The organism is Pedobacter sp. AJM, assembly GCF_002197755.1.
Taxonomy (GTDB): Bacteria; Bacteroidota; Bacteroidia; order Sphingobacteriales; family Sphingobacteriaceae; genus Pedobacter.
Genome location: NZ_NHOT01000001.1, coordinates 461,371 through 692,056, shown reverse-complemented (window position 1 = coordinate 692,056; position 230,686 = coordinate 461,371). Strand labels below are relative to the sequence as shown.

General features: G+C 39.1%; 218 protein-coding genes, 2 tRNA genes and 2 riboswitches (2 of these 222 running past the window's edge). Of the genes, 114 read left to right on the top strand and 106 right to left on the bottom strand.

Features of this window, described 5'->3' with window-relative positions; all coding sequences use genetic code 11:
- From aspS to CBW18_RS02955, 4 genes are all read right to left on the bottom strand, one after another.
- Window positions 1-271 carry the 5' portion of an aspartate--tRNA ligase gene (aspS, locus tag CBW18_RS02970; RefSeq protein ID WP_088299742.1) on the bottom strand. It extends 1,475 nt beyond the left edge of the window, so only the first 271 of its 1,746 coding nucleotides appear in the window; the start codon lies at window positions 269-271; its stop codon lies beyond the left edge, outside the window.
- A 175-nt stretch (window positions 272-446) separates the two neighbouring features.
- Entirely contained in the window at window positions 447-1,016 is a 570-nt protein-coding gene (locus tag CBW18_RS02965; protein ID WP_088299741.1) for a Crp/Fnr family transcriptional regulator, read from the bottom strand.
- A gap of 15 nt (window positions 1,017-1,031) precedes the next feature.
- Entirely contained in the window at window positions 1,032-1,256 is a 225-nt protein-coding gene (locus tag CBW18_RS02960) for a DUF2798 domain-containing protein (RefSeq protein WP_088299740.1), read from the bottom strand.
- A 77-nt stretch (window positions 1,257-1,333) separates the two neighbouring features.
- Window positions 1,334-1,735 (bottom strand): hypothetical protein, encoded by a 402-nt coding sequence (locus tag CBW18_RS02955; RefSeq protein ID WP_088299739.1) that lies wholly within the window; start codon window positions 1,733-1,735, stop codon window positions 1,334-1,336.
- 198 nt (window positions 1,736-1,933) lie between these two features.
- Between CBW18_RS02955 and CBW18_RS02950 the strand changes: the two genes are divergently transcribed.
- From CBW18_RS02950 to CBW18_RS02930, 5 genes are all read left to right on the top strand, one after another.
- Window positions 1,934-2,491: an RNA polymerase sigma factor gene (locus tag CBW18_RS02950; RefSeq protein ID WP_172406425.1), complete on the top strand. Its 558-nt coding sequence runs from the start codon at window positions 1,934-1,936 to the stop codon at window positions 2,489-2,491.
- Complete coding sequence (locus tag CBW18_RS02945; RefSeq protein WP_253248949.1) at window positions 2,484-3,011, top strand: hypothetical protein; 528 nt, start codon at window positions 2,484-2,486, stop codon at window positions 3,009-3,011. Before CBW18_RS02950 ends, CBW18_RS02945 begins: the two co-directional genes overlap by 8 nt.
- 125 nt (window positions 3,012-3,136) lie before the next feature.
- Window positions 3,137-4,426: a hypothetical protein gene (locus CBW18_RS02940; RefSeq protein WP_253248948.1), complete on the top strand. Its 1,290-nt coding sequence runs from the start codon at window positions 3,137-3,139 to the stop codon at window positions 4,424-4,426.
- A 134-nt stretch (window positions 4,427-4,560) separates the two neighbouring features.
- Entirely contained in the window at window positions 4,561-5,928 is a 1,368-nt protein-coding gene (locus CBW18_RS02935) for a S41 family peptidase (protein ID WP_088299737.1), read from the top strand.
- Window positions 5,929-6,063: 135 nt separating this feature from the next.
- Entirely contained in the window at window positions 6,064-6,840 is a 777-nt protein-coding gene (locus CBW18_RS02930; protein ID WP_088299736.1) for a TerC family protein, read from the top strand.
- Window positions 6,841-6,901: 61 nt separating this feature from the next.
- Here CBW18_RS02930 and CBW18_RS02925 read toward each other — a convergent pair whose 3' ends face one another.
- A complete protein-coding gene (locus CBW18_RS02925) occupies window positions 6,902-7,792 on the bottom strand; it encodes a bestrophin family protein (RefSeq protein WP_088299735.1) in 891 nt (296 codons plus the stop codon).
- Between the two features lie 122 nt (window positions 7,793-7,914).
- On the opposite strand from CBW18_RS02925, the gene CBW18_RS02920 reads away from it, so the two are divergent.
- Window positions 7,915-9,435 (top strand): MFS transporter, encoded by a 1,521-nt coding sequence (locus CBW18_RS02920; protein ID WP_088299734.1) that lies wholly within the window; start codon window positions 7,915-7,917, stop codon window positions 9,433-9,435.
- A 1-nt stretch (window position 9,436) separates the two neighbouring features.
- A complete protein-coding gene (locus tag CBW18_RS02915) occupies window positions 9,437-9,679 on the top strand; it encodes a DUF6814 family protein (RefSeq protein WP_088299733.1) in 243 nt (80 codons plus the stop codon).
- A 77-nt stretch (window positions 9,680-9,756) separates the two neighbouring features.
- Here the strand turns inward: CBW18_RS02915 and CBW18_RS02910 are convergent, their stop codons facing one another.
- The 4 genes from CBW18_RS02910 to CBW18_RS02895 form a co-directional block, all read right to left on the bottom strand.
- Window positions 9,757-10,434, bottom strand: coding sequence for an OmpA family protein (locus tag CBW18_RS02910; protein WP_172406424.1), 678 nt, complete (start codon window positions 10,432-10,434; stop codon window positions 9,757-9,759).
- Window positions 10,435-10,607: 173 nt separating this feature from the next.
- Window positions 10,608-11,300: an ABC transporter ATP-binding protein gene (locus tag CBW18_RS02905; protein ID WP_088299731.1), complete on the bottom strand. Its 693-nt coding sequence runs from the start codon at window positions 11,298-11,300 to the stop codon at window positions 10,608-10,610.
- 1 nt (window position 11,301) lies between these two features.
- The gene (locus CBW18_RS02900; protein ID WP_088299730.1) at window positions 11,302-12,774 is read right to left on the bottom strand and encodes a DUF5687 family protein; all 1,473 of its coding nucleotides are present in this window, start codon (window positions 12,772-12,774) and stop codon (window positions 11,302-11,304) included.
- A gap of 57 nt (window positions 12,775-12,831) precedes the next feature.
- Entirely contained in the window at window positions 12,832-14,112 is a 1,281-nt protein-coding gene (locus tag CBW18_RS02895; protein ID WP_088299729.1) for a replication-associated recombination protein A, read from the bottom strand.
- Between the two features lie 380 nt (window positions 14,113-14,492).
- Here CBW18_RS02895 and CBW18_RS02890 point away from each other — a divergent pair, with 380 nt between their 5' ends.
- Window positions 14,493-15,224, top strand: a complete 732-nt coding sequence (locus CBW18_RS02890; RefSeq protein WP_088299728.1) for a class I SAM-dependent methyltransferase — start codon at window positions 14,493-14,495, stop codon at window positions 15,222-15,224.
- Between the two features lie 199 nt (window positions 15,225-15,423).
- Here the strand turns inward: CBW18_RS02890 and hisS are convergent, their stop codons facing one another.
- Together hisS and CBW18_RS02880 are read right to left on the bottom strand one after the other, a co-directional pair.
- A complete protein-coding gene (gene hisS / locus CBW18_RS02885; protein WP_088299727.1) occupies window positions 15,424-16,815 on the bottom strand; it encodes a histidine--tRNA ligase in 1,392 nt (463 codons plus the stop codon).
- A gap of 191 nt (window positions 16,816-17,006) precedes the next feature.
- Window positions 17,007-17,297: a LytTR family DNA-binding domain-containing protein gene (locus CBW18_RS02880; RefSeq protein WP_322974973.1), complete on the bottom strand. Its 291-nt coding sequence runs from the start codon at window positions 17,295-17,297 to the stop codon at window positions 17,007-17,009.
- Window positions 17,298-17,783: 486 nt separating this feature from the next.
- On the opposite strand from CBW18_RS02880, the gene fumC reads away from it, so the two are divergent.
- From fumC to CBW18_RS02840, 8 genes are all read left to right on the top strand, one after another.
- On the top strand, window positions 17,784-19,181 hold the full coding sequence (fumC, locus tag CBW18_RS02875; protein ID WP_088299726.1) for a class II fumarate hydratase: 1,398 nt from the start codon (window positions 17,784-17,786) through the stop codon (window positions 19,179-19,181).
- Between the two features lie 69 nt (window positions 19,182-19,250).
- Window positions 19,251-19,586 carry a hypothetical protein gene (locus CBW18_RS02870; RefSeq protein WP_088299725.1) on the top strand — a complete coding sequence of 112 codons (336 nt, stop codon included), beginning with the start codon at window positions 19,251-19,253 and terminating at the stop codon, window positions 19,584-19,586.
- Window positions 19,587-19,634: 48 nt separating this feature from the next.
- A complete protein-coding gene (locus CBW18_RS02865; RefSeq protein WP_088299724.1) occupies window positions 19,635-20,150 on the top strand; it encodes a fumarate hydratase in 516 nt (171 codons plus the stop codon).
- 1 nt (window position 20,151) lies between these two features.
- On the top strand, window positions 20,152-20,958 hold the full coding sequence (locus tag CBW18_RS02860; protein WP_088299723.1) for a S1/P1 nuclease: 807 nt from the start codon (window positions 20,152-20,154) through the stop codon (window positions 20,956-20,958).
- A gap of 105 nt (window positions 20,959-21,063) precedes the next feature.
- Window positions 21,064-21,483, top strand: coding sequence for a hypothetical protein (locus tag CBW18_RS02855; protein ID WP_088299722.1), 420 nt, complete (start codon window positions 21,064-21,066; stop codon window positions 21,481-21,483).
- A gap of 2 nt (window positions 21,484-21,485) precedes the next feature.
- Entirely contained in the window at window positions 21,486-21,920 is a 435-nt protein-coding gene (locus CBW18_RS02850; RefSeq protein WP_088299721.1) for a low molecular weight protein-tyrosine-phosphatase, read from the top strand.
- Window positions 21,921-21,966: 46 nt separating this feature from the next.
- Window positions 21,967-22,731, top strand: a complete 765-nt coding sequence (locus tag CBW18_RS02845) for a ThuA domain-containing protein (RefSeq protein ID WP_088299720.1) — start codon at window positions 21,967-21,969, stop codon at window positions 22,729-22,731.
- Window positions 22,732-23,088: 357 nt separating this feature from the next.
- Complete coding sequence (locus CBW18_RS02840; protein ID WP_088299719.1) at window positions 23,089-23,544, top strand: PA2169 family four-helix-bundle protein; 456 nt, start codon at window positions 23,089-23,091, stop codon at window positions 23,542-23,544.
- A gap of 62 nt (window positions 23,545-23,606) precedes the next feature.
- Here CBW18_RS02840 and cphA read toward each other — a convergent pair whose 3' ends face one another.
- The gene (gene cphA, locus CBW18_RS02835) at window positions 23,607-26,222 is read right to left on the bottom strand and encodes a cyanophycin synthetase (RefSeq protein ID WP_088299718.1); all 2,616 of its coding nucleotides are present in this window, start codon (window positions 26,220-26,222) and stop codon (window positions 23,607-23,609) included.
- A 293-nt stretch (window positions 26,223-26,515) separates the two neighbouring features.
- Between cphA and CBW18_RS02830 the strand changes: the two genes are divergently transcribed.
- The 4 genes from CBW18_RS02830 (at window position 26,516) to CBW18_RS02815 (ending at window position 31,521) form a co-directional block, all read left to right on the top strand.
- Entirely contained in the window at window positions 26,516-27,391 is an 876-nt protein-coding gene (locus tag CBW18_RS02830) for a cyanophycinase (protein WP_088299717.1), read from the top strand.
- Between the two features lie 115 nt (window positions 27,392-27,506).
- Window positions 27,507-28,349, top strand: coding sequence for an isoaspartyl peptidase/L-asparaginase (locus CBW18_RS02825; RefSeq protein WP_088299716.1), 843 nt, complete (start codon window positions 27,507-27,509; stop codon window positions 28,347-28,349).
- 29 nt (window positions 28,350-28,378) lie between these two features.
- Entirely contained in the window at window positions 28,379-29,059 is a 681-nt protein-coding gene (locus CBW18_RS02820) for a hypothetical protein (protein WP_088299715.1), read from the top strand.
- 293 nt (window positions 29,060-29,352) lie between these two features.
- Window positions 29,353-31,521, top strand: coding sequence for a carboxy terminal-processing peptidase (locus CBW18_RS02815; protein WP_253248947.1), 2,169 nt, complete (start codon window positions 29,353-29,355; stop codon window positions 31,519-31,521).
- Window positions 31,522-31,599: 78 nt separating this feature from the next.
- On the opposite strand, the gene CBW18_RS02810 is transcribed toward CBW18_RS02815, so the two are convergent.
- The 3 genes from CBW18_RS02810 to CBW18_RS02800 all read right to left on the bottom strand — a co-directional run bounded on the left by CBW18_RS02810 (window position 31,600) and on the right by CBW18_RS02800 (window position 34,562).
- Window positions 31,600-32,520 (bottom strand): AraC family transcriptional regulator, encoded by a 921-nt coding sequence (locus CBW18_RS02810; protein WP_088299713.1) that lies wholly within the window; start codon window positions 32,518-32,520, stop codon window positions 31,600-31,602.
- 9 nt (window positions 32,521-32,529) lie between these two features.
- Complete coding sequence (locus CBW18_RS02805) at window positions 32,530-33,423, bottom strand: SDR family oxidoreductase (protein WP_088299712.1); 894 nt, start codon at window positions 33,421-33,423, stop codon at window positions 32,530-32,532.
- 206 nt (window positions 33,424-33,629) lie between these two features.
- Window positions 33,630-34,562: an SPFH domain-containing protein gene (locus tag CBW18_RS02800; RefSeq protein ID WP_088299711.1), complete on the bottom strand. Its 933-nt coding sequence runs from the start codon at window positions 34,560-34,562 to the stop codon at window positions 33,630-33,632.
- Window positions 34,563-34,651: 89 nt separating this feature from the next.
- Between CBW18_RS02800 and CBW18_RS02795 the strand changes: the two genes are divergently transcribed.
- The gene (locus CBW18_RS02795) at window positions 34,652-36,694 is read left to right on the top strand and encodes a M13 family metallopeptidase (protein WP_088299710.1); all 2,043 of its coding nucleotides are present in this window, start codon (window positions 34,652-34,654) and stop codon (window positions 36,692-36,694) included.
- 108 nt (window positions 36,695-36,802) lie between these two features.
- Entirely contained in the window at window positions 36,803-36,988 is a 186-nt protein-coding gene (locus CBW18_RS02790) for a hypothetical protein (protein ID WP_088299709.1), read from the top strand.
- 44 nt (window positions 36,989-37,032) lie between these two features.
- Here the strand turns inward: CBW18_RS02790 and CBW18_RS02785 are convergent, their stop codons facing one another.
- The 3 genes from CBW18_RS02785 to CBW18_RS02775 form a co-directional block, all read right to left on the bottom strand.
- Window positions 37,033-37,221 carry a hypothetical protein gene (locus tag CBW18_RS02785; RefSeq protein WP_088299708.1) on the bottom strand — a complete coding sequence of 63 codons (189 nt, stop codon included), beginning with the start codon at window positions 37,219-37,221 and terminating at the stop codon, window positions 37,033-37,035.
- A gap of 64 nt (window positions 37,222-37,285) precedes the next feature.
- Window positions 37,286-38,383, bottom strand: coding sequence for a CapA family protein (locus CBW18_RS02780; protein ID WP_088299707.1), 1,098 nt, complete (start codon window positions 38,381-38,383; stop codon window positions 37,286-37,288).
- An 89-nt stretch (window positions 38,384-38,472) separates the two neighbouring features.
- Window positions 38,473-39,030 carry a C40 family peptidase gene (locus CBW18_RS02775; protein WP_088299706.1) on the bottom strand — a complete coding sequence of 186 codons (558 nt, stop codon included), beginning with the start codon at window positions 39,028-39,030 and terminating at the stop codon, window positions 38,473-38,475.
- Between the two features lie 655 nt (window positions 39,031-39,685).
- Here CBW18_RS02775 and pdhA point away from each other — a divergent pair.
- Window positions 39,686-40,681, top strand: a complete 996-nt coding sequence (gene pdhA / locus CBW18_RS02770) for a pyruvate dehydrogenase (acetyl-transferring) E1 component subunit alpha (protein ID WP_088299705.1) — start codon at window positions 39,686-39,688, stop codon at window positions 40,679-40,681.
- Between the two features lie 30 nt (window positions 40,682-40,711).
- On the top strand, window positions 40,712-42,403 hold the full coding sequence (locus CBW18_RS02765; RefSeq protein ID WP_088299704.1) for a pyruvate dehydrogenase complex dihydrolipoamide acetyltransferase: 1,692 nt from the start codon (window positions 40,712-40,714) through the stop codon (window positions 42,401-42,403).
- A gap of 165 nt (window positions 42,404-42,568) precedes the next feature.
- On the opposite strand, the gene CBW18_RS02760 is transcribed toward CBW18_RS02765, so the two are convergent.
- Window positions 42,569-42,946 (bottom strand): GxxExxY protein, encoded by a 378-nt coding sequence (locus CBW18_RS02760; RefSeq protein WP_088299703.1) that lies wholly within the window; start codon window positions 42,944-42,946, stop codon window positions 42,569-42,571.
- 393 nt (window positions 42,947-43,339) lie between these two features.
- On the opposite strand from CBW18_RS02760, the gene CBW18_RS02755 reads away from it, so the two are divergent.
- The 5 genes from CBW18_RS02755 to CBW18_RS02735 all read left to right on the top strand — a co-directional run bounded on the left by CBW18_RS02755 (window position 43,340) and on the right by CBW18_RS02735 (window position 47,335).
- Window positions 43,340-43,891, top strand: coding sequence for a cupin domain-containing protein (locus tag CBW18_RS02755; protein ID WP_088299702.1), 552 nt, complete (start codon window positions 43,340-43,342; stop codon window positions 43,889-43,891).
- Between the two features lie 68 nt (window positions 43,892-43,959).
- Window positions 43,960-45,189 carry a serine hydrolase gene (locus CBW18_RS02750; protein WP_088299701.1) on the top strand — a complete coding sequence of 410 codons (1,230 nt, stop codon included), beginning with the start codon at window positions 43,960-43,962 and terminating at the stop codon, window positions 45,187-45,189.
- Window positions 45,190-45,194: 5 nt separating this feature from the next.
- Window positions 45,195-46,178, top strand: a complete 984-nt coding sequence (locus tag CBW18_RS02745; protein WP_088299700.1) for a hypothetical protein — start codon at window positions 45,195-45,197, stop codon at window positions 46,176-46,178.
- Between the two features lie 98 nt (window positions 46,179-46,276).
- Window positions 46,277-46,582, top strand: coding sequence for a YbaB/EbfC family nucleoid-associated protein (locus CBW18_RS02740; RefSeq protein WP_088299699.1), 306 nt, complete (start codon window positions 46,277-46,279; stop codon window positions 46,580-46,582).
- 75 nt (window positions 46,583-46,657) lie between these two features.
- The gene (locus CBW18_RS02735; protein ID WP_088299698.1) at window positions 46,658-47,335 is read left to right on the top strand and encodes a metal-dependent hydrolase; all 678 of its coding nucleotides are present in this window, start codon (window positions 46,658-46,660) and stop codon (window positions 47,333-47,335) included.
- A 103-nt stretch (window positions 47,336-47,438) separates the two neighbouring features.
- On the opposite strand, the gene CBW18_RS02730 is transcribed toward CBW18_RS02735, so the two are convergent.
- Both CBW18_RS02730 and polA read right to left on the bottom strand, forming a co-directional pair.
- On the bottom strand, window positions 47,439-47,777 hold the full coding sequence (locus tag CBW18_RS02730) for a hypothetical protein (protein ID WP_088299697.1): 339 nt from the start codon (window positions 47,775-47,777) through the stop codon (window positions 47,439-47,441).
- Between the two features lie 88 nt (window positions 47,778-47,865).
- Window positions 47,866-50,670: a DNA polymerase I gene (gene polA / locus CBW18_RS02725; RefSeq protein ID WP_088299696.1), complete on the bottom strand. Its 2,805-nt coding sequence runs from the start codon at window positions 50,668-50,670 to the stop codon at window positions 47,866-47,868.
- A 203-nt stretch (window positions 50,671-50,873) separates the two neighbouring features.
- Between polA and CBW18_RS02720 the strand changes: the two genes are divergently transcribed.
- Window positions 50,874-51,557, top strand: a complete 684-nt coding sequence (locus CBW18_RS02720) for a hypothetical protein (RefSeq protein ID WP_140418622.1) — start codon at window positions 50,874-50,876, stop codon at window positions 51,555-51,557.
- Between the two features lie 139 nt (window positions 51,558-51,696).
- Here the strand turns inward: CBW18_RS02720 and CBW18_RS02715 are convergent, their stop codons facing one another.
- From CBW18_RS02715 to CBW18_RS02705, 3 genes are all read right to left on the bottom strand, one after another.
- On the bottom strand, window positions 51,697-52,287 hold the full coding sequence (locus tag CBW18_RS02715) for a DNA-3-methyladenine glycosylase I (protein WP_088299694.1): 591 nt from the start codon (window positions 52,285-52,287) through the stop codon (window positions 51,697-51,699).
- A 180-nt stretch (window positions 52,288-52,467) separates the two neighbouring features.
- Window positions 52,468-52,845 carry a four helix bundle protein gene (locus tag CBW18_RS02710; RefSeq protein ID WP_088299693.1) on the bottom strand — a complete coding sequence of 126 codons (378 nt, stop codon included), beginning with the start codon at window positions 52,843-52,845 and terminating at the stop codon, window positions 52,468-52,470.
- Window positions 52,846-52,898: 53 nt separating this feature from the next.
- Window positions 52,899-53,252, bottom strand: coding sequence for a carboxymuconolactone decarboxylase family protein (locus CBW18_RS02705; RefSeq protein ID WP_088299692.1), 354 nt, complete (start codon window positions 53,250-53,252; stop codon window positions 52,899-52,901).
- Window positions 53,253-53,309: 57 nt separating this feature from the next.
- Between CBW18_RS02705 and CBW18_RS02700 the strand changes: the two genes are divergently transcribed.
- Window positions 53,310-53,669: a hypothetical protein gene (locus CBW18_RS02700; protein ID WP_088299691.1), complete on the top strand. Its 360-nt coding sequence runs from the start codon at window positions 53,310-53,312 to the stop codon at window positions 53,667-53,669.
- On the opposite strand, the gene CBW18_RS02695 is transcribed toward CBW18_RS02700, so the two are convergent.
- Complete coding sequence (locus tag CBW18_RS02695; protein ID WP_088299690.1) at window positions 53,659-53,991, bottom strand: MGMT family protein; 333 nt, start codon at window positions 53,989-53,991, stop codon at window positions 53,659-53,661. The genes CBW18_RS02700 and CBW18_RS02695 overlap by 11 nt on opposite strands.
- Window positions 53,991-54,641: a tRNA (guanosine(46)-N7)-methyltransferase TrmB gene (gene trmB, locus CBW18_RS02690; protein WP_088299689.1), complete on the bottom strand. Its 651-nt coding sequence runs from the start codon at window positions 54,639-54,641 to the stop codon at window positions 53,991-53,993. Before trmB ends, CBW18_RS02695 begins: the two co-directional genes overlap by 1 nt.
- Before the next feature lie 113 nt (window positions 54,642-54,754).
- On the opposite strand from trmB, the gene CBW18_RS02685 reads away from it, so the two are divergent.
- On the top strand, window positions 54,755-55,681 hold the full coding sequence (locus CBW18_RS02685) for a GDP-L-fucose synthase (protein ID WP_088299688.1): 927 nt from the start codon (window positions 54,755-54,757) through the stop codon (window positions 55,679-55,681).
- Window positions 55,682-55,868: 187 nt separating this feature from the next.
- Window positions 55,869-56,801: a hydrogen peroxide-inducible genes activator gene (locus CBW18_RS02680; protein WP_088299687.1), complete on the top strand. Its 933-nt coding sequence runs from the start codon at window positions 55,869-55,871 to the stop codon at window positions 56,799-56,801.
- Between the two features lie 186 nt (window positions 56,802-56,987).
- Here CBW18_RS02680 and CBW18_RS02675 read toward each other — a convergent pair whose 3' ends face one another.
- The 4 genes from CBW18_RS02675 to CBW18_RS02660 all read right to left on the bottom strand — a co-directional run bounded on the left by CBW18_RS02675 (window position 56,988) and on the right by CBW18_RS02660 (window position 59,412).
- Window positions 56,988-57,449, bottom strand: a complete 462-nt coding sequence (locus CBW18_RS02675; RefSeq protein WP_088299686.1) for a hypothetical protein — start codon at window positions 57,447-57,449, stop codon at window positions 56,988-56,990.
- Between the two features lie 100 nt (window positions 57,450-57,549).
- Window positions 57,550-58,158 (bottom strand): superoxide dismutase, encoded by a 609-nt coding sequence (locus tag CBW18_RS02670; RefSeq protein WP_088299685.1) that lies wholly within the window; start codon window positions 58,156-58,158, stop codon window positions 57,550-57,552.
- Between the two features lie 144 nt (window positions 58,159-58,302).
- Complete coding sequence (locus CBW18_RS02665; protein WP_088299684.1) at window positions 58,303-58,770, bottom strand: nucleoside deaminase; 468 nt, start codon at window positions 58,768-58,770, stop codon at window positions 58,303-58,305.
- A gap of 306 nt (window positions 58,771-59,076) precedes the next feature.
- Window positions 59,077-59,412: a tRNA-binding protein gene (locus CBW18_RS02660; RefSeq protein ID WP_088299947.1), complete on the bottom strand. Its 336-nt coding sequence runs from the start codon at window positions 59,410-59,412 to the stop codon at window positions 59,077-59,079.
- A gap of 229 nt (window positions 59,413-59,641) precedes the next feature.
- Here CBW18_RS02660 and CBW18_RS02655 point away from each other — a divergent pair, with 229 nt between their 5' ends.
- The 3 genes from CBW18_RS02655 (at window position 59,642) to CBW18_RS02645 (ending at window position 64,283) form a co-directional block, all read left to right on the top strand.
- Complete coding sequence (locus CBW18_RS02655) at window positions 59,642-61,117, top strand: xylulokinase (protein WP_088299683.1); 1,476 nt, start codon at window positions 59,642-59,644, stop codon at window positions 61,115-61,117.
- 24 nt (window positions 61,118-61,141) lie between these two features.
- A complete protein-coding gene (gene xylA / locus CBW18_RS02650; RefSeq protein ID WP_088299682.1) occupies window positions 61,142-62,473 on the top strand; it encodes a xylose isomerase in 1,332 nt (443 codons plus the stop codon).
- 130 nt (window positions 62,474-62,603) lie between these two features.
- A complete protein-coding gene (locus CBW18_RS02645; RefSeq protein ID WP_088299681.1) occupies window positions 62,604-64,283 on the top strand; it encodes a sodium/sugar symporter in 1,680 nt (559 codons plus the stop codon).
- A gap of 126 nt (window positions 64,284-64,409) precedes the next feature.
- Here CBW18_RS02645 and CBW18_RS02640 read toward each other — a convergent pair whose 3' ends face one another.
- From CBW18_RS02640 to CBW18_RS02605, 8 genes are all read right to left on the bottom strand, one after another.
- Window positions 64,410-64,793 carry a hypothetical protein gene (locus tag CBW18_RS02640; protein ID WP_088299680.1) on the bottom strand — a complete coding sequence of 128 codons (384 nt, stop codon included), beginning with the start codon at window positions 64,791-64,793 and terminating at the stop codon, window positions 64,410-64,412.
- A 2-nt stretch (window positions 64,794-64,795) separates the two neighbouring features.
- Window positions 64,796-66,025, bottom strand: a complete 1,230-nt coding sequence (locus tag CBW18_RS02635; protein WP_172406423.1) for an ABC transporter permease — start codon at window positions 66,023-66,025, stop codon at window positions 64,796-64,798.
- Between the two features lie 97 nt (window positions 66,026-66,122).
- Window positions 66,123-66,761, bottom strand: coding sequence for an MBL fold metallo-hydrolase (locus CBW18_RS02630; RefSeq protein ID WP_088299679.1), 639 nt, complete (start codon window positions 66,759-66,761; stop codon window positions 66,123-66,125).
- A 3-nt stretch (window positions 66,762-66,764) separates the two neighbouring features.
- Window positions 66,765-67,355, bottom strand: coding sequence for a gliding motility lipoprotein GldD (locus CBW18_RS02625; protein WP_088299678.1), 591 nt, complete (start codon window positions 67,353-67,355; stop codon window positions 66,765-66,767).
- Window positions 67,356-67,394: 39 nt separating this feature from the next.
- Window positions 67,395-68,138: a shikimate dehydrogenase gene (locus CBW18_RS02620; protein ID WP_088299677.1), complete on the bottom strand. Its 744-nt coding sequence runs from the start codon at window positions 68,136-68,138 to the stop codon at window positions 67,395-67,397.
- An 81-nt stretch (window positions 68,139-68,219) separates the two neighbouring features.
- On the bottom strand, window positions 68,220-68,987 hold the full coding sequence (locus tag CBW18_RS02615; protein ID WP_088299676.1) for a phosphosulfolactate synthase: 768 nt from the start codon (window positions 68,985-68,987) through the stop codon (window positions 68,220-68,222).
- Window positions 68,988-69,047: 60 nt separating this feature from the next.
- Window positions 69,048-70,451, bottom strand: a complete 1,404-nt coding sequence (locus CBW18_RS02610; RefSeq protein WP_088299675.1) for a tetratricopeptide repeat protein — start codon at window positions 70,449-70,451, stop codon at window positions 69,048-69,050.
- A 369-nt stretch (window positions 70,452-70,820) separates the two neighbouring features.
- Window positions 70,821-73,334 (bottom strand): M1 family aminopeptidase, encoded by a 2,514-nt coding sequence (locus CBW18_RS02605; protein WP_088299674.1) that lies wholly within the window; start codon window positions 73,332-73,334, stop codon window positions 70,821-70,823.
- Between the two features lie 123 nt (window positions 73,335-73,457).
- Between CBW18_RS02605 and CBW18_RS02600 the strand changes: the two genes are divergently transcribed.
- Window positions 73,458-74,999 carry an aldehyde dehydrogenase family protein gene (locus CBW18_RS02600; protein WP_088299673.1) on the top strand — a complete coding sequence of 514 codons (1,542 nt, stop codon included), beginning with the start codon at window positions 73,458-73,460 and terminating at the stop codon, window positions 74,997-74,999.
- 64 nt (window positions 75,000-75,063) lie between these two features.
- The gene (locus CBW18_RS02595; protein WP_088299672.1) at window positions 75,064-75,780 is read left to right on the top strand and encodes a 3-ketoacyl-ACP reductase; all 717 of its coding nucleotides are present in this window, start codon (window positions 75,064-75,066) and stop codon (window positions 75,778-75,780) included.
- A 60-nt stretch (window positions 75,781-75,840) separates the two neighbouring features.
- Here the strand turns inward: CBW18_RS02595 and CBW18_RS02590 are convergent, their stop codons facing one another.
- Window positions 75,841-77,652: a DUF4153 domain-containing protein gene (locus tag CBW18_RS02590; RefSeq protein WP_088299671.1), complete on the bottom strand. Its 1,812-nt coding sequence runs from the start codon at window positions 77,650-77,652 to the stop codon at window positions 75,841-75,843.
- 131 nt (window positions 77,653-77,783) lie between these two features.
- On the opposite strand from CBW18_RS02590, the gene CBW18_RS02585 reads away from it, so the two are divergent.
- The 4 genes from CBW18_RS02585 to CBW18_RS02570 all read left to right on the top strand — a co-directional run bounded on the left by CBW18_RS02585 (window position 77,784) and on the right by CBW18_RS02570 (window position 82,771).
- On the top strand, window positions 77,784-80,594 hold the full coding sequence (locus CBW18_RS02585) for a TonB-dependent receptor (RefSeq protein ID WP_088299670.1): 2,811 nt from the start codon (window positions 77,784-77,786) through the stop codon (window positions 80,592-80,594).
- A 43-nt stretch (window positions 80,595-80,637) separates the two neighbouring features.
- Window positions 80,638-81,411, top strand: coding sequence for a GLPGLI family protein (locus CBW18_RS02580; protein WP_088299669.1), 774 nt, complete (start codon window positions 80,638-80,640; stop codon window positions 81,409-81,411).
- A gap of 21 nt (window positions 81,412-81,432) precedes the next feature.
- Window positions 81,433-82,002: a Crp/Fnr family transcriptional regulator gene (locus CBW18_RS02575; protein ID WP_088299668.1), complete on the top strand. Its 570-nt coding sequence runs from the start codon at window positions 81,433-81,435 to the stop codon at window positions 82,000-82,002.
- 334 nt (window positions 82,003-82,336) lie between these two features.
- The gene (locus CBW18_RS02570; RefSeq protein WP_088299667.1) at window positions 82,337-82,771 is read left to right on the top strand and encodes a carboxymuconolactone decarboxylase family protein; all 435 of its coding nucleotides are present in this window, start codon (window positions 82,337-82,339) and stop codon (window positions 82,769-82,771) included.
- 50 nt (window positions 82,772-82,821) lie between these two features.
- On the opposite strand, the gene CBW18_RS02565 is transcribed toward CBW18_RS02570, so the two are convergent.
- On the bottom strand, window positions 82,822-83,586 hold the full coding sequence (locus CBW18_RS02565; RefSeq protein ID WP_253248946.1) for a rhamnogalacturonan acetylesterase: 765 nt from the start codon (window positions 83,584-83,586) through the stop codon (window positions 82,822-82,824).
- Between the two features lie 39 nt (window positions 83,587-83,625).
- Window positions 83,626-85,266 carry a glycoside hydrolase 43 family protein gene (locus tag CBW18_RS02560; protein WP_371566105.1) on the bottom strand — a complete coding sequence of 547 codons (1,641 nt, stop codon included), beginning with the start codon at window positions 85,264-85,266 and terminating at the stop codon, window positions 83,626-83,628.
- 290 nt (window positions 85,267-85,556) lie between these two features.
- Here CBW18_RS02560 and CBW18_RS02555 point away from each other — a divergent pair, with 290 nt between their 5' ends.
- The 11 genes from CBW18_RS02555 (at window position 85,557) to CBW18_RS02505 (ending at window position 101,128) form a co-directional block, all read left to right on the top strand.
- Window positions 85,557-86,513: a pectinesterase family protein gene (locus tag CBW18_RS02555; RefSeq protein ID WP_088299664.1), complete on the top strand. Its 957-nt coding sequence runs from the start codon at window positions 85,557-85,559 to the stop codon at window positions 86,511-86,513.
- Between the two features lie 158 nt (window positions 86,514-86,671).
- The gene (locus tag CBW18_RS02550) at window positions 86,672-88,345 is read left to right on the top strand and encodes a glycoside hydrolase family 28 protein (protein WP_088299945.1); all 1,674 of its coding nucleotides are present in this window, start codon (window positions 86,672-86,674) and stop codon (window positions 88,343-88,345) included.
- Complete coding sequence (locus tag CBW18_RS02545; RefSeq protein ID WP_088299663.1) at window positions 88,345-90,279, top strand: glycoside hydrolase family 88 protein; 1,935 nt, start codon at window positions 88,345-88,347, stop codon at window positions 90,277-90,279. Before CBW18_RS02550 ends, CBW18_RS02545 begins: the two co-directional genes overlap by 1 nt.
- A gap of 75 nt (window positions 90,280-90,354) precedes the next feature.
- On the top strand, window positions 90,355-91,368 hold the full coding sequence (gene pelA, locus CBW18_RS02540) for a pectate lyase (RefSeq protein ID WP_088299662.1): 1,014 nt from the start codon (window positions 90,355-90,357) through the stop codon (window positions 91,366-91,368).
- Between the two features lie 23 nt (window positions 91,369-91,391).
- Window positions 91,392-92,987 (top strand): tagaturonate reductase, encoded by a 1,596-nt coding sequence (locus CBW18_RS02535; protein WP_253248945.1) that lies wholly within the window; start codon window positions 91,392-91,394, stop codon window positions 92,985-92,987.
- Between the two features lie 2 nt (window positions 92,988-92,989).
- Complete coding sequence (locus CBW18_RS02530; protein ID WP_088299661.1) at window positions 92,990-94,636, top strand: UxaA family hydrolase; 1,647 nt, start codon at window positions 92,990-92,992, stop codon at window positions 94,634-94,636.
- A 245-nt stretch (window positions 94,637-94,881) separates the two neighbouring features.
- A complete protein-coding gene (gene uxaC, locus CBW18_RS02525; RefSeq protein ID WP_088299660.1) occupies window positions 94,882-96,282 on the top strand; it encodes a glucuronate isomerase in 1,401 nt (466 codons plus the stop codon).
- Between the two features lie 89 nt (window positions 96,283-96,371).
- Entirely contained in the window at window positions 96,372-97,427 is a 1,056-nt protein-coding gene (locus tag CBW18_RS02520) for a sugar kinase (protein ID WP_088299942.1), read from the top strand.
- On the top strand, window positions 97,420-98,082 hold the full coding sequence (locus CBW18_RS02515; protein WP_172406422.1) for a bifunctional 4-hydroxy-2-oxoglutarate aldolase/2-dehydro-3-deoxy-phosphogluconate aldolase: 663 nt from the start codon (window positions 97,420-97,422) through the stop codon (window positions 98,080-98,082). Before CBW18_RS02520 ends, CBW18_RS02515 begins: the two co-directional genes overlap by 8 nt.
- A gap of 16 nt (window positions 98,083-98,098) precedes the next feature.
- The gene (locus tag CBW18_RS02510) at window positions 98,099-99,472 is read left to right on the top strand and encodes an MFS transporter (protein ID WP_088299659.1); all 1,374 of its coding nucleotides are present in this window, start codon (window positions 98,099-98,101) and stop codon (window positions 99,470-99,472) included.
- Between the two features lie 39 nt (window positions 99,473-99,511).
- Window positions 99,512-101,128: an NADP-dependent glyceraldehyde-3-phosphate dehydrogenase gene (locus CBW18_RS02505; RefSeq protein ID WP_088299658.1), complete on the top strand. Its 1,617-nt coding sequence runs from the start codon at window positions 99,512-99,514 to the stop codon at window positions 101,126-101,128.
- Between the two features lie 135 nt (window positions 101,129-101,263).
- Here CBW18_RS02505 and CBW18_RS02500 read toward each other — a convergent pair whose 3' ends face one another.
- From CBW18_RS02500 to CBW18_RS02490, 3 genes are all read right to left on the bottom strand, one after another.
- The gene (locus CBW18_RS02500) at window positions 101,264-102,343 is read right to left on the bottom strand and encodes an NADH:flavin oxidoreductase/NADH oxidase (protein WP_088299657.1); all 1,080 of its coding nucleotides are present in this window, start codon (window positions 102,341-102,343) and stop codon (window positions 101,264-101,266) included.
- Between the two features lie 99 nt (window positions 102,344-102,442).
- Entirely contained in the window at window positions 102,443-103,432 is a 990-nt protein-coding gene (locus CBW18_RS02495; RefSeq protein ID WP_088299656.1) for an aldo/keto reductase, read from the bottom strand.
- Window positions 103,432-103,830: a DoxX family protein gene (locus CBW18_RS02490; protein ID WP_088299655.1), complete on the bottom strand. Its 399-nt coding sequence runs from the start codon at window positions 103,828-103,830 to the stop codon at window positions 103,432-103,434. Before CBW18_RS02490 ends, CBW18_RS02495 begins: the two co-directional genes overlap by 1 nt.
- A gap of 178 nt (window positions 103,831-104,008) precedes the next feature.
- Here CBW18_RS02490 and CBW18_RS02485 point away from each other — a divergent pair, with 178 nt between their 5' ends.
- From CBW18_RS02485 to CBW18_RS02470, 4 genes are read left to right on the top strand one after another with little or no spacing between them, the layout of a single operon-like run.
- Window positions 104,009-104,836 (top strand): ATP-binding cassette domain-containing protein, encoded by an 828-nt coding sequence (locus CBW18_RS02485; RefSeq protein WP_088299654.1) that lies wholly within the window; start codon window positions 104,009-104,011, stop codon window positions 104,834-104,836.
- A gap of 6 nt (window positions 104,837-104,842) precedes the next feature.
- Entirely contained in the window at window positions 104,843-105,652 is an 810-nt protein-coding gene (locus tag CBW18_RS02480) for a hypothetical protein (RefSeq protein WP_088299653.1), read from the top strand.
- A 17-nt stretch (window positions 105,653-105,669) separates the two neighbouring features.
- Entirely contained in the window at window positions 105,670-106,044 is a 375-nt protein-coding gene (locus CBW18_RS02475; RefSeq protein ID WP_088299652.1) for a GntR family transcriptional regulator, read from the top strand.
- 4 nt (window positions 106,045-106,048) lie between these two features.
- Complete coding sequence (locus CBW18_RS02470) at window positions 106,049-106,897, top strand: hypothetical protein (protein WP_140418621.1); 849 nt, start codon at window positions 106,049-106,051, stop codon at window positions 106,895-106,897.
- Window positions 106,898-107,077: 180 nt separating this feature from the next.
- On the opposite strand, the gene CBW18_RS02465 is transcribed toward CBW18_RS02470, so the two are convergent.
- From CBW18_RS02465 to CBW18_RS02455, 3 genes are all read right to left on the bottom strand, one after another.
- Window positions 107,078-107,992, bottom strand: a complete 915-nt coding sequence (locus CBW18_RS02465) for a DUF6263 family protein (RefSeq protein ID WP_088299650.1) — start codon at window positions 107,990-107,992, stop codon at window positions 107,078-107,080.
- An 8-nt stretch (window positions 107,993-108,000) separates the two neighbouring features.
- The gene (locus tag CBW18_RS02460; protein WP_088299649.1) at window positions 108,001-108,771 is read right to left on the bottom strand and encodes a zinc-dependent peptidase; all 771 of its coding nucleotides are present in this window, start codon (window positions 108,769-108,771) and stop codon (window positions 108,001-108,003) included.
- Window positions 108,772-108,833: 62 nt separating this feature from the next.
- On the bottom strand, window positions 108,834-109,847 hold the full coding sequence (locus CBW18_RS02455) for a Gfo/Idh/MocA family oxidoreductase (protein ID WP_253248944.1): 1,014 nt from the start codon (window positions 109,845-109,847) through the stop codon (window positions 108,834-108,836).
- Between the two features lie 116 nt (window positions 109,848-109,963).
- Here CBW18_RS02455 and CBW18_RS02450 point away from each other — a divergent pair, with 116 nt between their 5' ends.
- Window positions 109,964-110,308 (top strand): hypothetical protein, encoded by a 345-nt coding sequence (locus CBW18_RS02450; protein WP_088299647.1) that lies wholly within the window; start codon window positions 109,964-109,966, stop codon window positions 110,306-110,308.
- 283 nt (window positions 110,309-110,591) lie between these two features.
- Here the strand turns inward: CBW18_RS02450 and CBW18_RS21320 are convergent, their stop codons facing one another.
- The 3 genes from CBW18_RS21320 to CBW18_RS02440 all read right to left on the bottom strand — a co-directional run bounded on the left by CBW18_RS21320 (window position 110,592) and on the right by CBW18_RS02440 (window position 113,217).
- Complete coding sequence (locus tag CBW18_RS21320) at window positions 110,592-110,735, bottom strand: hypothetical protein (RefSeq protein WP_172406421.1); 144 nt, start codon at window positions 110,733-110,735, stop codon at window positions 110,592-110,594.
- A gap of 139 nt (window positions 110,736-110,874) precedes the next feature.
- Window positions 110,875-112,059, bottom strand: a complete 1,185-nt coding sequence (locus CBW18_RS02445) for a class I SAM-dependent rRNA methyltransferase (protein WP_088299646.1) — start codon at window positions 112,057-112,059, stop codon at window positions 110,875-110,877.
- A 123-nt stretch (window positions 112,060-112,182) separates the two neighbouring features.
- Window positions 112,183-113,217 carry a LacI family DNA-binding transcriptional regulator gene (locus CBW18_RS02440; protein WP_088299645.1) on the bottom strand — a complete coding sequence of 345 codons (1,035 nt, stop codon included), beginning with the start codon at window positions 113,215-113,217 and terminating at the stop codon, window positions 112,183-112,185.
- Window positions 113,218-113,476: 259 nt separating this feature from the next.
- Here CBW18_RS02440 and CBW18_RS02435 point away from each other — a divergent pair, with 259 nt between their 5' ends.
- From CBW18_RS02435 to CBW18_RS02415, 5 genes are all read left to right on the top strand, one after another.
- Window positions 113,477-116,707 carry a TonB-dependent receptor gene (locus CBW18_RS02435; protein ID WP_088299644.1) on the top strand — a complete coding sequence of 1,077 codons (3,231 nt, stop codon included), beginning with the start codon at window positions 113,477-113,479 and terminating at the stop codon, window positions 116,705-116,707.
- Between the two features lie 18 nt (window positions 116,708-116,725).
- Entirely contained in the window at window positions 116,726-118,561 is a 1,836-nt protein-coding gene (locus CBW18_RS02430; protein WP_172406420.1) for a RagB/SusD family nutrient uptake outer membrane protein, read from the top strand.
- An 18-nt stretch (window positions 118,562-118,579) separates the two neighbouring features.
- Window positions 118,580-120,226, top strand: a complete 1,647-nt coding sequence (locus CBW18_RS02425; RefSeq protein WP_088299643.1) for a DUF4957 domain-containing protein — start codon at window positions 118,580-118,582, stop codon at window positions 120,224-120,226.
- An 82-nt stretch (window positions 120,227-120,308) separates the two neighbouring features.
- Window positions 120,309-121,331: a pectinesterase family protein gene (locus CBW18_RS02420; protein WP_088299642.1), complete on the top strand. Its 1,023-nt coding sequence runs from the start codon at window positions 120,309-120,311 to the stop codon at window positions 121,329-121,331.
- 3 nt (window positions 121,332-121,334) lie between these two features.
- Window positions 121,335-122,075: a rhamnogalacturonan acetylesterase gene (locus tag CBW18_RS02415; RefSeq protein ID WP_088299641.1), complete on the top strand. Its 741-nt coding sequence runs from the start codon at window positions 121,335-121,337 to the stop codon at window positions 122,073-122,075.
- Window positions 122,076-122,278: 203 nt separating this feature from the next.
- Here the strand turns inward: CBW18_RS02415 and CBW18_RS02410 are convergent, their stop codons facing one another.
- Window positions 122,279-124,597 (bottom strand): TonB-dependent receptor, encoded by a 2,319-nt coding sequence (locus CBW18_RS02410; protein ID WP_088299940.1) that lies wholly within the window; start codon window positions 124,595-124,597, stop codon window positions 122,279-122,281.
- Window positions 124,598-124,757: 160 nt separating this feature from the next.
- Window positions 124,758-125,045 carry a hypothetical protein gene (locus CBW18_RS02405; protein WP_172406419.1) on the bottom strand — a complete coding sequence of 96 codons (288 nt, stop codon included), beginning with the start codon at window positions 125,043-125,045 and terminating at the stop codon, window positions 124,758-124,760.
- Window positions 125,046-125,193: 148 nt separating this feature from the next.
- Between CBW18_RS02405 and CBW18_RS02400 the strand changes: the two genes are divergently transcribed.
- The 4 genes from CBW18_RS02400 to CBW18_RS02385 all read left to right on the top strand — a co-directional run bounded on the left by CBW18_RS02400 (window position 125,194) and on the right by CBW18_RS02385 (window position 127,984).
- Window positions 125,194-125,766 (top strand): TlpA disulfide reductase family protein, encoded by a 573-nt coding sequence (locus CBW18_RS02400; RefSeq protein ID WP_088299639.1) that lies wholly within the window; start codon window positions 125,194-125,196, stop codon window positions 125,764-125,766.
- 103 nt (window positions 125,767-125,869) lie between these two features.
- On the top strand, window positions 125,870-126,373 hold the full coding sequence (locus tag CBW18_RS02395; RefSeq protein WP_088299638.1) for a GNAT family N-acetyltransferase: 504 nt from the start codon (window positions 125,870-125,872) through the stop codon (window positions 126,371-126,373).
- Window positions 126,373-126,855 carry a MarR family winged helix-turn-helix transcriptional regulator gene (locus CBW18_RS02390; RefSeq protein ID WP_088299637.1) on the top strand — a complete coding sequence of 161 codons (483 nt, stop codon included), beginning with the start codon at window positions 126,373-126,375 and terminating at the stop codon, window positions 126,853-126,855. The genes CBW18_RS02395 and CBW18_RS02390 overlap by 1 nt, the downstream gene beginning before the upstream one ends.
- A 70-nt stretch (window positions 126,856-126,925) precedes the next feature.
- Entirely contained in the window at window positions 126,926-127,984 is a 1,059-nt protein-coding gene (locus tag CBW18_RS02385) for a nucleoid-associated protein (protein WP_088299636.1), read from the top strand.
- 297 nt (window positions 127,985-128,281) lie between these two features.
- On the opposite strand, the gene CBW18_RS02380 is transcribed toward CBW18_RS02385, so the two are convergent.
- The 6 genes from CBW18_RS02380 to CBW18_RS02355 are packed head-to-tail and all read right to left on the bottom strand — an operon-like array spanning window position 128,282 to window position 134,380.
- The gene (locus tag CBW18_RS02380) at window positions 128,282-129,628 is read right to left on the bottom strand and encodes a DUF58 domain-containing protein (protein ID WP_088299635.1); all 1,347 of its coding nucleotides are present in this window, start codon (window positions 129,626-129,628) and stop codon (window positions 128,282-128,284) included.
- A gap of 40 nt (window positions 129,629-129,668) precedes the next feature.
- Window positions 129,669-130,646: a MoxR family ATPase gene (locus CBW18_RS02375; protein ID WP_088299634.1), complete on the bottom strand. Its 978-nt coding sequence runs from the start codon at window positions 130,644-130,646 to the stop codon at window positions 129,669-129,671.
- On the bottom strand, window positions 130,627-131,817 hold the full coding sequence (locus CBW18_RS02370; RefSeq protein WP_088299633.1) for a DUF4350 domain-containing protein: 1,191 nt from the start codon (window positions 131,815-131,817) through the stop codon (window positions 130,627-130,629). Before CBW18_RS02370 ends, CBW18_RS02375 begins: the two co-directional genes overlap by 20 nt.
- Complete coding sequence (locus tag CBW18_RS02365) at window positions 131,814-132,548, bottom strand: DUF4129 domain-containing protein (RefSeq protein WP_088299632.1); 735 nt, start codon at window positions 132,546-132,548, stop codon at window positions 131,814-131,816. The genes CBW18_RS02370 and CBW18_RS02365 overlap by 4 nt, the downstream gene beginning before the upstream one ends.
- A 1-nt stretch (window position 132,549) precedes the next feature.
- On the bottom strand, window positions 132,550-133,425 hold the full coding sequence (locus CBW18_RS02360; RefSeq protein WP_088299631.1) for a hypothetical protein: 876 nt from the start codon (window positions 133,423-133,425) through the stop codon (window positions 132,550-132,552).
- Entirely contained in the window at window positions 133,418-134,380 is a 963-nt protein-coding gene (locus tag CBW18_RS02355) for a stage II sporulation protein M (protein WP_088299630.1), read from the bottom strand. The genes CBW18_RS02360 and CBW18_RS02355 overlap by 8 nt, the downstream gene beginning before the upstream one ends.
- A gap of 142 nt (window positions 134,381-134,522) precedes the next feature.
- Between CBW18_RS02355 and CBW18_RS02350 the strand changes: the two genes are divergently transcribed.
- Complete coding sequence (locus CBW18_RS02350; protein WP_088299629.1) at window positions 134,523-135,266, top strand: RDD family protein; 744 nt, start codon at window positions 134,523-134,525, stop codon at window positions 135,264-135,266.
- 5 nt (window positions 135,267-135,271) lie between these two features.
- Here CBW18_RS02350 and CBW18_RS02345 read toward each other — a convergent pair whose 3' ends face one another.
- The 5 genes from CBW18_RS02345 to CBW18_RS02325 all read right to left on the bottom strand — a co-directional run bounded on the left by CBW18_RS02345 (window position 135,272) and on the right by CBW18_RS02325 (window position 138,388).
- Window positions 135,272-135,592 (bottom strand): DUF2752 domain-containing protein, encoded by a 321-nt coding sequence (locus CBW18_RS02345; RefSeq protein WP_088299628.1) that lies wholly within the window; start codon window positions 135,590-135,592, stop codon window positions 135,272-135,274.
- Window positions 135,593-135,607: 15 nt separating this feature from the next.
- A complete protein-coding gene (locus CBW18_RS02340; RefSeq protein ID WP_088299627.1) occupies window positions 135,608-136,123 on the bottom strand; it encodes a DUF5684 domain-containing protein in 516 nt (171 codons plus the stop codon).
- An 85-nt stretch (window positions 136,124-136,208) separates the two neighbouring features.
- The gene (locus CBW18_RS02335; protein WP_253248943.1) at window positions 136,209-136,868 is read right to left on the bottom strand and encodes an SGNH/GDSL hydrolase family protein; all 660 of its coding nucleotides are present in this window, start codon (window positions 136,866-136,868) and stop codon (window positions 136,209-136,211) included.
- Window positions 136,869-136,999: 131 nt separating this feature from the next.
- A complete protein-coding gene (lipB, locus tag CBW18_RS02330; protein WP_088299625.1) occupies window positions 137,000-137,728 on the bottom strand; it encodes a lipoyl(octanoyl) transferase LipB in 729 nt (242 codons plus the stop codon).
- 12 nt (window positions 137,729-137,740) lie between these two features.
- Window positions 137,741-138,388: a 4'-phosphopantetheinyl transferase superfamily protein gene (locus tag CBW18_RS02325; RefSeq protein ID WP_088299624.1), complete on the bottom strand. Its 648-nt coding sequence runs from the start codon at window positions 138,386-138,388 to the stop codon at window positions 137,741-137,743.
- A gap of 72 nt (window positions 138,389-138,460) precedes the next feature.
- Here CBW18_RS02325 and dcd point away from each other — a divergent pair, with 72 nt between their 5' ends.
- The 5 genes from dcd (at window position 138,461) to purD (ending at window position 145,066) form a co-directional block, all read left to right on the top strand.
- Entirely contained in the window at window positions 138,461-138,997 is a 537-nt protein-coding gene (gene dcd, locus CBW18_RS02320; protein WP_088299623.1) for a dCTP deaminase, read from the top strand.
- A gap of 80 nt (window positions 138,998-139,077) precedes the next feature.
- On the top strand, window positions 139,078-141,771 hold the full coding sequence (locus CBW18_RS02315; protein WP_253248942.1) for a TonB-dependent receptor plug domain-containing protein: 2,694 nt from the start codon (window positions 139,078-139,080) through the stop codon (window positions 141,769-141,771).
- Between the two features lie 81 nt (window positions 141,772-141,852).
- The gene (locus CBW18_RS02310) at window positions 141,853-142,614 is read left to right on the top strand and encodes an enoyl-CoA hydratase/isomerase family protein (RefSeq protein WP_088299622.1); all 762 of its coding nucleotides are present in this window, start codon (window positions 141,853-141,855) and stop codon (window positions 142,612-142,614) included.
- A 150-nt stretch (window positions 142,615-142,764) separates the two neighbouring features.
- Entirely contained in the window at window positions 142,765-143,625 is an 861-nt protein-coding gene (locus tag CBW18_RS02305) for an SDR family oxidoreductase (RefSeq protein WP_253248941.1), read from the top strand.
- A 169-nt stretch (window positions 143,626-143,794) separates the two neighbouring features.
- On the top strand, window positions 143,795-145,066 hold the full coding sequence (purD, locus tag CBW18_RS02300; protein ID WP_088299620.1) for a phosphoribosylamine--glycine ligase: 1,272 nt from the start codon (window positions 143,795-143,797) through the stop codon (window positions 145,064-145,066).
- 83 nt (window positions 145,067-145,149) lie between these two features.
- Here the strand turns inward: purD and CBW18_RS02295 are convergent, their stop codons facing one another.
- Both CBW18_RS02295 and CBW18_RS02290 read right to left on the bottom strand, forming a co-directional pair.
- On the bottom strand, window positions 145,150-146,295 hold the full coding sequence (locus CBW18_RS02295) for a TlpA disulfide reductase family protein (protein ID WP_088299619.1): 1,146 nt from the start codon (window positions 146,293-146,295) through the stop codon (window positions 145,150-145,152).
- Between the two features lie 71 nt (window positions 146,296-146,366).
- Window positions 146,367-147,548: a formimidoylglutamase gene (locus CBW18_RS02290; RefSeq protein WP_088299618.1), complete on the bottom strand. Its 1,182-nt coding sequence runs from the start codon at window positions 147,546-147,548 to the stop codon at window positions 146,367-146,369.
- Window positions 147,549-147,619: 71 nt separating this feature from the next.
- Here CBW18_RS02290 and CBW18_RS02285 point away from each other — a divergent pair, with 71 nt between their 5' ends.
- Entirely contained in the window at window positions 147,620-148,582 is a 963-nt protein-coding gene (locus CBW18_RS02285) for an NAD-dependent epimerase/dehydratase family protein (RefSeq protein ID WP_088299617.1), read from the top strand.
- Complete coding sequence (locus CBW18_RS02280; RefSeq protein WP_088299616.1) at window positions 148,582-149,883, top strand: HAD-IB family phosphatase; 1,302 nt, start codon at window positions 148,582-148,584, stop codon at window positions 149,881-149,883. The genes CBW18_RS02285 and CBW18_RS02280 overlap by 1 nt, the downstream gene beginning before the upstream one ends.
- A gap of 172 nt (window positions 149,884-150,055) precedes the next feature.
- Here the strand turns inward: CBW18_RS02280 and CBW18_RS02275 are convergent, their stop codons facing one another.
- Window positions 150,056-151,345 carry a voltage-gated chloride channel family protein gene (locus CBW18_RS02275; protein WP_088299615.1) on the bottom strand — a complete coding sequence of 430 codons (1,290 nt, stop codon included), beginning with the start codon at window positions 151,343-151,345 and terminating at the stop codon, window positions 150,056-150,058.
- Between the two features lie 16 nt (window positions 151,346-151,361).
- Window positions 151,362-151,424: riboswitch (Fluoride riboswitch) on the bottom strand.
- 64 nt (window positions 151,425-151,488) lie between these two features.
- Here CBW18_RS02275 and CBW18_RS02270 point away from each other — a divergent pair.
- Together CBW18_RS02270 and CBW18_RS02265 are read left to right on the top strand one after the other, a co-directional pair.
- Entirely contained in the window at window positions 151,489-152,454 is a 966-nt protein-coding gene (locus CBW18_RS02270) for a tryptophan 2,3-dioxygenase family protein (protein WP_088299614.1), read from the top strand.
- 231 nt (window positions 152,455-152,685) lie between these two features.
- Complete coding sequence (locus CBW18_RS02265; protein ID WP_088299613.1) at window positions 152,686-153,750, top strand: branched-chain amino acid aminotransferase; 1,065 nt, start codon at window positions 152,686-152,688, stop codon at window positions 153,748-153,750.
- 85 nt (window positions 153,751-153,835) lie between these two features.
- Here CBW18_RS02265 and CBW18_RS02260 read toward each other — a convergent pair whose 3' ends face one another.
- The gene (locus CBW18_RS02260) at window positions 153,836-154,300 is read right to left on the bottom strand and encodes a DUF4920 domain-containing protein (protein ID WP_216359182.1); all 465 of its coding nucleotides are present in this window, start codon (window positions 154,298-154,300) and stop codon (window positions 153,836-153,838) included.
- A gap of 341 nt (window positions 154,301-154,641) precedes the next feature.
- Entirely contained in the window at window positions 154,642-156,018 is a 1,377-nt protein-coding gene (radA, locus tag CBW18_RS02255; protein ID WP_088299612.1) for a DNA repair protein RadA, read from the bottom strand.
- 218 nt (window positions 156,019-156,236) lie between these two features.
- On the opposite strand from radA, the gene hflX reads away from it, so the two are divergent.
- From hflX to CBW18_RS02230, 5 genes are all read left to right on the top strand, one after another.
- Window positions 156,237-157,424 (top strand): GTPase HflX, encoded by a 1,188-nt coding sequence (hflX, locus tag CBW18_RS02250; protein ID WP_088299611.1) that lies wholly within the window; start codon window positions 156,237-156,239, stop codon window positions 157,422-157,424.
- Window positions 157,425-157,435: 11 nt separating this feature from the next.
- Window positions 157,436-157,813 (top strand): 30S ribosome-binding factor RbfA, encoded by a 378-nt coding sequence (gene rbfA / locus CBW18_RS02245; protein WP_088299610.1) that lies wholly within the window; start codon window positions 157,436-157,438, stop codon window positions 157,811-157,813.
- A 162-nt stretch (window positions 157,814-157,975) separates the two neighbouring features.
- Window positions 157,976-158,683 (top strand): peptidoglycan DD-metalloendopeptidase family protein, encoded by a 708-nt coding sequence (locus tag CBW18_RS02240; protein ID WP_253248940.1) that lies wholly within the window; start codon window positions 157,976-157,978, stop codon window positions 158,681-158,683.
- Between the two features lie 45 nt (window positions 158,684-158,728).
- Window positions 158,729-159,382 carry an energy transducer TonB gene (locus CBW18_RS02235; protein ID WP_088299936.1) on the top strand — a complete coding sequence of 218 codons (654 nt, stop codon included), beginning with the start codon at window positions 158,729-158,731 and terminating at the stop codon, window positions 159,380-159,382.
- Window positions 159,383-159,772: a hypothetical protein gene (locus tag CBW18_RS02230; protein ID WP_088299609.1), complete on the top strand. Its 390-nt coding sequence runs from the start codon at window positions 159,383-159,385 to the stop codon at window positions 159,770-159,772.
- A gap of 150 nt (window positions 159,773-159,922) precedes the next feature.
- Here CBW18_RS02230 and CBW18_RS02225 read toward each other — a convergent pair whose 3' ends face one another.
- Entirely contained in the window at window positions 159,923-160,777 is an 855-nt protein-coding gene (locus CBW18_RS02225; protein ID WP_088299608.1) for a diacylglycerol kinase family protein, read from the bottom strand.
- 60 nt (window positions 160,778-160,837) lie between these two features.
- On the opposite strand from CBW18_RS02225, the gene CBW18_RS02220 reads away from it, so the two are divergent.
- Window positions 160,838-161,812: an App1 family protein gene (locus CBW18_RS02220; protein WP_088299607.1), complete on the top strand. Its 975-nt coding sequence runs from the start codon at window positions 160,838-160,840 to the stop codon at window positions 161,810-161,812.
- 17 nt (window positions 161,813-161,829) lie between these two features.
- On the opposite strand, the gene CBW18_RS02215 is transcribed toward CBW18_RS02220, so the two are convergent.
- Window positions 161,830-162,198 (bottom strand): YccF domain-containing protein, encoded by a 369-nt coding sequence (locus CBW18_RS02215; protein ID WP_088299606.1) that lies wholly within the window; start codon window positions 162,196-162,198, stop codon window positions 161,830-161,832.
- A 116-nt stretch (window positions 162,199-162,314) separates the two neighbouring features.
- On the opposite strand from CBW18_RS02215, the gene CBW18_RS02210 reads away from it, so the two are divergent.
- Window positions 162,315-162,659, top strand: coding sequence for a hypothetical protein (locus CBW18_RS02210; protein WP_088299605.1), 345 nt, complete (start codon window positions 162,315-162,317; stop codon window positions 162,657-162,659).
- A 145-nt stretch (window positions 162,660-162,804) separates the two neighbouring features.
- Here the strand turns inward: CBW18_RS02210 and CBW18_RS02205 are convergent, their stop codons facing one another.
- Window positions 162,805-164,004 carry a DUF1501 domain-containing protein gene (locus CBW18_RS02205; RefSeq protein WP_088299604.1) on the bottom strand — a complete coding sequence of 400 codons (1,200 nt, stop codon included), beginning with the start codon at window positions 164,002-164,004 and terminating at the stop codon, window positions 162,805-162,807.
- Between the two features lie 18 nt (window positions 164,005-164,022).
- Entirely contained in the window at window positions 164,023-165,456 is a 1,434-nt protein-coding gene (locus CBW18_RS02200) for a DUF1800 family protein (protein WP_088299603.1), read from the bottom strand.
- Window positions 165,457-165,530: 74 nt separating this feature from the next.
- Between CBW18_RS02200 and aat the strand changes: the two genes are divergently transcribed.
- Window positions 165,531-166,175, top strand: a complete 645-nt coding sequence (aat, locus tag CBW18_RS02195) for a leucyl/phenylalanyl-tRNA--protein transferase (RefSeq protein WP_088299602.1) — start codon at window positions 165,531-165,533, stop codon at window positions 166,173-166,175.
- Between the two features lie 38 nt (window positions 166,176-166,213).
- Here the strand turns inward: aat and CBW18_RS02190 are convergent, their stop codons facing one another.
- From CBW18_RS02190 to CBW18_RS02160, 7 genes are all read right to left on the bottom strand, one after another.
- Window positions 166,214-166,996: a DUF1080 domain-containing protein gene (locus tag CBW18_RS02190; RefSeq protein ID WP_088299601.1), complete on the bottom strand. Its 783-nt coding sequence runs from the start codon at window positions 166,994-166,996 to the stop codon at window positions 166,214-166,216.
- Between the two features lie 66 nt (window positions 166,997-167,062).
- The gene (locus CBW18_RS02185; RefSeq protein ID WP_088299600.1) at window positions 167,063-167,377 is read right to left on the bottom strand and encodes a YgaP-like transmembrane domain; all 315 of its coding nucleotides are present in this window, start codon (window positions 167,375-167,377) and stop codon (window positions 167,063-167,065) included.
- Window positions 167,378-167,453: 76 nt separating this feature from the next.
- Window positions 167,454-170,345 (bottom strand): DEAD/DEAH box helicase, encoded by a 2,892-nt coding sequence (locus CBW18_RS02180; RefSeq protein WP_088299599.1) that lies wholly within the window; start codon window positions 170,343-170,345, stop codon window positions 167,454-167,456.
- 162 nt (window positions 170,346-170,507) lie between these two features.
- Window positions 170,508-170,864 (bottom strand): iron chaperone, encoded by a 357-nt coding sequence (locus CBW18_RS02175; protein ID WP_088299598.1) that lies wholly within the window; start codon window positions 170,862-170,864, stop codon window positions 170,508-170,510.
- A 37-nt stretch (window positions 170,865-170,901) separates the two neighbouring features.
- The gene (locus tag CBW18_RS02170; protein ID WP_088299597.1) at window positions 170,902-171,474 is read right to left on the bottom strand and encodes a pentapeptide repeat-containing protein; all 573 of its coding nucleotides are present in this window, start codon (window positions 171,472-171,474) and stop codon (window positions 170,902-170,904) included.
- A gap of 282 nt (window positions 171,475-171,756) precedes the next feature.
- Window positions 171,757-172,743, bottom strand: coding sequence for a pyruvate dehydrogenase complex E1 component subunit beta (locus tag CBW18_RS02165; protein WP_088299596.1), 987 nt, complete (start codon window positions 172,741-172,743; stop codon window positions 171,757-171,759).
- 271 nt (window positions 172,744-173,014) lie between these two features.
- Window positions 173,015-173,572 (bottom strand): GNAT family N-acetyltransferase, encoded by a 558-nt coding sequence (locus tag CBW18_RS02160; RefSeq protein WP_088299595.1) that lies wholly within the window; start codon window positions 173,570-173,572, stop codon window positions 173,015-173,017.
- A 232-nt stretch (window positions 173,573-173,804) separates the two neighbouring features.
- On the opposite strand from CBW18_RS02160, the gene CBW18_RS02155 reads away from it, so the two are divergent.
- Entirely contained in the window at window positions 173,805-174,011 is a 207-nt protein-coding gene (locus CBW18_RS02155) for a hypothetical protein (protein WP_253248939.1), read from the top strand.
- Window positions 174,012-174,072: 61 nt separating this feature from the next.
- Here the strand turns inward: CBW18_RS02155 and CBW18_RS02150 are convergent, their stop codons facing one another.
- Window positions 174,073-174,603 (bottom strand): thioredoxin family protein, encoded by a 531-nt coding sequence (locus tag CBW18_RS02150; protein ID WP_088299593.1) that lies wholly within the window; start codon window positions 174,601-174,603, stop codon window positions 174,073-174,075.
- 108 nt (window positions 174,604-174,711) lie between these two features.
- Here CBW18_RS02150 and CBW18_RS02145 point away from each other — a divergent pair, with 108 nt between their 5' ends.
- The 5 genes from CBW18_RS02145 to CBW18_RS02125 all read left to right on the top strand — a co-directional run bounded on the left by CBW18_RS02145 (window position 174,712) and on the right by CBW18_RS02125 (window position 183,528).
- Window positions 174,712-175,368, top strand: a complete 657-nt coding sequence (locus CBW18_RS02145) for a TatD family hydrolase (protein ID WP_088299592.1) — start codon at window positions 174,712-174,714, stop codon at window positions 175,366-175,368.
- Between the two features lie 16 nt (window positions 175,369-175,384).
- Window positions 175,385-176,179, top strand: coding sequence for a ThiF family adenylyltransferase (locus CBW18_RS02140; RefSeq protein WP_088299591.1), 795 nt, complete (start codon window positions 175,385-175,387; stop codon window positions 176,177-176,179).
- Window positions 176,180-176,366: 187 nt separating this feature from the next.
- Window positions 176,367-179,585 (top strand): exodeoxyribonuclease V subunit beta, encoded by a 3,219-nt coding sequence (locus tag CBW18_RS02135; RefSeq protein WP_088299590.1) that lies wholly within the window; start codon window positions 176,367-176,369, stop codon window positions 179,583-179,585.
- Between the two features lies 1 nt (window position 179,586).
- Window positions 179,587-180,657, top strand: coding sequence for a YhcG family protein (locus CBW18_RS02130; protein WP_088299589.1), 1,071 nt, complete (start codon window positions 179,587-179,589; stop codon window positions 180,655-180,657).
- Between the two features lie 15 nt (window positions 180,658-180,672).
- The gene (locus tag CBW18_RS02125) at window positions 180,673-183,528 is read left to right on the top strand and encodes a PD-(D/E)XK nuclease family protein (RefSeq protein ID WP_088299588.1); all 2,856 of its coding nucleotides are present in this window, start codon (window positions 180,673-180,675) and stop codon (window positions 183,526-183,528) included.
- A 219-nt stretch (window positions 183,529-183,747) separates the two neighbouring features.
- Here the strand turns inward: CBW18_RS02125 and CBW18_RS02120 are convergent, their stop codons facing one another.
- Window positions 183,748-185,448 (bottom strand): glycoside hydrolase family 3 protein, encoded by a 1,701-nt coding sequence (locus CBW18_RS02120; protein ID WP_088299935.1) that lies wholly within the window; start codon window positions 185,446-185,448, stop codon window positions 183,748-183,750.
- 341 nt (window positions 185,449-185,789) lie between these two features.
- Here CBW18_RS02120 and CBW18_RS02115 point away from each other — a divergent pair, with 341 nt between their 5' ends.
- The gene (locus tag CBW18_RS02115) at window positions 185,790-185,969 is read left to right on the top strand and encodes a hypothetical protein (RefSeq protein ID WP_088299587.1); all 180 of its coding nucleotides are present in this window, start codon (window positions 185,790-185,792) and stop codon (window positions 185,967-185,969) included.
- 57 nt (window positions 185,970-186,026) lie between these two features.
- On the opposite strand, the gene CBW18_RS02110 is transcribed toward CBW18_RS02115, so the two are convergent.
- Window positions 186,027-186,704 (bottom strand): epimerase, encoded by a 678-nt coding sequence (locus CBW18_RS02110; protein WP_088299586.1) that lies wholly within the window; start codon window positions 186,702-186,704, stop codon window positions 186,027-186,029.
- Window positions 186,705-186,807: 103 nt separating this feature from the next.
- Window positions 186,808-188,949: a S9 family peptidase gene (locus tag CBW18_RS02105; RefSeq protein WP_253248938.1), complete on the bottom strand. Its 2,142-nt coding sequence runs from the start codon at window positions 188,947-188,949 to the stop codon at window positions 186,808-186,810.
- Between the two features lie 277 nt (window positions 188,950-189,226).
- Between CBW18_RS02105 and CBW18_RS02100 the strand changes: the two genes are divergently transcribed.
- Complete coding sequence (locus CBW18_RS02100) at window positions 189,227-191,065, top strand: M1 family aminopeptidase (protein WP_088299585.1); 1,839 nt, start codon at window positions 189,227-189,229, stop codon at window positions 191,063-191,065.
- A 287-nt stretch (window positions 191,066-191,352) separates the two neighbouring features.
- On the opposite strand, the gene CBW18_RS02095 is transcribed toward CBW18_RS02100, so the two are convergent.
- Window positions 191,353-191,766: a helix-turn-helix domain-containing protein gene (locus CBW18_RS02095; RefSeq protein ID WP_088299584.1), complete on the bottom strand. Its 414-nt coding sequence runs from the start codon at window positions 191,764-191,766 to the stop codon at window positions 191,353-191,355.
- Window positions 191,767-191,855: 89 nt separating this feature from the next.
- On the opposite strand from CBW18_RS02095, the gene CBW18_RS02090 reads away from it, so the two are divergent.
- The 3 genes from CBW18_RS02090 to CBW18_RS02080 all read left to right on the top strand — a co-directional run bounded on the left by CBW18_RS02090 (window position 191,856) and on the right by CBW18_RS02080 (window position 193,691).
- Window positions 191,856-192,302, top strand: coding sequence for a nuclear transport factor 2 family protein (locus tag CBW18_RS02090; RefSeq protein WP_088299583.1), 447 nt, complete (start codon window positions 191,856-191,858; stop codon window positions 192,300-192,302).
- A gap of 5 nt (window positions 192,303-192,307) precedes the next feature.
- Window positions 192,308-193,189 (top strand): NAD(P)H-binding protein, encoded by an 882-nt coding sequence (locus CBW18_RS02085; protein ID WP_088299582.1) that lies wholly within the window; start codon window positions 192,308-192,310, stop codon window positions 193,187-193,189.
- A 112-nt stretch (window positions 193,190-193,301) separates the two neighbouring features.
- Entirely contained in the window at window positions 193,302-193,691 is a 390-nt protein-coding gene (locus tag CBW18_RS02080; RefSeq protein ID WP_088299581.1) for a hypothetical protein, read from the top strand.
- Between the two features lie 50 nt (window positions 193,692-193,741).
- On the opposite strand, the gene CBW18_RS02075 is transcribed toward CBW18_RS02080, so the two are convergent.
- The 3 genes from CBW18_RS02075 to CBW18_RS02065 form a co-directional block, all read right to left on the bottom strand.
- Window positions 193,742-194,602 carry an SDR family NAD(P)-dependent oxidoreductase gene (locus CBW18_RS02075; protein WP_088299580.1) on the bottom strand — a complete coding sequence of 287 codons (861 nt, stop codon included), beginning with the start codon at window positions 194,600-194,602 and terminating at the stop codon, window positions 193,742-193,744.
- Between the two features lie 140 nt (window positions 194,603-194,742).
- On the bottom strand, window positions 194,743-195,090 hold the full coding sequence (locus CBW18_RS02070; protein WP_088299933.1) for a nuclear transport factor 2 family protein: 348 nt from the start codon (window positions 195,088-195,090) through the stop codon (window positions 194,743-194,745).
- Between the two features lie 200 nt (window positions 195,091-195,290).
- Window positions 195,291-196,304, bottom strand: coding sequence for a hypothetical protein (locus CBW18_RS02065; protein ID WP_172406418.1), 1,014 nt, complete (start codon window positions 196,302-196,304; stop codon window positions 195,291-195,293).
- A gap of 176 nt (window positions 196,305-196,480) precedes the next feature.
- On the opposite strand from CBW18_RS02065, the gene CBW18_RS02060 reads away from it, so the two are divergent.
- The 9 genes from CBW18_RS02060 (at window position 196,481) to CBW18_RS02020 (ending at window position 204,084) form a co-directional block, all read left to right on the top strand.
- Window positions 196,481-196,852 (top strand): helix-turn-helix domain-containing protein, encoded by a 372-nt coding sequence (locus CBW18_RS02060; RefSeq protein WP_088299578.1) that lies wholly within the window; start codon window positions 196,481-196,483, stop codon window positions 196,850-196,852.
- Between the two features lie 331 nt (window positions 196,853-197,183).
- Window positions 197,184-197,504 carry a helix-turn-helix transcriptional regulator gene (locus CBW18_RS02055; protein WP_088299577.1) on the top strand — a complete coding sequence of 107 codons (321 nt, stop codon included), beginning with the start codon at window positions 197,184-197,186 and terminating at the stop codon, window positions 197,502-197,504.
- A 126-nt stretch (window positions 197,505-197,630) separates the two neighbouring features.
- Window positions 197,631-198,098, top strand: coding sequence for a GNAT family N-acetyltransferase (locus CBW18_RS02050; protein WP_253248937.1), 468 nt, complete (start codon window positions 197,631-197,633; stop codon window positions 198,096-198,098).
- 578 nt (window positions 198,099-198,676) lie between these two features.
- Complete coding sequence (locus CBW18_RS02045) at window positions 198,677-199,768, top strand: sensor histidine kinase (RefSeq protein WP_088299576.1); 1,092 nt, start codon at window positions 198,677-198,679, stop codon at window positions 199,766-199,768.
- A complete protein-coding gene (locus tag CBW18_RS02040) occupies window positions 199,740-200,429 on the top strand; it encodes a LytTR family DNA-binding domain-containing protein (protein WP_088299575.1) in 690 nt (229 codons plus the stop codon). The genes CBW18_RS02045 and CBW18_RS02040 overlap by 29 nt, the downstream gene beginning before the upstream one ends.
- Before the next feature lie 21 nt (window positions 200,430-200,450).
- Complete coding sequence (locus tag CBW18_RS02035; RefSeq protein ID WP_088299574.1) at window positions 200,451-202,190, top strand: CocE/NonD family hydrolase; 1,740 nt, start codon at window positions 200,451-200,453, stop codon at window positions 202,188-202,190.
- A 196-nt stretch (window positions 202,191-202,386) separates the two neighbouring features.
- The gene (locus tag CBW18_RS02030; protein ID WP_088299573.1) at window positions 202,387-202,746 is read left to right on the top strand and encodes a VOC family protein; all 360 of its coding nucleotides are present in this window, start codon (window positions 202,387-202,389) and stop codon (window positions 202,744-202,746) included.
- Window positions 202,747-202,869: 123 nt separating this feature from the next.
- Window positions 202,870-203,334, top strand: a complete 465-nt coding sequence (locus CBW18_RS02025; RefSeq protein ID WP_088299572.1) for a MarR family winged helix-turn-helix transcriptional regulator — start codon at window positions 202,870-202,872, stop codon at window positions 203,332-203,334.
- A gap of 288 nt (window positions 203,335-203,622) precedes the next feature.
- A complete protein-coding gene (locus tag CBW18_RS02020) occupies window positions 203,623-204,084 on the top strand; it encodes an Lrp/AsnC family transcriptional regulator (RefSeq protein ID WP_088299571.1) in 462 nt (153 codons plus the stop codon).
- On the opposite strand, the gene CBW18_RS02015 is transcribed toward CBW18_RS02020, so the two are convergent.
- From CBW18_RS02015 to CBW18_RS01975, 9 genes are all read right to left on the bottom strand, one after another.
- Complete coding sequence (locus CBW18_RS02015) at window positions 204,074-204,481, bottom strand: acyl-CoA thioesterase (protein ID WP_253248936.1); 408 nt, start codon at window positions 204,479-204,481, stop codon at window positions 204,074-204,076. The two genes, CBW18_RS02020 and CBW18_RS02015, sit on opposite strands and share 11 nt — an antisense overlap.
- Window positions 204,478-205,014: a hypothetical protein gene (locus tag CBW18_RS21625; protein WP_088299570.1), complete on the bottom strand. Its 537-nt coding sequence runs from the start codon at window positions 205,012-205,014 to the stop codon at window positions 204,478-204,480. Before CBW18_RS21625 ends, CBW18_RS02015 begins: the two co-directional genes overlap by 4 nt.
- Entirely contained in the window at window positions 205,014-205,439 is a 426-nt protein-coding gene (locus CBW18_RS02005) for a hypothetical protein (RefSeq protein WP_140418619.1), read from the bottom strand. The genes CBW18_RS21625 and CBW18_RS02005 overlap by 1 nt, the downstream gene beginning before the upstream one ends.
- Entirely contained in the window at window positions 205,426-206,073 is a 648-nt protein-coding gene (locus CBW18_RS02000) for an epoxyqueuosine reductase QueH (RefSeq protein WP_088299568.1), read from the bottom strand. The genes CBW18_RS02005 and CBW18_RS02000 overlap by 14 nt, the downstream gene beginning before the upstream one ends.
- 185 nt (window positions 206,074-206,258) lie before the next feature.
- Window positions 206,259-206,448: riboswitch (cobalamin riboswitch) on the bottom strand.
- A gap of 52 nt (window positions 206,449-206,500) precedes the next feature.
- Window positions 206,501-207,583 carry an alkene reductase gene (locus tag CBW18_RS01995; protein WP_088299567.1) on the bottom strand — a complete coding sequence of 361 codons (1,083 nt, stop codon included), beginning with the start codon at window positions 207,581-207,583 and terminating at the stop codon, window positions 206,501-206,503.
- On the bottom strand, window positions 207,580-208,605 hold the full coding sequence (locus CBW18_RS01990; RefSeq protein ID WP_088299566.1) for a bile acid:sodium symporter family protein: 1,026 nt from the start codon (window positions 208,603-208,605) through the stop codon (window positions 207,580-207,582). The genes CBW18_RS01995 and CBW18_RS01990 overlap by 4 nt, the downstream gene beginning before the upstream one ends.
- 34 nt (window positions 208,606-208,639) lie before the next feature.
- Window positions 208,640-209,668 carry a methionine synthase gene (locus tag CBW18_RS01985; RefSeq protein ID WP_088299565.1) on the bottom strand — a complete coding sequence of 343 codons (1,029 nt, stop codon included), beginning with the start codon at window positions 209,666-209,668 and terminating at the stop codon, window positions 208,640-208,642.
- 24 nt (window positions 209,669-209,692) lie between these two features.
- A complete protein-coding gene (locus CBW18_RS01980) occupies window positions 209,693-210,697 on the bottom strand; it encodes a DUF1852 domain-containing protein (protein ID WP_088299930.1) in 1,005 nt (334 codons plus the stop codon).
- A 326-nt stretch (window positions 210,698-211,023) separates the two neighbouring features.
- Window positions 211,024-213,066, bottom strand: coding sequence for a S41 family peptidase (locus CBW18_RS01975; protein WP_088299564.1), 2,043 nt, complete (start codon window positions 213,064-213,066; stop codon window positions 211,024-211,026).
- 639 nt (window positions 213,067-213,705) lie between these two features.
- Here CBW18_RS01975 and CBW18_RS01970 point away from each other — a divergent pair.
- Window positions 213,706-214,932 carry an alpha/beta hydrolase-fold protein gene (locus CBW18_RS01970; RefSeq protein ID WP_088299563.1) on the top strand — a complete coding sequence of 409 codons (1,227 nt, stop codon included), beginning with the start codon at window positions 213,706-213,708 and terminating at the stop codon, window positions 214,930-214,932.
- A gap of 483 nt (window positions 214,933-215,415) precedes the next feature.
- Entirely contained in the window at window positions 215,416-215,772 is a 357-nt protein-coding gene (locus tag CBW18_RS01965) for a hypothetical protein (RefSeq protein WP_088299562.1), read from the top strand.
- A 397-nt stretch (window positions 215,773-216,169) separates the two neighbouring features.
- Here the strand turns inward: CBW18_RS01965 and CBW18_RS01960 are convergent, their stop codons facing one another.
- The 7 genes from CBW18_RS01960 to CBW18_RS01935 all read right to left on the bottom strand — a co-directional run bounded on the left by CBW18_RS01960 (window position 216,170) and on the right by CBW18_RS01935 (window position 221,458).
- Complete coding sequence (locus tag CBW18_RS01960) at window positions 216,170-216,913, bottom strand: recombinase family protein (RefSeq protein WP_253248935.1); 744 nt, start codon at window positions 216,911-216,913, stop codon at window positions 216,170-216,172.
- 457 nt (window positions 216,914-217,370) lie between these two features.
- Window positions 217,371-218,141: a site-specific integrase gene (locus CBW18_RS21810; protein WP_371566059.1), complete on the bottom strand. Its 771-nt coding sequence runs from the start codon at window positions 218,139-218,141 to the stop codon at window positions 217,371-217,373.
- Window positions 218,142-218,279: 138 nt separating this feature from the next.
- The gene (locus tag CBW18_RS21805; RefSeq protein WP_371566057.1) at window positions 218,280-218,486 is read right to left on the bottom strand and encodes an Arm DNA-binding domain-containing protein; all 207 of its coding nucleotides are present in this window, start codon (window positions 218,484-218,486) and stop codon (window positions 218,280-218,282) included.
- A 257-nt stretch (window positions 218,487-218,743) separates the two neighbouring features.
- Window positions 218,744-218,817 (bottom strand) — tRNA-Asp (locus CBW18_RS01950).
- Window positions 218,818-218,980: 163 nt separating this feature from the next.
- A tRNA-Ser gene (locus tag CBW18_RS01945) sits at window positions 218,981-219,065 on the bottom strand.
- 392 nt (window positions 219,066-219,457) lie between these two features.
- Window positions 219,458-220,888: a pyruvate kinase gene (gene pyk, locus CBW18_RS01940; protein ID WP_088299560.1), complete on the bottom strand. Its 1,431-nt coding sequence runs from the start codon at window positions 220,886-220,888 to the stop codon at window positions 219,458-219,460.
- Window positions 220,889-221,038: 150 nt separating this feature from the next.
- Window positions 221,039-221,458 carry an IPExxxVDY family protein gene (locus tag CBW18_RS01935; RefSeq protein ID WP_088299559.1) on the bottom strand — a complete coding sequence of 140 codons (420 nt, stop codon included), beginning with the start codon at window positions 221,456-221,458 and terminating at the stop codon, window positions 221,039-221,041.
- Between the two features lie 157 nt (window positions 221,459-221,615).
- Between CBW18_RS01935 and CBW18_RS01930 the strand changes: the two genes are divergently transcribed.
- From CBW18_RS01930 to rnc, 3 genes are all read left to right on the top strand, one after another.
- Window positions 221,616-221,852 (top strand): acyl carrier protein, encoded by a 237-nt coding sequence (locus tag CBW18_RS01930; RefSeq protein ID WP_008508386.1) that lies wholly within the window; start codon window positions 221,616-221,618, stop codon window positions 221,850-221,852.
- A 21-nt stretch (window positions 221,853-221,873) separates the two neighbouring features.
- Window positions 221,874-223,127, top strand: a complete 1,254-nt coding sequence (gene fabF / locus CBW18_RS01925; protein ID WP_088299558.1) for a beta-ketoacyl-ACP synthase II — start codon at window positions 221,874-221,876, stop codon at window positions 223,125-223,127.
- Between the two features lie 94 nt (window positions 223,128-223,221).
- Complete coding sequence (gene rnc / locus CBW18_RS01920; protein WP_088299557.1) at window positions 223,222-223,950, top strand: ribonuclease III; 729 nt, start codon at window positions 223,222-223,224, stop codon at window positions 223,948-223,950.
- Here the strand turns inward: rnc and CBW18_RS01915 are convergent, their stop codons facing one another.
- Window positions 223,951-224,673, bottom strand: a complete 723-nt coding sequence (locus CBW18_RS01915) for a hypothetical protein (RefSeq protein ID WP_140418618.1) — start codon at window positions 224,671-224,673, stop codon at window positions 223,951-223,953.
- A gap of 373 nt (window positions 224,674-225,046) precedes the next feature.
- Between CBW18_RS01915 and CBW18_RS01910 the strand changes: the two genes are divergently transcribed.
- From CBW18_RS01910 to nadD, 4 genes are all read left to right on the top strand, one after another.
- On the top strand, window positions 225,047-225,910 hold the full coding sequence (locus CBW18_RS01910) for a YicC/YloC family endoribonuclease (protein ID WP_088299555.1): 864 nt from the start codon (window positions 225,047-225,049) through the stop codon (window positions 225,908-225,910).
- Window positions 225,911-225,968: 58 nt separating this feature from the next.
- Complete coding sequence (gmk, locus tag CBW18_RS01905; protein ID WP_088299554.1) at window positions 225,969-226,535, top strand: guanylate kinase; 567 nt, start codon at window positions 225,969-225,971, stop codon at window positions 226,533-226,535.
- A 134-nt stretch (window positions 226,536-226,669) separates the two neighbouring features.
- On the top strand, window positions 226,670-226,798 hold the full coding sequence (locus CBW18_RS21800; protein WP_216359181.1) for a four helix bundle protein: 129 nt from the start codon (window positions 226,670-226,672) through the stop codon (window positions 226,796-226,798).
- A gap of 142 nt (window positions 226,799-226,940) precedes the next feature.
- Window positions 226,941-227,534 carry a nicotinate (nicotinamide) nucleotide adenylyltransferase gene (gene nadD, locus CBW18_RS01895; RefSeq protein WP_088299553.1) on the top strand — a complete coding sequence of 198 codons (594 nt, stop codon included), beginning with the start codon at window positions 226,941-226,943 and terminating at the stop codon, window positions 227,532-227,534.
- Window positions 227,535-227,606: 72 nt separating this feature from the next.
- Here the strand turns inward: nadD and CBW18_RS01890 are convergent, their stop codons facing one another.
- Both CBW18_RS01890 and CBW18_RS01885 read right to left on the bottom strand, forming a co-directional pair.
- A complete protein-coding gene (locus CBW18_RS01890; protein WP_088299552.1) occupies window positions 227,607-229,007 on the bottom strand; it encodes an efflux transporter outer membrane subunit in 1,401 nt (466 codons plus the stop codon).
- 14 nt (window positions 229,008-229,021) lie between these two features.
- A protein-coding gene (locus CBW18_RS01885) for an efflux RND transporter permease subunit (protein ID WP_088299551.1) crosses the window boundary here: on the bottom strand, window positions 229,022-230,686 show its 3' portion. 1,518 nt of this gene lie beyond the right edge of the window; the window shows 1,665 of its 3,183 coding nt (coding positions 1,519-3,183); its start codon lies off the right edge, out of view; it ends in the stop codon at window positions 229,022-229,024.

Here is a 230,686-nt window from a genome sequence, read left to right as displayed (position 1 = left end):
CGCCAGTAGGCATTTTAGGGTTTTTGTTGCTCCGTTCAACAACAATACCGGAAGCCTTAATCACAAACTCTCTGCCTAAGGTACGTGCAGATTCGCATAACTCGCGGTTATCATCCATGTTAAAAACCAACTGGGTAATACCATAACGATCGCGGATGTCTATAAAAGTCATCCCACCTAAATCTCTTGATTTTTGTACCCAACCACACAAGGTTACACTTTCGCCTAAGTTATTAAGGGTGAGTGCACCACAAGTTACTGTTCTTAACATATATTGTAATCTAAATTGAGCGGCAAAAATACCGAATTAGTTTTAAACTTTGGAATAGAAGGGCTGAGGTTTTTTAGCTACTTAAGCAGTTTAAGGTGAATAGTTTCTTAAACAGGAAAATATCAAATTTAATAACCATTGCCTTATTCAGAATTTAATCATTCATAAAAAGGCATTAACCCTTAGACTTTAATCTGCTCAGTGTTTCCGGCGAGATGTTCAGGTATGATGCAATCATTTTATTTGACAGTCTTTTCACAATGATTGGATGTTGATGAAGTAATTGCTGATACCTTTCCGTAGCATCTGATGTGATAAATGACATTAAACGGTTGGTGTTGGTTACATAGGCATACTCCAGATAATGACGATATAGTTTTTCCCAATGTGGAACAATTGTTAAAAGGTTATAGAAATCGGTTTTATTAATGCTCAGCAATGTGGTGCTTTCTGTAGCCTGAACAAATTCCAAAGACTTTGCTTCGGTAACGAAACTAACCAAAGCCGTTACAAATTGATCTTCGAAAGCAAAGAGCCTGGTTGCTTCACTGCCTTTTTCATTTAAAAAATAGATTCGCAGGCAACCCTTGGTTACAAAATATATTTTATTGCTAATTTGACCTGGACTTACCAAGTGTTCATTCCGCTTTACTTTTGATATAGTAAAAAACGATAAAACAGTTTTCAGATCATGTTCACTAATTTCAATACGATGGCTGATATAATTTGAAAGCTGTTGGTACATTATTTTAATAGCGAATTAGTTTTTTGACGCAATTTTCTCTGCTAATTTACGGGCAATAGGAATAATGATAAAGGCAGAAAGATATGATACAGGTAACATCACGCTCCAGGCCTTTAAAAATTTAATGAACCAATCTTCACCAAAACCATAGTTTCGCATCAGTCCTACAAATGCCATAATTAAGGTCATTGGGATGACTACCAGTAGTGTGTTGAGGTATTTAAAATATGCTTTTTTCATATGAATTTTGTTTTTAAGACAAAGATGCAGGGATAAAAAAAGCTAAACTATGATGTAAGTCAATAAATAGAAATGGGCTAATATTTCTCTTCCAGGATTACCTGTACGGCTATTACTTTCCAGTTGCCCCCCATATTCTTCCATTGGAAAATTTCCTCTGTTTGGATGGTTTGTTTTTTAGAGAAGACTATTCCTTTCACTTGAACAACTGTTTTCCTGGCAATCTTTTCGGATACTATTTCACCATCAATGGATGATCTTAGCCGATAGTGTGTGGTAGAAATCTCTTTTGTTTTTTTAAAATACTTTTCGGTTTGGTAAACCAGTTCTTTTCTGTCATACACGGTGGCATCGGCATTGCTGTATTGTATGCCATCATCAAATTGGCTCATGTATAGGCTAATATCTTTTCTTTCAAAAGCCAGATTAGCTTTTTGGTGTACAGTATCCAGTTCGTTTATGATTAAATCAATTTCCATGGCATGAAGTTAAAAGTTTGCATGAAGCTTTAAAAATAATAATGAGGGGTGATCCTCTTTCGGATTAACAGATAAAGTGCGTAAAAGATTTGATGGTTTTTATTAAAGTTTACAGGTACAAGGTTTATTTAAACTTTTTTATACATTGATGCAACGTTTTAAATTCCCTTATGTCTTATCATCAGAATCTTCGAAATTTTGGAAACGGTATATATCGATAAAAACCTGGAATTGGTAAAAGCATGCATGCAGGGCAGCCGTGCAGCACAGTTTGATTTATACAAACTGTATGCGAAAGCGATGTATAATGTAGCCTTGCGGATTTTAAATTACGAAGAAGAGGCTGAAGATGTTTTACAGGAATCCTTTTTGGATGCCTTTACCAGGATTGTTGATTTTAGACAGGAAACAACATTTGGTTTATGGCTGAAACAGATCGTGATTAACAAATCCATTAATTATCTGCGAAAACGTAAAATGGAATTTGTGAGCACTGATGAGGTGTCTGAAGTGCCTGATGAAATCAGCTTCGACGATTATGATATCCGTTTACAAGTTGAAGAGGTTAGAAAAGCAATTACTGAATTGCCAGATGGTTACAGGGTGGTTTTAAGTCTATACCTGTTAGAAGGCTATGATCATGAAGAAATATCACATATTTTAAAAATTAGTGAAAATACCAGTCGCACGCAATACATGAGGGCAAAAAAGAAATTAAAAAGCATATTAGAACTGAAAGGGATGAGAGATGAATAATAGATTAGAAACCTTTGTTAAAGAGAACCGGAGATCTTTCGATATGATGGAACCATCGCCGGCACTTTGGGCAAAAATTGAACAAAAACTGGATCAGAAAAAAGAAAAAAAGCCGGTAAAGCTATACTTATGGATGAGTGTAGCAGCAGCAATAGTGGTTGTTTTCAGTTTAGGCTGGTTCTACGCAGGAAAGATGCAAAGCGGCGAAATAGAAATCGCTGATGTAAATACTGTTTATGCAAAGAAAGAAGTTCAGTTTGCAGGCCTGATTGTAGAGAAGAAAGATAGTCTGGCTATTTTTGCTGCTGCAAATCCGGAGTTATATAAAAAATTTACGGCAGATTTAAGGAAACTGGATGAAGAATATGAACGTTTAAAAAATGAACTTCCTGCTTCTCCTAATCAAACGTTTGTAGTGAAGGCCATGGTTAAAAATCGCGAAATTCAATTGCAATTGTTAAAACAGCAACTCCTGATCATCAACCAGGTAGACGACTATAAAAAAGTAAATCAGATTTAGGTAAAAGACAATTCGAAATTCAAGTATAAAATGGGTGCATTGCTCATTTGATACCTGTTATTAAATATAACATATGATGGTTTTAGTCCGCCGGCAGGTTTAGGCCATCATTTATAATAAACATCATGAAAATAAAAATATTATTAGCCTTGATGGCGCTCTTTGCCGTTAAAAGTGATGCACAGGAAACTGTTGTGATGCAGTTACCCACTGAAAGCTATGTGGTAAATTCAAAGGTTTCCACTCCCGCCAATGTTAATGCTACTGTGTCTTTAAAACAGGATAAGCAGGGCGGCGATACTGAAAAGTTTAAATCTTTCAGTAAAAGTTTCAATGTCGATATCAATGATAAAGTAAACCTGAATAACCAATACGGTACCATTACCATTAAAACCTGGGATAAAAAAGAGGTTAAGGTAGATGTAGATATTAGGGCTTTCAGCAATTCTGATGGGGATGCGCAAAAAATGATTGATGCTGTTACCATTGATGCCAGCAAAAATGGAGATATGGTTGCAGTTAAAACCAATATGAGTGAAAGAGATGGCCGTTATGGACGGGGAACGAGAAATGGTGTCACCAGCTGGCGCAGAGAGGTTAAAATCAACTATGTGGTTTACATGCCTGCCGCAAATTCACTTCAGCTTATTCAACAGTATGGTAATGTGGAAGTAGGCAACTTTACTGGCCCAACCTCTTTAAAAGTGCAATATGGTAATTTACTTGTGGGCAGCCTGAACAACAGCAACAATTATATTAATGTACAATATGGTAAATGCGATATCCGGGAATTAAATGCGGGTGTAGTTAAGCACAGTTATAATGGCCCCGTGAATATTGGCAGCGCAGGGACTTTAGAATTGGATGCAGAGTATGTCGGCGTTAATATCAATACCATCCGCAGGTCTGCTGATTTGAGCATTCAATATGGTAAAGGCTTAAACGTGGGTACCATTGGGGGGAATTTATTGTTAAATACAGAATACGCCAAGGTGAACATTAATACCATCAGGGGAAATATGGTAGCTAAACAAGCATATGCAGACCTGACCATCGCATCTGCAGGTAAAATTGCAGTGGATGCTGAATATTCAAATGTCACTTTGGGTTCTGTTAACGGTGATGCCAATATTAAAATGGATTATAACCGTTTAAATGTGAATGAAATTACGCCTGCCTGCAAAAGCTTTACCTTTGCCGGTGAATATGTTAGTGTTGGTTTGGGGTTTGCAGAGCGATATAATGGGAACTTTAATGTGTCTACTTCTTATGCCGGCTTTAAATTCGGATCAAATGTATCCGCTTCATTAACCAGCAAAGATGATGAGGATAAGCGGTATTCCGGTAAAATCGGGAATGGTAGCACTGGAAATGTAAATATTAAAACCAGTTACGGTTCGGTTACTTTTAAATAAGAATTTACAGGTTAGATGAGCTAAACAGGCCTTTCCGCATTTGGGAAGGCTTATTGTTTTAACAATAACTAGTTTAGTAAATTAAAGGAGATAAATTAAGCATAATTTTCAATAGCTGTTTACTTTTTAATTTCATGAAAAAATTTTTCCTTTTAATGCTTATGCCCTTGCTGAGTTTTACACAATCAAATAAACTTAGTAAAGCTGATAAAATTTATGGGTTATCGAAATTGTGGCAAGAGGTAAATTATAACTTTGTTTACCTCAATAAAGTTGACCGCATTAAATGGGATAGTACTTATAAAGTATTAATCAATACCATTCCTGAAACCAAAAGCGATTACGAATATTATCGGGAGCTACAACGTTTTTTGGCCATGCTGAAAGATGGACATACTGATCTTTATATGCCTGCCGGACGTGATTTCGAACCTTTAAATACGAAGTTTGGTGATTACAGGCTGTTCATAGAAAATGTGGCTGGTAAAGCAATTATTACCCGTGTTAATCTCAGTAAGAAAGAGGAGATTCCGATAGGGAGTGAGGTCATTGAAGTAAACAGCAAGCCTACGGCTGCATATATTTCCGAAAATGTTGCCCCGTATATTTCCTCATCAACGGATTATGGACTTCGGGATATCAGTATAAGCACCTTATTGCAGGGGCTGGATGGTACGCAGTTTAAAATTAAAATTAAAACTCCGAAAGGAAAGGTATTGTCATTTACCCTAACGCATCAACAAACTACGGAAACCGAAGTTTTTCCAGCTTTTCCTTCAGAAGGGAAATTGCTTAGTTTTAAATGGGAAACCAAAGGAATTGCCTACATAGCGTTAAACTCTTTTACCGATGAGAAAATCGATTCTATGTTTGTGGCTAAACTGCCAGAACTTTACAAGGCAAAAGCCCTGGTTTTAGATTTAAGAAGCAATGGGGGCGGAACCACAGGTATTGGAAGCTATATCCTGAAATACCTGACCAATGATAGTTTGTTATATGGCTCACGATATTTTACCAGGCAATTAAATTCTGCTTTTAAAGCATGGGGTAAATACACAACGGCTAAAGATACTGTGAATAATTCATGGAATGCAAAAGCGCTACTGACCTATCAGGATAATTATTTTTATAATTTTGATTATTATCCGCTTAAAAATGACCTTTCGGCAAAACGAATAGTTGTTCCTACAGTGCTATTAATTGGGCACAATACCGCATCAGCTGCTGAAGATTTTCTGATTTATGCGGATAACCAGAAACACATGATTAAAATTGGTCAGAATTCTTGTGGTAGTACAGGGCAGCCTTTTCTTTTCGATCTTCCAGGTGGGGCAGTGGTGAGGGTGTGTACTAAAAAAGACACCTATCCTGACGGACGCGAATTTGTGGGCTATGGCGTTAAACCTGATATTGAGGTTGTACCAAAGGTGGAAGATTTAATCAATAACAATGATCCTGCGCTGAAAAAAGCAATAGATTTTTTGAGCAAGAAGCTAAAATAATTCTAAAGAATAAAATTAGCGACTAAGCAGAGATCAAAAATCTTAGTCAGGCAGATCAAAACTAAAATATCACATCATCTGTTCCATAAAAGGTGGTTGATTTATTTATCTTCGCCTTATCAGATAAAATAACATATGGATTTCTTAAGTACTCCGGAAGCCTGGATCTCACTTTTAACCTTAACTCTTCTGGAAATTGTTCTGGGCATTGATAACATCGTCTTTATTTCCATCCTTTCAGGCAAGTTACCTCAAAACCAGCAGAAAAAAGCCCGTCAGCTTGGCTTAGGTCTGGCCATGATTACGAGGGTAATGTTGCTCCTGTCGCTTAGCTGGATCATGACGCTTACTTCTCCTTTGTTTAATATCGGAAGCTGGGTTGGTATTGATGGTGGGGAATGGTATGAAAAGCTGGCCATTTCAGGCCGTGATTTGATTTTAATTATTGGCGGATTGTTCCTGATTTATAAAAGTACGCACGAAATTCATCACAAACTGGAAGGTGAAGAAGACGAGGAAGGGAAAACAAAAGTACATTCGTTCTGGGCAACCATTGTTCAGATCCTCATCTTAGATATTGTTTTTTCATTAGATTCTGTAATCACTGCAGTAGGGATGGCAGAACATATCGAAATTATGATCGCAGCCGTAGTCATCGCCGTAATTATCATGATGTTTTCTGCCGGTAAAATCAGTGAGTTTGTGAATAACCATCCAACAGTTAAAATGCTTGCCCTTTCTTTCTTACTTTTAATTGGGGTTTCGCTTCTGGCAGAAGGACTTGATCAGCATATTCCTAAGGGTTATGTGTATTTTGCAATGGCCTTTTCAGTCCTGGTAGAAATGCTTAACCTCAAGATGAAAAAGAATACGAAGAAACCGATTGAACTCAGAAATATGCCAAAGAAATAGTGAAATCACCATTGAACTTCCCAACTTTAATTTAAAGTCTATATCTTTTTAAGAATAAATCTTAGAGCACATATTCTTCATTAATTGGTTTTATAGGGTCTGGAATATCAGTTTCTTCCAGCATTTGCAGCAGATTAATTTCAATTGTTCTGGTGATTTGATTCAATGGAATTCCTGCAGAATTATTTTCAAAAGGATCTACCAGGCTCATTCCATTAATCTGAGTAGAAACGAAAACAAAACCAATTAACCAGCCTAAAAAGATAGAAGCTGGCCCGGCAGACTGGCTAATTACCAGTGTAAAGGTAACAACGAAAAGCCAGATAAACACTTTAGTCAAATAAGTGTAGGTGGTAGGGAAAATGGTGTTTTTAATCCGCTCACTCATGCCCATTGAATCTGAAAATCGAACCAGCATTTCATTGATCTCAATAAACCTGAAGCCGTCAATTTTATTTTCTTTAGACAGTTTTTGTAATTCTCTCGACTGGATATTTAGTATTGCATTGTGCACATTTGAATGTTTGCGAACTTCAATCAGTTCTTCAGGAGGTAAATATTTAATGTAAATTTCATCTACAGTACTACGTAAGCTCGCTTTAAGCGCATAAAGAAAAGCAATATGCCTGAAAATAATCCTTTTGGTACTTGCTTCATCATCATCTACATAATTAATCAAGGCCCTTGCATAAGAGCGGGAATCATTTACGATGGCACCCCATATTTTTCTGGCTTCCCACCACCTGTCATAAGCCTGGTTATTATTAAAGCCGATAAAAAAAGCAATTGCCGTACCTAAAACGGTAGGAATAATGGAAGGAATTTCAAAATGATGCGCAATTAAATATTCACGAATGAGATAAGCCGCAGTGCAGGAGGCAATCATAATGAGGTCAACCTGCCATGTATTTCTTAAAATTCTACTGAGTCTGATATTTTGTATTAAAAGCATATATATGATTTTCGGTATGAAAGTACAAAACTATGGCCAAAATGCTTTACTATTCTAATTTAAATCATCACTAATCTTTTTACCACTCAAATGTTTATATTCGGAAACCAAATATTCTGTTTATGAGCGAAGCATTACCTAAGAATAGTATTTTTAAAGTGATAGGTGCCTCTTCACTGGGCACATTGATTGAATGGTATGATTTTTATATTTTCGGCAGTTTAGCTGTCATTATTGGCGATCAGCTTTTTCCAAAAGATGCCGGTGCTTCAGCACTGATCAATACGCTTGCTATTTTTGCTGCGGGTTTTATTGTCCGTCCGTTTGGTGCTTTGGTTTTTGGGCGGCTGGGTGATTTAATAGGCAGGAAATATACTTTTCTACTGACATTGGTCCTCATGGGGGGCTCAACCTTTCTAATTGGTTTAGTACCTTCTTATAAAAGCATTGGTTATGCTGCTCCGGTTTTAGTATTGGTGTTGAGGTTAATCCAGGGGTTGGCACTTGGCGGGGAATACGGTGGTGCGGCAACGTACGTGGCTGAACATGCCCCAAAAAATAAGCGGGGATTCTTCACCAGCTGGATTCAAACCACTGCAACATTGGGCTTATTTCTTTCTTTGGGTATTATCGTAATGACCAAAAATGTTTTAGGGGCTGATACTTTTGCCGATTGGGGCTGGCGGATTCCTTTTTTATTATCGATTTTACTGGTAGTGGTATCCATCTATATCCGGATGAAAATGCATGAATCGCCCATGTTTTCTAAATTAAAAGCAGAAGGAAATGTATCTAAGAACCCACTGAAAGAAAGTTTTAATAACAAAGCCAACTTTAAAATGGTCTTACTGGCTTTATTTGGAGCAACTATGGGGCAGGGAGTGATCTGGTACACGGGGCAGTTTTATGCTCAATCTTTTCTGGAAAATACCTGCAAGCTTAATTTTAATGATTCAAGATATATTTTGCTATGGGGCATTGCCTTTGCCACACCCTTTTTTGTAATTTTTGGTGCCTGGAGCGACCGGGTGGGTCGGAAGTGGATTATGCTGGGCGGAATGCTGCTTGGGATTATTTTTTACCGGCCTATTTATCAAACCTTTTTAGATGATACGGATACTTCCAAAATGGATTTAAGTTTGGCAAACTACAGCAAGCCTTCGGTTAAACGTGAGTTAATTGACGGAACACCTGATAGTCTTTATACGGCTACCACTAAAGTTTTACTCTCTAATGGTGCATCTTTTAACCGTGTTCAGGCAGATACAATTTCAAAGACTTCAGGAATTCTTACAGGAAAAGAAATCATTAAAGATAAAATTTTACCAACATCCATCTTCTGGAAGTTTGTCGGACTTATTTTCTTTCAGATTTTACTGGTTACGATGGTGTATGGCCCTATTGCCGCATTTCTGGTTGAACTCTTTCCAACCAAAATCAGGTACACTTCCATGTCGCTCCCATACCACATTGGTAATGGCGTATTTGGAGGTTTAGTGCCATTTATTGCCACTTTAATAGCCAGTTTTTCTGGCTCCACACCGCTCTCCGGTTTGTGGTATCCTATCGGAATTGCCACGCTGAGTTTAATTATAGGAACAGTTTATTTATCTAACAAGAAGGATGAAAGCATAAACGATTAATATGAACAGGTTAAAGAAATTATTAGGAATTATATGGATAGCTTTAGGCCCGTTGGCCATGGCATTCCTGTTTTTGCAGGCCATTGATAAAGTTGGATTGGCACATAGTGATATAGAAAGAATGAATACCATTTTGCAATGGGGGATCATTCTGTTTATCTTTTTTCCGATTAGTTTAGGTTTGGTGGTTTTTGGCTTCTATGCCTGGAAAGGTGAATATGATCAGTTGGAAAACCCAGATTAAGGGAAATAAAAAACCCCGATGCTTTTTGGCATCGGGGTGGATATATGAAGACCTCATAGGTAGAGGGTAATTGCTTATTATCCTTGTTTTTGAGCCGTTTGTTTTAATGAATCATTTGCAACGATTACAATCTCCACACGACGATTTGCTGCACGGCCGGCTTCTGTTTCATTGTCAGCAATTGGCTCAGAAAAACCTTTACCAATAGTTACCAGTCTTGAAGATGGAACACCCTGAGAAACGGCATAAGCTTTAACTGCTGCAGCTCTTCTTTCTGATAATCCCTGATTGTAAGTTTCAGTACCTTTGCTATCTGTATGCCCGATGATTTTAATATCAGTATCAGGGTATTGATTTAATGATGCAGCTAAACTCTGAACGTTTGTTTTAGCAGCGTCTTTTAATGCTGTTTTATCAAAATCAAATAAAATACCACTGTCAAATTTTACAATAATACCTTCACCTTCACGGATAACCTCTGCATTAGGTATTGCTTTTTGAATTTCAGCCGCTTGTCTATCCATTCTGCGACCAATAAATGCACCTGCAGTACCACCAATAGCACCACCAATTAATGCACCTACAGCGGTATTACCTGCTTTCTTTCCAATTAACGCACCCACAACACCGCCTGCTGCTGCACCAATACCAGCACCTTTCTGTGTTTTGGTTAAACTATCACAACTTTGAAATGCGATTGATCCTACTGCTAATCCTATGCTTAATGTTGCTATTCTTACTTTTGAGATACTCATGATTATTTATATTTAAATTCTGAATATTGATATTCAAACACGATGCCAAAAAATCATTTAAATAAAATTTCGTGAGTTTTACACATTTAAAGGTTAAAAAGAATAACATGTTATGATTTAGTATGCCCAATCAAATTGTCATTCATTTATAATGTATCATTCTTAGTACAAGATTAAGCAGAGAAATAACTCTCCAGTTCTTTTAATGTATTTTCATCTGTTTTAAAGTCTTTAATCACCTGGCCCTTCTCTACTAAAATAATTCGGTTGCAAACATCGGTTACGTGATTTAAATCATGACTGGAAATAAAAGTAGTCATACTGCCGGCTTGTGTTTTTAATAAATTTTTTAGCCTGATCTGAGTGGTCGGATCAAGATTGGCGAAAGGCTCATCTAAAATCAGGATTTCGGGTTTTTGCATTAATGCAGCTGCAATTCCAACTTTAACCTGGTTGCCCTTACTAAAATCACGGATATATTTGCCGCTGTTTAAAATCTCGCCATTAAAAAATTCTCCATACTGAGTAAGGTAGGCCGAAACATCTGCAGCACTTAGGTCGTGAAGGCTTCCTATAAAAATAAAATATTCTTCAGGAGTCAGATAATCAATTAAAAACCCCTCATCAAGAAATGAAGCAGTATAATTTTTCCAGTTATCATGCTGCATGACGTTTTCGCCTTTCGATAAAACTTCGCCTCGGGTCGGGCGAATTAAATCTAAAAGCATACGGAAGAACGTGGTTTTTCCTGCTCCGTTATTACCTACTAAACCTACGGTTTCGCCAGCTCCGATATGTAAATCTTCGATGTTTACAACGATTTTATCGCCATAAACTTTTTGTAAAATTTTAACTTCTAAAATCATATTATTCTCTAAAGCCTTCGGCTATTTTATAACGTTGTAATTCAAGTCTTTTTGTAATATAGTTTACCCAGAAACCACGCATGAGCAGCATAACCAGGCCGAAAATTGAAACGGCTATTAAACCCCAGTAAGGCTTGTCAAGTATTCCGAAGGGTACATATATTAAAATTGGCGTTAATGCATAAGGAAACATTAAAAGCCATTGCGTTGCGCCTGTCCCCTGGTAATTAAAGCTTGCTGCTTTGGTAATGTCTAAGCGCTTGTAATTTAAGGTGGCAAGATAAAGTACCACCACTGTACCGAAGCCTATATTATAAAGGTAAGCTGCTAAATGAAGCAATAAGAGTTTGGGGCTTAAAAATCCATAAAAACTGGCAAGCAAAGTAATCACGGTACAGCCGATAGTAAAAAGTAAAAACTTGGCCTTGATGTAATCTTTAAAGTTGATTTTATTGGCCAGGATTCCATCAAAGTGAGCACTTTGCCATGCAAACATAAACTGTCCGTAAATAATGATGGAAATTCCGGTCATGAAAATGGCACCGAACATCATTTGTCCGAAAGCATCTGCATTTATGGCTTTTTCTTTGTAGAAAATAAATCCATAGAACAGAAAGAAAAAACCCATAATCACGGAAGAACGAGGTCTTTTATGACGAAGAATTAATTTCAGTTCTAAAGCAGCTAATTCACCTACTTTGCCAAAACGATTTAAGAAAGCATAATCTGTACTTGCTTTTTTCTCCTGCTTGCTGCCAAGTTCTTCCGTATATAGGTTTTTACGAAGGAAAGTGGAATTCAGATAGAAGATAACGATTGCTGCAAGTGTGAAAACGAAGCCGATATATGGTTTTGAAGCAATGGTTTTAAAAAGGTAATCAGAGGCTGCCATTACCGAAATCACTTTATAATATTCAAGTGCAGCAAAAGCAGCGAAAATTATCAGGCCGGCAAGTGTATAAAATACATTGCTGATTGATTTTCTTTTGATGTAAAGTGCCAGATAATTGTTAAAAACAGATAAGGAGAGAATGGTAACGATATACATTAAAGCTGCAAAAGCACCGTAGGTTGGTGCAATTTTCATAAAGCAAAATGGCCAGAATATAAAAAAAGGCCACAGGTTAAATGCCGAGAAAAGTGCTTTAACATTTAGAAAATTAATAATCTTGCTTCTGGAAATGCGAAGATGCAGATAAGGAATAATACTTAAAGTTGGTAACTCCTGCAATTGCAAACGCATAATGAAATCAAGGGCGAAATAATAGAGGATTAATCCGTTAAAACTTTTGATTACATCTTGATTTGGGAAGGCTTTCGGCAAAAAATACTGCATCCCAAAACCTGCACCAAGGGCGAGAACCAGAAAATAAAGCATGAAAAAACCCAGAACGATTTGACCGGCAATACTGCTGCCCCGATTCCGCGAACGCCAGAAGGATTTCCATTGATGGCTTAAAAAAGTATTCAACATATATAGTTTAGGTATTAGTTCTTCTGTTTAGTATTTATTTTGGTTAAAATGTTACAGCTAATAGTTGTATTTATCTTTCCAGTTTTGTTTGAGTTTTTCACGAAGCTTTTCTTCTGCAGGGTTTTTACCCGGATCATAAAGTTTGGTGCCGCTTAATTCATCAGGGAAATATTCCTGTGCTTCAAAATTTCCTTCATAGCCATGCGAATATTTATAATCTTTTCCATAACCGATATTTTTCATCAGTTTGGTTGGTGCATTTCGGATATGTAGCGGAACAGGCAGGTTTCCGGTTTGCTTCACTAAGGCCTGGGCATGGTTGATTGCTTCGTAAGCTGCATTGCTTTTGGGTGAACTGGCTAGGTAGGTTACACATTGCGACAAAATAATCCGCGCTTCGGGATAACCAATAACATTTACGGCAGTGAAGCAATTATTGGCCAGAAGCAATGCATTTGGATTGGCATTGCCGATATCTTCTGAAGATAAAATCAATAATCTCCGGGCAATAAACAGGGGGTCTTCGCCGCCTTCAATCATGCGGGCGAGCCAGTAAACAGCCGCATTAGGGTCGCTACCACGGATAGATTTGATAAATGCAGAAATGATATCATAATGTTGCTCACCGGCTTTATCATAAAGTGCTAAGTTTTGTTGCGCATGAGCCAGAACATTATCATTCGTTAAGGAGATTTCATTTCCGCCAATACCATTTATCGCAATTTCTAACACATTTAAAAGCTTGCGCGCATCGCCACCTGAAAGTCGAATGAGTGCTTCGTGTTCTTTAATGGTTATTTTCTTTTCGGCAAGAATCGGGTCTTTTTTTATCGCTGTTTGAAGTAAACCGGCCAGTTCATCTTCGGTTAGCGATTTTAAAATGTAAACCTGGCAGCGTGAAAGTAAAGCGGAAATCACTTCAAACGATGGGTTTTCTGTTGTGGCACCAATTAAGGTTACTAAGCCGCGCTCTACTGCGCCAAGCAAACTATCTTGTTGCGATTTGCTGAAACGATGAATTTCATCAATAAATAAAATGGGCAAACCCAGAAAACTATCTTTTAATGCGGCCGCTTTATCAATTACCTCGCGAATATCTTTAACGCCACTATTAATGGCACTCAAATTAAAAAACGGGCGATCCAGTGCCTGTGAAATAATATATGCCAAAGTTGTTTTGCCAACCCCGGGCGGTCCCCAGAAAATCATGGAGGGCAATTGGCTGCTTTCTATTGCCTTGCGTAAAACGGCACCTTCTCCTACCAAATGTTTCTGCCCTACATATTCATCCAGGTTTTGAGGACGCATTCTTTCGGCTAACGGTGCTAGATTTTGCATAATGGTAAATATATGAAAAAATGATTTTTAACTACAGATTTCATAAGGGGACACGGTTTATGGGTTGCGATATTTCAATCCGTGCGATTAAAAACAATCAATTATAAATCCTGTTTTATGCTTCAGTTCTTGAATGATGTTCATATCTTTATTTTCATTAGACTGATGTTCTATATGCATTTTATGCACGTTATGAAATGGGATTGAAGCGTTTCGGCCCTCGAATTTTAAACACAAAGCTTAATCTGTTGTTTATTTATGTGTGATTTATAAGTTAATTTGAAATAGATAGATCCGAACTATTCAACATTCATCCATTCATTCACCCAATCATTCACCCAATCATTCACCCATTCATTCACGCATTCAATCTTTAAGATATGAAAGATAACTTTTCTACACAAGCGGCAGAATATGCCATTTACCGCCCCATTTACCCTGTTGAATTATACGACTTCCTTTTTAAATTGGTGGAGCAGAAGGATACTGCATGGGATTGTGCCACTGGAAATGGTCAGGTAGCGAGGATATTGGCACAACACTTTCGGCAGGTTTATGCTACTGATATCAGTGAGAAACAATTGAGCCAGGCACTTAAATTGCCAAATATTTTATATAAAGTCGAATCTTCCGATCAGGTAAATGTTGCTGATCAAAGTTTTGATTTAATCACAGTAGCCCAGGCTGTTCACTGGTTCAATTTTGAAGCCTTTTATTCGGAAGTGAAGCGTACCTTGAAACCAAATGGTTTGGTTGCTGTGATGGGTTATGGTTTGATGCTGATCGATAAAAAAGTGGATCAGGTCATTTATAAATTATATGAAGATATTTTAGGTAAATACTGGGATAGTGAACGCCGGTATATCGAGGAGGGTTATAAAACGATTCCTTTCCCTTTTGAGGAAATTACAGCACCTCATTTTCAAATCAAAACCACCTGGAATTTTAACCAGCTGATCGGATATTTAAATACCTGGTCATCACTGCAGCATTATAAAAAGGCAAATGAACGCAATCCGCTGGAGTATGTGATGATTGAGTTAAAAGAAGCCTGGGGCAATGATGCAGAGAAAGAAGTGCGTTTTCCGGTATTGTTGCGGGTTGGGAGGTAAGTTTAACCGCCAAGCTAACAAATAAAAGGCGCGAAGAAACGCAAAGTTGGATGTTTAGTTTTAACACGGAGAAGAACAAGAAAGACACAGCGCACACGAAGTTTAGGCCATTGTTACGGAGAGGCACGATAACAAGGCTTTAAAAAATTCTGTTTCCCTGTGAAACCCTCGGTATAAGCTGTGGTTAAAATCGAAAACCTTATTTCAGCAAATCCAGAATACCTAAAACCGTCAATTTTTTCTGCTCGCCACTTTGCATATCTTTCAAGGTTAATTCCCCACTGGCCATTTCATCGCCACCAATTAAAATAACATATGGGATTTTCTTCGCATCAGCATAAGCCATTTGCTTTTTTAATTTCGCTGATGATGGGTAAAGCTCCGCTGCAACACCTGCACTTCTGAATTGTTGTAAAATAGGTAAAGCATATTTTTCTGCCTCGGCGTCGAAGTTGCTGACTAAAACTTTAGTACCCACTTCTGCTGATGTCGGGAAAAGATTTAATTCTTCTAAAACATCATAAATACGATCTGCACCGAAAGAAACGCCCACTCCAGTTAAATCTTTTAAGCCGAACATGCCGGTTAAATCGTCATAACGGCCACCTCCTCCAATACTACCCATGGCTACCTCATTGGTTTTGACTTCGAAAATACAACCGGTGTAATAATTTAGGCCTCGGGCCAGGGTGATATCTAATTCGAGTTTTGCAGTTAAAGGCAAACCATACGAAATTAAACTTTCTACATATTCGAAAACCTGCTCAATTTCGGCAACACCTTTTAAGCCTGTTTCTGAGGTAGCAAGAACTTCTTTCAGGCTTGCTAATTTTTCTTCGTTGCTGCCCTCTAATAAAATCACCGGACGAAGTTTCTCCAGGTCATCTTCTGTAAAGCCGCGTTCTAAAAGTTCTTTACTCACTCCATCCAGGCCAATTTTATCCAGCTTATCAATGGCTACAGTCATGTCGATAATTAAATCAGGTTTGCCTATAATCTCGGCAATGCCTGATAGAATTTTTCTATTATTTATTTTAATGCTGAAATCTTTCAGGCCTAATTTGGCTAAGGCTTCGTTGTAAATCAGGATAAATTCAGCTTCGTTTAATAAGCTGTCTGAGCCTACCACATCCACATCACATTGATAAAATTCTCGGTACCGGCCTTTTTGTGGCCTGTCTGCACGCCATACCGGCTGCACCTGAAAACGTTTGAACGGTAACGTAATTTCATGCTGGTGCATCACTACGTAACGCGCGAAAGGAACGGTTAAGTCGTAGCGGAGGGCTTTTTCAGAGATTAATGGGATTAGTTTATTGCTGTTTTCCTCTTCTGCAAAGTCGAAAGATTTCTTTTTAGGATCTTTGAGGTATTCCCCGCTATTCAAAATTTTAAAAATCAGTTTATCCCCTTCATCGCCATATTTGCCGGTTAAGGTAGAAAGGTTTTCAAAGCTTGGTGTTTGAATTTCAGCGTAACCATATTTTCTGAAAACCGTTTTAATGGTATCATAAATAAAGTTGCGTTTCACCATTTCAACCGGCGTAAAATCGCGTGTACCTTTTGCTAATGAGGGTTTAATAACTGACATAGCCGCAAAAGTACAAAAAGGTTTATTAACCACGGTTATGTTTTACCGCCCAGTAGTCGTCATTTCGACTGGAGCGAAGCGCAATGGAGAAATCTTTGAACATTGCTATCGCGTTTCTTCTAAAGATTTCTCCGCTGCGGTCGAAATGACGACAAAATTTAGAATATTAAGAAATATTCATCAGCTTAATCCTACTTCCCCAACACAGCTTTAACCATTTCCCTGTTCGGTTTTGATACCGGGATTTTATCGCCGTTGCTCATTAGCAATAGTCCACCATCTTCTTTTAACCAGCTTTTAACAAACTTCGGATTTACCAGATGACTTTGGTGTGCCCTGACAAATCCCTGAGGTTTTAATAAATCAGAATATTCCTTTAGTGGTTTGGAGATTAAAATCTTTTCTTCGTTTGATAAATAGAAAAAAGTATAAGTATTATCAGCTAAACAGCGAACAATATCATTTACTGCAACATAGCGGATTTCATGCTGCTGCGGTAGTACAATTTTAGGGGCAGAAGATTAAATTCCGGGCTGTAAAATGCCAAAATAGTAAATGAAACCATCAACTTAGTATTTGTATGGTTACGGTCAGTATTTAATCTGTAAAGCGAAACCGAATCAGGCTTACTGTAAACTTATTTCAGTAATAGGACAGTATAATAATAGCGGAACGGTTGCGAGGGACTTTCGACGGGGTTAAGTCGGAGGTTCGTCGGACTTATGACAATTGTACCCGACTAAACTGCGTCTAAAATATGACCTAACTTTATCAAAAAGGTTACTTTATTGTAAGCCGGGCAAAATGTATTAACAGTCTGATTTAACTATCTTCAAGTGACCATTTACGTTTTGGTTTTTGTAGATATAATCAAATAACTCTCAAATCATAGATTTTAAATATCGAAGATAATACCTTGCTTTATAGGCAAAAAACTTAAATTTGCGACAATAAAAATCAAAATTATCATGAGTTTCAGAATAGAACACGATACCATGGGCGAGGTGCAGGTGCCTGCAGACAAATACTGGGGTGCACAAACCGAACGCTCACGCAATAACTTTAAAATCGGACCGGAAGGGTCGATGCCTAAAGAAATTATTCATGCTTTTGGCTATTTAAAAAAGGCCGCTGCTTTAGCTAACACCGAACTTGGTGTACTTTCTGCTGAAAAAGCAACATTAATTGCAAAAGCCTGTGATGAAATTATTGCCGGCGATTTAGACGATCAATTTCCATTGGTGATCTGGCAAACAGGTTCTGGTACACAGAGTAATATGAACGGCAATGAAGTCATTGCAAACCGTGCACATGTCATCAACGGTGGCGCATTAGCCGATGATAAAAAAGTACTTCACCCAAATGATGATGTAAATAAATCACAATCATCTAATGATACTTACCCTACTGCAATGCACATTGCAGCATATAAACTTACGGTAGAAAACACCATTCCAGGCTTAGAACATTTAAGAAATGCCCTGGCTAAAAAGGTAGAAGAATTTAACACGATTGTTAAAACAGGTCGTACCCATTTTATGGATGCAACTCCGCTTACTTTAGGGCAGGAATTTTCAGGTTATGTACAGCAAATTGATAACAGCATCCGCGCCATTAAAAATGCCCTTGTGATGGTGGCTGAATTGGCTTTAGGTGGTACGGCTGTTGGTACAGGTTTAAATACACCTAAGGGTTACGATGTTTTAGTGGCGAAGAAAATTGCCGAATTAACGGGGTTGCCTTTTGTTACCGCACCAAATAAGTTTGAGGCTTTGGCAGCACATGATGCAATGGTTGAACTTTCCGGTGCTTTAAAACGTACTGCAGTTGCTTTAATGAAAGTGGCAAACGATGTGCGGATGTTAAGCTCTGGTCCACGTTGTGGAATTGGTGAAATTGTGATTCCTGATAATGAGCCCGGTTCTTCTATTATGCCCGGGAAAGTAAATCCAACACAACCAGAAGCTTTAACCATGGTTTGCGCCCAGGTAATGGGTAATGATGTAGCCGTTTCAGTAGGCGGGATGTCGGGTCATTTCGAATTAAATGTTTTCAAACCTTTAATTGCAGCTAACGTATTGCAATCTGCCCGTTTAATTGGTGATGCCTGTGTTTCTTTTACTGATAAATGTGCGGAAGGCATTACGGCGAATTTACCAGAAATTGAAAAGCATTTGCAAAACTCACTGATGCTGGTAACGGCTTTAAATCCACATGTAGGGTATGAGAATGCGGCAAAAATTGCTAAGAAGGCACACAAGGAAAACAAAACGCTAAAAGCTGCGGCTGTAGAATTGGGCTTATTAACCAACGCGCAATTCGATGAGTGGGTTCGTCCGGAAGATATGGTTGGAAGTTTAAAATAGCATATTCAGGCCTGATAGGTTTCAAAAACTATCAGGCCTGAGTTTAAATAAAAGCTTAATTAATAAAACATGGATAATTCAGTTTTGCCATTCTTATTTGCCTTGATACCATTAATTTCACCACTTTTGGTTTTTATTGCCTCTTGTCTTTACATGATTAAAATCGCAAGGGTTGATGCCATTTTACTTTGTGTGGGTTCAGGAATTACCTTATTGATAAGTGGCATGTATATTTGGATGCCACATATAGCTCAAAATAGAGCAATGCCCGTTGGAGAGGTAAGTTTTTACTATTCTATACTTGGAGGTATTGGTCTTTTAGGCGGGCTTTTTTTTGCAACCGGGCTTTTTCTATTAATCAATAATATGCTAAATGCCAATAAGCTGTTTCGCGAAAAATTTTAAAACATCGGCAATGCATCAGAAACCTTATTTTACATTTTCATCAGCACAATGCCAAAAAACAATCAAAAACTAAAATTTCTGTATGTGATGTTTTTCACCGCCATTTTGCTGTATTCTTCCTGTTCCAGGCGGCCCAATATTCAAGGTAAAGGTGAAGAATTTATGCAGGGGGTATGGAATGAAGATACCGTCGCTTTTAGCCATAAGCGGAGCAATTATACGCAGCATCATTTTAAAGTGACCTGCGATTCTATTTATATTGATCTGGTCACGCACAGTAAAATAAACTTTTATGAAGATTCTTGTTACCATAATGGAATCTGGAAAGAATATGCAAAAGGCGTGTATGCGGTTAGGGGCGATACGCTATATGTGGGTGCCACCTTTACACACGCCAATTATAAACAGAAAATTTCCGGCTGTTACCGCATTGGCCGTTACGATAAAAACTTTCTGATCAAAAAACATTCAACTGATACCTTGATATTAGAGAGCTTAAATGATCAAAGTGAAATCAGATTGGCACTCAAAGAAAAAATCACCTGTGTACAAAAAGAATTATAAAATGAAATTTAAATCGATCAAAAAGAAATTAAAAACCATTGCTGTCGTTGGCCTGCTCGCCTATTTACCTGTTCAGGCCAATGCCTGGGGGATGATAGGTCACCGTGTAGTTGGAGAAATTGCAGATAGTTACTTAAAGACCAAAACCCGTAAGGCTATCAGGGCTATTTTAGGAACAGAATCTTTGGCCATGTCTGCCAACTGGGGCGATTTTATAAAATCAGATTCCACTTATAATTACATGTACAACTGGCATTTTGTAAACCTTCCAGGTGGATTGGATAAGCAGGGTGTTTACCATATTTTAGAAACGGAAAAAGCACCAAACCTCTACAATAAGATCATCGATTTAACTGCCGTTTTGAAAAAGGCAGGCAGTACGGCATCAGAAAAGAAACTGGCGCTGAGGATGCTGGTGCATATGGCCGGCGATTTATGTCAGCCCATGCACGTGGCACATAAGGAAGATTTAGGCGGGAATAAGGTTTCAGTGATGTGGTTTAATGAAAAATCTAACCTGCACCGTGTTTGGGATGAGCAATTAATTGAATATCAACAGCTCAGTTATACCGAATTTGCCAAAGCGATTAACCATCCATCAGCCGTTGAGCTTTATAATTGGCAAAATACGAGTTTAAAAGATTGCGTTTATGATGCCTATACCATTTGTGGTAAAATTTATGAAGGTGCAAAACCAGATTCCAGGTTAAGCTACCGCTACAATTTCGACTGGTCTGAAACACTTAACCAGCAATTATTAAAAGGCGGTGTTCGGTTGGCTAAAATGCTGAATGACATTTACGGATAACCTGCTTACAGCACAGTTAAATCCTCCAGAAATGGGGGATTTTTTTTTATGCAGCAAATTCATCATTAATTTCCTTTACCTTACATACATCCAACATTTAACGATATGAAAAAACTATTATCTGTACTTTTAATTTGCACTGCGATTGCCTGTACAAAAGATGCTTATAAAACACTTGTTTCAAAAAAATGGGTAATTGAATCAGTAACGGTTCAGCCGGCGATGACCATGGGCGATAAGACGAGCGAAAACTATATAGCGCTATCAGGACCCGAAAGTTGTGTAGCCAACTTATCACTATCTTTTGCCAAAGATAGTTCTTACGTAGCGGGTGCTAATGGGGCACTTTGCGACAGGATGAACGATGCGAGTGTAAAAACCTGGAGAAGAGAAGGTAACAAGATTGTTTTATCTGCTTCCCCTTCAACGCCGTTATTCTTTGATGGCAAAAAATTGACACAGACCACCACGACTGAACAAGAAGGAAAAACTTATACCTTTGTATACGTGTATAAATCTAAATAGCATTGAAAATTTTAATGGTTTGCCTGGGTAATATTTGTCGCTCTCCTTTAGCTGAGGGCATTATGCGTCACCTTGCAAAACAAGAAAACTTGGATTGGGAAATTGCATCGGCCGGAACCGGAAACTGGCACATCGGTCAGGCACCTGATCGTAGAAGTATAGCCGCGGCTCAGGATTCTGGCTATGACATCAGCAGGCAAAGGGCGCAACAATTCTCTGTTGCTATGTTTTCAACATATGATTTGATTCTGGTGATGGACCGGAAAAATTTAAGCGATGTTAAGAATCTGGCCAAGACAAAAGAGGAGCGGTTGAAGGTTAAACTTTTTCTAAAGGATGATGAATTGGCAGATCCTTATTGGGATGATACCCTGTTTGCACCAGTTTGTAAACAAGTTGAGGATCGGTGTAAAGAAATTATCAAAGAACTTTCCTAAATTTATCTGTATTACAGAAAGCATTTAAACGTCTAACCAAATTTCGATGAAAAAAATAATAACAATGGCGATTACGCTAGTCATCCTGCAAAGTATCGCATTTGCGCAAAGCTATCCCGGTATTCTGGTCTTTTCTAAAACAAAAGGCTATCGACATGCATCTATTGAAGAAGGTAAAAAAGCAATTGTCCAGTTAGGTCAGTTACATCATTATACTGTTGATACCACCGAAAACGCGGAGCTTTTTACCGAAAGTAACTTAAAAAAGTATGCTGCCATTATCTTTTTAAGCACCACAGGTGATGTATTGAACGACATACAGCAATCAGCATTTGAACGTTATATCCAGGCGGGAGGAGGCTTTGTGGGCATTCATGCGGCAACAGATACAGAATATGACTGGGCGTGGTATGGCAAATTGGTAGGTGCTTACTTTGTTAGCCACCCCAAAGTGCAGGAAGCCAGATTTGTCATAAAAGATAGAAAGCACCCTGCAACCAGGTTTCTGACAGATTCTGTATGGATGCATACAGATGAGCTTTATAATTTCAAAAATGTCAATCCGGATATCAAAGTGCTGATCACGATTGATGAAGCTTCTTATCAGGGTGGTAATAATGGTAATTTTCATCCCTTCAGCTGGTACCATAATTTTGATGGCGGCCGGGCGTTTTACACTTCAATGGGGCACACCAAAGAATGTTGGAACGATCAAAAATTTCTGATGCACTTAAATGGAGGCATAGTATATGCAATTGGAAAACATCAAAAACTGGATTACCGCAAAGCAAAAACCAAACTACTGGAGTAGCTCAATTAAGCTGCAATAATAAATGAGAAAGATAAAAATCTAATCATTTTCATGACGTTTAATCAGGAGTCAAATATTGGAAACCGAAACCTGACAGAGAGCATTAACTATTAATACTTAGTTGAAAAGTACGAACTTAAACGTCAGGTATACGCTACCTTTCAGTAAATAAAGTCTTTTGATATTTAAAAGTTTCGAGGAATTTTTAAGCTATTTGAAAAGAAATTATATCATGGCGAAATGTCAGCTGATGATTGAAAATGAGGCGATAGTATTTTCAGGAATTAAAATTTAGAAATAAATATAAACTATTCCATGCCGATCATGTTCCATTAGTACATCAAAACTTATAAAAACATGAATACTGCAACAATAACAACAGAAGTATTAAACGATTTAGTGCAAATTAATAACGACCGTATTGCCGGTTATGAAAAAGCACGTACCGAATTAAAAGATGCCGATGCCGATTTAAAATCCTTATTCCTGGATATGATCTCAGAAAGTCAGAAATATAAAATGGCTCTGGGAACAGAGATCGCTGCTTTAGGAGAAGATATTGATACAGGTACCACAAATTCTGGAAAAATATATAGGGCTTGGATGGATGTTAAAGCATTATTTACAGGCCATGACAGAAAAACAGTTTTAAATAATTGTGAAGGTGGAGAAGATGCTGCTCAAAGCGCTTATAAAATGGCTTTAGAAGTGGAAGATCTTCCGGCCAACATCAGAACGTTGATTTCAGATCAGAAAGCTTCATTAAGAACTTCACACGATGAAATCAAAAGATTGCGCGATGCTCAGGTATAATTTGGCCTGATTGAAACGAAAAAATCCTCCTGATATGAGCTATCGGGAGGATTTTTTGCTTCTTAAGATTCCAGTTCTCTATCCAGATGTTCAGTTACCCGCTGGATGGTGTTATCAATGGTGTTACTTAAAATGGTTAAGTAAGATCCTTTCTTCGCCGTATTGATGGCAATTTGCAAACATTCTGTACTCTTATTATTAATGATGATTTCCTTGTTGGGATCTACCTCTTTAATGCCCTTAATCAATAAATTGATCAGTTCATCTTGCTTACGGCCGCGCAGGTATTTTTCCTGGCAAATGTAAATCTTATCGAACATTTGTGCCGAGATGCGCGCGGTTTCAATAATATCTTCATCACGCCTGTCGCCCGTTCCGGAAATGATGCCTACATGTTCTGTGGCTTCAACGCTTTGCAGGTATGCTTTCACGCCATTAAATCCATCAGGATTATGTGCAAAATCTACCAATACTTTAAAATCTTTAAACCGGAACACGTTCATCCTGCCAGGTGTATGTGCTGCAGATGGGATAAAGGTTTCTAAGGCTAAGCGGATATCTTCCGGCTTGTAGCCCCATAAGTAAGTTGACAATGTTGCTGCCAGAACGTTCTGAATCATAAAGTTCACCGCGCCGCCAAAAGTAAGCGGAATATGTGTTGCTTTATCAACCCTTAATTTCCAGTCTCCCGTTTTAATGGTGATATAACCATTTTCATATATGGCGGCGATACCACCCTTTCTGCAATGTTCTTTAATCACCGGATTGTTTTCATCCATGCTGAAATAAGCTACATTACAGCGTGCATCTCTGGCAATTTTTACACAATAGCCGTTATCAGCATTTAATACGGCCCATCCTTTACGGCGAACAGCGCCAACTACTACCGCTTTAACCCGGGTTAAATCATCCAGGTTATGGATATCAGATATACCTAGGTGATCTTCCTGAATATTGGTAATCACCCCAATATCACATGCATTAAAACCCAGTCCGGCTCTTAAAATTCCACCACGCGCGGTTTCAAGAACGGCAAATTCTACCGTAGGGTCTTTTAAAATAAATTCGGCACTAACCGGCCCTGTGGTATCGCCTTTCATCAGCATGGTGTTGTGCACGTAAACACCATCACTGGTGGTATAACCTACACGTTTACCGTTACTGCGGATAATATGGGCGATTAACCGTGTGGTGGTGGTTTTTCCATTGGTTCCGGTTACCGCTATAATGGGAATAGAGGATAGCCTGTTCTGCGGGTAAAGCATGTCTACAACAGAAGCGGCAACATTTCTGGGTAAGCCTTCGCTTGGTGCCAGGTGCATTCTAAAACCCGGGGCAGCATTTACTTCCAATACCACACCGCCATTTTCTGTTAGTGGCTGGGTCAGGTTTTGCGCCATGATGTCAATTCCGCAGATATCCAGTCCGATTACCCTCGAAATTCTTTCGCAGATAAATATATTTTGCGGATGAACAATATCCGTTACATCGATGGATGTTCCCCCGGTACTCAGGTTAGCTGTTGATTTTAAATAAACGACCTCACCTTTTTCAGGAATGGTTTCTAAAGTATATTCCTTTTTGGCCAGTAAATCTAAAGTATCACGGTCAACAGCGATTTCGGTTAATACATTTTCATGCCCGTAACCGCGACGTGGATCTTCATTTTCCTTATCGATTAACTCCTGGATCGTGTGAATACCATTTCCCAGTACATGTGCCGGATCACGCTGCGCAGCTGCCACTACCTTATGGTCAATCACCAGCACCCGGAAGTCAAAGCCGGTAATGAATTTTTCTATAATGACTTTTCTCGAATACGTCTTCGCATATTCGAAAGCTTCTTTGGCAGCCTCCAGGGTTTTAACATTAATGGTGGCACCTTTGCCGTGATTTCCATCCAGTGGTTTAAAAACTAAAGGAAAACCTACTTTATTTACCGATGCTTCCAGTTCATCTGGATTCGAAATGGTTACACCTGAAGCTACGGGAATGGCTGCTTCGGTTAATAAGCGCTTGGTTTCTTCTTTGTTGCTGGCAATGTCAACAGCAATGCTGCTGGTTTTTTCAGTCATGGTTGCCCTGAAACGCACCTGGTTTTTGCCATAACCCAACTGCACCAGCGAACTTTTATTTAACCTGATCCATGGAATATTTCTGCTCACTGCTTCCTGAACAATTGATCCTGTACTTGGGCCAAGGGCTTCCAGTTCACGGATTTCCTTCATCCTCCTGATATCATGCTCCAAATCATATTCTTCATTATCAATCAGTGCCTGAGCGATTTTCACTGCCGCCTCTGCGGCATAAACGCCTACTTTTTCTTCCAGATAGCTGAATACGACATTGTAGATCCCCTCAGTTTTGGTTTGGCGGGTTCTGCCAAAGCCAGTTTCCATTCCGGCAATGGTTTGAATTTCAAGGGCAATATGTTCAATCACATGCCCCATCCAGGTGCCTTCTTTAACACGTGTAAAGAAACCACCTTCCACACCTTTAGAGCAGCGGTGGATAAACATACTGGGTAATAATTTTTCTATTCGCTCACTAAACCCTTCAATCAGATTGGTTGGTCTTTGCTCCAGCTCCTCTAAATCCAGTCTCATCTGGATGAGTTTTTTGCGGTTAATCGACCATATATTTGGTCCTCTTAATACTTGTATGTTATGTATCTTCATGTAATGTTTTGTCGTTATGATTAAAAGAACGGATTTTAGGCGAACCTTTTTTCAAATGGAGAGACTAAAATTGATGATTGTAAATTATGCATTTATTTTGAAAATTGGCAATCCAAATAGCTAAATCAATTTCATAGGCGATTTGTTTTATTTTCAGACCTAACTTTAACTCAAATTATTCATAATTATTTCAACCATTGTTAATAATTGCAGAATTATTGACAAAAAAAGTCGTGTTTTTTATCTTAACCTAATATATTTGGGTTTTTTGATAGAATACTAATACACATAAAATGGTTCCTAAGGGCAAACTCATCATTATTGGAGGTGCAATAAATACAGGCAGCTTTGCAGAAACACAGTTCGGATTGCCCGAAAATATGAATTTTTTCGAACGGGGAATTTTAAAGAGAATTACGACAGAATCAGTCAGAGATGTTGAATCGAGGTTCGAAATCATTACCACGGCCTCTTTAATGCCCGAAAAAGTGGGGGAAGAATACATTAAGGCTTATGCCCAGTTAGATGTGCATAATGTTGGCGTATTGAACATAACCAATCGGGAAGAAGCAAATGCCGAAGAAAATTGCGCGCGCATTAAGGCCGCTGAAGTGATTATTTTTACCGGAGGAGATCAGTTAAGGCTATCATCTATTTTCGGTGGAACCAAAATCCATCAGATTCTGATTGATAAATATAAAACGGAACCCGTAGTTATTGCAGGAACATCAGCAGGTGCGGCGGCAAGTTCCAAGAATATGATTTATCAGGGAAGTAGTAAGGATGCCTTGCTAAAAGGCGAGGTGAAAATTACAGGCGGACTGGGTTTTATTGATGATGTAATTGTAGATACACACTTCGTGCAGCGCGGGCGGATTGGAAGATTACTTTATGCCGCTGCGAGTAATCCCGGGATTCTGGGGATCGGCCTGGGTGAAGACACGGGCTTATTTATCTCGGATGGACACATCATGGAAGCCATTGGTTCAGGCATGGTAATCCTGGTTGATGGCCGTCAGATGGCTGATACCAATTTAACCGATGTAGAAATGGGGCAGCCTGTATCTATCAAAAATATGGTGGTGCATGTGATGTGTGACGGCGATGTTTACGATCTGACTGATCATAGCCTGGTGATCCACCATCCAAAAGTTGTTCCGATAGAATAGTGAAAGGTTGAAGGTTTACCAGGTAGAAGGCCTGAGGTTATCGCTCAACGCTAAAAAGTTCAGGGCTTAGCACTTCAATCTAACTTCTCATATCTAACATCTCAATCTCTTAAAAATGAAATTAATTATACATGGTGGCTTTTTCAGCGAGTCATCAACCAATCAGGAAACAAAGAAAGCCAAACAGGATGCACTGTCTGCTATTGTTCAGCTTGGTTACGCTTACCTGGAAAATCATTCTGCACTTGAAACAGTTGTTTATACGGTTGCTTTGCTTGAGGATAATGAACTGTTTAATGCAGGGATTGGTTCTCAGATTCAAAGTGACGGGAAAGTACGCTTAAGCGCTTCCTTAATGGATGGGAAGACGGAAAAATTCAGCGGTGTGATTAATGTAGAAGAGGTAAAGAACCCCATTCAGATTGCGCAAAGTTTATTGGCATATGATGACCGGGTACTGAGTGGTGAAGGTGCGCAACACTTTGCACGTGAAAAAGGGTTTGGGTATTTTAATCCGGTTACTGATCAGCGGCAATCTGAATATGAAGCGAAGATAAACCAGCAAAACAATAAGGGAACTGTAGGTTGTGTGGCTTTAGATGCGGACGGCAATATTGCGGCGGCTACATCTACAGGAGGAAAAGGATTTGAAATTCCTTGTAGAGTAAGTGATTCAGCTACAGTAGCAGGTAACTACGCTAATCAGTTTGCCGGTGTTTCCTGTACCGGAGTTGGCGAAGATATTGTGAGTGGCGCGCTGGCCTCAAAAATAGTGACCAGGGTTACCGACGGGTTTTCTTTAAAAGATGCCTGCGACAAATCTTTCCGGGAACTTAAATCATTTGATGGTTTTGCAGGAGTTATTGGCATCTCCAATACTGGTGAAATTTATCATTGCGATTCACACCCTTACATGGTTTGGGCATCTTTTGATGTTAATTTACAGGTATTTAACTAAAGTTAAATATAAAGTATTATTTTTGTTGCATGTCCAAAACTGTATTGGCGCTCATAAGCCTTTTTGCCTCATTTCAACTACATGCTCAAAATTTTGATAGCCAGGAGCCCGCTGCTGGCAATGCGATAACAATATCGGTATCAAAATTTGATCTGGTAGATGGCAATTCCTTTTATGAAGAAGCGGAGAGTTTCGAAAAAAAGGGCGATTTTAATGAAGCATTGACCTTATTTGGTAAGGCCGCATTTGAATATAATTCAGTTAAAAACTTTAATAGATATGGTCAGGCCATTATAAAAATGAGCAATATGCATTATATGCTCGGTCGTTTTGGTGATGCAGAACAAATTCTATTAAATGTTGCGCTTAAAAACTATTCTAAAATGGGCAGCAGAAATGGCCTGATGAATACCTATGGCTTACTTGGTAAGGTCTATCTGGCCAATAATAAATCCACACAATCCATGTGGTTTTATACCCAGCAAGGCATGCTGGCCAAACAGTTAAAAAGCAATAATGCCTACCTTGAATCAGTTTTGGGGATTGTACAGGTTAAAATAAAAAAGAAAGATTTTACCTTGGCTTTAAGGGATCTTAAAGCTGCAGAGTGGTTTGCCAATTCGGTAAAAATTACACAATATAAAGGCCAGATTCGTGATGCAAGGGAAATGATTTCTGCTAAAACAAATCCTAAAAAGGGTTTAAAATAATATCCCCGCTACTTTCACTATAAAAATCAATCGGACAAAGATTTTTGTGAACAAAAATCCATTTCAATATTCTTGTGGTCAATCCGGCATAAAAGCCTGATGATCTAAGATCTTAAAACAAAATAAATCTAATTACGTTACCATTTTAGAATTGTTAAATAAGAAGCTTTTGGTTAGATTTGATCAGTTTTAACAAGAGACGGTAATAATGCTGTCTCTTTTTTGTTTTTTCGTTAAAATGGTATCATATTGGCTATATAGAATTGAAAATGGATTTTAAATCATTTAAAGAGATGTTGAAGAGAGTATTTTTTGTAATTTTTACGGCAGCAGTGATTGCATGTCATGCTGCTCCAAAGCCCCAGCCAATAGTGGATGGCATTGCGAATGTTATGCCTGACCAGCAACAACAGCTTGTGATCAAAGAAGTAGTTAACCTGATTGAAAGCTATAACTATAAAAAAGTTCAGGTAAATGATTCCATTTCTTCTTTAATCCTTGATAAATATATTAAGGCTTTAGACCAGGGGAAAAATTATTTCTTAGCTTCTGATATTGCCGCATTTGAGAAATACAGGTATACGCTGGATGATGACTTTAAAAATGGTGACCTGAGTGGTCCGTTTTATATCTATAATGTTTACGCAAAAAGGCTGAATGAATATTTTGCCTATTCGCTGGCGCAGATTAAAAATAAATACGATTTCAACCAGAATGACACCTATGTTTACGATCGTGAAAAGCTGCCATGGGCACCTTCAACAGCAGCATTAAATGATACCTGGAAAAAAAGGGTAAAGTATGAACTGATTAATTTAAACCTGGCTGGCTCTGCCCAGGATAAAAATGTTACAACGCTTACCAAACGTTATCAGAACTTAAAATCGCAGATCGCTAAAAATAATAATCAGGATGTTTTTCAGATCCTGATGGATGCTTTTACAGAATCAATTGACCCACACACCAATTATTTCGTTCCGGCAAGAGCAACAGAATTTAATGAAGAAATGTCAAGGTCTTTTGAGGGTATTGGTGCACGTTTACAACTGGAAAATGAAGTAGTAAAGATTGCCGAAATTATCCCCGGCGGACCAGCGTTTAAAGGAAAACAATTAACTGCGGGTGATCGGATTATTGCTGTTGCCCAGGGAAATGATGATTTTGTGGATATTGTAGGGTGGAGATTAGATGCCACTGTCAGTAAGATTAAAGGTCCGAAAGGAACTAAAGTACGCTTAAAAGTTATTCCGGTTGGAAAAGAAATGTCTTCTAAGCCAGTCATTATTGAGATGATGCGCGAGAAGGTTATTCTCGAAGATCAGTCTGCTAAGAAAAAGGTAAAAACGGTAACAACCAATGGCAAGAACTATAAAATTGGCGTGATTTCACTTCCTGCTTTCTATGCTGATTTTAAAGCGGCTAATGCAGGAGACAAGAACTATAAAAGTACAACCCGTGATGTACGGAAATTGGTGGATTCTTTGAAAAATATTGATAAGGTTGACGCTATTGTAATGGATTTACGCGGCAACGGCGGCGGATCTCTTGTAGAAGCGATTTCCCTTACAGGCTTATTTATTGACCGCGGACCAGTTGTTCAGGTAAAAGATCTGCGAGGCAAGATCGAAGTGGATGAAGATGAAAATGCAGGTGTGGCCTGGAATGGACCATTTGGTGTTATAGTTGACCGTTTAAGTGCTTCAGCTTCAGAAATTTTTGCCGGAGCGATACAGGATTACGGACGTGGAATTATTATGGGTAGTCAAACTTACGGTAAGGGAACTGTTCAATCATCTATTGATTTGAATAAACTGGTTAACCCGGGCATGTTGCAGAAAATTGCCGGCCTGGTAACGAAAGACAAAACACTTGGTACTTCACCAACTTCAACTAATGCTTCAGATATTAACTTAGGTCAGATTAACCTTACCATGGCCAAATTTTACCGGGTGGCCGGAAGCAGTACGCAGCATAAAGGTGTTTTACCGGATGTTATTTTCCCTTCACTTTATCCAATGGATAAAATCGGAGAGGATACTGAACCATCGGCATTGCCCTGGGATGTTATTCCGAGTTCTAATTTTACTGCAGTGGCTAACCTCTCAGCTGTAAAAGCAGGACTCATGAAAAACAGTGAACAACGTATCTCAAACTCTTTGGATTTTAAATACCTGAAAGAGGATATTGCTGAATTGAAAAAGCGTGATAAGGAAGTTTCTGTTCCCTTGAATGAGGCCAAGCTTAAAGCTGAACGAGAAGCCCAGGAAGCAAAATCTTTGGCCAGACAAAATGATTTAAGGGCTTTGAGAGGCTTGCCTGCAATTAAGAAAGGGGAGAAAATAACCAAACAGGATACTTTTGATTTCATTGAAGATGAATCTTTAAAAGTGATGGGTGATTTTATGCAGCAATCTGGTAATTATGTAATGAATTTAGGAGGTGCAGCGGCACCTAAACTTTAATCATAAAAAGTGAAAAAAAAACGGGCGATCTATTTCAGATCGCCCGTTTTTTTTTGGAATTAACCTCAAGACCAGATTTCAATTAAAAGATTGCCTGAACGCCGAGGGGGTAAGGTTTGTCTTGGATTTAAACAGCTTTGTAAAAGATTGCAAATGTTCAAAACCAAGTGCATAAGCAATTTCACTAATGGAAAGATTTGTGGTAGAAAGTTTCTCTTTAGCCAGGTCAATCAGTTTTTGATGTAAATATTGCTGTGTATTCTGTCCAATAAGTGTTTTTAATAGTCCGGAAAGATAACCTGGCGAAACATTTAGTTTTTCAGCGATGTAACCTACGGTAGGCAATCCCCTAAGGCCAAGATTATCATTTGCAAAGTAACCCTTAACGATCTCTTCCAGTTGATCAAGTAGCTGATGATTGATGGCTTTACGTATAATAAATTGCCGTCCGTAGAAACGTTGTGCATAATTGAGAAGCAATGCTATTTGCGCGATTACGACATCCTGAGTAAAGTGATCGATATTGCTATTGGTTTCATTTTTTACCAATTGGGCAATGGCATTAAGAATTGTTTCTTCATTTTCAGAAACATGCAGGGCTTCAAATAAGGCATAGTCGAAGAAATCATAATCTTTTATGGTTTTAGCCAGATGTGTATTCCAGAGTAATTCTGAATGGAACAGAATCATCCAGCCAGTTGGACGATGGTATTGATCCTGATTAACTTCAACGGTAAAAACTTGACCCGGAGCCATGAAAAATAACACACCATCATCAAAGTCGCTCATTTGCTGTCCGTATTTAATTTTAGCATCCGGAACACGCTTTAGTGCTATGGAATAAAAATCAAAAATCATCGTCTTTGATCGTCCATTCACCTGCATTTGCACTTCCTCCATGTTAACAACGCTAATTAACGGATGCCCGGGCTTGGGCAATCCAGCCAGTTTATGATATTCTGATATTGTTTTAAAGCGGTAGCGGCTCAGGTTTTCCATGGTTATAATTTACGTAAAATAAATCCCTTGCTCCAAATCCTGAATTAAACCGGAATATTGGGGCTCCCAATGCAAACGCTGACGGGTTAATTTTCCTGAAGCAGGCCCGTCAATATTTGCAAAATGTTCAAACCAGCCAAAATGGGCAGCAACTTCATCGTTTGATTTTGATACAACAGGTAAGTTCAGCTGCTTACCAATGGCTTCAGCTATCGATTTAAAGTTTATTGATTCTTCCGCCACACCATGAAAACGAGCTCCAGGCCTGGCCTGCTCCAAAGCCAATCTGAAAAGAACAGCGGCGTCAAGACGATGAACAGCTGTCCATTGGTTTGCGCCATCTTCTATATAGGCTGATGAACCCTTTTGGCGGGCAATATCAATAAGCATGGGTATAAAGCCATGCACATCGCCTTCGCCATGAACTGATGGCGATAAACGGACAACTGATATGCGGACATTCTTCGCAGCAAGATCATCAACTGCTTTTTCTGTAGCAATCCTGGGATTTTGACCATTATAATCAGGCATTTTATCTTCAGTAGCCAGTTGACCAGGGCTCACGATCAACGTTCCGGAGGTAACAATAAAGGGCTTATCCGTTCCCGTTATTTCATTTCCAATAGCCGCTATTGCTACACGATCAATTTCACATACGGCTTTAAAACGGCTAAAATCATGAATAAATCCAGTATGTATAATCCCATCAGCAGCATTTGCTCCTCTGCGTAAACTTTCCAGATCTTCCAGGTCACCCTTATGCACTTCGGCACCAGCCAGCAATAGTGCTTTTTCTGCAGCTTCATTTCGGGCTAAACCTAAAACCTGGTGGCCGGCATTAATTAATTCTTTTACTACAGCTGAACCAACAAAGCCTGTTGCTCCTGTTACAAAAACTTTCATAGCGATTTATTTTAATTTCATAAATAATGTTACATGAGTTTTGAGATCCCACATACGTGTCTCTTTAATCACTATACAAAACTCCATTATTTTTGAGTACACCATTTAGCCTAATCCATTTTTGATTTAGCCAAAAAGAAATTATACAGGGCAAAAAAAAGACTGCTGCATTTCAGCAACAGTCTCTCTATATATAGCAGAATATATTAGTCTTTCTTTGGAGGATTTTGACTTAACTGCATGGCCATCATTTCTTTCATGGTTTTATTCATGCCTTCTGTACTGCCATCCAGGAAAATGATATTACCTTCACCATATTCGGCAAATTGTTTAATCGCTTCCGTCCACATGGTAAATAAAATAACTGAAGTATCTAAATTTGCCTGTTGCATTTCATGCGCGGCATTGGTCATACCCTTTGCTACCTCTTCTCTGAACAAAGCAATACCTTGTCCACGGAGTTGTGCAGCTTCCCGCTCGGCAGTCGCTGCAATTTTAATGGCGTTACCATCTGCTTCGGCACCTTTGGTTTTGGTAATTAATAAGGCCTGACCTTCATTTTCTGCAGCTGCCTTTAAATTATTGGAAGCAACTACACGGCTCATGGAGCGCATAATTTCTTCATCGAATGTAATGTCATTTAATTGAAGATCTTGTAAATGATAACCCCATCCATCTAAAACCTGGTCTATCTGTTCTTTAACATGCAAAACGATTTCGTTACGTTGCGCCAGAACATTGGCCTGTTTCTGGGTAGCCACATAAGCACGGATGGAACCTTCTATTGTTCTAATCAGTGCCTGCATTAAATTGGTTGCATCTACAAACTTAAAGGCTACGTTTTTGATGGTTTCTTCATCCTGGTTAACAACAGAATATAAAAGCATTGCTTTAAAATAAACATTGGCCTGATCCTGGGTAACTGCCTGAAATGACAACTCAACAGAGCGATTTTGAATTGAAATTCTGGAATAAATTTGCTCTATTAGTGGGATTTTGAAGTTTAATCCTGGCCTGAGTTGTCTACGGTATTTTCCGAAAACCGTTACTACTGCTATGGTTCCTTGTTTAACAGTAACAAATGAGCTTAGCAAAATAATAATCGCCAGGAAAATGAGAATGTAAATAGTGTACTGCATAATTAGATTTTTTTTGAAGTTAAAAAAAAATCATACAAACTACATAATGCTTTTTGTAGCTTTATTTTTTCCTAACTAGATTATACTACATGAAAAAGAATTTATTTCTCTCTGCGGCGGCAATAATGTTATTCGCAGCCTGTCAGAATGATAAAAATCATCAAGCTACAGAAACAGATCAGCGGACTGTTTTTTTTGATACTGCCGGAATGGATTCGACAGTAAAACCCGGCGATAACTTTTTCCTTTATGCCAATGGAAAATGGATGAAAAATGCGCAAATCCCACAAACAGAAACCGGATGGGGTTCTTTCTATACCTTATATAATGATAACCTTAAAAATTTAAAGGTCATTCTGGAAAACGCGGCTAAAAGCAAAGTAGCAAAGGGTAGTAATGAACAAAAAGTTGGCGATTTTTATGCCAGCGGAATGGATTCTTTAACCATCGAAAAGCTTGGTGTAATGCCAGTAAAGACACTGTTAGAGAAAATAGATGGTATTAAAAACGATGAGGATCTCATTAATTTTGTATCTGAAGGTTTTAAAAATGGCAATGGAGACTTATTCGGTTTTGGTGTTGATCCGGATGATAAAATGAGTTCAAAAAACGTGCTTATCTTTACCCAGACAGGGATAAATTTACCAGAACGTAGTTATTATCTCGATCAGGATGATAAGGCAAAAAAAATCAGGACAGAATATTTGAAATACATCACCAAAATATTTAACCTTGCCGGAGATTCTGCTCATGCCTCCTCCTATGCCGACCATATTTTAAAGCTGGAAACCATGTTGGCAAAATCACATTCAACCCCGGTTGAATTGCGTGATCCTCAGAAAAATTATAACAAGCTGGCGGTTGCAGATTTCCAGAAACAAATTCCAAATATCAATTTTAATACGGTACTGAAAAATCTTGGCGCATCAACGGATAGCATTATTATCAGACAGCCAAAATATTACCAGGCATTATCTGCCCTGATAAAAAGCCAGCCCATTGAAACCTGGAAGGAAAAACTAAAGTTTGATGCACTGAATAATGCTGCAAATGCACTTACTAAAGCCTTTAGAACGGCAAAATTTGAATTCTTTAGTAAAACCTTGTATGGCCAGCTTGCACAAACTGAAAGATGGAAAACAATGGTTAACAATACGGATAGTAATCTGGGCGACTTACTGGGACAGCTTTATGCCGAACAATATTTTAAGCCTGAAGCTAAAAAACGTATGTTGGAATTGGTGAATAACCTGCAGAAAGTATATGCAGAACGAATCAAAAAAGTAGATTGGATGTCTGCCGAAACTAAAAAGAAAGCCCTCGAGAAGTTAAATGCATTTATTAAAAAAATAGGCTATCCTGATCAATGGAAAAAGTATGATGATGTGGAAATTTCGAGAAGTACATATTTCGCTAACCTTCAATCGGCAAGAAAGCACGGTTATAAAGAGATGATGGCTAAACTGGGTAAAACGGTTGATAAAACGGAATGGTTTATGACACCGCCTACAGTAAATGCCTACTATAACCCTGCCTATAATGAAATTGTATTTCCAGCCGGCATTCTGCAATTTCCATTTTTTGCTTTCAATGCTGATGATGCCATTAATTATGGCGCTATCGGTGCCGTTATCGGCCATGAAATGACACATGGATTTGACGATCAGGGCAGACAATATGATGCAGCTGGTAATTTAAAAGAATGGTGGACGAAAGAAGATGCCGCGAAATTTAAAAGTAAAGCCGATAAAGTAGTTGCACTATATAATAAGTTTACACTTTTGGATAATCAGCATGTGAATGGTTCATTAACTTTAGGTGAAAATCTGGCTGATATTGGTGGTTTGAATATTGCGTATGATGCCTTTAAATTAACCGAACAAGCTAAAAGCGATAAGAAAATCGATGGATTTACACCAGATCAACGATTCTTTTTAAGTTTTGCTCAGGTTTGGAGAATGAAAACCAGAGATGAATCAATGCGTGTTCGTATTAAGACTGATCCACATAGTCCGGAAATTTTTAGGGTAAATGGCACCGTCTATAACATGGAGGCATTTTATAAGGCATTCAATATACCCACTACAGCTAAAATGTATCTGGCTCCAGAAAACAGGCTAGGTGTTTGGTAATGCTGAATAAATAAATTTAAGCCACGTTTTAAAAAAGGACGTGGCTTTTTTTGTGCACTTTAAAACAAAAGTTGGTATTTGTTGTATTTACACTATTAATCTAAAATCATGAATATAAAACGCACTTTCGGAACCATATTAACTGTTCTGGGCATTATCGGACTCATCTATGCCGGATATGGCTTTGTCAACCACAGTCAGAATACACGTGGCTTATTTGTGTACGGTATTATCGGATTGATATTCTTCGTATCTGGAATTGGGCTTGTTAAAAATACCAAAGACGAGAGTTAATACTCTTCCTATAAGATCGCTGGATAAACAACCTTTAATCGGTATTAGTGCTTGTTTTTTCTTTTATGCTTTATAATCTGATACTGGCTAAATGCAACCAGACAGCCAGCCAAAATAATAATTCCAGCAGATAGCAGGTTTTTAGGATTCTGGTTGATGTAGTAAGCTGCGGCCAATACTAAAACTGCTGCAGCGATGCCGATGATGTAATGAAGAACTAGTCCTTTTTTCATATGCTGTTTAACTTCAGTAATTAACAAAGATTCGGAAATAAATCAGAATTGGTGTAACAGGAAATTAATTTTTTAAAGTAATCCTGTTGTTTTCAAAATTGAGCTGATGGCCTGCAAAATCTATATCTGTTAACTCCTTCATGCGTTTAAAAGCACGGTGGCTTTCATCCCGTGTTAACCGTTTAATTTTATCTTGTTGTATAGATGTCACATCGGCGTAAAGAAAATTACCTTTGGCATTTACCTTCAACTGAAGCAATGGTGCAATGCCGTTATTGCCTTTCAGGCTGAACATGCCGTAAGTGCAGAAGTTTCCGAGGCTATAAGCAATGAACTTGTTTTTATAAACTTCTACGGCTCGGGTAACGTGTGGGCCGTGACCTAAAACCACATCTGCACCAGCATCTATTACAGCATGGGCAAAAGCATAAACATTGCCCCTGTTTTCTTTATAAAATATTTCATTTTTACGTGGCACATGTTCAAACCTGGCGCCTTCGCCACCACCATGAAATGATACAATTAAAATATCTGCCATGGTTTTGAGACGGGTAACCAAAGCTTTGGCATCAGCTACTTTATTGATAGAAACGGTATTTTCATTTGGCGCAAATGCACAGAAAGCATATTTCACGCTATCCTTTTCAAAAATTTCGAAAGGTTTGTTCAGCTGACCAGCATAATGAATTTGTAACGAATCTAAAATTCTGGCAGTGTTTTTTCTTCCTCTCGAATCAAAATCGCCCACGTGGTTATTGGCAATGCTTAATACATTAAAGCCTGCTTTTTTATAGATACCGGCATAGCGCTCCGGCATTCTGAATGCATAGCAATTATTGGGATTAATGCCATTACATTTTGTAGAATGACCTGAGTTTAAAAAACAACCTTCCAGATTACCAAAAACAATATCACCCTTTAATAGGCTATCAACCGCCTGAAAACTATTCACTGCATCATCAGCGGGAAGGTTTGAAGTGGATGGAAAGGCTGAGCCCAGCATGATATCGCCAACGGCGGTGATGGAAATGGTATCTTTTATTTTTTTAACTACAGTATCTGTTTTAGCTGTTGATACCACTACCTGTGCACTATTGTTGGTGCAACTGAAGATGGTAATGATTGCGGAAAGGGTTAAAAAAGATGTCTTTATGAATTTCATCGGCTATGGATGGGATAAAAAAAATCCTCCAAAATTACTTCTGGAGGACTATATCTGTTTAATCTAAGATCGTAAATCTACAATCGTATTTATTCTACTGTAAATTCTTTTTTAAATGATTCTAAAACGCGGCCGCCCTTGTAAAAATAACGACTGTAATAGGGCTCATTTAAATTGCTGATCACTACACCACGTGAACTCGATGCATGTGCAAATCTGTTATCACCAAGATAGATACCAACATGAGAAATACTTCTGCTTCTTATCTTGAAGAAAACGAGGTCACCCTCTTTTAAATCTTCTTTAGATAATGGGTCTACCATACTGAAGATATCACGAGAATTTCTTCTGATTGTAGTGTTGAAAACTTTGTCGTATATCGCTTTGGTAAAAGCAGAGCAATCAATCCCTTTTTTGCTTGAACCACCATAACTGTAAGGTGTTCCGATCCATTCGTAAATAAACTTATATAATTTTAAGTTCGACGTTGCATCCACCGCTACACCCATTACCTGAGAAAAGTATTGTGAAGCTAAGTTGTCAGGATCATTTAAGTCTTTACCAGATTCTTTTGTTTTTGTTTGTGCAAATGCAGTTGAGAGCGTACAGATAGCAATTATGGATGAAAACAAAAATTTTTTAATCATGTTATACAGTTATGTTTGGGTATTCACTTACACAGTAACGTAAACCATTTTGGCTTATTGTTGATTTGTCAAAGGTATCAATTATACAAATGTCATCCAAATGTTTGTGTTAAAAAGTAAAAGTTATTAACATCTCCACGTTGTGACATGTTAGTTAACGGTGTTTTATATTTAAAATTATCCCAAGATAGAAAACAATTTTTGAAGAAAATTAGACCACTTCGAATTGATTTTAATTGTTTTGGCTCAAAGTTATTTAAGATGATTAATAAGTGAGCAATTGAAACGTTAAATCAGTCTGTATTTACCATCGTGAGCTTTAATTCCTTAAAAAGTGGAAATTAATTTCCGGATTTTTTTGCATAAGTATTTCCTGTACGATCTGATGGAAAGGGAATTGGTTAATTGTGGTGTGGTAAAGTTTCGCAGAATAAAATTTCACAATCATTAGAATAAGTAATTTGTTAAATCGTGAAATTAATCATCCGTGAAATTGCCTTTTTTGAAGAATAGGGAGATATGAACGCCAAATGGTTAAGTAACAAAAGTTAAATGTAATTTCATAGCTGATATTATGATGTTTTTACATTAGAAAGTGCCAAAAATTATAATAAAAAAATTAGATTTGCTGTCGCAAAAAAACAAATACCCTAAAATGAGTGCAGTAGAAATAAATAAAGATACCTGGTTAAAGTGGTTTGAGTCGATGTTGCTGATGCGCAAATTCGAAGAGAAAACTGGCCAGTTATACGGACAACAAAAAATACGTGGCTTTTGTCATTTATACATTGGACAAGAAGCTGTTGTAGCAGGTGCAATATCTGCAATGCAAAAAGGTGATTCGATGATTACTACTTATCGCGATCACGCTCATGCTTTAGCTTTAGGTGTAAGTGCCGACAGCATCATGGCAGAAATGTATGGTAAGGCTACAGGTTGCTCTAAAGGTAAAGGTGGTTCAATGCACATGTTTAGCAAAGAACATAATTTTTATGGTGGACACGCAATTGTTGGAGGTCAGATTCCATTAGGCGCTGGTGTTGCTTTTGCAGAAAAATATAAAGGAACAGATAATGTTAATATTTGTTATATGGGCGATGGCGCAGTACGTCAGGGTGCATTAAACGAAACATTTAACATGGCCATGTTGTGGAAATTACCGGTAATTTTTGTTTGTGAAAACAATGGTTATGCCATGGGTACTTCGGTACAGCGTACCACTAACATGACTGATATTTATAAAATTGGTTTAGGTTTTGACATGCCATGCGCACCTGTTGATGGTATGGACCCTGTTGCTGTTCATAATGCAATGGATGAAGCTATTCAGCGCGCCCGTAAAGGTGAAGGACCAACCTTCCTGGAAATGAGAACTTACCGTTACCGTGGACACTCCATGTCTGATCCGGCTAAATATCGTACTAAAGAAGAATTAGAAGATTATAAAGCTAAAGATCCGGTTGAATTGGCGAGAGAAACAATCCTGAAAGAAAAATATGCCGATGAGGCCTGGATTGAAGAAGTAGAAGCTAAAGTTAAAGCAACAGTAGACCAGGCAGTTAAATTTGCTGAAGAGTCTCCGTGGCCGGAAGTTTCTGAATTATACAAAGATGTGTATATGACAGAAAACTATCCTTATGTAATGGACTAATATTTTAAAGATTTCAATTAATTAGATATAATGGCTGAGGTAATTAAAATGCCCAAAATGAGCGACACCATGACCGAAGGGGTTTTGGCGAAGTGGCATAAAAAAGTGGGCGATAAAGTGAAAAGCGGAGATGTTTTGGCAGAAGTAGAAACTGACAAGGCAACAATGGATATGGAATCTTACTGGGATGGTACGCTTTTATACATCGGTGTAGAAGAAGGAACCGCTGTGCCTGTTGATGCTGTTATGGCCGTTATTGGTAAAGAAGGTGAAGATTATAAAGCAGCTTTAGAAGCAGAACAGTCTGGAAGTCAGGAGTCGGCAAGTCCGAAGTCTGAAAGTAAAGATGACGTGCCTAAGGCTGATGATAAAAAAGAAGAAGCTGCTCCTGCGCAAGGTGGTGGTTTAAGCGAGGAAGAACTGGCAGAAAAAGGTGTTACCGTAATTCGGATGCCTTTGCTAAGTGATACCATGACTGAAGGCGTAATTGCTGAATGGCATAAAAAAGTTGGTGATAAAGTTAAGGACGATGATGTTTTAGCTGATGTAGAAACCGATAAGGCAACTATGGAAGTGATGGGTTATGCAACCGGTACTTTATTGCACATTGGTGTGGAGAAAGGTTCAGCAGCTAAGGTAAATGGAATTATAGCTATTGTTGGTCCTGAAGGAACCGATGTAAGTGGTATCTTGGCTGGTGGAGATCAAAACGCAAAGCCTAAAGCAGAAAGCGAAGAAAAAACCGAAGCACCGAAAGAAGAGAAGCAAACAACAGCCGCTGACGCCACTTCAACTCCTGTTGCAGAAGGTTCTTCTGATAGTCGTGTAAAAGCATCGCCTCTGGCTAAGAAAATTGCCAAAGATAAAGGAATTGATTTATCGCAGGTTTCTGGTAGTGCAGAAGGTGGTCGAATCATTAAAAAAGATATTGAAAACTATAAGCCAGCAGCACCAGCTGAAAGCGGGAAGCCAAAAGCAGAAAGCAGCGAACAACCGAAAGCAGCGGCCGCCGCTCCGGTAATTCCTACTTATGTTGGCGAAGTTAAATACACTGAACAGCCGGTTTCGCAAATGCGTAAAGTAATTGCCAAACGTTTAGCTGAAAGTTTATTTACTGCTCCTCATTTTTACTTAACCGTAAGTATTGATATGGATAATGCAATGGCAGCCCGTACGGCAATTAATGCTGTTGCCCCAGTTAAAGTTTCATTCAATGATATCGTAATTAAAGCAGTTGCAGTTGCATTAAAGAAACACCCTGCTGTTAACTCATCATGGGGTGGAGATAAAATCCGTTTTAATGAACATACCAACATTGGTGTAGCGATGGCTGTTGAAGATGGTTTATTGGTTCCTGTAGTACGTTTTGCTGATGGGAAATCATTATCACATATTTCTGCAGAAGTGAAAGACTTCGGTGGTAAAGCAAAAGCTAAAAAATTACAACCAGCAGATTGGGAAGGTTCTACTTTCACTGTATCTAACTTAGGTATGTTTGGTATTGATGAATTTACTTCTATTATCAACTCTCCTGATGGTGCAATTTTATCAGTGGGTGCAATTCAGCAAGTTCCTGTAGTGAAAAATGGTGCTGTTGTTCCAGGTAACGTAATGAAGTTGACTTTAGGTTGCGATCACCGTGTCGTTGATGGTGCAACCGGAGCACAGTTCCTGCAAACCTTGAAAGGATTACTTGAAGAACCAATCAGGTTATTAGCTTAATCAGTTAACAAATTACAAGTTTCAGTTTTCGGACTGAGAAATATACATCAAGCCATTCCTGAATAGGAGTGGCTTTTTTGGGTTTTGAATTTTGCAATATGTCCAGCAATTTCAGAAATCCCTTAGATATCCATTACACATATAATTTAACTGCGCAGAAGTTTTTTACAATCCATTCACTTTGCGATGGATTGATGCAGCTATATTCGACGTATTGAAATTGACCAGCAAGCCAAGCTTAATACCTGATAATTTTAAATAGGTTAATACTTGTTTATGATGAACAGGAGCAAGCATTTCAATAGATTTTATTTCAATGATTACTAAGTTATTGACAAGTAAATCTACCCTATATCCTGTTTTAAGTTTTATTTTATTAAAGATGATTGGTAAAGGAACTTGCCTCCTGACACTTAAGCCATCTTCAGTTAGCAAATAGATTAATATCGCTTCATAGGCAGATTCTAATAAGCCTGGACCAAGTGTATGATATGTTTTAAAGATAGCACCACGTACCAGATAAGAAATATCATTTTCATCCATTGTTAAATTGTTTTGATGTTAAGAATGGGATGAATAGTCTAATATAAGAATTTAATTAAAATCTATGTAAATCTTTGATCCGCGGGAATAAAAAAATGCGTTTAAATGGTTCCCGCTGATTTGCACAGATCTCGCAGATATAAGACTTTGAGGATGTATTAAGCGCTATATTAAAAATCAGCGTTAATCATCTTTGATCTGCGGGAGAAAAAAGGTGTTTAAATGGTTCCCGCTGATTTGCGCAGATCTCACCGATGAAATAAGCCTTCGTGCGTATCATCAATCATATTCAACAACTAAACCTGCTTAGATCTCCATGACCTGCAGGCAATTTTGAAAACAAATCCTAAACCCTTTCTGCATTACTTTGTTAATTATGGAAATACCACAATCATGAATAAAGAAAAATTAATACAGGAAGCTTATCTTGTATCACATACAATAGCAGAAAACGGAAATTTCCCCAATAATCAAAAATTACCTTTAATGATTTATAAGGGTGCTTTCCTGATTCATCCTGATGAAACTGAAGAAGTGATTAAAAAAGTGTTTGCTCAAAATGGATATTCTAATGCCTGGGTGGATGGGATTTTTGATTATCAACATTATCACAGCAATACGCATGAAGTAATGGGTGTATTTTGCGGCAAAGCCGAAGTGCAGTTTGGTGGTGAACATGGCGTTTGTATAGAACTGGATAAAGGTGATGTTGTAGTAATCCCCGCTGGTGTTGCACACATGAAATTAAGTGCCAGTGAAGACTTTACGGTAGTAGGTGCTTATCCAAATGGAGCAGAGTACAATATTAAATATGGTAAGCCTGAAGAACGTCCGGAGGCAGATGAAGAGATTGCAAAAGTTAAGAATCCGGATAATGATCCGGTTTATGGAAGCAAAGGACATTTGTTCGAATGCTGGTATCACCAAAAATGCGCAAATGTTTAAAACTCTTTCTGATTAAACGTCTAAAATTCTTTAATTTTCGGGTTTTAAATCCCTCTTTTTTTACATAAATGAATTTTAGATATATCTGTTCAGTATTAGCCCTCTCTGTCACTTTATTAACCGCATGCAACAGCAAAAAATCAGAAGAGAAAAAGGCTGCTGACGCCAAAATCCGCGTAAAAGAAGATGATAAGGCGGACAGTATTTTAATTGCATACGATCCGGCGAAAGGTGATAAGTGGATCGCTGATTTTGTACAGAACCTGCATAAAAAGTATGGGTTTAATGGAAACATGCTTGTTGCGAAGGATGGCAAAATTCTATATGAAAAAGCAATTGGGTGGGCAGATTATCTGCATCGCGACAGCTTAAAGATCAATTCAGAGTTTGAACTGGCCTCTATTACCAAAACCTTTACCGGAACTGCCATTATGCAGTTGGTTGAGGCCGGTAAATTGTCGTTAAATGATAATGTAAAGAAGTTTTTTCCAAACTTTCCATATGATGGCATTACTGTAAAATTGCTTCTGAGTCACCGTAGCGGCATGATGAATTATGTTTATTTCATTGATGATATCTGGAGGAAGGAAAAGCGTCCGATGAAAAAGGGCGTGACCAACCAGGAAGTGATGAATGTAATTGCTGAGCGCAAACCAAATCCCTATACCAAACCAGATAATCGTTTCCATTACAACAATTCCAATTTTATGGTTTTGGGAGCGATCATTGAAAAGGTTACAGGACAGCGCTACTCGCAATACATGATGGAACATATTTTTAAACCTGCAGGCTTAAAACATACGCATGTATACAGCACTACCGAATATGAAAAAATTCCGGTTGACGTGGTAGGGCATGATCGTACCTGGAAGTACTCTGTTGCACAGAATTTTTTAGATGGCCCAGTTGGAGATAAAGGAATTTACAGTACGTTACATGATTTGGTTTTATTTGATAAGTATCTTAAAAACGGACGATTAATTACCAAAAAAAGTAGCGATTCTTCATATGTTGGCCGTAATAAGCCTGTAAATGGCCACTTTAACTATGGCTATGGCTGGAGAATGTTTGATGGTGAAAAGATGGACAAGGTGGTATACCATACCGGATGGTGGCATGGTTTCAGGCACATCTATGTGCGTGATTTAGATAAAAACATCATCGTTATATTTTTGGGAAATTTAACTAACGGAAGTTTAATGCATCTGGATGATTTATACAAACACTTGAATATGCCAATTATCCGTAAAGGTGCTTATCATGGAAACGGGAGCTTACCAGGCTCCGATGAAGATTAATTTTTATGGCAAAGACAAAATGGATTATTGAGCCAAATACGCTTACCATTTATCCGAAACGTAATTTGCGGATAGTTGGATTGGTTTTTTTTATTCTCTTTTTAGGGCTTGTTTACTATCTTTCTACTCAGATGAGCGGCTATTCTCAAAGCACTGTCATAATTTATTGTGGGGTACTGTTAATGGTTCCGTTACTCTTAGTTTGGATGGCAGAATCAAAATTAATCTTTAATGGAACGGACAGAACATTATATCGGAAGATTGGTTTTTTACCAGTTGGCTCTATTTCTTTTGATGATATTGCCGCTGTTGACTCATATGAAGTTTATGGTGGCGGATACAGTTATCGCCTATTTAAAAAAAGTAACAGGCATGGGAAAGGCCTGCCAGTATCTAACGGGTATAGTAAGGTTACCGATGCTAACCTGATTCAGTATCAGAATGAGGTTTTACCAAAAATTGATGAACTTGTTTTTGCCAACGCACCGGTGATTCCGAAACAGGCGATTTATGACTTTGAATTCTTTAAAGAAGAAGGCGGCATTTACCAGTTAAAGCAGCAGAAAATTGGAGGAGTGATTGTTGGTCTAATTATGATAGGGATTACGGTTGCCATCTTAATTCAACCAGATTTTATGGCTGGAGAAAATGCCTTTAAAAGGATCCTGGTGACTTATTTCCCGCTTATAATTGGTGTGGTGTTATTCTACATGGTATTTTCAAGTGTAAAATTTGATAAACACCAGCGAAAATTAATCCATGCTACTTTTGGCGGACGTAAGGTGAAAGAATATGCTTTTGATGATATTATTCGTTTTCAGATTGTTAGAAAAACCACAAACCTGATTTATTCGGGCACAGAGGTTAATGCCGAAATTTACCTGCCTGGTAAAGATAAAATGCGTGTAATGTCTTTAAAGAGTTTTATGGGTACTAAAAAAATTGATCGCTTTCTTGATGAACTCAATACTATTCTGGGAAGAATTTAAAAAATAGCAGAAAAGTATTAGCGTGTAAATTAATGCTTTTATACGCTTCATTTGAAAACCAATCCAGCCGAGTTTCGTTTACTATAAAAACAATAAATATGTTCGATAAATTATTTGCAGCGCAACAAAAAGCTGAGGAAATTAAAAAACGTTTAGATACCATTTCTGTATTTGGTGAAGTCGAAAATGGCGCCATAAAGATTACAGCAACAGCCAATAAAGCCATTACCGGTGTTGCTATTGATGATGAATTTTTAAAAAATACAGATAAGGAGGCGTTGGAAGAATTGCTGTTAACTGCCATCAATAAAGCCCTGGCGAATGCTGAAGAAGTAAGTGCTACAGAAATGCAGGCCTCGGCACAAGACATGCTGGGTGGTTTAGGTGGCATGTTTGGACAGTAATTAATTTTAAAGTCCTAACTGGGTGGTGAAGCTATAAGTTCATTGCCAGGTATACAATAATTAAATCTCCGATATATGAAATATACATATTATGGTCAGTCTTGCTTTTTAATTGAAGCAGATGGCAAAAAATTCCTCTTTGATCCGTTTATTAAATCAAACCCACTGGCAAAGGATGTTGATACCTCTAAAATTGAAGCCGATTATATTTTGGTTAGTCATGGGCACGGTGACCATGTGGCTGACTTAGTGGAATTGGCTAAGCAAACCGATGCACAGGTTATTGCAGTGGTAGAGGTAGCCAAATGGATAAAGGAACAAGGTGTTGAAAAGGTTACCGACATTAATTTTGGGACACAAACAATGCCTTTTGGTAAATTGCGTACCGTATGGGCTGTTCACAGCAGTTCAAATCCTGATGGAAGCTATGGCGGAAATCCGGCGGGTTTTGTGCTGGGACTAGAGGGTAAGCAAATTTATTTTGCCGGCGATACGGCTTTAACCTCAGAAATGAAGTTATTGGCTGAACTGCATCACCTCGATTATGCCATTTTACCTATCGGTGGTCACTATACGATGGATGTAGACGATGCTGTTATCGCAGCTAAATACATCAATTGTGATCAGATAATAGGTGTACATTATAATACTTTTCCTCCGATTAGTATCAATGAAGAAGATGCGATAGCCAAATTTAAGCGCGAGGACAAAACGTTATTGCTTCCAAAGATTGGTGAAACCATCAGTTTATAGCTGATTTGTTATATGATTTCTGACGGGTAAGTATACCAGAAAGAGGATAATAAAAAAAGGGTTCTAACTTTCGTCAGAACCCTTTTTCAATCATCATACTAACCTAATTTTTTTTAGCAGCAGTTTTATTTGCTTTATAGCGCATATCTGGTGTACCGTCTTTTTTAGTTTTTACATCAACTTTAGTTACTGATTTAGTTTTATTTTCTTTAAAACGTTTATCCGGAGTACCATCAGCTTTAACTTTAGAAGTTGCCGTAGTTGTTTTTGTCTCTACTTTTTTAGTTTCTTGTTTTGCAGCTGCTTTTGCAGGAGCTGTTGTAGTTTTTACTTCTTTTTTAACAACAGTTTTAGCTTTAGCCGGAGTTGTTGCAGGTGTTTGAGCAAATGCTGTAGATAAACCAAATGCTGCGATTGCGATTAAACTTAATAACTTTTTCATAATTCTTTATTTTTTTGTTTTACTCGTTTATTTGTTGATGTAAAATTGATTAATCGTAATGAAGTTTTAATGAAGATGACTATTTAATTTAATGAGCGGCCAACCAGTTATCTCCTTCACCAATTTCTACTACAATTGGAACGGTTAACTTAATGGCATTGGCCATCTTATCCTGGATAATAGATTTCATCACTTCTTTTTCAGATTTAACTACATCAAACACAAGCTCATCATGTACCTGCATGGTCATGGTTGACTGCAGATTTTGTGCTTTCATTTCGCGATGAATGTTGATCATCGCAATTTTGATCATGTCTGCTGCCGAACCTTGGATAGGTGCGTTAATAGCATTTCGTTCTGCAAAACCACGTACTGTTTGATTGGCTGAGTTAATGTCTCTTAAATAACGTCTTCTACCCATAATCGTCTCTACAAAACCATTTTCCCTGGCAAAGTTCATGGTATCGCTCATATATCGCTTAATACCCGGATACTGGGTGAAATACTGTTCAATGATATCAGCAGCCTCTTTACGCGGTATGCCCAGGTTTTGCGATAAACCAAAAGCAGATTGGCCGTAAATAATACCGAAGTTAACCGCCTTTGCATTTCTTCTCTGCGTACTATCTACATCTTCAATACTTACGCCATATACTTTTGCTGCTGTGGCGGTATGAATATCAATGCCGTTGTTAAAAGCATCCAGCATGTTTTCTTCTTTACTGATTTCGGCAATTATCCTTAATTCAATTTGAGAATAATCCGCAGACAGCAAGATATGGTTCTCATCCCGGGCAATAAATGCCTTACGTACCTCTCTTCCTCTTTCCGTACGAATAGGGATGTTCTGAAGGTTAGGGTTGTTAGAACTTAACCGGCCTGTTGCGGCAACAGCCTGATTGTATGAAGTATGCACCCGGCCCGTTTTTGGATTGACCATTAATGGTAGTGCATCAACATAAGTAGATTTTAGTTTTTGTAACTGCCTGAAATCTAAAATGTCTTTTACAATATCGCTCTTATTTGCCAGGGCCATGAGTACATCTTCGCCGGTTTGATACTGTCCTGTTTTTGTTTTCTTAGCTTTAGGATCAAGCTGTAGTTTATCAAATAAAACTTCGCCCAATTGTTTTGGAGAGGCTAAATTGAAGGTTAAGCCCGCTTTTTCATAAACGCTTTGCTCTGCTTTGCGGATTTCAATCTCCAATTCGGCAGAATAAGCTTTAAGCGTGTTCATATCAATGCGAACACCTTCTTTTTCGATATCAGCAAGAACATATACCAAAGGATTTTCTATTTCTTCTGCAAGTTTAGCGGCATTGAGCTCTACCAATTTCGGTTCAAAGATTTGAGCCAGTTGCAAGGTTACATCAGCATCTTCAGCAGCATAATCTACAACGTCTTCCACCGGAACATCACGCATCGTTCCTTGGTTTTTTCCTTTTGGACCAATCAGCTTGGTAATGGAGATGGGCGAATAACCCAGGTAATTTTCAGCTAAAATATCCATCCCATGTCGCGTATCCGGATCAATCAGGTAGTGGGCTAGCATGGTATCAAAAATTTTCCCCTGAACTTCTATACCATACCATTTCAGAACCAGAATGTCATATTTAGTGTTTTGTCCGATTTTCTCAATTTCCGGATTTTCTAAAACTACCCGAAACTCATCAACAATGGCCTGTGCTTCGTCTCTGACTGCAGAAAGCGGAATATAATATCCGGTTCCGGGTTTAATAGAGAATGACAAACCTACAAGATCGGCAATGTTGGCATCTGTTCCGGTGGTTTCGGTATCGAAAGAAATTTTAGGCTCTGCTAATAAAAGTTTAATTAAATCAGCACGTTTTTCAGCCGTATCCACCAGCTGATAATCATGTTCGGTGTTTTCTATCGTTTTGGCTGGCAGCTTCTCTGCAGGTTCCTCTTCTAAAGTGTTGGTATATTGGATGGATTCTCCGGATTGATTGCCAAATAAGTCTGTCTGTGTGCCTTCTCCAAACCTGGCAGTGGTTACAGAAAATTCATCACCAAAAACACGGCGACCTAAAGTTCTAAATTCAAGTTCAGTAAAAAGAGGTTCGAGCAAATCACGACTAGGATCGCAGATTTCTAAACTGGCCTCATCTAATTCTACGGGAACATCTAAAATAATAGTGGCCAGCTTTTTTGAAATTAATCCCTGTTCAGCAAAGTTTTCTACATTTTCACGTTGCTTACCTTTAAGCTCGTGCGAGTGGGCAATGATATTTTCCATAGATCCATAGGTCTTGATTAAAGACTTGGCGGTTTTTTCGCCGATTCCCGGAATCCCAGGGATATTATCCACAGCATCACCCCATAATCCTAAAATATCAATCACCTGGAGTACGTTCTCAATTTCCCATTTGGCCAGTACCTCTTTAACGCCCAGAATTTCCATGTCGTTACCCATACGGGCGGGTTTATAAATAAAGATATTTTCAGATACCAGCTGAGCAAAATCTTTATCCGGGGTCATGCAGAAAACCTGATAGCCTTTTTGCTCGGCTTTTTTTGCCAGGGTACCAATAATATCATCCGCTTCATAGCCATCAGACGTAATCACCGGAATATTAAAGCCGGTGATGAGTTTAATTACATATGGCATGGCTGCCGCCAGATCTTCCGGCATGGCCTGGCGTTGTGCTTTATAGGCTTCAAAGGATGTATGTCTTTCCGTTGGTGCATCCGTATCAAAAACCACCGCCATATGGCTTGGCTTTTCTTTCTTTAAAACATCAAGCAGTGTATTGGTAAAGCCCATAACAGCAGATGTATTAATTCCGGAAGAAGTGAATCGGGGATTTTTACTTAATGCAAAATGCGCCCGATACATCAATGCCATTCCATCTAGAAGAAAGAGTTTTTTCATAAAATATTGATTACACAGATAAAAAGGATTACTCCGGTTTATTGTTTACTTATTCGAGTAAAAGTAACCAAAGTTAGCCAAATCATTAAAATGCTTTTTCAACAAAATCCAGTGAATGCAAAGGATTAAAAAAAATGCAACTTTATGGTTTAAATAATAAGATTTAGGTTTGAGTTCACGTTATTTGTATAAAGGCTATTCATATGATGAAGTTTCTATTTGCTGTATCTCTTTTCTTATTTTCAATAACCCATCTTTTCGCCCAGGATTTCATCGTAAAAAATAATGACGATGTGATTCGTGGTACCATAAAAGGAACAGATTATTTCTCTGTTTTAATCAGTGCCAATGATGAAAGTGATGTTGTTCTGCCGGCTAAGGACGTGAAGAATTTTTTCTGGAACGGCAATGCTTTCCTAAGTAAAGGTTTTGCTAACGGTAAAAATTTTGAATACCGCTTTGTAAAAGTAATGGAGTTGGGGGCAGTGAATTTATATTCTTTTGGTGGGGGCGATCTGGTGCCTGCAGCGAAGGATAGAAAAGTTAGGTTTCGTCCGTCTGTGGGAATTGGAGCAGGAACCGGAGGTTTTGGTGGCATGGGCATGGGTGGAGGAATTAGCATAGGTGGTGGCGGTAATGCCAGGCGAGAAAAGCCTGCCGGTGCATCTGCAGTAAGATACTTTATTGAAAAACCAGGTTCAGGTCCGCTGCAGGAACTATCGGTTAAGGCCATTACTGATGATGATAAGCGTGCTGCTGTGCGAACCATTTTACTGCAAAAGCTGGGCGATGCTCCGGGTTTTAAAGAGAAAGTCGAATATAGCGCTGAATATAATATTCGCGATGTAATTGAATTGGTAAAAGCCTATAATGAGGTGAAGAAATAACGAGGACTTACAGGATTGAATGATTTTAAGATCGAGATTAACTATGGGTTAAAGATGTAGCACGAAAGCTAAAATAACCAGGGGTTTCAACGTTAGTATACAACAAATTTATCAGGTTCTAAGGTTTGAAAATCATTAATTATCGCGCACAGCAATTCATTAAATGATCATTTACCATACCAGTGGCCTGCATAAAAGCATAACAAATGGTGGTACCGAAAAACTTAAAGCCACGTTTTTTCATATCCTTGCTCATCCGATCGGAGATTTCTGTGCTGGCTGGTACATCGCTCATCTTCTGAATATTGTTTTCAATGGTTTTATGACCAGGAATATAAGCCCAGATATAATTGTAGAAACTTCCGAATTCTTTTTGAATTTCGATAAACAGTCTGGCGTTTAAAATTGCAGCATTTACCTTCAGTTTGTTTCTGATGATCCCCTGATCGTTCAGGAGGCGTTCAACATCCTGCTCATTAAATGCTGCCACTTTTTGTACGTCAAAATTGGCAAAGGCTCTGCGGTAATTTTCCCTTCTGCGAAGAATGGTAACCCAGCTTAAGCCGGCCTGCGCGCCCTCCAGGATCAGAAATTCAAATAAAGTTTGATCATCATAAACAGGCTTACCCCATTCTTCATCATGATATTTGATGTATAGCGGATCAGTGCCGGCCCAGGTGCAGCGTATTAGGGAGTTTTGAGTTTTGAGTTTGGCGTTTTGAGTATGCATGGTGGCGAGTTTGGAGTTTTGAGTTTTGAGTTTGCGGGATGGCTAGCTTGGAGTTTAGATTCTATGCGATAACTAGCTCAGAGTTAAGCTTGCTAGGAATAATGAGAAATACTTAATAGAGTATAAAAGCATATGGATAGAACAAAACTATAGTTGGTTACTTTTTTTTTAAAAGTGTGATTATGGTGTATTTTTAATTAGGAAACGCTCAGGATTGTTCATCATGTAAACTAATAATTTTGCAACCTCTTCAGCTTGACTATTTAGTTTCTCAAATTCAACATTACTGATATAGTCACAAGCTAAAGCAAACTCCAACCATGTTTGTGTTTCGCCATTTTCAGTATCAGCATCTGATAATTTGCTTACAAAGTGATTTGGATATCTTCGTTTTCGGTATGCCTCCGCCAGGTTGGCACAAACGCTTCTGGAGCATCTCCGAATTTGATCAGTCAAACTGTAGCGTTCATCTGCCGGAAACTTCTTAGTTATTATAAAAATATCCATAGCCAGTATGAAGCCTTTTTGATAGGCAAGTAAGTCTTTAATCGTTCCCATAGATAAATATAATTACATTATCTGAATTTGAACGGCCACCCTAAACTCCAAACTTAAGACTCCAAACTACTTTGTAACTCATCCCAATACTCCACTGCTCTTCTGTAATGCGGGATTACGATGCTTCCACCTACGAGGTTGGCGATCATAAAAATTTCATTCATTTCTTCACTGTTTACACCAGCATCATGACATTTTCCTAAATGATATTTAATGCAATCATCGCAACGTAAAACCATTGAAGCAACTAAACCAAGCATTTCTTTTGTTTTAACATCTAAGGCACCATCGGCATATGAAGTGGTATCTAAAGCAAAAAAACGCTTGATGTTTGTATTTGCAATTTCCATGATTCTATCGTTCATTTTTTCACGATAGCCATTAAATTCTTCTACTAACTTTCCCATATTGTAAAATTTAAATCTTTTTTAAGAGACGATTGTTTGTTTATTAAATGATTGAATATGAAAATTATATCCCCTAAGTTTCATGCCGTTTTAGATTATATGCTGGTGATGTTGCTCCTGATTTCGCCAGATCTCTTTGGTCTTTCTGAAACCGGTTCAACATTATCTTATACCCTCGGAATTGTCCAATTTCTTTTAACCATCTGTACCAATTTTAGTGGTGGTATTTTTAAAATCATCAGTCTAAAGCTTCACGGTTTACTTGAACTTGTGGTCAGCGTCACTTTAATTATTTTGGCCTTTACTGTGTTTAAAGGTAATGTGGTTGATGAAATGTTTTATGCCTGTTTAGGTCTTTTGATTTTAATTATTTTTACCATCACAGATTATAAAAGAAGCTTGCCGGTTATTCTGTAATCTCTTCCAGCGGATTCCAGAAAACCTGTTTGAAATTTAAAACCTTATCACCTTTTACCTGGACACCCTCTTTGGCCAATAATTCTTCCATCATTTCCGGTGTTCCGAAATGAAACTTTCCCGTTAGTAATCCACTGCTGTTTACCACACGATGTGCCGGTACTTTCGGGTGTGCGGTACCTGCAAAACGCATCGCATGACCAACCATTCTCGATGATTTTGCCGCACCTAAACTTTTCGCGATGGCACCATAAGAGGTAACCCTGCCTTTCGGAATCAGTCGCACAATTTCATATACCTGCTCGTAAAAGTTGGTGTTCATTACTCAAATGAAAATTGGATGTAATTGATGTTTTTATCGTGTAATAAGTATTTCTTTTCGTAATAAGTTTTGATCGATAATACATCATCAGCAAACTCCGAAGTGTACAGATGATCCGTATTTTTGTGCACGATCAAACCTAACGCTGTTGTTTTTTCAACAGTGTAGGCATAAAGCTGGTCGTTATCTGTTTTCAGGTTTACACATCCACCTGGTTTCAAGACCTGTTTATATCGGTTCAAAAATGCGGGAAAGGTGAGTCGTTTTTTTTCCCGGCTATCCTGTGGCTGAGGATCAGGAAAAGTAATCCAGATTTCATCAATTTCACCTTCTGCAAAATACTCGAGGATATTTTCGATCTGTATTCTCAGAAATGCAACGTTATCAATGCTTTCTTCAATAGCGGTTTTGGCACCACGCCAGATGCGGTTACCTTTATAATCGATACCGATGAAATTTTTATCCGGGAATAACCTGGCCAGGTTTACGGAATATTCGCCTTTACCACAAGCGAGTTCGAGCACCACCGGATTGGTATTTTTGAAATGATGAGCTGCCCAATTTCCCTTTAATACTTTGCCTTCTTCTAATTGATATACGTTTGCAAAGGTTTCGATCTCTGCAAAACGCCTAAGTTTATCTTTACCCAAAAGTTTAATTTTTCTGCAAAAATACAATTAAATCAATATCGAAGTTCTTTTGACAGAAAGATTAATGCCATTCTTATCAAGGAATTGTATTTTTGTGGCCTATAAAAATAACTGTGGAAAAGAACGCAAAAATATATGTAGCCGGGCATCGTGGAATGGTGGGATCTGCCATTTACCGGAAACTGGTTAAAGAGGGATATAGCAACATCATTACCAGAACGTCTGCTGAGCTGGATCTTCGGAACCAACAGGCGGTGGCTGATTTTTTTGCTGTTGAAAAACCTGATTACGTTTTTCTGGCTGCTGCGAAAGTTGGTGGTATTGTAGCGAATAATACTTACCGGGCAGATTTTCTTTATGACAATTTAGCTATCCAAAATAATGTTATCCACCATGCTTACCTTAATCAGGTTAAAAAGCTAATGTTTTTAGGCTCGAGTTGTATTTATCCCAAATTGGCACCACAGCCTTTAAAAGAAGATTATCTGCTCACCGGAACTTTAGAGGAAACCAACGAGCCTTATGCCATTGCAAAAATTGCCGGTATCAAAATGTGCGATGCATACCGTGATCAGTATGGCGCTAATTTTATCTCCGTTATGCCAACTAATTTATATGGTTATCATGATAATTATCATCCCCAAAATTCACACGTTTTACCTGCGCTGATCCGGAAAATTCATGAAGCGAAAGTAAATGATGCAAAAGAAGTAGTGGTTTGGGGATCAGGGTCGCCAATGCGGGAGTTTTTGTTTGCTGATGACCTGGCTGATGCCTGTTACTTTCTGATGCAAACATACAATGAACCTCATCTAATCAATATTGGTACAGGTCATGATTTAACGATCAAAGATTTGGCGTTGCTGATCAAAGATGTTTTAGGCTATGATGGCGAACTGGTTTTTGATAAGACCAAGCCTGATGGAACACCCAGAAAGCTGATGGATGTGACCAAACTGCATGATTTAGGCTGGAAACATCAGGTTGAATTGAGGGAAGGAATTGCATTGGCATACGAAGATTTTAAAAGCAGGGATTAAAAAATTAGAAAATAATTGAAATGAAGAATTTTAAATGAGAGCATGTTAAGGTATGGAGTATAGCTATTTGTCATAAACCGATCAGTTAAATATTTCTTCATGCTATCATTTACTCATTCCATCCATCAATCATTTCCCGCTATAGTTAAAATTTATATCTTTGAATAAATAAATCAATTTCTATGATATGACTTTAGTTCAGCTTGAATATATTGTTGCTGTTGATACTTACAGAAGTTTTGTCACTGCTGCCGAAAAATGTTTTGTGACGCAGCCCACGCTAAGTATGCAAGTTCAAAAGCTGGAAGAAATGTTAAGTGTTAAAATATTTGACCGCAGTAAACAACCCGTTTTCCCAACAGAAATTGGTGCGCAGATAATCGCGCAAGCCAGGATAATTCTACAGGAAAGCGGAAAGGTGAAAGAACTGATTAGTAGTCAGCAGCAAGATGTTTTAGGAGAACTTAAAATAGGTGTCATCCCTACTATTGCTCCTTATCTATTACCTGAGGTGATTTCAGCCATGCTGGAAAAATATCCTGATCTTAAATTATTGATTTGGGAATATACCACTGAAGATATTGTTCACCACCTTAAAACAGGTGTTTTGGATTGCGGCATTTTGGCTACGCCATTAACAGATCCTCATATTTCTGAAACACCACTGTACTATGAGAATTTTGTAAGTTATATCAGCAAAAATAGCAAGCTGTATAGAAAGAAAGCAGTTGATGCCGATGACCTGAACGAGGAAAACATCTGGCTGTTGAACGAAGGACATTGTATGCGCAACCAGGTTTTAAATATTTGCCGGTCTACCAAAAACAACAGGATGCAGGGCTTGGAATACAATACAGGAAGCGTAGAAACATTGATCAGAATGGTTGATTTAAACGGTGGTGCAACCTTGCTGCCTGAGTTGGCTATTGCCGAGTTAAGTGTGAAACAAACCGCGAAAATACGTCATTTCAAATCGCCTGAACCAGTGAGGGAGATCAGCTTGGTTACACATAAAAACTTTATCAAAAAGCGGATGCTGAATGCTTTAAAAGAGGAAATTTTAGCCATCATTCCTAAAACCATGAAGCAAAAGAAAAAAAAGGATATTGTTGGGATTTAATATCCAGCACTGTTAAAAACTTTGGAATGGTATTGATCATATAGGAAGAATCTTTATCGCAGTCAACGCTTTGATTAAGAATCTATTTTGCAGGATTCCCTGATAGGAAAGATACTTCGTTGCTGAAAAAGCCATCTCGCAATGACGAATAAAAGTATTATTTCTTGAGGAACCTTATGATTACGATTATTGCTTTTGTTGTTCTAATGGAGGTGCAGAAAGAAGACCTTTGATATCACCCTGAACTTCTTCTTCATCGCTTTTTTTCTTTTTCTTATTTTTTCCTTTAGCTGATTTACCGCTCAAACGTTCTTCAATTACCTTATCATATTCGGCTTGTTGCTCACCTTTTAATACGTTACGGATATTTTTGGAGGTTTCGTTTTGCAGTTTATAAAATTTGTCAACATCGTCTTCACGTGAATTACCAGCTTGTTGTCTTTTAATAAGATCTGCCTGTTCCTTGGCCTGATTAAAGGTAAAACGATAAATAACGCTTTTTTGCGTATCGTTTAGTTTTAATCTTTTATCTAAATCATCTACATTTTTTTTAGCAATCTCGTCTGGTGTAGGAACCTTATTTTGTTGTGCATTTACCAAGCCACTGATCCCAACTAATATAAAGAGTAAAAATATAACCCGCTTCATTTTGAATGTTTTAATAGCTGTAAAGTTAGGTAATTATCTTAAAACAAGAAAGTCCCGATTTTTAATGCCGGGACTTTCTCACTGATTTAAATGGATTTGCTTACAATGCTTTTTTGTAAAGTTCTGCAACAGCATCCCAGTTTACTGCGTTCCAGATGGCAGCTAAGTAATCCGGGCGTTTATTCTGATATTTTAAGTAGTACGCATGCTCCCAAACATCGATACCGAAAATAGGTGTGCCTTTTACTTCAGCAACATCCATTAAAGGATTATCCTGGTTTGGTGTAGATGAAACCTGAAGTTTTTTATCCGCACCAACAGATAACCAGGCCCAGCCTGATCCAAAACGGGTTGCACCAGCTTCCTGTAATTTAGTTTTTAATTCAGCAAATGAACCAAAAGTTTCATTAATCGCTTTAGCTAAATCGCCAGTAGGCTCGCCACCTTTGTTCGGACCTAAAACGTTCCAGAACAAAGAGTGATTATAATGACCACCGCCATTGTTTCTAACAGCAGCAGGATATTTTGAAATGTTTTTAACAATTTCTTCGATACTTAAATTTGCTTCAGGTTTGCCTTCAACAGCTTTGTTTAAGTTCGTTACGTAAGCCTGATGATGTTTATCATGGTGGATTTCCATGGTAGTTTTATCAATATACGGTTCTAATGCGTCTGTAGCGTAATGTAACGCTGGTAATTCAAAAGCCATAGTTTTATGTTTTAAATTTAAAAATGTTTGTTGAGCAAATATAACATTCGTAGGTTAAGATTTGTTCATGTTATTATCATCAAATGGTATTCACTTTCGTAAAAGCCTGATCAGAATAAAATATGCGTAAAATAGATTTGAAAATTAACGTTTTCTGGCAAAGAAATTTTTCATCAATAAGGAACATTCATCTGCCAATACGCCTCCTTTCAAAATTGTTTTTGGATGAAGGAGGTTTGACCCCTTAGAAATAAAACCTCGTTTTTCTTCCCGTGCACCATACACAATCCTGCTGATTTGTGTCCAGTAACTGGCCCCGGCACACATCACACAGGGTTCAATCGTTACATATAACGTGCAATCTTTTAGATATTTACCGCCAATGGTTTGCGCTGCAGAAGTGAAAGCCTGCATTTCAGCATGTGCAGTTACATCGTTAAAGCGTTCTGTTAAATTATAACCCCGTCCAATAATCCGGTTTTTACTCACCACAATAGCACCAATGGGAATTTCATCTTCGGCCAATGCCTTTTTAGCCTCTTCTAAAGCCAGCTTCATGTAATGGATATCTTCTTCACCTGAATCAGTGTCATCGAAATTGTAAAAACTCATGAAGCAAATATAGAGAATCTTTAAGGCTGATTTAATATGTAAAAAGGTTCCCGCTGATTAGCGGAGATCTCGCGGATTAAAGTAGGGTTTTGTTTCAGGCCATTAGCAATCTGCGTACATCACTTTGATCTGCAGGGAATATAAATTGTAAAAGGTTTCCGCTGATTAGCGGAGATCTCGCGGATAAAAGAAGATGTTGAGATATTTCAGGTAATTAAGAATCTGCGTGAATCTCATTGATCTGCGGGAAATATAGATTGTAAAATGGTTCCCGCTTAAGAAAAGTATAAAATCTGCCTCGCCAACTTATACCAATTTGCTTCCATTGGGAACTTTACGTTCCACAGCAGATAATACAATATCGCCATTTTCATCTGCAAATCCTGTAACCAGGAATTCAGACATAAATTTTCCGATTTGTTTCTTTGGGAAATTAACCACACCTATAATTTGCCTGCCCATTAATTCTGTTAAGGTATAGTGTTTGGTAATTTGGGCGCTACTGGTTTTTATACCAAACTCGCCAAAGTCTACACGTAATTTATATGCGGGACGTCTGGCTTCTGGAAATTCTAAAGCTTCTATAATCGTTCCGACTCTGAGTTCTACCTTTTCAAAATCATCCCAGGATATTTGTTGCATCATTTTTATTTTATGGTAACTAAAGTAATAAATTATCAGCAATACTGGCTTCTTTGGTGTGTTATTCATCTTTTAAATTTAAAATCAAGGTTTAATAGGTGAACTCTAACAGTCGCTTCAGGTAAAAAAAGCATTATAAAAGATAAAAAATTTGCGATTCAGAATTTTACAATTAACTTTATGCAACCGTTTGCATAACCAAATATTAAAAAAATCCAATTATAAACGAATGTATTTATTAGGTATTGATGTTGGTACATCATCTATAAAAGTTGCAGTTGTAGAGACAGCCACACAAAAATGTATGGCAACAGCTCAATATCCTGACGAGGAAACAGCGATAAAATCTGTTAGAAACGGTTGGGCAGAACAATCGCCGGCAGAATGGTGGGAAAATGTACAACAAGCCATATTAAAAGTGAATGCTAAAGCTGATTTTGATCCTAAAGAAATTAGGGCGATCGGCATTGCTTACCAGATGCATGGTTTAGTCGTGGTAGACAAAGCCCAACAGGTATTGCGTGACAGTATCATCTGGTGCGATAGCAGGGCTGTTGAAATCGGTGCCGGTGCTTTCGAGGCCATTGGTCGGGAAAAATCTTTATCACATTTATTAAATTCTCCGGGCAATTTCACGGCCTCTAAACTGGCTTGGGTGAAAGAAAACGAGCCTGAGGTTTTCGGGCAGATTGATAAGATCATGTTGCCGGGCGACTTTATTGCCATGAAATTAACAGGAAGCATCACTACCAGTATTCCGGCTTTATCAGAAGGGATTTTCTGGGATTTTCAGAACGATAAGATTTCCAGCGATTTAATGAAATATTACGGATTTGAAGAAAGTCTTATTCCGGAAGTGAAGCCATTATTTTCATCCCATGGAAAACTGCTTGATGAAACCGCGGCTTTGCTTGGGCTTGCAGCCGGCATTCCGGTATCATATAAATCAGGTGATCAGCCTAATAATGCCTTATCACTGAATGTTTTTAAGCCAGGTGAAGTTGCTGCAACGGCAGGCACCTCAGGCGTTATTTATGGGGTAAGTGATCAGTTAACTTACGATCAGGAATCAAGGGTAAATACCTTCGCCCATGTCACCTATACCAAAGAAAAGAAACATACAGGCGTGTTGCTGTGCATCAATGGAACCGGCAGCATGTACCGGTGGGCAAAACACAATTTTGCGCCAAATGCCAGCTATCCGGAATTGAATGCACTGGCCGCAACTTCGCCTATTGGCAGTAAGGGTTTAAAAGTGATTCCTTTTGGAAACGGGGCAGAACGCATGCTGAACAATAAATATACAGGCGGACAATTGCTGGGTATTGATCTTAACATTCATCAGCAGGCTGATATATTCCGCGCAGTGCAGGAAGGCATTGCCTTTTCTTTCAGGTACGGTTTAGATATCCTGCGTGAAAACGGGATGCAACCAAAAGTAATTCGGGCAGGCCGGGCCAACTTATTTTTAAGTGAGGTATTTGCCCAGACATTTGTTGATGTGACCGGTATCCCGGTTGAATTATACGAAAATGACGGAAGTGTTGGTGCGGCATTAGGCGCAGGAATAGGTGCCGGAATTTTTAATAGTGCTGAAGATGCTTTTACGCAACACCAGGTCATTAAAACCCTAACCCCCCAAAATACGGATCAATACGAAACGGTATATCAGGAATGGAAAGAAATTTTAATCAAATTATTATAAACAGAACCGCAAATTAAGAGTACAATGAAAAACGTCGTAACAGGAGAAAAAGAATTTTTTAAAGGTATAGATCAGGTTAAATTCGAAGGTCTGGAAAGTGATAATCCGCTTGCCTTCAGGTGGTATGATGCTGATAAAGTAGTGGCCGGAAAAACCATGAATGAGCATTTTAAATTTGCTTGTGCCTATTGGCATTCATTTAACGGAAACGGGGCAGATCCTTTTGGTGGTGCCACCCATGTTTTCCCTTGGGATGAAAAGAAAGATGCCGTTGAAAGGGCTAAAGACAAAATGGATGCTGCATTTGAATTTATTACTAAAATGCAGTTGCCTTACTATTGTTTTCATGATGTGGATGTGGTTGATTATGGTAATAATGTTGCTGAAAACGAAAACAGGTTACAAACACTGGTTGAATATGCCAAACAAAAGCAGGCCGAGAGTGGTGTGAAATTACTTTGGGGAACGGCAAATTTATTCAGCCATGAACGTTATATGAATGGCGCTTCTACCAATCCCGATTTCAAGGTTTTGGCACATGGTGCTGCACAGGTGAAGGCCGCATTAGATGCTACAATTGCTTTAGGTGGTGAAAATTATGTGTTCTGGGGTGGTAGAGAGGGCTACATGAGTTTGCTGAACACGAATATGAAACGTGAGCAAGAGCATTTGGCCAAATTTTTACATACAGCCAAAGATTATGCCCGTAAACAAGGATTCAAAGGTACCTTCTTTATTGAGCCTAAGCCTTGTGAACCTTCAAAGCACCAATACGATTATGATGCTGCTACGGTTAAAGGCTTTTTACAGCAGTATGATTTATTAAATGATTTTAAATTAAATCTAGAGGTTAACCACGCTACCCTGGCCGGCCATACTTTTCAGCATGAATTACAGGTTGCGGTTGATAGTGGTTTATTGGGTTCAATTGATGCAAACCGCGGCGATTACCAGAATGGCTGGGATACGGATCAGTTTCCAAATGATATTAACGAGTTAACAGAAGCCATGCTGATTATCCTGGAAGGCGGTGGCTTGCAGGGTGGTGGTGTGAATTTTGATGCTAAAATTCGCCGTAACTCTACAGATCCCAAAGATTTATTTTATGCCCATGTAGGCGGTATGGACATTTTTGCACGTGCTTTGGTTACTGCTGACGCCATTCTGCAAAAATCTGATTACAAAAAAATAAGAACTGATCGTTATGCCTCTTTTGATAGCGGAAAGGGAGCAGAATTTGAACAGGGAAAACTAACTTTAGAAGATTTAAGAAACTATGCTGCCGAAAACGGAGAGCCCGAAGTGAGAAGTGGCAGACAAGAATATCTGGAAAATTTAATTAACAGATACATCTAAAATTTAATGTTTCAGTAGGATCATAAATTAATAAGCGTCTTTTTAACGTTTTTATTTAAAAAAATGTGAATATTAATTTATGATTTTACTACATTTAGATTTCTAAACCAAATAACCTTTATATCATTCAATGAAACAAAACTTACTGGACACGAAGGATTACATTGTATTTGCAGTATACTTCGTTATTGTAGCTGCCTATGGCCTCTACATCTACAATAAGAAAAAATCTGCATCCACAGGTTCCAAAGATTACTTTTTAGCAGAAGGTTCGCTTACCTGGTGGGCAATCGGTGCATCACTTATTGCCTCCAATATCTCTGCTGAGCAGTTTATAGGAATGAGTGGTTCCGGCTTTAAGATGGGATTGGCCATTGCTACATACGAATGGATGGGTGCTTTAACATTGGTTATTGTTGCTGTTTTCTTTATTCCTGTTTACCTCAAGAATAAAATTGCAACGATGCCTCAATTCCTGCATCAGCGCTACAATGGTACTGTTGCTATGATTATGGCCGTGTTTTGGTTACTTTTATATGTTGTAGTTAATTTAACTTCTATCTTATATTTAGGTGCACTGGCAGTAAGCAGTATATCAGGCTTTGATTTAACTTTCTGTATGTATGCCATTGCTGCATTTGCCATTTTGATTACCCTTGGTGGTATGAAAGTAATTGGCTATACCGATGTAATCCAGGTGTTTTTCTTAATTCTTGGAGGGTTGGCAACAACTTACCTGGCACTAAATTTAGTGTCTACCCATTATGGTACATCAGGTGTTTTAGAAGGCTACAGCCTGATGACTTCAAAAGCATCAGAGCATTTTCACATGATTTTAAAACCGGATAATGAAAACTACATCGATTTGCCAGGTTTAAGCGTTTTAATCGGCGGGATGTGGATTGTGAATTTAAATTATTGGGGTTGTAATCAATACATCACACAACGTGCGTTGGGCGCCGATCTAAAAACGGCCCGTGGCGGTTTATTATTTGCCGCTTTCTTAAAATTATTAATGCCTATCATTGTTGTGCTTCCGGGTATCGCAGCCTACGTGCTGTACAAGGACGGTGTTTTCCAGGCAGAAATGTTGCAGGATGGTTCTGTAAACCCTGACCGTGCTTATCCGGTATTGTTAAACTTATTACCTGCCGGATTAAAAGGCTTATCATTTGCAGCTTTAACCGCGGCAGTAGTGGCTTCTTTAGCGGGTAAGGCCAACAGTATTGCAACCATCTTTACACTTGATATTTATAAAAAGGTTTTGAAAACCAATGCTTCAGAGAAAGATCTCGTGTTTACGGGTAAAATTGCTGTTGTAGTTGCTATGGTACTGGGTGTTTTAATTGCACCTCACTTAGGGATTGACAAAAAAGGTGGTTTCCAATACATTCAGGAATATACAGGTTTTGTATCTCCGGGTATCTTTGCCATGTTTATTTTGGGTTTCTTCTGGAAAAGATCTACTTCAAATGCGGCACTATTTGCAACAATTGGTGGTTTCGGCTTATCCTTACTATTGAAATTCTTACCTGGAATGATGGATCTTTCTTTCTTATCAGGAATAGGTTTTTCTGTTAAAACGGCCGCCGGAATCTATGAAATTCCCTTTCTTGATAGAATGGGCATCGTATTTGTATTCTGTATTCTCGGAATGGTATTAATCAGCTTAACTGAAAACAGAAAAGGTATCGCCAATCCAAAAGGACTTGAAATTGATTCGAACATGTTTAAAACAACAACAAGCTTTGCGGTTGGTGCTTTAATCATTGTTGGTTTGTTGGTTGCGCTTTACGGAATTTACTGGTAGTGCAGACTAAATGCTATTAAACAGAAAGAGCTCCTAAATGGAGCTCTTTCTGTTTAATTATATTGCGGTTAACTTGTTTTGCGGCGTAATTAATGCCAATATATTATTATTCAGATACGTGAATGGTTATTGTGCACAAGGCCCATCAGGAATTTCCTTGCTGATTTTCAGAACTTTTGTAACCACCAAAGTGGAATCAAAATCTGCCGAAACGGCTGTTGTATCTGATTTGGAAAAATAACCTTCCAGTTCAACATAAACGGGTTCATAGGGCTTTTCGAAATTCAGATTGCTGTAGGAAAGCTCCAGATTTTTAACACTGTCTGCCACCCAATATTCCCGGCCATCGTCACACATGGTGAATGATTTCATCTCCGGACCAAAGCTATATAATCCTTTTACCACCTTAACGTTACTTTCTTCCCGCTCGGCTTTATCCTTTCTATTACAAGCTGTAACAGCTACTCCAAGGAGCATAACACCTACAAATGCTTGTTTAAATAACTTCATCCTTATATCGTTTGATTAATTTGGTCTATCTTTTTGACACTTAAATTTGATGACAAAGCTGATGCCAAAAATGAAAAAAATCCAACCGTAACGAATACTAAGACATAGTCTTTCCACTTGAGTCCGATTGGATAAGATTCCATTAGCAAATTTGCTTCTCCCATTTTGATAATGCCATATTTATGCTGAATAAAGTAGAAAATCAGCCCGATAATCAATCCTAATATACAGCCAGACATGGTAATCATCATGCCTTCAAATAAGAAAATCCTTTTAATGAGCTTTTTACTCGCTCCCAGGCTGCTTAAAATGGCAATGTCTTTTACTTTATCGATCACCAGCATCGTTAATGAACCAATGATATTGAAAATAGCAATAATCAGAATAAATGTCAGGATAATATAAACCGCCCATTTTTCAGTGTTCAAGATGTGGTAGAGCGACCGGTTTTGTTCTGCCCGGTTACGCACCTCAAAAGCCTCTCCAAGCCTGGAAGCCACTTCTTCCTGAAAATGATCCACATCAGTTCCGGCCTGCAGGTTTATTTCTATAGTAGATACATTTTTTTCTTCCCCCAGCAATTCTCTGGCAAAGGCCAACGGTACAATAATGCCATTATCGAATTCCTGTTGTACCTCAAAAACACCACTTACCCTGATGCTCTTATTGACAAAATCATCTGTCGGGTTTAATGAGTTCACAGCAATGGTTTTCTTAGGCGAGAAAAGTTCCATTTCTGTAAATGGATCAAGGGTATTCACGGCGAGCTGGCTTTGTAATGTAGAACCTATTACAGCACTATAACCATTTTTGTTCTGTAAGATGAAATGGCCTTCTTTAATAGAACTATCCAGCTTACTGTTTTTTAAATAGGCCAGGCTTACCCCCTTAACCATGCCTACGGCTTGTTTTTGATTGTATTTTAACAAGGCGTTTTCCTGCAGTACTTCTGTATAAGAAAATACCGAAGCATTTTTTCTGAGTGATGAAAAGTATGGTGTATTTGGGTCAAATGTTTTACCCTTTGCCGGTACAATGACGAGCTCTGGTGTCATGGTATCAAATAAACCAAGAACCACTGTTTCCAGTCCATTGAATACGGAAAGGATAATAATGAGTGCCGCACTTCCAACCATTACCCCAACCATTGATATGCCGGATATCAGGTTAATGGCATTGGTAGACTTTTTTGCAAACAAATAACGTTTTGCAATATATAGTGGCGTATTCACAGCAGTAAAGATAATTAAAAGGTTGAGGGTTTAAAGATAAAAGGCCAGGCTTGTGAACCCCGCACAATGTATGGCTCGTTAATCATCCTGTATTATTTTAAAAAAAAGGATTGTTTTGTTTTTCATAACCAATAGTTGTTGCAGGACCATGGCCTGGATATACTATTGTTTCATCAGGTAAAACGAAAAGTTTCTGTGAAATGTTTTGAATTAATTGCTGATGATTTCCGCCCGGAAGATCAGTACGGCCAATACTCCCCTGAAATAATACATCACCACCCATTAAGGTATGATCTGCCGCGCTGTAGAAACATAAATGAGCCGGAGAGTGACCCGGAGCAAAAATGATGGTAAGCGAACTGTTTCCAAAAGTGATGGTATCTGTTTCTGTTAAAAACTTATCTGGAAGTGGAGAAATCTGGTATTTAGTAAAACCCATTGCTGGTGCATAACCCGGAACAGCATTTAATACTTCCAGTTCGCCCTTATGAAACTGTGGTTTTAACCCATAAGTATCGAAGATAAACTTATTGCCAAAAACATGATCAAGATGACAATGCGTATTCAGCAACAAAACGGGCTTAAGGTTATTTTCTTTAATGAAAATAGTCAGTTCATTTTGCTCATGGCCTTCATACATGCCCGGGTCTATAATTATACATTCCTTCGTTTCATCAAATAAAACATATGTATTTTCACTGTAGGCGTTAAAGGTCAGGGTTTTTACTGTAATCATATATTATTGGTTTTTCCACCTGAAGGTAGAGATCAGGGTGTCGATATCTTTTTTAATAAAATTAATTACTGGTGCTATGGAATCATATTGCGGGCGCTCATTGAAATATAAGGCACCCCTAAAATAATGTTTTGTGCTGTCTGTTAGAAAAAACTGTACCGAAGAAGCCGTATTTCCTTCAATGGCATAATAAATTCCATAAACCTTTCTATCTGGGTAGTGAATAAGTTTTTGATCGATGGCGCTGGCTTTTATGGTGTGTTTGAAAGCTAATTTCCTGGCATCTTCAACCATATTGTCATATTCCTTTTTGCCTGAAATATCATAATATGTTAAATGCAGAAAACCGTTAAACTGCTTAAAATGTAAATTGTACCAATACTTTTGCGCATCACGGCTAACATCTTTTTCCAGCGTAGCATATTCCGGATAATCAAAACGGAAAGGAACCGGTGCTAATAGTGGCTGGTAAGTTTTTTTTGGATATAAAATGCGGTAATATGCTTTAGGTTTCGGACTGTAATCATTGTTTTGGCAAGCCGAAAAACTCAACAGCAGAACAAACTGAAAAAGGATAAGGTATTTTAATTTCATTGTTCCTAATCATTAATAAAGCCTTAACAGCCATTAAAATTATTTATTCCAGATGTCCCAGGCTTGCTCAGCCTGTTGATGCAACATTTCCAGCCCATTTTTAATTACAGCGCCCCGGGCGGCTGCTTTTGCCAGAAAAGCAGTTTCTAAAGGGTTATACACTAAATCGTAGGCCAGGTGCTGCGGCCCGATCTGCGAATAATCTATTTCCGGATAGGCATCCACATGAGGCAACATTCCCAGCGGGGTGGTATTAATCAGCAAAGTATGGCTGGAGAAAATTTCCGGTGTAACTTCAGCATATAAAATTCCATTTTCAATGGGTTTACGCACCACGGTAAGATAGGCAATACCCAGTTTCTCCAATACATATTTAACCGCTTTAGCTGCTCCGCCATCACCAAATACCAATGCTTTTTTATGGTGTGATTTAAGTAAGGGAACTAAAGACTTTTCGAAGCCAAAGGCATCCGTATTGAAGCCTTTTAAATAAACTTCACCTTCAAGCCGTTTGATAGATATGCAATTTACTGCCCCGATTTTTTCTGCAGCCTCTTCTATCTCATTCAGGAATGTTAAAATGCTTACCTTATGTGGAATGGTAACATTTAAGCCGGCTAATGTCGCATCTGCACTTAATAATTCAGGCAGTGATTGAATCTGTTCAATAGGATAAAGCTCATAGCGATGATTAACAATGCCTTCATTTAAAAATTTCTCTGTGAAATACTTTTTAGAGAAGGAATGAGATAGCGGAAATCCGATTAAGCCGTAAGTTTTCATATTGATATATAAACAGCAAACCTTACAGGTTTTGAAACCTGCAAGGCTTATTTAACTATGCATCCTTATCAGGACTGTAGGTTATTTAGTTTGGTTCAGGAAGTAATCAAAAGTATCACCTCTAAGTCCTAAACGTATGGTTTCTAAAGGGATCACTTCTGCCGGTGCAATATTGCCCAGGTTAACATTTGAGCCGATCAGTTTGATAAACCAAACCTGTTGTTCTTTTTGCGGGGCTTCCCAGATGATGGTTTCTTCCGGAATCTGTGTCAGAATTTCATCTACCAGGCCTTCACGTACTTCGCCACTGCCACGGTAAATTCCTACATTTCCACCTTCGCGTGCTTCTGCAATTACCTTCCAGGAGCCAGCTTCAAGTTCTGCCTGCATTAATTTGATCCATTTGTATGGCGCAAATATTTTAGCTGCATCCTTACTGCCTACCTCAGAAATTACAGTTACCTGTTTAGCCAGTTCGGAAATGTAGCCACATTTCAGGTCATGCTCAATTTCAATGGAACCATCAGATACTTCGGCGTATTCCATTCCGTATTGATCTAGAATGCGTTGATAATCAGTAAACTGATTCCGGATGATAAAGGCCTCAAACAATGTTCCTCCAAAATAAGTAGGAATGCCGGCACTTTTATATAAAGCTAATTTTTCTTTAAGGTTTGGTGTAACGTGAGATGTAGCCCAACCTAATTTTACGATATCTGTATGTACGCCGGCAACTTCGATAAAATCTTCCACCTGGCGAAGGCTTAATCCTTTATCCATAACCATGGTGAGGCCTTTCTGGCGTGGTTTAGCAGGACGTTCAGGAACGTTTAATAATGGGTAATTCATATGCGTACAAAAGTGAAAAAAATTTTGAGATTTATTTGTTAAATTTTTCTCAAAAGGCTTTTACCTGATATATCTGTTAATAACATTAATAATGGCACTGTTATCCTGCAGCTGCGGTAAATACTCAAATAAGATGTAATGCTTATCGGGATCAGTGGTTAAAGCGGTTTCGAGATAACCCAGCGCATCTGCATAATTTCCCATTGCAAACAGGTATGCCACCATGCGGTAGTATAATTCTGCTGCTTCCGGATTATTCTTAATGGCTTCAGCCATTGTTTCTGATGCATCAAGCAATTTCCCTTGTTCATACAATACTGTGCTGAAATCCAGCCAGGCTTCAATATCAAGCGGATTGTATTCCAAAACCTTTTCGTAAGCCGTAATAGATTCTTCAATCTGCCCCAGTTTATAGTAGGCATCAGCCATAGCAAACCAGAAATCAGCATTTTCCGCTTCCAGGTCGATTGCTTTTTTATAAAAATGCAATGATTCAAAATAGCGTTCTTCATGGTTAAGGGTTACGCCAATTCCGAACCAGGCATCAGCCATTTTCGGATCCATTTTCACCGACTTTTTGTAATAGGAGCGGGCTTCGTCCATCTTTTCCAACTTCTCATAACATTCCCCGATGGCGCAATAGGTATCGGCATTGGGCTGTTCATATTCGAAAGTTTGCTTATAAACATCTATGGCCTCATCGTACTTGTCAAGCTGTACCAGGGCATTTCCCTTATTAAAATAAGCCGAGCTGAAATCTTCTTTGATTAAAATTGCATAGTCATAAGCATCTATGGCTTTTTCAAAAAGATTTAATTTATGAAAACTGTTGCCTAGATTGTACCATGCTGCATATGAATAAGGATCGGTATCAATGTACTGCTGATAGAATTTAATACTTTCTTCCTGTTTGTCTAAAACATCATAACAGAAAGCCAGCTCATATAAGCCATCCTGGTTTTCCATATTTTGTTCCAGGCTCAGCTTAATGTAGGTGATGGCACTTTCATAATCGCCCATGCTCTGGTATACATAAGCCATCTGCAATAAAATTTCATCCGTACTTTCGGCTAAGCCCAATGCCTTTTCGTAATTTTCCAGTGCCTCGCTAAAACGCTCGGTATTCTGAAAGATATTACCACGGAGCAGATAAATATCCGGCTCTGATGGTTCCAGTAATTCGGCTTTTTGCAAGGCTAAAAAAGCCTGATCATTATTATTGGTTAAAATATAAAGATGTGCCTGTTTAATTAAAAATACGGTGGCATAAGGATGTTGATTGATGGCATAATCTACCACTTGTAAAGCCTTAACCGGATCATTTTTTTCGATGTAAAAATCTACAATATACTCAAAGGCGCCTGCATCAAAAAAGTACTGATCCTGATTGCGGATCATCTCTTCATAGCGCTCTACCGAACGTTGTGCGTCTTCATTGGATTCAAAAAAGAATTCTTCTTCCATATTTAATTAAATTAAAGAACCGTGCCAATTGGCAGAAAGATACAATATAAGTTTACCAATTTAAATTATTCGGCTAAGAAATAATTATTAACATCAGTTGTTGAAAAAGATGTAAGCAACTGAAAATAAAGCTTATTGTTCCAATTATAAGGTGTGGATAATCAAAATATTTTTTCAACATCGCGGCTCCTTTTCCCTTCTCGTACAAAAATAGCACTAATTTGCCTGACTAAGGTAATGATGAAGTCATGAAAATTAAGCGGTAATATCTTTGGTTGTGGGTACTACACCCTATAAAACCACTGCTTTCAAAGGCCGGCATTAAGCAAAGAAAAAAGGTTGATGATCAGACTCATCAACCTTAATTTTTTATGATTCTTTTCCTAAATCAACAGCTGCTTTTTTGAATATCTCAGCCTGTTTCATCAGGTTCTTTTTATCTTCTCCGCTTGCTGCGCCGGCTTGCTTGGATTTACCCTGGGCCGTAGCTTCATATGCTGATGAAAGTCGTTTATTCAGGTAAGGCTGTAATTTCAGTCTTTCAATGGCATCTTTAATATTTTTAATGCCTTTTTCTGTTACAGCCGGATTGGTATTGGCCCTCAGGTATTGAAAATATTGACCAATCACCGCAAAAACTTTATTCCGGTCGCCCTTATCCATAATGTTTGTATAAAATTCCTGGTGTTCATCTTTCGGATCGCCAATGTAAAGTTCGGCAATCGAAGGCGCAATATGATCTTTTGTATCCTGATCCAATGCTGATAGCGTGCTTATACTTTCCTTAGGGGCAAGTTTTGCCAGACCGCTTATTCCTGCAGCAATCACGCGATAAGATCTGTCCTTTAGGCTTTCGGACATTAAACTTTTATAAGTCTGATCGCCGGTTTCTCCCAATTTGGAAATTGCTGCAGCTCTCACTTCAGTATCCCGGTCTGTTTTTGCCAGCTGTAATAAAACCGGAAGTGCCGCAGCTTTAATTTGGGCATCTTCAAGATTTAAACCGGCGATGCTTAAGGCACGTAAATCGCCTGACGAATCTTTTAGGGCTGCCAATAAAACCTGCTGACCGCTTTTGGCTTTGCTTTGCATAATGAATTGCAGTGCTTCAAGTCTGTTGGCATAACTTGGTGCATTTTTATATTGAAAGTAATAATCTTCAGCCACTTTATTGTCGTTCATTTCGCCAACGATAATTTTATCGGCATCAAAATCAATTAAATCTGGCTTGCTGCTTACGTCAAAAGAAAAAGTCTCTTCACGCTTGTCGATAATAATTTCTTTTCTGATCTTTTTCCCGGCTGCATAGATATCTACTTTAACTGGTAAGGTAAAAGTTTGTACACTTGAATCTTGTGTTTGCTTCACTTTAATAGTGGCCTTTCCATTTTGATAGCCATAATCTATAGCTAAAATGGGGTGGCCGCCATTGTAATACCACTGGTTAAAATAAGGACTCCAGTCTTTGCCGGTCACTTCTTCCATGGCTAATCTCAATTGGTGCGTTTCCCCATTTTTAAATGCGTTGGTGGTTAGGTATTTATTGAGCGATTGATAAAAAGCCGCATCGCCCATTTGATTTTTCAGTGCATATAAAATAACAGATCCTTTTGCGTAGCTCACATTATCAAACATGTCTTCTTTATCTGCATAGTGAAAACGTGCTAAAACAGGACTTTCGCCATTTTTGGTGGAACTGATATAAGATTGAAGTTTTTCATAGCGTAATTTATCTTCGGCATCTTTACCCGCATCGTGTCCTTGCCAGATAATCTCACCAAAAGTGGCAAAAGATTCGTTCATGGTTAAGTTTGACCATGATTCTGCCGTTACATAATCGCCAAACCACTGGTGGAAGAGTTCGTGTGCAATGATGCCTTCTTCGTTTCCATCTAACAATTCGCGATCTGTTTTCTGAATCTGCTCACCGTGTAAAGTTGCCGTGGTATTTTCCATAGCACCCGAAACATAATCTCTGGCCACCACCTGTGCATATTTATTCCAGGGATAATCCAGCCCTAAAGTTTCGCTGTAAAACTTCATCATCTCAGGGGTTTTCCCAAAAATCTGTTTGGCATAAGGTGCGTATTTTGGTTCCAGATAATAGTTAACCTCTTTGCCTTTATAAGTATCTTTAGTGATTTTGAAATCGCCAATGGCCATCATAAAGAGGTAAGGAGAATGCGGCAAGTCCATCTTCCAGGTATCGGTTCTGGTACCATCTGTATTGGGTTTCTGGCTGACCAGTTTTCCGTTGGATAAGGTGGTGTATTTCGATTTAACTGTCATCGAAATTTCCTGGGTAGTTTTTTGGTCTGGCTTATCTATCGTCGGAAACCAGGCTGACGAAGATTCAGTTTCACCTTGTGTCCAGATTTGGGTGGGTTTATCTTTATCCGTACCGTCCGGGTTGATGAAGTATAATCCTTTCGCATCCGTTATGGCTGCACTACCTTTTACTTTTAATTCATCCGGCTTCGCCGTATATGCGATGTAGATGGTATATTTTTCTTGTTTAGTGTATTTTTTATTAAGGTTAATGTATAACTTATTGTTGTTATATACATATTTCAACGGTGTATTTCCTTTGATACCTACTAATGCAACGGTTTTAATATCCATTCCCTGGGCATCAAGGGTAAGGGAGTCTGTCGGGTAAAAATGAGGTTTTAAGGTTACCCATTCTTTTCCGTACAGATAACGTTTGGCATAATCAAAGGAAACATCCAGTTTGGTATGCACCAAATCATTAATTTTAGTGGGGGTAACACGGTAGACAGATAAATTTTCGGGCTTTTCTGTAGGTTTTTCCTGAGCTGAAAGATTACCTGCCACAAAAAAAGTCAGCAACAGCGCACTGCAGGTGAGAAACTTATTATTCATTTTTTATGATTTTATGGGTCTGTTATCTTTAAAACAACATCTAAATTATTGTGATAAAGTAAAGACTCAAATGTACCTGCTTTCTCTTAATTTTTTGTTTTTTTGTGTAAATCGTTTAGTTATATGAAGACAGATATTCAATCCATTTTGGATCAGTTAGGTGTAAAAGCCAATAATGCTGCTTTTAGTACAGGAAGTAATTGGGGTGGCCTTTCCAACATTGAATTGTTGGAAAGTTTTTCTCCTGTAGATGGAAAATTAATTGCTTCTGCCAAGGTTGCCACTGCTGAAGACTATAACCAGGTGGTGGAAAAGGCTCAGCTGGCATTTTCTGAATGGAGAACCGTGCCAGCTCCAAAGCGTGGAGATTTAATCCGGCAGTTTGGTGATGCGTTGAGGATAAATAAGGAAGCTCTGGGCGCACTGGTTTCATACGAAATGGGAAAAAGCTTGCAGGAAGGTTTAGGTGAGGTGCAGGAGATGATTGACATCTGTGATTTTGCAGTAGGCTTATCGCGCCAGTTATATGGCTTAACCATGCATAGTGAACGCCCGAACCACCGCATGTATGAGCAATGGCATCCACTGGGGATTGTAGGCATTATTTCAGCATTTAATTTTCCGGTGGCCGTTTGGAGTTGGAATGCAGCTTTGGCGCTGGTTTGTGGGAATGTTTGCATCTGGAAACCCTCTGAAAAAACACCTTTAACGGCAATTGCCTGTCAGCATATTATTGCTAAAGTTTTTAAGGCCAATGATATAGAAGAAGGCGTTTGCAACCTGGTTTTGGGCGACAAGGTAGTGGGAGAAGCGATGACCCATGATGGCCGTGTGGCCTTAATTTCTGCAACAGGTTCTACCCGGATGGGAAAAGAAGTTGCTGCAGCCGTGGGCGCCCGCCTGGGTAAAACCTTGCTGGAATTGGGAGGTAATAATGCGATTATCATTTCAGAACATGCTGATTTGGATATGAGTTTAATCGGTGCTGTTTTTGGTGCCGTTGGTACAGCTGGTCAGCGTTGTACCTCTACCAGAAGATTGATTATTCAAGAAAGTGTTTATGATACCTTTAAAGAAAAATTAGTGAAGGCTTATGATCAGTTACGGATTGGCGACCCGCTGGATCAAAGTAATCATGTTGGTCCGTTGATTGATCAGGATGCTGTGGCTTCATATCTGGATTCGATTCAGAAATGTAAAGCCGAAGGTGGTCAATTTATCGTGGAAGGTGGTGTGTTAACCGGCGATCATTACAGCAGCGGTTGTTATGTAAAACCCTGTATTGCCGAAGTTAAAAATGACTTCAAAATTGTTCAGCATGAAACTTTTGCGCCGATTTTATACCTGATTAAATATAAAACCTTAGCAGAAGCCATTGCTTTACAAAATGGTGTTCCACAGGGTTTATCTTCAGCAATTATGACCTTGAATTTGAGAGAAGCTGAACTTTTTCTATCTTCAAAAGGATCAGATTGCGGGATTGCGAATGTAAATATAGGTACATCAGGTGCTGAGATTGGTGGTGCTTTTGGAGGTGAAAAGGAAACCGGCGGTGGAAGAGAAAGCGGATCTGATGCCTGGAGGGCTTATATGCGCAGACAAACGAACACAATCAATTATTCGGATACCTTGCCCTTGGCACAAGGGATTAAGTTTGATTTGTAATGAAATGATTTAGGTTAGCGTTACTAACTTTTAAAAAGTTTAACGCCATATTAATAATGTAACAATGGAAAATATATCAGGAAAAAATGCAATCGTTACCGGTGCGGGTAAAGGCATAGGAAAGGCTATTGCCACGGCTTTAGCAAAAGAAGGTGTAAACGTAGCCTTAGTTGGCAGAACGAAAAGTCATTTAGATGAACTGGCAGAAGAGTTAAAGCAATATCACGTAAAAATAGCTGTTGCAACTATGGATGTTAGTGATATCGATTCTGTAAACCATGCCATAGAAACAGTTAAAGGAGCGTTGGGTTTTATTGAAATTTTGATCAATAATGCTGGTGTTGGAAAGTTTGGTAAATTCTTAGAAATGGAAATAGCAGACTGGGAGCGGATTATTCAAACTAACTTAATGGGTACTTATTATGTAACCCGTGCAGTTGTGCCAGAAATGATAGAAAGGCAAACTGGTGAGATTATTAGCATTTCAAGTTCATCAGCATTTAGTCCTGCGGCAGTAACCAGTGCATATTCGGCATCTAAGGCGGCAGTTAATGCTTTTTCTGTTTCATTAATGCAGGAAATGAGAAAACATAACATCAGGGTAACGGCATTATCGCCGAGTACTACGGCAACGGATATGGCTATTGATTTAAAACTGACCGATGGTAATCCTGATAAGGTGATGCAACCAGAAGATATAGCAGAACTGATTATTGCTCAATTGAAGCTTAACAGAAGGGTGTTTGTAAAAGATGCAGCCGTTTGGTCTACCAATCCGTAAAAAAAGAAAAGGGGCTGTTCATTTTTTCCTGATACAGCCCCTTTCCAAAATAGTTTTATACTATAATTTTTTAATCAATAAATGCGCTTCAATATCAAACCAGTTTTTCTGTAAACTACTTCCAGTTTTGTAACCTCTGATTTGACCAATTGTATAAGTAAACTGATAATTCTTCACTATTTTAGAAAAAGTTAGCTTATTGGCAGGCAGGAGAAATTCATTATAATTTTTAGTTGATTTTAATTTTTTAGCTTTCACCAGTTCTACTGATTCCTCAAAAATTTTAGTCAGGTTAATTGCTAATTTGGCTGTATCACCTAGGTTAATGATTAAGTTTTTATCATTAGTACGATCTATTTTTATTTGGATGCCATTGAAAACCTTTTCCGTATTTTCATAGCTATTTATATCCAGCAGGTAATCAAATCCGCTAATCGCAGGGAAATCATGATCGGTACTTAAAAAAGTATATTGGGTATCGGCGGGATAAATATCCTTGTCGTTGATCTTTAAAGTGGAAAAGGCAGTATCCACTTTTATCTTATCTTTGACATATTGATAATCATCTCGACTGTCAATTACATTTTCAATATGAGTCAGGTTTTTTGAAGTAAAAGGCTGCAAAGCGCTTAAGCCATGTTTAGATACGAGATATTTCACCACAGATGGCTTTTCCTTTAGATCCTCGGCCTTTTGAGAGTATAATATCTTCTTGAGCCTTGTAATTTGTGCGTATTTAGAAACAGCAGATGCACTTTGAGGTCCGTAAACTGCAAGCATCGTTAAAATAGCCAGGCTAATGGGAATGAGTTTAATGTTTTGCCTTTTACTAAAGAGAAAGTAAACCGTTATGCAAGTTAGCCATAAGGCAATCAGTATTAGTATGTACCTGCTTTCTGTTATTCCATAAGGTTCAACCCGCTTCCAAACTGCCAATAAAAGGAGTATGATGAGCGGAATCAGCATGCTATAAAAGAAACGCGAGAAAAGTTTTATCCAGCTGTTTCCTTCCTGCTCTTTCATCGGATAAATAAGGAGCAATGATAGAATTCCAAAAACGGCGTAACCAATAATCAGGCTGGAAACCAAACCTTTAGGTAATGACCAACTTACCATGATTTTGATTTCATAAAATAATAAAATCGCCAGGTAAATGGTCATTAGTGGAATAAGTACAAATTGTGTAAATATCTTCAGTCCTTTAGGGTAAGCAGCTTCTTTTTCCAGTTGTTCGAAATTGGTGGGTATACCTGCTAAAAAGAATACCGGACTAAAACCAGCAACTATGATTGCAAAAACAATCATGTATGTTTTCCAATAAATAGCGACATTGAATAAGCCATCTATAGCTACCAGGGCTATTGCTAAACCACCATACAGCACAATAGAATAAAGTGCTGCTGTTAAAAAGCGGAGGAACAACACTTTATTAAATTGCCAGAAGCCATTAATCTGGCCTTTATCCATAAATGGAGAGAAAGCAACAAATAAATGAAAGGCAAATGCCATCAATGCAATTCTTAACTGATCAGCAAAGTTATCTGCAGGATCTAATAAGAAAAAGAGCAACAGGCAACTCAAAACCGCAAAGATCCTGATCAGCCACTTTTTTCCAGGCTTGTATGCCTTTTTTTCTGCCAGTAAATCTAAAGCGAGTGTAAGGGTAAGGCCGAGGTTACTGATTAATATAGCTTTTATCAAAATCTTTTGAAGAGCGGCGTTAAGCAATGAATCTGCACCATAACGGTCAAGATGAATATAATATGTCCAGCATACTGTTGCCACAATAATAAATACGAACTGTAGCGGGAAGCGTTTAACAACAGTTAATAAGTCCTTATAAAGGTGTTGTATAGATGGGAGTTTCATCATTTTAAAATTTGATTAAATATGATTTTTTTAATGATTTAAATATGGTGTGATCATTTTGTTAAAAAAAGTTAAAGCCTATTTTAACTAATTAATTAGTTTTATATTAGAGCACCAAGCTAATCAATTATCTTATGAAACGAACGCTCCTCTGCCTGTGTTTTCTGGTTTTTGTTACTTCCTACCTGAAGGCGCAAATTGTTCACCAGATTAAAGGCCGCACCATTGACACTGCTTCAACTACTTTACTTTCCGGATCTACCATTGCCATGTTAAATGCTAAAGATTCTACGCTGGTGAAATTTACCAGGTCTGCTGAAAACGGCTCCTTTGAAATCAACGGTATTAAAAATGGCAAGTTTATGCTATTGGTTTCTTATCCTAAGTATGCTGATTTTGTTGATCACTTTACCTTAGATTCTACTAAAAAAGACATAGATCTTGGTACGATTAATTTAACCGGAATAGCGAAACTTTTGGCAGATGTAATTATTAAAGGCGAAAAGGCCGCTATTAAAATTAAGGGCGATACTACAGAGTTTAACGCATCAAGTTATAGTATACAACCAAATGATAAAGTGGAAGATTTGTTGAAAAAACTGCCGGGAATACAGGTAGATAAGGATGGGAAAATTACGGCCCAGGGGAAAACCGTACCTAAAGTATTGGTAGATGGAGAGGAGTTTTTTGGTGATGATCCAACCTTGGTAACTAAAAACCTAAGGGCGGATATGGTGGATAAAGTTCAACTTTATGAAAAATCCAGCGATCAGGCAGCCTTCACAGGTGTTGATGATGGGCAAAAAACACAAACCATCAATATAAAACTTAAAGAAGATAAGAAAAGTGGTTACTTCGGAAAGATTGATGCGGGTTATGGTACTAAAGATTTTTATCAGGGCCAGGCATTGTTTAACCGCTTCAAAGCCAAACAAAAGTTCTCTGTTTATGGTACGGCCGCAAATAACGGTACTACGGGTTTGAGTTGGGAAGATGGCAATAAATTAGGTGCGGGTAATAGTAATATGCAAATGAGTGATGATGGAAACATGTGGTTTAGCTATGGGGATGGAGATGAATTAGAAAACGGAAATTATTATGGTGAAGGGATACCCCGGGCCTTAACCGGCGGTGCACATTATGATAATAAATGGAATAGCGATAAGGAGAGTATTAACACCAATTATAAGTTGGGTGCCTTAGGCATCAAAACGACTAAAAATACCCTTAGTCAGAATAATTTACCTGATGGTATTATCAATACAAATACCGATGAAAATTCTGATCGAAATGTGTTCAGGCAGAAAATTGATGCAGTATATACCATCAAACCGGATACCACCAGTAACCTCAAAGTATCAGTAGATGGCCTGCTTAAAAACAGTGATAATATCTCCAGCTTAAATAGTATTGGATTAAGGTGCGACAATTCCAAACTCAACGAAAATAGGCAGTCGAATAGTAACAATGGTAAAGAACAAACATTTAATATCTCTGCCTTTTATAACAAAAAGCTAAAAAAAGCAGGGCGTAATTATTCAGTAAGTCTTAGTCAGAATCTCAATGATCTCAATTCAGATGGTTTTTTAAATTCAGTTGTAGAATATTATGATGAAGCTGGTTTACCTTTAAGAAAGGAAGTTACAGATCAGTTAAAGAAAAACAATACCCAGAGTTCTATTTTTAGTAGCAATTTAACTTACAATGAGCCACTAACAAAATCAATCTCTTTAGTGTTAAATTATGGTTTTGGTATTAATGAAAGTCGTTCTGATCGTAAATCTTTCAATCAATCATCACCTGGAAATTATGATATTCTGGATAAAGAATTCAGCAATGATTTTAAAGCAAGTCAATACCTTAATCAGGGTGGAGCTGTTTTTAACTATAAAAAGCCTAAAACAACTATTAGTTTTGGTAGTAAGGTGAGTGCCGCAAAGTTTGATCAATTTGAGCAACTCTCTAATCAAAGTTATAGCAGAAGTTTCGTAAATTGGTTACCTCAAGCCAGTTACATGTATAAATTCTCCGCTCAAAGGGCTTTTAGGTTCAGTTATAACGGAAGTACAAACCAACCTACCGTTAACCAGTTGCAGCCGGTAAGGGTAAATGATAATCCTTTATATCAACCTCTTGGTAATCCAGATCTGGCACCATCCTTCAATAGTCGATTTAATGCAAGTTATAACGCTTATAAAGTTTTGAGTCAGCAATCAATATACATTAACGGTAGTTTCGGCTTTGTTAACAAAGCAATAGTCAGTAGCACAGAAACAGATGCTTCTGGAAAGACAATAGCGAAATCTGTTAATTTAACAGATAGAACGCCGGTTAATTATAGTGTATATAGCGGGTTCAATAGAAAAGTTAAATTTCTGTTTGATGCCAATATCGGGCTAAATTTAAATGCAAATGGCAATACAAATTATAGCTACGTAAAAAGTCAGTTAAGTGATGTGGTCGAATTAAATCAAATTGTGAGTACCAGCTTTTCTCCTTCATTACAGATTAACAGGTATAAGGATAAGAGTGAAATCTATTTAAACTTTGGTCCGAGTTATCATGCACAGGTAGCCTCGCTTCAAAAAGATCGGGCAAATAAAGGATGGGGGATGCAAGGTTGGGGAGGCTTCAGCTTAACCCTGCCGAAAAAAATCAAACTTCGTGCGGATGGTGAATATACTTACACACCTAAATCGCCAGCTTTTGATACCAGTTTCGAACAGATCATTATCAATGCAGCTGTAACCAAAGGTTTCTTTAAAAATGAAGATCTGAAACTTACCATTCGCGGTAATGATTTATTTAATCAGAACCGGGGTTTCAGGCGGTCTTCCTATTCCAATATGATCACGCAAACAAGCTATAATAATATCAGCCGTTATTTTATGTTCTCCCTGATTTGGGATTTTAATAAAATGGGCGGTGGTGCGCCTCAAAAATAAAATTTGAATGGTAATGATTCAAAATCCTTTTAAAATATTATAAATGAAATTAAAATATACTTTACTGATGCTGGTTTGCACAATGAATAATGCAATGGCGCAAAATGCGAGGTTTGTGAACCAGGGCATTATAGAATTTGAGAAAAAGATCAATGTTTACGCATTGATTCAAGATCAGGCAAAAAAATATCCTGATAACTTTTGGAGTGCACAGGCGCTGGAGCAGTATCAAAAAAATAACCCGCAATTTAAAACTTTGAAAAGTGAGCTTACTTTTAAGAACAACCAAACATTTTTTAATCCGCTGGCAGATGAAAGTGTATCTAACAATTGGTTAGGTAATTTCGCGACGGCAAAGCAGAATAACATTATTTTAAGTAATCTTAAATCAGAAACCAGTATTATTCAAAAATCGGTTTATGAAGAAACTTACCTGGTTAAAGATTCCATCCGCAAAATAAACTGGAAAATAACAGATGAATTCAGAAATATTGCAGGCTATGATTGCAGGCGGGCAAATGCTTTAATGATGGATTCTATTTACGTTGTTGCCTTTTATGCCGATGCCATTCCGGTATCTGGCGGTCCGGAAACCTTTAATGGATTACCAGGTATGATATTAGGCGTAGCCTTGCCGCGTGAACATATTACCTGGTTTGCAACGAAAGTAAAAGATATAGAGGTTACGGATGCACAGCTTAAAGTACCTTCAAAAGGGAAGCTTGTAAATAAAAAACAGTTGAGTGATATTTTAAAGCGTGCGTTAAAGGACTGGGGCAATTATGCCAGTGATATCTTAAAATCTGCAGATATGTAATTCATCTGTATATTCGCTATAATGTATCAATCTTTATTTAGTCATATCAACAGGTTTATAAATTTAAGTGGGGAGGAAGAAGAAATACTGTCGGCTTTGCTCAAATCATTGACAGTTCAAAAGAAATCTTATTTACTGGAACAGGGGCAGGTTTGCAGGGCCAATTATTTTGTGGTAAAAGGATGTTTAAGGTTATATTTTATTGATATCAAAGGTGCAGAACAAACCACGCAGTTTGCCATTGAAAACTGGTGGCTTTCTGACCTGACCAGCTTTCTTTTTCAACAACCTTCTGAGTTTTTTATCCAGGCTGCTGAAACGACTGAAGTTATTGCCATTGAGCACCGCCATTATGAAGAAATGTTTGCTCAATTACCAAAGCTGGAGAGGTATTTCAGGCAGGTATTGCAGAAAAGCCATCAGGCCAGCCAATTGCGGATCAGGTATCTGTACAGCATGACGGCAGAAGAAAGGTATCATCATTTTAACAGATCATTTCCCGAATTTGTACAGCGCATTCCACAATATATGCTGGCTTCATATTTAGGTTTTACACCTGAGTTTTTAAGTAAAATAAGGGTGAAGCGATAATGTTTTACCATTTAAGGCATATTCGGAAATAGTACGTGCTAAGTATATAATGGGTATCCAAAATAGTTGAGCTTATATATGTTCTTAATTATAGGCAAATTTAAAATAGATGTTTATTCTTATCATTTAATGCAAATAAGTAACAATCTCAGTTGTTTCAACCAAGGAAGGCACTGAACTATGTTCAGGCAATATGATTATTAAACTTTCCCAATTTTGAATTCATTGCAAATAGCTTGGTGCCCTTTGCAGTTAAGTAGCCTCTTTTCTTAAACTAGATTAAGTTTTTTGATCTATTGATTCCGGACCTTTATAGCGTAATTAAAATATAACAATGGAAACTAGAATTAACATTAAAAAAGCAGAGCCAGCAGCTTATGAAGCCATGTATGGTTTAGAAAAATATTTATCAAACACTAAAATTGACCCCATATTATTGGAGCTGATTAAAATGAGGGCATCGCAAATTAATGGTTGTGCTTTTTGCCTGAATATGCACAGTACAGATGCACGTAAAATTGGCGAAACTGAACAGCGTTTATACTTGCTGAATGCCTGGAGAGAAACCACTTTGTTTACTGAAAAAGAAAAAGCTGTTTTGGCTTTAACGGAAGAGGTAACTTTAATTTCAAAGCATGTTTCTGATGAGACATACCGTAACGCTTCTCGTTTTTTTAATGAGCAGCATTTAGCTCAGGTTATAATGGCGATTATTACCATTAATGCCTGGAATAGAATTGCCATCGCCACGAAATTAATGGTTGGATAAATAATCTGGGATCACTAATGTGATCGGTTAAATCCCACTCATATTAGTGATTACATTGAAGATATATTGATTTTTTTTAAGCCTTCATATACTAACCTGGCAATCTCTTTTGCGCCATCCGGCTGAAAATGGGTATTGTCTTTTTGTCCTTTAGGATAAGCAACATATTTCCCGGAATCTAAATTCATGAAATAATTTTTGGTAACGAAATCAATGCCTTTTGAAGTAAATAAATCTGCGGAAAGTGTTGTTAAGTCAATTACCGGAACACTTAATTCCTTCGCTACATCCATGACGGCCTGAGGATATTCACCATGAGCACTGCCAAGTACTCCATTCTTCCAGGGATAATTTCGGGTTACGGGAGTAATCAGGATAGGTTTGGCACCTTTCGCCCTGGTTTCATTTACATACATTCTTAAAAATTTTTTATAGCCAGGGATATCAACATAACGCTCAGGTTTATCTTTCGCTGCATCATTATGTCCGAATTGAATGAGGACTAAATCATTTTTCTTCAATGTAGTTAAAAGCGCTTTCCATCTGCCTTCTTCAAAAAATGACCGGGTGCTTCTGCCGCCTTTTGCTTGGTCGATTACCAGGGCACTATCATTTTTGATCAGATGATTTAAATTTTTCAGACTATCTTTTATCAGGAATTGTTGAAAAACCTGTCCCCAGCCTGTTAGAGGATAACGTTTCTGCATGTAATCGGTTTCCAGGCTGTAATCAGCAACAGTAGAATCACCAATCAGGTAAACTTTTACAGGTTCGCGTTTTATCATGAACGACATCAGCAAAACTGTTAATCCCATGATGAGACAGATTTGAACATGTTTTTTCATATACCGCAGTTATTTTAATTTATCAATTCTGAACCAATCATACTCTGCTATTCCGGCATCATTGGTTTGTGTATCCCTTATGGCGTACAAGCCTACTTTTGCACCAATCCATTGTCCGGCTGTAGCCTGAAATTCATCACCAACATGTTTAAACATGATGCCATCTTCACTAAAACTAAACTGACATTTAGCACCTTTAACAACTGTTACCTTCATATAAACCTGGCCTGATTTAAGTTTGGCAATTTCTTTTTCGCTTTCGGCTTTTCCCTTATCTGCACTCTGGCAAATGCCAAACATCAGATAAAGTCCGTCATTTTTACTTTTAACACTGATTTTAGCATAGCTTCTACCCATTATCACTAATCCGGTTTGTTCATTTTCGAGTTTTGGATTCGGTTTAAAATTTACTTTAGTCGTGACCGTAAATTCTTCTGCAGGAAATTTCTGCATCAGTAAATTGGGCACATCCCACAAGTTCTTCGCTTCTTCCGGAATTTTTGCAGTATACAATTTCAGAACACCTTTACCTGCATCGGTAAACATCCATGTAGGCTGCGGGTTGGCCTGCCACTGCCATTGCAAGCCTAAATCTGTTGCATTGAATTCATCACTTTCTACTGGCGTACTCATCGGATAAGTTTGGACAACATTTGGTTTTTTATAAATCATGACCGGTTCTCCAATGCCATCATTATCCTGGTCAGTACCAATTATCGGCCAGTTATTTGTCCATTTCATGGGCTGTAAATGAACCACTCTTCCATAAGCATCTTGATCCTGAAAATGGAGGAACCAGTCTTCGCCGGTTGGTGTGTTAACCCAGGCACCCTGATGTGGCCCGTTAACTGTTGATTTTCCCTGATCCATCACTACCCTTCTTTCATAGGGACCATAAATATTTTTACTTCTTAATACCAATTGCCAGCCAGTAGAGACCCCGCCAGCAGGAGCAAATAAGTAATAAAAGCCATTACGTTTATAAAATTTAGGTCCTTCAATGGTCGGGTCTGATTCATGTCCGTCATAAACAATTCTACCCGTCCCGGTAGCTTTGGTTCCATCAGCAGTAAGCGGCATTACGGCTAAAACACTTTTAATTCCGGCACGGCTTCCGGCATAAGCATAGGCGAGGTAGGCTTTTCCATCTTCATCCCAAAACGGACAAGGATCGATCAAACCTTTTCCGGCAGCCACTAATTTCGGGTCAGACCACTCTCCTGTAATGTTTTTTGCTTTAGTTAGATAAATGCCAAAATCCGGATCGGGATAATAAATATAAAATTCACCATTTCGGTACCTGATAGAGGGTGCCCAAACACCATTACCATGCTGTGTTTTTTCAAAATGATCAAATGGAGGTTGCCTCTTTAAAGCATGACCAATAATTTTCCAATTAACGAGGTCTTTTGAATGAAGAATGGGCAAGCCCGGAACGGCATCAAAGCTTGAAGCAATCAGATAGAAATCATTGCCCACACGGATGGCATCCGGATCAGAATAATCGGCATAAATAACCGGGTTTTGATAAGTACCATTGCCCTGATCAGCTATCCAAACTTTTGAGATATCACTATTATTCTGAGACTGTGCCAATGCGTGGAAGCAAAGGCCCGTTACAAGTATGAATTTCAGGAAATATTTCATCATGATGATTGATATATGGTTAGTATTATCGCATTAAATCTTTGGCTATTTATATAATCAAGCCTGCAGATTAGCCAACTAACAAGATTAAGCCTTTTTTTATTTTTGATCAAGACGATACTGTGCAATCGTTCCCGACATCGTTTGCGATCTTTATTGTTGACTTTTCTTCTTTACGATCATTATTAATGTTTAAAATTGTCTATCATATATTTGTTAAAGCCCGGCTGCGTGATTAAGTTTATACTTTATTTACGTGGCCGATTTTAATTGATGCCTAACCAGATCCCAATATGAAATTCATTATTCTAGTACTGTTTGTTGCGTTTTCCTGCACTGCAAATGCCATTGATGCCAAACCAGATTTTGTGGTCGATGCAAAGGGAGGTGGCGATTTCAAAACGGTGCAGGAAGCCATTCATGCAGTGCCGGATTTTAGAAATAAAATCACCACTATTTTTATAAAAAAAGGAATCTATAAAGAAAAATTGATCCTGGCCGCATCTAAAAAGAACGTGAGGCTGGTTGGCGAAAGTTTAAATGAAACCATTCTAACGTATGATGATTTTGCACAAAAGAAGAATATTTTTGGAGAAGATAAGGGCACATCAGGTTCATCAAGTTTTTATATTTATGGTGAAGGATTTTCTGCAGAAAATATCACGTTCGAAAATTCATCCGGTCCGGTGGGACAAGCTGTTGCCGTTTGGGCAGGTGGCGATAAATCTGCTTTCATAAACTGCCGGTTTCTGGGGTTTCAGGATACGCTTTATACTTACGGCGGGAATAACCGGCAATTTTATAAAAACTGCTACATTGAAGGAACGGTAGATTTTATCTTTGGTTCTGCTACTGCCTGGTTTGAAAGATGTACGCTTTTTTGCAAAAAGCAAGGTTACATTACCGCCGCATCAACTGCTGATACGACTAAATTTGGCTATGTTTTTAACCAATGTACAATCAAAGGCGATGCGCCTGAAAACAGCTTTTATCTGGGGCGTCCGTGGCGGCCTTATGCAAAGGTGGTATTTTTAAACTGTGAGCTTCCGGCACTGATTCGACCTGAAGGCTGGGATAACTGGGGGAAAGAAAGCAATGAACAAACCGCTTATTATGCTGAATATCAAAACAGCGGCAAAGGTGCCCGGCCTGAAAAGCGGGTGAAATGGTCTCATCAGCTCAGCAATGAGGCGTATAAAAGTTACATTATGGAAAACGTTTTCCGCGGATGGAATCCTGAACAAAAATAATGTATGTAAGGATTTGTATTTCAGATTTTTAATTGTTTGTATGGCAGGTATCTGATGCTTTTCTCCGGCAACGTTTGCATAGATTTCTCTTCGCTTTTAAAGGCAAACAACGTACACTTGTTATTACAATAACCAAGTATAATTTAACCGCGCAAATAATGAAATATATTTCTGGAAGTTTATGCCATTCTAAAATAGCCCTCGCCTTTATCCTTATTTGTAGTGCTGGTATAACAAAAGCCCAGCAAAAAACGAGTTTACCAGTTATCCGCCAAGTTAAAATTAAAAATGATACCACCAGTATTGTTAATTTTGGCGCTAAAGGTGATGGCATAGCTTTAAATACAGAAAGCATCAATAAAACCATAAGCAGTGTCAGCCAGAAAGGTGGCGGAGTGGTGGTAATCCCTTCAGGTTTATGGCTTACCGGGCCTATAGAACTGAAAAGTAACGTGAATCTTCATTTAAAAAGAGATGCTATTCTTCAGTTTACAGCTGATTTCAATCAATATAAACTGGTGGAAGGAAATTGGGAAGGCAGGCCGGCTTGGCGCAACCAAAGTCCGATTTCAGGAACAAACCTGGAAAACATTGCCATTACCGGAACCGGCATTATTGATGGGAACGGTGGCGCGTGGCGCATGGTAAAAAAAGATAAGTTAACAGAATCCCAATGGAAAAACCTGGTTGCTTCCGGTGGAATTGTTCGCGAAGATGGCAAAATGTGGTACCCGTCGGCTAAAACCGTTAAGGGCTCAAATACCAAAAATGCAGGCGTCATTGAATCAGGTAAAACAGCAAAGGATTATGAAGATATCAAAGATTTTCTCCGTCCGAATCTGCTCGTGCTCACCAATTGTAAAACCATCCTTTTAGAAGGGGTTACTTTTCAAAACTCACCCGCCTGGAACCTGCATCCCCTGCTTTGTGAAGATTTAACCTTGAGAAATCTTCAGGTGAAAAACCCCTGGTATGCACAAAATGGTGATGGGGTAGATGTAGAATCCTGTAAAAATGTATTAATTGAAGGCAGCACTTTTGATGTTGGTGATGATGGAATCTGCATTAAATCTGGCAGAGATGAAGCCGGACGCCAGCGTGGTGTACCAACAGAAAATGTAATTGTAAGAAATAATGTAGTATACCATGCGCATGGCGGTTTCGTTATAGGAAGTGAAATGAGCGGTGGTGCTAAAAATATCTGGGTATATGATTGTTCTTTTATTGGTACCGATATTGGCTTACGCTTTAAAACAACACGTGGGCGTGGTGGAATTGTAGAAAATATTTATGTAAATAACATCAACATGATTGATATTCCGGGTGAGGCCATCCTGTTTGATATGTATTATGCCGCCGTTGATCCCATTGTGCTGGCGGGTGAAAAACGTGAGGCCATAAAAAGTGTCATGATTCCGGTTACAGAAGCTACACCACAGTTCAGAAATTTTTATATCAAAGATGTGGTGGCGAATGGTGCTGAAAAAGCCATCTTTTTCAGGGGTTTGCCAGAAATGAATATCAAAGACATTCACCTGGAAAATGTAACCATTAAGGCTAAAGAAGGCATTGAAATCATTGAAGCAACAGGCATCTTTTTAAAGAATGTAAAGGTGATTACCGATAACTCTAACCCGGTTGTGAATATTCAGAACAGCTCCAATATCAATATCGATAAACTCCAGTATAAAAACGGTGCCGAATTATTATTTAATGTAGCCGGCGATAAATCAAAAGGAATTAAAGTAAGCGGCACAGATGCTTCAAAAGCAAAAAAGGTATCCAGCAGTGCTGCTGAAGTCAATAAAAATGCATTAGAGATTTCAAAATAATGAAGAAGAAATCAGTTTTATATACCGCAATCGCATTTCTGGGATGTTCAGTATTATCGCTGACAGGTTTTGCACAAAAGAAACTTTCTGAACAGTTAACCAGGACTGCAATGGAGAAATTGTTTCAGGATACTGCTGTACTAAAAGGTGCGAAAGGTCCGAAGTGGACATACGATATGGGTGTAGTGCTTGAAGGTGCCGCTGCCGTTTGGCGCAATACCGGAAACGGTGACTATTTTAAATACATCCAGTCATCTATGGACGCTTATTTAGATAAGGAAGGAAATATTGCTACTTACAAGGCGGAAGATTTTAACATCGACAATATTAAAAACGGGCGTTCGCTTCTGCTGTTGTATAAAGTTACCGGGCAGCAAAAATACCTTCTGGCAGCAAATAAACTTTATGATCAGTTGCAGCAACAGCCGCGAACGAAAGAGGGGGGCTTCTGGCATAAGAAAATTTATCCCAACCAGATGTGGCTTGATGGCTTGTATATGGGCGAGCCTTTTTACGCGGAATATGCTCGTCTGATGAAAAAAGATGCTGCTTATGATGATATTGCCAATCAGTTTATCTGGATGGAAAAAAATGCTCGCGATCTGAAAACAGGTCTCTTATACCATGGTTATGATGAAAGCAGGACCGAAAGATGGGCAGATAAGAAAACAGGCTTATCGCCGCACTTCTGGGGGCGGGCAATGGGTTGGTACATGATGGCTTTGGTTGATGTATTGGATAATTTTCCTGAAAATCATCCGAAACGAAAAGAATTATTGGCCATTTTAAACCGTACAGCCACCGCTGCAGTAAAAGTTCAGGATGCTAAATCAGGGGTTTGGTTTGATATCCTCAACCTGCCCGCTAAAAAAGGCAATTACCTGGAAAGTTCCGCATCGAGTATGTTTGTGTATGGTTTAGCTAAAGGTGTTCGCAAAGGCTGGTTACCACAAAATTTTATGGCTGCAGCAAGTAAAGGTTATGCCGGTTTAAAGAAAGAATTTATTGAAAAGGCTGGTGATGAAAGGGTAAACCTGACTAAAACCGTTTCTGTTTCTGGTTTAGGCGGAAAGCCAAAATACCGTGATGGCAGCTTTGAATATTACATCAGTGAGAAAGTGATTACCAATGATCCGAAAGGCGTTGGGGCTTTTATTTGTGCAGCCGCCGAAATGGAAATAGCCGCATTGCCTAAAACTGGAAAAGGCCTTACCGTTACGGTCGACAATTTCTTTAACAACGAGTACATGACCGGCCCAGCCGGTGATAAAATCCCCTTCCATTACCTTTGGAACGAAGATGATAACAATGGATTTTCTTTGCTTGGAAAGGTTTTTAACGATGCAGGTGTAAAAACCTCAACCTTAAAAGTTGCGCCAACCACAGCGAATTTAAAAGGCAATAATATTTATATTATTGTTGATCCGGATACCGAAAAGGAAACAGCAAATCCAAATTTCATGAATGCCGAACACGCCAAACAAGTGAGCGAATGGGTGAAAGCTGGCGGCGTTTTAGTGCTATTGCTTAATGATGTGGGCAATTGCGAGATCACTAAATTTAATGTATTGCCAGAATCCTTCGGAATTAAATTTAATGAGGATAGCCGGAACAAAGTACAAGGCTCAAATTTTGAACAGGGTGCAATCAAAATCCCGGCAGGAAATTCGATTTTCAAAACAGCGAAAAAAGTGTACATCAAAGAAATTTCAACCATCGTTGCCAAAATGCCTGCAGTTGCTGCGCTAACCGATAAAGGTGATGTAATTATCGCGACAGCAAAATATGGCAAAGGAACGGTATTCGCCGTTGGCGATCCATGGTTCTACAATGAATATATCGATGGAAGAAAATTGCCCGCAGAATTTGAAAATTTTAAGGCAACCAACGATTTGGTGAACTGGTTAATCAAGCAGGTACCGGTTAAGAAATAAGAATTTAAAGGCCTTAACTTAAGGAGAAAACAGTTTAATTCAGTTCATGATTTTGGTTAATAAAAGAACAACAAAATGAGCATAAAATTATTATTAACCGTTATCTGTTGTTTCCTGCTGGCATCTTGCTATGCACAAATGCGAACCGATTCAACCGCAGAAAAAATGTTGGTTTATCAGTTAGGAAACGGCGGCTGGCCAAAGCAACTGGAAGATAAGAGTGTTGTCAATTATGGTGCAGACTTAACACCTGCATTGCTTGCCAGAATAAAAGCCACTGAAGATAAGCATGCTACATTTGATAATAAGGCGACCAGCCGGGAAGTCGTTTACCTGGTAAAAGCCTATAAAAAAACGCAGAACAAAACTTACCTGATAGCTGCAGAAAAAGGGCTGGATTATATGCTGGCGGCTCAATATGATAATGGTGGCTGGCCTCAGTATTATCCCGATCAATCTTCCTACCGTTCGGAAATTACATACAATGATGATGCAATGGTCAATGTGCTGAATATTTTACAAGACATTGCCAGTGGGAAAAATGATTTCGAAGTCGTTAACCCAAAGTATCTTCCGAAAGTTAAAAAGGCCATTGTAAAAGGAACTCAATGCATGTTGGAAACTCAGGTAAAACAACAAGGTGTGCGCACCATTTGGGCAGCACAATATGATAAAGACTCGATGTTACCGGCAAAAGCCCGGAATTTTGAGCCAGCTTCTTTAAGTACAAGTGAATCAGTTGGTATTGTTCGTTTTCTCATGCGTATTCAAAACCCATCTAATGAGGTAAAAGCAGCAATAGCCGCCGCAATAAAATGGTTCGATACTTATAAAATAACAGGCTATCGTTTCGACAGGGAAAAAGGAAAAACAGCCGCGCTAATCGCCGATCCATCAGGAATGGTTTGGGCACGCTTTTATGATTTAGATAAGAACGTACCCCTTTTTGGCGACCGCGATAATTCCATAAAATCAAAGCTGGAAGAATTAAGTCCGGAAAGAAGGAATGGTTATGCCTGGTATGGTAACTGGGGACAAAAATTGATAGAAAAAGAATACCCGAAGTGGTTGGCTGCTAACGGAAATTAAATAAAAATAAGACTTGTCATTGCGTGGAAGGAAGCAATCTTAAACTACAGGTAGGGATTTTACCGTTAAAGATGGCTCGTTTCCCGAGAGGACGAAATGATGTGAACATGATTCTAAACAAAGAAAATTTAAAGAACATTAGCGAAGAAAAGGTGAAAAAGCCAACCGCTGAAATGTTGGAGTTGCCAGAGCGGGTAATCCAATTCGGAACCGGCGTTTTGTTACGTGGCTTGCCGGATTATTTTATTGATCAGGCCAATCATCAGGGCATTTTTAACGGAAGAGTAGTATTGGTTAAAACAACAGCTAAAGCCGGCGCAGATGAATTTGCTAATCAGGATAACTTGTATACACTTTGTGTTAAAGGGATTGAAAATGGTAACGAAGTGGAAGAAAACATGATCAATGCAGCCATAAGCCGTGTATTATCAGCAACATCTGAATGGGCAGAAGTTTTAAAAACGGCACATCAGCCCGAGATGAAGGTTGTGATTTCAAATACAACTGAAGTTGGAATTGTAAAAAGTGAAGATAAAATTACGGATGCGCCACCGCAATCCTTTCCAGGTAAACTGTTGGCTTTCTTACATGAAAGATATAAAGCCTTCAACGGATCGGAGGAAAGCGGGATGGTAATTGTGCCAACAGAACTTATTAGTGATAATGCAGATAAATTAAAAGAAATTGTACTCGATCTGGCTATTCAGAATAAACTGGGTTGGGATTTCGAAAACTGGTTGAGAACAGCTAATCATTTCTGCAAAACGCTGGTAGACCGGATTGTGCCCGGAAAGCTGCCGGCAGAAGCACAGCAAAGCATGGAAGATGCACTCGGGTATACTGATAGATTGATGATCATGGCTGAGCCGTTCAGGCTTTGGGCAATTGAATCATCAAGTGAGAAAGTGAAAGAAATTTTATCGTTTGCTTCAGCAGATAAAGGCATTTTTATTGTACCCTCCATTGATAAATTTAAAGAGCTGAAACTCCGTTTGTTAAACGGAACGCATACCATTAGCTGTGGGTTAGCCATTTTAGCAGGTTTCCATACCGTAAAAGAAGCCATGGCTGATGGAGAATTTGCTAAACACGTGTTGAAACTAATGCAGGAAGAAATTGTACCGGCAGTAGAAAATGAAGACATTACCAAAGATGAAGCCCTCGCTTTTGCTAAAAGTGTGGTCGATCGTTTCAGTAATCCGTTTTTAGACCATCAATGGCATGCCATTACGCTAAACTATACCCAGAAATTGCAGATGCGTAATATGCCTTTGATTAGAAAATATTATGCACTTCATAACCAGGTGCCTCAGCGCACTGCGCTCGGTGTTGCTGCCTACATCGTTTTCATGAATGTTACTCAGGATGGCGGCCAATATTTATCCACCGTTAATGGAAAAAGGTACACTACGCAGGATGAATTTGCTGAAGTGCTTCACGGTTACTGGAAAAACCCTGAAACCGTAGTAGATAGTACGCTTGGAGATCGACGTTTGTGGGATAAAAACTTAAATAATTATCCTGGTTTTAATGCAGCTGTAAAATCTTACGTAGAACAATTACAAAATAAAGGTGCAAAGGAAACTTTAAGTAACTTGCATCAAGAAAGAACAAATTAAAAATGGTGACTAGAATTTTAAAAATCCATCCCAATGATAATGTGCTGGTAGCCTTACAAAATTTAACAAAGGGCGAAACCATTATTTACGATGGAGATGAATATGTTTTACAGGATGATATTCAGGCGAAGCATAAGTTTTTCATGCAGGATATGAATGCAGGTGATCACATCATCATGTATGGCGTTTTGGTAGGTAAAGCGCAACATTTTATCCTTAAAGGTGGGTTAATGGATACTGAAAATACCAAACATGCTTCAGATCCATATGAATTTAAACCCTACCATTATGAGTGGCGTGCACCTGATGTTTCTAAATTTGCAGCTAGGACCTTTAACGGGTACATCCGTAATGACGGTCGCGTGGGTACAGCAAATTACTGGTTATTTATTCCAACGGTATTCTGCGAAAACCGTAACCTGGATGTGATCCGTGAAGCACTGCACAATGAGTTGGGTTATGCCGTTACTGATAAATACAAATCATACGCTCATCATCTGGTAGAGGCTTATAAAAATGGTGAAGATTTAAGCGAGGCTGATACCACCACTATCGGACAGGCCAATCATGTAGCCAATCGTATTTTCAAAAATGTAGATGGCATTAAGTTTTTAAACCACCATGGAGGATGTGGCGGTACCCGTCAGGATGCAGCGACATTAAGCAAGCTTTTAGCTGCTTATGCAGATCATCCGAATGTGGCTGGAGTTACTGTTTTAAGCTTGGGCTGCCAGAATTTACAGGTGCAGGATTTTGTGGATGACTTAAAACAACGTTCGCCGAATTTCGATAAACCAATGTTTATTTTCGAGCAGCAGCAATCGCAAAGTGAAGAACAATTGGTAAAAGAAGCGATCAGGAAAACCTTTATCGGTTTAACGGAGATCAATAAAATTGAACGTCAGCCAGCACCTTTAAGCAAACTGGTATTAGGCGTGAAATGTGGCGGAAGCGATGGCTTTAGCGGCATCAGCGCCAACCCGGCAGTGGGTTATACTTCAGATTTATTGGTGGCCCTGGGCGGAACCATACTTTTAGCTGAATTCCCGGAGCTTTGTGGTGCCGAGCAACAGTTAATTGATCGCACAAAAGATGAAACTGCGGCCCGTAAATTTATCCAGCTGATGACAGCTTATAACCAGGCTGCAGAAAACGTGGGCTCGGGCTTTTTCATGAATCCATCACCTGGAAATATTAAAGATGGCTTAATTACGGATGCCATTAAAAGTACAGGTGCGGCGAAGAAAGGCGGAACATCGCCGGTAGAAGATGTGCTTGATTACACCGAACCTGCCACCAAGCCCGGCTTAAACCTGGTTTGTACGCCCGGTAATGATGTGGAAGCCACCACTGGTAAGGCTGCTTCAGGTGCAACGCTTATTTTGTTTACAACCGGATTGGGAACGCCGACAGGAAACCCGGTTTGTCCTACCATAAAAGTGTCTACCAATAACGCTTTAACCAAACGCATGGGCGATATTATCGATATCAACTGCGGGCCGGTAATTGAAGGGGAAAAAACCATCGAACAAATGGGCGAAGATATTTTAGAATATTGTATTAAAGCAGCCAGTGGTGAGGTAATTCCGAAAGCAGTCCTCTTAAACCAGGATGATTTTATTCCATGGAAACGGGGAGTGAGTTTGTAGTACAGAGTCATTAGTCGGGAGTCTAGCGTCAGAAGTCTTTAGTCCTAAGTCTCTGGCGTAAAAACCGTCATTGCGAGATACAAAGTCATTTCTTTCGAAATTAAAATGTCGTACTGCTCAATGAGGATAAATACCATAAGAAGTTAGTGTTCTGTGTCTTCACAAAACATCAAAGATTATTAATAAATGAAATGAATAGACAGGCGTTTTGATCATCTCAAATCTAATGTCTCAAATCAAATAGAATGAAACCATTTTTAGACGAAAATTTTCTTTTGCAAAGCAAAACAGCTGAAAAGCTTTACCATGATTTTGCAAAATCGTTGCCCATTATTGATTACCACAATCACCTTATTCCTGATCAGATTGCGAACGATAAACAGTTCGAGAATATTACACAGGTCTGGCTGGCTGGTGACCATTACAAATGGAGGGCGATGCGTGCCAACGGTGTAGATGAAAAATACATCACTGGCGATGCATCAGATTTTGAAAAATTCGAAAAATGGGCAGAAACTGTTCCTTATACCTTACGTAATCCTTTATACCACTGGACACACCTGGAATTGCAACGTTATTTCGGGATCACCGATATTTTATCAGGCAAAACAGCCCGTAAAATTTACGATGAATGTTCGGCTAAACTGCAAACACCAGCATATTCAGTGCGTGGTTTGCTGGCGAAGATGAATGTCGAAGCCGTTTGCACTACTGACGATCCATTAGATAGCTTGAATTTTCATCAGCAGCTGGCTCAAGAAGGGGTGGCTTTAAAGATGTTGCCTGCTTTCCGTCCGGATAAGGCCATGAATAGTGACGATGTGACGGGTTTAAATGAATACATCGATAAGTTAGAAAGTGTGGTTGGGACATCGATCAGCAGTTTTCAGGATTATCTCAATGCCTTAAAAAGCCGTCATGATTACTTCGCTGCGAACGGCTGTTCCGTTTCAGATCACGGTTTGGAGCAGATTTATGCCGAGGATTATACCGATCAGGAAATCACTTCCATTTTTGAAAAAATCAGAAGTAAACAAGAAATTTCTTACGAGGAAAACCTGAAATTTAAATCAGCCATGCTGATCTGTTTTGCCGAGTGGGACCATGAAAAAGGCTGGGTGCAACAATATCATTTGGGGGCTTTGCGCAACAACAACGCCCGGATGCTGCGCCAGCTTGGTCCGGATACAGGATGGGATTCTATCGGCGATTTTTCTCAGGCCAGAATGCTGTCTAAGTTTTTAAACCGTTTAGATAATCAGGATCAACTGGCAAAAACCATTATTTACAATTTAAATCCGGCAGACAATGAATTAATTGCCACCATGATTGGCAATTTTAACGATGGATCAATCGCTGGTAAAGTGCAGTTTGGATCGGCATGGTGGTTTCTGGATCAGAAAGACGGCATGATTAAACAGCTAAATGCCTTATCAAATATGGGGCTTCTGAGCCGCCTTGTTGGGATGTTAACTGATTCCAGAAGTTTTCTGTCTTTTCCGCGACATGAATACTTCCGCAGGATAATCTGTAACCTTTTTGCCGAAGATATAGAGAATGGCGAATTGCCTGACGATTTGGATTGGGTGGGTAAAATAGTGCAGGATATTTCGTACTTTAACGCAAAAAATTACTTTACTTTTTAATTCAGCACCTCGCTTTCTGTCAGCACAAACCTAAATAATTAACGGTTCTTAGCATACGAACTAAAGTGAATAAACAAGCCGAAAAAAACATGAGTAATCAATTCGCATCCTTCATAAAAAAAGGAGAACAAGTTTTAAGTTTTGGAGAAATCCTTCTACGTATCTGCCCTGATAGTGATGGACAGTGGCTGAATGAGAATAAACTGCCCTTTTACATTGGCGGAGCAGAACTCAATGTGGCTACTGCACTGGCACTTTGGCAAGTGCCCTCTGCTTATCTGTCTGCCATGCCTGAAAATTCAGTTACGCAGGATATTGTTGGCTATCTTAATGAGAGAAATGTTGATACCGGGTCTATGGTTTTTCATGGCGACCGTTTGGGTTTATATTATCTTACGAAAGGAAAAGATTTAAAAAATGCCGGCGTAATCTATGATCGGGCTAATTCTGCTTATGCCAATTTAAAAGTAGGTCAGATCAATTGGGATGATGTTTTTGAGGGGGTAACCTGGTTTCATTTTAGCGCGATTTGTCCGGCGGTTAATCAATCTATAGCAGATGTTTGTCTGGAAGCTTTAAAGGTAGCCAGCGAAAAGAACATCACCATTTCTCTGGATTTAAATTACAGGGCCAAACTCTGGAAATATGGGAAAGAGCCAATCGATATCCTTCCGGAACTGGCTAAATACTGCACCCTGATTATGGGCAACGTATGGGCAGCAAATAAAATGCTGGGCACGGCACTTCACGAAGATTTGTTGCCAACAGAAGGCTATGCAAAGGAAACGTTACTGCAACAAGCTACTGATACCTCCAAAGAAATATTAAGTTTGTTTCCGGCATGTAAGGTCGTTGCCAATACCTTTCGTTTTGATCATGGGAAGGGCATCAGGTATTATACAGCCATTTACAGTAATGATGAATTAACCGTTTCGCCAGAATATGTTTCTGATGAGATTCTAGATAAGGTAGGCAGTGGCGATTGTTTTATGGCCGGATTGATTTATGGTTTTTACAACCATCTTCCGGTAGCTGAAACCCTAAATTTTGCCACCGCAGCGGCTTACGATAAATTATACATCCCAAGCGATGCCACCACCAGCACTGTGGCGGATATTGAAAAAAGAATAATACACCATGATTAGTAACAAACACAAGATTTTAGATGCCATTTTAGAACAAGGCATGCTGCCACTTTTTTACCAGGATAGTGAAACAGGGAGTGTAGAAATATTACGTACGTTATATAAAGCCGGTGTTCGCGTGTTTGAATATACCAATCGTGGAAAATCAGCTTTGCCAAATTTTAAAAAGCTTAAAGAAATCAGAGATGCAGAAATGCCCGATCTTTATCTGGGCATTGGAACCATTAAAACACCAGCTGATGCAAATGCTTTTATTGAGGCAGGAACAGATTTTATTGTAGCGCCAATTGTTAATCCTGCAGTAGCAGAAATTGCGAATAAAATAGGGATGCTCTGGATTCCGGGTTGTATGACACCTACCGAAATCAGCATCGCACAGGAACATAAGGCCATGCTGATTAAAATCTTCCCGGCCAATATCTTAGGGCCTGAATTTATTTCTTCCATTAAAGATCTTTTCGCTGGTCAGCTTTTTATGCCAACAGGTGGTGTGGAAATTAATGCCGATAACCTGAAAACCTGGTTTAAAGCAGGGGTTTGCGCCGTGGGGATGGGCAGCAAATTGATCAGTAAAGAGGTCATGAATAAAGGGCTTTATGAGGAGCTTTCTGAAAACACAAAACTAGCGCTCGATCTGATCAAGCAGAGCAAATAACTTAACAACTAACCAAATGAACCGTACCAAGATTGGCAAATACAGGTGGACAATATGTGCCCTGCTGTTTTTTGCTACTACCGTAAATTATTTAGATCGCCAGGTATTAAGTTTGCTTTCGGGCAAGCTTGAAACTGAATTTGGCTGGACAAACTCCGATTATGCTAACATCACGGCAGCCTTTCAGTTTGTTTATGCCATTTCCATGCTTTTCGCCGGAAGAATTATCGATAAGCTGGGTACCAAATGGGGTTATGCCATCGCAATCATTGTATGGTCTTTAGGGGCAATCCTGCATGCAAAAGCCATTCCGGTTGGGGAGGCTGTTTCCTCCTTACTGGCCTTGATTGGCATTACCAGCATATCAGTTTCGGTGTTGGGGTTTATTGTATCACGGGCAGTGCTGGGTTTTGGTGAATCGGGAAACTTTCCGGCAGCCATCAAAGCTACGGCAGAATATTTCCCTAAAAAAGAACGTTCTCTGGCCACCGGGATTTTCAATTCCGGAGCCAATGTTGGTGCTATCCTTGCGCCGGCAACCGTACCCTATATTGCCGAAGCCTGGGGCTGGGAAACTGCCTTTCTGATTATTGGCGGGGTGGGGTTTTTATGGCTGATTTTCTGGTTTATATTTTATGATAAACCGGAAGAGCAAAAACGATTGAAGAAACCTGAACTTGAATACATCCTGTGTGACACAGATGAGCAGGTAATTGTGCCTACAGAATCTGAAACCGAAGCCAAAAAAGTGTCGTGGTTTAAACTGCTGGGTTACAAACAAACCTGGGCTTTTACTTTCGGTAAGTTTATGACCGATGGTGTTTGGTGGTTTTTCCTGTTCTGGCTACCGTCCTATCTTAAAGCACAGTATGGCATGGAAGGTACATCCATCTCTTTTCCTTTATTTATCCTCTACAGCATGACCATGATTGGAAGTGTTGGTGGTGGATGGTTCCCGGCCTATTTTCTGAAAAAGGGATATAATGTATATGAAGGCAGAATGAAAGCCATGTTTGTGATTGCATTATTTCCTTTGGTCGTGCTCCTGGCGCAACCTTTAGGTCATTATACTTTCTGGATTCCCGTTATCCTTATAGGTATTGGCGCATCGGCACATCAGGCCTGGTCTGCAAATATTTTTACAACTGTTTCTGACATGTTTCCTAAAAAAGCGGTAGGTTCCATTATCGGAATCGGCGGAATGGCGGGTGGTTTGGGTGGCGTTATTGTTTCAAAAGCAGGTGGCGCTTTATTCGATCATTATAAAGCCTTGGGCCATATTCAAACCGGCTATACCATTATGTTTGCATTTTGTGCCATTGCCTATGTAATCGCCTGGACAGTGATGAAATTTCTCGTTCCAAAATACAAAGTGATAGAACTGGATTAAACTAAATTATAAATCTTAATAAATGACCAATTGAACACCATGCTAGATCTTGAAAGTATTTTCGTTGAAGAAAGCCAGATTCCGGATGAATTCAGGCTGAAAGAAGAAATTAATCAGAGAGCGTTTCTGTCGAACGGTGAAATGAAAACCTGGAACGGACCTTTCAACGAGGTTTTCTCTCCGGTTTGCGTAAAAACGCCTGAAGGTTACCAGCGGAAGCGGATTGGTAGTTTTCCGGTTTGTACGGAAAAAGAATCTACCGAAGCCTTGGATGCTGCTGTTGCGGCTTACGACAATGGCCGCGGACAATGGCCAACTATGAGTGTAGCTGACCGCATCACCTGCGTAGAAAATTTTACCCACAAAATGATCGAGCAAAAAGAAATTGTTGCCAAACTCATCATGTGGGAAATCGGTAAATCTTATGCCGATTCGGTTAAAGAATTTGACCGTACAGTGGAATACATCTATGCCACGATTGATGCGCTGAAAGATATCGACCGTCAATCTTCCCGTTTTGAGATTGAGCAAGGCATTGTGGCACAGGTTCGCCGTTCACCACTAGGCGTGGTGCTTTGTATGGGCCCGTTTAATTATCCCTTAAATGAAACGTTCACGACCCTGATTCCTGCTTTGATCATGGGCAATACGCTTTTATTCAAACCACCTAAACATGGTACCCTATTGCATTATCCTTTATTGGAGGCTTTCCGGTCTAGTTTTCCAAAGGGGGTGGTAAACACCATTTATGGCCGTGGAAATACAATTGTTCCGGGTTTAATGAAGTCGGGAAAAATTAATGTATTAACCTTGATCGGCTCAAGTAAGGTGGCTAATGAACTGAAGAAATTGCATCCCAAAGTGAATCGTTTGCGTGCAATTTTAGGTTTAGATGCAAAAAATGCAGCCATTATCACCAAAGATGCTGATCTGGATTTAGCCGTTTCTGAAACGGTTCTTGGCGCTCTATCATTCAACGGACAGCGTTGTACCGCACTTAAAATTATATATGTGCACCGCAGCCTGGCACAGGAATTTTTAAAACGTTTATCTGCAGAAGTGGAGAAACTGAAATTCGGAATGCCCTGGGAGAAAGGTGTAAATCTTACCCCGCTTCCGGAGTTAAATAAACCTGAATACCTGAAAGAATGTATTGATGATGCCATTGTACACGGAGCGAAAGTGGTAAACAAAAATGGCGGACAAACCTTCGAAACGTTCGTTTATCCGGCAATTGTTTATCCGGTAAACAGCAATATGAAATTATATCGTGAAGAACAGTTTGGTCCGATTGTGCCGGTGGTTCCATTTGATGATCTGGAAGAGCCTATTGAATACTTAATTGGATCGCCACACGGACAGCAAGTGAGTATTTTCAGTAATAATGCTGCGGTGATTTCTTCACTGATTGATCCTTTGGTAAACCAGGTGAGTAGAGTGAACATTAACTGCCAGTGCCAGCGTGGGCCGGATGCATTTCCTTTTACAGGAAGAAAAGACAGTGCCGAGGGAACGCTTTCTGTAGTTGATGCTTTGCGTTCTTTTTCTATTCGTTCATTGGTGGCTACCAAATTTACGGATGACAACAAGAAATTACTGAATGAGATTGTAAATGGAAATGATTCCAATTTCTTAAGTACGAAATATATTTTTTAAGCTAAATAGCCAACTGGCGAAGTCTCAAAAGCGAGTGCTCAGCAAGACTTCGTCAGTTTTAAAGATCTTAGTTTTGACAACTTTTATAAGGATTTGCTAATAAAGGCTGTCAAAGCTATTCATTTCATATGGTACTTACTTTTTAAAGGTTTCTCTTTTGGCCCGTACATACTGATTCGGCCATTCCACATCATCACCCAGAATCTGAGCGGCATGTGTAGGAAAATAAGCATCACGTAAAGATTCCCTGGCGATGAAAATCAAATCGGCTTTGCCTTCCTGTAAAATTTCTTCAGCCTGATGGGCATCCACAATTACACCTACAGCACCGGTATAAATACCGATTTTATTCCTGATCTGATCTGCAAAAGGCACCTGATAGTTTGGCCCGGCAGGGATAACTGCATCTGGTACATTTCCTCCCGACGAGGTATCGATTAAATCTACACCCCGATCTTTTAATACGGCTGATAACTGTAAAGAATCATTTTCATTCCATCCGTTTTCTGTCCAGTCGGTGGCAGAAATGCGTACGAATAATGGTAAAGTTTCCGGCCAGACAGATTGTACGGCTTCTACCACATCAATAACCAAACGAATGCGGTTTTCGAAACTTCCACCATATACATCTGTACGTTTATTGCTGATCGGGCTAAAAAACTCATGCAATAAATAACCATGTGCCGCATGGATTTCCACCACCTTATAGCCCGCATCAAGTGCCCGTTTTGCCGCAGCCCGGAAAGCAAAAACAATTTCCTGGATCTCAGGAATACTCAGCTCATGTGGCGCAACCTGCCCCGGTTTAAAAGGAATGGGTGAAGGCCCAACTGTTTTCCAGCTGTTTTCGCCTGCCGCCAGTTGTTCACCACCGTTCCAGGGTAAATCACAACTTGCTTTCCGGCCGGCATGTGCCAGTTGAATCCCGGCAATTGCACCATTTTCATGAATGAAAGAAACAATCTGTTTTAGTTTTTCTACATGATCATCTTTCCAGATGCCTAAATCAGCATGTGTAATTCTGCCTTCAGGTGTTACAGCCGAGGCTTCCTGAATAATCAAACCTGCACCACCTACCGCACGACTGCCCAAGTGCACCAAATGCCAGTCGTTGGCAAAACCATCCACTGCCGAATACTGACACATGGGCGAGATCACAATTCTATTTTTAAACGTAACATCCTTTATGGTGAAAGGAGAAAATAATTTTGACATATTAATATGATATTATAACGTAAATTAAAAAGGGAGACATAAAAATTTAGATTTATCTGCCTATTTTGCTTTCCCTTTACATGCGTTGCGTTGATGAACTTAAAAACCTGCGCTTTTCAGTTCTGTGTTGATCAGCTGAATTTCATCTGCTGATAACTTCACATTGATAGCTTCAGCATTCTGAACGGATTGTTTGGCATTTCTGGCCCCAACCAAAGCAATGGTTATCCCTGGACGCTCCACTGTCCACCTTAAAACCAACTGAGAAAGTGACGCATTTTTTTCATCGGCCAGGGGCTTAATCTTATTTAAAAAAGCATTTGTTTTTTCAATGTTTTCATCCGTAAAAAATTTAACGTCCTTCCGGTGATCGCCTTCTTCAAACTGATAACCCGGTGTAATTTTTCCGGTCAGCAAACCACGTTCCATCGGGCTATAAGCCAAAACAGATTTATTATTTTCAATGCAGTAGGGAACTGTTTCATCTTCAACGCCGCGGTTGACCATACTAAACGGAATCTGGTTGGAAATAATCTCTAAAGTTTGGTCAGCCTCCTTCAGCTGTGCTGCATTATAATTGCAAACCCCTGCATAACGCACTTTTCCCTGTTCCATTAACCTGCTCACGGCCTCAAAAGTTTCGCTGATGGGCGTGGTTACATCCGGCCAGTGAATCTGGTACAAATCAATATAATCTGTTCCCAACCGTTTTAAAGATTGCTCACATTCATAAATTATACTTTCCTTACCTGCATATTTATAAATATCAATGTCTTTGCCCTCATTGTTTTTACTTTTGAAACCAAAATCGCCTTTGGCTAAATCCCAGCGCATACCAAATTTGGTTACAATCTGCAGTTTATCTCTGGAAATTCCTTTAATGGCATCGCCAACAATTTGTTCACTATCACCCTGACCGTAAATCGGAGCGGTATCAATAGAAGTTACACCTAAATCGTAAGAAGCTTTAATGGCGTTAATGGCATCGTTGCGGTCTGTGCTGCCCCACATCCACCCACCTGCGGCCCATGCGCCAAAAGTAATTACTGAAAGTTCTAAATCTGATTTTCCTATTTTTCTATATTCCATTATCTTTTTTTTATCATTTGATCAATTGCATAACTGTTGTGTGGTAAGTAAGCCAGTAACACAGATAAGAAGGCAATGTGCATGAGCTGTGAAGGCAAGGCTTCCCAATTTTCGATCATGGTGGTGCCAAAAATAAGGGCCAGCGAAACGGCTCCGGCTAACAGTAATCCCTGCCTGGTGAACAATCCGGTTAAAATCATTAGTCCTGATGCAAATTCCAGTAAGGGTAGGGCGTAGCTAAAAGGCAATACCAAAGCTTCAGGCAGCCATGATTTAGAAAATTGTTCCATCATCCAGTGGCTAAAACCATCAAGTTTTGGTAAACGAACCAGCCCGTGTCCGAAAAAGCTTAATCCGATTGCCATTCTGCTTAATAAATAAGCCTGTTTTGTATCCATGATTATTGCGTTACTGTTAAAGATACAATCTCTATATGGATCATGTTTTAATATAAAAGAGCTTTTCGTGCATTTTACAAACAAGTTATAAACGGTCTCTGTAAATAAAAAAATAAAAAATTTGGAGATATCAGAAATCAACTTTAGATTAGTGTATTATTTAACTAATACAGTAAGTATGATAAAAGTTAACAATCTTCATTTTGGATATGGCAAAAATGGTCCATTATTCAAAAACATCAGTTTCCAGTTGCATGCTGGTCATATTTATGGTTTGCTTGGCAAAAATGGCGCTGGCAAATCGAGTTTATTGAAAAATCTGGCAGGCCTGGTTTATGCGCAAAGTGGTACGCTGGATGTTTTTGGATTTAATCCGGCTAAAAGAACACCGGCTATGCTTGAACAAATTTGCTTCATTCCGGAGGAGTTTTATTTGCCTGCCGTTAAAATTGATGCTTATGTCAATGCCAATGCTCCATTTTATAAAAAATTTAATCATGATTATTTTACTGAGTTGATTAAAGAATTTGATATCCCGGTAAATCAGAAACTCATTCACATGAGTTACGGACAAAAGAAAAAGGTCATTATTGCATTTGCATTGGCTACACAAGCCAAACTGATTATCATGGATGAGCCTACAAATGGACTGGATATTCCTTCGAAGGCACAGTTCAGAAAAATAATGGCTTCAGCCTTAACGGACGATTGCTGCATCATTATTTCCACGCATCAGGTGAGGGATCTGGATAATTTAATTGATACGGTGATGATGCTGGATGAAAACAACATCGCTTTACATGCTTCAGTAGAAGAAATTACGGAAAAACTAACTTTCAAGAAAATCAAATTGGTTGATGACAGCATTATTTATGCTGAGCCCTCATTGTCAGGATATAATGCCGTAATGCCAAATTATCACCAGGAAGAGAGCAAGCTCGACCTTGAACTGCTGTTTAATGCTATACTGACCGAGAAAACAAAATTTAAACCTTATTTTAATTAAGTACCTATGAGCAATACCTTCAACTTTAACCGGTTCGGATTACTGGTAAAAAGACAATGGATGGATTTTGGGAAAATTTATTTGGGAACGCTGATTGTGCTGGCCGGAATCATATTTGCCTTTTATTCTTATTTTATCCCATCTACTGGAGATCATAATATTCTTGATCATGATGGCAATCTAGATATGCGTTTCAGATACGGCCTTTTTCTGATGCTGGGCTTTCTGTTCATCAGTATCACTTCCAGTACTTACTTTAATAATTTTGGTCAGAAATCAAGAGCCATACATGAACTGATGATCCCGGCTTCAACCTTTGAAAAATTCATGGTCGGCATTTTTTATACCGTAGTGGTAACCTTGTTTGGGTATTTACTGGTTTTTTATCTGATTGATCTGGGTTTTGTGAAATACCTGAACGCCAACCTGTCGGCCTTTAAATCTGCTGCAGACATAAAAACACCATTGAAAATGACAGATGGCCTTTTTGATCAGGTGATGAGTGATCAAAAATACCTTAAATATTGCAGTGCTTTCTTTGCGTTTCCATTTTTAGTTATAAGTCTTTTTCTTTTAGGTTCCATTTACTTTAACCGCTTCCATTATATTAAAACAGCTGTTTCAGTTGTGGTTTTTACCTATGCAGGTGGTTACCTGATTTATAAAACCGGTGACTTACTTACCAGGAATATGACAAGGATTAATCTTCATATTAAAGAGATTGATGTGCTGACCTGGATATTTCTGGTGAGTGCCATTATTACCCTGGTTTTATGGTTCATCACTTACATCCGCCTGAAAGAGAAAGAAGTTTAACATTAAAAGGTATACATATGGAATTTAGAGATAATAAGGCAATATACCTGCAAATAGCAGATTATGTTTGCGAGCATATTTTGCTGGAAAAATGGAAGGCTGAAGAAAAAATACCATCGGTGAGGGAAATGGCGGTTGAACTGGAAGTGAACCCGAATACCATTATGCGCACATATGAATTATTACAAACTAAAAATATCATCAGTAATAAAAGGGGAATAGGTTTTTTTGTAGCGGAGAAGGCCATAGACCAAGTAAAAGATTTTAGAAAAGCACATTTTATAGATGATGAGCTACCCGTTTTATTCCGAAATATTTACTTGTTAAACATCAGCTTTGATGAACTGCAACGTAAATATGAAACTTTTGTTAATGAAAATTTTAACGCTTAGAATTATGAAAACAAGTAATAAATTATTAATCGCGCTTGCAGCATTGCTGATTATTGTTCCCATTTTGGTGATTGCCACCTACGTCAAAGTAAATTATATCACAATAAATGAAGCCGTTAAAAATAATGAAGGCTTAACACATTTTAACACTAAAACACCTGCATTCGTATCGCATAAAATCGATCAGGCATTTAACCTGATAAACATCAATGGTTCAGAAAAGGCGATATTAAATCTGACCTTAGTAGAAAACCCAGCATATGGGTATAAAATTTCTGAGGATAACGATCAACATTATCAAGCCATTGTTGATGCCAATGGAAGGTTGAATATTTCCAGAAAAGCAAATCAGGACGACGATAAGTATGTTTTAAACCTGGTGATTTTTGCACCGAAATTTAATCAGCTTGCGGTTGCAGATGTTTTGCAGCTGGAGCTGAATATAAAACTCAAGCAGCTTGACCTTGATCTAAAGAATATAAACAGTGTTTCATTTGATCAGAAAACGAAGATTTCGCAATTAAATGTAAATGGTGATCAGGTAAATGACTTCTCCTTAAGCCATAATGAAGTGAATGAACTGAAGCTAAACATGATGGATGTTGAGTTCAGAAGCACTTCATCTTCCTACAAATCATTAGCGCTTACATTATCCGGGAAATCTGATATTACCATTTCAGGAGATGACATTGATGGAAATAAGTACCAAATTGATCGTTTATTGATTACGGATAAGGGCAGTTCAACCATTTCATTGGATAAAATTAAGGTTATTGAGGCAATGGGAAATTTCTCAGACGCTACGAAAATCAATACCCCGGCAAGATACATGAAGCAATTTTACGGGAAGTAATCGTTAAAATAAAAACAACTGGCAATACTTAAGGATAAATTCGTTCTTGCGAACAGAAGGGCAGGATTTAAAGCTTGAGTGTAGCAATCTTTCTTACAAAATAGATTGCTTTGTGGACTGGAAGGGTCGCCTTGAAATGACGATTTTTCGATAAGGCTTTTGCGCCAAACCTCATCGGTTTTAAAAACCTGTGGGGTTTACTTGTTCCTTACCCATAATTTTATTAATTCCCTGCAATTCAAAATCAATATTCTGACCACCTGTTTGCATCTTACCCGTTAATTCCATCCGCAAATGACTTTTAAGGATCAGGCCGGTTTTAATATCAAGCTCGGCATCACCAACGTTGGTTCCGGTTAAATCCGTATCGATTGTGTTACCCATACTTTTAAAACTGCCCTTTGAAACTAAAGTGCCGTTAATATTCAGGATAGCAATATTATCCTTTACGTCCTTAAGGGTATACCGTGTAATGGTTTCTACCGGCATGGTCAGCTGCATCCTGGTGTCAACCGTCCAGCTGTCGCCAATTTTGACCGGCTGATCCGGATAGATTTTAAGAGAAGATTCCAGCGTTTGCTTCATTCCCTCTGCATTGAACTGCTGACTTAAACTGGCTTTTATTTTGGTCTTCATCAGCGTGTCTGCCTTCATCTTTTCAACCATAGTATTCACCATTTGTTCTGTTCCGCTTACCGATTTAAGGGTACCATTTGGCAACATCACCATCTGGAATGTTGCATCCTTTAAGCCACGAAATGAATTTTCCTTAGTCGTGTCAGCATCTTCAGAATCCATTTCCATCTGGTTGCCCATTCCTTTAGATTTCATGAAAATACGCTTATAAGTCACCTCGATATTTTTCTCCTGCCCTTCGCCATTTCGGATATCGAACAGGTAATCTGTGCCGATATTCTGGCTCAGGTTGATGCTGTGTCCGGCCATTTTCTGGTTAATCACCTGATCGGAAATCAAGGTGAAATCATATTTTTTTCCGATAGGAAAGTTTTGCCTGAGCACATATTTTTTCTGGGCACCTGCAGTTATACTTATAAGAATAAGTCCTAGAACCGGGAATATTTTGAATACATTCATTTTATAAGTTAAACAGGTTGCTGCGCAAAAATTCTGCTCAGTGCATGGTATAGATCAGGGTGTTTCTCTTTCAACAGCTCTGGTTTTTCGAAAAAATATTCTGAAACTACTGCAAAAAATTCTGCTTCGTTGGTGATGGCATATGGGTTGATATCTGATTGATTATCTTCAATTCTTTCCATTTCTTCGTGCATCATTTTGATCCAGGGCAAAGTATATTCATGTGCCATCAGATTTTCCGGAACACCATCGGTAGCACCATCAGATTTATCCAAAAGATGTACAAACTCATGAATGGCTGTATTTTCTTTTCCGGCACTTTTTGAAAAACCATGCCGAAGCGCAGAACGCGATAAAATCATTTGTCCGTTCATGTAGCCTGTTCCTACCATCCCGGCAATATTCCGTTCGCCACCTTCAAACTGAAAATCTTTGTTAAAGGTATCCGGATATAACAACACGCTGCTTAAGTTTTTATACTGCCAGTCGGTAAAACCGAAGATGGGAATTACGGCGCTGGAAGCAATCAGCAATTCATCTAAGGTAGTCATGTCTAACCCAATGCCTTCTATTCTAACCGTGCTGAAAAATTCTGCCACCTTTTGCTCAAACTTAAGTTTATCAGTGGAGTCAAGGTTATGATAATACCCCACATAATCATCCAGAATCTTTCGGTCTGTATCAGTTAAAGGCTCAATAGCAGGCTTCTTTTTACGCAAAATAAAATAAAGTGCGATTAAAAATATGGGAATTAAATAGGCAAAAGGTAATGAATTCATGCGGGTATTTTTTGGCTATTCAGCCATTGGTTAGATTTTTAAATAATTTTACCTGTTCCTGTTCAGCTTTCCAATATTTCCAGTTGGATCAGTACCTGCTCCCGGCTAACCGGATAAGTTTTGCCAGCTACTATTGACTGATAAACGGCATCAAATAAGGGTAGATAACTTCCAATTTCAGATGGAATAATTTCTTCGGTTTTATCACCATTTTCATCAATAGTAGTGAGTAAACCTTGCTTTCCTTCAGGTTCAATTCCATAACCGGCATCGGTTAGTTTTTGTCCGGATAGCAATTGTTCTTCCTGTACATCGGCTCTCTCCTTGATGAAACTGCCATTTACCCCATGTAGCACGAATGCAGCCTGTGGATTCACCACCAACATACTAGAAGTAACAAATACATTAACGCTATCATTATAATTAAGCTGTATGGTAAAAAAATCATCAACCACAGTATCTTTTCTGTTTTTACCCAGCGTTTTGTGAAAGCTTTCTGGTTTACCAAAAATGCTGATGACCTGATCAAGCAGGTGTGGACCCAAATCATAAAGCAATCCACTGGCCTCAATCGCTTGTTCTTTAAAGGCTTTTGGTCCGATTACATTTCTATAACGGTCATAACGCAAATGCATTTCATTCAGCTTTCCGAGTTTACCGCTGGCCAGCACTTTTTTAACGGATGTAAAATCACTGTCCCAACGGCGGTTCTGGTAAAAAAAGATCTGCTTTCCTACTTCATCTGCCAGTTTGAATAGTTCTCTTGCCTGAGCAGAAGTGGCTGTAAACGGTTTTTCAACTAAAATATGCTTCCCTTTTTGAAGGGCTGCTTTCGAGTGTTCGTAATGAAGATTATTTGGCGTATTAATAACAGCCAGTTCTATTTCTTCATCATTCAAAAGTTCATCGATACTGCTGTAACTTAAGATATTGGGATAATCTTTCACCGCATTTTTCTTGCTTCTCTCCACTACGGCTTTCAATTTAAAACCATGGTGTGCATTTAAGAATGGCGCATGAAAAACCTTTCCTGACATGCCATAGGCCATTAAACCAGCTGTTATTATTTTATTCAAATTTGCACTCATAAATTGTGATTGTAAGTAAAAGTACGATTCTAGTTTAAAGTTTTGCGCTAAACTGACAAGCTTTTCAACCTGCGGATGAACCTTTTTACACTATCTTTGCAAATATGAAACCGTCGGAGATTAATGCCAAATGGAAAATATTGCAGGAGAAAATTGCGAAGGAGTTTGATTCTGATTTCCCGGACCTGAAGGTGATGCTTTTTTTGATTGGCGTGCAGGAGTTAGGCAAAGGGCCAAAAAAATATAGCAAAAGGCAAAAAGAAGAACTTATGCATATTGCCACCTGCCGTCTACTCAGCGAAATGGGATTTTATGAGCTGGAAGGTTTAGATCAGGATGGCTGGCCACACTGGAAATTAATCAAGGCCATACCGCCCTATACCATGCTTGAACAGGAAATGCTGATGAAATCTTTGGTGGTGAGTTATTTTGAAGATATTTATTCTTAAGAATTGTTTCCAACAGACAGAGATTCCACGGATCTGGATGGTGGAGAAATTAAGCGTCTCAAGTTCAAAAGGTCTTACCGCTGAAGAACTTCACAAGATTGAGGAAATATCAATTCATCTTCTTTCATGAAATTTAGATTGTTGCCAGTAATTGTTTCCCGCAGATTACGGCGATTCCGCGGATCTGGATGGTGGAGAAATCAAGTGTCGAAAGTTCAAAGGTCTTACCGCTGAAGAACTTCACAAGTTTGAGGAAATATCAATTCATCTTCTTTCATTAAATCTAGATCGTTGCCAGTAATTGTTTCCCGCAGATTACAGAGATTCCGCGGATTTGGATGGTGAAGAAATTAAGCGTCGCAAGTTCAAAGGCCTTACCGCTGAAGAACTTCACAGTTTGAGGAAATATCAATTCATCTTCTTTCATGAAATCTAGATTATTGCCAGTAATTGTTTCCGGCAAATTACGGAGATTCCGAGAGTCTGGATGGAAAATTGAATACGAAGTTTCCATAGCCTAAGTAAGTGTTGAAGAATTTTGCAGGCTGACTTAATAGATTATTTTATTAAAGTACCCTCAATAACAATCCCTTTAAATATTCTCCCTCCGGGAAAGAAATCCGTACCGGATGATCTTCAGGCTGGCAGAATTGCTTAATGATTTGCACCTCTTTACCCGCATCCAGTGCAGCCCAGGCAATAATTTGTTTAAAGGTTTCAATGTCAACAGCACCCGAGCAAGAGAAAGTAGCGAGTAAACCGCCCTTTTCCAAAAGCAACATGCCTAAACGATTTAAATCTTTATAAGCCCTTGCCGCACGATCTAAAGCAGAGCGGGATGGTGCATATTTTGGCGGGTCAAGTACAATGACATCAAATGTTTCTCCGGCATCCTTAAATGCACGCAACTGTTTATTTACATCCGACTGAATTGCATTCACTTTTGCCGGATCAAACTGATTCAAGGCTACATTCTGTTTCAATGTTTCTACCGCCAAGCCAGAACTATCTACACTGGTAATGCTTGCAGCACCATGGGCCAGGCTATTTAAACTAAAGCCTCCGCTATAGCTGAAACAATCTAACACCTTTTTACCTTTGGTATAACTGGCTAAAATATTCCGGTTATCACGTTGATCGCAATAAAAGCCAGATTTCTGCCCTTCGGCAATGTTGATGTTATAGGTAATTCCGTTTTCTTTTACTTCCAGTAATTCTGGTGGATTTTCGCCCCAAAGCAATCCATTTTCAATCGGTAAACCTTCATGTGTTCGGGCGGTCGCATCACTTTTATCGAAGATTCCTTTCGACTGTAGAACAGATCTTAAGATGTCGACAATAATTGTTTTTACCTTTTCGATGCCAGAACTTAAAATTTGCAGAGACAGGAAATTTGCATATTGATCCACAATTAAGCCGGGTAGAAAATCGGCCTCGCTGAACACCAGGCGGCAGGTATTGGTTTCTTCATTCAGGATAAACTGACGGGAGGCGATAGCCTGGGTTAATCTGTTCTGATACCAGTTTTGATCGATGGTTTGGGTTTCATCCCATTCCAGTAAACGAACGGCCACGCGTGAGTTGCTGTTGTAATAACCATAGGCGAGAAATTCGTGATCAAAGGCGAAAACTTTAACCACATCACCATCTTCTGGTTTACCCTTAACTTTTTCTAAAGCTCCGGAAAATACCCATGGATGTCTTTGCAATGCCGCTTTCTCTTTTCCCTTTTTTAATACGATTTCTACCATTCGGCAAAGGTAAGTATTAGTTTGGAAATTGGCGACAGGCGGGGAGCGTAAAGCAAGGAGCCGATAGCCAGTAAGCAAAGTATTTTAAAAAAGTAAATGCGGTGCTCATGTAAGCACAGCTATTTACAAAAATCTGTTTCCTAAAGTCTTTTGCATTTTAACCAATTCAGTATCTAAAACCCTCACTTCAAATTCAGTCACCGGTCGCTTGGCCTCAATCATGGAGATCAGCAATTCTGTTGCCACTTGTCCCATTTCAAAAGCAGGTTGTTTTACCGAAGTAAGGGAAGGGGAGAAGAGTTCAACCAGATTGGAATTGGTAAATCCGGCAATGGCGATTTTATGTGCCACGCCCGGATTGGTTTTTTTCAACGCCATGATACAACCAGTTGTTAACCTGTCGCTGGAAATAAAAATACCATCCGGATTAAAAGGTAAAAGTTCTTTTACCGCCTCTTCCAGTTCAATGCTATGCATGCCGCCGTGCTGGCAATATTTCACCAGTTCTGCTTTAAATTCGATATTATATTTGGCCAGGGCCGCCTGGTAACCTTTTAACCTTTCTCTGGTGATGGAAAGATTTTCGGAATTGGTTAAATGTGCTATCGTTCTCTTTCCTGACAGAATCAGGTGTTCAGTAGCATCAAATGCCCCCTTAAAATTATTGGCAATAACTTTATGTGTTTCAAAGTTTTCAGGTACCCTGTCGAAAAATACGATAGGTAAACCTTTGGCATATAAACTCCGTAAATACTCAATATCCTGGGTTTCAGAAGAAAGTGCAATCAGCAGGCCATCAATAGAACGTGATGCCAGGTGCTCTACGTTGAGTTTTTCCTGTTTACAGGACTCATGGCTTTGCGAAATAATGACATGATAATCCCGATCATATGCGATGGACTCAATTCCATTAATCACCTGTGAGAAGAAATTATTGGCAATTTCACTCACAATAATTCCGATGGAATAACTTCTGCGTTCTTTTAAACTACGGGCAATGGGATTAGCCCGGTAGTTAACCTTTTCTGCATAAGCTAAAACCAGCTTTTTTGTTTCTTCGCTAATCTCGTAACGGTCTCTCAAGGCCCTGGATACGGTAGAAGTGGATAATCCTAAGGCCTTGGCAATATCTTTTATGGTAGAAGTTTCAAATCTCATTTTTCGTGATGCGTACAAGTTACAAAAAATATCTCTTTTCATAATTTTGAAACCGAATTTAATAAACGTTATATAGACGTTTTTGGGAACGATTGCACACTTTTTTAGTTAAATCTGATTTCAATCCATTTTAAGTTTGTAAAATTGTTTCAGTCAACGTAACCAAATATTAACAAACCCAATCATCCCGACTTAGAATTTTCTTCTACAGGCATATGTCCATTTAAACTTAAAACCAAGTATTTATTTAATTAGCATTATGAGCAGAGTTTTTCGCTTTCTATTATTTCTCACTTTTTTCGGGTTTACGGCAGTTTATGCACAAAATAAGCAGTTCACCGGAACCGTAAAAGATAAAGCTGACGGGCAGGCTTTAGTTGGGGTAAGTGTAACCGTAAAGGATTCCAAATCTGGCGTCAGTACGGATGCCAATGGAGGATATAAAATTGCTGTTCCAGGTAAAGGAGCGGTTATTACTTTTGCCTATGTGGGTTATAAAACCCGCGTGGTTACGCTTGGCGATCAGAGTAAATTAGACATTACCTTAGAAGAAGATGCCAATAATTTACAGGAAGTGACGGTAAATATTGGCTATGGTTCAGTAAGAAAAGAAGCATTAACTGGTGCTGTTTCTTCTGTTTCCGGAAAAGATATTGAACAATTTCCGGTAAGTACTGCAGCACAGGCATTGGCCGGAAAGCTGGCCGGGGTTTCAGTAACCACAACAGAAGGAAGTCCGGGGGCAGAAGTAGTGATTAAAGTTCGTGGCGGAAGTTCACTCACAGGCGATAATTCACCACTTTATATTGTTGATGGGATTCAGGTTGAAAATGCCTTATCCATTTTATCGCCAAATGAGATTCAATCCATTGATGTATTGAAAGATGTGGCATCCACTTCCATTTATGGCAGCAGGGGAGCAAACGGTGTCGTGATCATCACCACTAAAAGCGGTAAACCGGGTAAACCAATCATCTCATTTGATGCCTATGCCGGTGCCAGGCAGATTGTAAATAAGCTGGATGTCATGAACCCTTATGAGTTTGTTAAATACCAATACGAACTTTACAATAACAACACTACACAGGATGTTAAGGACAGTTTCTCCAAGCGCTACGGTACTTTTGAGGATTTAGATATCTATCAAAATATTCCGAACATTGACTGGCAGGACAAAGTTTTTGGCAGACAAGCTTTCAGCCATACCGAAGTGTTAAATCTTTCCGGAGGTTCAGCAAAAACAACCTATAATGTTTCTGTGAATAATACGGATGAAGACGGCATCATGCTGAATTCAGGCTTTAAAAGAACTTTTGCCTCCGTTCGGCTGGATCACAAATTTACGGATAAGTTAAGGGCTGGCGTGAATGCACGTTATAGCCATCAGCGTGTGGATGGTGTAGGTACAACATCAACAGGATCACAAGGCACCAATCGCTTAAGAAACTCGGTGCGTTATCAGCCATATTCGGGCGGGAGCGACAGTGGCGATTTATTTGATGCAGATTACCTCACTACAGGTTTATCCAATCCCATTACGCTGGCCAACCAGGAATTGAGATACGATTACAGAAATGACCTGATCAGCAGTGCTTATGCACAATATTCCATTTTAAAAAACCTGACTTTTAAAAGTACTGTAGGTTACAACAGGGTGAGCAGGCACATTAATACCTTTAACGGTCCCGTAAGTAACGTGGCCAGAAACAGCGCAGGCTTACCAGCCATTCAACTGGATACCGTATCACAAAAGTCTTTCATCAATACCAATACCCTTTCTTATAAACCAGATTTGGGTAAAAACCACAGTTTAGATATTCTGGTTGGACAGGAAATTAACATGATCGACATCGATTCCAGGTCTACCACCACTAAATTTTTTCCTATAAATATTTCTGCCGAAGATGCCTTTAAAAGTGCGGCTCCGCCAAATACGGTACAAGAAAGGCCAATATCTTTAATTACCGGAACAAGGCAGTTCTCTTTATTCAGCAGGCTTTCTTATGCCTTCAAAAACAAATATTTAGCTACTGTAAACTTCAGAACGGATGCTTCTTCCTTATTTGCGGAAGGCAAGCAATGGGGCTATTTCCCATCGGCCCAATTGGCCTGGAGGGTAACCGAAGAAAAATTCGTGAAGGACCTGGATCTTGACTGGCTGGAAAACTTTAAAGTAAGGATGAGTTATGGTGCTGCCGGAAACAACCGTATTGGCCAGGATTTATTCAGAACCTTGTTTTACATCAGTTCTACTACTGGTGGTTATGCCGACAGAGATAATGTCGTTACTCCGGGTTTGATTTCCGGTACGGCCACGGGTAATATTTTGTCCAATCCGAATATTACCTGGGAGACCAATCTTTCTAAAAACTTAGGGATTGATATCGACCTGTTCAAAAACAGGCTCTCCCTTAACCTAGATTATTACGACAACAGGACTAAAAACCTGCTCTTAAACGCCAATGTTCCGCAAACTACGGGTTATGCTACCCAACAACAAAATGTAGGTAAAACGCAAAATAAAGGTTTTGAGGTACAATTAAATTATCAGGCGGTAAAAACGCAGAATTTTAATTACACTACCAGTTTTAACATTTCCTTTAACAGCAATAAAATCATTGAACTTCAAAATGGTGTAAACTCCTACATCACCCAATCTGGCTGGGTAAATAGCCTTGGCGATTTTAAAGTAGAAGTTGGTCAGCCTGTGGGGCAGTTTTATGGTTTTGTTTCTGACGGCCGTTATACCATAGATGATTTTACGTCCGTACAAAATGCAACAACGGGTGCCTATACATATACTTTAAAGCCAACGGTTGCCAATAGCAGGGTGCTGTTAGGAAGTCGTGATCCGCAGCCAGGTGACATGAAGGTTAAAAAGCTTTCCTCATCAACCAGCATGATGATTGGTGATGATGACAGGACGGTTTTAGGAACCTCACAGCCGAAATTTACAGGAGGTTTTAATAACCAGTTTGCCTATAAAAACTTCGATATGACGGTTTTTGTCAACTTCAGTTATGGAAGTAAGGTTTACAATGCCAATAAAATTGAGTTTACTTCACAATACAATGTAAAAGACAATAATTTACTTTCTGTGATGAATGATCGCTGGCAGAACTTTAATGCAAATGGGGTGAAAGTTACCGATCCAAATCTATTAACGGCCATGAATGCCAATACCACCATGTGGACGCCAACAACCGGTAATTATGCACTTACCTCCTATGCCATAGAAAATGGTTCGTTTCTGAGAATCAGCAACGTTACTTTAGGCTATACCTTATCGCAGAAATTAATGAAAAGAACTGGTTTCATTTCTAAACTCAGGGTTTACGGAACAGTTAACAATTTATATACCATTACGGGTTATACCGGTTACGATCCGGAAGCCAATACCCGTCGGTCGAACCCGCTCACACCCGGGATAGATTACGCCGCATATCCGCGTAGCAGGTATATTCTTGCCGGTATTAACATGGTATTTTAATCCTAACATTAAAGAAAAATGAACAATAAATTTATAAAATCTGCTTTAATGGTCTTCATAATTGCAGCAGTTTGCTTCAATACCGCCTGTAAAAAATATTTAGATGTGCAATCTCCATCTACCTCCTCACCGGATGTGGTTTTTGAAAGCACTGCCAACACCAATGCAGCTATTATTGGTGTGTACAACAGGCTTTGTGGCGATAACGGATATGGCAACCGGATCTCTACCTTATTTGGTGTCAGTGCTGATGATTTCAGAACCTCAGGGAGCTACAGTTCTTCTGATCGCCGTGGAATAAGTATGTATGGAGCAAGTGCTGATAATACAGATCTTACCAATCCATTTCTGCAACTCTATCAGGGGATAGAGCGTGCCAATATCTGTATTAAATACATTCCGGCTTCCAAACTTTATAACAACGGATCAGAAGCGGATAAAACCATTATGAAACGCTATCTGGGCGAAGCTTTGGCATTAAGGGCACAATTTTTACATGAACTGATCCGCAACTGGGGAGATGTGCCGGTATCTTTCGTGCCATCAGCAGATGCGGAATCACTTTATGGTCCTAATGTAGACCGTAACCAAACCTACGATAAAATTATTGCCGATTTAAAAACGGCAGAAGACCTGGTGCCATGGAGAAGTGGCATTACTGAATATGGAAGTTTTCGCTTTACAAAAGGTGCCATCAAAGCATTGCGGGCCCGTTTAGCATTGGCGCGTGGCGGTTACTCCCTGAAACGGAACCAGATGACGCGCAGCAGCGATTATTTAACTTATTATAAAATCGCATTTGACGAGTGTCTGGATATCATGAATAACAGGTCGGAACATAGCTTAAATCCAAGTTATGAAAACGTGTTTAAAACCCTGCACGGAACCCGACTGGATGATGCACATGAATTGATGTTTGAAGTGGCCGCTTTTGGAAGTAATGCTTCAACCGATAGTAAATTGGGTTATTATAATGGAGTCCGTTTCAATGCCGCTTCTACTTATGGTACGGGTGGTGGCGGGATGAATGCCATTCCAACTTATTTTTATGATTTCGATGTCACTAAAGATTGCCGCAGAGACGTAACCATCGGCGTCTTCGAAATTACAGCTACCTCAAAAAAGATCATCAACACGCTTTTTACCATGACGGATGGAAAATTCCGCAAGTCATGGACAGCCTATAATGGTTCTTCCGCAGCACAAAATTTCAGTGTTAACTGGCCTTTGATCCGTTTTGCGGATGTATTGTTAATGTATGCAGAGGCCGATAATGAAATTAATGGTGCGCCATCTGCTGCAGCAATAAGCGCCCTGCAGGAAGTGCAAAAACGGGCTTACCTGGGTTTTGAAACACAAATCCCTGTTGCGCCAACTGCTAAAACCGAATTTTTTAATGCATTGGTTAAAGAACGGTTATTGGAATTCGGAGGCGAAGCAATTAGGAAATACGACCTGATCAGGTGGAACTTACTTGGAAGTAAATTTGAAGAAACGCGGGCCAAAATAAGGGCACTAATTGCCGGAACAGGCGCATATGCCGGAGTTCCGGATTATATTTATGCGAAGGAAGGAAATTATCTTTTAGGTACCAGTGTAAATGAAGTAGCCACTTTAGATTTGTACGGCGGTACACCCAACAATGTTTTCGCCTCGCCTGGATTGGGTATTGCTTCGGCACCAACAGGATACACCACCAAAAATTGGAGAAAATCTGTAACGGAGGACAATTCAATTACCAGCACTTCAACAGGTATAGCCTTTTATTTCGAAGCCAATAAAAAAGAGCTTTTCCCTTATCCGAAAACTGCTTTGATCGAAAATACCAGCATGGTACAAAACTTTGGTTATTAACGCTTAGAAACATCAATAATGAAAAAAATAATAGCTCAGATCAGCAGCAGATTGGCCATACTTATTTTAATGGCTATGGCACTGAATGCCTGTAAAAAATCGGAAGATCAGCCGGATGAACCTGCCAGACTATTTAAACCTAGTGAAGTTAAAATTACTGCCGGAGAAACTCAAGCCAAATTAACCTGGACAATTCCATTAATGGCCACAGGTAAAACTTTAAAATACAGCATTGATTTCTCTACCGATTCTACCTTTGCAACCATTAAATACTCTGCAACATCAGATACAGCGGGGGTAACGGTTACTGAAGACAATATTCCGGTTCGTACAAAATATTACGCCAGAATTAAGGCCAATGCCACTGCTGATCAACCTGAATCTAAATATGTAAGAAGCAGTGTGTTTCAATTGAGCGGCACACAATTGTTTCTGGCCGTAAGAGATAACGACATTAAAGAAAATAATATTATGCTTCGCTTTAAGCCAACGGCAGGTTTGAGTTCAATTGTACTTACTCCTGCTACAGGTGCTGCCATAACAACATCGCTTAGCACTGCCGATGCAGCTGCCGGTATTAAAACCATTAGCGGAATAACAGCAGGGGTTTTATACAGTGCAGAACTTTTTGACGGCACCAAAAGTAAAGGACTTGTAACGTTTACCACGCTTTTACCGACTAATTACACGGTAAAACTGAATCCTGGTGATGACCTGGCCACAGCTATTACCAATGCTGCTAATGGTGCCATCATCGGATTAAATCCGGGCACTTACACGCTGGCTACTGCTTCATTTATTACGCAGAAAACCATTACCCTAAAATCCACTTCCGGTAATCCATCCGATACAAAAGTCAATTATAAGGAAATAGATCTTGAGGGTACAGGCGCAGGTGTTACGCTTTCAGGAATCGAATTTGACGGTACGGCAGGAGCTGCACTTTATTTTATCAACTTCATTGGTTCTCAGGCAGCAAATGGCTCAGCAGCAACCTTCACCAATGTAGTGGTAGAAAACTGTATTGTACATGGTGCTACAACAGCATTTCTCCGTGGAGACCGAGGAGCTGCCGCCAGGGATTTTAAAATAACTAATATCTCAGTAAATAATACCATCGTTTATGAAATGGGACTGAATGGTTCTTCAGCATACTACACCTTCCACGTGAATAAAATGCAGTTTAATACCATCAGTGTATCTAAATCTACATTTTACAATGCTGGTCCGGGTTTGGTTACAGCGAGTACCACTTATGCCGGTGATGTCGTGCCATCTGTAGCCATCAGTAATTCAACCTTTAATGGCTTTGGAGGGAATGCGAAATATGCCTTGCTGGATGCCGCTGCAAACCCCATTAAATTTACCATACAAAACAGCATTTTTGCAAATACGCCAAAATCAGGTACCGTGAATGCCGCTGCCATCAGGTCAACCGGTGCAGGAAGCACATTGAGTATTACAAACAGTAACTACTTTAACCTGTCAAGTGCTTTAACCGGAGGTACAGCTTTAACCTTTGGCACGGCAACATTAACCAGTAACCAGACACAAAACCTAGGGTGGTCTGCCACAACAACTGATTTTTCTCTTCCGGCAACTTCTGCACTCAGAACTGCAGGTAATTCAGGTGGTGCGATTGGCGATCCAAGATGGACATATTAAAGCCTCTCAATTTTAGTAAAGGGCAGGATTTATTCTGCCCTTTTTTATTGATCTTTAAATCTTAGATTTTAACCTTCTGCATATGCATCGAATCCTTTTATTCAGATATATAGCCCTGTTTATACCGGCTTTGTTTTTTATGCAGGCCAATGCGCAGGATCCCAGGTATCCGGCTGAAATAACTGTTTCACAAGATGGAAGTGGTAACTACAAAACCATTCAGGAAGCTGTAAATTCCACTCGAGATTTGGGTGAAAAGGAAGTCAAAATTTTAGTGAAGAACGGAGTCTATCAGGAAAAACTGGTTATCCCATCCTGGAAAAGCCATATCAGCATTGTAGGAGAAAACAGGGAAAAAACCATTATTACTTTCAATGATTATTCAGGAAAGATAAATTTGAACAAAGATGCTTTTGGGAATGAAAAAATGAGCACGTATACCTCTTATACTGTTCTGGTTCAGGGCAATAATTGCAGGCTGGAAAACCTGACCATCATCAATTCTTCCGGCCGGGTAGGACAAGCCGTTGCGCTTCATGTAGAAGGTGATCGCTTTGTTGCGCGAAACTGTAAATTTTTAGGCCATCAGGATACCCTGTATGCCGCCACAGAAAAAAGCAGGCAGTATTATGTAAACTGCATCATTGAAGGGACTACAGATTTTATTTTCGGAGAGGCTACAGCCGTATTTCAGCATTGTGAAATAAAAAGTTTAAGTGATTCATATGTTACAGCTGCCGCCACTTCTAAAAATCAAAAATTTGGCTTCGTCTTTCTTAATTGTAAACTGATCGCTGATCAAACTGTCAATAAGGTTTATCTCGGCAGACCCTGGAGGCCCTTTGCCAAAACGGTCTTCATCCAATGTGATTTAGGCAAACATATCCTTTCGGAAGGATGGAATGCCTGGAAAGGCGATAAAATGTTTCCGGATAAAGAGAAAACTACTTTTTATGCTGAATACAAAAGCGTTGGTGCGGGCGCATCTCCGGATACAAGATTAAACTGGAGCAGGCAGTTAACGAATCAGGAAGCTAAAGATTATACGGTTAAAAACATATTCAGTAGTAGCACTGATCATTGGAACCCCACCATAAAAAACTAGCACATGAAAACAAAATTTTTTGCCCTTTTTGCTGCAACTAGCCTGATCATCCTGAGTGGATTTTCCTTCATTCAAAAACAAACAACACTTTACATTATTGGTGATTCTACAGCTGCGAACAAGCAGCCGGAAGCTTATCCCGAAACAGGTTGGGGTATGGAACTACAATCGTTTTTTAATGGTGATGTTAAAGTGGAGAACAGGGCCCTGAACGGACGGAGTACAAAATCTTTCCGGGCAGAAAACCACTGGCAGCCCATCCTTGAAAATTTAAAAGCAGGTGATTACGTTTTAATTGAGTTCGGGCATAATGATGAAAAGATTGACAAGCCCACTGTGGGCGTTTCTTTAACTGATTTTAAAATGAACCTGGTGAATTATGTGAATGAAACCAGAAGTAAAAAGGGCATTCCCGTTTTGCTTACACCAATCTCCAGGAGAAGTTTTAAAAACGGCATTTTGAAGGATACCCATGGTGCTTATCCTGCCATAACCAGGCAAGTAGCAGATTCCCTAAAAGTACCCTTGATTGATATGCTTGCTAAAACAGAACAGTTACTGAATAACCTGGGTGATGCAGAATCAGTAAAACTGTTTCTGCATGTGGATGCTGGAAATGTAAATTACCCTAATGGAAAGAAAGATGATACCCATTTAAACCTGGATGGGGCAAAACAAATTGCCGCTTTGGTGGCAAAAGGCATCAAAGAAAATCAACTCAGCATTGCGAAGAGTTTAAAATAATATTCTAAGCGAGGAGATTCAGCTAATCGTCTTTGCCAGGCAGCTTTATCAGCCAACGAAGCAATCTATCATAGGGAGATGGCTTCACGCCGGTACTAAATCCTACCGTACATTACAATGTGTAAAGTATTACATAAAAACGAAAGCCGCAAACTCACCGAATTTAATCTGTGAATCTGCGGCTTTTATAGTCGTTAAATTATTTATTTCACTAGCGTAAAGGGTACATACAAGCCAAAGGTGATATTTCTGCCTGTGTTATAAACGCCCAGATTAGGGTTTTCAGAACTCAAACGTCCTGGCTTATATCTGCTTAAAGCATCATAATATTTCTGATCAAGCAGGTTATTTGCTGATACAGAAAGCTTAACAGGTTGTTTGCCTAATTTAAAGGTTGCGCCGATGCCTGCATTTAGTAGAGTATATCCGCTCGTTGGCGTTTCAAAAGTTTCATCCACGCGATTTTGTTTAAACGCAGAGTTAATGCCAACAGATAAGTAAGCATCATTAGTCCCTTTAAACTTAGGCTCAAAACGAAGTTCGTTTCTCAATGTTCCGGCAGGAATAAAAGCCAAAGGCCTGTCTAAGGTACTATTATGTGCATGAACATAGCCAAAAGTATTTTCGAAATGAATAAAGGGAACCGGATGGATGGTTAAGCTTGCTTCTGCACCGTATAAGTTGGCATTCACCTGGCCATAACGGTAAACAGGATATTGGCTGCCTTCTGAAATGGTCGTTTCGCCATTGGTTGAAGCGTAAATAAAATTGCGGATATAGTTGTTGTACACACTAGCACTTGCACTAATGATTTTACCTTCATATTCTAAAGCAGCATCTACCTGATAACTGCGTTCTGGACTCAGGTTCGGATTACCAACTTCATAACGGAAGGTTCCTTCATGTACGCCATTAGAAGCCAGTTCTGCCGGATTAGGTGCGCGAAAAGCTGAACCTGCATTGGCCTTAAAGTTTAATTCATCATTAAATTGGTGGGTAAAACCTAAAGCACCACTTACATTGGAAAACTTATTCTGGAAAGGAGCAAAGCGTTCTTCGCCATCTACAAACAATTGTTTGCCATTGTTTTTACGATAATCATAACGGGCACCAATACTGAAAGTATTATCTTCCCAGTTCTTTTTGGCATAGGCAAATACACCTAAACCATAAGTATCGTAATTCGGAATTAGAAATTCGTCGTTGGCTTTATTCTGGCTGTGTCCGGCATCTGCACTTAAACCAAAAACAGGTTGCCATCCATTGGTTTCGTGGATGTAGTACTTCAAATCAGCATTATATGTTTTCAGGTCAAAGAATAAAGATGGACTTGGCCCGTCTTCCAGTTCACGACGTTGGTTTTGCTGGTAACCAAAATCTGCCTTTAAATTACCATTGCCCAGAATAAAGTTATTATTTAACGCAATTTTAAAATGTCTGATGTCCTGACGTGGATAATCTAAGCTACGGCTTTTGAATTCAGAATTTAAAAACGGATCTCCGTTTTCCTTTACAAAATTTCCATTGGCATCCAGAAACGGATCATAAAATCCAATGTTATTGTGGAAATTGGAAACGTTCAGGTGAGTATATCCCCAGCTTTTATTCAGTCCGACCATACCACTAAAATCCGTTTCATTGTATCCTGAATTTGGGAAGTATCCGGTAGGTGTTTTAAAAGAATAAGCATTTTTGTAGGTGCCACGGGCTCTCCAAACAAAGCCATTCTCATTTCCAGTCAACATTAAAGAGTTAGCTGTTAAGCCATTATTGGTAGAATAGTTGCTGATCAACTCCCCTTTTACCTGTCCATCCGGAGCTGTACTTGGCTCCAGTAAATTAATTACGCCGCCTAATGCATCCGATCCGTACATTAATGAAGCTGCTCCGCGTAAAACCTCCACACGGTCTGATTTAAACTGATCAATTTCAATTCCGTGTTCATCTCCCCATTGCTGGCCCTGTTGTTTAATCCCGTCATCTAAAGTAACAATGCGGTTATAGCCAAGCCCTCTGATGACTGGTTTTGATATAGAAGGTCCGGTGGTAATTTGTGATACCCCTGGAATTTTGGTCAATGCATCAATCAGGTTAGTAGATGGTGCCAGTAACTGCTCCTTATCTAATACAGCCGATGATGCACTGTTTCGTTTACTGGTACTGCTGATGATGCTACCGGTAATAACAATTTCCCTGGTTTCTATTGCTGTAGGCTGCAAGGCGAAAGTTAAATTGGATGGTTCAGCAAAGTTTACGATTTGTGTAGCTGTTTTGTAGCCAATAAAATGAACCTCTACCAGATAACTTCCCTTTGCAGGCAGGTTATTTAAGGTAAATTCACCTGCTGTATTGGTCACGGCAGTCACTTTTAAATCGGGGATATAAATAGATGCACCCGGCAATGCCTGATTGTTGCTGGCATCTGTTACTTTTCCGGTAATGTCTTTTAAAGTGGCAGCGAAAACCGTACTGCTGAATATGGTATATAGAATCACTAAGCCGATAAGCTGTAATTTTTTCATTGTTTTGTTTTTATAATAAATATCATGAATGGCCACCGAAATATTTCATCAGGGCAGATTCAAAACGATTTTAATTCGTAATAATGGGAATAGTGAGTTAAAAGCTTAGAAAGCCTTGCTCAGGTATTAAAAAAATAGAAGGAATGTACCTTTCAGGAAATCAGGCTAAAGGCGGACCGCGTAAGCTGGTGCTAAGTAACTGGGTATATGAACTCTTGAGTACGGGCTCTTTCCGGCTAAAAATGGTAGCAGAAAGAAAAATGCGATAAACCTGATGGGTTTGCACATAATCCTTTTCAAAACTGGCATTACAAACTAAGCAGGTATCGCTATGTGCCTGAACGTGGGTCAGGTGATGGCAGTTGACTTCCTTCTTAGAAACAGGAATTTCCTGGTGATGGTGTAAAACGCTCCATGGCGTTAAGGCAATAGCAAAGGTAAACAGCATAAATGCTGAAAAATATTTTCTAATATTTTGCTGATGCTTTTTCAATGGCTCAAAAGTAATAAATTATTGATCAAAACAATATCTTTGAAAAGTAACATTGATTATATGTCCATAATGATCAGATTTTCGCTGGCTTAAAGGCTTAAACATGAAATTAATTAAGAGAAATAGTATAAATATTTTGTTTTTCATGCTTTTGCTGACGATTATCTTCGTTCCTGACGCGAAAGCATTTCTCCTGCGTGGTTTGATGACTATCGGATTTTACACACCCGACCCGGTACAAACGGTTTCATCGGCTTCTGATTTGGATGGGATTAAATTTAAAGATATTAAAGGCAAACTTGTTGACCTGGGAGATTTAAAAGGCAAGGTCATTTTCCTGAATTTTTGGGCCACCTGGTGTCCGCCGTGCCGGGCAGAAATGCCATCGTTGCATAAATTATTTACCCAATTTAAAAATGATAAAAATGTCGTTTTCATTTTTGTAGATGCGGATGGAGACCTTAAAAAATCTGCTAAGTTCATAACAGACCGCCAGTATGAACTACCCGTCTATGCCTTCGCCAGTGAAATCCCGAAACAGGTTTTCGAAAGTGCCTTGCCCACAACCGTAATCTTTGACCGGCAAGGCAGATTATCATTCCGGCATGAAGGAATGGCAAATTACAACGATCAAAAGTTCGTAGACTTCATTAATAAACTAAAGAACACCAAATAGCCTTCTTTCCATGAACTGTGCATTATCAAGAAATTTGACCTACATAATATTTATTTGTGATATATGTAGCTGACTACGTATATTTGTGTTATAATTTTGATAAATGCAAAACAACTTTAAAATTGAACGGTTAGATAATCATTTCTGTGAAGCGATTATCGGGTTAATTCTGCCCATTCAGCAAATAGAATTTAAGGTCGATATCGATTTAGCTGCCCAACCTGATTTATTGGATATTGAGGAATATTACGATGGTTCTGGAGGAGCCTTTTGGGGAGCGATATTAAAAGGCGAACTTATTGGTACCATTGCTTTAATTGCGGCACCGAACCATCATTCGGGTACCATCAGGAAGATGCTTGTTAAAAAAGAATTTCGTGGGAAAGAATTAGGGGTAGCGCAGACTTTACTTCAAAACCTTTTAACCTTTTGTGAAGATAATAATTTGCATGAAATCTATTTAGGAACCGGGGATATCCTGCAAGCAGCCTGTCGTTTCTATGAACGTAATGGGTTTAAACCCATCGCAATGGAAGATTTACCCGTTTACTTTCCGCGGATGCCCGTTGACAATGTTTTTTACAGCCTTCATTTAAAATCTGTTTAATGGAACAAAATGTAATTGATGCTTCTGGTTTATTGGCGATATCTACACGCTTGCAAAGGCTAAGTGATCAGATCCGCAAAGATGGTTTGCTGATTTATAAAGCATTCGGGATAGATTTTCAGCCAAAATGGTTTCCTGTATTATATACCTTATATAAAAAATCGACCATGAGCGTAGTTTCCCTCTCTGATGAAATTGGTTATGCGCACCCTTCGACCATTAGTTTGTTAAAAGAATTGGAGAAGGAAAAGTTAATCCGGTCTAAAAAAGACAAAGTAGATACGCGTAAGCGCCTGATTGAGCTTACTGAAAAAGGAACTACCCTTCTTTCTGCCATGGAGCCCGTTTGGGAGGTGATCATTAAAGCCACAGCAGATATTACCAACACCCAGAATAATTTAATGAAAGCCATAAACGAGGTTGAAGCAGGCTTAAAGGAAAAGACTTTTCTACAAAGGGCGGAAGTTTATATTAAAAAATAATAGAATTCCGAATGGTATAATGATGGGATGACGGAGAAGGTTAACCAATGATTTTACTATTTTTGCCGCTATGATCTCATTTTTCGAAGCTTCGCTGAAACAACTCTCCATTCACCATACGGGTAATAAACTGGTTGAAGAATATTATAAATTATCTGATGCTCCGCTCAGGATAGATGATGAAGTTTTGAGCAATTTGTTAATGCAATACTTTCTTAAACCCTTTGAAAAAGTAAATGAGGTTTACCACTTCTTTCATCCTAATGATAATTTAAACCTGAATGAGGTTTATCATTTTGCACACGAAATTTTTGAGAACACCGAACTTTTTCATGAAGATTCTCAGCAGCTGGCCAAATATTTATATGATGTGGCTAACCACCCGAAAATAAAATCGGGAGAAATGTATGTGGCCTACTTTGAAAAAGTGCAGATTGAGGGTGAACAGTTAGACGTACTCGGGATTTTTAAATCAGAAACAAAGGATACTTACCTAAAGGTTTTTCCAAAAGATGATGGCTTTAACATGAGCTATGAACAAGATGCCATCAGCATCAATAAACTGGATAAAGGTTGCCTGATTTTCAATACTGAAAAAGAAGAAGGTTATAAAGTAGTGGTTTTGGATCAATCGAAGAGGAGCAACGAATCTGCCGTATACTGGAAGGATGAGTTTTTAAAGCTAAAAATCAGGAACGACAGTTATAACCAAACCAATAATGTTTTGGGGGTTTATAAAAACTTTGTCACGCAAAAGCTGGATGATGATTATGAAATCAGTAAGGCCGATAAAATTGATCTCCTCAACCGCTCCATGAAATATTTTAAGGAAAAGGAAACTTTTGATATCGAAGAATTCGGAAACGAAGTAATTGGGAATGCTGAAGGAATTGAATCCTTCAAAAATTATAAAAAGAATTACGAAGAGGAATTTGAATCACCCATTGCTGATCATTTCGAGATTGCAGAATCAGCCGTGAAGAAGCAAGCCAGGGCCTATAAAAGTGTGCTTAAGCTGGATAAAAACTTCCACATTTACATCCACGGCAATAAAGACATGATTGAAAAAGGTTACGATGATGATAAATCGATGAATTTTTATAAAGTGTATTTTAGAGAAGAAGAGTGATAGGGAGTCTTTAGTCATTAGTCCGGAGTCCAGGCAGGATAAGTTTGGCGTTCGGAGTTAAGCGTTTGGCGTTTTGGGCGTAAATAGACTAATAAATTCAAGCAAAGGATTAACCTAACCCTTTAACCTCATCACCTCATCTTTAAACTATTGAAAGTCGGTAATTTATTCCGGCTGATGAAGTTTTGATGGGTTGTGTGCCTGGAAACTTCGTCAGTTTTCGAGCAGCAATCTAAACATCAAAATACTTATAATCCTTTCAGGTCAGTGAATAGACTTAGGACTCCTGACTAAAGACTAAATCCGCTGTTGTGCTTTCAAAGCCAGGTACTGATTAATCACGTTCACGGTCAACTTTTGCGGTGGTGTAAGTACGGAAAGAATGCCATGTTTATTCAGCTCTTTAACCATTAACTTTTTCTCATAGATAAATTTTTCGGCAATGGTTTGGTGGTAAATGCCCTCTATATCTTTTGCCGGTTCGGTACTCAATGCTTTTAATTCCGTATTTTCAAAGAAAACCACCAAAAGCAAGTGGTATTTAGCTATTCTTTTTAAGTAGGGAAGTTGTCTTTGCAATGCAGATAAACTTTCAAAGTTGGTGAAAAATACCAGTAGTCCACGTTGTTTCACGACAGTCCTTACCGAACTATACAAAACTTCGAGATTGCTTTCCAGGTATCGGGTTTTCTCTTTATACAAAACATTCATGATGGTGCCTAACTGAGAAGATTTACGGTCGGCAGGAACGATTGCTCCGATCGTCTCTGATATGGTAATTAAACCTGCTTTATCTTCTTTCAGCATGGCCACTTTAGACAGTGCCACACTGGCGTTAATGGCATAATCCAGTAAGCTTAAACCTTCAAAAGGCATGCGCATCACCCTTGATTTATCAATCATGCAATAAATGTTCTGGGCACGTTTATCGGTGTAGGTATTCACCATTAATGCGCTTTTTCGCGCAGTAGCTTTCCAGTTAATGGTTCGGATATCATCTCCGCCAACATAGTTTTTGATTTGATCAAACTCACTGCTTTGGCCAACTTTTCTTATTTTTTTAATGCCAAATTCTGTGAGGTAGCGCGAAACAGCCATCAATTCATATTTACCCAGATGGATAAAGGAAGGATAAACGGGTAATACTTTAGCACCATCAAAATTATACCGTCGATTGATTAAACCAATGGGTGATGATATGAAAATCCTGATAAAGCCAAAATCATATTCCCCGCGTTTGGTAGGCCGGAGGTTATAATGAATGGATTTAATGGCTCCAGGCTGCAAACTTAGTCTGAAATCTTTATTCCGCAGCTGAAACTGAAATGGAATTTCGTCTATTACACGAAGCTTTATTTTAAAGCCATACTTATTTTTAACCTCAATCTGAACGGGATTTTCATCGCCATTGCTTAAACGTTTTGAGGTGATCCTTTTCGCTTCAATCCCTTCCGAATTTCTGTACTGAATCAAGATATCGATAAACCATAATACCAATAGCACACCTAATGCTATCTCTGGAATTTCGCCCAGCCAGGAGAAAAAGAACCTCAGCAGAAAAAGTATAATGCAAAATCCCAGTGCCGCAAACAGCCGGTCTGTCAGATAAAGGTTTGTATAATATTGCTGAAAGAATTTTTTCAAAATAGGATTGACGGTTTAATCGGTTAACATTTTTTATGAACTACCTGGGTACCTCTATCTTTTTAATAATCTGGTGAACGATGTCGCTGGTAGTTAAACCTTCCATTTCTTTTTCAGGTGAGAGCAAAATCCGGTGTGCCAGCACAGGTACAGCTACTGCGATAATATCGTCAGGTGTTACAAAATCGCGGTTTTGAATGGCTGCCAGTGCTTTAGCACTATGCACAATCGCTAAAGATGCCCTTGGCGATGCACCCAAATATAGCGATGGATTGTTCCGGGTTTCATTTACAATTTTAGCAATGAACTCCAGTAATTTCGGTTCTACAAACAGACTCCGGATGATGGATCTGGCGTCCTGAATTTGTTGGACTGATAAAACCGCTTTAACATCTGCCGCCAGGCTTTTATTTACCAACGTGTGCTGCGCCATTAAAATAGCGGTTTCTTCTTCCAGAGAAGGATATTTAACTTCAATTTTAAATAAAAACCGATCCAGCTGCGCTTCAGGTAAACGGTAAGTTCCTTCCTGTTCGATAGGGTTTTGGGTAGCCAGCACCATAAAGGGTTCATCCATCAGGTAAGTTTCGCCATCAATGGTAACCTGCCGCTCTTCCATTACCTCAAACAAAGCCGATTGTGTTTTTGCCGGGGCACGGTTAATTTCATCTACCAGAATGATATTTCCGAAAATCGGACCTTTTCTAAATTCAAAGTCACCGGTTTTGGTGTTAAATATTGGTGTTCCCAATACATCTGAAGGCATTAAATCCGGTGTAAACTGCACCCGCGAAAATTGTGCATCAATGGATTTGGCCAGTAGCTTTGCGCTCAATGTTTTGGCCACTCCCGGCACGCCTTCAATCAGGATATGTCCATCAGCCAGTAGGCCAACAATCAGAAAGTCGATTACTTGCTTCTGTCCGACGATGATATTGCCCAACACATTTCTGATTTGATCTACTGCTGCGTTTAGTACGCTTAAATCCGTGCGTGGGTTAAATTGTTCCTGCTCCATTGCGTTGCGTATTTTGATAAAACTGTTCTATACTTTGGTTTAAATTAATAAGTTCATGGTCGCTTAAATTCGCCATGGCAGGCATATTCATCATATACCTGGTTAGGGTTTTAGCCAATGGTTCATTGATGCCTGTTTTCTCCATCATCAGCTTAGCGAAATTCGCATCAATTTCATTCGTTTTGATATAATACCTGGATCGTAAATATTCCAGAAAGTAATTCATTTTCTTCATGGCAATATCCTGATTGTTTCTTTCATGGTAGTAAACACTGCCTACTACGTTTACAAATTCAACTGATGTATTTGTCATCGGATCTACAACAGGAATAATGCGTTGTTTGCGTTTGATTTCAAAAAGTACAAAAATAATCAGGCTGAAGATGGTCAGGTAATAAGCCCACTTCAATTCGGGATGTGCAAAAAATACCCTTAAAACATCAGTAGTTTCAGTCTTCTTTGCAGAGAAATATTCATCCAGAATGACTGTTTTCCTTTTTTGAAGATAACTCAGTGTCTTCGCACTATACTCTGCTCCATATTTATCCAGCAATACAAAATTTGTATAAAACCCGGGTTCTGCAATGAGAAACAGTGATCCCTTACCAAAGTTAAAGCGGATAAAATTAGGTTGCTGACTGGCATTAACGCCTAAAACTATCGTTTGCTTTGCATCAATATTGCCAAAATACTGCGTACCTATACCGCGTTCAAAGCCATAACTGGCATCGGTTTTCAAATTAGGGTTGGTGAAATTTAGCGCACTGCCATTTCTGGAGATGGTGCCGGCAGTATTGAAATTTAAGAATTTTTCGAGTTTTCCAAAATCATAACTGGCAATAAACAAATCATTCCCGGCCTGCATATATTTTTTGATCTGTTCGAACTCATATTTTTCGAAATTCACATTTTGCGCTACAATGATATAGGCAGATTGATTATACCGGCTGTTTTTAAGGGTATTGTATATGGTCTGCTGCGTTGCCTTTACACTCGCATTGGGGATGATGTCCTTTATTCTATGGTGAAGAATATAAGTGCCGTAAGGAATTTTATCAGTAGAAAGATAGGTTGGCTCCCAATTGGTAGGTACGGGCTTATTGTACTGCGCCATTAAATAGGCAAAAATCAGTATTAATCCGAGCGCGAAGTAAATTTTAAAGCTCCTCATTTTATTTGGTTGTTAAAATGGTTAAATGATTGCTTTATCGGCTCAAATTTTTGTTCGTCTATGGGGAAATCTCCATACCAGATGTAATCAAACTGAAGGGTTAACTGGCTAAAATCATTCTTTAGTTCCGGTTTGCTGATTTCCGTTAAATAATTGTAATTGGTTTTATCTGGTTGCCATTGAATCAGCTGGGCATCACTCAATTTTTTTAAAGCCCTTAAATACAGCAGCCTCACGGCAAGCCGGAATTTACCCTCGCTTATTAAGCGATGTAGCTCTTTATCGTAATCTATTTCATGAATATTTTCGTTTAAAACGTCGTATGGTAAAATGGTTTCCAGCGGTTTTTTGCTGAAGATATTTTTTGCACCGATCATTTTAATAACCAGAAAAGCCAGTAAGGCAATACCCAGGCTAATAAAGAAATATTTTGACACTGAATTAGATGCTGCGCCAACAAATATTTTGCTGATCATTTTCCAGAACCACATCCAGAATCTTTCCCAAAGCGAGAGTTGCTGGCCTTCAATCTGATCATACTGAAATTCCTTTTGCTCTTTGTAATCGCTGATGGCACGTTTATCGAACTTCGATGGCGTAATCTGGCTACTATCGATTTTCATCTCCTGTTTCTCCTGCTTTGGTTTAGCAGCATGAGCCTGGGCTTTGCTGATGACCGGCATAAAAAAGAGTAAGCCAATAAGAAGATAATGGAGCAGAAATTTCGACATTTTAGTATTCTTCTGGGCGGGTATCAATTGGTTTTTCTGAAGTTCCGAAATTTGAGATTCTTTCCATTAAACCTACATTTTCTTTTTCCTCAATTAAATTAAAATACATGAGGGTAATGGTAATCACGGGCACAATCGTAAATACCTGGCAAAGTGACTGCAGTACAGTACTGATCAGGGTTAAGGTTAATGACATGTGTACTCCTTTACTGGAAAACATTCCGATCATACCAAATAGTGTGGTGGGCAATACAATCATACTCATACAGGCGTAAATAATAATCCACACCACAATTAAAGTTCCGAAAGTAATCCAGAAATGATCTTTGATGAGTTTAAAGCTCCTGCCGAAAGCATAAGATAAAGAGGCATTCTCAATCACCATAATCGGAAACATCAGGGCCACAAACGGGAAAAGGTAAAAACCAGGAACGAGGCAAAAGATAAAGCCTACCAGCACCATCAGCAAGAGTAAAATGGAACTGCCAAAAACCCTCCAGAAATAATATTTAAAGAATCCCCAAACTTCTTCCGTAGTGGGTGTTTGATTCCCCTTTTGTACATAAATAGCAAGGTAAGAAAGAATAGCCACCGTCATGCTGGCGTAACTGGCTAATGAAAAAATTATAGAAAGGAAATATTCAATTCCGTACAGTCCGAGTCCGGGCGAACTAGCTCCCGTACCCATGGTGTTGATTACGTTAACCGTTTTATATTGCTGCATTAACATGGTAGACATGCTGGCCAGCACAAACAGCCCGCAAAAGATAAAATAAGTTTTAATCAGTGGCTTAAAATTTTGCCGCATAAAGGTGAAGGTATCATTAATAACCTGACCAAAATCCCTTCGTTTTTTAAATTCAATATTTTCAGTCATATGAGTTGATTAGCGTTTGTTTATGATTAATTTTTGATGGATAGATAAAAACATACCAGATGATAAATGTAGCTGATGATAACAAAATCATCAGGCTGATGGCCATTGGCATTTCGGTATGGCGGGTCACAAAACTTTCAAAAAAGGCGGCTACAATAAAGATTGGGATCAGGCCCAGTACCATTTTTAATCCATTTTTTGCACCTTTTAAGGTAGATTCCATTCTGGTATAGGTTTTAGGGAAGAGAAAACTATTTCCCAAAACCAGGCCGGCAGCTCCTGCCAGAACGATGGCAGAAATTTCCAGGGTTCCATGAATCCAGATCACCAGTACCGACTGTAAACCAAGTCCTTTGCTAAAAAAGAAATATTGGAATGAACCCAGCATAATGCCATTTCTAAATAAAGAAACAACAGATCCGAATGAAAAAATAATGCCCAGTACAAAGGTGTAAAGCGCAACATAAATATTATTTGCGCCTATCTGTAAAAACATCAGGAATTCATTTTGCTGTTTGTAAACCCCAAAGGGATCACCTTTTGCAATATTTTCATTGGTCATGTTTACATAACCATCGCCCATAATCAGGCGTACAAAAGTATCATCATATTTGGCAGATAAGGCACCAATGGTACATGAAATTAAAAAAAACACCAGGGCATACAGAATCTGTTTTCTATGAAGGAAAAAGATAAGCGGAAGTTCTGTTTTCCAGAAATGGAGGAATCGGTTTGATTTTTCTTTCTTGTTTTTATAAACCGATTGATGCAGTTTGGAGGCCAGGCCGTTTAAATAAGCTGTTGTTTTAGAGTTGGGGTAAAATGTTTTAGCATAAGCCAGATCATTCGTTATTTCTATAAACTGATTGGCCATTTCATCAGGATTGGCATGTTGTATCGCTTCAAAGCGTTTCCATTTTTCTGTATGCTGTTTAACAAATAATGCTTCTCTCATTTAAATGGCTATCCAAATCCCGGGTTAAAATAGTTAAATTTTAACAGATACAAAAAGCGATCCATAACATTAGTTTGCCGCAATAGAAAAAAACTGATTGTAGTTAAGCGCATTTATCCTTAAAAAAAATTATGTTTGAAATATGGATACCATCAAAATCAGTACCGCCCAGAATATAGATATTGAATATGAAATTGCCGGTTTGGGCGAACGGATTGCTGCACGGTGTATTGATCTGGCTGGTTTTGCGGTACTTTATTTTCTGGCAGCCATTATCGGGTTAATTGCAGCTTTCAGCCTGTCGTCAACTGGTTTATATGTCGTACTGATTTTGTATGTAGTGATGATTGTTTTTTACGATTTGGTTTGCGAACTGTTTATGAACGGACAAACCTTCGGCAAAAAGGCATTGAAAATAAAAGTCATCAGCCTGGATGGTAGCCAACCTACCTTTGGGCAGTATCTTCTAAGGTGGTTATTCAGGATGGTTGATTTTGGCATTCCTTTCGGTTGGGGAGTAGTGGCGCTGATCGCTGTGGTAGTCACTAAAAATCATCAGCGCGTTGGGGATATTCTGGCAAAAACCACACTTATTAAAACGAAACCCCGCACCGAAATTCAGAATGTGGCATTCAATTTTAGCCTGCCTGATGAATATCAGCCTGTTTTTAAAGAAGTGCTCCACCTGAACGATCGTGATATAGAATTAGTTCATGAGGTGTTAACCAGTTACTACCAAACCGGAAACCCTGAGCTGATTTATACTATGGCTGCCAAAACCAAAGCACATATTCTGGTTAATATCCCTGCCAGGATGAATGAATTGCAGTTCCTGGAAACGGTGTTAAAGGATTATAGCCACCTGACTTCAAACATGAGTGTTTAACCAGCTTATTGGATAAACATTTTATAGATATAAGAAATCATAACGAAATTCCCTACAATCAGCATAAGTGTTTTAAGCAGCAATGATTGATGTTTGACCGGAAATTTATACAATATTCCGGCTGTCAGGAAAAGAAATATTAGTGGAATTGTAGGAGGATAAAGCATCCAGCTGGTTTCAAAGTCACCTTTGCACATTGCAATCAATGATCGTTGAAAACCACATCCGGGGCAATCAATTCCCGTTAGTGCTTTAAAAGGGCAGGTTAATAAATGATTTTGCAGCCAATCAAAAAAGCTGATTGAGCTGCAAAATATAAATGTCATTGTAATCAATTGAGTTTAAACATTACCCTGACCATCATTCGGATTTTGTTTATTCCCGAAAGGATCATTAGGGTTGTTGAACGGATTATTTGGAGTATTAAACGGGTTGTTAGGGTTATTGAAAGGATTGTTTCCGAAACCACCGTTTTGCGCTTCTGCTGCAGATGGGCCTAAGTATTTAGCATCTCCAAAACCTAAAATCGGCCAGAAAATATATGGAAATAGAAGCATTCCAACAGTAAAGCCTTCTGATTTACCAAAGCTTTTGCTTACCAAATTGTATAGCCATACGATAAAAACAAAATTTACACAAGGAAGAATTAACCAAAGCACCCAGATCATTGGTTTTCCAACAATTTCAATCATTACAATAAAATTGTAAATCGGAATGATTGCCGCCCAGCCAGGTTTCCCGGCTTTCTCAAATACTTTCCACATACCAACCACCCATAGTACAATAATCGCCAGGTATAAGATGATCATACCCGTACCAATTCCTGCGGCTATTCCGCTTGCTTCATACTCATTCATAATTTTCTGTTTTTTTAAGGTTTTAGATTTAAATAGTTAAACTAAAGTAAAATTTTTATTTACAATTACCTAACTATTTGTCTGATTAGTCCAGTGCTTTTAAAACCTTTGGGGATAATTCATCAGCCCAGCTGGCATACATTTTACCACTGGGATGTAAGCCGTCTTTAGCTACGAGCCCTAAATCTGTAGCTGCATTTCTTGAAGCAGGTGTAATATCGGTATAACTCACGCCAGCCGCCAGCGCGATAGTTTGATTAACGGCATTAAATGCATCAATTTCTTTAGCAATGGTGTTAATGTCTTTACCTGAACCTTTTCCAAAAGGAGTACTGCCCCAATCAGGGATAGAAACCACAAAAACACGATCTTTTCTCCCGCTGGCAAAAACAATTGCGTTTTGTAACAATGCGGAGAACTCTTCTTTATAACGCTCAATCGGGTAACCTCTATATTGATTATTCACCCCGATTAATAGCGTAACGAAGTCATATTTTTTTTGAATATCAGCCTGCTTAATGGCGCTTTGAAGTTCATCGGTAGTCCAGCCCGTTGTGGCAATAATTCTTGGAGATGATACATCTAAATTTTTTGCGCTTAATAAGTCTTGTAGCTGAAAAGGAAAGGATTCCTGTGGTGCAACAGCTTCGCCAATGGTATAGGAATCACCCAGGGCCAGGTAGGATAGTTTTTCTTTATGTGCAGGCGTGGTGATGGCTGGTGTGGTTTGATCAGTAGATAACATGCTTTTTTTTGTAGTGCAAGCCCAAGTTAGCAAAGAAAATAAAATAACCGGAAACGAAACTTTCATGCTCTTATGTACGCAAAACCAATTACTGGGGTTTTGAAATGATCAGGATTGTTTTTTGGATATAGTTATATGAGTTTCATTTTAAAAAGATCAGCAATGTGCTGCTTCAATTTACCCTTTACCGCTTCCATATCCAATTTATAGCCCAGTTCTTTTTCTAAAGATGTCACTGCTTTATCATCAATACCACAGGGTACAATGTTCTTAAAATAATCCAGGTCTACATTTACATTAAAGGCAAAGCCGTGCATGGTTACCCAGCGACTACAACGAACGCCCATGGCGCAAATTTTTCGTGCTTTTTCATTGTCTGCATCCAACCATACACCGGTATAGCCCGGGTAGCGGCCAGATTCAATACCATAATCTTTTAGGGTTAAAATAACAGCTTCTTCAAGCGTGCGGAGGTACAAATGGATATCGGTAAAAAAATTATCCAGGTCCAGAATCGGATAACCCACAATTTGCCCGGGTCCGTGATAGGTAATGTCTCCTCCACGGTTAATTTTATAATAAGTAGCTTGTTTTTCTATAAGACCGTCTTCATCCAGTAATAAATTGTCTGGATGTCCGCTTTTACCTAAAGTATAAACATGAGGGTGTTCGTTAAAAATAAGGTAGTTAGGTGTAGGCAATTGCGTACCATTAACCCTGTTTTCGGTTTTCAGGGCTACTGTTTTATTCAGCAGGTTTTCCTGCCTGTCCCAGGCATCCTGATAATCGGTTAAACCCCAATCGATAAATTGGGTAGGTACCCGTTTAACTTCCAGGGCTTTTTCTTCCAACTCACTCATTTTTATCAAATTTTACGCTTTGTTTGCCACATAACCCAGCATATAACCGTCATTAGTTTTAAAGTAATTAACCGTTAATTCCCTGGTGCCTCCCGGTAACTCCACCAGGGCATTTAAATTTCCTTCAGCCTTTAGCTTAAAAGGTTTAATATGAATATCTCTTTTAAATTCGAGTCCTTTTTTGCCGTGCCATTTATAGATGGCTTCTTTGGCACACCAGGCTACATAGAGGCCTTCTGTATTGTTGCCAATTTGCTTCTGGGCAAGTTCAATGTCGCTCAGAAATTTATGTTTAATGCTTTTAATCTTATGTTTAATCAGTTCAATATCTACACCAACGGCAAATTCCTTACTAATGATCACTGCAGCATAATCATAAGAGTGACTTAATGAGATCTGATAATCAGAATTTACCAGGTAGGGTTTGCCGTCTTCATCGAACTGGCAATCAATATAATCGGCTGTATTGAGCATTTTCCGCAGCAAAAGCCGCGTACTTAGCCAATGCAAGAGCCTTTTGCCATTATTGAAGGAAGAAATAATATCGCGTTCGTGTTGCTTGAGTTGGAGGCCGGCCAACATTTCTTCCTCGGTTTCTTCAATTTTCCAGATGGCCAGAACCGAATGGTCATCAAGATTTTTATTATAAACTATTGGCATCTATAAAATTGGAGATTGGCATGCAACATTATCTTAATTTATTAATAATTTAGGCCAAAAATACGCATAAAAATGATATTATCTGACAAAAGGATATTGGAAGAAATTGATAAGGGTACCATTATCATTGAGCCTTTTAAACGCGAATGCCTGGGAACTAATTCATATGACGTTCATTTAGGCAAATACCTGGCTACATACAAAAGCCGCATTTTAGATGCAAAAGCACATAATGAGATCGAACATTTTGAAATCCCGAAGGATGGTTATATCCTCCATCCCGGTACGCTGTATTTGGGGGTAACCTTGGAGTATACCGAAACACATAGCCATGTGCCTTTTCTCGAAGGAAAAAGCAGCACCGGCCGGCTGGGTATCGATATCCATGCTACCGCTGGTAAAGGGGATGTTGGTTTCTGCAATACCTGGACTTTGGAGATATCAGTTGCACAACCGGTGAAAATTTATGCCGGCATGCCCATCGGGCAATTAATCTACTTTGTAGTGGAAGGAAACATTGAAACCATGTACAATACAAAGGGCAATGCAAAGTATAATCATAAAACAACCCGTCCCGTAGAAAGTATGATGTGGAAGAATAAGTTCTAAGCTAAAATTCATAATACCTTCATTATTATATGCCTTGAGTTTTGTACCTTGAGGCATATTTTTATTATAGCTTTCTTAAAATGAAATTAAGCATCAGGCTCGTTCTCAGTTTTCTGTTGATAATCCTTGGCTTTTCAGCCTTTAAAATGGACGATGATCCGTTTACACAGCTACTGAAGAAGCTGGAAGATTATACCAACAAATATCCGCAAGAGAAAGTGCATCTTCATTTAGATAAGCCTTATTACGCCATTGGCGACGATATCTGGTTCAAGGCCTATGTTTTGGATGCCAAATCTTCGGCACCGTCAGCCTTAAGTGAAATACTTTATGTAGAGTTGATTAACGAGAAAGATTCTGTTAAAAAGCAGCTGAAACTGCCTGTAGTGGGTGGAATTACCTGGGGGGATTTTAAACTTGCTGACACGCTTTCTGAAGGCAATTACCGCATCAGGGCTTATACCAATTACATGCGGAATTTAGGCACAGCCTTTTTCTTCGACAAAAGTATAAAAATTGGAAATAGCTGGGCAAATAAGGTTTTCACTGACACACAATACGATTTCAAAAGAGAAAATAATACGGATAAAGTTACAGCAACCATTCATTTTGAGGATAAAGTAGGTTTAGCTTATAAAAACAGTGAGGTAAGTTATGATGTACAGCTGGATTATAAATCAGTTGAAAAGGGAAAAACAAAAACGAATGTAAATGGTGATGCCGTAATTACTTTTGTAAATACAACGGCAAATTCAAATAAATCAGGGAAAATTATAGCCACCATTACGCTGGATAATAAGCAGAAAGTGGTAAAATCAATCCCCATTACATCTACTTCAAATGATGTTGATGTTCAGTTTCTGCCCGAAGGTGGAAATTTAATAGAAGATTTGCCGCAGAAGATCGCCATTAAAGCGGTAAATGCCGCTGGCCATGGTGAAAATGTAAAAGGAACAATCGTTGATGATAAAGGGGCGGAAGTCACCGCTTTTGAAACCACATACCTTGGGATGGGCAACTTTATTTTTAATGCCCAGGCCGGTAAAGTATATACCGCCAAAATCAAGTTTGCCGATGGTTCTTCAAAGGATATCAAAATGCCGTTAGCGCAAAAAAGCGGTTATGCCATTGCGATTAATAATTTAGATACAGCAAAAGTTTCCCTTAAAATTATGTCAAGTGCTGATTTGGTTAACGGAGCAGAGTTAAAAGTAGTAGGACAGCAAGCCGGAAATATATGCTATGTATCTAAAGCAAAAATGGATAAACAGGTGCTGATGGCTAACATACTGAAGAAGAATTTACCAAGTGGCATTGTACAATTCACCCTTTTCTCCGCTACTAATGAGCCTGTAGCAGAAAGACTGATTTTTGTGAAAAATAAAGCAGATCAACTGGATATCGCTTTAAATACGACAACAGTCTCAAACAATAAAAAGGCAAAAACAACGGTAACGTTCGATGCCACAAATCAGCAAAAGCCCGAGGTGAGCAGTTTTTCTGTGGCAGTTACCAATGCCAGTAAAGTTGCTCCTGATGAGGACAATGAGACCAATATTTTAACCTCATTCCTGTTAACTTCAGACCTTGCCGGCTATGTGGAAAAACCAAACCATTATTTTTTAAAAGATGATGTTGCTACACAAAAGGAACTCGATAATTTACTGCTCACACAGGGGTGGAGAAGATTTTTATGGAAAAATGTGATCAGTGGAATTGGTCCTTCCATAACATACGGTGCAGAAAAATCTTTAGCCATATCCGGTACCATTATGAAGGGAAACAAACCAGTTGCCGGTGGAAAGGTGATGTTAATGGCTACTAAAGGTTCAACTTTTATCATAGATACGGTAACCAATGCAGAAGGTAAGTTTGTTTTTGATCACCTGAGTTTTGGGGACAGCACCAAATTTGTGGTACAGGCCCGCACTAAAACAGAGCGTAAATTTGTAGATATTAACATCGATATGGTGCCAGGTCAGGTGGTTACAAAAAGCAAAAACAGCCCTGATATAGAAATCAATGTCAATAACAGCCTGATGAAATACATTAAAGAAAGCGATAACTACTTTAATGAAATGACACGTTTAGGCTTATTGGGCAGAACCATTAAACTGGATGAGGTGACGATTACAGAAAAGAAAAATCCGGCTAAAAATTCAGCGAATTTAAATGGCGCAGGTCGTGCAGATTTTATCATGACCAGTGAAAATTTATCAACCTGTATTACCTTATCGCAATGTTTGCAGGGCCGTTTGCCAGGGGTGATTTTCAGGGGAAGTGTACCATACCTGATGAGAAGCCAGAATACGCCCATGTCAATTGTTTTAGATGGTATGCGGGTAGAATCCGAATTTCTGGATAATATCGTTCCGAATGATGTGGAATCTATAGAATTGTTAAAAAGTATCGGCAACACGGCAATTTATGGTTCGCAAGGCGGGGGCGGTGTGCTGGTTATTACCACTAAAAGAGGCGGGGGAACATCCAATTACAACCGTTATGCACCTGGAATCGTAAGTTTAAATCCAAAGGGATTCTCGGTTTCGCGGGTGTTCTATTCTCCACAATATAATGAGGATGCAACAAATAACAAAGGCAAAGATTTAAGAACAACCATTTATTGGAATCCTCAGGTCATCGCACAGCAGGATGGAAAAGCCAGGTTTGAGTTTTACAATGCTGATGAACCCGGATCATACCGAATGGTCATTGAAGGTATAGATGCCTCCGGTCATCTGGCAAGAAAAGTGTATACTTATGAGGTTAAATAAATAAAAATAGATAAATTTGGTTATTATGCAAGCATAGTTTATTTTTTCAGTGCTTGATGTTCAAATCCTGATACTATTAATATGAATACAATTAAAGTAAGTGTAAAAGACCGCCTGGCTACCATTACCCTCGATAAGGGGAAATCAAACGCACTGGGTCGGGAATTAATTTCCGAACTGGATGATATGCTTAAAAATATTGCTGCTGATGACAATATCGGTGGTGTCATCTTAACCGGAAAAGCACCATTTTTTTCTGCAGGTTTAGATTTAGTGGAACTTTATGGTTACAATGAAGCCGAAGCAAAATCATTTTTTCAACTCTTTTTTAAATTTACAGCAAATCTGGTGGCCTTTAAAAAGCCGATGGTTGCCGCAATTAGTGGGCATAGCCCCGCAGGCGGTTGTGTAATCGCTTTGGCCTGCGATGCAAGAGTAATGGCTGAAGGTCAATACATCATCGGACTGAATGAGGTGCCTGTAGGCATTATCGTTCCGAATAGCATTTTTCAATTGTATTCCTTTTGGATTGGAAAAGGAGAAGCTACCCGCAGTTTATTAACAGGGAAGTTATTTAGTCCGGAAGAAGCTTTAAAGGTTGGCTTGGTTGATGAGCTGGTTAAGAATGAAAGCCTGCTTACTGCGGCTGAGCGGAAAATTAAAAAGTTTATGGAACAGGAAAGCAATACCTGGTCGCAAAGCAAGCTCAATATCCGTGAAGAATTAATTGCAGCGATGACTGCCGATCAATCTGTTACGTTAGAAAAGATCTTGGCACAATGGTGGTCGCCTGGTACAAGACATATTTTAGAGACCATTCTGGCCAATTTACAGCGTAAATAGCCTGGATTTGAGGTGTTTGGTGTCAATGATTGATTCCCCACCTTGGCAATTTACCAGTGCAAACAATTTAGCAATTAAACAATCTCAAAAAACAACTCACCAAAACTCACCTCACCAACTTACCCTCATATGTTAAACTACAACTCACCCATGCTCAGAGAAGATGCTTTAAAAGGAAAAACCATTGTCATCACCGGTGGCGGAACGGGTTTGGGGAAAGCAATGGGCATTTATTTTCTTAAGTTAGGTGCTAACCTGGTCATCACCAGCCGGAAGCAGGAAGTTTTGCAGAAAACAGCTGATGAGATGGAAGAAAAAACCGGCGGAAAGGTGTTAGCTGTTGCCTGCGATGTTCGTGATGCAGAACAGGTAGATCATGTACTGGCGAAAACACTGGAACGGTTTGGGTCTGTTGATGTATTACTAAATAATGCTGCAGGAAATTTTATTTCACCTACAGAGCGTCTATCAGCCAATGCTTTCTCCTCAATTATTGATATCGTCTTAAAGGGTACCGTAAACTGTACTTTAGCTTTCGGGAAACACTGGATCAAAGAAAAGCAAGCGGCTACGGTTTTAAATATTGTAACCACCTATGCCTTCACTGGTTCGGCCTATGTAGTGCCTTCTGCCTGTGCAAAAGGTGGTGTTTTGGCATTAACCAGATCGCTTGCGGTAGAATGGGGAAAGTATGGTATAAGAACAAATGCTATTGCGCCAGGACCATTCCCAACAAAGGGCGCATGGGAAAGATTGTTGCCAGGCGATTTAGCTAAAAAGTTTGATTTTAAAAACAGGGTGCCACTTAAAAGGGTAGGGGAACATCAGGAACTGGCTAATCTTGCTGCCTTCCTGGTCAGTGATTTTTCTGGATATATTAATGGAGAAGTGATTACCATTGATGGTGGTGAATGGCTTCAGGGGGCCGGACAAATGAACGGCCTGGAAGCCATTCCAAATGAAATGTGGGACATGCTGGAACAAATGACCAGAAGCGCTAAAGGAAGTTAAGCTTTAAGACTAAAGCGAAAAGCTGAAAGTTTATTTTTATGTGTGGTGAGGAAGAGATTTGATTTCGGAAAAATGGACTAAATACTTACCTCCCGATACTTAAATCTTAATACTTTATACTCATATACTGATACGCACATCTTGCTGCTAAAATATTATCTTTGCCCATATGAATATCTTACTTTTAGGTTCAGGCGGCAGAGAAAGTGCATTTGCCTGGAAAATGAGCCAGTCTGCGCACTGCGATAAATTAATTATTGCACCCGGAAACGGTGGTACCGGAATTTATGGTACTAATATCAACATCAACGTAAATGATTTTGATGCCATAAAAAAGATTGTTCTGACTGAAAACATCGGATTGGTGGTAGTTGGTCCGGAAGAACCTTTGGTAAATGGTATTCATGACTTCTTCCTGGCTGATCAGGCCATTGCACATATCCCGGTTATCGGGCCTAAAAAGGAAGGTGCAATTTTAGAAGGAAGCAAAGATTTTTCTAAACAATTTATGGATCGCCATGGTATTCCAACGGCCGCTTCAAAATCTTTTACGCCCCAAACTTTAGCAGAAGGTTTAGCCTACCTGGAAACGCATGCATTGCCTGTGGTTTTAAAGGCCGATGGTTTGGCTGCGGGTAAAGGGGTTCTGATTTGCACAGAAACAGTTGAAGCTCAGGAAGAGTTAAAATTAATGCTTGGTGGTAAATTTGGTGCTGCCGGTGCAACTGTTGTGATCGAAGAATTTCTAAGCGGCATTGAACTTTCCGTATTTATTTTAAGCGATGGCGAACATTATATCACCCTGCCTTCAGCGAAAGATTATAAAAGAATTGGCCTGGCTGATACCGGCTTAAATACAGGTGGTATGGGCTCAGTTTCTCCCGTTCCATTTGCCACGCCTGATTTTCTGCAAAAAGTTGAAGAACGCATTATCAAGCCTACTGTTGAAGGCTTAAGAAAGGATCATATCGATTATACAGGCTTTATTTTCTTCGGATTAATTAAAGTAGGTGATGATCCATTTGTAATTGAATACAATGCCCGCATGGGAGATCCGGAAACCGAAAGTGTTATTCCCCGCATTGAGAATGATTTAGTAGAACTATTCCTGGCCACGGCCAACAAACAGTTAAACCAGGTTGATCTGATTATTTCCGGGCAAACAGCTGCAACCGTAATGATTGTTGCCGGTGGTTATCCTGGAGAATATTTAAAAGGCAAAGCCATCAGCGGCATTGAAAACCTACGTCATTCCACTGCTTTTCACGCTGGTACGCTTTTAGATAACGATGTCGTAAAAACGAATGGCGGCAGGGTAATTGCCATTACCAGCTTGCAGGAAGATTTATTTACTGCTTTACAATCAGCCACTGCTGATGCCGGTAGAATTTACTTTGACGGGAAATATTTCAGGGAAGATATCGGATTCGATTTAGTTTAATCCTTTAAAATAAAAATACCCCAACTACCCAGGTCATTTAATTTAAATCTGTGTAGTTGGGGTTAGTTTTGAAGCCGAAAAACTTATTTAGACTTGCTTCCCAGTAATTCCTGAAGCTTATCCTGTAAGGCCTGCTCTCTTAATCCTTTTGCTATAATTTTTCCAGTAGGATCAATCAGGAAGTTTGCCGGAATGGATTGAATGCCATACATTTTAGCCACCTCGTTATCCCAGAATTTTAAATCTGATACCTGAGTCCAGGCTAATTTATCGTCAGCAATGGCCTTTAACCAGGCTTCTTTTTTGCCTGGACGATCTAAGGAAACGCCCAAAACGGTAAATCCTTTATCCTTGAATTTATTGTAAGCAGCTACTACATTTGGATTTTCCTGACGACAAGGACCACACCATGATGCCCAAAAATCAACCAGTACGTATTTACCTTTAAAATCTGATAATTTCACCGGTTTGCCGGCAGTATCTGCTTGTGTAAAATCCATCGCCATTGCACCAACAGCAGTTTTTCTTCCAGCTTCAAATAACTGTGTAAGTTTTTTACCGGCAGGGCTTGATTTTAATTCTGGTGATAAAGTAGAAAATGCCTTCTCTGCGGCGGCTGCCTGATCAGGGTCGCCAGATAATTGACCGATGGCACTTAAACTGATATATGATTTTGGATTTGCATTTGCAAACTGTAATAAAAGTGGTGTTAAGCCTGCAGCTGCTTTATCATAGCGGGCGCTTAAAGCTTCCATTTTTTCTTTGTTCTGTTTTTCTTCAGCAGTATAGCCATTGTATTCTGCATTAATTGCCATCAGCTGATCATTCACGGGCTTTGTCAATGCCTTTAATTTCTTTGCATCATCATTAACAGGCGAACCACTGATGGTTGCGTTTTTTAGAGAATCTGCAGCAGCTAGCTTGATGTTTCCTGGTTCTACATAGATAGATAAACCATCTAGTTTTTCACCTTGTGCCGGACGGTTAACATAAGGGTTCTTATTCAGATATAAACTTCCTTGTGCCGGGCTGGCAACTGTTCCCTTAAATGCAAAAGCACCATTGGTTACCGTAGTAGAATCGGTAATGTTTTTGCCGTCATTCTGATAAATCAAATAGATTTTATCGCCGGTTTTCAGGCCTTTAATTTCGCCATTCAACGCAAATGGTTTTTGCGCAAGTGCTGCCAGTGGCAATAGTGCCATGGCAGATAATAGTATTTTTTTCATAAGTTAATTTGGTTCAACTGAATTCAAATATAGTGATATTGTATTCCTTAAACGAAAAGGGGTAAATAAAATTATGATAGCTTTTGATAGGTTCTCCACCATAAATCGGGCATTTCTCCGTTTACTGCAGTTTGGTAATCATCATAGCGGCATGGCACTAAATGATAGCGTTCATTTTTAGATTGGCCCGATGGATAGGGTACCTGCATCCACCAGCGGTCGGATTTTTTGCTTTTCACAAACATCATTTCACCCGAGCCATCTTTCAGGCTGGTTCTGTAAATCATGAATTGTGATTTTGGGGTAAGCGGAAAATCTTTTTTGCGGGCATAAAATCCATCTACAAAATACCAAACCATCTGCGCCAGTAAAAAGGCCGTGTGTCCGTTATTGTCGTAGGCCGGATTAAATTCATAAAAGCCAATAGAGGTGAGCTTATCGTTCATGCCTGCATAACGCGAAATCCGGCAGGCTTCCTCACCATCAAAGCCATTTGGCGTGGCGTTCGCATTGGCTGCCGCATCGGCAGAGCGTATGGCACCCAAATCAAAACTGATCATGTTCGCATTGCGGATAATCGGTTCAGTTAAAGTAATGTCCTGGGCAAATTCACCTAAACGGTGTACATCGAAATATAATTTGTCCATCACGCTTAAGCTTTCCTGGTTAACAAAGTAAGTTTGATAACCTATATTGCTGTAGTTAAATAAAAAGTTAGGCTGATGTAGAAAAATCTTATTGAGATAGCAATCAGAGCGGGTTTCAATGCCCTCACTTTCATCATCACCAATGTCGAATTGATTATCAATCACCACCAGGTCTACCTTTTGCTCCAGGTCTTCGTAACCTAAATATTGCGCATAGGTTAAATCCTGCCCGCCACCAATAATAACAGGAATAATATCCTTTTTGATCAACTCGGAAACCACCATTTTAATGGCGATATAGGTGTCGGCGATGGTTGCACCATGTTTAATGTTGCCCAAATCAACTATTTTGCTGGCAAATGCACCTTCGTTTAATTTGTAGAATTTCTCTCTGAAATAATCAGGTGCCAAGGCACAACCTTCATTGTCTACTGCCCCTCTTCCATCAAGCACACCAATAATGGCTAAATCATAGGTCTGTGCTTCAACATCAGGAAAGGTAGTGGTGTAAACATGTGCTTTTAATCCAAGCTGGCTGGTAAAAAAACCTTGTTTGGGGGTGAAACTATCGGGGTTTACCGGGGAAAAGAAATCCGTTAACGACATATATTTAAAACTCTCGCCCCAAATATCTATTTTTGAATGCGTATTTCCACATATAGCTCAAAAAAAATAAAATGATACTGGTAACCGGAGGAACAGGATTTTTAGGCGCCGAATTAATCAAACAGTTAACCCATCAGGGGTTGGCTGTTCGTGCTTTGAGAAGAGAAAAGTCTAAAATTCCTGATTCACTAAAAGAAAATCTAAGGATTGAATGGTTTACAGCAGATATCAATGAGCCATCTACCCTTGAAGAGGCATTTTCAGGTATTACCCAGGTTTACCACTGCGCTGCATTTGTATCACTTAATTCGAAACATAAAAAGCAACTCTTTCATGTTAATATAGATGGTACTTCAAATGTGGTTAATCTTTGTATGGAGAACAAGTGCCGGCTGTTACATGTCAGCTCCGTTGCAGCTTTAGGTATTGCCAAAAAGGGAAAGCAGATTGCTGAACAGGATTTCTGGGCATATGATTCCAAAACACATGCTTACGGGCTTTCCAAATATGAAAGTGAAATGGAGGTGTGGCGGGGCATTAACGAAGGACTTGATGCTGTAATCGTCAATCCTTCTGTAATTATGGGGAAAAATGCAGGTTTCGAAGGCAGCGGCGCTATCTTTAAACTGGTAAAGGAGGGTTTTCCTTTTTATACCAATGGTGCATCAGGTTTTGTAGATGTAGAAGATGTAGCGCAATCGATGATCTTGTTAATGGCTGCTGAAGTTTCCGGCGAACGTTTCATTATCTCTTCTGGCAATATGCATTACCAGGAATTATTTACGCAGATTGCACAGGGTTTTGGTGTAAAGCCTCCTGCTAAGGAAGCTAAGCCATGGATGCTTGGCCTGGCCTGGAGGGCACTCCGTCTGGCATCCGTATTTACCAGGCAGGAACCATCTATTACCAAAGATACCGCGAGCAGCAGCATAACATTAAGTTATTATGATAATCATAAAGTGGTGCAGCAAACCGGCATACATTTCAAACCGGTAAACCAGATCATCACTGAAATTACCCAATATTTAAAATAATGCCTAAACAGAAAGCATACTACATTATCGATTTTGACAGCACTTTTACCCAGGTAGAAGCATTAGATGAACTCGCCAGGATCTCTTTAAAGAACCACCCGGATAAAGAGGCTATTTTCCAAAAAATAGAAGATTATACTAATTTTGCTATGGAAGGAAAACTGTCGTTTTCAGAAAGCCTGGCACAACGCGTAAAGCTTTTGGAAGCCAATGAAGAGCACCTTAAATTGCTGATCAAACACCTGAAGAAAAAAGTATCTACGTCTTTTTCCCGCAATGCCGAATTTTTTAAAAAGCATGCTGATGATGTACTAATCGTTTCTGGTGGTTTTAAAGAATTCATCACGCCGGTGGTAAGTCAGTACCATATCAAAAAGGAAAATATTTATGCCAATACCTTCGTAACTACAGGTGACGGAAAAATTATTGACTACGATCATGCCAACCCTTTAAGTGAAGAAGGAGGGAAGGTAAAATTGTTGCAGCATCTGAAATTAGAAGGTATGCTGTTTGGCATTGGCGATGGCTACTCCGATTTTCAATTGCGGGAAAGCGGGCTGATTAATAAATTTTTTGCCTTTACTGAGAATATCGCCCGTGAAAGTATCGTGGCAAAAGCGGATCATGTAACACCAAGTTTCGACGAGTTTTTATATGTTAACGATTTGCCCCGTGCAATTTCTTATCCAAAAAACAGAATCCTTTGCCTGGTTATCGGGGATGTTGATCCGGCAACCATTACCATCTTAAAGAATGACGGACTTTCTATCCGGCAGAAAACATCTTTTGAAGAAAAGTATGTGAAAGATGTGGGGATGATGATCCTGGCAAATGGCGAAAGGCTGACTAAAGAACAGTTGAGGGACGCTGTTAAACTCAAAACTATTGGATATTTAGGCAGTGCGAAAAACAAGATAGATTTTGATGTTTGTACCAGGCAGGGTATTGTGGTATTTGATGATCCTAAAAATAATCCGCGCAATATCGATTTTATCCCTAAACGGGTGGCAGATTTCATGAACACCGGGGCAACTTATCTCAGTAGCAATTTTCCTAATTTACAGTTGCCAAAAATTGATAAATCTCATCGTTTAATCCATATCCATAAAAATGTTCCCGGGATTATAGCGCAGATCAATACGGTTTTCGCAAAACACGATATTAATATTGTCGGACAGTTTTTAATGACCAATCCGGAAATCGGATATGCCATTACTGATATCAATGCCCAATATGATAAACAATTATTTAAATCGCTTAAGAAAATTGAACATACTATAAAATTCAGGGTGTTGTATTAGGGTAGTTCCATGCTTTGCTAATTATGGCTTAAGAAAGAATTTGTCAAAGCTGAAACTAAAAATCATCATTGCGAGGAGGAACGAAGAAGCAATCTTTTCGTCTGAATAGATTGCTTCACACCATCGCTAAGCCGTTGCCTTTCGCCATGTTGATGAGGCTTTACAGGTATTTTTATCCTAAAAACTGATGCTTCTTAATGGGAAATCTTTGAAATCGGCCTATGGCTTGTGATTTATAAATTCCCGCATGCCCGGAAAAAAAATATGCAGTAATGCAAGCAAAGACAATATAAACCGCAGAGTGCAAGCCGAATAATTCTGCACCCATGAAAATACAGGCCAGCGGTGTATTGGCCGCGCCGGAAAATACAGCAACGAAGCCCATTCCCGCTAATAATCCAACAGGTAATGGCATAAAAAGGCTTAAAAAACTTCCTAATGTAGCACCGATAAAAAACAGCGGCGTAACCTCACCTCCCTTAAAACCACAGCCTAACGTTAAAGCCGTTAAAAAAAGTTTAATGGCAAAGGTATAATATGGCTCCTGTTGGGTAAATGATTCTGAAATTACAGGAATACCGAGCCCTGTATATCTGGTATTTCCGATCAGGAAAATAATCACTACCAATAAAGCACCTCCAATAAATGGCCTAAGAGGCGGATATTTTATTTTACCAAATAATTGGGATACCATGTGGTTAAGCGTAGAAAAACTTCGGGCTGCTAATCCAAAAATTATTCCTGATCCAAGTGATATCATCACATTTGTGAAATTCATTTCAGGCACTGATGTCATTAAATAATGCGTATGGCCCACCCCCCAGGCTTTACAGGCATAGTTGGCAATGATTGCCGTAATAAAAGAAGGTAAAATAGCCCGATACATTAAACCACCCAATACAAATACTTCCAGTCCGAAAATTGCTCCCGCCAATGGCGTTCCAAAAACAGATGCAAAGCCTGCACTGATGCCACATATTAGAATGATTTTTCGGTCGCCCGTTTTTAGTTTGAACAGCCTTGTCAGCTGATCGGCAAAGGCTCCGCCTATTTGTACTGCCGTTCCCTCTCTTCCGGCTGAACCTCCGAACAAGTGGGTCACAATGGTTCCGGCAAAAATCAGCGGAGCCATAATTAAAGGAATAACTTTTTTCGGGCTTTGGAGTTCCTCTATCAGAAGGTTGTTCCCTTTAACCACTTCTTTTCCCCAGTAATGATACGTGAAGCCAATAAGTAAACCGGCTAAAGGTAAGAAAGCAATTATCCACAAGTGCTGTTCACGGAAATTTGTCGCCCAATTCAATGTTTCTAAAAACAATGCTGATGCAGATCCTGCCGTTATACCGATAACTGCAGAAAAAAATATCCATCTGGCAATATCCAGGAACATTAAATTAAAATCTTGCTTTATGAAACGATTGACGGACAGCAGAAATCCATCTATTAAATTTTTAACAGGCATTTGAATTCAATTTTATTAAATCGTAGGAGTCATCAGCCTGTCTGGGCGGTTTTGGCGGTACCCCATCGCCTTAAGCTCAAAAGTAGAAAATTTGCTCATTTCTACAAAAATCTTTATCACCTTTGTAGCAATAAACCAAAATAATGGAATTTACACCAGAAATTAAAGATAAACTGCATCAGCTTCAGGAAAAATATACTGCAATGGGCCAGGACATGGCTTCCTACCTGGACGGGTTGCTTTATGCTGATTTCCTCACCTACTGGGATTATATCCATCTGGATACTTTGTTGAGTTTACAAAACCCAAAGACGCCGATTCCTGATGAAGAAATCTTTATCATGTATCATCAGATTACGGAGCTTTATTTTAAACTTTCCCTGCATGAATGCAGACAAATAGCCGAGCATGAACATTTAACCGTAGATTTTTTTACTGCGCGGGTAAAAAGAATAAATGCTTATTTTAATGCCTTAACCACTTCTTTTGAAGTGATGGTAGATGGCATGGAGAAGGAGCAGTTCCTGAAGTTCCGGATGTCGCTTTTGCCTGCGAGTGGTTTCCAGTCGGGGCAATACAGAATGATTGAAATTTGTGCCACAGATTTTATTCGCCTGGTAGATAAAAGTAAACGGGAGGAGTTGAGTAGCGCCACCATTGAAGCGCAGTTTGAACATATTTACTGGAAATTCGGCGCAACAGAACTGGCATCCGGAAAACAGACCCTCACATTGAAACAATTTATCAAAAAATATGCAGCACAGTTTTTACAGCTGGCTAAAGATCGGTCTTTGACTAATTTCTCTGCCTTATTTCAACAGCTGCAAGCCAGCGGTGCCGATGTTTCTGCACTGGCAGCAGAATTGCGCAAACTTGATTTGTATGTCAATGTAGAATGGCCGCTGTCGCATTATAAATCTGCTGTTCGTTACCTGGAAAAAGACCCGGTTGATGTGGCGGCAACTGGAGGAACCAACTGGCAGAAATATTTGCCTCCGCGTTTTCAAAAAAGAATCTTTTATCCCTTCTTATGGACAGACGAACAAATGGAAGAGTGGGGTAAAGGTTGGGTGCTTAGTGTACTCAAAACACTCAAAAACAAAGATTAATATTTTGAAAAGCTATTAGAAAAGCCCGTTTTTTCTTAATTTGCGCAAAATAAATAATGATTGTGTTAGAGAATGCCTGAATGATTGAATTTGCCTGTTGCAAACCGTCATTCATTCAAAAATCAATCATTTAAATTCAACAATAATTGAATTATTGGTTGATGGAATGATGGAACCTGCACGATCCAATCATTCACTCATTCAAAATTCACGCATTCAAAATTCAATAATATGACCGAGACCTTAGATATAAAAATCACCAAGACGGATCAAACACGTTTGAGCGTTACCGATTTTTCCCAATTACCGTTCGGTAAGGTTTTTACCGATCACATGTTTACAGCCGATTATGAAGATGGCGAATGGAAAAATTTACAAATTCTTCCATATGGACCAATTCCGATGAGCCCTGCAATTTCTGCGCTTCATTATGGCCAGGCCATTTTTGAAGGTTTAAAAGCTTATCGCCAGCCGGATGGAAAAATCAGTGTTTTTCGTGCTGATAAAAATTTCGAACGTTTTAATAAATCTGCCGCCAGAATGTCTATGGCAACCATCCCTGAGGAGATTTTTATGCAAGGCCTGGCTGCGTTAATTGCCGTTGACGAAAAATGGGTGCCGGATCAGGAAGATTATGCTTTATATATTCGTCCGGTAATGTTCGCCACAGATCCTTATTTGGGCGTAAGGGCATCTGATTCCTATAAATTTGCTTTATTAACTACCCCAACTGGACCATACTACAGTTCAGCGCTGAAAGTTAAAATTGAAAATGAATTTACCCGTGCAGATGAAGGCGGAGTTGGTTTTGCAAAAACTGCCGGAAATTATGCCCGTTCGTTATATCCATTCGAACAGGCGCGTAAAGAAGGTTTTGATCAATTAATCTGGACGGATTCTATTGCGCATGAATATATTGAAGAAGCCGGAACAGCGAACTTAATGTTTGTAATGGATGGTAAACTGGTTACACCATCGGTAAGAAGCACGGTTTTAGACGGCGTTACCCGCGATACCATCATAAAACTGGCTAAAGCAGCGGGGATTGAGGTAGAAGAACGCAGGGTTTCAGTTCAGGAAGTGATTGAAGGTATTCAGAACGGGAGTTTAACAGAAGCCTTTGCTGCAGGAACTGCGGCTACGGTAACACATGTAGGACAGATCGGTTATAAAGGAGAAATCTACCAGTTAACTGATCCATCAACCAGATCGGTTTCAAATGGCATTGCTAAACAGTTGAATGATATCCGTTATGGTTTGGCACCTGATAAATTTGATTGGAACTGGGTTTTATAATTCCATTCAATTCCATTCATCACCAGGAAAATAATCCCGAAGCAGCATCTGTACCGGGATTATTTTTTGCGCCTTCCAGCTTCAATTATTTATCCAAAATGACTACACCTTTCGCTTCGAAAGCCAGTTCCTTTTTAGGATCAGTAATTTTCGCTACTTCTTCGGGCGATTTTTTAGCATCTTCAGCATAGTGCCGTAAAGTTTCTACAGAGATGGTTTGTTTTTTGGCTAAACCATCCAACACTACATTCTTGCCTATAATATCCATTGGCATAAAAAAAGCATAGTCTTTAAATGTCACACGCATGGGTTCACCATTAGGCATTTCCAAAGTCATCCAGCAGCCTTTTTTCTTGCACACATCAACCACTTTGCCCTGAATCTTCATGTCTGCTGTAGTTTTATTTCCCATTGCAGCCTCCATTTTGGCAGCAGGTTTAACGTTACCCATTGTTACTTCCGCTCCAAATTTCTGGCCTGTATATGCCGTTTGTGAAAAGCCGGTAAGAGCGAAAAAGCAAAAACCCAGGCCTAAAATAATTTTTTTCATTGGGAATATTTTTAAAGTTTGACGCGGTTATTTATCTGATTTAAAGTTATCTAAAATTTAGTGGAATTGTATAAATAAAAAAATCCCCGTTAGGTATGGCTAACGGGGAAAATCATCCCTAGTGTTATCAATCACATCCCATGATGAACAACAAAACAACTCAGGCAAAGGTTAAACCAGAACCATAAAAGTAATTTAAATATTTTTTAAATACTTGATTATTAATGGTTTATTTATTCCTTAAAGGAGTTGTTGAATTTTTAAAAATTAAAATCTGGGGAATTTGATGATCAAAATGTGGAAAATTCGTTGCATAAATTCCACTATCGTACACCTATTACTTAACCGAAAATCATCCCGAAAACTTCTTCAATTTTACTTACGGCTTTAATTTCCAGGTGATATTTAGCAATGTCAATTCCTTTCAGGTTATATTTTGAAATGTAAATGGTTTCGAAACCCAGTTTATCAGCTTCGGCAATACGTTGTTCAATCCGGTTTACTGCCCTGATTTCTCCTGATAAGCCAACTTCAGCGGCAAAACAATTCTTGGATGAAATGGAAATATCCTGATGGGAGGAGATAATCGCAATCAGCACAGCCAGATCAATTGCAGGGTCTTCCACCCGGATGCCACCTGCAATATTTAAAAAAACATCCTGGGTACTTAACCTGAAGCCGCAACGTTTTTCCAGTACGGCTAAAAGCATGTTCATTCGTTTGGTATCAAAGCCGGTAGCCGATCGTTGTGGCGTACCATAAGCAGCCGCACTTACCAATGCCTGTGTTTCAATTAACATCGGGCGTGCACCTTCCAGCATCGCTGATATCGCAATGCCACTTAATTCTTCATCGCGCTGCGAGAGGAGTATTTCAGAAGGATTAGATACTTCCCGGAGTCCGCTGCCCTGCATTTCATATATTCCCAGCTCAGCTGCGGCCCCGAAACGGTTTTTAATCGACCTCAGGATCCGGTAAACATGATGCCTGTCGCCTTCAAACTGTAAAACAGTGTCTACCATGTGTTCCAGGATTTTCGGTCCGGCAATGGCGCCGTCCTTGGTAATATGGCCGATCAGAAAAACCGGTACACCGGTTTCTTTCGCAAAACGAAGTAACTCTGCAGTACATTCCCTTACCTGTGACACACTTCCCGGAGTGGAATCAATATGAGCTGAATGTAAGGTTTGAATAGAATCTACCACCAGTATCTCTGGTTGCAGTATTTCGATTTGTTTAAAGATATTTTGGGTGGATGTTTCGGTCAGGATATAGCAGTCTGCAGACGGACTTTCTTTAATCCGCTCTGCCCGCATTTTTATTTGCTGTTCACTTTCCTCACCAGAAATATAAAGAAGCTTTTTACCCTTTAAATTTAGGGCCAGTTGTAGCATGAGGGTAGATTTACCAATGCCCGGTTCGCCCCCAATCAGCACCAGTGATCCTTCTACCAAACCACCACCTAAAACACGGTCAAGTTCTTTATCGCCGGTTAAGATCCTTCTTTCTACGGATGACTGTATCTCATCAACCTTACTGGGTTTGCTTAATTTTCTCGAACTGGTTTCGGTTTTCCAGGCGGGTACAGATGTGGTGCTTTTCTCTATAATTTCTTCAACAAATGTATTCCATTGCCCACATGAAGGACATTTTCCTAACCACTTTGCTGATTCATAACCACAACTCTGACAGAAATATGCTGTTTTAGTTTTTGCCAATTGCTTTCAATTTTAGAATACGAATTTAACCTTTAGTGCGTGATTGTGCTTTTATTTTTATAAACATTTCAGGGCAGGAATAATTGATTGTTGCGGAGGAGAATATTAAATTTATGGAGCAAATGTAAGCTTCCATCTTAAAGGCAAACTTTCCTGTCACCTCATGGGTTGTAAATGAAAGTTACATTTTGCAAAATTTGTATCTTTGTACATATTACATGGGAAAACAGAAATTTTATGATACTGCGATCAAGCAGGAGCGGGCCATATTGGTTGGTGTAATTACGCCGGGCGAAAAGGAAGAACAAACAAAAGAATATTTAGATGAATTAGCTTTTCTGGTTGAAACAGCTGGCGGTAAAGTGGAAAAGAATTTTACCCAAAAGATGTTGAAGCCGGAGCGTGCCACTTTTGTCGGTACCGGAAAGCTGGAAGAAATCAAGGCATATGTAAAATCGGAGGAGATTGATACCGTGGTTTTTGATGATGAATTATCCCCATCTCAACTGCGTAATATTGATCGTGAACTTGGGGTAAAAGTTTTGGATCGCAGTAACCTGATCCTGGATATTTTTGCCGGGAGAGCACAAACTGCCCAGGCTAAAACCCAGGTAGAGTTAGCACAACTGCAATATGTTTTACCCCGGTTAACGGGTATGTGGACCCACCTTGAACGCCAGAAAGGTGGTATAGGGATGCGCGGACCAGGTGAAACACAGATAGAAAGTGACAGAAGGATTATCCTGAATAAAATCTCTTTACTAAAAGAGCGTTTAAGATTAATTGACAAACAGAACGAAACACAGCGTAAAAACCGTGGTCAGCTCATTCGTGTGGCTTTAGTGGGGTATACCAATGTGGGTAAATCAACCATCATGAATATGCTGTCAAAATCTGAGGTTTTTGCCGAAAACAAACTTTTTGCCACGCTGGATACGACCGTAAGAAAGGTGGTGATTGAAAATTTACCTTTTCTGCTGTCTGATACGGTTGGGTTTATCCGCAAACTGCCCCATCATCTGGTCGAGTGTTTTAAATCTACGCTGGATGAAGTGCGTGAAGCAGATATCCTGATTCATGTGGTAGATGTTTCACATCCGAATTTTGAAGATCAGATTCATATTGTGAATGAAACCCTAAAGGATATCGGCGCAATTGATAAAGATATGATACTGGTGTTCAATAAAATTGATGCTTATGTATCGCCGGAAACTGAAGGAGATGATGACGATGGCAAATTAAGTCTTCACGATTTCAAAAAAAGTTGGATGAGCCATGGCAAGGCCCCTGTACTTTTTATTTCAGCAACGGAAAAAGAGAACATAGAAGAGTTTAAAAATTTATTATACGATAAAGTTAAGGCTGCACATACCGCCAGATACCCGTATGATAATTTACTTTATTAATAATAAAAGATATGGAAAGTAAACGTCAGCAAAAATTTGCAGGAGTACTACAGGAAGAATTGGCACAGGTTTTTCAACGTGAGGGTGGAGCATTTTTGCCAAACACATTGGTAACCATCACCCGTGTGCGGGTATCGCCGGATTTAGCTGTAGCGAAAGTGTATCTGAGTTTTTTTAATACCAGCAACACCACATTATCCATTAATACCGTTAATTCACATGCCGGCGAGATCCGGTATAAACTGGGTGCACGGATTCGCCACCAGGTAAGGGTGGTGCCGGAACTTACTTTTTTTGTGGATGATACCAATGAGTACGTGGAACGCATGGATCACCTGTTTGAGAAAATAGCAAAGGAACCAAGACAACCAGACGAGGAAGCTGAATAATTCAAGCTGAATTAGGGTATTGTACCTCGAAAAAGATTTATGCCCGCATGGTAAACCTACCTGCGGGTATTTTTTTACAGCCTGAAGATGGAAGCCTGATAGTTTAAGTTTCCTGTTAAAAAATGCTAGCCAGAACCCAACACTTATCACCATACCTATAACATGAAAATGAAAACATTTGAGCAGGTTATTCATGCAAATGCAGCACATATTCAAAGTATAATTGATTTTAATGCAGATACCGATCAGCTCTTGTCCTTGGATTTTACAGCGAAGAATGGTGAACTTACCAATGAAACATTAGCAGATACAGAGATGTTCTCCAGATGGGTAGATCAGCAACTTTTAAAGCATCAGGCCCGTTATGGCATTGGTGGTTATAATGAGCACCGGACCATTTATGCCCGCAGTGCTCATTTTGATACCGAAGAAGAACCACGAAGATTGCATTTGGGTGTCGATATCTGGGCCCCTGCCGGAACAGCAATTTGCAATTTTTATGAGGCAAGGGTACATAGTTTCGCCAACAATAATCACTTTGGAGATTATGGTGCAACCATTGTACTTGCTTATGAAATGGCTGGTTATACATTTCATGCGTTGTATGGGCATTTAAGTCTGGAATCCTTGAACGGCCTGAAGGAAGGAGATTTTATTGCTGCAGGAAGCAAATTTGCCACATTAGGCGTAAAGGAAGAAAACGGGAACTGGCCACCACATTTACACTTTCAGATGATTCGGGATATGGGGAAGTGGAAAGGTGATTATCCCGGTGTATGCCGGTTTAGTGAAAGGGAAGAATACCTGGAAAATTGCCCTGATCCGAATATCATACTGGCGCTCCTCCTGCATCATATGGGATCTGATTAATGTATGCTGAAACGCAGCAGTTATTTTTTACGTAAATTAGAAAATATGAAAGTGCTCACAACCATTTGCTTTGTTTTTTTTAGTGTATTTGTTTCCGCACAGGTTCAGTTCGAAGCTGGAAAGGGCAACTTTGCTGATTTTTTAAGAGAACATACCATTTACCCGGCCTTCTCCAAGGCAAATTGCATACAGGGTACAGTTAGCGTCAGCTTTAAATTAGATCAGCAAGGTAAAATATACTCTTCCAAAGTTACTAAGGGTATTCTTACAGATCTGGATGAAGAAGCCCTGAGGCTGGTACGCCTGAGTAGTGGCAAATGGAAGGTGCCTTCCGGTTATGATACCACAACAGCGGTAATTATTCCGGTAAACTTCCGGCTGGAAGGCTATCAATGTGAAGGGAAATCTAAATCAGATATGGCTGCTGCAATCAGGTCCTATCAATCAGAAGAAGCATTAATCAATTCGGTGATTAATTTCTATAAAAATATAGATCAGGCGAAACCCGGGCAGGAAGTCCAGTTTATTGCCATTAAAAAACAGTTGGGGATTGATGATGATTACCTGAATTCGAGAATAGAAACGGGACTGAAAAAAATTAAGCAGGGTGATCGTCAGGGGGCTTGCGAGGATTTCTTCTTTGTTAAGAATATGGGTAGCAATATGGCGGATGTTTACCTGGCTAAATATTGTAAATAAATGAAAAATACTGTCCGATTTTTCGCCTTTCTTGATCTTCTTAGCATTTTTTTACTGGCCAAACAATTTTGGGGAATGATTACACACCTCAATCAAATTCCCGATCAGCTGGTTTCCCAGGTTAAAGTGTGGCTTACTTTGTTTTTATTTGTGCTGCTTTTTGTTTCTGCAATAGGGTTATTCCTATCTCGCAAATTTGGGTTTATCGCTTACTATGTGCAGTTTCCCTTTCGGTTAATCGTGTGGGTTTTTTCAATAGGTTTCATTACCTTTTTGCCTGAACTGCTGAATTTAAGTGACGCCTGGTTTAACGCTCTTTTTAAAGTGTGCTTTATTGCAGAGTTCTTTAGGTTATATTATACTGTTCAAATTCATAAACGGTATTTTTAAAATCATTGTTTTCCTGCGGATGACAGGGATTAGCAGATCTGGATGCTGAAAAAATTCTTTAGTTGTTAAACAGAAACACAAACATAAGTATAGATAAGGTTGCGCTAAACGCTGCATATCTCTGTTATTCATTATTTTCAATAGTTCAGGTTATAAAATTACGGTTACGGAGGCAGGTAAAATTTTAGCAGTAACTTCGTTTACTTTACCTATGTATTCTCCATCTACCTGAAAATGGGCTTTGTGTTTGGAAGATATTTTCACCTGTGAGGTTTGAAAAACTTCTATTTTTTTCGGATTAAAAGGAAGTTTGGTCAGCCAGATTTTTAAGATTTCCAGGTAGGAATAATCTTTCACCACCACAATTTCAAACAATTCATCATCAAGTTTCCCGTCAGGGTTTATTTTCAGGCCTGTACCATACATGGTTGCATTGGCAATAGCCACCATAGCTGCAGCAGATTTAATGGTTGCTCCTTTAATATTGAGTTCAATCTGCATACGTTTATGGTTCCACAAGGCATGCCAGGTCGCTTTGGCATAACCCCACATGCCACGTTCGGGCATCGTATCAAATTTCTTTACCAGGTAGGCATTAAAACCAAGGTCTGATAAGTGAATGCAAAGCTCATCGTTCAGTTTAATAGCATGAATTTGATGCGGTTTGCCGCTGACGACCAGATCAAGTGCCAATTCAATATCTGTCGGAATACCCAATTCCTTTGCCATTCCATTTGCAGATCCGGCAGGGATAATGCCTATTGGAATGCCGGTGTTCAGCAGGCATTCTGCAACAAGTTTCAGGGTTCCGTCTCCACCAACGGCCACCACCCGGTCTGCTTTTTCCTGATTGATTTTTTCCTTTATATTTTTAAGCGAGCAATCCTTAGGAAGCTCAAATAGTTCGGTTGTGATGTCTTTTGAAGAAAAATGTGCAGAAATTACTTCCTTTAAATTGAGATCGTGACTACCGGAGCCCGGATTTATAACAAATAGTAATTTCATGTGCTTAACCTAATGGCTTACAACAACAAACAACTTTTATGAAACTCTGTTTTAATATCAATGAATAAATCTGTTAGTGTAAAAGTTTATCATGGTTACGGGCATAAACATAACCTTGTTGTTTATGGTCATGTATTTAAACGTAAAGCAAAAAGTAAACAGGTTTACAGCAACAACATTTTGGTCAATGTTATCCACCTGTTAAAGCTTTTTATTTTGAAGCCCTATCCTTTGGTTGAGGTCAGGCTTCAGTTTTTCGGACAAACCGTATATCAGAAAACTGAACACGATGGTTTTTTTAAATTTGAATGGGCGGCTGATGAAGATGTTCAGGCGGGCTGGCATCATGTAAAGGTAGCGGCTGTTGATAAGGACGGAAAAGTATTGAATACTGGTGAAGGCAAAGTTTACGTACCGCATATTACGCAATACGCCTTTATTTCTGATGTGGATGATACGGTGATGATTTCGCATTCTGCAACCATTGGCAGAAGGCTGCGTGAACTTTTTATTAAAAATCCACATACCCGGAAAACCTTCCCGGATGCGGCAAGCCATTACCGGCAACTGGCCTTATCGCATACGGATAAAAATCAGCCTAATCCCTTTTTTTATGTCAGCAGCAGTGAATGGAACCTGTATGATTACCTAATTGAAACCTTTCGTTTTAACAAACTTCCGGATGGGGCATTTTTGCTGAATACTTTAAAGAAGTGGAGCGATTTGCTTAAAACCGGTAAAACCGGACACGAAGGGAAGTTACTGCGGGTCATGCGCATTCTGGATGCTTTTCCAAACCAGAAATTCATTTTTTTTGGCGATAATTCTCAGCATGATCCTATTATCTATACGCAAATTGTAGAAAGATACCCACAGAATATTGAGGCCGTTTACATCCGCAACATCAGGCCTGAAAAAGAAGATGAAACACAATTACTGATGCAACGAATCGAAACGCATAACATTCGCACCTGCCTGTTTAAAGATAGTAATGAGGCCATCAAACATTCAAATGCTATTGGTTTAATTCAGTAAACCTGGATTCTTAAATTTTATGCAATTGATTTTCCAAAAGGTGTAAAAGCCAGGTTCATTAATTTAAAGTGTTGTCTGCCAAAGGGAATGCCTATAATGGTGATGCAAAATAAAATTCCGAAGAACAGATGTGTTAAGGCAATCCAAAACCCGCCACACACTAACCAGAGTATATTCATAATCGTTGATAAGCAGCCGGTATTTGAAGATGTATCAGTGATTTTAACCCCAAAAGGGGCAAGGCCAACAATTGCAAATTTAAAGCATTGAATGCCAAAGGGAATGCCCACAATGGTCAGGCAAAGGATTAAACCGCCGATAATATATTCGAAGAAAATAAAAATCCCGCTAAAAATAATCCAGATAATATTGCCTACAAAGTTCATTTTATTTTTTAGTTTAAGATAGCTTTTAGTTGTAATTGTTACAATTGTTAAATGATTCTTCTCTTTTCAAAAAATGTTTTTTCTTAATTTACAGGCACACACAAAAGAAACAGGTTATGAAAAAAACATTAATTTTAGCCACACTCATGGCTGGCTTTGCATCGGTCGATGTTAAAGCACAAACTGTAAATGGCATTCGGTTGACAGATATCAAAGCTGACTATATTCAGGTCAGGGCAGATGAGAGGGTTTTAGCGCGAACCTTTTTTATCACCATTGAATATGGACAACTAACAAACGATTGGGAGAATACTGTATTAAAGGATGACGACGGAAAGAAAATACAATTTAATTCTGCGTTAGACTTTATTAACAAGGCGAAATCCTATGGCTATGAGCTTTTCCAGGTTTTTACCGAAGGTGAAAAAAAGGATGTGGTATATCTGTTAAAGCGAAAATAGATACCGATAAATTGCAGGAAGGTTGTCCTTTTTCGCTGCACTTGTAGGTCAATCACATCAGGATAGAAACGCCGGCAATTTTTTCTATTGCCGGCGTTGTAATGAATGGCAGTACTCTCCACAGCCGAAACCCGGGTGTTTGAAATTATATGAAGTCCAGTGTGTTGAATTTTTTATTTAAGATTTCACCATTGTTTACATCCAGCCATTTATCTAGTATGGTGCCGTAAACCTGGCGGAAATCGAGTTGGTATTTCAAATCACCGCTATCCAAATCGCTTAAGTTTGGCGCATCATTAAAGATGCCTTGTTTTTTAAGCCGGCCACCAAATACGAACATATTATTCGCCGTACCATGATCTGTCCCGCTGCTTGCATTTTGTTCCACGCGGCGGCCAAATTCTGAAAAAGTGATAACCAATGTATCTTCCAGCTTATTATTGTTTTTAAGATCTTTTATAAAAGCAGCCATGCCTTCGCTGTATTGTTTTAATAAATTGCCTTGCTGGCCGATTTGATTCACATGGGTATCAAAACCGCTGAGCGATACATAATAAACCCTGGTTTTTAATCCCGAAGAAATGAATTTGGATACCGTTTTCAGCTGGTTGGCGAAGCCGCTGGAAGGATAGGTGAATTTAGATTGGTAGATCTTCGAAGTATTCTGGATGTAGCTGGCTGATGATTGCGTTTCAATCATGGTTTTATACAAATAACCTAAATTATCTTCATCCAAATGTTCCTGGTCATTTTGCAATACCGCTTTAAAAAAAGGGTTATTCGTGTTGTTGAATAGTGATGCAGGATCTTTCAGGGCAATGCCTTTTTTAGTTTGTCCTTTCATGGCCAGTGATAATGAATCATCTACTTCAATGGCTGTATAAGGGAATTTGCAGGTCTGGCAGTTGCTGTCGAGGTAGCGGCCAATCCAGCCGGTTGACAGGAACTGATTGCTGTCGCTACCCGTTTGCCAGATATCCATAGAGCGGAAGTGCGAACGATCCGGATTGGGATAGCCAACATCATTGATGATGGTCATCCAGCCTTGGTCATAAATCTCTTGTAAAGCTGCCATGTTAGGATTTAGTCCCTGCATATTGTTAAGTTTGATGACTTCCTGTGGTTTAATGGCAATACTTTTTCTCTTCTGATAATAAATGTCATTTCCAAAAGGCACTACGGTATTTAAGCCATCGTTTCCGCCGGATAGTTGTACCACCACCAGGTTTTTATAAAGGCTCAGTTCATCAAGTGCTAAAGCCTCAAAAGGTTTCATAAATGCGGGTACAAATAGGGAACCTGCGGCAACAAAACCTGTGTTTCTTAAAAAATTTCTTCTGTTCATGTCCTTATGATTTGAGATTTAAACAAGCTGATATTCCGGCATACTGGTAATTTCAACTGCAGTGCTTCGAAGGCCCTTATTGTTGCTCACCATTTTTATGATTTTATCATTCAGTTTTGGCTGTAAGAGAAACGAAGTAAGTTCAGTGGGCGATATTCCTTTAGGGAAAGTGCTTAAAAATTTTGACCAATCTGCATTAGCATTTACATAAGATTTTGGCTTCGAATTTTTATTTGCCGCAGTATTTTTGTTCAGGGCGATTACAGCCTCATCTTCCGGATCTGCTTTGCCACTAAAATCAATCTCACCATCATTTAAAACTAAAGAAGGAATCCGCATCCTCAACATGAGAGACGAACTATCTATCCAGTTTTGCCCTCCAGGCCAACCTGCTACATTGGGTGGGTTAAACAGGTACTGGCCCAGGCTGCTTTGTAGCTGAATCAGTATTTGTGGTTTATTATAAGTGACATAAAATTCCCGGCTTAAACCTACCAGAAACTCTATCGGCGATTTGATTTTAGTCCCTACATTTTCCGGAGCATAAAACCATTCAGAAGTAAACATCTTCTGCATCAACGCTGAAATATCGTAGTTTGATGCATAAAAATGATCACCTAATTCTTTTACATGTACTTCATTGGGTTGATCATTAACAAAAAATTTATAAACTTTTCTGGAAATGAATTCAGCAGTATCAGGTTTTGCTAAAATGAGGTCAATGATGTTCTCTCCATCAAAATTACCTGTTTTACCAAAAAATGTTTTGGTACCCTCATCATGGAGGTTTTGACGGAAAATAAATGCTCCGTCTTTGTCATACATCCATCCGGTAAAAGATCTTGCCGATTCCTTAATGTCATTTTCGGTGTATTTCCCTCTGCCCAGCGTAAAAAGTTCCATCAATTCACGGGCAAAGTTTTCGTTTGGTTTGCCCTTTCTGTTTTGCTGATTGTTCAGGTATTGTAACATCGCCGGTGATTTAGACACTTCAACCAATAGTGTTTTGAAACTGCCTAATCCGTGTGTTCTCTGGATGTTATTGAGCTGTTGTGCGTATAGAGGTTCATTGCTGCGGCAAGCAAAATGGCCATGCCAAAAAAGCGTCATCTTTTCTCGCAAAGGGGAGGTGGTATTAATCAATTTATCAATCCAGGCAATATTCAGGTCCTTACTCACTTCATTCTGCATGCGGGTAATTTCCTGACGAATTTTCTTTTCCTCATCGGTGAGGTCTTTTTTAGCATATAAGCCAGCCTGAACAAGCATCTGGCGTCTGGATTCGGTATCACTCACCAGGCTGATCGAATCATCTTTAGCTTCTTTCAATAATCCGGCAACATTTTTTTCGATGCTTTTTTTACTTAGTTTATGTAAATCAGCATATGAAATTCCGAATCCGGCCCTATTGTAAAGATGCTTTACTTTGATGAAATTGTCTTTTGCACTCATAATAAACAGTTTAGTTGTAGGACATGATTTAAACGCCCGGGTTTAATCGTTATTTTTCTTTCTTATTTTTGAGGATGTTTTTTCAATTACCAGATCATGAAATGATCTTTCCTGATCCAGCCCTTGCTGAAGATGATGGTTTACTCGCCATTGGTGGCGATTTGAGTCTGGAAAGATTGTTACTGGCCTATTCTAGCGGAATTTTTCCATGGTTTAGTGAGGGAGAACCCATTTTATGGTATGCGCCTCATGAACGTTGTGTGATCTATCCTGAACGCCTGTTAGTGAGTAAGAGCATGCGTAAAATATTTCGGGATGACGTATTTAAAATTACATGCAATACCGCATTTGAAGAAGTGATCTCGAACTGTGCTAAAACACCGAGGAGAGGGCAGGATGGAACCTGGATCACCAACGAAATGCAGGCAGCTTACATTAACCTTCATCGGCATGGTTATGCACATAGTGTAGAAGTTTGGCATCATGATCAGCTGGCCGGTGGATTATACGGACTGAAAGTAAACCGTGTTTTTTGCGGAGAAAGCATGTTTAGTACTGTCAGTAATGCATCAAAGGCGGCATTAATTTATTTAAGCCGACTGGATATTGATTTGATTGATTGTCAGTTGCCTAATGATCATTTAATGAGTTTAGGTGCTGAAATGATCTCAAGAGAAGTGTATATAGAATTTCTTCAAGCCGGTCATGGCTTCAGATAGCAAAAAAAACCTGCAAAATAAATTGCAGGTTTTAATTGTTAAAATTCTCTAACCCAGATATTTCTAAAGCTAATAGCTGGGCTGGGGTCGCCGTGATCCTGAAGTTTAATTGATGCGGCGCCATGTTTTTTATATTCGGGTGCACCAATCCATCTGGTTTCGCCCTTTACCGCGAAATTATTTTGTAATAAAACACCGTTAAGCATTACCGTAACTGTTGCAGGCTTTAGCACAGATCCGTCTTCCTTAAATCTTGGGGCATTCCATATGATATCATAATACTGCCATTCACCGGGTTTTTTATTGGCATTCGCCAGTGGAATCCCCTGCTTATACACACTTCCGGTTTGCCCGTTAACATATGTTTTATTCTGATAGGAATCCATAATCTGGATTTCATATCCGCTATCGCCTGGACCTGTAGATGCCAAAAATACACCACTATTTCCTCGGGCCTGGCTTGTTCCGGTAATGTTAGCCGGGATTCTCCACTCCATGTGAAGCTGATAGTCGGTAAACTTTTTATTGGTTTCAATATTACCGATGCCTTTTTTTACCGTGAAGAAGCCATCATCTATCGTCCAGGCTGCAGGTTTTGACGGATCGTTAACAGAATGCCAGGCATCCAGATTTCTGCCGTTAAACAAAATAATAGCATCAGAAGGTGCATCCTGAGGCAGGTTACCTGGGGTTACCGTTTTTGGAACTGGTTCCCAGACTTCTGTTTTGGCCGCTTCTTTTGCCGGATCTGTTTTTTTATCCTGCGCTAATGCCGACATACCAAATAGTGTTGGAATGAAAAGTAATGCGTATTTGCTCATAATTATAGGTTATCTTTTTTAAAGTTAACCAGTTTATTAAGAAATAGAAATTTCGTATTCAATTTATTACGCCAGATCATCAGCTAAATACGTTTCTTTGATTACGATTTCATCAGGGATGAGTTCTTCACGTTGTTCCTGTAAATCTTTTAGCGGGCAATATCCGGTTAAACCCCTGTAAAGTAATCCTGCACCTGCAGCAGCTCCCGTTAAAGCAATAACCGGGTGAGAAAACACATTGGTTAATCCTTTAAAAAGCAAATAAGTTCCGGCTGCACCAGATAGCCAACGTTCTGATCTGGAGATATTTTGAAACAATTCAGGATATTTCCAGGCCTCTTTTACATTGTCAATAGCTCTATTTAAATTTTCGTTTTCCATGATGGTAGATTTAATGTGATTTAATAACAACTGGAAAATGATACAGTTTTAAAATGATGTGGATAAAATCCGGATGCTAATTTAAAATATCCCTGATATCATCTTTACTTAGCGATTTAAAGAAGCTCTCCTCCGTAGTGATTAATGAATTGGCCAATGATTTTTTTCGGTTTTGCAGGGCCAGAATTTTCTCCTCCACGGTATCTTTAGCTATAAATTTATAGATAAAAACCTTTTTGTCCTGACCAATGCGGTGTGTTCTGTCGATAGCCTGTTGCTCTACTGCAGGATTCCACCAGGGGTCTAAGATAAAAACGTAATCTGCCTGCGTTAAGTTTAATCCCACGCCACCGGCCTTAATGGAGATCAGGAAAACCTTCAAATCGCTGTTTTGCTGAAACTCAGCTACAATTTCGCCACGATTACGGGTAGATCCATCCAGATAGGCAAATGGAATATTTTCGGCCTCAAAATGTTTTTTAAAGATATCAAGGTGTTTCACAAACTGAGAAAAAACCAATACTTTATGTCCACCTTTAAGCACATTATCAAGGGTATGGATTACATTTTCGAATTTACCTGAATCAGAAAGGTAGGTGCCATCTATCATCACCGGGTGGTTGGCCAATTGACGTAAAGCAGTTAATCCCTGCAGAAGCTGAACCTGTTTTTGCGCAAAAGTACCATCATCCATGCTCTGCAGCAGATCATTTCGGTAGGCTGATTTGGTTTTTTCATAGTAAGCTGCCTGATCTTCGCTCATGTCGCAATAAATTACCTGTTCCGTTTTGGGGGGTAATTCTGCTGCTACCTGTTCTTTCGTTCTGCGCAGTACAAAGGGTTTAATAATGGTTTGAAGCTTGCGTGCTTTTTCCTCATCTTTTTTCTTTTCAATCGCCTGCACATACTCCTCATAAAAGAAAGCCTGCGTACCCAACAATCCAGGATTCAGGAAGGTTAGCTGCGACCAGAGATCGCCCACTGAATTTTCTACAGGTGTACCACTCAGGATCAGCCGATGTCTCGACTTCAGGCTTCTGACCGATTTGAAAGATTTGGAAGCCGGATTTTTAATGTTCTGACTTTCATCCAGAATTACATAGTTAAAGTAAAAACTTTTTAATTCTTCCACATCAACCCTTGTTACGCCATAGGTGGTAATAATAATATCATAGTTGGCAAAAACTGCCACATCTTTATTCCGGTTGCTACCGGTATGGGCGTAGATTTTAAGATTTGGTGTAAACTTTTTAGCCTCTGTTAACCAGTTATAAATTAAAGAGGTTGGCATAATAATTAAAGAAGTGGTTGGCGTGGCCAGCAATTGGTCATCTTCTTTCACCTTCTGCAACATGGCGAGTGTCTGGATCGTTTTTCCCAAACCCATGTCGTCTGCCAGGCAACCACCAAAATTATATTCCCGTAAAAAACTGAACCAATTGTAACCCGCTTTCTGATAATCGCGGAGACTGCCCTTGAAATGTACAGGCATTTGTGTATCGGCAATATCTTCAAAATCCGACAGGCGTTGCAGCTTACGTTCTAAAGTTACATTTGCCAGACTATCTTCAGCTAAATCATTCAGCAAGCCGATATGATGTTTTTTAAGTTGCAGGGTTTTTCCTGTTTCGGCCAGGCTGAACAAACTGCCGTATTGAGTAAACCATTTTTCAGGAATAATGGCGACTTCACCATCCGGCAACATAAATTCTCTTCTTTTGTGAAGAATGTGCTGTTTAAGCGAAAGAAAGGGAATCTGGTATTTCCCAAACCATACGACGGCATTGATATCAAACCAGTCATTGCTTTCTTTAACTTCCAGATCGATTTTGCTGGTCCCAAACACAAAGCGTTTCTGGCCGGTAGCCTGTTCAATTTCAAAGCCCAGTGACTCTAGCAGTTCAATATGCTCATTCACCCAATTGATGGCCGCATAACTTGGGTTTTCTTCGCTACTGTCTACTTCCAGGTTACTAAAAAGTGCACTGGTCTTTTTCAAGCCAAGTGAGAGTAGTAAATTAAACTGCTTCTTTTCCCACTCCGCCGAACGTTTAATGCGGTGGAAAATGTAGTTGTCTTCAGTTTTCTCCAAACGTACAGTCACCTTATGGGCATTTTCAAGAGGAAAATGATATTCGCCATACTTGAAATAAAGTTGAATCTGAGAGATTCCGCCGTCTACATACAAAACTTTAATAACCGGGATAGCTTCAAACTGCTCTGTTCTGATTTCGAAACCTTCTGCATAAACATGATGTTTTTCTATCAGCGGCGCTACGAATTTTTCAAAATATGTAGCCTCTGTTGATTTGGGAATGGCAATATAACGTTTAGCCAAAAATGGCTGAAGCTTTTTTCCTTCAATATCCTGATCAAAAAAGTACAAAACATCATTTAAAAGTAACCAGGCTGGCTTATTGCTGATAATTTGCGCTTCTTTGAACATGAATTCAATACGAAGATTCTGGTATTTTATGGTTGGGAAATAACGTGTTTCCGTTTCGTTTCTACGGAAATGAAATAAAATTGATGCGGGTTCTGCAGCAAGTTCTATTTTGCGTTCCACCGGCCATCCATCTTTATCCATGATATAAAGTTCATCCTGAATCTTGAGCATCTCCAATGCCTCCGCTAATTTTTTTTCAATTTTAGGGCGAACACTTTCATAAAACTTCTCATCAAAAACTTTGGTGAAAAATTCAGTAGGTCTGATTACTTTTTTATAATGCTTTTTAATGATCGAATCCTGCTCAATATCGTCTAAAATTTTGATCAGTTTATAATCAATTTCAGTTAGGCAAGCCTGAAATTCTGCTGCAGTATGGGTGAAAATTCGTTGATATGTAAAAGAAAAATCTCCGTTCGGATTGAGCTGGACAATATGAGGTTCAATTAAATAGCCCAGAAACTCATGTTTACACAAAGAGTATACAATTTTACAAGGTTTTGAGCTATCTACGCGTAACATTGATTGGTTTAAAAAAAGAATTAAGAGTTAGCATCTTAAAAAATTTAAACTTACAATATTTTTGGTACTACATCAAAAGATTGTAACAATTTTAGTGAAAAATATATGAAGATGGCCTGTCAGGAGTTGAACTGATTGCAATGTTTGGTTAATTGCTATTTTCTATTTTTTTATGCTGTCTTGCTCTACCCTAAACTTTGTTATTCTGGCAATTAAACCCAGTGGCATGGGTTGGCTAATTGGAAACTGAACAGCACCTTTGCTCCATTTAAAATTTTCAAATTCCTGTTTAAAAGCTTCAATTCCGGAACCCGTAGGATAAAAACCGATGTGTTTTGTATAAGCCGCGAAATAAACCAGAATGCTTTTTTGTTTAAAGGCAGGCATTTTATAACTGATTACTTCTTTCGCCTGTGGCGCAGCCTGTTTAATGGTTTCTCTTACCTGTTGCAAAATTTTTTGTGTTTCTGGCGGAAACTGAACAATATAATCATCAATGCTTTGTGGCACCCTTTCCATAACATAATTGATCTAATGGATTATGAAAATAAAAGAATTACTGGCTGATCAGGATATCATATTTGGCTAATAAACCTGCTAAACCCGGCTGTGAAAATTTGGCTTTCCTGATGCTGTTTTTATCAGGATCGATTCTATAATGGGTTGCGGTCCTGAAATCTGCTTTTTCCAGATTTGTTCTGTCGAAGGTTGCATTTAGAAAATCACAATAATCAAAAGTCGAACTGCTTAAGTCGCATTCAGTAAAATCTACTTCATGAAGCTGATTATTTTTAAAAATGGTTTTCTTCAGTTTGAGTTTATAAAAGGAAGAATGGTCTAATTTGCAGCTGTCAAAGCTCAAGGTTAAACCAAATTCGTTACAATTTTCGAAACGTAAGCCCAGCATTTTACAATCTTTAAAATTTACATCACTGAATGATGTTTTTGTTAACGTAACCATGCTTAGGTTGCAGGAAATAAATTCGCAATCTAAAAATCTGATACCACTCAAATCAGAATTGGAGAAATCGCAATAAATGAATTTGCAGTTTTCATATTCTCCTTTGTTCAATGTGTTTAAAGTAAAATCTGCCTTTTCAAAGGTTTGGTCGGCTAAATATTCAGACATGGCTTGTATAATTTGAACAAACGAAGATAAAAATAATTTTTCACTGCGTTAATACAGACCATCTAAGCTTATCTGTTTTCCATATGCCTTTGACTGGTAGAAATCACAGTCGCGCTTAGATGATTTACCATATAAGAAGGATAAGGCTCATATCGGCTTAAATGTTATTTGGATGGCCTATGTGTTTAAATGGTGTGTACTTACGTAAAGAAAATGAAGCAAAAAAAATCCCCCGAATTGCTTTGGAGGATTTATATTTTGAACCAGACTAAACGTCGGGGTTTATTTTGTGGCGTACATGACTTCTTTAACCGCTTTAATTACTTTTTCAGCGTTAGGTAAGCTGGCTGCAATTAAAGTTGGAGAATATGGAAGTGGAACATCAGCACAAGTGATACGTAAAACCGGGGCATCTAAGTAATCGAATGCTTTCTTTTGTACCATGAAAGCAATCTCACCAGAAAGTGATGCCAATGGCCATGCTTCTTCAACAACAACCAAACGGTTTGTTTTCTTCACAGATTCGATGATTGTATCATAATCAATCGGACGAACAGTACGCAAATCGATTACTTCAACATTAATTCCTTCTTTTGTCAACTCTTCAACAGCAGGATTAACCACACGGGTTAACATTTTACCGAAAGTTACGATGGTTACATCAGTACCTTCTTTGGTTATGTTGGCTTTACCAAATTCAATGTAATACTCTTCAGCCGGAACATCACCTTTATCACCATACATCACCTCCGATTCCATGAAAATAACCGGATCCGGATCGATAATGGCTTGTTTTAATAAACCTTTGGCTTCATAAGGCGTAGAAGGAACAACAACTTTCAAACCTGGAGTATTGGCAAACCAGTTTTCGAAGTTTTGTGAGTGTTGTGCACCTAACTGACCTGCGTTACCGGTTGGTCCGCGGAAAACCATAGGACAAGAGAACTGACCACCGCTCATTGATAAAATTTTTGCTGCGCCATTGATAATCTGATCAATAGCAACCAATGAGAAGTTAAATGTCATAAACTCTACAATTGGAATAAGGCCAGCAGTTGCGGCACCAGTTGCAATTCCGGCGAAACCTAATTCTGCAATAGGGGTATCGATAATACGTTTTGCACCAAATTCATCAAGCATACCCTGACTTACTTTGTATGCACCGTTATATTCTGCTACTTCTTCACCTAATAAAAAAACGCGGTCATCTTTACGCATTTCTTCGCTCATGGCTTCGCGTAGTGCTTCTCTAAATTGGATTTCTCTCATTGTAAATTTTAATAACGGTGGCAAATATAATTATTAATCGCTACCAAACCAAAGGCAATTCAGCGTGTATTTTGTAATAATGCTAATGGGATGAAGCTGCAATTTTTTTAGGCAAAATTTATTTTTTAGATGATGATCAGAAAATTAAAATATAATTTCGAAATGGTATCTTTTCTGCTTTTATAGTATTTAAAATCAGGAGTATTCCGAAATAATCATATTACAGACCCGAATTGGTATCCGAATGCAGACGGATTCAAGATATTATAATTTAATGATTTGGATTAATTAGTCCATAAATTTCGCTGTCTAAAAACTTTCCTTTAAAGTAATAATCCTGTCTGAATAGTGCTTCTTTTAAAAAACCATGTTTAAGCAACATTTGCCGTGATGCATCATTACCCGTATTAATATTAGCCTTAATGGTGTGCAGGTTCATGTTTTCGAAACCAAAGCTGATGGTTTTTTTCAAGGCTTCAGAAATCATTCCCTTTCTCCAGAAATCAGGATGGAGCATATAGCCGATTTCAGCCCGATGATTGGCATAATCTGTTTGCCAGTAGCCAATCGTTCCAATCATTTGCGCCGGATTTTCTTTTAGTGCAATCACCCAGGCCAGGTTATAACCCTCTTCAAAGCCTTCGTTAAATCTGGTGATAACCGCTCTCACAGCCTCTACATTTTGAGGTCTTTCCCTGTCGATGTATTTCATGATCTTTTCGTTGGTGCGCATGGCGAATAAGGCTTCTGCGTCAGAAAGGTGATGTTCTCTTAAAACCAACCTTTCAGTTTCGAGCGCGGGAAATGTGGTGAATTGGAGGGTGAGCATTTTTAAAATTAGGCATTAAGGTCTTAACCTCAAAGAAACACGAACATTTTATGGTGCAGAAGTGCAAGAAGGTAGTATTTTGGGTAAAATGTTTATGGTCGCTGGCCTTGGGGGCTGAAAAACCACTTTGCAAGATTTCTTCAGCTGTCTTTAAACTTCATCTTTACCCTTCTTCACATAAAACTAAAACAATTTCTTCCTGAAAGTCATTTTTTAAATATAAAAACCTAAAATGATGATAGACCCAAAAGATAATTACTCAGAAGATCCGAACGATGCCTTACGCAGGGAAGATGATGTGGATCACATAAATGAAATAGGTGGTGATGATCCCAGTATTGAATATGATAAAGATAAACTGGAACAAGCCGACGAAGCATCCAGACCATCATATGAATTAGATGTTGATGACCTGGAAGATGAAGGATCAAAAGATTAAAATCATGCCGCAGATTTGAATGTTAAGACACCCAAATCTGCGGCACTATTGTATTTAGTATTTAACCTTTTGCCTGATACGTATCCGGATCTACAGCGGCAACGGTCCAGCCCTTTAAAAATGAAGTGATTTTTTTTACGTCGTGTCCAACTTTCTTTTTGCCATCGGCACCGGTCTCATCTGTTTCCAGATAGGCAGAGTTTTCGATGTGAAGTACCTTTCCTTTTCCGTCCAGTACTACAAAAACCGGATAGCCAAAACGGTTGGGGAAACCTAAATACCGCATTGCTTCATCATTATGGTGTTCCTTGTCCCAATTCACCAAAACGTATTCATAGTTATCATCTATAGTTTGTTTTAAAGCGGGCGTTTTTTCAACCAGCTGATGAAAAGCGATACACCATGAACACCAGTTTCCACCTACCTGCACCAATACATGCTTCTTCGCTTTTGCTGCTTTAACAGTTGCAGCCTTTAGATCGGCCATTGCATTTGCTTCAGGATTGTAAATTTGAACAGCTTCGTTTTTCGTCTGGCTAAATACGGATGTAGAAATCAATATAGCCGTAATTAAAATGAGTAATCTTTTCATATCATAATAAATAATGATGCAAAATACTAAAGCTAATCTTTTTAATCATGTAATTACAAATTCTTTACGGTATAAATACTATCTCCAAAGCCTATCTTTGAAAAACGAATGGATTTCTTAGACATACATACGCATCATGCGGCGCAGGAAAAGGGTGTGATCAGCATCCAGAGTTTGTCGTTAACGAGTGATATTTTTCTGGCAATGCCCAAAACCAAACCCATATCTGTGGGGCTTCATCCCTGGTATGCCACGCTTAATCAGCTGGAAGTACAGATGAAATATTTAAACGTCCTGGCGGGTCAACCGAATGTGAAGCTGATCGGAGAATGTGGCTTAGATCAACTTAAAGGAGAAAGTCTCGACAATCAAATCATTATTTTACAAGCACAGATCAGCCTGGCAGAAAAGTTAAATAAACCATTGATTTTACATTGTGTCAAGGCTTTTTCAGAACTGATTAGAATGAAAGATCAGTTAAAAGTCTCAGTGCCCATGATTATTCATGGTTTTAATAAAAATGAGAAATTAGGCCAGCAATTACTGGATAAGGGTTTTTGGCTTTCATTTGGTGAGGCACTTTTGCGGGGAAATTCGGGTCCCGCAAAGCTGATTCAGCAAACAGATCGCTTCTTTCTGGAAACCGATGATTCAGATATCACCATCGCTAAAATTTATACTGCTGCCGCAAATTTGAAAAACCGTAAGGTTGATGACCTTAAAGCACGTATTTTTGCTGATTGGAAAAAATTAGATTTACTGTAAACTCATATACAATCATATGTCAGATGTTTCTTGGCTTTCACGTTCTGCCCTGCTGGTCGGTAATGATGGAATTGAAAAATTACAAAATAAACACGTCCTGGTAATTGGTCTGGGAGGTGTAGGCTCTTTTGCGGCAGAATTTATATGCCGCTCCGGCATTGGTGAAATGACCATTGTAGATGGGGATGTGGTAGATCCTACTAACCGGAACAGGCAATTGCCCGCTTTAGCAACGAATCATGGCGTAAGTAAAGCTAAAATAATGCAGGAACGATTGCTATCCATCAACCCCGAATTAAATCTTCATGTGGTCAACACTTTCCTTACCCCGGAGAAGTGCAGGGAAATATTGGAGGCGAAATTCGATTACATTATGGATTGTATAGACAGTGTGATGCCAAAAATTACGTTGCTTTCAACAGCTTTGGAAAAGAATATCCCGATTGTCAGTTCGATGGGTGCAGGAGGTAAAATGGATCCTACGAGGTTAAGGATTGCGATGCTGCCGGATACTTATCAATGCGTTTTTGCGAGTTATGTGCGTAAAAGGCTAAATAAACTGGTGAACGCTGATAAAATCAAAGCTGTTTTTTCGACAGAGCAAATGGATAAAAATTCGATGATCATGACTGATGGCAGTAATTTTAAACGATCAGCCTATGGTACTGTTTCTTATTTGCCGGCTGCCTTTGGCGGTGCCTGTGCATCCGTTGTCATTCGTGATTTGCTGGCGCTTAAAATAGAAATGACCGAAAGACCGGCCAGGATTAGCCATAAAACACTGGCAAAGAAGAAAAAGAAAGGTGCTTAGGTGTAATTATGATTTGCCAAGCCCTAAATGATCTTGCTGAATAAATGCCATGCCTTAACAGGCAATCAGCAAAGAGAAAGGTAAAATATATGGATGAAATGAAAAATAACTTCACTATATACCCATTAGCGATCAGGTTGTGCCCTGAGGACAAGAAATTAAAATAAGCCGAATTTAAAAGAACACGATGCCCAAACCACTAAAAATTCTTCAAGCCTCTGCCGGTTCCGGTAAAACGTTCAGTTTAACGGCACACTACCTGACTTTGCTTTTTTCCGGGGAGAATAAATACCGTGAAATTCTGGCGGTAACCTTTACCAATAAAGCCACGGAAGAAATGAAAACCCGAATCCTGGAGGTACTGCTCGGGCTGGCAAAGGGTAATCCTTCAAAAAAAAATGACGACTACCGAAAATTAGTTCTGGTTGCTTACCCGCAGTTAAGTGCGCAGGAACTTCAGTTTAAGGCAGACAAAATCTACCGTAAAATCCTGCACGATTACAGCCGTTTTTCAGTGAGTACCATTGATGGATTTGTACAAAAAGTGATTCGTGGTTTTGCCTTTGAACTGGGCCTGAATGCTGATTATAATTTAGAAATGAATTATGATAAGGTGAAAGATGACCTGGTAAATAAACTGGATGAAGCCTTAGATACCAATCAGCAACTGTTGCAGTGGATCATTGATCTGGCTATTGAGCGCATCAGTGATAATAAAAGCTGGAATTATAAATTTGAACTTTACAACTTAATCGGAGAGATTTTCTCCGAACGCTTCCAGGTTTTTGAAGATGCGGTAACCGCTTTGGGCCTCGAAAACATTGATGAACTTTTTAAAAAATACATCAGTCTGACCAAGGCCGAAGTTAAAAATTTTGAGGAAGAAATCATTCGCCTGGCCACAGAAGCCCATGAGGCCCTTAATGTTTTAGGGGTGGAAAATGAACACCTTAAAGGGAAATCAAGAAGTGCCCTGGCTAAAATAATCCTGGTGGCTCGTGGCGACTTTTCTAAAATTGAACCGCTTTTTAATTTAATAGACGAACCTGAGGAGTGGTTTCAGAAAAACGCTGATTTTCCGGAAGCCTTTGAAGTGGTGAATCCGATTCTTCATCAAATAAAAAACCATTATTTAACGCACTTACCCAATTACAGCCTCGCCATTGCCTTTAATAAAAATCTTTATTATTTGAGGCTGATGCAGGAGATTGCCATGCTGTTAAAGGAGTATCGTGCAGAAAATGATAACCTGTTGATCAGCGATGCCCAAAAGTTAATCTCCGGCATTACGGAAGATGCTGGCGACAATCCTTCTTTCATCTGGGAAAAAGTAGGAAACCGGTACCGCAATTTTCTCTTTGACGAATTTCAGGATACCTCTACCAGTCAATGGGGAAGTTTTAAATCTTTACTGACCAATGCCATGGCCACACCAAGCGAAGATTTAATTGATCATTTAATTGTTGGCGATACCAAACAATCCATTTACCGCTGGCGAAACGGCGATTGGAACATCCTGCACAAACATGCCAAACGCGAAGTAGGCGTTGAAAATGTTTTGGAAGAAAGCCTTGAAGAAAACTATCGCAGCACAGAAAATATCATCACATTTAATAATGTGCTTTATCGTTCCATCCCCTTAACCCTTCAAAACGAACTGAATACAATCCTGTCTGCTAAACCGGAAAGCATTTCAAACTGGTGGGCGACTGAAAATTATACGAGCATTATTACAGATATTTATAGTGCTTCCACACAAAAATTCGCCGGCAATACCTTGAAGGGAGGTACCATCAAAATTAAAAAATTTGGTAAGGAACATGCTCCGGATGAAGTCCGCTTTACGGAAACTGTTTTCAGGGATATTGCTTTAAATGACGTAATTGAAGAGATCAACATTTTAAAAGACCAGCAACATTATGCCTTAAAAGACATTGCCATATTAGTGCGGTCAAATAGTGAAGCTTTACTTACGGTGCGTAAACTGATGGAACACCATTTACCTGTTTTATCGGGCGATGCTTTATTAATTTCAAATAACTCAGCCATTCAGCTTATTATTAATACCCTAAAAGTATTAATTGGCCTGGAAGCACAAAGTGCACTTTACAAGGCAAACTGCATCGCACTTTATCATGCTTTGCAGGAAAAAACACCTGATGCCAACCATTATATTAACCTTACCAGCAAGTCACTGAATCAACTTTCTGCGGTATTACCGCCTTCTTTATGCGAAAACTGGCAAAGCTGGCTTCAACTTCCATTGCCGGAACTGATAGAGATTTTAGTAGAAAGTTACGGACTAAAAACACTCACCGCTCATTTACCCTATCTATTGGCCTTCCGTGATTTAACTGCATTAGCAGGGAGATCAGGCGAAAAAGGAATTATTGCCTTCTTAACCTGGTGGGAAGAAGATGGCATTAAAAAATCGCTCCCATCGCCGGAAGGGGCAGATGCCATCCAGATCATTACCATTCACAAATCAAAAGGACTGGCTTTCCGGGCTGTTTTTGTTCCTTTCTGTAATTGGGAAATCAAAGGGAAAGCGAATGGAACCTTCTGGGTATCTTCGGAAGAAACGGTTTATCAGGAACTTAAAGGTATTCCGCTCAAGTATAATGAAGCCCTGGCCGATTCGGCAATAGCCAAAGCATATTTTGAGGAATTGTTGTACAATAATATGGATGCTTTAAATATGCTCTATGTAGCCACTACACGTTCCAAAGATTACCTTTACATTGCTACCATGGCCAAAAAAGAATTAAAACTGTCAAATATGGGAGATGTTATCAATTTAACTTTCGAACATGAGTTTGATGAAAATGGTACATATGAAATCGTAGATTATATTTCAACAGCAGACAAAAGCGAAGAAAACAACTTCGTTGATTTAAAACATTACCCCACTACCACACGCTTGTCTGAACTTTATATTCCTTCAGAGGAAAAGCACTTAAGACATTTAGTTAATATTGAAAAATCAGGTAGAAAAGGTTCTTTATTGCATGATATTCTGGCCAATGCCAATAATGAAACAGAAGCAGACAAATACATGACCACGCTGATACTGGATGGCATTATACAGGAAGAAGAAAAGGAACAACTGAAATCGAAAGTGCTGGATGTATTGAAAAATCCTGATTTAAAAGCTGTTTTAAGCAGGGCAACCGGAAGTATTTCTGAAAAAGGCATTATTGACACCAAAGGTAAGCTTCATCGGCCCGACCGTATTTTATTTCATGAGGATGAGGTAATCATTCTGGATTATAAATTTACGCTGACTGAAAGCGATAAACATATTGAACAGGTTGAAAATTATAAAAATCTGCTTATGGAGATGGGACACATCCAGGTAAAAACCTATTTGTTTTACGCCGTTAGCGGTAAATTAAAATTAGTGTAAGATGGAAGAAATAAACGCTTTATATGGAAATGTGCTTGATATACTGAATAAGTATAGAACCTATACTTACAAAGCAATTAATACGGCCATGGTTATTTCATATTGGCAAATAGGTAAAACAATAGTTGAAAATGAGCAAGGTGGGAATGTTAAAGCATCATATGGTGATAAGATTCTACAATTGCTATCAAAAAAATTAAGTGTTGACTTTGGTAAAGGTTTTTCTTATTCCAATCTAAGAAATTTCCGACAATTTTATCTGACCTATCAAGATGATCAGATTTGCTACGCAGTGCGTAGCAAATCTGAAAACACAGAAGTTCAAGACAATCATCTAGATTATGTACTTCGTAGTAATCTGAGCTGGACACATCATCGCTTAATTATGAGAGTTGAGAATGCACAGGCAAGAAAATATTATCTCAAAGAAGCAGAAAGGCAAAATTGGAGTACAAGAGAATTGGAGCGAAATATAAACTCCTCATATTTTCAACGAATTTTAACTCATCAAAATGAAGTGAAAAAATCAGATCTTAACAATCAGTCTTCGGAAGATTTTATAAAAGATCCATATGTTTTAGAATTTTTGAAAATTGACGAATCATCCTCTACAAATGAAAAAGAAATAGAAGCGAGAATAATTAACCACTTACAACAATTTCTATTGGAGCTAGGTAAAGGTTTTTCATTTGTTGGAAGGCAGTTTAGAATAAGTACAGAAACAAGTCACTTTTATATAGATTTAGTATTTTACAACTACATTTTAAAATGTTTCGTTCTGTTTGACTTAAAAACTACCAAATTAACACATCAAGATGTAGGGCAAATGGATATGTATATTAAAATGTTCGACGATCTAAAGAAACAAGAAAGTGATAATCAAACAATCGGCATAATTCTTTGCACAGACACTGAAGAAACTGTTGTAAAATACTCTATGTTAAATGATAGCAAACAATTATTTGCTTCCAAATATCAAATGTATTTACCAACCGAAAAACAATTAGCAGACTGGATTTATAAAGATAAAGCAATAATCGAAGCTCAACTAAAAAACGAAAGTAACGAGTAATATTTAAATAATAATATGAAACCCTTTTTACAAGAAGTTGCTGAAGACTTAATAGAAAAATTTGGCTCGGATTTGCAATACTGCGCAATCGTTTTTAATAATAAACGTCCATCTGCCTATATGCATAAATACCTGGCGGATATCATTAAAAAGCCTTTTTTTAGTCCGTCATTTTATACCATACAGGAATTTTTTGCAACGGCAACATCGTTTAAAATTGCTGATTTTTACCTGCAGTTTTTTACCCTTCATAAAATCTATAACCAGTTACTGGCCGAAGAAAAACTGGAGCCCATTTCCAGCCATAAGTTTTTTCCCTTAGCGAAGATCATTTTAAGCGACTTTACGCAAATAGATAATGATCTGGTTGATGCAGGGAAACTCTACCGCGATCTGGAAGATATTTCTGTCATCAACAAAGATTTTGATTACCTCAGTCCCGAACAATATCAGTTCCTGGCCCAATTCTGGACATCTTATTCTGAAGGCAAGCACAAAAAGCAACAGGAACTTTTTATTAAAATGTGGCGGCGCATGCCTAAACTTTATCATCTGTTTCATGCATCGCTGAAAGAACAGGGCTACCTAACCAATGGTTATGTGTATCGTCACCTGGCTGAAGAAAAAGACAACACTGCAGATTTACCGGTTAACTTTAAAAAGGGAAAAATCATTTTGGTTGGTTTTAATGCTTTAACCAGTGCGGAGGCTAAAATTTTTACACAGCTTCAGGAAGCAGGAAAAGCCTTATTTTATTTTGATGCGGATGAATATTATGTAGCTGACCACTTGCAGGAAGCAGGTTTGTTTTTGAGAAAAAACCTGCATCAACTCGGCCTGAAAAATGTATTCGAAAACAAACCCAGCCTGATGAAAACAGCAGCGCATGAGGTAAACGTTTTTAAGGTTCAGGGGCAATCGGCACAAGCTAAAATCCTCAATAACATCCTGAAAGATGATTATGCCGAGAGCAATGAAATAGGTAATACCGTCGTGGTGCTGGCTGATGAAAGCTTGCTGCTGCCAGCGTTACAAACCATCCCTACCTCTTATAACGGAAAGGAAATCGACCTGAATGTGACCATGGGTTTTGCTTTATCTACTTCCAGTATTTTTGGCCTGGCTGATTTATGGTTTTCTTCCCAGCTGGAAATTACACATACCGGAAAGATTTCCTACAAAAATGTAGAAGCCTTTTTAACTCACCCGCTCACCGGCCTGAGCCATAAAATGCGTGATAAAATCCTGACCGCTATTTTGAAAGAAAATGAGGTTGAAATTGCACATGAAAGGCTGATCAGACAAAGCGGATTATTTGAAGTTTTCTACAAGAAAATTGATCATCCGAAACAGGTTGTTCCTTACCTGCTGGAAGTGCTTGATTTCATTTTAACCAGGTTATCAAACGCCAAAACACTCAAGAAAATTGATGCAGAGCTCTTTGTAAAAACCATCCAGGAATTAAACCGCCTGCATGATACCTTCGGCAAACATATTGGAGATGAAGAAATCCAGTTCGTGATCTATCTGGTTCAAAAATCTTTACAGGCCATTGCAGTTCCACTTTCAGGTGATCCGATCCGTGGGATCCAGTTAATGGGCCTACTTGAAACCAGGAATTTAAATTTCGATAAGGTTGTCATCTTAGGCTTCAATGAAGGTATTATTCCAAAATCTTCCATCGGCAACAGTTTTATTCCTGATTCTATTCGCCGCGTATATGGCTTGCCTGTTTTAGAAAACCTTGATGCCATTTCATCCTATATGGTTTACCGCCTGATGCAAAGGGCAAAAAACATCAACTTTGTTTATAACAGTTTAACCGATGAAAGCACAACAGGTGAGGCCAGCAGGATTTTAAAACAGCTGGAGTATGAAAGCAGCTTTGATTTTACTTATCATGAACTTAACTTAGAGGTAAAAACGGAACCTTTTAAAGAAGTCCGGATCGAAAAAACCAGTAATGTATTTATCCGGGAAACTCTTCAAAAATACCTGGATAAAAAGAAAGTGCTTTCACCATCGGCACTCACGCAATACATTTCCAATCCCATCGATTTTTTCTTCAGCTACATTGCCGGAATTAAAGAGCCGAAAGAGGTAAGTGCTGTGATAGAGGCGAACGAAATTGGTTCTATCCTGCACAAAGTGATGGAATACTTTTACCAGGATTTGATGAAGGCAGAAATTACGGCTGAACGAATGAAGGAGAAAAGAAAGCAGGTTCCGGCACTCATTCAGAAAGCTTTTAACGCGGTGATGTTTAACCATCCGGATAAGGTAATGGAATATAAGGGAATGCAGAAGGTAATTTTGTCTATTGTAGCGGCCTATGTAAACATCATTCTTAACCAGGATGAATCGCAAACACCTTTCCACATCATCAGTTTAGAACAAAAGGTTGAGGCAGAAATTACTTTTCCTTTAAATGGCAAAGATGCCAGCGTAAAAATTTTCGGTTATATCGATCGGGTTGATGTAAAGGATGGCATAACTAAAATAGTGGATTATAAAACAGGAAGTGATAAGTTAACCTTTAAAGATGTGGCCGAACTTTTTAATTCCGATGGTAAACACATTAATAAAGCATTGGTTCAAACCTTACTGTATACTTATGCTTATGAGCAGTTTTCAGGTAAAACTTTTGTAGAACCTAACCTGTATGTAGTGAAGACCATGGCTGTGGATGGTGTATGGTTTAAGTCAGGAAGGCAAACGCTTTCTGGAGAATACCTCGAAGAAATCAAACCTGAATTTTTAGCGGAACTTAGAAAAAAGCTGACGGAATTATTTGAGGCTCCTTATTTTGTGGCCAGTGCTGTGGAAGACAATTATAAATATTCGATTTATAAGACACTGTTTGGGAAGTAAGGAGAAACTTAAAGAATAAAATGCAGGAAGCAGTGTGCCTGTCCTCCAAACCAACTTAAAAATTTCATCGTGATTACGGGTTGCGAAACTTCGTCAGTCTGGTCGATATACTGTCTTTCCGCCGTAAATGAAAAAACATAAGCCGCAAAAGCGCAAAATTTAATCTGTGCGTCTGCGGCTTTTCAACTATTATAGCCAGCCTGCTACTGGCAGGCGGTTTTACAATCCGTCGCCATATTTGTAGTTCGGTAAAATGCTTACCGGTAATTTTCCGGCAGGGACTAACCTGTTATTAATTACGGCTGCGGCAGAAATCTGCATGTAATCTTCCTTCTGATAAGCCACCAGCAAACCTTTGCTCTTTTCTAAACCTGGTAAGCCGGCAAGGTTATATGGATTGGCAAATAAGGCAAATACGGCATTTTTTGCGCTTAATTCTTTAATGAAATTTTTAACGCCGGTATTAAGCGGAATGTTGTTGCCAGGTCTTGCACGGGCATCATGTATGCCTACAATCACCTGATCAAATGCACCGATCTCTCTGGCAATGTTAGAAATCTGGGTGGCAGTTGCATCTTTATCCAATACGTAATAAACAGAATTATAAAATCCCTTTGAAATTTCTTTTTGAAATCGGGTTACTGTTGGTACACCAATACTGATAATCGCTGTCCTCCTAATCGGAATCAGGTTTTTGATGTGGTCTTTCCCTTTTAACAGGGTAACAGAGGCATTGGCAAGTTCCTGAACCAGGGCATTGCTGGCATTTCGGTTAATACCTGCAATGAGTCCTTTCGTTACAACGGTGTCGCGTTGCGATAAACCTGCCCAATATTTTGCCGTTAAAATTTTACGCACACTTTCATCAATGGTTTTGATATCAATTCTTCCCTGACGCACAGCCTTGCGAACCAGCTTAATGGCCCTGTCGCTGTTTTCAGAAAGTTCCAGAATATCATTTCCGGCAATAATCCCCATTAAATCAGCTTCTCCGTTTTTAAAATATTTAACCACACCTTTCATATCCATTGCATCAGAAATGATCAAGCCCTTAAAGCCGAGTTTCTGCTTTAGAATGCCTGTTACAATTGGTTTTGATAAAGTTGACGGCAAATTTTTAGTGGTATCCAGCGATGGGATATTCATGTGGGCAATCATAATGCCTGATGCGCCCTGCTTAATCAGTTCTTTAAAAGGATACATTTCCAGTGTATCCAGTCGGGTTGCGCCAAAAGTAAGCTGTGGCAGATCATAATGGGAATCAACATCCGTATCGCCATGCCCCGGGAAATGTTTAAGGGTGGTTAAAAGACCCGCATCCTGCATCCCTTTCATGTAAGCACCGGTTTTGGTGGCCACATTGTATTTGTTTTCTCCGAACGAACGGTAATTAATAACCGGGTTTTTAGGATTGTTATTAATGTCGGCATCAGGAGCCAGGTTCATCTGCATGCCCATCCGCTTAAAATCTCTGGCCACTTCCTGACCCATTTTATAAATTAAATCTTTATTCTGGATGGCACCCAATGTCATTTGATAGGGGAAAGAAATGGTGCTGTCTAAACGCATGCCCAAACCCCATTCTCCATCATTGGCAATAATTAAGGGCACATGGCTTAGTTTCTGATAGGCATTGGTAGCAAGGGCCTGCCTTACCGGGCCCCCCTGGAAAAAGATTACACCCCCCAGTTGTTCCCTTTTTATAACCTGTCCAACCGAATCAGTGTATTTCTGTCCTAAATTGGTATGGGCACGTACAAAAAACATTTGTGCAATCCGTTCCCTGCGATTGAGTTTATTAAAAACAGAGTCAACCCATTTAGGTTGATTGATTAACATTTGTAAATAGGTTTGCTTTTGTGCAACTGCAGAAAAAGTAATCACGCAGAGAATGGCAAGGGAGAATAAATTTTTTTTCACGGATGTGTTTTGTTGAACTGCTAAATTAATAATCAAAACCTGAATTAAACAAAAACTAATCCAAGTAATCGTTTTAATACAATTATGTTTGAGTTTGGAAGGTGTTTAGGAGGTAAGTTCTTCAGGTGGAAGCTGGTGGCGATGGAAAGCTAGCTGGGGGCGAGCAGGTATCTGTTGGGGAAGAATTTGAAATTGAGCGATTATTAAACTGAAAATGATAGAGAATAACAATAAAATTTTCATCGATATTGGTGACAATCGAAAAAAATCAAAACCTATCGATTTTATCTTGGTTAATATAATAGCGCTCTGTAAATGATTATTTACTAAATATTACAGTTATGAAAGATACAGGAACACCAAAAAACAATTCGACGGTTCAGGGAAGTTCAATTGCAGACCGGGCAAACCACGATGTTAAAACGGATAAGAAAATTCAGGGCATCACCAACGGTGGTGGGCAGCGTTCTGATCAAACCTCAAACAAAGATAACCAGCGTAAGGTAGACAATAAGAAGTAGTATACCCGGGGTTTAACGAAAATGGATAATGGTTTAAAAGCCCTTATCCATTTTTATTTAAGCGGGTTCATTCGCCAGCCTGATGATGTCGCTTCCTTCCAATACCTTTCTCCCGCCATGATGGCTGAGGGTATTGATCATGGCATTTCCGAGTTCCTGCATGGTGCAAAATCCATTCTTCGAAATGGCCCTTCCAAGAGGAAATAGCCAGTTGATAAATGTATAGAAGGTGTGTGCATATTTCTGCTCCTTTATGGGCTTGATAAAACCTGGGCGAAAATGATATACCTGTGCAAACGGAAGCATGGTCAATTCATTTTCCGTTTTACCTTTCACTTTCTGCCAGCTTAGTTGGCCATCGGGATTAGTGCCGCTACCGGAAACATAACAGAAAGTCATCTCCCGGTTTAGCCTGCTTAACGTTCCGGCCACATGCATGGTCAAGGTATAGGTCATTTTATAATAGGGCTCTTTCGCTACGCCAACGGATGAAATACCCAAACAAAAAAAGCAGGCATTGTAACCCAAAAGCTGATTTTCAATAGGAGCAAGGTTGAAGAAATCCTGGTGTATAATTTCTTTCAGTTTTGGATGTGTATATCCGCATGGTTTCCTGTTAATCACTAAAATGGAATCAATTTCCGGACTGTTTAAACAACAAATCAGCACACCTTCGCCAACCATGCCGGTGGTGCCTGTAATGATGACCTTATTTATACTTCTCGTTTTTCCCATATTGAATCGGCTTGATTACTTATCAGATAAACTCATTAGCCGGTAATTGGTTTTATTTTAAGGGCAATAAAAAAAGTCCCGAAGGAATCGGGACTTTAAAACTTTATTGAATAACGGCGCCCTGCATTTTGTAATCTTTAGGTGGCGTGGCATCTAATAGGTGCTGAACAAAATAATCCCAGCGGCGTCTCATCATGTATGGTGAATAAGATCCATAACCATGTGCGCTGTTTGGAAACATAACCAAATCGAAAGATTTATTGGCTTTTTCCAATGCCTCCACAACCAGTAAAGTATTGTATGGCGGTACGTTATCATCCATCATGCCATGAACAAGCATTAATTTTCCTTTTAAGTTTTTGGCATAGTTCTGATTGGCCTGTGCTTCATAATCCGCGTTTTCTGCCAGGCCATTATAGCGTTCGCCCCAATCATCCTCATAATTTCTGTTGTCGTGATTGCCTGATTCTGAGATGCCCACCTTAAAGAAATCAGGATAGCGAAATAGGGCTGTTGCTGTGGCAAAACCACCACCAGAATGGCCCCATATACCTACTCTGGCAGTGTCAATCGGATATTTTGCAGCTAATTGTCTGATGGCTGTAATTTGATCGGGCAGCGTGTTGATGGCCATATTCCCATAACTCATATCGTGAAAACTTTTTGAACGGTTGGGATTACTGGTTCCTTCCATTAAAACCACAATAAAGCCTAGTTCGGCAAGTGCCTGATGATCTCCTCTGGAGGCTACAAAGCCCCAGTTGCCTACGCTACCCCCTTGTGGGCCAGGATAAATGTAATCAATTACCGGGTATTTTTTACCAGCATCCATTTTAGTTGGTGTAAAAATCAAACCGTAAATATCGGCCTTCTTATCGGCTGCTTTAACAGAAACGGGGGTTGGTGCTTTCCAACCTGTTGCGGTTAACCTGGATACATCAGTTTTTTCTAATTCGGTAATTAATTTACCATCCATGCTGCGGAAAATGCTTTTTGCAGGAACATCAGGCTGAGAATAAGTATCAATAAAATATTTTTGAGATGGCGATAAATTTACCACGTGGTTGCCCGGTTCAGGCGTTAAATCGGTTAAGTTTTTTCCATCAAAGCCAATTTTATAGAAATGTGCAAAATAAGGATTGATTTTATCTCGGCCATTGGCCATAAAATAAAGGGTGCGACTTTTAGGATCAACTTTAATTAATTGGGTCAGCACCCAATTGCCTGTAGTAATCTGGTTTTTTAATTTACCCGTTGTGGCATCATAAAGGTATAGATGACCCCAATCATCACGTTCAGAATACCAGATAATTTCTTTTGAATCAGGTAAGTACCGCCAGTTAATTTCACCCTGGCCGGATTCGTATTGTGTTTTAACCGTTTCTTCAAAAACTTCTCTAACGGCTCCGGTAGATGCATTTGCAATGCGGAATTTTTCATTTTTATGATCACGGGAAGTGGAAACAAAAGCCAGTTCTGTACCATCGGCCTTCCAGTCAATATCGTCAAATGTTCCGCTGCTGGAAATGTCGTCGCTTAATGTCGCACGATGTGGATCAGCAGGTATATTTAAAGCAATTACCTTTGGGTTTTCGACATCAATGACTACTCTTCTGATGGTGGGGATTTGTTTGTCGCCGGGTAAAGGATATTTCCATGCTTCTAATTTGGGCGCACCCACATTCGTGGTCACCAGGTACATGTCTTTCGAGTTCCGCTGATCCTGTTGAAAAGTGGCGATTTTTTTAGCATCCGGCGACCAGCGCAAAATAGGCGCATCACTGTGCTTCCAGCCGGCATTATCAGTGGCATAACCATAATCTTTTACGCCATCAGTGGTGAGTTGTGTTAGCTTTCCGCTGGCTACATCTTTAACATAAAGGTTATAATCTTTAATGAGAATGGCTTTTTTGCCATCGGGTGAGATCACTTCATTTCCACCATCTCTTCTTCGTCTCGCTGCCGGCGCAGAAGTATTACTATATGCTGTGGTTAAGGTCTTGGTTTTTTTAGCAGGATCTACCAAATAGGTTTCCAATCCTTTGGCTGTTTTTTTGGTATACCAGAATTGATCGCCAGCCAGCCAGTTGGGAGGAGAAATTGTATTATCAATAAATTTTGCGGTATTGTAGCCCATAAAACTTTCTGCTTTCTGATAGTCTTGAGCGGTAAGTGCTTTTTGCTGCGCGTTGACTGTAAATGCCACTGCACAAGCGGTTACGGTAAGCCAATATTTGTTCATCATCTTAGTTAGTCTCTGCTGATAAAATTAGCACTGTTTTATGAACTGTTCAGTATTAATGCTGATACAAAAAAAACGACTTTTCTCCAGGAGGTTAACAAAGGATAAACCCGTCTGCGATAAAGTAACATGCATCTGATGAGGCCACGGCGAATCTTAGATCCAGTTAGCTAATGGTTTTCAATTGGATGAAACCTTCATATTTGTTGATTTCTCCCTTTTAATTATAAAAATAGTTGTATTATGATGAGGTTAAACTAAAAGCCTGATCACTAAAAATATGAAGCCCGTTTTATCTTTGATTGCTATTCTTTTTCTTTCCAGTATTTCCCTCGCCCAGTCGACCGCAAATAACCTGCAGCATGATGTTGAACGGTGTAATAACGCATTTGAAAGTGGAACCATTGAAGATATTAAACTTAATTTCCCCTTAGTCGAACAGCAAGGAATAATCTTAGCCATGCAAAAGGGTAAGTATCAAAGGAAAAAAGGCCAAAGCCAGATTGTAAAGGTTTACAGAGATAGTGCACTCGTATTGTTAACCGGCACCTTTGTTATTGGTAATTCCGGTGATGAAACCGATTATTCCAATATTTATTCTGGTATATACGTATTCAAACCTGTAAAAGGCACCTGGGTAATGACATCGAAACTTCCGGTCGACAGGTTAAACCATTTGAAAGCACATCGGATCGGCCTGAAGATAGCTCCTGTTGATGGAACAATAGCTGTTAGGGATACCATGGAGATCCTGACCAGGGAAAAATATGGTTTTTTATTGTCGCTTAACCACAGGGCGAAGATAGAAAATGTACAACTTAACCAGAAAAAGGCTTATTTTGTGTTTGATGGAGGCATTCTCTGGGTAAAGTCTTCAGCAGGCATGAAAGAACAACTGATATTAGCCTATACATTAAAAGTGGACAATGACCCGAAGAATGAGAATTCCGGATATTTTGATTCGAACTTCGGACATGTTCGGGAGCAGTTCTATTGGCATCCGTTCTTTAATTTTTCAAGTAGCAATGACCTGGCAGATTTCCAGTTACTCGCCTCAATTCCATCTGCATATCATGTCGCCACTGGTCTCCGGCAGACCGATCGTATTGTAGATGATCAAAGAATAATAACCGCTAAATCACCATATGCTACTTTTGCGCTATCCCTGTACTATGATAAGGAATGGGAGGTAAAGACATTAGATAAGGGGAACTATAAGTTTCAAATCTTTGGGAATAAGACCTTTAAGCCCACTTCTGACACGCTTTATCAGAGCTTTTCAAAGACAAACGACTTGCTGATTGAAAAATTCGGAAAACCGCAAGGCAACTATCTTTGCATTGTACAGAACCGTTCCAAAGATTTTCCCATCTGGTTAAACAGAAGTAATGATATGATTGTTGCCGGAAACCATGGTGGCTTCATTATAACAAACAGGGCTATGTCTCCTTTAGCTCCCTTTGGGCACGAAGTTGCACATGCCTGGACCCGACCTGTAGGGCCAGCTACAAATTTTTTGAGGGAGGGCTGGGCTTCGTTTGCTGAAGCCTATTTATTGGAGAAAAGTTTCGGGGATACTACAGTGAGTCGCTTTATGGCCAATTACAAGTCGCTCTACTTCAAAGGCGGCTTCGATGGTAAGTCATCATTATGGGACGATGCGTCTAACAATGGCGTATCTTATTATAAAGGCGTCTGGGTTCTTTATATGCTTAGAGATCAGCTGGGCAAGGCTGTTTTTGATAAAGGTTTAAAAGCTTTCATTCAGTCGAAAAAACAAATGGACATCAGTCTCTTTATAAAAAGTCTTTCAGAAGCTGCTGGTACCGATGTTAAGCATGTAGTTGAGCCCTGGATAAAAAGTAAACAGGTCCCGCATGTTGGCGCCCTTATAACGGAAAAGGAATTATCGATTAGTCAGGAAGGTGACGTTTTCGTTTTTCCTATTGATATCGCTTTTATGTTACAGGATAACCGGATAGTGAGAAAAACGTTTAATATCAGTAAAAGCCTTCAAAGTTTTCAGTTGGATGGGTTCTCTAAGAATGATATTAAGTCAATTAAGATAGATCCTGACAACAAACTGCTAATAAAAATCATGAGTGAGACGTCGCTGTAATTATTGTCCAAAAAAATCACCATACCCAAACTCAATTTACTTGCCGCAAAATATTAGCGCGGTTTAACTTCGCCAAAATTGAACCTTGTGAGCGTATAATTAAAATCATTCCACTATTCTCATCAAAATTCAGCTTTGATAATAAGTTCTTGACAATTTGCTTAACAGCACGCAGACTGTTAAATGGCGTCTCCAAATAACCATACTTAAAGAGCAATCCTTTGTGAAGAAGGCAACATAAGGTAGCCAATCACCTTCCTGCGCTACCTTGTTGGCATTTGTGGACCTTAAAAATTTTGTTTATACAACTTTGTGAGTTGGGGCTCCCAGGAGACAGACCAGTTTAACAGGGCCATTAATGGATCTGCGGTGCTGATGCCAAATTCTGTTAATTCGTATTCTACTCTTGGTGGAACCTCTGGAAATGCTGTCCGAACGACCATGCCGTAATTTATTAAAATTTTTAGCGTTTGATTGAGCATTTTTGGCGATATGCCCTGAATTTGCCGTAGTAATTCGCTGCTACGCTTACTGCCTTGCATTAATGCCATCAAAATCAGTAATGTCCACTTATTGGCAATGAGCGTTAAGGACTGATTCAGGATACAACTTTCATCCAAACTGGATTTCAACAATAAAGATTGCTGTAACTTAAAATAATTTTCATTTTTTTCTCGCTGTTCTTTGATTATTCCGTCCATATATTACTTTAAAGTGCTTATGCCACTTACAGGTACCTTATTGCAAATATATAGTTTGGACGTTACTTTTGTACATAAACGTAAGAATTATGACATCGGAAAATACAACTGGTCACCAGATTTTGCTGAGTTTATTGAGTGCTTTTAACCAGGATACAGCAACTGTTTTATCGCTTTTTGATCCAAAGGCAACAGTAGAATATCCTTATGCGAAATCATTAGGTTCGGCTTACCAACTGACAATGGATGACTATAGAAAACATCTGGATCATATCCTTGGAGATATGCCGGATATTATATTCACCGCATTAAATGTTTATCCATTAAAAGAACCAGATTCCTATTGGGCAGAATTTCACGGCGAAACGACAGTTCCTGCAACGGGGGCATTGTATCAACAAGATTATGTGGTCAACTTCAGATTAGAAAACGGGAAGTTCATTTACTATAAGGAATATTGGAATGTGCTCCCTGTTTTAAGCACTTTGATGAGAAAAGAGCAGGCTCAACAGATCATCGACAAACATATATACTAAATAAGATGAAGAAAATAGCAATTGCGGCTGCTACAGGTAATATTGGCAGCAGTGTGGCCAGACAAACAGCCTCGCATGGGGCAACACCTTTGTTGTTAGGTCAAAACCTGAAAAGATTAGATGATTTGAACATTAGTGGTGGGTTTTCGATGGTGGCAGATATCAGCAATACGGAACAGGTAATTGCGGCAACAGAGGGAGCGGAAGCTTTGTTCTGGCTTGTTCCTCCCGTACTTAATAAACCTGGTTTAAATGAATGGTATCAAAAGGTGACTGATGCAGGGGTTGCTGCGGTTAATCAAAACAAAATTAAAAGGGTTGTTCTTGTTTCATCGCTTGGTGCAACTACTTCGCCAAACCTGGGAACTGTAAGCTATTGTGGTGAGATGGAAGTTGCTTTTGATAAGCTGGACGCTAATGTATTGGCTTTAAGGCCAGGTTATTTCATGGAAAATTTTATACTACAGGCAAAAGATATCCTTGAGAAAGGAACTTTTACTTTTCCTTACGATAGCGAGCATGATATTCCTTTCGTGAGTACAGATGACATTGCTGAGGTGGCCACGCGTTACCTGCTTGACGAAACCTGGGCAGGACATTGGAAATTAAACCTCATGGGACCTGAAAATATCACTTTAACGCAGGCCGCGTCTCGCTTATCCGCCCGGATAGCTAAGCCAGTTAAGTATGTAAAGCAATCTGGTGAAGAAGTTAAAGCGCAGCTAAACAGCTGGGGATTGTCTGCGCGTGTACAGCAGGAATTAATGGATTTATTTTTTGCCTTGGGTGATCCAAATGGGGCATATGCCACACCTCGCACCATAGAGGCATCTACAGCTACCACTTTCGAGCAGTTTTTAGAGCGGAAACTCCTACCTTTGCTTTAAGCATGTATGCCTGAAATCATTATCTGCCTTCCAATTCAAAATATCTGTTTTGTGGTAGCGCTTCCATAAGTTGCCGCTTGACCGATATCGAATTAAAATTAATCGTCAAACCATGAAATACTTGAAGATAATTGTGTTCTGTTTTTTCATAGCTTCAGTGCTTAGCCTGATTGGTGTGTTTGTGCTGCAATCTACCGGTTTGATTGGTAAAGCAGATACAGATTTTAAAAACCTACCCTATGGTATCGCTATCGGTATTAATTTCTGTTTTTTTCTTTCAAGCTTTACCATTTTATTGAATCTTCAGGAACATATTAGAACTAACACCCTATATAAGGCGCTAAGTTTTTTTCTGCTACCATGTATGTTTGTATTATTTTTATTGTTTGCAAGTTGGGATGAGCCTTGGCCAGGTGTACTATTTTGCGTTCCTTACCTTATTTTCCTACTTATCTTTTTTGTTCGTTCAAAAAAACAAGATAACAGGAATTATAAAAATTGAAATTGATTTTAAGTATTTGCGAGTACTGATCCATTTTCCGCCAAATACTGTTACAATTTTTCGGGTACTGCAATGTCAATTTCTCGCAGCAATTCAAGACTATAATCCAATAGCTGACGGGCATACGTATCATTTTGTGCGGTTTTTGACGGCTCTGCCACATTTGTATCCTGGAAATATTGCCCGGTTACAGCCAAATCAGGAATTGATGATGCTAAATGAATAAGTGGCTTTGCACCTTCCAATGGGGTTTTCCCAAATAATCGTTTCTGAAATCGCAGCAATGGCTCCATCCAGCCGCCCTGACCGCTTCCAAAGTTAGAATTGACCGATCCCGGATCGAAACAATTCACTACAATTTGATTGGCTTTCCACCTTTGGCCCAGCGCTCTGGTCATAAGAATGACGTAAAGTTTGGACAAGGCGTAAGCTTTACTCATGGAGTACCCATGCTGCAATTGAATATCATTAATATGGAAAGTCTGCTGATGATAAAACGAAGCGGTATTAATGATTTGTGGGTGTTGGCTTTTTAGCAATAAGTCTTTTAACTGTAAAGCCAGCTGTAAATAAGAAAGATAATTGACAACAAACGTTCTTTCCTGCCCTTCTGCGGTAAGCTGCCTTTCGCCAAACCAGGTTCCGGCATTATTTATTAAAATATCGAGCCGGCTAACCGATAATTTTATCTGCTCTGTCACACGCTTAATGTCACCTATGGACATCATGTCGCATAAAAAAAATAAATGGCCCTGGCCGGGAAGTTCTGCTAAAAGTTTTTCTGCTTTCGCTGGATTTCGGGCTAGTATAATGATCCGAGCCCCTTGTGAAGCCATGGCTATGCTGGCTGCCCGGCCAATGCCTGAAGTAGCACCGGTAATTAATACTGTTTTATTTTCTAAAAAACTCATGGGTATTCATTTCTTTAAAGTAGTAACCACTTAATAATATCTGATCGTGTTGCCGCTAATTTATCTATTTTTTCAATAATGCATTAGCATCTCAGGTTCGTTTAGATGACAGTTAAGGAAACATGTGAAAAGAATTACATCTACGGTTTCTTTTCTATGACAAAAGCTTTCAATTCTGCAATTTTTCCATTTTCGAATCGCCAGATGTCGCAGTAATCATAGTGGTTATAGGTTCCATTTGCAGCCTTCAAGGTGATTACACCTGTCACGGTTACATAGCTACCATCCTCAATGGTTTTTTCGACGGTAAATACGGGCGGTTCCAAATAGAATTCTTTCATATATGCGCGTACTTTATCTCTACCCTCAAGGATACGTTCGCCGACAAAAACCCATTTGGTATCCTCTGTGCAATAGGCCAGAAAGCTTTCATAGTTTCCCTTTTTAACAAATTCGTTGGCTTGGTGTAATATCGTTGCGTTTTTCATTTTTATTTGTTTTTGAATGTGAATCGATTCAGTAATGCTTGAATCTGGTGTGCTTGTATATGGAGGATTTATAATAGGCTGAAATGTGTTTTGATTAGGAAGGTAACTTACCGGTTGTGCTATGATTTCGATACCAACTGACAGTAAGACGGATGTTGTCAATATTAGTTTTTTCACGTTATTATTTTAATGATTAAGTTCTACAAACTTTCCAGGGTTTCCTCCATGATTTCGATGCCGAAGTCTTTTAAGCGGTTGCTGATGTGATGACTTGAGACAATCGTTTCTGGAAGGTATAAACCGCCAGTCTGATGTTCAGGCTGTCCATTCAGGCCTAATATTTTTTCTGCAATCAGGTATACGCCAACAGCGGTGAGATGGGAATTTCCTTTTGGGCCGGATACGATCGTGCTGAGTTTTCTTTTTTCGCCGGATAGGAGGGTGCCTTCAATAGTAATATATAATTCATGGGAAGCTTCCACGCCTCTGCTAGTCCCTATAGATTCCCCTGTAATAAAGTCGAAACGAATATTTTTCGCACTTGTAAAAGCAGCTATACTTGGGACATCCAGCGTGCTGAGTGGGTAACCTATTGCCGATGAATGGTTGTGCAAATCAATTGTCCTCGGGTTTTCTTTTGCTGGTAACGATAACCAATTTCCTCCCTTGCGAATTAGTGCCTCACCAACAAAACCACTAACTTCGTTTGCAACCAGTGGCCCTACGCTATCTTTTGGGTCATATAATCCTGCAAGTTCGATGGTTTCTATCTGGCTGAATTGATTCGCCATTTGCTTAACAATAAGCGTTAATATTCCTGCTTGCCAATGACCAGCGTATACAACAGGCGCATCAATCGTTTTGTGAAGGGCCAAAAATGCTGTGGGAGAAATTTGATCCGCTAATTCGCTTACAGCAATACAAGCAATGCCATTTGAGATAGCAGTTTCTCTTAGTATATTACTGTGATCATCCACCGCTGATATAATCAGGTCCATTTTCTTAAATTCACTTAGATCGAAGCCTTCTTCGAGATTGATATAGGCTGTTTCAGAATGATTTAATTCCTCCGCTAAGGATATTCCGTTTTGCGGATTCCTACCTGCAAGAACAAGTTCGATATGCTTATCAGCTTGTCTGATTAGTCGGGCGATGTTACTTCCAACCATTCCATAACCACCTACAATTAAGACTCGTTTTCTCTGTAATTCCATATTAAAAATTTTAACTATATAACTGTACATTTATTTTAAGTGTGAAGTCGGTCACAACTCAACCAGATTAAAGTTTTCATATTTCAATGATTACGATATCTAAGACAAAGTTAAGGTTGTATCTAAACTTTTGTATATTGCACACTAATTGTTAGGTACTATAAATAATGTAAGTAATGACTGAGATCAAGCAATCATCAACCAACTTTTCAAATAAGCTTGCGCTGAGCGATGAATGTTCGGAAGCATATGCCTCAAATATCATCGGCGGACAATGGACATTGGTAATATGTTCGTGGTTATTAAGTGGTAAACTTAGATTTGGAGAACTAAAAAAGAAATTACCTGGTATTACGGAAAGGATGTTGACCTTGCAGCTGCGTAAACTCGAAGAGCATAAAATAATCAGCCGCACTGTTTATGCAGAAGTACCGCCACGTGTAGAATATGAACTGACAGAAATTGGATACGGATTGAAGTCAGTTATCATGGAATTAGAAGCTTGGGGCACAAGCCACAAAAAGTTGATTGGTGAGCAACCTGTTTAGGTTTACTGCAAGCAGACATGTTCCTGGTGTGAATATATTTATTTAATCAAAACTGTAATTCTTAACCAGTAGGAGATGAGAACGCTGATTTTCGGTATTATAATAGAAGTATTTACCATTAAGGGATTATGAAGGTTAAGGGTGATATCTGATTATCTATAAATTGATTTCTTAATTATCTCAACTTTTCAATATTATAACTTCATGATCTAACGTAGCCACTTTGACATTCCTGCGTTGCCTTGTTTGCGTTTTGAACACCAAACCGGAAAACCAATGCCTATTTCCTATCCTGAAAGTCCCGTATCGATAGGTGATCATATAAGAAAGAATGGAATTAAATCTACTTCAGAAGGACGTGGCAAAGATTTGTGGAGTTAGTGAAGATTGTATTACAAATTGGGAAAAAAACAGGAATACGCCTCAAATTCAATATTATCCCCGTATTAGTAATTTTTTGGGATACTTGCCATTCAATGTTGATTTGACAACTCTTTCAGGGAAGTTAAAAGCACATAGATATATTAATGGGCTTAGCCAAAAACAACTAGGAAAAATCCTCGGCGTTGATGGAGCTACAGTTTGTAGCTGGGAACTGGAGGAAAACAAACCACATAAGGCGATCCTGGTAAAGCTAGACTTGATGTTGTAATCATTATCGTTATTCCACCGTTTTAAGTAAAAAGGGAATATGGAAGAATTTTCTAATTTTGCTCGTAGCACATATAAAATTTGTCCTTTACTAAACAACATCTCTTAATTTTTTTAGAAATAGATAATGAATAGCCAATTAGAAATGAGAATACTATCAGTCAGACATAACCCAGAATATAAAGAGATCGCAATAAAATATTTACAAGAAAGTTGGCCGGATATTTCGCCTATTATTTATGAAAATTGTATATCAAATTGTTTAAGCGCAAACCAGTTTTTACCTCAATGGTACTTATTAGAAAAAGGTGGAGAAATAATTGGCTGCGCGGGATTAATAACAAACGACTTTATTAGCAGAATGGATTTATATCCTTGGATTTGCGCGATATTTATAGAAGAAAAACATAGAGGGAATGCTTATGGAGCATTATTGATTGATAAAGCGAAAGCAGACACTAAAGCTGCTGGATTTAAGCACCTCAATTTATGCACAGATCACATCGGTTATTACGAGAAATACGGATTTAAGTATATTGGACAAGGATATCACCCATGGGAGGAAGAATCCAGAATTTATCAGTTAGAAGTATAATAATTGCCAATGACATCAATGTTTTTTAGTATCGTACAAAATAATAGAAGCTGTAATGAGTAGTATTTATTTCTTGATGTATCTATCATTATTCGTTTCTCAATAATTAAACTGGATCAAATACCAGTGCGATGTAAAAATCAAACCTATCCACATTAACTCTGGAATATTTTTTTTAGGTGATTATCATAAACTCATTTCATTATTCAAATCGAAATTTTAGTTTTTGATGATGAGTTTTTGATAATTTGCATTACAGAACAATCACTGTTAATTGTTGTCTCAGAATAACCACAATTAAAGAACCCTTCGTGAACAAGGCAACGTAAGGTAGCCACTTCGACAGGGTTCCGTTACTATTTCCATCCTGTAAAAAGATGCATAATATTTTCCTAAACATATTATTGGTACAGCCTACGTATACCTGAATTATACGATTCGAACCTATTCCCTGCATTAACATCACCACAGGTTATAGTACACCTGGCGCTAATCCCCAAAATCACGACGTTCCTGTATTTTTTCTTTTTTAAAAGATTCTCTTTGCGTTCATTTGTGAAAGGTCCTTTAACGCACAGATGAAATTCAGAAGAAAAACAACCTTATCCCTGTATTGGAAGTGTCAGCTCATCGGCTGGTCACTCGCCTCTTTATACTGGAGCATTTTAGGGCTTATCGGAGGACAATTTAAAATCAGCATCGGCCTTGTTCAGTTTTTTAGCGATGTGGTGCTTTATATTTTCATCACCCATCTGTACCGGATTTTTGCACTGAAAAATCATTGGCAGGATTTAAATCTGACGGATTTATTTAAGCGGATTATTCCCGCAATCCTGGTTATGGCGATTGTATATACGCTGGTAACAACCCTGAAAGTGTACGGCATCAGGATTGTATTTTCGATAGGCACCTTTCCCGATCTAAAGACTTTGACAGGCCCGACAGGAATAGGGATTTTTATGGCAGGTATTCGCCTGATGGCCATCTGGATACTCGCTTTTCACCTGTATTATTATGCTAAGCGTGAAATCCGCATTGCCCGCGAAAATATCCTTTTGAAACTCGCTACAAAACAGGCCCAGTTTAGCCAGCTTACCGCACAGCTCAATCCACATTTCCTCTTCAATTCCCTCAATACCATTAAATCCCTCATCAGCACTTCTCCAAAGCTTGCCCGCCGTGCAGTAGATTTACTGAGTGAATTGCTGGGCAATAGCCTCTATGAACATTCGGGAGGCTTTTGTCGGCTGGATCGGGAACTGGACCTGGTAAGGGATTATCTGGAACTTGAAACCCTGAGGATGCAGGAAAGGTTAAGTTTTGAAATCGAAGTAAGTCCGGTTGCCCTGACCCACCTCATTCCGCGCCTTAGTCTTCAGACTTTGGTTGAAAATGCGGTGAAACATGGTATTTCGCAACTGAACCAGGGCGGGAAAATTTCCATTTTAATTAGCGACCTGGGAAACTTCCTGGAAATAAAGGTTGAAAACCCGGTTCCGCTGCAACAAAAAGAAAGTGCCTCCGGACTAGGCCTGAAAAACCTGCGGGAGCGCCTGAAGGCGGCTTATCATGAAAAAGCATCATTTGAAATAAACATAAATCCTGGCGCATATGCGCAGGCAAAGCTGAAGTTACCCTTATATGAACAAGATCAGAACTTTAATTGTTGATGATGAAAAACCTGCCAGGGACGAGCTCAGTGCAATGCTAAGCGCATTTGATCACATTGAGCTTATCGGACAGGCGGCCAACGCGGATCAAGCGGAGGAGTTGATCCGCAGGTTAGATCCTCAGTTAATTTTTCTCGACGTACAGATGCCGGAACGCACGGGTTTTGATTTACTGGAATCTTTAACGAGCATTCCCTCCGTAATCTTCGTAACGGCATATGATGAATATGCGCTAAAGGCTTTTGAAGTAAGCGCTGTGGATTATTTGATGAAACCAATACGGGAGGAGCGGCTGAGAAAGGCAATTGACCTGCTCAAAGTACGCGGACCTGGAGTTGAGGAAAGGCTCTTCGTCAAAGATTCCGGGCGATACCACCTGATCAAACTCGTGGACATCCACCTTATAGAATCAATGGATAATTATGCCAGGATCTTTTTCAATAAACAGGTTGTACTGCATAAAACCTCACTCAACCAACTCGAGCAAAAATTGCCCGGCGATGTATTCTTCAGGACAAGCCGCTCCCAGATTATCAACAGAAACTATATAGATAAAATCGATAACAACGAAAGTGGGCTATTTGTAAAGCTCCTTTCAGGTGAGCTGGTATTTGTTTCCACCAGGCAAGCCCCGAAACTCAGGCAACTGCTTTCAAAATAAATTCATATAACAGATAAAAAAATGAAACTAAAAATTATTGGTATAGGCTTGCTGTGCTTTTTTTACAGCTTCCGAGCGAATGCTCAAAATGCTGCGGTTCAGGTAGACACCAGTGCTTACCTCATCGATAAAGATGTGCTGATTACCTCAAAACAAGGTATTACGCTTTCCGCTGTCGTGGTCAGAAAGAAAAGCAATCCGGCAAAGCTTCCGGCCGCTTTATTGTTTTTCATTTATACCAATATAAAGCGAAGCCTTTCTGAGGCGATGGATGCGGCCGATCGCGGCTATGTTGGTATTGTTGCCGATACCCGTGGTAAACGGCTTAGTCAGGATAAAATAGAACCTTATGCGCATGAAGCGGAGGATGTTAACACCGTAATTGACTGGATCATCCAACAGCCCTGGAGCGATGGAAGGGTTGGGATGTATGGTGGAAGTTATTCGGGTTTTGCGCAGTGGGCAGCAACCAAGCATTTGCACCCGGCACTGAAAACAATTGTCCCCTATGTGGCCGCCATACCCGGACTTGGGTTGCCAATGGAAAATAATATCTTTCAGACGGCAAATTACCAATGGGCTTTTTATGTTACCGGAAACCGGTTTACCGATGACGCGGTAAATGAAGACCGCCAGCGTTGGCGAAATATGAGAGAGAAATGGTGGCTTAGCGGAGCGGCCTATAACCGCATGGATAGCATAGACGGCCAGCCAAACCCATTTTTGCAGAAATGGCTAAGCCATCCCGATTATGATGGCTATTGGCAGGCGATGGTTCCCTACAAAAGTGACTTTTCTAAAATTAATATCCCTGTACTCAGCATCACGGGTTATTACGACGACGGGCAAGTATCCGCAATGGAATACTTCAAGGAACATTACCGCTACAATTCCCACGCGCAGCATTATTTAATCATTGGCCCTTACGACCATTTTGGTGCACAGAAGGGAGGAACGCCTATCCTGCGGGGCTACAAGGTCGATCCGGTGTCACTGATCAATACCAGGGACATTACGTTTAAGTGGTTCGATTACATCTTAAAAGGCGGACCAAGGCCGGAGCTGATCCAGGACCGGGTAAATTATCAGACCATGGGTACAAACCGGTGGAGGCACGCATCCTCACTTGCACATATGGAAAGCAGGGAGGTGAAGTTTTACCTGACCAATCCTGTTGGAAAAGATTTCTTACTGTCCGGGATAAAGCCTAAAAAGGTAAATTACAATAAGCAGGTGGTTGATTTAGCTGACAGAAAGAGTTACTACAATGACTATTACCCTGATCCCATTATAAAAAAGGAGCTTGACCGCAGCAACGGATTGTTTTTCTTTAGCAAGCCCTTTGAGCAGGCGGTAACGGTCAGCGGAAACTTTGAGGGGCAACTCCAGGCCATTATCAATAAAAAAGACATGGATGTGGGATTGATTTTATATGAACTCACCTCATCGGGAGATTACTTTCAGCTTTCTTACTACCTCGGCCGGGCAAGCTATGCGCAGGATAGGAGTAAACGTAAACTGCTCGTTCCAGGCAAGCTCGAACAGATACCCTTTAACCGCTCAAGGGTTTTTAGCAAAAAGCTGGCTAAGGGCAGTCGTTTGGTTGTTGCACTTAATATCAATAAAAACCCGTTTGCGGAAATTAACTATGGAAGCGGTAAGGTCGTAAGCCAGGAAAACATTCATGATGCGGGAGAGCCCCTTAAGATAAAATGGTCAACGGATAGCTATATAAAGCTCGGCATCTCTAAGGAAAAATAAAATCTTTTGTGAATTTACCGAAGATGACATTACCATTTGTAAAAAAGCAAAAATATTCCGCTAATTCAATATTTCTTACATAGTATTAAGTTTCTGATCGGCATACCGATTAAGGTTAATATCAGATAATTTATAGAATATTTGTGTATTGTTGTCGTGATTACTATATTTGTGACAACAATTAAATATATGTATCATGAGACTACTGACATTTGCATCACTACAGGTAAAAAATTTAGAGGCATCAAAAGACTTCTATGAAAAAAAACTAGGCTTTGAAATTGGTGAAACGAACCCGCAGGCCTGCGTTTTCAAATACAATCAGGGAGAGGCCAGTTTTGCTATCCGCACCCCGCTTGAACCTCTTGAAGGAAAAGAGTTAGGCACCGGCGTGGCGCTGTGGTTTGTCGTTGATAAACATGTAGACGCACTGAAAGAGGAATTTACTGTTAATGGCATTACAACAGCCGGACCGATTATAGAAACACCCTTTGGCAGGGCTTTCCATGTTAAGGATCTTGATGGTTATAAACTTACTTTCCTGAACGCTAAATAAAAACAGGTTTTTAGCAATTTTTTGGCGAAAACCAACTGAATAATTTTTAAAGCCAAAATAGTAAGTTCGAGATAAAACGGAATGATTTTGACGTGATTTCTTCACAGATGAAACAAACAGACAATGAGCAAAAAAATTGAATTTCATTTTAAAAAGCCTGAAGACAGTCCGGGTTACCTTCTTGGTCAGCTGACCATGTTGTGGCAAAGGAGATTAAAGCGTGTGTTAGATCCTCTAGATCTGACGCATACGCAGTTTGCCTTACTCTGTGCATTAGCCTGGCTTTCGGGAGAAAGCAGTACAGTCACGCAAATTGATATTGCCAACCAGAGTAATGCTGACAGAATGATGGTATCTAAAGTATTGAGAACCCTGGAAGATAAAAAATTTATTACCCGACACGGGCACCCTACGGATACCAGGGCTAAAACAATAAGACTTACGGCTACCGGGGAGACGATCCTGCAAAAAGCCATTATCAGTGTAGAAACTGCCGATCTGGAATTTTTTGTCGGCCTCGGAGCAAACCTAAAAACCTTTAATTCAAATGTGGCAAACCTTATTGAGCAGAATAATAAAGAAATGTGAAATGTTCTGTAGGGCAAGTGGTTCAATTCAATCGGGATATTTTTCCAATTTGTATAAAATATCTTTTAAAACGCATGCAGCGGAAGCATAAATTACGGATCAGGTTATTCTGATGAAATAATATGATTGTATTCATCAAGTAAACGAGATCGCTTTATGTTAGCTGGTAAAGTTGGTATGACTTTTCATCAGTTTATTATCAGTTGATGCATCTGAAAATATCCATATTTTCGATATATTTTTCTGATTTTAACCTATATCTTTGGATGGCCAAAGAAAAATTAACCCATGAACAACCTCGATGAAATCGACCTCGCCCTGCTGAAACTGCTGGCAGCCAACTCAAAACATACGACCAAGGAACTGGCCAAACTGGTCAACCTTTCCGCCTCGCCCGTATTCGAGCGAGTAAGAAGGCTGGAGAACAGTGGGTACATCAAAAAATACATCGCTATCCTTGACGCAGAGAAGTTCGACCACGGGTTTATCGTTTTCTGCAACATCCGGCTCAAGCAGCATGACAAAAAGATCGGCCACAATTTTGTGAGCGACATCCTGAAAATCGATGAGGTGGTGGAATGCTACAACATTTCCGGCGACTACGATTTCATTCTGAAGGTCTATGCCAGGGACATGAAGCATTACCAGGATTTCGTTTTCAATAAGCTCGGTTCAGTAGATAGTATCGGAAGTACGCACAGTACCTTCGTCATGGCCGAGATCAAGAACACGCACAACATCAGTATATAACCGGCACGGGGCGGCCGTCGCTTCCGATGGCCACCAGCGTAAAGGCCCCGCTCACCACCTTTTCACGGTATTCTTCTCCCATCTTTTCCAGGTATACCGAAACGGTCACCTCCAGGCTGGTATGGCCCACACGGGTAACCCTGCCTACCAGCTCTACGAGCGTGCCGGCCGGAATGGGCTTTTCAAAATCGATCTTTCCGCTGCTCACTAGTACAAAGTTACGCCTGCTGAAACGTGTTGCTGTGATGAAAGCGGTTTCGGTCATCATCATCAAAATCCTTCCGCCGAACATCGTGTTGTGGTGGTTGGTGGTCTCGGGAAACACCACTTTAAACACATGGGTTTCGGACTGTTCAGTTTTTTCTGCTATGTTCATCATCTGTTTTTTGATGGTCATCTGTTGTGTCGCCACCTGAACCGCTGAATAGCCTCAGCATGACTACCCGCGGCAATCTGTGCGAAGGCCTGGCGGAGCACCGGGATGATGAAAGGTAGTTCCAGGTGGTGGGCAAGAGCCGTTACGATCGGTTCGAGTTCATTTGCCCGGCGCTTTGGTACGGCGTTCACACCGAACAGCCAATTTGCACCCAGCTTTGAGGGGAGATGGTCGCTGAGGTATGGCCTTGCCGGCTCTATCCCTGCCACTCCAAGTATGCCCAAAAGCGAGAGGTAATTAAAGGTAATGGCCTTTTTACAGCGCAGCTGCATGTTCATGGCGGCGTACAGCCTATCAAAAATATGTGAAGGTGATCCGTCTTCTGATAGTGCACTTGCAGGGAAAAGTTCCTGGGGGCCTCCCGCATTTATTACCCAAGAGATATAGGTCTGGATATCGCCGGCCGTTTTCATCGCTTTATAGCTTCCAAAGGAAACGTATTTGTGTGCCCTGCCCATGTTTCCATGCCTCGATAGTTCAGGCTGATTTTCCACTAGCCAACCTGCAAAGGCAACAGGATCCGCACTGGCATTTTCCCATGTCCTCCGTCGCCCATTACAGGGCCGAAATAGACCTTTTCCAGAAGGTCCCAGTGATGCTTCGGATGCCTTCCGAAATAGCTTGATAGGAATAGCAGCCAACAAGCTTCTCCAGTATCCCTGCGAAGGTTGCAGGCAAAAGCAAGGGCAAGGGGATCAAATCCAGCAATGTCCGGGCTTCCCTTCTCCCAGGCGGGTGTACTGCGCCCGGTTTCAAAAATGCCGACAAAGGAATTGGCAATACCAGCCACAAGGGATGAAAAATAATCCATCCGCTCCAAATGGGAAATAAGGGGTAGCTTCGGATTGTCCTGACCAAAGCTTGCCAGTTTTTCGCGGACATCCTCCTTTTGGACGGCACAGACGCTAGTCTCTACCATAGTATTTTTCACCCAGCTTTATCTTTTCTCTCCCGTTCTCCAACCTCCATTTGTTGGTGTCCCTGAGCGAATACGCACATCCGCAGTATTCCTGCATATAGAATTCCTCAGCCTTGCTGATTTCCAGCATGCGTGAGGATCCCCCTGCCTTGCGCCAGTTATAGGTCCAATAAGTGATACCTTCATAGTGGCCTGCCGCCCTGATGCCCGAACCGTTGATCTGCTCCATGTTTTTCCAGCGCGATATGCCCAGTGAACTTGAGATCACATCAAAGCCGTTTTCAAAGGCGTAAAGGGCCGTGCGCTCAAATCGCATGTCAAAGCACATCGTGCAGCGTATCCCGCGTTCAGGTTCCATGTCCATCCCCTTTGCTCTTTCAAACCAGTTGTCCACGTCATAGTCCGCATCGATGAAGGGGATATTGTGCTTCTTCGCAAAGCGGATATTCTCTTGCTTGCGCAGTTCGTACTCTTTTTTTGGGTGGATGTTGGGATTGTGGAAGAAGATGCTGAAATCTATTTCGGATGCAATGATGGCCTCCATCACCTCTCCCGAACAGGGTGCGCAGCAGGAATGCAGCAGCAGTTTTTTTCCGCCATTCGGCAGTTCCAATTTTTCTCTTTTAAAGCTCATTTCAAACGTTTTTTTGACCAATGGGTCCAAAATTTTATTTACAGTTGCCGGCCGGCTTATTAACGCAATGCCGCTGGAGAGATGATCTTGGGAAAATAGGAAAAGGCAGGGCCACACGGCTCACACAGGGAAATGTCCCATAGGAAACAACCACCTTTCAGACCAAAAGCTTCAGACCGCGAAAGCATCGTCCATTCGGAACAGGCAGGTCTCCTGGCTTGTAACAGTTCTCATCACCCTTCCCATTCATATTAGAACAGTGGATATGCTTAATGAAAACCTTGTTTGTTACTTACAGTTGCGCGACAGCTCGTGATTTGCACACGATTCCCTATTAATCTGCAGTTAAGCAAAACCTTTCCGATTGATGTTATGCAAAGAACAGCGACGTAAGGTAAAAAAAAATCAAGAATTATAGACCTAATTTTTATCCGTTCCAAAATGGATAATCAATATACCCCTGTTCCCCGCCCCCGAACATGGTTGCCCTGTCTGGCTTGCCTAGCGCGGCATTTTTTTCAAAGCGCTCGGGCAGGTCGGGGTTGGCGATGTACAAGTTCCCAAAGGAAACAAGTGCTGCAATACCTTTTTCAAGTTCAGATTCGGCGGAATCCCTATCATAGCCTCCATTTGCAATAACCCTCTGGTGGATCTTCCTGCCAAAGAACGCAATCTCGTCTTCACAGACATAATGTTCAGGTGAAGGGAAATGTGGGCTGCGCCGCATGAGTTCCACATAGGCAAAATCCAGTTTGTTCAGTTCTTCGATCAGGTGGGTATAGCTAGCTACGGGGTCCTCCAATACGATATCGCCATAGGGATGGAATGGGGATATTTTAATGCCCACTTTTTCACCTCCTGCTACACTGATCAATTCCTGCATCACCTCCACTATGAAGCGGGAATTATTAGGGATACTGCCGCCATAATTGTCCGTCCTCTGGTTGGCACTTTCAGCCAGGAACTGGCTGGGCAGATAGCCATTGGCCGCATGGAGCTGGACTCCGTCAAAGCCTGCCACCATAGCATTTTTTGCGGCCTGGCCAAAGTCTTTTATCGTCTGCATGATCTCCATGGTGGACATTTCCCGGGGGATCTCAAAATCTTTCATGCCTTGGGAGGTATAATGCCGCATCCCCCGGATGGGCAGGGGTGATGGTGCAATAGGGAGCTTCCCATTCCTGTCTATAGAATGCCCAATACGGCCGGTGTGCCAAAGCTGGGCTACAATAACGCCACCGCTATCATGTACCGCAGTGGTTACCTTCTTCCATGCTGCTATTTGCTCTTTGGTGAAAATACCCGGCGTGAGCGGACTGCCGGTGGCCTCTTCACTGATCCTGATGGACTCGGTAAAGAGCAGACCTGCACTTGCCCGCTGGGCATAGTATTCTGCTGTTATATCACCCACCAGGCCATTGCTGTCAGTACGGCCCCTGGTCATCGCTGCCATGGCCATTCTATTTTTTAAGCTGGCATTACCCAGTTGTGTTTTTTCTAAAAGTTTCATGTAGCTGTTTTTATCCCCTGTATTGGAGATGATGCCTCTTTTCGCCTAGCCATCCCCTGGGCGATGATACTGGCGGCAATCAGCTGAAGGGCATGATAAAGCATGAGCGGCAACAATATGATGCCGGTGATGGTACTGTGCTGAAAAAGCACTTTTGACATGACTGTGCCGTGAACCAGTGATTTTTTGGATCCGCAGAACAAAACCGTGATACGGTCTTCAGCAGAAAAGCCAAACAAGCGGCTGAGCAGTCCAACGCAAAAGAACACCGCAAAAAACAGGGCCATCATCGCCGCTGCAAGTCCGGCAAGTTCAAGGGCACTGAAGCCATCAAAAAGATGCTCGGAGAATGACTTACAGAACGAGGTATAAATGATGGTGAGGATAACCGCCTGATCGAAATATTTGAGCTGTTTTTTATACTTCTCGGCAATGGCGCCAAAACGGGCGTTGAGGCTGATGCCGATGATGACCGGTAACAGGACCTGAAATACCAGTTTGATCACGATAGCAGAAACATCGAAACCACCGGTTGCTGAAGCGATGAACAGCCCGATCCAGACCGGCGTGACCACTACCCCGATCAGACTTGAAATGCTCGCATTGAAAATGGCAGCCGGGATGTTGCCCTTGGCAATGGAAACCATGACCACCGAAGAGGAAACCGTAGACGGCAGGGCTGCCAGAAAAAATACACCCAGCCAGAGTAGCTCATAATCAGTGCCAATAAACAGGGGGCGAGATGCCAAAACGAGGAGTGGGAAGAACAAAAAGGTTGTCAACTGGACAACAATATGCATTTTCCAGTTGGAAAGTCCGGCTTTTAATTTCTCTACACTCAAACGCAGGCCATAAAACAGGAAAATCAGCGATACGCCTGCATTAGCAATCTCCTCGAGCGAAACGGGTTCTTTAACAAGGCCTGGCTGTGGCAGAAAATAGGCCAGCAGGATCATGGTGGCTATCATCAGCAGGAAACCGTCGAAACCTACCTTGTTCAATAATGCGAATAACTTTTTCAATATGATTTTAATATATTTCTATTGCTCAGAAAAATTACATCCCAAATTCTTTCCGTATGATTTCAGCCCCTGCGCTTAACGCACGCAGCTTACCGTTTGCCACGTTTCGGGACAAAGGTGCCATACCGCAGTTTGTAGAGGGGTAGAGGTTTTCGATATCGACAAACGCAAGTGTTCTGCGCAGCGTATCCGCTACTTCTTCCGGTGTTTCAATCGTATTGGATGCCACATCGATTGCGCCTACCATTACTTTTTTACCACGTACAAGTTCAATCAGGTCCAATGGCACGTGCGAGTTATGGCATTCCAGGGACACGATATTGATATTGGATTTCTGGATCTTAGGGAAGATTTCTTCGTATTGGCGCCACTCTGAACCCAGTGTCTTTTTCCAGTCATTATTAGCTTTTATGCCATAACCGTAGCACACATGCACTGCCGTTTCGCAGGTTAAACCTTCACTGGCCCTTTCCAGCGCTGCCATTCCCCAATCGTTTACCTCATCAAAGAACACGTTAAATGCCGGTTCATCAAACTGGATAATGTCCACACCTGCATCCTGTAATTCCCTGGCTTCCTCATTGAGTAGTTTTGCAAATTCCCAGGCCAGTTTTTCCCGGCTTTTGTAATGGGCATCATACAGGGTATCTACCATGGTCATCGGTCCCGGTAATGCCCATTTGATCGGTTTATCCGTCAGTGTACGCAAAAACTTGGCATCCTTAACAAAAACTGCCTTTTGACGGGCAACCTCACCTACCACAACAGGAACACTGGCATCATAACGGTCACGGATTTTTACGACCTTACGGTTTTCAAAATCTACACCACTTAAATGCTCGATAAAAGTCGTTACGAAGTGTTGGCGTGTCTGCTCTCCATCACTGATGATATCCACCCCTGCCAGATGCTGTTCCTGCAGCGCAATACGCAAGGCATCCTGTTTCCCTTCAATCAGCTCATCGCCCTCTAATTTCCAGGGTGACCAGAGTTTTTCGGGTGGTGCAAGCCAGGCAGGTTTGGGCAAACTTCCCACAATTGAGGTTGGTAATAGTTTTTTCATTGTTGTTCCTTTTTTTATGATTGATTAACTAACGAATTCAGCAGTCCATTGCTCAAGAATATCCTGGTAAGGTTTGATGAAATGCTCTTCCGCATATTTACCCTGTTCAATAGCCAGTCGGCTCCGCTCTTCGCGGTCATATACCACGCGGGTCAGTGAATAATCTTCGTGCTTAAGACTAGGTTGATAGATTTTCCCGGCCACAGCATTTGCATTGTAGATTTCAGGGCGATAAATCTTCTGGAAAGTCTCCATCGTGCTGATCGAGCTGATCAGTCCAAGATCAGTATAATCAGCAAGCAGATCTCCGGAATGGTAAAAAGCCATTGGTGCCACACTGTTCGGAGGCATGAAAAAACGAACTTTTAAACCCATTTTAGAGAAATATTCATCAGTGATAGAATACTGATCCTGCAGATACTCAAAGCCCAGAACGGGATGCTGATAATCAGTGCGTGTATAAGTTCTGTTGCCAGATACACTCAGACAAATGATCGGCGACATCTTAAAATGCTCTTTATAAGTGGCTGAATTCACAAAGCACTTATAAAGTTTTCCGTGCAGATCACCAAAATTTTCAGGAATAGAGAAATTGGGTTTATCTTTATTGTACTCGGTCAATAAAATACTGAAATCATAATCCCGGACATAAGAGGAAAAATTATTTCCGGCGATACCTTCGATACGCTGGTTAGTTTCCCGGTCGAAAATATTCGTTTTTAAAACTTCGATCAACGGCAGGTTGTTGATGCCGTTCTTATCATCAATACGCATCGTTACGGTGATGATTTCAAGTGCTACAAGGTAACGGTCAGCTCTGGGATTATCCAAATGGGCCAATGCATTGAACCGGTTGTTGATCATATTTAAGGCATTACGTAAGTTTTGCTGACGATTGTCTCCCCTGGCCAGGTTTGCAAAATTGGTTGTCAGACGCGTTTGACTAGAGGGGTGATAGTTTTCATCTAAACAAGTGCTCTCCAGCTTGAATGCAAAATCATATTTGAGGGTATCCCGGGTGTTTTCCATACATTTCTTTTCGTTAATTCTTGAGTGTTCTGATTGATCGCTTTTTATAGCATCATAAACAGTTAATTCATCCTGCAAATCTTAAAATAAAAGATGATTCAAACGGATTTATCTTAAAATCAGATAATTGTTCTTTTAATGGATGTTTTGTAGATAATTATTCTTTTTCCTGTTGCTAATATTCTATAAAACAGATAATTTTTCTTTATCAGTTTCAGGTACCGGATATTTAGAAGGTTGATCAAACAGAAAAGTAGACTTTTCCGATTCGGTTCAAACAGCCCGTCAATAATCTTCATGAATCCTGAATAGAGAATAACAGCTAGTCATTTTATTTCAGAAATCCCGGATACAGCTCTCTCTAATAATTCATCCTTTCTGTCAATTATCCCTTTAATTGTTGGTTTTACAATAAAATCGATTTTCACTCCGGTACCCTGAGTTGGCGAATTATCCGGGTAAAATACACCTTTACTTGATATCCTGTTGTAAATGCCACCTGGAAGGACAATAGTGGTTACTTCACCATCTGCACCTGCCGTTTGACTTCCAATTACACTAACGTTTGGTGAACTCTGGAGTGCCATTGTTGTGAACTCTCCCTGGCTCTGCGTGTCTGAATTGACAATCACAACCACCTTCCCGTTATATGATTCGCCATTTTTTGAAGGTCCGCTATACGCTGAATCAGTGATGACGAATGTACCTGGATTTGAATAGTCTACCGCAGACCACTTTAAAAACATACTTTTGAATGATTTAATGTAGCTTGCAAAGGTGTAAGGCATAAAGTCAGACGGATATTCTCGCAGGTCTACAATTATCCCCTTGGTTTTTGCAAACATTTTTTCCATTAGTGCCAACTCCGAATTCAGATATCTACCTGCATTAACATAGCCAATCTGATCGTTGATTAAATAATATGCCCCTTTTTCCTTTTGTTCAGGCGATGTATAAGTCGATTTACCCTTAAGCGTTGGGATGTTTAGTTTGATTACCTTTCCGTCTCGTTTAACCACAAACTGCATTTCTTCGTCATTACTTCTCATCAAATAGTTCCATGGCAAATCTCTCAATTGTGTGTCGTAATTGGATGCTGGTGTAATGGGCAAATACTTCTTAACAAGCTTTTCAATTCTTTCTCCGTTGATCGAGACAATAATATCCCCTATTTTAACCTTATCTTGAATAGCTAAAGTGTCGGTACGGTATCCGCTTACGATCAGCTTGTTTTCGACAAACTCGGATCTAAAAGGAACTCGATATTTACCCTTGATTGATTCTAAGGTTGGATAATTATTGAAGATGTTTGCATGAGTGTCTTTAATTGTCGCTATAAGTTTTAATGTTGCAAGTGTATATTCTTCGGCGTTCCTGGCAGCTACAAATTGCGGAATGAAATCTTTCAGAACCTGGTTCCAGTGTTTTTCTGTAATGTTTCTGTATGGCGAATAATAATTTATGATAGACCAATATCGAAATAAAGATAGTAGCCTATACCCTGTGTCGGGAAGCAACATCTGATCGTAGCTTTTTTCGTTGACAAATAGAGGGTATCCCAGGCTTGGTTCTTTTTTCACCCAATAATTCTGTTTATCCGACTTGTTTTGCTGAATGTACCTAAGTTTGTTTGTTAAACTCGCTGATAGCGTTTTTCCTGTAAAAAGATCCCCAAAGTCCGGAGCCATTAACACTTCGGAAGCAGATGGCATTTTACAGTTATCACACGTTTTCACCTTAGGAAGGGAATCTATATAAGCTTCAAGGGCGTGACTTAATTCGCGAAGATTATTACAATTACGTGTATTGACTAAGATTTTGAATAATTCGCCATCCCAGTTCACCTCTCCGCTACCAGCATATGGGTGGTGGTACTTCAAAAATCCCCATACCTGTCCAACGATGGCGAGATTGGTAATGTTGTTGGCATTGATCTGGATATTGGTTATGCCTGAACCATTTAGATAGGAAGTATCTAATTGAGCTTTTTTTGGAGCAATGCGCCTTAAGTTATACATCGGCTTCCCATCCTTATAAAGTTGAAACTTATCAAACCAGACTTTGCCAACCCCAGCTAGAATTCCTCCATAAGCTATCTCCTTTATTTTTTTGGAGTACGGGAGTTTGATACGATATTCTGCCCAATCATGGCTGCCCACATGCTTTGTATCAACAAATGCTAGTTGTCCATCTTCTAATTCCAACTTCAACCATAATCCAGCATAGTCACCTCCAATTTCGTCCATTTTTATAAATCCTCTCAACTCGATCGAACCTTCCTCCTTGCTGGACTTTTCATCTGCCTTTACGTAAAAATAGTTACCGACTTCTTGTGGGGTATTAAATTCAATCGAATTCTGAATCGACAAGCTGTATTTCCCTCATATTTTGTAATCGAATCTAATTTGATACTGCTGTAATTTGGTGCCTGAAATGACGATCCGGAGGGAAGTGAGCTGGTTTGGTCTACAGACTCGGATCCGTTGTTGTGATCAGGGGACTTATTAAATCCGGAAAATAAAATAAGAAAAAAAAGTAAACAATATTTCGCCATCTTTTATTAATTCGGATTGAACCGATAGGATTATTGCCTAACCTAATAATTATATTCCTTAATACAAAGTATTGGTTCCTAAGAGTGTTCTGAAACCGGTTTAATGTAATTTAGTCTAATAGAATATTAGATTTATTTCAGACCGGGTGCTTAAATTAGCTACGTAGTTAGATGATTATTCGTTAATACTTGACACCTGTTGATGTTCGATTTTATAGATTCTTTTTCTCTTTGCCGTAAGCGGCGCATAAATTTACAGCTGAAAGAAAATATTCAGTAGGGGATGGATACTTTCGTTTTGTGAGAAGATAAATCACAAAAAAAATTACCTCCTATCAAAAATCCACCGTTTCCTGATAACAATAGATTCATTTGCTCATCGTGTTTTTAATTTAGTATGTTGCGTAACATTTCCAATCTAATACGGTCTTTTTGAAAGCCAATATAAACCCATATGAAAAATTATCTTTTTTTGTTATTTTTTCTAACAACAATAATTAGCTATTCACAAGAAAAAAATGATATTTCAATAGGCAAAATATACAAAACCTATTCAAAGATTCTCGGAGAAGAAAGGCCATATTTTGTATATCTTCCAGAAAGTGCATCCGAGAAAACCTTGGGCAAACAAAAATATCCAGTCATTTACTTGTTAGATGGGGAACAACATTTTCAGGGACTTGCAGCTATGATGGAAAACATGGTTTCACTAAGGGTTTTTCAGGAGTGTATTATTGTAGCTATACCAAACATTGATAGGATAAGAGATTTTACTCCAACACATATAACCTCAGGAATATTTTTAGACAGCGTCTCAGCCAAATCATCAGGTGGAGGAGAAAAATTTACGCTTTTTCTGCAGAACGAACTGATTCCTGAAATTGAATCGAAATATTCAACTGCACCATACCGTATGTTGATAGGACATTCTTTAGGTGGGCTTTTTGTTATTAACACACTATTGAAGCATACCGAATTATTTAATTCGTATATTTCAATAGATCCTGCCTTATGGTATGATAATTCTAAGCTGTCAAAAGAAGCAGAGCATATAGTATCTGATAAAAAGTTTGATAATAAAAACGTCTTTATCTCAGTTGCTAATGGTTTCAAAAAAAAGTTTGACACTGCGGAAGCTAGAAAAACCGCAACTCCTTTTAATGATGCTGCTCTTGCCATGGACAGATTGAAAAGCGCCCTACAACAAAATGGCAATAGAAAATTACTTTGGAAAATTAAATATTATGAAGAGGAGGGGCATAATATGGCACCTTTTATCAGCGAGTATGATGGGCTTCATTATATTTTTAGAGACTATAACTTCCTGTCTGTTGACAATTACGATTTATTTAGCACTTCTATAGAAGACAAAACAATCCTAGAAGCATTGAAATCCGGATACAAACAAATATCTAAATCAATGGGCTATGAAATACTACCCTCAGAAAGTATAGTCAATAATATGGGTTATGCTTTTTTAAGAGCTAATAAATTCGAATCTGCATATCATTTCTTTCGAATGAATGAAATAAACTACCCATATAGTTTCAACGTGTATGATGCTTTGGGTGATTATCATTCAGCTAAGGGAGAAAAAGAAGAGGCTAAAAAGTATTACATTAAAGCTTTATCAATTTTAGATTACCCTGAAACTGCCGCTAAGCTCAAAGCCTTAAAATAGGATATTAACGGGATTAATTCATATTTTCACTATTCCCTGGTTAGTTGATAATTTAATCGACTCTTAATATTGCTTTAAATGATTAAATTTCGTTTAATAACAGCCTAATTTATATGTTTCTGTTTTACCAATTATCAGAAACTCATTCCACTAATCAAATAGGTTTAGCACGTTTTTGATTATGAGTTTTTGATAAAAAAAATTATCAAGTAAAAATATTCGTTTTTTAAGAGATTCTATTGATTCGATATTTTTATTTTAGTAGCCGAATAAATCATTTCGACTACTGAAAATCAAGCTTGAAGCCTTTCCACTTTTTTAATAATCAGCTTATTATCTGGCATCAATTTTCTCCGTAGGAAATAACAAAAATCAATTATCCATAGACTTTCCGTTAAAAAATGAGATTCTACTTAATCATTCGGAAGTTACATTTATTTACATCGCTTATGAAATTATTAGTATTTTTGGTAAAAGCAGATAATGATCAGCGTCGACTATAGGCCATATTATTTAGATAGTTATCACAAAATTGATGAGCGGTATTTAATACTTAATATTTCTCCAATATATTGTGAAGTTCAATCCAATAACTTAATTCATCAGGTTCATATTCGAACCAAAAATGACCTTTCTGAATCTTCTCTCTTTGGAAGTTATGGACTTGCGAGATTTATCAGTGAGAATGTGCCAATCTTTATTTGTGAGGAAAATGAATCAATGGGGCGACTCAGCATTTTTGAAGGGGAGTTTGAATCAGAAAGTGAAGTATCATTTTTTATAGATTATATTTCAATAAATCATAAGAGCATCATTAAAAACAACATTTCATCAATGTAATCTGGTATTTACTAAGGAACACCTAGTAAAATCTCAAAATCAGTTCATAACATTAGTTTGGAAGCATATCGGCCTGAAAAGCCTCAAGTATTTTTAGCCAATCTTTCATCTTTGTTTATTTTAAAAGATCATTTAAATAATTAGATATGAGAAAAGAAATAATAAATAAATACAAAATAAATTTTGAAAATAGGATAGATAAATTTAATAAAATAGATAAATTTCCTATTATGGAAGAGGGATATTTATCTCTATTTTTATATGGATGGAATAGTAGGCACATTACTGAAAATCTTCTTCCTGATATTGAACAAGCTCTATTAGACTCTAACAGTGAATTTGAAAATGGGAATGAAGTAATTTCTATTCTCATTTATCAGAACAATGTGATTTTTTATCATTTTGACGATCCGCCTTTTTCGATTCCAACCGTTGACTTTAAAGAAATTGTAATTGGGTGGAGAGATTTTTTATTACAGCGTCCGTTGGATGGAACAAAACGATCGTTTCTATTTCTTCTGAAGTTTTTTATTTCCTCATTGGTGTGTGAATCTAGAATTTTAGCATAGCGGTAAAATGTTGCTCTGGTTAATTGAAGCCCTTTATAAATTTGTTCTGGTGTTTTATCTAGGTCTTTATAAACCGAGCGCATAACCAACAACTTAAAAATGGTATCTTTCGAAAAACCTTTTGGTCTACCACCCATTCTTCCTCTTGCCCTTGCAGATTCTAAACCAGCCTTAGTTCTTTCTCTGATTAGTTCTCTCTCGTAGTCAGCTAATGAAGCCATTATATTTAAAAAGAGCCTACCATTAATTGTTGACGTATCAACCCCATTGGTTAAACCCTTAATGATAATTCCTTCTTCACTCAAACTTAGGACTAAATCAATAATATGTTTTAAGCTTCTTCCCAAACGGTCCAATCTCCAAACAAGTAATTCATCCCCTTTACGAAGTTGAGCAATCATCTTATCGAGTTCAGGGCGAACCTTCGTTGCTCCGGAAATTGTTTCCCTAAAGATGATTTCACACCCCGCTTTTTCGAGTGCTTCAATTTGCAGATTTAAATTTTGTTCTTTGGTAGAAACCCTGGCGTATCCTATCCTCATTTTTGTATCAATAAAACGTTCTTCTCTCAATTTAATAAACTTTGTTTTGTAATACAAGTTTTTGGGAAACTCTTCCTGTTAGATATAATTCAGTTCCATGTGGATTTTGGAATCTCATAATACCACCCTATTTATAATTTATTAATCGGCGAAAGTGTACGTAATTTAAATTCCTGATAGCTTCAAAAACCAATTAGACAGTAATATTACAACATTAAATTAATATTTATACATTGCGAAAGCAAGGGGTGAGAGCCTTGCATCAATCATAGATTGAGAGCGTTAATTTAGATAAAAGGATGCAACACTCGCTGTTGCATCCTTTTTTTGCTTAAGGTTTTTAATGATAGATTTGAAGAAAAACATCGTATAATACAGTCCTTTCAATTAAAAAATTTCAGGTCACTATACTTTCCCAATGATTTTCTGCATATCAGAACTAATCTTATGATCCAGCACCTTTGCGTAAATCTGTGTTGTTTTTATGCTAGTGTGTCCCATCAATCTTAGATACGCTTTCTATAGGTACGCCATTGTTAAGTGTTATCGTAGTGGCGAAGGTATGCCTGGCAATATGAAAAGTCAACAACTTTCTGATATCGCAAAGGTCTGCTATCTCTTTTAAATAAGCATTCATTTTCTGATTGCTCATCATGGGAAGCAAAGTATCTTTAACAATACACTGGGGATGGCTTTCATAAGCTTTAATTATGGCCAGAGCTGCTGGCAACACAGGGATCCGTGAAAGTGTATCGGTTTTCTTTCTGCTTGTATATATCCATAAATTGCCATCAGTGCCTTTAACCAGTTCAGAGCGTTTCAGTTTACACACATCTACATAAGCAAGCCCTGTATAACAACTGAAAACAAACATATCCCTGACCGTACCAACCCTCTCCATAATGAACTTCTTTTCTTTGATACGGCTTAGCTCTTCTTTGGTAAGTACCTCACGGTGTACGGTATTTTGTTTTGGCTTGTAGTTGAGATATGGATCAACAGCCAGCCAGCCGTTACCTAAACATATGCGGACAATTTTACCTAGGTTTTTGATGTATTTGATTGCAGAGTTATTGCCACAGTTGCGGACACTCCTGAGGTAGTATTCAAAATCAACCAGGAAAGTAAAGTTGATTTTTACAACAGGAATATCTGAAACATTATAATTTAACTGCATAAAGTCTTTAACGTGCATTAGGCAGGTTTCATAGCGCTGAAGTGTACTTCTTTCATATTCCCTACCTATGAGGCTTTTCATTTTTAAGTTGTGATCTTCAAAAACCGCAACAAGAGTCCGTGGTTGCAGAGCTTTTCCGATAAAACGATTTTTAACCGTTTCTGCCGTAACGGTTTCGTTCCCTATCGTCATTAATTAGTGAAGCTCCTGAGCCTTTGACTACAACTTATCTAGATAAGCATTTAAAACCCTGGTATCTTCTTTGGTACCAGCGGCCCGCCCAGCCTGTACATTCCAGCGGTTGGGATCGCAAGATTTTCCTGTTGAGGTTTCTGCTCGTCGTCCATCAACTGTAAACCGTAAGTAAATGGTTATTGGGCCGTTTTTGTAAGTGGAGCGCTTTTTTAAATAAAAAAGCAGATTCATGTTTGTTCTCATGACAAATGAATAAAATGAAACAAAATTGTTAATTCTGTCACTTACAGTCAAGATGTTTAATGATTGAACTAGCTTATAAACAACTGTTTAAGCTATAATTGGTGAGTATTGATACCGTTTAATGTGCTCACCGACTTGCTCACCTTTTTCTTGCGAAAAAATGAATAATTTGGTGCTTCCAGAAAACGAAAAAACCTGTAAATATTTAATTTACAGGTTTTTAGTTGAATTTAAAACTATTTTCGCGGAATGGACGGGACTCGAACCCGCGACCTCCTGCGTGACAGGCAGGCATTCTAACCAGCTGAACTACCACTCCGTTTTGGCATTTATTTCCCTATCGGGGATGCAAACATAGAAACTATATCTCGTTTATCCGCATAACTAACCGTTTTTTTAGTTATATTTCTATAACTCCCTGATTGTTATTACAAATAGTTTTAAAAGAACAAATGGCCAGATTAAAACTGACCGTTTTTATGCGGAGAGGGCGGGATTCGAACCCGCGGTACCTTGCAGTACACACGCTTTCCAAGCGTGCTCGATCGACCACTCTGACACCTCTCCGTGTCTGTCGGACTGCAAAAGTAATTTTTTTATTCATATCTCCACAAAAATTAATGACAATAAATTCGATCTGATGAACTTATTCTTCTGTAAAGCGATATTTGTTTAATTGCTTGATTTTTTGGAAAGCTAAAGCCGTATAAATAGTATCGGACATATTATAAACTTATTCCTATATAGAGCATTATAAAAGCTTAACTGTTTTGACGGACTTTAGACGGACTTAAGTCGGGGTTTCGTCGGACTTATGACAATCATATCCGCCCAAAGTCCGGCTTAATTCCCTCTTATAGCAGTAGATAAGGATAAGCAATTTGCAGGATATGTAGAGGATGGGCATAAAAAAAGGTGCTTCATTTTAAATGAAGCACCCTGCAGTAAATTAGTTATACTTAATCTATAACGGTAATTTTTAACATATTCGTTTTACCTTTTGCATCGATCGGAATCGCAGCCGTATTGATAATGATATCACCCTGTTTAACCAGTTTCTTGCTTTTTAAGAATTCGTTAACCTCAATGATGGTGTTATCTGTACTTTCCCATTTATCATAGTAAAAACCTCTAACTCCCCAAAGTAAACTAACTGCGTTTAATAAAGATCTGTTACTGGTGAAAATGAAGGTTAAAGCTTCGGGTCTGTGACTTGAAATTTCAAATGCAGTATAACCGCTTAAAGTCATGGATACAATACCAACGGCATTGGTTTGCTTAGCTAAGAAACAAGCTGAGTCGCAAATTGCGTCACTTAAGAAAGATGGAGATTTTGGTTTTAAGAATTTATCCGGATTAAAAGGATAATTGTTTTGCTCAATGTTTTGAATAATTTTCTGCATCGTTTCGATGACGATCAATGGAAATTCTCCAACCGAAGTTTCACCACTTAACATTACCGCATCAGCACCATCCAAAACAGAGTTAGCCACATCATTTACTTCCGCACGGGTAGGGCGGGGAGTCGTAATCATGCTTTCCAACATTTGAGTTGCCACAATTACAGGTTTAGATGCTGCCCTACATTTAGCCACAATCATTTTCTGTAACAATGGCACTTCTTCCATCGGACATTCAACACCCAGGTCGCCACGGGCAACCATAATTCCATCGGTCACTGCAATAATCTCATCAATGTTTGCAATGGCTTCCGGTTTCTCTATTTTAGCAATTACACGCGCAGTTTTACCACGTTCAGCAATGATCTTTTTAAGCTCAATAATATCTTCCGCTTTACGCACAAAAGATAAACCAATCCATTCGACATCATTTTGAAGAACAAATTCAAGGTTTTCCCTGTCTTCTGGTGTTAAAGATGGAATAGAAACTTTTGTATTTGGAAGGTTTACGCCTTTTCTTGAAGTCAGAATCCCACCGTGAACAATTTCGCAAACCACTTCATCCTTCAAGTTGGTTGAAATCACTTTCATTTGGAGCTTTCCATCATCTAAAAGGATGATTTCGCCAGCCTGTACATCCTGAGGAAAGTTTTGGTAGGTAATGTAAATTCTTTCTTCATTACCAATACATTCATTAGTTGTAATAACAGTTGTTTTGCCATTAACCAGGTTAATGCCGCCTTCTTTTACTAAACCAATACGGATTTTTGGCCCCTGTAAATCGGCAAGGATTCCTACATTATAGTCATATTTTTTGTTCAGATCTTTGATGGTATCTAAAACAGCCTGGTGATCTGCCTGAGATCCGTGTGAAAAGTTTAAACGGCAAACATCTAAACCTGCGTTAAACATACTATATAATACGTCTGGTTTTGCCGATGCAGGGCCAAGCGTGGCAACAATTTTGGTTCTCGAATGAAAAGGTTTCATTTAATTAATTGATTTTAACAATGCAGTTAATTGTAGCGCTAATTATTATCAAAAATAATTAAACTGCATTAAGTTTTATATATTTTGTTCTTTGTTTCGTCGTTTATAACCCTCAAATATAGTGTATTTAATACACCAAGTATATAATTTTTATATTACCAAATTCTCCTTACTCTTTAATTTGGTTGGATCTATCTTTGCAGCGACCTGAATATCAGGTAGTTTATTGAGGCCGTTTATTAAATAATTCAAATCTTCCTGATCAATAAATTCTTTGATGATGATAAAAAAATCTACATTTCCCATTTCCGGAACCAGCAATCCGTCGCTGCTTCGGTTGCTGATCAGGTAATATTCTATCTCGCCCTGCTCTACAAAAAAGTAATATTTAGAGAAACACCAGGCAGGTTCATCAATGTTAAAAAATATTTCATGGTCTTCGATTTTTTCAAATTGGGTGTTTAACCGCGTATTAATTTTGTGGCACAATACATAGTCTTTAAGCGGTGCGGTAATCGCAATGAGTATGAAATCAAGGTCTAAGGTTAATTTCAGGTAAGTTCTGTTCAAGTCGAAATAAATTATTTACAGAACGAAATTAAAAAACTAATTCTATATTCGCTTGTTATTTCAGAGCCAAATTAGGGTAGAGAAATAAAAACATTTGAAAATTGTAAGAATTTATTTTTCTTTGCACAGAATTATTTAACCATTAAATTATAAAATTATGTCTGATATTGCTTCAAGAGTTAAGGCTATTATCGTAGAAAAACTAGGTGTTGACGAAAGCGAAGTTACGCCAGAGGCTTCATTCACCAACGATTTGGGTGCAGATTCTTTAGATACCGTAGAATTGATTATGGAATTTGAAAAAGAATTTAATGTAGCTATTCCTGATGATCAGGCTGAAACCATCGGTACAGTTGGTCAAGCAATTGCTTATTTGGAAAAAAACGTTAAATAGAATTACGCTTTTTCAGTATAAATGGAATTAAAAAGAGTAGTAGTAACAGGGTTGGGTGCGCTCACTCCTATAGGCAATAATATTCCCGAGTTTTGGGAAGGATTGACTAACGGGGTGAGTGGCGCTGCTCCTATTAAGGGTTTTGATACTGAGAAGTTCAAAACCAAATTCGCATGTGAGGTAAAAAACTTTAATCCGGAAGATTTTCTGGAAAAAAAGGAAGCCCGCAAGCTTGATCCGTTTGTACAATATGCGCTGGTAGCTACAGATGAGGCTGTGAAGGACGGAGGTTTTGATTTTGAAAAATTAGATACCAACCGAATCGGCGTAATCTGGGGTGCAGGCATTGGTGGATTGAAAACTTTCCTGGATGAAATTTCCAACTTCGCTAAAGGAGATGGAACACCGAGATATAATCCATTTTTTATCCCTAAAATGATTGTAGATATCGCTCCAGGGCATATCTCTATTAAATATGGTCTGCGTGGGCCAAATTTTGCAACCGTTTCTGCCTGTGCTTCTTCAACCAACGCCATGATTGATGCCTTCAACTATATCCGCCTGGGTATGGCCGATGTGATTATCAGTGGTGGTTCAGAAGCCATTATTAATGAGGCAGGAATGGGTGGCTTCAATGCCATGCATGCATTATCTACACGTAATGATGATCCGGCAACGGCATCCCGTCCTTTTGATAAGGATCGCGATGGTTTTGTTGCTGGTGAAGGTGCAGGAACCATTATCCTGGAAGAACTTGAACACGCTAAAGCCAGAGGTGCAAAAATTTATGCTGAACTGGTAGGCGGTGGAATGAGTGCTGATGCAAATCACATCACCGCACCACATCCTGAAGGTTTAGGTGCCAGAATGGTAATGACAAATGCGCTTAAAGATGCCGGTTTAACTACTGCAGATATTGATTATATTAATGTGCATGGCACTTCTACACCATTGGGTGATATTAGTGAAACCAAGGCCATTGGTACTTTATTCGGCGAAGATGCTTACCGGTTAAATATCAGCTCTACAAAATCAATGACAGGCCACCTTTTAGGCGCGGCTGGTGCTGTAGAGGCAATTGCTGCAATTCTGGCTGTGAAAAATGATATTGTTCCCCCAACAATCAATCACTTTACAGATGATCCTGCTTTTGATCCGAAATTAAATTTTACTTTCAACAAAGCGCAAAAACGTGAAGTGAGGGCCGCGTTAAGTAATACTTTTGGTTTTGGAGGACATAACGCTTCCGTAATTTTCAAGAAATACGAAGAATAATTAAAACAGCATTGTTATATAATTTTGTATGCTAAGTAAAAATAGATAACTTAGTTAAATATGCTCATTAGCCGTTAATTGTGTTATTTATTTAATGCCGATATTAAAATTATATAAACTTTATCTTTCTCCAGAAAAGGAGTTTGTTAAAAAGCTGCGAAATATTTTAGGCTTTGTACCGGGCAATGTAACGCTTTATAAAATGGCGTTCAGGCATCGTTCTGTTGCGAAAGTTTTAAAGAATGGGAGCAGAAGCAGTAATGAGCGTCTTGAATTTCTGGGGGATGCCGTACTGGGATCGGTGATTGCCGAATTGCTTTTTAAGCACTATCCTTATAAGGAAGAAGGTTTTCTGACTGAAATGCGTTCGAAAATTGTAAACAGGGCAAATCTTAACCAGCTGGCCAAGAAAATAGGCTTTGATAAGCTCATTCAGTTTGACCAAAGATCGGTAAGTATTCAAACCAAACATAACTCTATGCTTGGTGATGCCTTTGAAGCAATTGTAGGCGCCATTTATATGGATAAAGGCTATAACTTTACAAAGGAATTTTTGCTGCGTAGAATTGTTAAACCACATATCGATATCCATACCTTAGAACTTACCGAAACGAATTTCAAAAGTAAACTCATCGAATGGTGCCAGCGCCATGGTAAAGATGTCATGTTTGAACTGGTTCAGAATGGGGAAGGTGAAAGTGCAAAGCTATTCACCATTAGTGCCTTGGTTGAAGGTGAAAAATTTGGAACAGGTAGGGATTACAATAAGAAAAATGCTGAAAAATTAGCCGCAGAAAAAGCCTGCGAAGCCTTATCTATTTAGTTAAGGTTTTAAATCATTTGCTTTTACCGGGTTTTCTTTAAATTTCTTTGCAGATTCCTTAATGTATTTAATGTAATCGTACACGTTCCAGTGTTGTGCCTTTTCATAATCCGGGCGATAATTCAGCATAAAGGTTTCGAGGTCTTTTCCCCTTAAATCGGTATTGTTTTGAATGATGGTACCATTAAAATATTGGTCAATCTGCGTCTGCTTTAATTCATTATCTGCATAACGGTTAAACCTTCGTGCATTTTTTGGATCTTTACCAATTAAGTTATACAATCCATTTAAAGGATTAAAAACAGCTGATAAAACTGATGATTTACCACCGTTATAAACGCCTTTATTTCTAAAGTCACGCTTAAGGTCTTCCAAATCTTGTTTCTTGGTGCTTCCAACAATCGTCACTTCTTCAAGCATAGTGCTGTTTCTTACCAAATAGATGAGAATATCCTGAGTGCCCTTCACCACAATCTGCTGGTCAATAAGATTTCGTTTTGTAATTAACAATGTATCACCAATATTTGCCCTGATCTGAAAAAAACCAAGGTCATTGCTGCCAACGCCCAATTGGGTTCGCTGGTTGGTAATTTCGGCCAGTGCTACACGTAAATTAGTTCCCTTTTCAAAAACTACACCCTTAATGATCAGTTCTTGTGCTTTCAGTATATTCCCGGTAAAAAGGAACAATAATAGAAATAAGAATAATTTTAAAATTTTCATTAAGGTTAATTTATTATGTTTAATGTATCGGTATAAAACAATTGGTTTTGCAGTGGCATGATACATTATGGGTATGTTGTGTTATTTTTGGCTGCTGTAAAATATATTTCCGTTATTCTTCTGGTTTAACAGCTAATCAGTTATCTTGTTTGTTATAACCACTCAAGCAATGCATTTCATAAATTACAATGATCATTTTAAAAACAGATTGTAAAATTAGCATTTATTAACCTTTTTAGTTGTTAAATAAAGTTAAGATAAGGTCAGGATATGCTTTGAAACATCATATTTGATGTAATTTGTAAATGGTAAACCTAAAAGGCAGTCTGCAAACTGTAAACTAATTTTTCTATCTTTGCGCATGATAAAATCCATGACAGGATACGGCCTGGCAACTGCCGATTATGCGAATGCAAAGTATAGTGTCGAAATCAAATCGCTTAACAGTAAATTTCTTGAGCTCAATTTAAAATATCCAAAAGCTTTTTCTGATAAGGAATTGATTTTACGTAATGTTTGCAGTAAAGATATTGAGCGCGGAAAAGTTAGCCTCAGCATTAATGTAGAGCGCACAGGCGGAGAAGTAACCGGTGCTACCATCAATACCGCTTTGCTTAGTCATTACTATAATCAGCTGGTGGCTGTCAATCATGAACTCAATGCCGGGAGTAGCAATTTACTTCAGACGGCATTAACTTTTCCGGAAGTCATCAGCTATAAGGAAGAAAGCGTAAGTGAAGATGAATGGAATCATTTATATCAGATATTTACCACTGCCCTGGCTAATTTTAATAGATTCAGAATAGATGAAGGCGCTGTTTTAAAAGCAGATCTTGAACTCCGGATTAAAAATATCTTAGGGTACTTCAAATCTGTTGAAGAATTAGAACCTAAAAGGATTACGGCCATCCGTGATAAGTTTGCACAATTTCTGGATGATGCAGTTGGTAAGGTCAATATCGATCAGAACCGTTTTGAGCAGGAATTGATTTATTACATCGATAAAATTGATATTACAGAAGAAAAAACCAGGTTAAAAAGTCACTGTGATTATTTTCTTCAAACATTGGGCAGTAAAGAGGCCAACGGTAAAAAGCTGGGTTTTATCTCTCAGGAAATTGGAAGAGAAATTAATACCATGGGTGCTAAAGCCAATGATGCACAAATGCAACAATTTGTAGTGGGCATGAAAGAAGAATTAGAAAAGATAAAAGAACAATTACTGAACGTGTTGTAGCGTTAGGTGGAAAGCGCCAAGCGCTTAACGCCTAACGCCAATCGCAAAACTTTTAAAAATGCAAGGCAAATTAATCATATTTTCGGCACCGTCGGGAGCTGGCAAAACTACAATTGTACACCACCTCCTCAAAAAGTTTCCTGAGCTAAGCTTTTCCATTTCTGCCACCACCAGAGAACTCAGAGGCGATGAAACGCATGAAAATGACTATTACTTTATCACGAAAGAAGAGTTTTTACATAAAGTTGCCCACCAGGAATTTGTAGAGTTTGAAGAAGTTTACAACGGCACATTCTATGGTACCTTGCGTTCGGAAATTGAACGTATCTGGGAAAATAATCAGCATGTTATTTTTGATATCGATGTAGAAGGCGGCATTCGTTTAAAACGAAAATATGAAGAAGATGCTTTAGCTATTTTTGTTCAGCCACCATCTTTAGAGGTGTTAAAAGAGCGCTTAAGTGGTAGAGGAACAGATAGTCCGGAAAAACTTCAGGAACGCTTTATCAAAGCAGAAAAGGAATTGCTTTACGCAGATAAGTTTGATGTGATCCTAAAAAACTTTGATTTGGCAACAGCTTGTGCTGAGGCTGAAAGATTGGTGCAGGAGTTTCTGAATCACTAGCAGTTAGCAATCTGTAGCTTTCAGTTTTGGACGTAAATAGCTAATTGTATATTATTCTGATAAGATAATTTAAGCTATAAATATATGGGTGATTTCTATGACTTACTGGTTTATAAAAATCGTTTGAATTATCTATGTTTATATTTGAGTTGAGCAAATCTTTTCCCCGAGATGAAATCTACTCTCTTACCGATCAAATCAGGAGAGCTTCAATGTCAACAAATATTTGTTTAGTTGAAGCCCTGGAGAAAGCGAAGGTATAAAGCACATTTTATTCGTAAAATTCTGATCGTGATATGGAAAATAGGGAGACAAAAGGCTGGCTAAATTATTAAATCATATGATGAATCATCCTGAGAAATACGGATCCATCTAATATTTGCATATTAAACTGTTAACTGAAAAATGTCAACTGAAAACCGTCAACTGAAAACAGGTCTTTTCTTTGGCTCTTACAACCCCATCCATACCGGGCATTTAGTTATTGCCAACTATATGGCCAATCATACCGAACTTGATGAGGTGTGGTTAGTGGTTTCACCTCATAATCCGCTAAAAGAAAAAAGTGGCCTAGCCAACATGTACGATCGGCTAGAGATGGCCAATCTGGCTACCGAGAATTCGGAGAATATCCGCATAAGCGATATTGAGTTTACGCTCCCTAAACCATCCTATACTATTGATACATTGACTTATCTTCACGAAAGGTTTCCGTCAAAAGATTTTGTTTTGATCATGGGAGCAGATAACCTGGTCTCTTTCAAAAAATGGAAAAACTATGAGGTGCTTTTGAAGAATTATCAGATTTATGTTTATCCGCGACCCGGCGCTGATATCAGTGAATGGAAAGATCATCCGTCCATCATGTTTACAGATACGCCGCTAATGGAAATCTCTTCCACATTTATTCGTAAATCTATCAAAGAAAAGAAAAACGTACAGTTTTTTCTCCCGGATAAGGTGATCAGTTTCATCGATAGCAAAGGAATGTATCAGTAAAATAATTAACATAAATGCAAAAAGCATCCTGATTTTCAGGATGCTTTTTGCGTAACTAAATATTAAAATAGGTTATTTCCACCCGCCGCCTAAAGCACGGTACAAATTTACAACTGACTGTAGCTTTTGTAGTCTGTCATTAATTCCACTCAATTGAGCAGTTAATAAACTTTGCTCTGAAGTCAATACATCAGTATAATTCGTGGCTGAACTATAACGTAATAGTTCTTTTGTAAAATCTACGGCCTTAGTTAAGGAAGCAATTTGCTTGGCTCTTGTTGCTTCTTTTTCTTCTGCAGTTTGATAAGCATACAATGCATTTGAAACCTCTTGTCCGCCGGTTAAAAGGGCTTGTTGAAAGGTGTAAAATGCAATTTGCTGATTTGCCTGTGCAGTAGTTAAACGGGCTTTATTTGCCCCTTTGGCAAAAATGGGTTGTGTTAAACCACCAACCAGGTTGTAGAAAATGGAATTATCAAAGAAGTTACTCAACTGTAAACTGGTTAAGCCACCTGCCGCAGTTAAGGTTAAGGCAGGGTAGAAGTATGTTTTGGCAACATTGGTATTCTCAAATGCGGCTCTGAAACCAAATTCAGCGGCAATAACATCGGGCCGGTTTTGCAACAACTGAGCGGAAACTCCGGTTTGTAAATTTGAAAATGCAACTTGTTGGTCTAATGTTGTACGGTTTACTGTTCCGGGTGCCTGTGCCAGCGCAATGTTTAATGCATTTTCTGCTTCTTTAATACTGCGTTTCAAATCTGGTAAGGTTACCTGGGCGGCATATAGATTGGCCTCACTTTGTACCACAGCCGCACCATTTACAACTGCACCTTCTTTCAGTGCTTTCATGGTTTCTACATCCTGTGCCCTGATTTTGATGGTTTGTTCAGTAATGGCCAATTGTTTGTCTAAAGCCAGTAAAGTGTAATAACTGTTCGCAATGGTAGCAATTAGCTGGGTTTGAACAGCTCTTTTTGCAGCATCACTTTGTAGTAAAGTAGCGAATGCAGATCGCTTGGCACTACTTAGTTTCCCCCAAATATCTGCTTCCCAGGCTGTACTTAACTGTGCCCTGTAGGTTTGTGTTTCTAAATTGATGTTAATCCCGGCTGGAAAATTCAATGCCGCAGCGGCTTGTTTAGCATCAGTAACCGAAACATCTGCCTGTAAGCTTGGCAGAAATGCGGCACGGCTTTGTCTTAATGTTGCCTCTGAAATTCTAATGCGCTCAATAGCTTGTTTTAAATCTAAATTTTGATTTATTCCTTGCTGAATCAAAGATTGCAAAGTGGTATCTGAGAACAGTGTCTTCCACGGCAAATCTGCCATCGTGGTGGTATCAGTTGTATTCTGATCCCGGTATAATCCTTCACTTTTAACCTGAGGCCGCTCATATTTTTTAGTCACACAAGCGCTTAAGGTCAAGATGGTGAAGCCGATTAAAATGGAATACTTATATCTAAGTTTCATATTTTTCTTAAAAATTAATGTTTGTTTTGACTGGTCGCCAATTCGTATTCTTCTGGTGTTTGCTCCTTTTCAATTCCTTCTTCAAAGGGAGATTTATCGCTGATTCGTTCCTGTAAACTTTGGAAAACAATAAATAATGCCGGGATGACAAATACACCGAATAATGTTCCGATCAGCATACCGCCTACCGCGCCGGTACCGATTGATTTGTTACCGGATGCACCAACACCTGAAGAAAGCATCAATGGTAATAAACCCAGGATAAATGCAAAAGAGGTCATCAAAATCGGGCGTAAACGGGCTGTAGCACCATCTATGGCCGCATTAACAATACTCATGCCTTTTTTCCGTCTATCCACTGCATACTCCACAATCAGAATGGCGTTCTTGGCTAATAAACCAACCAGCATGATGAGGGTGATTTGTGTATAGATGTTATTATCTACACCGAAAATCTTATCAAAAATAAATACACCAGCTAAACCGATAGGAAGAGAAATTAGTACCGCTAAAGGTAAAATATAACTTTCATATTGGGCCGCCAACAGGAAGTAAACGAAGATAATACAAAGTAAGAAGATAAATACCGTCTGGCTTCCACCGCTAATTTCCTCGCGTGACAGACCTGAAAATTCATATCCATAGCCAGCAGGTAATGTTTGCGCTGCAACTTCCTGTACTGCTTTTAAGGCATCTCCGGAACTAAAACCAGCATTTGGATTACCCGTAACTGAAATCGAAGTGAATAAGTTGAAACGTGAAATGGCTTGTGGGCCATATACCTTAGTTAGCGTAATAAATTCAGATACCGGCGCCATTTGTCCGCTTCCATTACGGACGAAGATTCGGGTCAAGGTTTGCTCATTGGAACGATACTGCGCATCTGCCTGATACATTACCCTGAATTGTTTACCAAACTTATTAAAGTTAGAGGCATAAACCCCACCATAATAACCTTGCATCACACCCAGAACATCGGCAACGGTTAAGCCGGCTTGTTTCACTTTTGCCACATTTACATCAATTTGATATTGAGGAAAATTAGGGTTAAATGACGTTGAAGCATATTGAACTTCTGGTCTTTTACTTAAAGCTGCCAAGAATCCATTACCAATATCATTGAATTTTTTGATGTCTCCACCGGTTTTATCCTGCAGCTGGAATTCAAAACCACCACTTGTTCCGAAACCTTGAATGGTTGGCGGGGCAAAGAAGATAATTTTTGCACCTTTAATATTCGCGGTTTTGGCAAATAGCTCGCCAATAATCACTTTTACATCGCGGCCTTTACGTTCATCCCATGGAGATAATCTGGAAATTACCATACCATAAGAACTGCCAGAACCACTGATCATACTCCGGCCAACAACCCTTAATGTATTTTTGATTTCAGGAATTCCATGTGCAATGCTGTCAATTTTTGCAATTACAACATTGGTTTCCTCCTGCGATGTACCTGCAGGTAGAGAGATATCAGACATGATCGTTCCCAAATCTTCATTCGGTACGAAACCTTTTGGTGTGGTATTCATGGTCCAAACCAAAATTCCTGTAAATAATAAAATACCTAAACCTACAATCCATTTTTTATGGGAAAGGAAGCTAACAGATTTTTTATACTTATTGGTTACGGCATCAAATGAAGTGTTAAATGCAGCATAAAAACGCTCTAAAAAGTT

Excerpts from the sequence above, each read along its gene's own strand:
- CBW18_RS02965 (WP_088299741.1), bottom strand. The coding sequence starts at position 1,016 with ATGTACCAACAGCTTTCAAATTATATCAGCCATCGTATTGAAATTAGT.
- CBW18_RS02960 (WP_088299740.1), bottom strand. The coding sequence starts at position 1,256 with ATGAAAAAAGCATATTTTAAATACCTCAACACACTACTGGTAGTCATC.
- CBW18_RS02955 (WP_088299739.1), bottom strand. The coding sequence starts at position 1,735 with ATGGAAATTGATTTAATCATAAACGAACTGGATACTGTACACCAAAAA.
- CBW18_RS02945 (WP_253248949.1), top strand. The coding sequence starts at position 2,484 with ATGAATAATAGATTAGAAACCTTTGTTAAAGAGAACCGGAGATCTTTC.
- CBW18_RS02940 (WP_253248948.1), top strand. The coding sequence starts at position 3,137 with ATGAAAATAAAAATATTATTAGCCTTGATGGCGCTCTTTGCCGTTAAA.
- CBW18_RS02935 (WP_088299737.1), top strand. The coding sequence starts at position 4,561 with ATGAAAAAATTTTTCCTTTTAATGCTTATGCCCTTGCTGAGTTTTACA.
- CBW18_RS02930 (WP_088299736.1), top strand. The coding sequence starts at position 6,064 with ATGGATTTCTTAAGTACTCCGGAAGCCTGGATCTCACTTTTAACCTTA.
- CBW18_RS02925 (WP_088299735.1), bottom strand. The coding sequence starts at position 7,792 with ATGCTTTTAATACAAAATATCAGACTCAGTAGAATTTTAAGAAATACA.
- CBW18_RS02920 (WP_088299734.1), top strand. The coding sequence starts at position 7,915 with ATGAGCGAAGCATTACCTAAGAATAGTATTTTTAAAGTGATAGGTGCC.
- CBW18_RS02915 (WP_088299733.1), top strand. The coding sequence starts at position 9,437 with ATGAACAGGTTAAAGAAATTATTAGGAATTATATGGATAGCTTTAGGC.
- CBW18_RS02910 (WP_172406424.1), bottom strand. The coding sequence starts at position 10,434 with ATGAGTATCTCAAAAGTAAGAATAGCAACATTAAGCATAGGATTAGCA.
- CBW18_RS02905 (WP_088299731.1), bottom strand. The coding sequence starts at position 11,300 with ATGATTTTAGAAGTTAAAATTTTACAAAAAGTTTATGGCGATAAAATC.
- CBW18_RS02900 (WP_088299730.1), bottom strand. The coding sequence starts at position 12,774 with ATGTTGAATACTTTTTTAAGCCATCAATGGAAATCCTTCTGGCGTTCG.
- CBW18_RS02895 (WP_088299729.1), bottom strand. The coding sequence starts at position 14,112 with ATGCAAAATCTAGCACCGTTAGCCGAAAGAATGCGTCCTCAAAACCTG.
- CBW18_RS02890 (WP_088299728.1), top strand. The coding sequence starts at position 14,493 with ATGAAAGATAACTTTTCTACACAAGCGGCAGAATATGCCATTTACCGC.
- hisS (WP_088299727.1), bottom strand. The coding sequence starts at position 16,815 with ATGTCAGTTATTAAACCCTCATTAGCAAAAGGTACACGCGATTTTACG.
- fumC (WP_088299726.1), top strand. The coding sequence starts at position 17,784 with ATGAGTTTCAGAATAGAACACGATACCATGGGCGAGGTGCAGGTGCCT.
- CBW18_RS02870 (WP_088299725.1), top strand. The coding sequence starts at position 19,251 with ATGGATAATTCAGTTTTGCCATTCTTATTTGCCTTGATACCATTAATT.
- CBW18_RS02865 (WP_088299724.1), top strand. The coding sequence starts at position 19,635 with ATGCCAAAAAACAATCAAAAACTAAAATTTCTGTATGTGATGTTTTTC.
- CBW18_RS02860 (WP_088299723.1), top strand. The coding sequence starts at position 20,152 with ATGAAATTTAAATCGATCAAAAAGAAATTAAAAACCATTGCTGTCGTT.
- CBW18_RS02855 (WP_088299722.1), top strand. The coding sequence starts at position 21,064 with ATGAAAAAACTATTATCTGTACTTTTAATTTGCACTGCGATTGCCTGT.
- CBW18_RS02845 (WP_088299720.1), top strand. The coding sequence starts at position 21,967 with ATGAAAAAAATAATAACAATGGCGATTACGCTAGTCATCCTGCAAAGT.
- CBW18_RS02840 (WP_088299719.1), top strand. The coding sequence starts at position 23,089 with ATGAATACTGCAACAATAACAACAGAAGTATTAAACGATTTAGTGCAA.
- cphA (WP_088299718.1), bottom strand. The coding sequence starts at position 26,222 with ATGAAGATACATAACATACAAGTATTAAGAGGACCAAATATATGGTCG.
- CBW18_RS02830 (WP_088299717.1), top strand. The coding sequence starts at position 26,516 with ATGGTTCCTAAGGGCAAACTCATCATTATTGGAGGTGCAATAAATACA.
- CBW18_RS02825 (WP_088299716.1), top strand. The coding sequence starts at position 27,507 with ATGAAATTAATTATACATGGTGGCTTTTTCAGCGAGTCATCAACCAAT.
- CBW18_RS02820 (WP_088299715.1), top strand. The coding sequence starts at position 28,379 with ATGTCCAAAACTGTATTGGCGCTCATAAGCCTTTTTGCCTCATTTCAA.
- CBW18_RS02815 (WP_253248947.1), top strand. The coding sequence starts at position 29,353 with ATGTTGAAGAGAGTATTTTTTGTAATTTTTACGGCAGCAGTGATTGCA.
- CBW18_RS02810 (WP_088299713.1), bottom strand. The coding sequence starts at position 32,520 with ATGGAAAACCTGAGCCGCTACCGCTTTAAAACAATATCAGAATATCAT.
- CBW18_RS02805 (WP_088299712.1), bottom strand. The coding sequence starts at position 33,423 with ATGAAAGTTTTTGTAACAGGAGCAACAGGCTTTGTTGGTTCAGCTGTA.
- CBW18_RS02800 (WP_088299711.1), bottom strand. The coding sequence starts at position 34,562 with ATGCAGTACACTATTTACATTCTCATTTTCCTGGCGATTATTATTTTG.
- CBW18_RS02795 (WP_088299710.1), top strand. The coding sequence starts at position 34,652 with ATGAAAAAGAATTTATTTCTCTCTGCGGCGGCAATAATGTTATTCGCA.
- CBW18_RS02790 (WP_088299709.1), top strand. The coding sequence starts at position 36,803 with ATGAATATAAAACGCACTTTCGGAACCATATTAACTGTTCTGGGCATT.
- CBW18_RS02785 (WP_088299708.1), bottom strand. The coding sequence starts at position 37,221 with ATGAAAAAAGGACTAGTTCTTCATTACATCATCGGCATCGCTGCAGCA.
- CBW18_RS02780 (WP_088299707.1), bottom strand. The coding sequence starts at position 38,383 with ATGAAATTCATAAAGACATCTTTTTTAACCCTTTCCGCAATCATTACC.
- CBW18_RS02775 (WP_088299706.1), bottom strand. The coding sequence starts at position 39,030 with ATGATTAAAAAATTTTTGTTTTCATCCATAATTGCTATCTGTACGCTC.
- pdhA (WP_088299705.1), top strand. The coding sequence starts at position 39,686 with ATGAGTGCAGTAGAAATAAATAAAGATACCTGGTTAAAGTGGTTTGAG.
- CBW18_RS02765 (WP_088299704.1), top strand. The coding sequence starts at position 40,712 with ATGGCTGAGGTAATTAAAATGCCCAAAATGAGCGACACCATGACCGAA.
- CBW18_RS02760 (WP_088299703.1), bottom strand. The coding sequence starts at position 42,946 with ATGGATGAAAATGATATTTCTTATCTGGTACGTGGTGCTATCTTTAAA.
- CBW18_RS02755 (WP_088299702.1), top strand. The coding sequence starts at position 43,340 with ATGAATAAAGAAAAATTAATACAGGAAGCTTATCTTGTATCACATACA.
- CBW18_RS02750 (WP_088299701.1), top strand. The coding sequence starts at position 43,960 with ATGAATTTTAGATATATCTGTTCAGTATTAGCCCTCTCTGTCACTTTA.
- CBW18_RS02745 (WP_088299700.1), top strand. The coding sequence starts at position 45,195 with ATGGCAAAGACAAAATGGATTATTGAGCCAAATACGCTTACCATTTAT.
- CBW18_RS02740 (WP_088299699.1), top strand. The coding sequence starts at position 46,277 with ATGTTCGATAAATTATTTGCAGCGCAACAAAAAGCTGAGGAAATTAAA.
- CBW18_RS02735 (WP_088299698.1), top strand. The coding sequence starts at position 46,658 with ATGAAATATACATATTATGGTCAGTCTTGCTTTTTAATTGAAGCAGAT.
- CBW18_RS02730 (WP_088299697.1), bottom strand. The coding sequence starts at position 47,777 with ATGAAAAAGTTATTAAGTTTAATCGCAATCGCAGCATTTGGTTTATCT.
- polA (WP_088299696.1), bottom strand. The coding sequence starts at position 50,670 with ATGAAAAAACTCTTTCTTCTAGATGGAATGGCATTGATGTATCGGGCG.
- CBW18_RS02720 (WP_140418622.1), top strand. The coding sequence starts at position 50,874 with ATGATGAAGTTTCTATTTGCTGTATCTCTTTTCTTATTTTCAATAACC.
- CBW18_RS02715 (WP_088299694.1), bottom strand. The coding sequence starts at position 52,287 with ATGCATACTCAAAACGCCAAACTCAAAACTCAAAACTCCCTAATACGC.
- CBW18_RS02710 (WP_088299693.1), bottom strand. The coding sequence starts at position 52,845 with ATGGGAACGATTAAAGACTTACTTGCCTATCAAAAAGGCTTCATACTG.
- CBW18_RS02705 (WP_088299692.1), bottom strand. The coding sequence starts at position 53,252 with ATGGGAAAGTTAGTAGAAGAATTTAATGGCTATCGTGAAAAAATGAAC.
- CBW18_RS02700 (WP_088299691.1), top strand. The coding sequence starts at position 53,310 with ATGAAAATTATATCCCCTAAGTTTCATGCCGTTTTAGATTATATGCTG.
- CBW18_RS02695 (WP_088299690.1), bottom strand. The coding sequence starts at position 53,991 with ATGAACACCAACTTTTACGAGCAGGTATATGAAATTGTGCGACTGATT.
- CBW18_RS02680 (WP_088299687.1), top strand. The coding sequence starts at position 55,869 with ATGACTTTAGTTCAGCTTGAATATATTGTTGCTGTTGATACTTACAGA.
- CBW18_RS02675 (WP_088299686.1), bottom strand. The coding sequence starts at position 57,449 with ATGAAGCGGGTTATATTTTTACTCTTTATATTAGTTGGGATCAGTGGC.
- CBW18_RS02670 (WP_088299685.1), bottom strand. The coding sequence starts at position 58,158 with ATGGCTTTTGAATTACCAGCGTTACATTACGCTACAGACGCATTAGAA.
- CBW18_RS02665 (WP_088299684.1), bottom strand. The coding sequence starts at position 58,770 with ATGAGTTTTTACAATTTCGATGACACTGATTCAGGTGAAGAAGATATC.
- CBW18_RS02660 (WP_088299947.1), bottom strand. The coding sequence starts at position 59,412 with ATGCAACAAATATCCTGGGATGATTTTGAAAAGGTAGAACTCAGAGTC.
- CBW18_RS02655 (WP_088299683.1), top strand. The coding sequence starts at position 59,642 with ATGTATTTATTAGGTATTGATGTTGGTACATCATCTATAAAAGTTGCA.
- xylA (WP_088299682.1), top strand. The coding sequence starts at position 61,142 with ATGAAAAACGTCGTAACAGGAGAAAAAGAATTTTTTAAAGGTATAGAT.
- CBW18_RS02645 (WP_088299681.1), top strand. The coding sequence starts at position 62,604 with ATGAAACAAAACTTACTGGACACGAAGGATTACATTGTATTTGCAGTA.
- CBW18_RS02640 (WP_088299680.1), bottom strand. The coding sequence starts at position 64,793 with ATGAAGTTATTTAAACAAGCATTTGTAGGTGTTATGCTCCTTGGAGTA.
- CBW18_RS02630 (WP_088299679.1), bottom strand. The coding sequence starts at position 66,761 with ATGATTACAGTAAAAACCCTGACCTTTAACGCCTACAGTGAAAATACA.
- CBW18_RS02625 (WP_088299678.1), bottom strand. The coding sequence starts at position 67,355 with ATGAAATTAAAATACCTTATCCTTTTTCAGTTTGTTCTGCTGTTGAGT.
- CBW18_RS02620 (WP_088299677.1), bottom strand. The coding sequence starts at position 68,138 with ATGAAAACTTACGGCTTAATCGGATTTCCGCTATCTCATTCCTTCTCT.
- CBW18_RS02615 (WP_088299676.1), bottom strand. The coding sequence starts at position 68,987 with ATGAATTACCCATTATTAAACGTTCCTGAACGTCCTGCTAAACCACGC.
- CBW18_RS02610 (WP_088299675.1), bottom strand. The coding sequence starts at position 70,451 with ATGGAAGAAGAATTCTTTTTTGAATCCAATGAAGACGCACAACGTTCG.
- CBW18_RS02605 (WP_088299674.1), bottom strand. The coding sequence starts at position 73,334 with ATGAATAATAAGTTTCTCACCTGCAGTGCGCTGTTGCTGACTTTTTTT.
- CBW18_RS02600 (WP_088299673.1), top strand. The coding sequence starts at position 73,458 with ATGAAGACAGATATTCAATCCATTTTGGATCAGTTAGGTGTAAAAGCC.
- CBW18_RS02595 (WP_088299672.1), top strand. The coding sequence starts at position 75,064 with ATGGAAAATATATCAGGAAAAAATGCAATCGTTACCGGTGCGGGTAAA.
- CBW18_RS02590 (WP_088299671.1), bottom strand. The coding sequence starts at position 77,652 with ATGATGAAACTCCCATCTATACAACACCTTTATAAGGACTTATTAACT.
- CBW18_RS02585 (WP_088299670.1), top strand. The coding sequence starts at position 77,784 with ATGAAACGAACGCTCCTCTGCCTGTGTTTTCTGGTTTTTGTTACTTCC.
- CBW18_RS02580 (WP_088299669.1), top strand. The coding sequence starts at position 80,638 with ATGAAATTAAAATATACTTTACTGATGCTGGTTTGCACAATGAATAAT.
- CBW18_RS02575 (WP_088299668.1), top strand. The coding sequence starts at position 81,433 with ATGTATCAATCTTTATTTAGTCATATCAACAGGTTTATAAATTTAAGT.
- CBW18_RS02570 (WP_088299667.1), top strand. The coding sequence starts at position 82,337 with ATGGAAACTAGAATTAACATTAAAAAAGCAGAGCCAGCAGCTTATGAA.
- CBW18_RS02565 (WP_253248946.1), bottom strand. The coding sequence starts at position 83,586 with ATGGGATTAACAGTTTTGCTGATGTCGTTCATGATAAAACGCGAACCT.
- CBW18_RS02560 (WP_371566105.1), bottom strand. The coding sequence starts at position 85,266 with ATGATGAAATATTTCCTGAAATTCATACTTGTAACGGGCCTTTGCTTC.
- CBW18_RS02555 (WP_088299664.1), top strand. The coding sequence starts at position 85,557 with ATGAAATTCATTATTCTAGTACTGTTTGTTGCGTTTTCCTGCACTGCA.
- CBW18_RS02550 (WP_088299945.1), top strand. The coding sequence starts at position 86,672 with ATGAAATATATTTCTGGAAGTTTATGCCATTCTAAAATAGCCCTCGCC.
- CBW18_RS02545 (WP_088299663.1), top strand. The coding sequence starts at position 88,345 with ATGAAGAAGAAATCAGTTTTATATACCGCAATCGCATTTCTGGGATGT.
- pelA (WP_088299662.1), top strand. The coding sequence starts at position 90,355 with ATGAGCATAAAATTATTATTAACCGTTATCTGTTGTTTCCTGCTGGCA.
- CBW18_RS02530 (WP_088299661.1), top strand. The coding sequence starts at position 92,990 with ATGGTGACTAGAATTTTAAAAATCCATCCCAATGATAATGTGCTGGTA.
- uxaC (WP_088299660.1), top strand. The coding sequence starts at position 94,882 with ATGAAACCATTTTTAGACGAAAATTTTCTTTTGCAAAGCAAAACAGCT.
- CBW18_RS02520 (WP_088299942.1), top strand. The coding sequence starts at position 96,372 with ATGAGTAATCAATTCGCATCCTTCATAAAAAAAGGAGAACAAGTTTTA.
- CBW18_RS02515 (WP_172406422.1), top strand. The coding sequence starts at position 97,420 with ATGATTAGTAACAAACACAAGATTTTAGATGCCATTTTAGAACAAGGC.
- CBW18_RS02510 (WP_088299659.1), top strand. The coding sequence starts at position 98,099 with ATGAACCGTACCAAGATTGGCAAATACAGGTGGACAATATGTGCCCTG.
- CBW18_RS02505 (WP_088299658.1), top strand. The coding sequence starts at position 99,512 with ATGCTAGATCTTGAAAGTATTTTCGTTGAAGAAAGCCAGATTCCGGAT.
- CBW18_RS02500 (WP_088299657.1), bottom strand. The coding sequence starts at position 102,343 with ATGTCAAAATTATTTTCTCCTTTCACCATAAAGGATGTTACGTTTAAA.
- CBW18_RS02495 (WP_088299656.1), bottom strand. The coding sequence starts at position 103,432 with ATGGAATATAGAAAAATAGGAAAATCAGATTTAGAACTTTCAGTAATT.
- CBW18_RS02490 (WP_088299655.1), bottom strand. The coding sequence starts at position 103,830 with ATGGATACAAAACAGGCTTATTTATTAAGCAGAATGGCAATCGGATTA.
- CBW18_RS02485 (WP_088299654.1), top strand. The coding sequence starts at position 104,009 with ATGATAAAAGTTAACAATCTTCATTTTGGATATGGCAAAAATGGTCCA.
- CBW18_RS02480 (WP_088299653.1), top strand. The coding sequence starts at position 104,843 with ATGAGCAATACCTTCAACTTTAACCGGTTCGGATTACTGGTAAAAAGA.
- CBW18_RS02475 (WP_088299652.1), top strand. The coding sequence starts at position 105,670 with ATGGAATTTAGAGATAATAAGGCAATATACCTGCAAATAGCAGATTAT.
- CBW18_RS02470 (WP_140418621.1), top strand. The coding sequence starts at position 106,049 with ATGAAAACAAGTAATAAATTATTAATCGCGCTTGCAGCATTGCTGATT.
- CBW18_RS02465 (WP_088299650.1), bottom strand. The coding sequence starts at position 107,992 with ATGAATGTATTCAAAATATTCCCGGTTCTAGGACTTATTCTTATAAGT.
- CBW18_RS02460 (WP_088299649.1), bottom strand. The coding sequence starts at position 108,771 with ATGAATTCATTACCTTTTGCCTATTTAATTCCCATATTTTTAATCGCA.
- CBW18_RS02450 (WP_088299647.1), top strand. The coding sequence starts at position 109,964 with ATGAAACCGTCGGAGATTAATGCCAAATGGAAAATATTGCAGGAGAAA.
- CBW18_RS21320 (WP_172406421.1), bottom strand. The coding sequence starts at position 110,735 with ATGAAAGAAGATGAATTGATATTTCCTCAAACTGTGAAGTTCTTCAGC.
- CBW18_RS02445 (WP_088299646.1), bottom strand. The coding sequence starts at position 112,059 with ATGGTAGAAATCGTATTAAAAAAGGGAAAAGAGAAAGCGGCATTGCAA.
- CBW18_RS02440 (WP_088299645.1), bottom strand. The coding sequence starts at position 113,217 with ATGAGATTTGAAACTTCTACCATAAAAGATATTGCCAAGGCCTTAGGA.
- CBW18_RS02435 (WP_088299644.1), top strand. The coding sequence starts at position 113,477 with ATGAGCAGAGTTTTTCGCTTTCTATTATTTCTCACTTTTTTCGGGTTT.
- CBW18_RS02430 (WP_172406420.1), top strand. The coding sequence starts at position 116,726 with ATGAACAATAAATTTATAAAATCTGCTTTAATGGTCTTCATAATTGCA.
- CBW18_RS02425 (WP_088299643.1), top strand. The coding sequence starts at position 118,580 with ATGAAAAAAATAATAGCTCAGATCAGCAGCAGATTGGCCATACTTATT.
- CBW18_RS02420 (WP_088299642.1), top strand. The coding sequence starts at position 120,309 with ATGCATCGAATCCTTTTATTCAGATATATAGCCCTGTTTATACCGGCT.
- CBW18_RS02415 (WP_088299641.1), top strand. The coding sequence starts at position 121,335 with ATGAAAACAAAATTTTTTGCCCTTTTTGCTGCAACTAGCCTGATCATC.
- CBW18_RS02410 (WP_088299940.1), bottom strand. The coding sequence starts at position 124,597 with ATGAAAAAATTACAGCTTATCGGCTTAGTGATTCTATATACCATATTC.
- CBW18_RS02405 (WP_172406419.1), bottom strand. The coding sequence starts at position 125,045 with ATGCTGTTTACCTTTGCTATTGCCTTAACGCCATGGAGCGTTTTACAC.
- CBW18_RS02400 (WP_088299639.1), top strand. The coding sequence starts at position 125,194 with ATGAAATTAATTAAGAGAAATAGTATAAATATTTTGTTTTTCATGCTT.
- CBW18_RS02395 (WP_088299638.1), top strand. The coding sequence starts at position 125,870 with ATGCAAAACAACTTTAAAATTGAACGGTTAGATAATCATTTCTGTGAA.
- CBW18_RS02390 (WP_088299637.1), top strand. The coding sequence starts at position 126,373 with ATGGAACAAAATGTAATTGATGCTTCTGGTTTATTGGCGATATCTACA.
- CBW18_RS02385 (WP_088299636.1), top strand. The coding sequence starts at position 126,926 with ATGATCTCATTTTTCGAAGCTTCGCTGAAACAACTCTCCATTCACCAT.
- CBW18_RS02375 (WP_088299634.1), bottom strand. The coding sequence starts at position 130,646 with ATGGAGCAGGAACAATTTAACCCACGCACGGATTTAAGCGTACTAAAC.
- CBW18_RS02370 (WP_088299633.1), bottom strand. The coding sequence starts at position 131,817 with ATGAGGAGCTTTAAAATTTACTTCGCGCTCGGATTAATACTGATTTTT.
- CBW18_RS02365 (WP_088299632.1), bottom strand. The coding sequence starts at position 132,548 with ATGTCGAAATTTCTGCTCCATTATCTTCTTATTGGCTTACTCTTTTTT.
- CBW18_RS02360 (WP_088299631.1), bottom strand. The coding sequence starts at position 133,425 with ATGACTGAAAATATTGAATTTAAAAAACGAAGGGATTTTGGTCAGGTT.
- CBW18_RS02355 (WP_088299630.1), bottom strand. The coding sequence starts at position 134,380 with ATGAGAGAAGCATTATTTGTTAAACAGCATACAGAAAAATGGAAACGC.
- CBW18_RS02350 (WP_088299629.1), top strand. The coding sequence starts at position 134,523 with ATGGATACCATCAAAATCAGTACCGCCCAGAATATAGATATTGAATAT.
- CBW18_RS02345 (WP_088299628.1), bottom strand. The coding sequence starts at position 135,592 with ATGACATTTATATTTTGCAGCTCAATCAGCTTTTTTGATTGGCTGCAA.
- CBW18_RS02340 (WP_088299627.1), bottom strand. The coding sequence starts at position 136,123 with ATGAATGAGTATGAAGCAAGCGGAATAGCCGCAGGAATTGGTACGGGT.
- CBW18_RS02335 (WP_253248943.1), bottom strand. The coding sequence starts at position 136,868 with ATGTTATCTACTGATCAAACCACACCAGCCATCACCACGCCTGCACAT.
- lipB (WP_088299625.1), bottom strand. The coding sequence starts at position 137,728 with ATGAGTGAGTTGGAAGAAAAAGCCCTGGAAGTTAAACGGGTACCTACC.
- CBW18_RS02325 (WP_088299624.1), bottom strand. The coding sequence starts at position 138,388 with ATGCCAATAGTTTATAATAAAAATCTTGATGACCATTCGGTTCTGGCC.
- dcd (WP_088299623.1), top strand. The coding sequence starts at position 138,461 with ATGATATTATCTGACAAAAGGATATTGGAAGAAATTGATAAGGGTACC.
- CBW18_RS02315 (WP_253248942.1), top strand. The coding sequence starts at position 139,078 with ATGAAATTAAGCATCAGGCTCGTTCTCAGTTTTCTGTTGATAATCCTT.
- CBW18_RS02310 (WP_088299622.1), top strand. The coding sequence starts at position 141,853 with ATGAATACAATTAAAGTAAGTGTAAAAGACCGCCTGGCTACCATTACC.
- CBW18_RS02305 (WP_253248941.1), top strand. The coding sequence starts at position 142,765 with ATGCTCAGAGAAGATGCTTTAAAAGGAAAAACCATTGTCATCACCGGT.
- purD (WP_088299620.1), top strand. The coding sequence starts at position 143,795 with ATGAATATCTTACTTTTAGGTTCAGGCGGCAGAGAAAGTGCATTTGCC.
- CBW18_RS02295 (WP_088299619.1), bottom strand. The coding sequence starts at position 146,295 with ATGAAAAAAATACTATTATCTGCCATGGCACTATTGCCACTGGCAGCA.
- CBW18_RS02290 (WP_088299618.1), bottom strand. The coding sequence starts at position 147,548 with ATGTCGTTAACGGATTTCTTTTCCCCGGTAAACCCCGATAGTTTCACC.
- CBW18_RS02285 (WP_088299617.1), top strand. The coding sequence starts at position 147,620 with ATGATACTGGTAACCGGAGGAACAGGATTTTTAGGCGCCGAATTAATC.
- CBW18_RS02280 (WP_088299616.1), top strand. The coding sequence starts at position 148,582 with ATGCCTAAACAGAAAGCATACTACATTATCGATTTTGACAGCACTTTT.
- CBW18_RS02275 (WP_088299615.1), bottom strand. The coding sequence starts at position 151,345 with ATGCCTGTTAAAAATTTAATAGATGGATTTCTGCTGTCCGTCAATCGT.
- CBW18_RS02270 (WP_088299614.1), top strand. The coding sequence starts at position 151,489 with ATGGAATTTACACCAGAAATTAAAGATAAACTGCATCAGCTTCAGGAA.
- CBW18_RS02265 (WP_088299613.1), top strand. The coding sequence starts at position 152,686 with ATGACCGAGACCTTAGATATAAAAATCACCAAGACGGATCAAACACGT.
- CBW18_RS02260 (WP_216359182.1), bottom strand. The coding sequence starts at position 154,300 with ATGAAAAAAATTATTTTAGGCCTGGGTTTTTGCTTTTTCGCTCTTACC.
- hflX (WP_088299611.1), top strand. The coding sequence starts at position 156,237 with ATGGGAAAACAGAAATTTTATGATACTGCGATCAAGCAGGAGCGGGCC.
- rbfA (WP_088299610.1), top strand. The coding sequence starts at position 157,436 with ATGGAAAGTAAACGTCAGCAAAAATTTGCAGGAGTACTACAGGAAGAA.
- CBW18_RS02240 (WP_253248940.1), top strand. The coding sequence starts at position 157,976 with ATGAAAATGAAAACATTTGAGCAGGTTATTCATGCAAATGCAGCACAT.
- CBW18_RS02235 (WP_088299936.1), top strand. The coding sequence starts at position 158,729 with ATGAAAGTGCTCACAACCATTTGCTTTGTTTTTTTTAGTGTATTTGTT.
- CBW18_RS02230 (WP_088299609.1), top strand. The coding sequence starts at position 159,383 with ATGAAAAATACTGTCCGATTTTTCGCCTTTCTTGATCTTCTTAGCATT.
- CBW18_RS02225 (WP_088299608.1), bottom strand. The coding sequence starts at position 160,777 with ATGAAATTACTATTTGTTATAAATCCGGGCTCCGGTAGTCACGATCTC.
- CBW18_RS02220 (WP_088299607.1), top strand. The coding sequence starts at position 160,838 with ATGAATAAATCTGTTAGTGTAAAAGTTTATCATGGTTACGGGCATAAA.
- CBW18_RS02215 (WP_088299606.1), bottom strand. The coding sequence starts at position 162,198 with ATGAACTTTGTAGGCAATATTATCTGGATTATTTTTAGCGGGATTTTT.
- CBW18_RS02210 (WP_088299605.1), top strand. The coding sequence starts at position 162,315 with ATGAAAAAAACATTAATTTTAGCCACACTCATGGCTGGCTTTGCATCG.
- CBW18_RS02205 (WP_088299604.1), bottom strand. The coding sequence starts at position 164,004 with ATGAACAGAAGAAATTTTTTAAGAAACACAGGTTTTGTTGCCGCAGGT.
- CBW18_RS02200 (WP_088299603.1), bottom strand. The coding sequence starts at position 165,456 with ATGAGTGCAAAAGACAATTTCATCAAAGTAAAGCATCTTTACAATAGG.
- aat (WP_088299602.1), top strand. The coding sequence starts at position 165,531 with ATGTTTTTTCAATTACCAGATCATGAAATGATCTTTCCTGATCCAGCC.
- CBW18_RS02190 (WP_088299601.1), bottom strand. The coding sequence starts at position 166,996 with ATGAGCAAATACGCATTACTTTTCATTCCAACACTATTTGGTATGTCG.
- CBW18_RS02185 (WP_088299600.1), bottom strand. The coding sequence starts at position 167,377 with ATGGAAAACGAAAATTTAAATAGAGCTATTGACAATGTAAAAGAGGCC.
- CBW18_RS02180 (WP_088299599.1), bottom strand. The coding sequence starts at position 170,345 with ATGTTACGCGTAGATAGCTCAAAACCTTGTAAAATTGTATACTCTTTG.
- CBW18_RS02175 (WP_088299598.1), bottom strand. The coding sequence starts at position 170,864 with ATGGAAAGGGTGCCACAAAGCATTGATGATTATATTGTTCAGTTTCCG.
- CBW18_RS02170 (WP_088299597.1), bottom strand. The coding sequence starts at position 171,474 with ATGTCTGAATATTTAGCCGACCAAACCTTTGAAAAGGCAGATTTTACT.
- CBW18_RS02165 (WP_088299596.1), bottom strand. The coding sequence starts at position 172,743 with ATGAGAGAAATCCAATTTAGAGAAGCACTACGCGAAGCCATGAGCGAA.
- CBW18_RS02160 (WP_088299595.1), bottom strand. The coding sequence starts at position 173,572 with ATGCTCACCCTCCAATTCACCACATTTCCCGCGCTCGAAACTGAAAGG.
- CBW18_RS02155 (WP_253248939.1), top strand. The coding sequence starts at position 173,805 with ATGATGATAGACCCAAAAGATAATTACTCAGAAGATCCGAACGATGCC.
- CBW18_RS02150 (WP_088299593.1), bottom strand. The coding sequence starts at position 174,603 with ATGAAAAGATTACTCATTTTAATTACGGCTATATTGATTTCTACATCC.
- CBW18_RS02145 (WP_088299592.1), top strand. The coding sequence starts at position 174,712 with ATGGATTTCTTAGACATACATACGCATCATGCGGCGCAGGAAAAGGGT.
- CBW18_RS02140 (WP_088299591.1), top strand. The coding sequence starts at position 175,385 with ATGTCAGATGTTTCTTGGCTTTCACGTTCTGCCCTGCTGGTCGGTAAT.
- CBW18_RS02135 (WP_088299590.1), top strand. The coding sequence starts at position 176,367 with ATGCCCAAACCACTAAAAATTCTTCAAGCCTCTGCCGGTTCCGGTAAA.
- CBW18_RS02130 (WP_088299589.1), top strand. The coding sequence starts at position 179,587 with ATGGAAGAAATAAACGCTTTATATGGAAATGTGCTTGATATACTGAAT.
- CBW18_RS02125 (WP_088299588.1), top strand. The coding sequence starts at position 180,673 with ATGAAACCCTTTTTACAAGAAGTTGCTGAAGACTTAATAGAAAAATTT.
- CBW18_RS02115 (WP_088299587.1), top strand. The coding sequence starts at position 185,790 with ATGAAAGATACAGGAACACCAAAAAACAATTCGACGGTTCAGGGAAGT.
- CBW18_RS02110 (WP_088299586.1), bottom strand. The coding sequence starts at position 186,704 with ATGGGAAAAACGAGAAGTATAAATAAGGTCATCATTACAGGCACCACC.
- CBW18_RS02105 (WP_253248938.1), bottom strand. The coding sequence starts at position 188,949 with ATGATGAACAAATATTGGCTTACCGTAACCGCTTGTGCAGTGGCATTT.
- CBW18_RS02100 (WP_088299585.1), top strand. The coding sequence starts at position 189,227 with ATGAAGCCCGTTTTATCTTTGATTGCTATTCTTTTTCTTTCCAGTATT.
- CBW18_RS02095 (WP_088299584.1), bottom strand. The coding sequence starts at position 191,766 with ATGGACGGAATAATCAAAGAACAGCGAGAAAAAAATGAAAATTATTTT.
- CBW18_RS02090 (WP_088299583.1), top strand. The coding sequence starts at position 191,856 with ATGACATCGGAAAATACAACTGGTCACCAGATTTTGCTGAGTTTATTG.
- CBW18_RS02085 (WP_088299582.1), top strand. The coding sequence starts at position 192,308 with ATGAAGAAAATAGCAATTGCGGCTGCTACAGGTAATATTGGCAGCAGT.
- CBW18_RS02080 (WP_088299581.1), top strand. The coding sequence starts at position 193,302 with ATGAAATACTTGAAGATAATTGTGTTCTGTTTTTTCATAGCTTCAGTG.
- CBW18_RS02075 (WP_088299580.1), bottom strand. The coding sequence starts at position 194,602 with ATGAGTTTTTTAGAAAATAAAACAGTATTAATTACCGGTGCTACTTCA.
- CBW18_RS02070 (WP_088299933.1), bottom strand. The coding sequence starts at position 195,090 with ATGAAAAACGCAACGATATTACACCAAGCCAACGAATTTGTTAAAAAG.
- CBW18_RS02065 (WP_172406418.1), bottom strand. The coding sequence starts at position 196,304 with ATGGAATTACAGAGAAAACGAGTCTTAATTGTAGGTGGTTATGGAATG.
- CBW18_RS02060 (WP_088299578.1), top strand. The coding sequence starts at position 196,481 with ATGACTGAGATCAAGCAATCATCAACCAACTTTTCAAATAAGCTTGCG.
- CBW18_RS02055 (WP_088299577.1), top strand. The coding sequence starts at position 197,184 with ATGGAATTAAATCTACTTCAGAAGGACGTGGCAAAGATTTGTGGAGTT.
- CBW18_RS02050 (WP_253248937.1), top strand. The coding sequence starts at position 197,631 with ATGAATAGCCAATTAGAAATGAGAATACTATCAGTCAGACATAACCCA.
- CBW18_RS02045 (WP_088299576.1), top strand. The coding sequence starts at position 198,677 with ATGAAATTCAGAAGAAAAACAACCTTATCCCTGTATTGGAAGTGTCAG.
- CBW18_RS02040 (WP_088299575.1), top strand. The coding sequence starts at position 199,740 with ATGAACAAGATCAGAACTTTAATTGTTGATGATGAAAAACCTGCCAGG.
- CBW18_RS02035 (WP_088299574.1), top strand. The coding sequence starts at position 200,451 with ATGAAACTAAAAATTATTGGTATAGGCTTGCTGTGCTTTTTTTACAGC.
- CBW18_RS02030 (WP_088299573.1), top strand. The coding sequence starts at position 202,387 with ATGAGACTACTGACATTTGCATCACTACAGGTAAAAAATTTAGAGGCA.
- CBW18_RS02025 (WP_088299572.1), top strand. The coding sequence starts at position 202,870 with ATGAGCAAAAAAATTGAATTTCATTTTAAAAAGCCTGAAGACAGTCCG.
- CBW18_RS02020 (WP_088299571.1), top strand. The coding sequence starts at position 203,623 with ATGAACAACCTCGATGAAATCGACCTCGCCCTGCTGAAACTGCTGGCA.
- CBW18_RS02015 (WP_253248936.1), bottom strand. The coding sequence starts at position 204,481 with ATGACCATCAAAAAACAGATGATGAACATAGCAGAAAAAACTGAACAG.
- CBW18_RS02005 (WP_140418619.1), bottom strand. The coding sequence starts at position 205,439 with ATGGTAGAGACTAGCGTCTGTGCCGTCCAAAAGGAGGATGTCCGCGAA.
- CBW18_RS02000 (WP_088299568.1), bottom strand. The coding sequence starts at position 206,073 with ATGAGCTTTAAAAGAGAAAAATTGGAACTGCCGAATGGCGGAAAAAAA.
- CBW18_RS01995 (WP_088299567.1), bottom strand. The coding sequence starts at position 207,583 with ATGAAACTTTTAGAAAAAACACAACTGGGTAATGCCAGCTTAAAAAAT.
- CBW18_RS01985 (WP_088299565.1), bottom strand. The coding sequence starts at position 209,668 with ATGAAAAAACTATTACCAACCTCAATTGTGGGAAGTTTGCCCAAACCT.
- CBW18_RS01980 (WP_088299930.1), bottom strand. The coding sequence starts at position 210,697 with ATGGAAAACACCCGGGATACCCTCAAATATGATTTTGCATTCAAGCTG.
- CBW18_RS01970 (WP_088299563.1), top strand. The coding sequence starts at position 213,706 with ATGAAAAATTATCTTTTTTTGTTATTTTTTCTAACAACAATAATTAGC.
- CBW18_RS01965 (WP_088299562.1), top strand. The coding sequence starts at position 215,416 with ATGATCAGCGTCGACTATAGGCCATATTATTTAGATAGTTATCACAAA.
- CBW18_RS21810 (WP_371566059.1), bottom strand. The coding sequence starts at position 218,141 with ATGAAAAGCCTCATAGGTAGGGAATATGAAAGAAGTACACTTCAGCGC.
- CBW18_RS21805 (WP_371566057.1), bottom strand. The coding sequence starts at position 218,486 with ATGAATCTGCTTTTTTATTTAAAAAAGCGCTCCACTTACAAAAACGGC.
- pyk (WP_088299560.1), bottom strand. The coding sequence starts at position 220,888 with ATGAAACCTTTTCATTCGAGAACCAAAATTGTTGCCACGCTTGGCCCT.
- CBW18_RS01930 (WP_008508386.1), top strand. The coding sequence starts at position 221,616 with ATGTCTGATATTGCTTCAAGAGTTAAGGCTATTATCGTAGAAAAACTA.
- fabF (WP_088299558.1), top strand. The coding sequence starts at position 221,874 with ATGGAATTAAAAAGAGTAGTAGTAACAGGGTTGGGTGCGCTCACTCCT.
- rnc (WP_088299557.1), top strand. The coding sequence starts at position 223,222 with ATGCCGATATTAAAATTATATAAACTTTATCTTTCTCCAGAAAAGGAG.
- CBW18_RS01915 (WP_140418618.1), bottom strand. The coding sequence starts at position 224,673 with ATGAAAATTTTAAAATTATTCTTATTTCTATTATTGTTCCTTTTTACC.
- CBW18_RS01910 (WP_088299555.1), top strand. The coding sequence starts at position 225,047 with ATGACAGGATACGGCCTGGCAACTGCCGATTATGCGAATGCAAAGTAT.
- gmk (WP_088299554.1), top strand. The coding sequence starts at position 225,969 with ATGCAAGGCAAATTAATCATATTTTCGGCACCGTCGGGAGCTGGCAAA.
- CBW18_RS21800 (WP_216359181.1), top strand. The coding sequence starts at position 226,670 with ATGTTTATATTTGAGTTGAGCAAATCTTTTCCCCGAGATGAAATCTAC.
- nadD (WP_088299553.1), top strand. The coding sequence starts at position 226,941 with ATGTCAACTGAAAACCGTCAACTGAAAACAGGTCTTTTCTTTGGCTCT.
- CBW18_RS01890 (WP_088299552.1), bottom strand. The coding sequence starts at position 229,007 with ATGAAACTTAGATATAAGTATTCCATTTTAATCGGCTTCACCATCTTG.